This is a genomic window from Roseovarius sp. (genome assembly GCF_027019125.1).
GTDB lineage: Bacteria > Pseudomonadota > Alphaproteobacteria > Rhodobacterales > Rhodobacteraceae > Roseovarius.
Window position 1 is genome coordinate 1 of record NZ_JALUXE010000008.1, and the last position, 223,912, is coordinate 223,912.

A 223,912-nucleotide genomic window follows, 5' to 3' on the forward strand; every position below is an offset into this window, starting at 1 on the left:
GGCAATATCGGTATTGTTCTTCATGGTGTGATCTCCCTGGCGGTTGCTGCCGCCGGTTGGGTGCGTTCAAGTTCACCCGGAGATTACGCCACCTTCAAATTTCCACCACCTTCGCGACACGACCTCGATCTGCGGCCCAAGCCACTGGGCTCTAATACGGTCGATCACCATGAGCGACCTGAAATGGCGTTCCAACATGACAAGCATCCTTCTGGAAAATGACAGGTGCAGTCATGTTGCACGGCGAGCACCGTTATGTGTCCGACTTCGGTCCACAAGCCATTGAAAGAGCAACCGATCTTGACGGCAGGACACATAAGAAAACGGGGCACAAAAGATCCATTATGTGGCGCGCCACATAATGGATCAGAATGAGCGCACTGGCGTTGAGATGCAGCGCGCGTTTGACCACCTCACGCGGATAGACCGGCACATGATCCACGGTGCCGCGCGCCTGTTCTTCATCCGCGATGAGGATATTCTTGCGGTCCAGATAAAACACGCGGAACTGCTCGATCTCGGCATGGGCCATGGTGGTGTGGCAATAGTCGAGCAAAGCGTCCCAAGAGGAAATGACCTGCCGCCGCAGCACGCGGGCACGAGCCAGGCGATGCGCCGCAGCTTCGACGATCTTGAGTTCCGTCGCTACCGCCTCGCCCACGCCGGGCAGCGCAACAAGCCGGTCCAGCGGTGCAGATATGACCCCGTTGAAATCCCCGAATTGTGCCAGCAGTGCATGTGCCAACGGCTTCACATCGCGTCGGGGAATGGCGCGAAAAAGCACCAGTTCCAGGAGCTCGTAATCCGGCATTGCGGCAGAACCGCCGTCAAGAAAGCGGGTGCGCAGGCGCGTGCGGTGATCCCGAATGTATGAGGGCAGTTTTTCGCCCCCCGATACCTCTGCCGTGTCGCAGGCAAAGAGGGGGAGGGGCATGTCGGAGAAGGCGCGGTGTTTGCTCATGCGCCCACCCTGCCGCAAGAGCCTTAGCAAGAGGTTAACGTCCGCAGCAAAATTGAAAAAACCCGGCCTTCGCAGACCGGGTTTGCCTTAGCTCTTCATCGAGTCCCAGAAACTTCGGACCGATGAGAAGAAGCTCTTGCTCTCGGGGCTGTTATCCTCGCTCAGCGCCTCGAACTCGCGCAAGAGTTCGGTCTGCCGGGCGGTGAGATTGACAGGCGTTTCCACCGCCATCTCGATGAACATGTCGCCGGGCGCCCCGCCACGCAGCGCGGGCATCCCCTTGCCGCGCAGGCGCATCTGCCGACCGGATTGCGATCCCGGCGGGATCTTGACCCGGCTGCGGCCGCCGTCGATGGTGGGCACTTCGATATCGCCCCCCAAGGCTGCCTTGGTCATGGACACCGGAACGCGGCAAAAGAGGTTGGTTTCCTCGCGCTCGAACAGTTCATGCTTGGCCACTTCGATGAAGATATAAAGGTCGCCTGCCGGACCGCCACGCATGCCCGCTTCGCCCTCACCCGCAAGGCGGATGCGGGTGCCGGTTTCCACCCCGGCGGGGATGTTGACCGAGAGCGCGCGATCCTTTTGCACGCGGCCCTGTCCCTGACAGCTCTTGCAGGGGTTCTTGATGATCTGACCCAGACCGCCACAGGTGGGGCATGTCCGCTCGACGGTGAAGAAGCCCTGTTGCGCACGCACCTTGCCCATGCCTGAACAGGTGGGGCAAGTGCTGGGCTGTGCGCCACCTTCGGCCCCAGAGCCCTCGCAGGCGTCACAGGGCACCGCAGAGGGCACCTTGATCGTCTTTTGCAGGCCGGCATAGGCCTCTTCCAGCGTCACGCGAAGGTTATAGCGCAGGTCGGCACCACGGGCCGCGCGTTGACGTCCGCCGCCACGCCCGCCACCCATGAAATCGCCGAACAGGTCATCGAACACATCCGAGAAGGCAGAGGCGAAATCACCCTGACCTGCGCCTCCGCCAAAGCCACCCGGACGCGCACCACCACCGCCCATGCCACCCTCAAACGCCGCATGACCGAAACGATCATAAGCCGCCTTCTTGTCCGGGTCTTTGAGCACGTCATATGCCTCTCCCGCCTCTTTGAACTGGCGTTCAGAGTCGGGGTTGTCGGCGTTGCGGTCGGGATGCAGTTCCTTGGCCTTCTTGCGATAGGCCTTCTTTATGTCGTCGGCCGAGGCGCCCTTGGACAGCCCGAGCACTTCGTAATAGTCACGTTTGGCCATCGGGGATCTCCTTGGTTTAACCCTGTCGGGACCGGTCCGGTGCAGTCCCGGATCGGTCCCAGTAGGTCAAGACGGGCCTCAGGCGCGCTTGTTGTCGTCGAGATCCTCGAAATCGGCGTCAAGGATATCATCCTCGTCGCCGCCGCGATCGGCTGCACGCGGTTCGTCGTCAGACTCGCTCTGGCTGGCCTTGTAGATCGCTTCGCCCAGCTTCATCGATGCCTCTGCGACATTCTGGATGCCAGACTTGATCTTGCCGACATTGTCGGTCTCAAGCTCGTCCTTCAGTGCCGCAATGGCCAGCTCGATCGCCTCGACGGTGGTCGGATCGACCTTGTCGCCATGCTCTTCGATCGACTTTTCGGTCGCGTTGATAAGGCTTTCGGCCTGGTTGCGGGCCTCGACCAATTCGCGACGGGCCTTGTCGGCCTCGGCATTCTCTTCGGCGTCCTTGATCATCTTTTCGATGTCTTCGTCCGACAGACCGCCAGACGCCTGGATCGTGATCTTCTGTTCCTTGTTGGTGCCCTTGTCCTTGGCCGACACCGACACGATGCCGTTGGCGTCGATGTCGAATGTCACCTCGATCTGGGGCATGCCGCGCGGTGCGGGCGGGATGTGTTCCAGATTGAACTGGCCCAGCATCTTGTTGTCTGCCGCCATTTCCCGCTCGCCCTGGAACACGCGGATCGTCACGGCCGACTGATTGTCTTCGGCGGTCGAGAAGATCTGGCTCTTGTTGGTCGGGATGGTGGTGTTGCGGTCGATGAGGCGCGTGAACACACCGCCAAGGGTCTCGATCCCGAGCGACAGCGGCGTCACGTCGAGCAGCACCACATCCTTGACATCACCCTGAAGCACGCCGGCCTGAATGGCCGCACCCATGGCCACAACCTCATCGGGGTTCACACCCTTGTGGGGTTCCTTGCCAAAGAACTTGGTCACTTCCTCGACCACTTTCGGCATCCGGGTCATACCGCCGACCAGAACCACCTCGTCGATGTCGCCAGCGGTCAGGCCGGCATCCTTGAGCGCGGCCTTGCAGGGCTTGAGCGAGGCGGTGATGAGATCGCCGACCAGGCTTTCGAGCTTGGCGCGGGTCAGCTTGACGACCATGTGCAGCGGCTGACCGTTCGACCCCATCGAGATGAACGGCTGGTTGATTTCCGTCTGCGACGAGCTCGAAAGCTCGATCTTGGCTTTTTCTGCCGCTTCCTTGAGGCGCTGAAGCGCCATCTTGTCCTTGGTCAGGTCAACGCCATGCTCTTTCTTGAACTCCTCGGCGAGGTAGTTGACGATGCGCATGTCAAAGTCTTCACCGCCAAGGAAGGTGTCACCATTGGTGGACTTCACTTCAAACAGGCCATCGTCGATCTCAAGAATGGTCACGTCAAAGGTGCCGCCGCCAAGGTCATAGACGGCGATGGTATGCGTATCTTTCTTGTCGAGGCCGTAGGCCAACGCAGCCGCTGTCGGCTCGTTGATGATGCGCAGCACTTCGAGACCGGCGATCTTGCCGGCATCCTTGGTGGCCTGACGCTGTGCGTCGTTGAAATAGGCGGGCACGGTGATGACGGCCTGCGTCACCTCTTCGCCGAGATAGCTCTCGGCGGTTTCTTTCATCTTGCCCAGGATAAACGCGGAAATCTGCGACGGGCTATACTTTTCGCCACGCGCCTGAACCCAAGCGTCGCCGTTGCCACCGTCAATCACGGTAAACGGCATGTTCTTCTTGTCCTTGGCGAGATAGGTATCGTCCGCGCGACGGCCGATCAGGCGCTTCACGCCAAAGATCGTGTTTTCCGGGTTGGTCACGGCCTGCCGTTTGGCTGGCTGGCCCACAAGACGCTCTGTCTCGGTGAATGCGACGATGGAGGGGGTGGTGCGCGCGCCTTCGGAGTTTTCGATCACGCGGGCCTGAGAGCCGTCCATGATCGCGACGCAGCTGTTGGTGGTGCCGAGGTCAATACCAATAACTTTGGCCATGTTGTTCGATCCCTTCTACTTAGGCGATGTGACAGAGGCCCGACCCGTTCCGGCATCCGGCCCCCGGTGGATAACAGGTCAGTCAGTGACATGACCTGCGTTTCCGGGCGTATATAGGCAGGGGATTGTGCCCCTGCAAGCGGTGGCTGCGGGGCAATTCCTCGAATTTGGTCCGAATTGGGGCTGTCCGGCACAAAAGGAGACAGAGGATGCCAGAGCCCACGCTGATCTTGCGGGATGTCGCGATCTACAAGGGGTGGCTCGATCTTGGGAAGCAGGCGACGCTGGTCGCCGCTTTGCGTGATGTCGTGGCGCGTGCACCGCTCTTTCAGCCCGTAACGCCCACAGGCCGCGCGATGAGCGTACGCATGACATCGGCAGGTCGCTATGGCTGGATCAGTGACCGGAATGGCTATCGCTACGCGCCCAACCACCCCGGCGGAATGGGCTGGCCTCCGATTCCCGAGCCCGTACTGGCAATCTGGCGCGCCTTGGTTGGCGAAACGCGCCTGCCCGATTGCTGTTTGATCAACCTTTACACAACAGAGGCGCGCATGGGGCTCCATCAGGATCGCGACGAGGCCGATTTCAGTTGGCCGGTGCTGTCGGTCTCTTTGGGGGACGACGCGCTCTTTCGCATCGGCAATCTGACCCGTGGGGGCAAGACCGAATCGATCTGGCTCAATTCCGGCGATGTTGTGGTGATGGGCGGCGCTGCGCGGCTCGTCTATCACGGGATAGATCGGATCAGACCCGGCAGTTCCAGCCTGTTGCGCGGGGGCGGTCGGATCAACCTGACCTGTCGCGTGGTGACTTGATGCCATTCTGGCAGAGCGGGCATGAAAAAGGCCTTGTCCGCAAGCCAGCGGACAAGACCCGTGATAAGAGATCCGGCGCTGTCAGGCGCTGACAGAAAGGCGCTCGATCTCTTCCTTGATCTTGAGTTTCTGCTTCTTCAGGTCAGCGATTTCCAGCGTACTGCTGCCCGGCGCGCGCTGCGCCCGTTCCACTTGTTCCGAGAGCGCGAGATGTTTCTTCTTCAGTTCCTCGATATGCGAACTCAAGCTCATGGGCAGTCTCCTCTGTGGTGTGGATGTGTCTGTTCGACATGGGAAGTGCACCACATTTTTACAATACTGTCACGCTGCACCTGCAAACTGCGCGGCCCTTTGCCTGCGGCATTTTAGGTAAATCAGGCAGGGAATGGAAGCGCTGCCGCCTTCCTGAGCACATCAGAGGTGGCGGAGGTGTAATCTTCTCCATCCTGTCCGTGATTCTCGCCGGTGTGCAGAAGCCAGCCATCGTGCAGCCGCAGTGCTGCGCGTCCGTTCTTGCGCCCCCGAACCAGAATCAGTCGTGCGGCACGGCCCCGGCGCGGTATCAGCGGCAGAATCTCGATGCTGCCCAGATGTGCCACCATCGCCGCGAGCAGATCCGGCAGTCGCTCTGCCCTCTGAATGAAGGTCACTGTGCCCCCCGCGCGCGTGCGCCGTGCTGCGGCGCGCACCCAGTCCGCCAGCGGTAGCGCCTCGCCCATCGCCCGCTCGCGGCCGGCATCCTCGGCGGCGGTGCTGTGGCTTCGGTCGAAATAGGGAGGGTTGGCGATCACGTGATCGAACTGCTGCGCGCGCAGGGCGGCGGGCATGTCGGCAATGTCACCCTCTGTTACCTCGAGTGACAGACTGTTGGCCGCAGAGTTTCGGAGCGCGAGGGCCACATAGGCGGGCTGAATCTCCAGCCCCGCAAGCACGACGCCCGGCACCCGCGCCGCAACGCAAAGCGCGGCGATTCCCGATCCGCACCCCAGATCAAGCAGGCTCTGACCCGCCCGGGCTGGCACGCTGGCTGCCAACAGAACCGGATCAATCCCGGCACGATAACCTGTCCTTGGTTGCGCAATCCGCAGACGGCCCCCCAAAAAGGCGTCGTGGCTCAGGTCTTCCTCGGCAAAGGGCTCAGTCCTCAAGCGAGAACCCATTGTCTATGAGCGTGATCCGCGCGTCCTCATAATCCTCATTGGCGACCATCAGGCGCCGTGGAAAGACCCCGATCGAGCCCTCAAGGATGCTCATGTTTACGTCCATTTCAAAGCAGTCTATACCCTCGCCCTGAAGAAGAGCCTGAGCAAAGGCGATGGACGCAATGTCATTGGTTCGCAAAAGCTGTTTCATGGGCCATAGATAAGAGCAGGGCGCGCACTATGTCGAGCCATGTTGACGGGGGACTTATGGGATTGGATGAAATCGCCACGAAACCGCACGAACAATTGGCCGCGCATCTTGCGGTCAAGATGGATGCGGTCAATCTCTTGATCCGCGAGCGGATGGCGTCGCGCCATGCACCGCGCATCCCGCAAGTGACCGCGCATCTGGTCGAGGCAGGGGGCAAGCGCCTGCGCCCCATGCTGGTTCTCGCGACAGCGGATCTGTGCGGTTACGATGGTCCTTTCGACGTGCATCTGGCGGCGACGGTTGAGTTCATTCACACGGCCACGCTTCTGCATGATGACGTGGTGGATGAGAGCGCTCAGCGGCGCGGGCGCCCCACCGCCAACCTGCTTTGGGACAATAAATCCAGCGTTCTGGTCGGCGACTATCTTTTCGCCCGTGCTTTTCAGTTGATGGTCGAGCCCGGATCGCTCCGGGTTCTCGACATTCTCTCCAACGCCTCGGCTACGATTGCCGAGGGCGAGGTGCTGCAACTGAGCGCGGCGCAAGACCTGGCAACGACCGAGGAAATCTACCTCCAAGTGGTGCGCGGCAAGACTGCGGCGCTCTTTTCTGCCGCGACCGAAGTGGGGGGCGTGATTGCGGGCGCGCCAGAGGATCACGTCAAGGCGCTCTTCGAGTATGGCGATGCGCTCGGGATTGCCTTTCAGATCGTCGATGACCTGCTTGATTATCAGGGCGACGTCAAATCCACCGGCAAGAACGTCGGTGATGATTTCCGCGAGCGCAAACTGACCCTGCCGGTGATCAAGGCGGTGGCAGCAGCCAATGCCGAAGAGCGCGCTTTCTGGAAACGCACCATCGAAAAGGGCGATCAACAAGAGGGCGATCTGGAGCACGCCTTGACGCTGATGCAGTCACATGGCGCCTTGGAGCAAACCCGCAGCGAGGCTCTGAATTGGGCCGGCCGGGCACGCGCGGCGATTGCGGTGTTGCCGGATCATCCGGTGCGGCGCATGCTTGATGCGCTTGCTGGCTATGTGGTGGCGCGGATCAGCTAAGCCGCGTGGCCTGCACCCACCAACCGGGGTGGGCCGCGCGCAGCGCCTGCGCGGCGCGCGCGGCGGACGCGGCATCTGGATAGAGCCCGAAACAGGTAGCGCCTGATCCCGACATCCGCGCAAGGGCACAGTGCCGGGTCGATGAAATCTCTTGCAGGACATTGGCCACCACCGGCGCTTCGGCAATCGCCGCAACTTGCAGGTCGTTGCGCTGTGCTTTGAGCCAGTTGATCAGACTGGCGGCGTCAGGCCAATCGGGCAAATGCGCGGGCATTGCGGGATTGGCGCGCTGCGCAAGCCTGCGAAAGATCGCTGGCGTCGAGACCGGCACGCCGGGATTGACCAGCACGGCATCAAGCGTGGGCAAGCCGTCCAAGGGCACGACCTCCTCGCCAATCCCGCGCATCCGCGCGGCGCGTGCAACGAGGCAAACCGGCACATCGGCCCCAAGCGCCGAGACATCGCTTGGCACCGGCTGACGGCACATCTCCGAGAGCGCGCGCAGACAGGCCGCCGCATCGCTGGACCCGCCGCCAATGCCCGCTGCGGCTGGCAGATGCTTTTCGAGCGTTATCTCCGCGGTGATCCCCATCACTGCCGCCGCCCGCAGCACAAGGTTGTCAGCGCCCGTCGGCACACCCTTGGCCATCGGACCGGTCACGCTTAGCAGAGGTTCGGGCGCAAGTCGCAGGCGCAGGCGGTCGCCCACATCGGCAAAGACCACCAGGGAATCAAGCAGGTGGTAGCCATCTGGCCGACGCCCGGTGACATGCAATGATATGTTTATCTTGGCGGGGGCGAATCCGTCAGTTGCCATCTTTGACAAGTTTCAGCGGCTCCGCGCCTTCGTCCTTCAGCACCTGATCGAGGCCGACTTCGAGCTTGCGTCGTACGCGCTCTGGCTCCAGGTCGGGCGAGGGTTCGCTTTCATTCAGGGACAATGCGCGTTTCCACTGAAACCGCGCCTCTACCTTGCGGCCCACAGCCCAGAGAACATCTCCAAGATGGTCATTGACCACCGGATCGGTCGGCATCAACTCGGCGGCGCGTTCCATCTGCACGATGGCCTCTTCATAGCGTCCAAGACGATAGAGCACCCATCCCAGACTATCGACGATATAGCCGCTGTCGGGCTGTGCCGCGACCGCGCGCTCGATCATGTTCAGCGCCTCATCCAGATTGATCTGCTTTTCCACCATCGTGTAGCCGAGATAATTCAATACCTGCGGATGATCCGGATTCAGCTCCAATGCACGGCGAAAATCGGCTTCGGCCTCGGGCCAGTTGTCCAGCCGCTCGTGGCTGATGGCGCGGGCATAACGCACGAACCACTGATCGTTGCCCCGCGCCTGATAGATATCGAGCGCTTGGTCATAGGCCGGCACGGCGGCAGCAAAGTTCTCTTGTGACCGGTAGAGGTCGCCAATCGCTACATATACCTCCGCCAGGGTGGGATAGTCCTTCGTCAATTGCTCCAGCACTTCGATCGCCGCGTCCTGTTTGCCTGCGCGGCGCAACACATCACTGCGACCGAGTTCCGCCAGATGATACGAGGGATGATCGCGCGGCACCTTCTTGTAGGCCTCGATGGCCAGATCGAAGCGCTCCAGATCCTCCAGCAGATCTGCGGCCATCAACACAGCGTCGACATGGGCGGGTTTGATCATCTCTGCCACGCGGGCATAGATCAGGACATATTCGTCATTGGCCTCTTGCATGAGCGCGCGACCGAGTGAGAAAAATACTTCGGCAACCCCGTCCGACGCGCTGTTGACCAGATCGAATGGCACGCTCTCTCCCGCCGCGAGCCGCGCGCGGAGCGTTTCAATCTCGGGATCGAGATCGGTGCCGAACGTATCGTCAATGATGGTGACGGCGCGCTCGTGTTCTCCCAGTTGGCTCAGAACCTGAGACCAACCGATCACACCGCGCCGCGTGCGCTGAATGGGCCCGTCATCCTCGCCGCTGAACACCTTGTCCGCGCCTTCGAAATCCCCAACCGAGGCCAGCGCCAGCGCCTTGTGGTAAATCGCAAAGCTGCGCAATCCGCGCTCTTGCGCCACGGTATCGAATCGAGACAGCGCCGACCTCATGTCGCCCTTGCCCAGATCGGCCCATGCCGAAATCATCCCATCCGCAAGATCGCCAACGCCACGCTTCTCTTCGATCCGTTTCAAGAGCGCATCCCATTGCCCTTTTCGCGTCTCGTCGGCAACAAGCGCCATCTGGCTTACCTGGCTTCGCAGCCCGTCCGCCTCGATTTTGCGTGCGACGGCAACGGCGGGCTCCAGCTTGCCCAAGGCAAGATAGGCCACAGTCGCATTTTCAAGCAGCGCCGGATTGGATGGATCACGGGTGAGTGCCTGCGCATAATACTGGGCGGCGGCGGAAAAATCGCCCGTCGCGCGTGCTTGTTGCGCTGCAAGATAGGCCCCGGCGGATGGCTCTGCCGTGAGGGGCAGGGGCATGACCTGCAAAATGGCGGTGAATGCAAGCGCCGTAAGGGGTCGATAGGTCACGCTGTCCTGCCTTTTATGGTCCGGTTCGATGCAAACGTAATATGCCCGCCCCCCCAAGGCAATGCGGCGCGGCACAATTGCCACGCCGCATTCCCGAACATCACGCTCTGCTTACATATTGGGATAGTTTGGCCCATCCCCACCCTGCGGCGTGACCCAGTTGATGTTCTGGCTCGGGTCCTTGATATCGCAGGTCTTGCAATGCACGCAGTTCTGAAAGTTGATGACGAAACGCGGGTCCTTGCCCTCTTCGCGAACCACCTCATAAACGCCCGCCGGGCAATAGCGCTGCGCGGGTTCGTCATATTTCGGCAGGTTCACGCCAATCGGCACCGATGAATCTTTCAAGTGCAGGTGCGCGGGCTGACTTTCCTCGTGATTGGTCATCGAGAAGCTGACATTGGTCAGCCGGTCAAAGCTCAGCTTTCCATCGGGTTTGGGATAGTCGATGGGCTTGTGTTTCGCTGCCGGTTCGGTCGCGGCGGCATCGGTCTTGCCATGGCTCAGCGTGCCCAGCAGGCTGAACCCGATGGTGTTGGTCCACATATCGAACCCACCAAGGCCGAGCGAGGCAAGAAGGCCATATTTCGACCAGAGGGGTTTGACGTTGCGCACCTTTTTCAGGTCCTTGCCGATCGCACCGTTGCGCACCTCGGTCTCGTAATCGCTCAACTCATCGCTGGCGCGCCCTGCGGCCAGCGCGGCATGGGCTGCCTCTGCGGCGGCTTTGCCCGAGAGCATGGCGTTGTGGTTGCCCTTGATGCGCGGCACGTTGACCATGCCCACCGAACACCCCAAGAGCGCCACGCCCGGAGCAACCATCTTGGGCATGGACTGATATCCGCCTTCGGAAATCGCGCGCGCGCCATAGGCGACGCGCTTGCCGCCCTTGAGCAGATCGGCCACCATCGGGTGATGCTTGAACCGCTGGAATTCCATGTAAGGGAACAGGTAGGGGTTCTTGTAGTTCAGGTGCACCACGAAACCCACGTAGACCTGATTGTTCTCAAGGTGATAGATGAACGATCCGCCACCGGCGTTGCTGCCAAGCGGCCAGCCCATCGTATGCGTGACCGTGCCGGGACGGTGCTTGGCGGGGTCGATCTCCCAGATCTCCTTCATGCCGATGCCGAATTTCTGCGGCTCCTTGCCCTTGGAGAGATCGTATTTGGCGATGACCTCTTTTGCGAGCGAACCGCGCACGCCCTCGCTCAGGAACACGTATTTGCCGTGCAGTTCCATCCCCGGCTCGTAATTCGGCCCCGGAGTGCCGTCTTCGTTCTTGCCGAACTCGCCAGCCACGACGCCCTTGACCTCGCCCTGCTCGCCATAAACCAGTTCGGAACAGGACATGCCCGGGAAAATCTCGACGCCCAGTTCCTCGGCCTGTTCGGCCATCCAGCGACAGACATTGCCCATCGAGACAATGTAATTGCCGTGGTTGTTCATCAGGGGGGGCATCGGCAAATTCGGCACCCGGATCTTGCCCGCCTCGCCCAGCATGTAAAAGTTGTCCTCGGTCACCGGCGTGTTGAGCGGCGCGCCGCGCTCTTTCCAATCTGGGATCAGTGCATCGAGTCCGCAGGGATCCAGCACCGCACCGGACAGGATATGCGCCCCTACCTCCGAGCCTTTCTCAAGGACCACAACGGCGCAATCTGGATCAAGCTGCTTGAGGCGGATCGCTGCCGAGAGACCGGCCGGGCCCGCGCCCACGATCACAACGTCATACTCCATGGTCTCGCGTGTTATGTCGGTCATCGTCCTCATCCTTTTCCCGGGGCGCAGCAATCACGGTTGTCGCGCAACAAAGTTGCGAGTGTGACTAGCCTGCACATGTGTCAAGCGTCAATTGAAACACGACGTAAAACCAATTGGAAAACGGCAATTTGTCACGCGACAGCGGCCTAATCTCGCGCGCTCCGCGATCCGCTCTTGCAATCGGGCGCGCGCTTCGGGCAATCTGCCTCGAAATGCGAGATGTGATGTGACGGGGCCTGCTATCCAGCGGCCCCGCTTCTGACAATGGACTGTTGATATGGAAAAGATCCCTATGACGGCTGGCGGCCATGCTGCGCTGGAGGTCGAGCTGAAACAGCTCAAGTCGGTAGAGCGCCCTGCGATCATCCGGGCCATTGCCGAGGCGCGCGAACATGGCGACCTGAGCGAGAATGCCGAATATCATTCCGCCAAGGAGAAACAGTCCTTCATCGAAGGCCGCATCAAGGAACTCGAAGGCATCCTCAGCCTTGCCGAGGTGATCGACCCGGCCAAATTGTCGGGTCCGATCAAGTTTGGCGCAACTGTGACGCTGGTGGACGAGGATTCCGGCGAAGAACGCACCTATCAGATTGTCGGCGAGCATGAGGCCAGCATCGAAAAAGGGCTTTTGAACATAAAATCGCCGATTGCCCGGGCGCTGATCGGCAAAGAAGAGGGCGATAGCGTCGAAGTGCGAACGCCCGGTGGCGATCGCGGCTATGAGGTGATAAAGGTCGCCTATATCTGATCAGGCCCCTATCATGCGCCCAGCCCGCACCGAAAACAGCCCCGCCAAGGGGTTTGACACGAAATCCGAACCCGAAGGCGTCACCTCGATCGAATGGATCGCGGTGGCTCTTTCAGCGCTGTGGCTTTTGGGTTCAGCGGTGTTCTTTCTGGTTCTCACCCCGCGAACGGAAACCGGCGGCGGCGCGTTGCAATTCGTCATCGTGTTGATTGCGGTCTTCATGCCGGTGGCGATGATCTGGCTTGGGGCCACGGCTGCACGTACCAGCCGCGTGATGCGCGAAGAGAGTCGCCGCTTGCGCGCGGCCATCGACGCGATCCGCGCCGCATATGTCGCCCAGAGCCAGACGCTTGGTCAGACCGTGGACAAGACCGTCAGCCAGAAACTCGACGAAATCGCCGCCGCGCAACGCAAGACCGAAACGGCACTGGCGACGTTTTCGTCGATCCGCGCGGGCATGCCCGAACCGCGTCCGATCCTGGCGCCGGCACCTTCGCCCAGCGACCCCGGAGATCAGGTGTCGCTGCCGCTTGGCACCTCTGCCGAGGATATACAGGCCCCGCTCGAACGCGCCGATTTCATTCGTGCTCTGAATTTCCCCGACAACCCCGAGGACAAGGCCGGTTTTGCCGCTCTGCGCCGCGCGCTCAAGGACCGGCCCACCGCTCAGTTGATCCGCGCCTCGCAGGATATTCTGACGCTGATGTCGCATGACGGCATCTACATGGATGACCTGCGCCCGGATATGGCCCGCCCCGAGGTCTGGCGCCGCTTTGCCGGGGGGGAGCGCGGCCGCGCTATCGCTGCGTTAGGAGGGATCAGGGACCGCTCATCATTGGCTTTGACCGCGGCGCGAATGAAGCAGGACACGATCTTTCGCGACGCCGCGCATCACTTTCTGCGCCGCTTTGACAAGATGTTCTCCCAATTTGCCGAAACGGCCAGCGATACCGAAATCTCTGAGCTTTCCGAAACCCGCACGGCCCGCGCCTTCATGCTCTTGGGCCGGGTCGCCGGAACCTTTGACTAAAGCATCCCCGGCTTCATCTGGCCTCAAATACCTCGGGGGGCCGGGGGGCAGCGCCCCCCGACTCTGCGATTGCCCCGGCGAAAAATCCACGGCATGATGCGCGCCTGAGGAGATATGACCGATGCGCAAGTTTCTCGTCGTGCTGGATGACAGCCGCGAATGTCTCAATGCCATGCGCTTTGCCGCGATGCGCGCCGCCCATACCGGGGCCGGGGTTGAAATCCTCGCCGTGATCCCACCCGAGGAATTCAACCACTGGATCGGTGTGGGCGATCTCATGCGCGAGGAACAGCGCGAGAGGATCGAGGCGCATTTCGAGGTTTTCGCCAAATGGATGCGCGACAAGCAAGGTATCGACCCGGAACTGGTGATCCGCGAGGGTGATCCGGCGGTCGAGATCATCGCACAGGTTCAGGATGATCCGGCGATCGGCGTGCTGGTTCTGGGGGCCGCCGCTGGCAAGAAGGGGCCGGGCCCGCTGGTCACGCAGCTGACCAAGACAGCCGGCACATTGCCGATTCCGATCACTATCGTGCCCGGCGATCTCACCAAGGAACGGCTCGAGGCCATCACCTGAGGCCAGCGAGCCTCAGTTTAGAATCGTTCCAATCCTTGACAGTACAGGGCGTCGGGCGCATATCTGGGGCAACCACGAAAGGGCGCGCCATGTTCATCCAGACCGAATCCACCCCCAATCCCGCGACGCTGAAATTCCTGCCCGGCCAGACCGTGCTCGAGGCTGGCACCGCCGATTTCCCGAGCGCCGAGAAATCCGGGAGCTCCCCCTTGGCCGAGCGTATTTTCCGCGTGCCGGGCGTTTCGGGTGTGTTTTTCGGCAATGATTTCGTCACCGTAACCAAAGGTGAGGCGATCGAATGGGACCATATCAAACCCGCTATTCTGGGTGCGATCATGGAACATTACCAATCCGGTCAGCCGGTCATGCTGGGCGAGGGCGGCGGTGCGTCGGGTCATGCCGAACACAGCGGCGAGGATTCGGTGATCGTGAACCAGATCAAGGAATTGCTCGACACCCGCGTGCGCCCGGCCGTGGCGCAGGATGGGGGCGACATTACCTTTCACGGCTTTGACCGCGGTGTCGTCTATCTTCACATGCAGGGTGCTTGTGCGGGTTGTCCGTCTTCGACCATCACGCTCAAGATGGGAATCGAGAACCTGCTGCGCCACTACATCCCCGAGGTGACAGAGGTGCGTCCTGTTGGTCTCTGAACCACTGATACTGGCGTTTGACACATCGGCCGCGCATTGCGCGGCCGCTTTGTTGCAAGGAGAGCGTGTGCTCGTGTCGCGCGCCGAACCCATGGGGCGCGGACAGGCCGAGCGTCTCATGCCGCTCTTGCAAGAGGTGCTGGATCAGGCCGGGTTCGCATGGTCCGACCTTGACCGCATCGGCGTGGGCATCGGTCCAGGCAATTTCACCGGCATTCGCATTTCCGTGGCGGCAGCACGGGGACTGGCCCTCAGCCTCGGGATTCCGACAATCGGCATCAGCACGCTGGACGCCATTCGCGCGCAGGCGCGTGTCGGGGCGCCCTGCGTGCCCGCACCCCGTGACATGGCCTATACCCAGACCGGCAAGGCCGCGCCAGAGTTGGTGGCGATTGCCACCGTCACTGACCCTGTGTTTCCGCCCGAACCTGCCCTGCTGGCGGAACTGATGGCACGTCTGGCCGCTCAGGCGGCGCAAGATGGCCCGCCGCCCGCCCCGCTCTATGTGCGTCCCGCCGATGCCGCCCCCGCGCGCGATTTGCCCCCTGTGATCCTCGATGACGCCTGAAGCCCTCGCCACCTGCCACGCCCGCGCCTTCACGACTGAGGGCAGGGCTTGGTCTGCCGAGGAATTCGCGACGCTTCTGGACAGTGCCTTCGTTTTCGCCTTGGGCGACGCGCGGGCGTTCATTCTTGGTCGCGTGATCGCGGACGAGGCCGAAGTGCTGACGCTCGCCACCGACCCCGATCATCGGCGCAAAGGTCTGGCGCGGGCCTGTCTGAGCGCCTTTGAGGTGCGCGCGCGGGCACGCGGCGCAATCACGGCTTTTCTCGAGGTGGCCGAGGACAATGCGCCCGCATTGGCGCTCTATCGCGCTGCAGGCTATCGGGAAACCGCGCGCCGCGCCGGATATTATGCCCGCAACCAAGGGCCCAAGATCGCCGCCCTAATCCTGAGCAAAACGCTGGACTGATTGGAATGGCCCTTCCATAGGTCCAGTTGCAAGAAAATCATCAGACCTGCACGGCTCCGCACGCCCCCCGCCCTTGCAAAGCGACAGGACATGGGGCTAGGAATTGCCATGCAGATTTACCTCCCCATAGCCGAGGTGTCGGTCAACGCCTTTCTCCTTTTGGGGTTGGGCGGTCTTGTGGGGATTCTCTCGGGCATGTTCGGGGTGGGCGGAGGTTTCATTCTCACGCCGCTTCTGTTTCTCGTCGGTATCCCGCCTGCTGTTGCGGTGGCTACGGGGGCCAATCAGATCATGGCCGCCTCCTTTTCTGCCGTGCTGGCACATTTCAGGCGCAAGACCGTCGATCTCGAAATGGGAACAGTGCTGCTGATCGGCGGCCTTATCGGGGCTGCCCTCGGGGTGATGGTGTTCAACTATCTCAAGTCATTGGGCCAGGTCGATCTGCTGGTCACGCTCTGCTATGTGGTCTTTCTGGGCGTCATCGGCGGCATGATGTTTTTCGAGAGCCTGCGCGCCATCCGCAACACCCGGCGCGGTGTGCCCCCCAAGCGCAAGAAGCACGGCTGGGTGCATCGCCTGCCGTTCAAGATGCGGTTTCGGACCAGCGGCCTCTATATCTCGGTGATCCCGCCGCTTCTGGTGGGGACCAGCGTGGGTGTTCTGGCCGCGATCATGGGTGTCGGCGGCGGGTTCATCATGGTGCCCGCGATGATCTATATCCTGGGGATGCCGACCAAAGTGGTCGTGGGCACCTCGCTCTTTCAGATCATATTCGTGACGGCCTTTACCACGCTCCTGCATGCGACCACCAATTACACGGTGGATATTGCACTCGCTGTGCTCTTGCTGGTGGGGGGCGTGATCGGCGCGCAGTTTGGCACGTCAATCGGTACCCGGATGAAGGCCGAGCAATTGCGCATCCTCCTTGCGATCATGGTTCTGGCGGTCTGTGGCAAGCTGGCCTTGGATCTCTTGATCACGCCATCGGAACTCTACTCGCTTGGTGCGGGCGAGGGCGCATGATGCTCTGGCGTCTGGTGCTCTTGCTTTGCTTTTCCGCCCTGCCACTCCGTGCCGAAGAGGTCGTGTTGGGCTTGAGCAAGGACAAGGTCGCCATCACCGCTACCTTTGAGGGTTCCGAGATCCTGATCTTTGGCGCGGTCAAGCGGGAAGAGCCGATTCCCGATGTTCCGCTGGACGTCGTCATCGCCGTCGCAGGGCCGTCAGAGCCCGTCACCGTGCGGCGCAAGGATCGCCGCTTTGGCATCTGGGTCAATACCGATGTGGTCGTTCTTGATTCCGCGCCCAGCTTCTATGCCGTGGCCACGACGGGCCCGCTGGACAAGGTCATGTCCGATACCGAGGATCTGCGTCATCGCGTCTCGATCCCGCGCGCGATCCGGTCCGTGGGCGCGGCCAGCATGGCCGAGGATGCCGAGCGGTTCACGGACGCCCTGATCCGCATCCGCCGCGATCAAGGAGCCTATGCCGTGCGCGAAGGCGCCGTGGTACTGGATCAGGAAACACTCTTTCGTGGCGCGATCCAACTCCCGGCCAACCTGACCGAAGGTGAGTATCTGACCCGGATTTTCCTGACCCGAGAGGGGCGCGTAGTGTCGCAACTCGAAACCGTGATCGACGTGCGGAAAGTGGGGCTGGAACGCTGGCTCTACACCCTGTCGCGCCAGCAGCCGCTGGTTTACGGCTTGATGTCTCTGGCTATTGCCATCGCGGCGGGCTGGGGCGCGTCGGCGGCGTTTCAAGCGATGCGGCGCGGCTGATGCTGCCCTGGGCCGCGTGCCCTGCGCCATGCCCAAACCCTTAGACCACGATAGAGAGCCCATGCGCCTGAACATCGACGTGACCATGGATTATCAACTGACGGGGCATGATACCGTGCTCCTGACGCTCGAGGCGGCCCAGACCGACGGGCAGGTCGTGATCGAGAGCGCGCTCGATGTCGAGGGGGCCGATCTGCGTGGGATCGAGGTTGAGGGGATGCCGGGGCGGCGGGTCTGGGCGCATGTGACCAGCGACCGGATGAAGCTGCGGTATCGAGCCTTGGTCGAGGTGACGCGCGCGGGGGCCGCGTTAGAGCGGCTTGCAGGCACGCCGATGCGCGACCTGCCCGGCGAGGTGGTCAGCTACCTGCGCCCCTCGCGGTTCTGCCAATCCGATCTCTTGACCGAATTTGCGGCGCAACAGTTTCGCGGGCTGGACGGCGGCGCGCGGATTGCGGCGATCGTGGACTGGGCCCGCTCCGAGATTACCTATGTGCCCGGCTCTTCCAGCGCTACAACCTCGGCTGTGGACAGCTTTGTCGCGCGCCGGGGCGTGTGCCGCGACTACGCCCACCTCGTCTGCAGCCTGGCACGCGCGGGCAATATTCCGGCGCGCTATACCTCGGTCTATGGCGCCGACGTGGACCCGCCCGATTTTCACGCGGTTGCCGAGGTGTGGCTTGAAGGGGCATGGCACCTTGTCGATGCCACCGGCATGAGCCACGCCGGCGATATGGTGGTCATCGGCTCTGGCCGGGACGCCAGCGACGTGGCCTTCATGGAAACCGAAGACTGGGCCCGCCCGCTCTGGCAAAAGGTCGATGTGCGCCGGGTGTGACGCGCCTCCTCAGCCCCGCCCGATATAGGGCATTTTCGTCGCCATCAGCGTCATGAACTGCACATTCGCCTCAAGTGGCAATTCAGCCATGTGCAGCACCGATGCGCCCACATGCGCGACGTCCATCGTCGGAGGCGGCGCATCGGGATTGGCGGCGATGATCCCCTCCAGCAACTCGGTGCGGGCGTTGCCGATGTCGATCTGGCTGCAGGCGATGTCATAGGGGCGGCCATCAAGGCTGAGTGTCTTGGTCAAGCCGGTGATTGCATGTTTGGTGGTGGTATAGGCCACCGAGCCGGGGCGCGGTGCATGTGCGGAAATCGAGCCATTGTTGATGATCCTCCCCCCCATCGGGGATTGATTGCGCATTTGGGCAAAGGCCGCGCGGGCACAGAGAAACATGCCATTCAGGTTCACATCCACGACCCGGCGCCATTCCTCGTAGCTCAGCTCGTCGATCATCGCGGCGCGACCAAAACTGCCCGCGTTGTTGAAGAGCACATCAAGCCGTCCGGCGCGGGTGATGAAATCCTCGAACACCCGCACCACATCGCCGGGGTCTGTGACATCGCCGGGCAGGATCACGGCATTGTCATATCCCTTGGCCACCGCCTCGAGTGCCTCGGCGCGCCGCGCCATCAATCCTACATGCCATCCAGCCCCCAGAAAGGCGCGTGCGCAGGCGGCTCCGATACCGGCGCTTGCCCCGGTGATCAGCACGGTTTTCATGTCTCTTCCTCCTGTTCGAGTTGCAGAGGTGCCGGCCCTCCGCGCAAATCATCAATCGTGAGCGGTGCCGTCGGTTTGGAAAGCCGGTTGCGCACGATCCAGTGCAGGCGCTCTTCGGCGCGGGTGATCGCCACATAGGCCAGCCGTTTCCAGAGCGGTTGGCCCGCTTCCGACCGACCCATCTGCGCGGCGGCATAGATGTCTGGGGCGAACACCTGCACATCGGGCCATTGGCTGCCTTGCGCCTTGTGGATCGTCACTGCCGCGCCATGCAGGAACGTTGCTCCCATATGCGCAGCAAAGGGGATGAACGGCTCTTCCTCATCCGGTTTTTCGATCTTGACGATAGAGGCGGCCGAGATTTGCGGGTCTTCGGCCCCGATCACATGCAGGCGGGAAAAGCCGGGTTTGCGCCCCGGCCCGAGATAGACCACCTGCGCCCCCTTGATCAGCCCGCGCGCCTCGAGATCAAGCCGCTTCTTGCGATGCTTGAGCGGCAGTTCGATCCCGTCACAGATCAGCGGCTCGCCTGCCAAGAGCGCGGTTTCGGGCGCGCCATGCACGGCGCGAAAGGCGTTGATAAGTCGAATACGCGTGGCGTTGCGCCAGACCAGAACCGGCGAGCGTGCCATCAGATCGACTTCTACCCGCTCGGCCCATCTGACCCGCTCATCCTTGCGGGCCGTGTCTTCGATCATCCGCTCGAAATGATGAAACTCCAGCGCAGGATCGGCGAGGGCGTGGGCCAGATCAAGGATCGGGTTATCCGCATCCTGCCGATGAATACGGCTCAGCTCCAGTCGCGCAGGGGCGGGCAAGGTTTCGAACACCATCCCGCCCGTGGACTTGACGGGCGGCAGTTGCGCCGGATCCCCAAAGAGCACGAGGGTCGGGAAAATCTCTTGCAGGTCTTCGAACTGTTGTGCGTCAAGCATGCTCGCTTCATCGACAAAGCCAATATCCAGCGGCTCTTCGCGCCGCTTCCAGCCGGTGATGAAATCCGACCCGCGCAGGCCGGCCGCCGCAAGCGCGCCGGGAATGGATTTGTTGCTCTGATAAAACGCATAGGCACGGTCGAGCGCCAGATCTGTCAACCCCTCGATCTCGGGGCGTTCACCCTGACCGGCCAGCCATTCGGCGATCTTCTCATACTCCGGGTGATAGACTGGGGTGTATAGGATGCGGTGGATGGTGGTGGCCGGCACGCCACGCATGCGCAATACGCTCGCCGCCTTGTTGGTGGGGGCAAGAATGGCGAGGGTGCGTTTGTCCCGGCGTTTGCGGCTTTCGTAATCGCCCGAAACGATCTCGACACCCGCTTCTTCCAGCGCGCGATAGAGGGCCGCCAAGAGCAGCGTCTTGCCCGATCCCGCCTTGCCTGTAACAGCCATGACCGCGCCCTTGCCGTCGCGTGGCGGGGTCAGCAGGCCTGTGTCAATATCCACGCCGACAACGCGCAGCGCCGCCGCGATACGGTCATGCGCCTCGGCCTGATCGGGCGAATAGGTCAGTGCGGTTTGCGTCATGGCGCGACCCTAGCCTTGGTGTGCGGCAGGTGCCAGAGCCAAAGGCGCTTGACCAGCCGGGGCGCACTTCCCTATTGCAGCGCAGCCGGGTAATGTCCGGCAAAAAGACCGGGGGCGGCAACGATCCGCACCTCGCGACCAAGGGGAAATGGACTATGGCGCATATCATCGTCGTCGGCAATGAAAAGGGCGGCGCGGGCAAATCGACCGTGTCGATGCATGTGGCGACGGCTCTGGCCCGGATGGGCCACAAGACCAGCGCGCTTGATCTCGATTTGCGCCAGCGTACCTTTGGTCGCTACGCCGAAAACCGCGCCAAGTTCATGGCGGCGTCTGGCCTCGACCTGCCCAGCCCACGGTATCACGAATTGCCCGAAGTGGCCGCGGATCAGCTCAAGCCGGGCGAGAATGTCTATGATCGGCGCCTCTCGGCGGCGGTGGCGGAACTGGAGGCGGACAGCGATTTCATCGTGATCGACTGTCCCGGTTCGCACACCCGACTGAGCCAGGTGGCCCATAGCCTCGCCGATACGCTGGTCACACCGCTCAATGACAGTTTCATCGACTTTGACCTGCTGGCCCGGATCGACAGCGACGGCAAAAAGATCCTTGGCCCCTCGGTCTATTCCGAAATGGTCTGGAGCGCGCGACAACTGCGGGCGCAAGCCGGATTGCGCGCGATTGACTGGGTCGTGGTGCGCAACCGTCTTGGCGCGCAACAGATGGTCAACAAGAAGAAGATGGGCGATGCCGTCGATAACCTTGCCAAGCGGATCGGTTTTCGCGTGGCGCCAGGGTTCAACGAGCGGGTGATCTTTCGCGAATTGTTCCCGCGCGGCCTGACCTTGCTTGACCTCAAGGATATTGGCGTGAAGGGTCTCAATATCTCGAACATCGCCGCGCGTCAGGAATTGCGCGAATTGATCAAGGCACTGAACCTGCCGGGTGTGACCGCCAATTTCTAAGCTTCTGCGTGGGGCTCAGGTCTCGAACTGATCCCGGGCATAGCCTTGGATATAGAGCAGCGCTGTCAGGTCGCCGTGATTGATGCGGATGTCGCATTGGGCGGCAACGCTTGGCTTGGCATGAAGCGCCACGCCCGCGCCCGCACGGCCCAGCATGCCCAGATCATTGGCCCCATCCCCGACCGCGAGAACGTCGGCTTCTGTGATCCCCAGCCGTGCGCTGATCTCTTCCAGCGCCTGCACTTTGGCCGCGCGCCCCAGAATGGGCCGGGCAACTTCGCCAAGAAGACGCCCATTATCGGTCAGAAGCGTATTGGCGCGGTTTTCGTCAAATCCGAGATGCGCAGCGACAGAGGCTGTAAAGGCGGTGAACCCGCCCGAGACCAGCGCGCAATAGGCACCGTTGGCCCGCATCGTGGCCACCAAGGCAGCGCCGCCGGGCATATAGGTAATCCGGTTTGTCAGGACCTCGCCAATCACCGTTTCGGGCAAATCCCGCAGCAGCGCAACGCGTTCGATCAGCGCGCCCTCGAAATCCAGCTCGCCATTCATCGCCCGCGCGGTGATGGCGCGGACATGGGCGCCCACACCCGCAACCTCGGCCAGCTCGTCGATGCATTCCTGCTGGATCATGGTGCTGTCCATATCCGCGAGCAGCATCTTCTTGCGCCGCCCCTCGGCGGGCTGGACCACCAGATCGACGCGCATGTTCTGCAACTCGGCCCAGACCTCCCACCGGTTGCCGGGACCCTGCGGGAGGCTGAACTCGGCCGCCTCGTCCGGGGCAAGCCAGACCGCATCGCCGCCGCCCCAGGCATTTCGCAAGTTTTCGACAAGCGCGGGCTCAAGCGCCCCGGGGGCGGCGATCAGGGTGGAGATGTGCATGAAAACCTCGAGGTTGCGATACACGGAGTCCATAGCCCAGCTATGCCCGGGGTTCCAGTGGGCGGGCGAGGGCAAGTCGGTGCAACACAACTTGACAGAAGCCTTGGTGGCGCGGAATGCGATCCGCACCACCTGCTTTTGCCGGGTCAGGTTTCCGGTTCAGGCCGCCAGTGCGGCACCTCTGGCCATTTTCGCGGCCAGATCGCGGGTGCGGGTTTCGGCCATGTCAAAGGATGCCTGGAAACGATCATCCTTGAATTCCTGGTATTCGATGGCGATTATCTCGATATCGTCCTGCGCGACGCCGAAATAATGCGCACAGGCCGCAAGAGCCGGGTCAAGCGCATTGAGATGAGCCCTCACACCACCGGGCGCAAAGCCGAATTCGCCGCGCGCCGACAGTACGACCAGCCGTTTCCCCGAGAGGATCGCCTCGATCGGCGTGTCGCCACGTGCCAGATCGAAGGAGAAGGTCTTGCCGATCCGCGCCACGTGGTCAATCCACGCTTTCAAGGCGCTGGGCATACCGTAATTGTACATCGGTGCCCCGATGACGAGGATATCCGCCGCGATCACCTCGTCGATCAGGGTGTCCGACAAGGCAAGGCGCTCGTTCATCCATGGTTCGCGGTCTTCGGTCGGGGTAAAGGCGGCATGTATGAATTTGTGGTCGATTGCAGGGACCGGGTTCAGCCCGACATCCCGGTCGATCACCCGCGTGTTAGGGGCGTTGGTCAGAAACGTTCGGGTGAACACCCCGGTCAAGTGTCGTGTGAGAGAGCGTTCCTCGAGTTGGGCGCTTGCATCAATTCGCAAAAGAGTGGGCATTGGTAATCTCCTGGGATTTTTCATTACCGGATTTACCTAGCAAGCGGCTAATCTCATGGCGAAAGCGAATTTCTCAGGGCATGGGTGAATGAGATTCACCCATGTTACATGCCCGGACAGGAAAGGAGGAAACCGATGCGGCGCCTGCCACCCTTGCATGCGCTCCGTGCATTCGAAGCCGCCGCCCGGCATCTGCATTTCGCCCGTGCCGCGGAAGAACTTAACCTGACGCCGACAGCGATCAGCCACCAGATCCGCCAGCTTGAAGACATCCTGGCGGTGAAGCTCTTCCACCGCTACCCGCGACCGCTGCGTCTTTCGGTGGAGGGAGAGGCGCTGTACCCGGTCCTGCGCGAGAGTTTCGACCGCATGGCACATGCCGTTTCAGGGCTTTCGCAGCTGGATAGGGACCGCCCGCTGACGGTGTCTGTAACAGTCGCTTTCGCGAGCCTGTGGCTGTTGCGGCGCCTGCCCGCATTGCGCAGCCAGACCGGCCTGAATCTCAAGATCGAGGCTGACAACCGACCAGTCGATCTGTCCGGTAGCGAGGTCGACTTTGCGGTGCGTTACGCGGTTCAAGCGGACCCGGATGGTCAGTGGCTGCCGCTATTCAAGGATAGCCTGATCCCGCTCTGTGCGCCAGAACTGCTGCGCCGGCACCCCGTCGATGACAGCGCCGACATCCTTCGCATGCCGCTGATCCAGTACCGCTGGAGCTGTGGCGCGGAGGCGCCGCCCACCTGGCAGCGCTGGTCGCGGGCCGCCGGGCTGAATGCCGAGGTGCCTCAGGTCGCACAGCATTTTTCAGAGGAAATCAATGCTATTGACGCGGCGCTTGCGGGTCAGGGCGTGGCCTTGGCATCGAGTGTATTGGCTGCCTCGGCGGTGGAGGCTGGCGAATTGGTGCGGCTGTCCGAAACGGAATTGCCCGGCAGAACGTTCTGGGCTGTGAGCCGCGATGCGCATCCGCGTTTTGCCGACGTGGAGCGTTTCGCGTCATGGGCGCGATCTTGCGGCTAAGCCTGCGCATGGTGAGTGTGCTCGTTTCGGGCATTCCGGGCACTGCCATGCAGTCAGCTTTGAATGCGCGAGCCGATCCGGACGAAGAGTGCTTTTTGCATCGTGGGGAGTGACCGGACAGAGGTGTGGGCACCTGTTTCCGATCGTGGACACGCGATGTCGCATTTTTCACTCAAGCGGCGTTCTAGCGTCATTTCTGCACTTGCGAAAGACCCCGGTTGTCCGTAATCCGATCAGTGGGACACCCCTCCCCAACGAGGGGCGCTTATCTGAGAGGGTAGCTAAATGGCTATTGAAGCACCGGCAACGCGGCCGGCAAATCCGCGTTTTTCCTCTGGCCCCTGTGCCAAGATCCCCACATTCACGCTCGACATGCTGTCTGACGCCCCTCTGGGCCGCAGCCACCGTGCTGCCGTGGGCAAGGCCAAGCTGAAGGCCGCAATCGAGAATACGCGCGCCATTCTGGGCGTGCCCGCCGAATACAAGATCGGCATCGTGCCCGCCTCTGACACCGGCGCCGTGGAAATGGCGATGTGGAGCCTTCTGGGTGCGCGCCCGGTCGAGATGCTGGCGTGGGAGAGCTTCGGCGCAGGCTGGGTCTCGGACGTGGTCAAGCAACTCAAGCTCGACGCGGTGGTCAAGACCGCGGATTATGGGCAGATCGTCGATCTGGCCTCGGTCGATACCGACAAGGATGTTGTCTTTACCTGGAACGGCACCACCTCTGGCGTGCGCGTGCCGAATGGCGACTGGATCAAGGCGGATCGTCAGGGTCTCACGATCTGTGACGCAACCAGCGCGGCCTTTGCGCAGGATCTGCCGTGGGACAAGCTCGATGTGACGACGTTCTCTTGGCAAAAGGTGCTGGGGGGCGAGGCGGCGCATGGTATGCTGATCCTTAGCCCGCGCGCGGTGGAGCGGCTCGAAAGCTATACCCCCGCATGGCCCCTGCCCAAGATCTTCCGCTTGACCAAGGGTGGCAAGCTGATCGACGGCATCTTTGTTGGCGAGACCATCAACACGCCTTCGATGCTGGCGGTCGAGGATTACCTTGTTGCGCTCGATTGGGCGGCTTCGGTGGGCGGCATGGCCGGTCTGCAAGCGCGCGCCAATGCCAATCTGGCGGCGGTCGAGGAATTCGTGGCGCAGAACGATTGGCTGGCGTTTCTCGCGGCTGATCCGGCGATCCGCTCGAACACATCAGTGTGTTTGACCTTTGAGGATGCCCGGATCACCGATGGCGCCGCGTTCGCCAAGGCGGTTGCCAAGCGGCTGGAAACGGCGGGTGTCGCCTTTGACATCGGTGCCTACCGAGATGCGCCCGCTGGTTTGCGCATCTGGTGTGGTGGCACGGTCGAGACCGCCGATGTCGCGGCCCTCATGCCGTGGATCAAATGGGCGTTCGAGACCGAGATCGCAGCGCTGTCCGTATCAGCCTGATCCCGATTTCTTGAAAAGAAATCGGTCCGAAGTCTTTGAAAGACTCCGGACCTCTCTCCCCAAGCTTTCATAAAAGGACCAGACAGATGGCCCCCAAGGTTCTCGTATCCGACAAACTCTCTGAAACCGCCGTCCAGATCTTTCGTGATCGGGGCATCGAGGTGGATTTTCGCCCGGAACTGGGCAAGGACAAGGAAAAACTCGCCGAGGTGATCGGTGACTATGATGGCCTTGCCATCCGCTCCGCGACCAAGGTCACGGAGAAAATCCTTGCCAATGCCCATAAACTCAAGGTGATCGCGCGCGCCGGTATCGGCACCGACAACATCGACAAGGAAGCCGCCTCGAAGAAGGGCGTGATCGTGATGAACACGCCCTTTGGCAACATGATCACGACCGCCGAGCACGCAATCGCGATGATGTTCGCCGTCGCACGCCAACTGCCCGAGGCCTCTGTCTCGACCCATGCTGGCAAATGGGAAAAGAACGCGTTCATGGGTGTTGAGCTTTTCAACAAGACCCTTGGGGTGATTGGCGCAGGCAATATCGGTGGTATCGTCTGTGACCGGGCGCGTGGCCTCAAGATGAAGGTGATCGCCTACGATCCCTTCCTGGGTCAGGAAAAGGCCGACAAGATGGGCGTGGAAAAGGTCGAGCTTGAGGAATTGCTCAAGCGGTCCGATTTCATCACGCTGCATGTGCCGTTGACCGATCAGACCCGCAATATCCTCAGCCGCGAAAACCTCGAGAAAACCAAGAAGGGCGTGCGCATCATCAACTGCGCGCGTGGCGGTCTGGTGGATGAGCAGGCGCTCGCGGACCTCTTGAAATCCGGCCATGTTGCGGGCGCGGGCTTTGATGTGTTCACCGAGGAGCCAGCGGTGGAGAACCCGCTCTTTGGCCTGCCCAATGTGGTCTGCACGCCGCATCTTGGGGCTGCCACGACAGAGGCGCAGGAAAATGTTGCCTTGCAAGTGGCGGAACAGATGTCGGATTACCTTCTGACCGGGGCTGTCACCAACGCCCTCAACATGCCGTCGGTCACGGCGGAAGAGGCCAAGGTGATGGGGCCGTGGATCAAGCTGGCGGATCACTTGGGCAATTTCATCGGCCAGATGACCGATGAGCCGATCAAGGCCATCAACATCCTCTACGATGGTGTCGTTTCCGAGATGAACCTTGGCGCGCTCACCTCCGCCGCGGTGGCGGGGATCATGAAATCGGTCAACCCCGAGGTCAACATGGTCTCGGCCCCCGTCGTGGCCAAGGAACGCGGTGTCAAGATCAGCACCACCAAGCAGGACAAATCCGGCGCGTTTGAAGGCTATATCAAGATCACCGTGGTCACGGACAAGCGCGAGCGCTCGATCGGCGGCACGGTGTTCTCGGATGGCAAGCCGCGTTTCATCCAGATCAAGGGGATCAACATCGACGCCGAGATCGGACGGTACATGCTTTACACGACCAACGAGGATGTGCCGGGCATTATCGGCACGCTTGGTCAGACGATGGGCGATCATGGCGTCAACATCGCCAACTTTACCCTCGGTCGCGCCGATGCCGGGGGCGAGGCGATTGCGCTTCTTTATGTTGATGCTCCGGTACCTGCCGAGGCGATCAAAGCGCTGCATGCCACGGGCAAGTTCCAGCAAATCCGCGAATTGCGATTTGATGTGAACTGAACACGGCCCCTCTCGCACGAGACCGGCTTTTACATCTCCCGACCGCCGCCCCGCGCCTGCTGGGCGGCGGTTTTCTCTCTGCCGATTTCTTGTGCGAGAAACCCTTGAAACCGACTTTCGTCACCCTAAAAACAGGATTTGGCTGCATGCGTCCTGCGCGACTGCGGCCATTGGACGAGGAAAACCTGCCAGACAAACGCTTTGAACCCGATGGATTTTGCCAAGTTTGACATGAATCTCCTGCGCGTCCTGGACGCGCTTCTCATCACCCGCTCCACGACTCTTGCCGCGCAACAGGTGGGGCTGTCCCAGCCTGCGGTTTCGTCCGCTCTTGGGCGGTTGCGACAGGCTCTGAGCGATCCTCTTTTTCTGCGTGAGGGGCGGCACCTCGTGCCAACGGATTATGCGCAGTCGCTCGCCCAACCCGTGCGGGCGATTCTAGCCGAAGCCGAAGCGCTGCTGGCCCGTCCAACAAGTTTTGATTCTGCGCGATCCGAGCGGCATTTTCATATCCTGGGGGCAGAATTCTGGGGGGCGCATCTCTTGCCCGAACTGATGACGCAGGTGGCTTCCGAGGCGCCCGGCGTTACCCTCTCTTGTGCTGCCATGCCCGGTGCGGACCCCACCGAGGCGCTTTTGCTCAAACGTGCGGATCTGGCGCTGTGCCCAATGTGCGCGCTACCGGATTGGGCGGCGGCACAGCCGCTCTATCGCGCGGATCCTATGGTGCTTGCGCGGGCCGATCATCCGGGTTTGGCTGAGGCAGGGGTTACCCCCGGCGACACGCTCTCTCCAGACCTGGTGGCAGACCTGCCGCGCGCGGATTGTGTCGCCGCCCCCGGCAACGGGCACGGTCGGGCGGTGATCACCCTGCCTGATCTGCACACGCTTGCGACCCTCTTGGGATGCACTCCGCTGGTGTCGATACTGCCCCGGCCCTTGGCCGAGCATCTGGCTGCGCGTCAGGGCCTGGCAACCTACGCCCTTCCTGAACCAACTCCTGCGACCGAGGTGGCGATGATCTGGCATGTCCGGTCGCAGAACGACCCGGCGCATCGCTGGCTGCGCGAGCGTCTGGCGCATAGGCTCTGACCGTCGCGGGAATCGCTGGACATCCGCCGCGCAGAGGTGTCCAACGACGCCATGACCGATCCCATCTATGCCATTCCCGATATTCACGGGCAGGATGCCCTGCTCGACGCGGCGCTTGACCTTGTGGCGCGTGACGGCGGCAGTGATGCGCGCATCATCTTTCTGGGTGATCTGGTGGACCGGGGGCCGAATAGCCGGGCCGTGATCGACCGCCTTATGACTGGTCAGGCGCAGGGGCTGCCATGGACCGTGTTGCGCGGTAATCACGACCAGATGTTCGTCGATTTTCTGGATAGCGGCGTGATTCAGTCCCCGCATATCCGTTCTGGCCTGTCGTGGTTGCATCACCGCTTGGGTGGGGCCGCGACGCTCGCCTCATATGGGCTCGACGTGAGCGAAGACATGACCGAGTGGGAGGCCGCCTGTCGTGCCGTGCCCCGGGCGCATCGTGACTGGCTGGCGGCTCTGCCGCTCTGGCAAGAGGCGGGGGAGTTGCTCTTTGTTCATGCCGGCATCCGCCCCGGTCTCAGCTTGCCCGTCCAAGACCCTGTGGACCTGATGTGGATCAGGGACGGATTTCTGGATTACGAGGCCCCGCATCCCTGGCTCGTGGTTCATGGTCACACCGCGCTCGAGATGCCCACCCATTTCGGCAACCGCATTGATCTGGACGGGGGGGCCGCCTATGGGCGTCCGCTTTGGCCAGCGGTGTTCGAGGGGCGCGATGCCTGGCTCTTGACGGAAACGGGCCGAATCCCTCTCTGATTGGGGCATGTCTAGCCTCTGACGACACGTCCCCGTTGCCATGGGTGCGCGCCTGCCGCTAGGCTCGTGCCAACGCAACCCGGGGAGAGGATACCCATGACTGACATCGTGATTCTGGACGGATGCCGCACAGCGATTGGCACTTTCGGTGGAGCGCTTGCGGGCACGCCGCCCACCGCTCTCGGAGCCATCGTGGCGCGCGAGGCTCTGGCGCGCTCGGGCGTTGAGGGCGGGCAAATCGGGCATGTGGTCTTTGGCCATGTCATCAACACCGAACCGCGCGATATGTATGTCAGCCGGGTAGCGGCGATGGAGGCGGGTATTCCCGACACCACGCCGGCGATGAACGTCAACCGCCTCTGCGGCTCTGGCGCGCAGGCAATTGTTTCGGTCGTGCAATCCCTGATGCTGGGCGATGCCGATTTCGGTCTCGCTGGTGGGGCCGAGAACATGAGCCGCTCGCCTTTCATCATCCCCGATCAACGCTGGGGGGCCAAGATGGGCGACATCAAGACGCTCGACATGATGCTGGGCGCGCTCAACTGTCCCTTTGGCACCGGGCATATGGGCGTCACCGCCGAGAATGTCGCGGCAGAGCACGATATCAGCCGGGCCGATCAGGATGCGTTTGCCCTCGAAAGCCAGAGCCGCGCCGCCACGGCTATCGCCGAGGGACGTTTCAAATCCCAGATCGTGCCGGTCGAGGTGCGCGTGAAGCGTGACATGGTGGCCTTTGACACCGACGAGCATCCCAAGGCCACCACCGCCGAGGCGCTTGCCGGTCTCAAGCCGGTGTTCCAGAAGGACGGCTCCGTCACCGCCGGTAACGCGAGCGGCATCAACGATGGCGCTGCCGCCCTTGTTTTGGCGCGTGCCGATGCCGCAGAGGCGGCCGGTCTCAAGCCGCGCGCGCGTATCCTTGGGTACGCCCACGCCGGTGTGCGCCCTCAGGTGATGGGCATTGGCCCGGTGCCTGCGGTGGAAATGCTGCTCAAGCGGATTGGACACGAGGCGTCCGATTTTGATGTGATCGAATCCAACGAAGCTTTTGCGGCCCAAGCGCTTGCGGTCAACAAGGGGCTTGGTCTTGATCCCGCCCGGGTCAATCCCAATGGCGGCGCGATCGCGCTTGGCCATCCGGTTGGGGCGACTGGGGCGATCCTGACGGTCAAGGCGCTCTATGAGCTGGAGCGGACCGGGGGCAAGCGTGCGATCATCACCATGTGCATCGGTGGCGGTCAGGGGATTGCCCTCGCGATCGAGCGTCTCTGAGCGGGTATTTTCAGCGGCTTTAACCGCATGTTCACGACGATGCCGGATGGTGACACGATCACGATCCGGCATGTCGGAGAACGGGCATGAGCCTTGCGAACAAACTGGCAGAAGAACGGCGCGCCAGACTGGCCGCAGAGCGGCTATTGGAACAGAAACAGGCCGAATTACAGGCCGCCAATCGCAAGCTGGGCAAGCATGCCTTGGCCCTCTCGCACGAGATTCACGAAACACGGGCAGAGGTTCAAACCGTCCGAGACGAGAACCAGCGTGTTAAATCCGATCTGAACGTCGCCTATCAAAAGGTCGAGATTGCCGAGCGCCGCCTCTGGCATTCGATCGAGACCATTCAGGACGGTTTCGCCTTTTTCGACGCCGATAGCCGGATGATTGCCGCCAACAATGCCTATCTCGCGGTCTTTGACGGGTTGGAGGCGGTCAAGCCCGGTGTCAGCTATGTCGAGATCCTGCAATTCATCACCGAAGAGGGGATCGTCAACATCGGGGCGCTCAAGCCGCATGAATGGCGCGAGAGAATGCTGGACCGTTGGCAGGGGACGCAACCTGAACCAGAGGTGATCCGCCTCTGGAATGGCCAGTATATCAAGCTGATTGATCAACGCGGCCATGGGGGCGATGTCGTTAGCCTCGCGCTCAACATTACCGACACGATCCGCTATGAAAAAGAGCTGAAGGAAGCCCGCCGTAGGGCAGAGGCGGCGAACCGGGCGAAATCATCCTTTCTCGCCAATATGAGCCATGAAATCCGCACGCCGATGAATGGGGTGGTCGGCATGGCAGAGCTCTTGATGGAAACCGAGCTGACCGAAGAACAGCGGCTCTTTACCTCGACCATCAAGAACTCTGGCGAAGCGCTCCTGGTGATCATCAACGATGTGCTGGACTACTCCAAGATCGAGGCCGAAAAGCTGGTTCTGCACGCCGAACCCTTTGATCTGGAACGCTGCATCCACGAGCTTGTGACGCTGATGCAGGTCAATGCCCGCGACAAGGGGCTGGATATCCTGGTCGATTACGATCTCTTCCTGCCGACGCGCTTTGTGGGCGATCCGGGGCGTATCCGCCAGATCATGACCAACCTTCTGGGCAATGCGGTGAAATTCACCGAAACGGGTCATGTTCTGGTGCGCGTGACGGGCCTGCATCCCGATGCCGAGGGGCGGGCGAGCATTCATGTCACGGTTGAGGATACCGGGATCGGGATTCCGCCGGACAAGATCGACCACATCTTTGGCGAGTTCAATCAGGTCGACGATGAACGCAATCGCAAGTTCGAGGGAACGGGCCTTGGCCTTGCCATTTCGCAAAAGCTGATCCGGATGATGGGTGGCAAGATCTGGGTCGAGTCCGAGCAGGGCAAAGGGTCGATCTTTGGATTTTCGGTTTCTTTGCCACTGGCAGAGATTGCCGAGGTCGACGTGCCCAACCTGATCAACGGCCCGTGCAGGGCCCTGATCGTCGAGCCGCAGGCAGCCAGCCGCGCCATTCTGGAACGGCAATTGGACCAGTTGGGGGTCACGGCGGTCTCTTGCCAGAGCGCGGCAGAGGCCTTGGCGCAGGTGGGCGCGGGGTTTGATCTGGTGGTGAGCGATCACAACATGGTCGGGATGGATGGGTTGGAGTTGGCAGAGGCGCTGCGCGAGAGTGGGCAGGACATGCCCTTTCTGCTGCTCAGTCCCAACACCGGCTATGCCGAACAGGATCCGGCGCGCGTCCATGTGCAGGCGGTGCTGCAAAAGCCTGTGGCGCGGCAGGATCTCTTTGCTGCCCTGGCCGCCGTGATGCCCCCTGTCACCGCGCCCGACCGCGCGATGCGGGTGCTGGCGGCTGAGGATAACCGCACCAATCGGCTGGTATTTTCCAACATGGTCAAGGGGTTGGACATCGAGCTGAGCTTTGCCGAGAATGGTTGCGAGGCGGTTGACCTCTTTCGCGCTCTGGCGCCAGACGTGATTTTCATGGATATTTCGATGCCCAAGATGGACGGCAAAGAGGCCACGCGCGCCATTCGCGCGCTCGAGGCGCAAAGCGGTGGCCACGTTCCCATCGTGGCAATGACCGCCCATGCGATGACCGGGGATGACACGGATATCATGGCGGCGGGTCTTGATCATTACCTGACCAAGCCGCTGCGCAAGGAGATGATCCTTGGCCACATCCGCGCGGCCTGTCCCAGCGGCGCACGTGCGCCCGACGGCGTGGCCCGCCCGGTTCAGGCGGTCGGATGATCGCGCAGGAACACTGGCTGATCGGGTTTCGACAGGCTGGCCTCATGGCGATAGCCGCCGCTGTCAAAATCCAGAATGGCGTCGGAATCCGTCAGGCGGTTCTGGATGATGAAGCGTGCCATCGCGCCTCGCGCCCGCTTGGCGTAAAAGCTGACGATCTTTGGCGTGCCCGCCTTTTCCTCCATGAACACCGGTGTGACCACCCGCAGGCGCAGCGCCTCGCGGTCAACCGCGCCGAAATATTCCTGACTGGCGCAATTGATCAGCGTGTCGGTCCCCAGCGTTTCTGCCTGCGCATTCAGTGCCTCTGAGATCTGCGCGCCCCAATAGTCATAGAGCGTTTTGCCGCGCGCGGTCTTCAGCCGGCTGCCCATCTCAAGACGGTAGGGCTGGATCGCATCAAGGGGGCGCAAAAGCCCGTAAAGCCCGGACAGAATGCGGAAATGATCCTGCGCCCAAGACAGTTCGTCCGGGTCCAGTGATCCCGCCTCAAGCCCCTGATACGTGTCACCGGCAAAGGCCAGAGCGGCGGGCTTCTCCTCCATCTGGCCAAACTCGGCAAAGCGGTCGGCGTTGAGGCGCGCGAGGTTTTCGCTGATATGCATCAGCTTTTGCAACTCGCCCACGTTCAACCCCTGCGCAACCTGCGCCAGATCCTCGGCATCCTGGGCAAAGGCGGGGCGGGTGGGCGTGATCCCCTCGACCGGGCTCATGTCGAGTTTCTTGGCTGGGGAGACGACGACAAGCATGTATTGATCCTTTTGGCAACGCAGTCTGTGATCTAGGACGCGGCGTGCAGAACGTCCAGAAAGGCGGCGCCAAAACGGTCGGCGTATTTCTCGCCCAGGAGGCGCTGCATCTCTTGCGCGGTGCGGGGTCTCTGGCTGGCCACCTTGGCAAGAAGTGCGGCAGAGCAACTGAGCGGACGCTCGATGCCTGTCTCGCCCCGGCTCAGGTCGGCCTGCACCTGCATCAACCGGTCGTAAACTTCGCCTGCGGTGCTGCCTGCCAGCTTGCGGCGGGTCGGATGCACGGTCGCGCTTGCTCCGGTGATCACTTCGAGAAACTCTGCGCCATAGCGCTCCAGCTTCTTGGCACCGACGCCGCTGATCCGGGCCATCTGGTCCAGCGTTTCAGGCCGGGTTTCAGCCATTTCGATCAGGGTTCGGTCGTTGAAGACGATATAGGCCGGAACGCCCGCCGCCTCTGCCAGCGCGCGGCGCTTGGCCTTGAGCGCCGAGAGAAGCGGCGCATCCTCGTCAGACACAAGCGCACGCACGGCGGGCCGGGGGGTATGGTCGATCGTATCGCGGCGCAGGGTCACGCTCTCTTCACCACGCAGGATCGGGCGGGCGGTTTCGGTCATCACCAGCGCGCCATGCCGCTCGCGGTCGGGCCGTATCAGGTCACGCCCCATCATCTGACGAAACACGCCCTGCCAGCCGCGTTTGTCCATGTCACGCCCGACGCCAAAGGTGGGCAGCGCCTCATGCCCGCGTTGACGCACCTTGTCGGTCGCGGTGCCGGTCAGAATGTCGATCAGATGGCCAGAGCCAAAGCTTTCGCCGGTGCGCAGGATCGCCGATAGCGCCTTGCGCACCGCCTCCGTGCCGTCAAAGGTCTCGGGTGGGGTATCGCAGAGGTCGCAATTGCCACAAGGCGCGGCCGTCTCGCCGAAATAGCGCAGAAGCGTGGCGCGGCGACATTCCAATGCCTCGGCCAGACCCAGAAGCGCGTTGAGCCGCCCATGATCGGCCATGCGTCGGTCAGGCGGGGCCATCCCCTCGTCGATCTGGGTGCGGCGCAGGCGGATGTCGTCGGGACCAAAGAGCGTGAGCGTTTCGGCAGGGGCACCATCGCGCCCGGCGCGGCCGATCTCCTGATAATAGCCCTCGATGGATTTGGGCAGGTCGGCATGCGCGACCCAGCGGATATCGGGCTTGTCCACGCCCATGCCAAAGGCGACGGTGGCGACAACGATCAGCCCGTCCTCGCTGCTGAACCGCCCTTCGACGATGCGCCGCGCCTCGGGCTCCATCCCGCCATGATAGGCGCAGGCGGAATGCCCCGCGTCCACGAGGGCACGCGCGAGGGTTTCGGTCTTGGCGCGGGTGCCGCAATAGACGATGCCCGACTGTCCCTTGCGGGCGGCGGCAAACTCCATGATCTGTGCGCGCGGATTGTCCTTGGCGGCAAAGGCCATGTGGATATTGGGCCGGTCAAAACCTTGCAGGAAGGTCTGCGGCGGCTGCCCGTCAAAGAGCTTGTCGACGATCTCGTCGCGGGTTTCGGCATCGGCGGTGGCGGTAAAGGCGGCAAGCGGCACGTTGAGCGCGCGCCTCAGCTCGCCGATACGCAGGTAATCGGGGCGGAAATCATGGCCCCATTGGCTGACGCAATGGGCCTCGTCCACGGCGATGAGACCCACACCAATGCGGCGCAACATGCCAAGCGATGATCCCGCCGCCAGCCGTTCGGGCGCGATATAGAGAAGGCGCAAGCGGCCTGCTTCGAGGGCCTGCCAAACCTCGGCGGTCTCTTCCTCGGTATTGCCAGAGGTGAGCGCGCCCGCCTCGACCCCCGCCGCCCTGAGCGCGCGGACCTGATCGCGCATCAGGGCGATGAGCGGGGATATGACCACGGTCACACCCTCGCGCATCAGCGCGGGGATCTGAAAGCAAAGGGATTTGCCGCCCCCGGTGGGCATGATGGCCAGAGTGTTACAGCCGGTGGCGACGGTGTGAATGATCTCTTCCTGCCCGGGACGAAAGGCATCGAATCCGAACACATCGCGCAAAAGCGTGGCGGCGCTTGGCATGAGACCCCTGTAAGATTTGACTATATCTGCTCTTACAAGAGGTTTTTCATACTAAGATTAGGTGAACAAGCCCTGGAAATCAGTAAAACGCCGCAGCGTTGTTGATCAGCACGATTCGCAGCGCATAAACCGCGACGAGCACCACCAGCGGGGCCAGATCAATCCCGGACATGGGCGGAAGGATGCGGCGCACACGGCTGTACATCGGCTCTAGCAGGCGGTTCAGGCCATACCACACCTGTGCCACGAATTGCTGGCGCAGGTTCAGTACCTGGAAATTGATCAGCCAGGACATGATGACATGCGCGATGATGAAGAACCACAGGATGTCGAGAATGAGCATCAGGATCTGGAAAAGCGATTGCATGGGCGAATGTCCTCTGGGTCTGCCGCCTATGACCTATGCAAGCGCGCGGCAAAGCGCAAGTCTGACGCGCGGTCGCGGTTGACGCGCCCCGACGCGGATGCCAAGCCGCCTGCAAAGGAGACCGAGCATGTATCCCGTTCTGCGCCTGATGTGGCAATTCCACCTGCACCGCAAATCCCCGCGCCTGCCGCTGACGGGGACGCATGTGTCGCACCACATCTGCATGCCCTGGGACATCGACCTGTGGCGCGAGCTGAACAATGGGCGGACGCTGACGATCTTTGATCTGGGTCGGATACCACTGGCGGGGCGAGTGGGGTTGATCGGCGCGCTCAAGCGCAATCGTTGGGGTTTGGCGATTGCCGGGGCGAGCGTGCGTTATCGCCGCCGGATCACCATGTTCGAGCGGATCGAAATGCGGTCTCGCCTGCTGTCCTGGGATGAAAAGTTCGTCTATGTCGAGCAATCCATGTGGAAAGCATCGGGCGAATGCGCCAACCACATCCTGCTCCGCGCGGCGATTACGGGGCGCGGAGGGATCATCGCGCCGGACCGTGCCGTTGCCGAAATGGGGCAGGACATGCGCGCGCCCGATCTGCCGGACTGGGCCGCAGCCTGGATCGCGGCGGATGCCACACGTCCGTGGCCGCCCATGCAGGACACGCAGGAATAGCTTGCGCAGAGCCCGCAAGGGTTGTCATATCCCTTTAAACAAAAGGGGTTGGGGCATGGCAGGCATATCGCAGCGCAAGCGGATCTGGGGCTGGTACTTCTTTGATTGGGCCAGTCAGCCCTATCACACGCTGCTTGTGACCTTTGTCTTTGGGCCCTATTTCGCCTCGGTCGCGTCCGAGCATTTCATGGGCAGCGGCCTGATCGAAGAGGCGGCGGATGCGCAGGCGCAGGCGATGTGGTCTTGGTGTCTGACGGTGACGGGGCTGATCATCGGGTTGGGGGCACCGATCATGGGGGCCTTTGCCGATACCACCGGGCGGCGGCTGCCGTGGATTATTGTTTTTTCAATGATTTACGTGGCCGGTGCCACGGCGATCTGGGGCATGTTGCCGGATGGCTCGAACCTTTGGTGGGGGCTGCTCGCCTTTGGGTTCGGCTTTATCGGGGCGGAATACGCGCTGATTTTCATCAATTCGCAATTGCCCTCTCTTGGGATGCCAGAGGAGGTGGGCGACATTTCCGGATCGGGCTTTGCCTTTGGCTATCTGGGGGGCGTCCTGTCGCTGATGATCGTGCTGGCGCTCTTGGTCGAGCAATCGAGCGGCAAGACCCTGATCGGGCTTGATCCGATCCTCGGGCTCGATGCCACGCAGCGCGAGGGGACCCGGGCCGTGGGGCCGTTCACGGCGCTCTGGTTCGTGGTGTTCATGGTGCCCTATTTTCTCTGGGTGCGGGATACGGGGCCACGGGGGCCGGGTGGAGGTGTGGCCAAGGCGCTTGGAACATTGCTCAAGACAATCAAGAGCTTGCGTCACAGGCTGAGCCTGAGCACCTATCTCGGCTCGTCGATGTTCTACCGCGATGCTCTCAACGGGCTCTATGGTTTTGGCGGCACCTACGCGATCCTCGTGTTGAACTGGTCGATCACCTCTGTGGGCATTTTCGGGATCATCGGGGCGATTGCCGGGGCGGTGTTCAGCTGGATTGGCGGCAAGGCGGATAAGCGGTTCGGCCCCAAGCCGGTGATCAAACTGGCGATCTGGGCGCTGATCGGGGTCTGCGTGATCGTTGTGGGGATGGACCGGAGCCAGATCTTCGGGCTGCCGCTGGCAGAGGGGTCCACGCTCCCGGATATGATATTTTTCGGCTGTGGCGTGCTGATCGGTGGCTTTGGCGGGGTGTTGCAAGCGGCCAGCCGGTCGCTGATGGTGCGGCACACAGACCCTGCCTTACCCACTGAAAACTTTGGACTTTATGGGTTGTCCGGGCGCGCGACGGCGTTCATGGCACCGGCGCTCATCGGCCTTGTGACCACGCTGAGCGGGTCGGCGCGCATCGGGGTTTCGCCCGTGATTTTGCTTTTTGGTATCGGCCTTGTTCTGCTACGCTGGGTGAAAGCGGAAGGGGACAGGGAAACATGGGTCGGGTCGTCGTCATAGGTGCGCTTTTGCTCGGGCTTGCGGGTTGCATGCAGTCCAAACCGGAGCCTCAGGAGACGGGCGTTTTGTCCAGCCAGAGCATCCCGGCGTCGATGCAAGGTGTTCATGCCAAACAACTTTTCGGTGCGCAGCGCGGCGCGTCCGAGCATAGCCCGGCGGCTTATGGCAGCTATGCCAAGGGGTGCCTCGCAGGGGCGGTTGCCCTGCCCGAGAGCGGACCCACATGGCAGGCCATGCGCCTGAGCCGCAATCGCAATTGGGGGCACCCGGAAACCATTGATCTGGTTCAGAAATTGTCGCGCGTCGCGGCGCAGCAACCGGGCTGGAGCGGGCTCTATGTCGGGGATATAAGCCAGCCGCGCGGCGGCCCGATGCTGACGGGCCATGCCAGTCACCAGATGGGATTGGATGCCGATATCTGGCTGAGACCGGCGGACAATCTCAATCTGAGTGCGACGCAGAGGGAAAATATCTCTTCTATTTCAATGCAGAGGGCGAATGGCGCCTATACCAACAGCCAATGGACCCGTGCCCATCACGAGATCGTAAAGGCCGCAGCCAAGGACCCGCGCACAGCCCGGATTTTCATTTTTCCTGGGGCCAAGGTGCAGATGTGCAAGGATGAACAGGGCGGTGATCGGGAGTGGTTGCGCAAGGTTCGGCCGTGGTATGGGCATCATTACCATTTCCATGTCAGGCTGAATTGTCCAAGCGGAGCAACGGGTTGCGCGCCGCAAGATGCGGTGCCGCCGGGGGATGGCTGTGCCGAGGCGCAAGAGTGGGTGCGCAATATCCTGAACCCGCCACCGCCCGATCCCAATGCGCCCAAGCCCAAGCCCAAGCGCGAGTTGACCATGGCCGATTTGCCGCGCCAGTGTGTTGCGGTGTTGCAGGCTGAATAAATCAGCATGATGCGAGAATTTTTGCACGCACCACATGATTTTGTTTTGACAAGTGCAAAATCTGTGGCAACCTGTGGATAAGTTCAACAAGCGAAAGGAGGTGGTCCAGTGTCTATAGAGGGATTGGAGCGAGGTGTCGGAACAGTTCGGGAGGGGATCGCCTGAGGCAGCCCTTGGGCGAAAACGACCTGAATTGGTGCGCCTAACCGGCCCACCTCCGCGACTTCTAGAGGGCTGTTCCCATGTGGGACAGCCCTTTTGAATTTGGCGATCCTCGCGTGTAAGGTTCGTAAGGTTTGCAAGGGGATTTTGTAAGGTCGCGCGGCGTCTGAGGGGCCTCGTGCCAAACGGTATCGAGAGGGGCCCCGGATCAGGTCCGGGGCGGGTATCTGCGGGGGCATGGCCCCGCCTCAGACCAGCGGCAGGATGAGCGCCACTTGCAACCCGCGAGAGGGCCGGTTGCGCAGTTCGAGCCGGCCGCCCGACTGCTCGGCAAAGCCCTTGACCATCGAGAGGCCAAGGCCCGAGCCTTCGCCCACCGGCTTGGTGGTAAAGAAAGGTTCTGTAATGCGGTCGATCATGGCGGGGGGCACGCCGGGTCCGGTATCCTCGATCAGGATGGCCACCTCGCGCGCGCCGGGATTGGCCAGAGCCGAGAGCCGCAGAATACCCCCCTCGGGGTGCATGGCGTCGCGGGCGTTGATGGCGCAATTCAAGAGCGCCGTTTCCAGCAACTGACGGTCTGCGCGCAGGCTGAGATCGGGCAAGGTCCCCGAGAGAACGACGCGCACCGATTCAGGCAACAGGCGGCGCAGCGAGAGGGCAAAAGCCTCGAGAAATGGCGCAAGGGCGATGTCGCTGCGCATCATCTGGGATTTGCGCGAAAAGGCCAGCAGTTGTCGCACAAGATGGGCGGCGCGGTCGCATCCGGTGCGGGCCTCATCCAGCATGGTTTCACGCTCGGCCGGATCGGGCAATTCCGAGGCCAGATCGAGATTGCCGCGGATCACGGTCAGGATATTGTTGAAGTCATGGGCGATGCCACTGGTCAGTTGACCGACCGCGCGCATCTTTTGCGATTGCACCTCGGCCTCTTGGGCGCTGCGCAGGGTGGCGCGGGTGCGCATCATCGAGAGATAGGTCATCATGTAATAGGCATTGATGCCGAACCCGGCAAAGACGATGGCGATCTGGTGGCTCTGGGTTTCGGTCTTGGTCACAAAGGCCATGACGACGCCGATGACGCAGAATGTGATCAGGAGCGTGTCCCACATGGCCAGATAGGTCAGATCGGTGTGCCGGCTGAGATTGTAGAGGCCAAGGCCGATCAGCCCGGCAATGCCGATGAATTCATAGGCCCGGCTGTCGAGGGTCGTGAGATAGACATTCATCCCGGCATACCAGATGGAAATGATCATGCTGGCGAGAAAGAGCGCGGCATAGGCCCCGCGCCCCTTGGGCAAGGCGGGCGCGCGCAACACGAGGATATAGATCCCGTTGAACAGGATATAGCCAAAGCCCCAGATCAGCATGAGGGTCTGCCCCGTGCTGATCCACAAAAGGAGTGCCGCCCCGGCGACGATGGTGTGACGCGTGAGAATCTCTGCCACGGATGTGGCATCCGCGTGTCGGAGGATTTCGATCTGGCGGCGGTATTTAGCCGGGTCTGTCATGGCGGCCTATGGGAATGAAACGAAAGGCACGTCATGCGAGCATAGGCGAGAAGCCCCGTGCGACGCCACCCAAAGGTTACGGGGCGGGTGTGCCTTCGATGGGGCGCAAGCCGCTCTAACGGCTATATTTGATGAACGGGGTCACTGTGGCGATGCGATCGTAAAGTTGGCGCGCGGTTGTGTTGAACTCTTGCGTCATCCAATAGACCGCTGGGCACCCATCGGCATCGGCGCGGGCATAGACCGCCTCGATCAGGGCGCGGCCAATACCCATGCCGCGTGCCTCGGGGGCGGCGTAGAGATCCTGAAGATAGCAGACCTGTTCCACCCGCCAGTTATGGGCGTGATAGATGTAATGCACCAGACCCACGGCGCGGCCATCAAGGAGGGCGATCAGCCCGTTCTGATCCGGGTGATCGGGCGAGAGCAACCGGCCAAAGGTGGTGTCATAAACCGCCTCTGGCAGGGTGGTTTCGTAGAAATCGAGATACGCCCGCCAGAGATCGCCCCAGGCGGGGCGATCATCGGGCACAATCGGGCGGATCTCCAAGGCGGCGGTCATTCCGCCGCGACCGCCTGAGGATCAACGAGGGTGACGATATCCATCATGATGGTGTTGAGCTCGAAATCCTTGGGGGTATAGACACGCGCCACGCCCATTTCGCGCAGGCGGCGGGCGTCATCCTCGGGGATGATGCCGCCGACGATCACCGGCACATCGCCAAGGCCCGCGGCACGCATCCGGCCCATCAGATCCTCGACCAGCGGCATATGGCTGCCCGAGAGGATCGAGAGGCCGACGACATGGGCGCGATCTTCGAGTGCGGCATTGACGATCTGTTCCGGGGTGAGGCGGATGCCCTCGTATCCGATGTCCATGCCGCAATCGCGGGCGCGGCAGGCGATCTGTTCGGCCCCGTTGGAATGGCCGTCAAGACCGGGCTTGCCCACAAGGAACTTGAGCCGGCGGCCAAGCCGGTCCGAGACCGCGTTGACGGCATCGCGGATGTGATCCAGGCCTTCGGTCCGGTTCGAGGGGCTGGCGGATACGCCCGTGGGCCCGCGATATTCGCCAAAGACGGCGCGCATTTGCGCGGCCCATTCGCCGGTGGTGACACCGGCGCGGGCGCAGGCGATGGAGGGCTCCATCACGTTGCGCCCCTCGGCGGCGGCGGCGCGCAGGGCGGCAAGGGTGGATTTGACGGCGGCCTCGTCGCGGGCGGCGCGCCAGTCCTTGAGGCGGGCGATCTGTTCGGCCTCGACCGCGGGGTCAACGGTCATGATGCCGCCATCCTCGGTCTGCAAGGGCGAGGGCTCTCCTTCCTGCCAGCGGTTGACGCCGACGACGATGGTGTCGTTGCGCTCGATCCGGCCAAGGCGGTCGGCGTTCGACTCGACGAGGCGGGATTTCATGTAGGCAATGGCGGACACCGCGCCGCCCATGGAATCGAGATTGGCCAGTTCGTGCCGCGCGCCGTCCTTGAGCGCCTCGACCTTGGCATCGACGGCGGGGTTGCCATCGAAGAGGTCGTCGAATTCCAGGAGGTCGGTTTCATAGGCGAGGATCTGTTGCATCCGCATCGACCATTGCTGGTCCCAGGGGCGCGGCAGGCCCAACGCCTCGTTCCAGGCCGGAAGCTGCACCGCGCGGGCGCGGGCGCGTTTCGAGAGGGTGACTGCCAGCATCTCGATCAGGATGCGGTAGACGTTGTTTTCCGGCTGCTGTTCGGTGAGGCCCAGCGAATTGACCTGCACGCCGTAGCGGAAGCGGCGGTACTTGGCGTCCTGGATGCCGTAACGCTGTTCGAGGATTTCATCCCAGAGATCGACGAAGGCGCGCATCTTGCACATTTCGGTGACGAACCGGATGCCCGCGTTGACGAAGAAGGAAATCCGCGAGGCGAGCGCCGGGAAATCGGCGGCGGGCACGCGCGGGCGCAACTCATCAAGCACGGCGATGGCCGTGGCAAGGGCAAAGGCCAGTTCCTGCTCGGGCGTGGCGCCCGCCTCTTGCAGATGGTAGGAACAGACGTTCATCGGGTTCCATTTGGGGACATTCGTGTAGCAGTATTCGGCCACGTCACCGATCATCTTGAGGCTGGGCGCGGGCGGGCAGATATAGGTGCCCCGGCTGAGATATTCCTTGATGAGGTCGTTCTGCACCGTGCCTTGCAGGGCGGTCACATCGGCGCCCTGTTCCTCGGCCACGGCGATATAGAGCGCCAGGAGCCACGGGGCAGTGGCGTTGATGGTCATCGAGGTGTTCATCTGGTCGAGCGGGATCTGGTCGAAGAGCGTCCGCATGTCGCCCAGATGGCAGATGGGCACGCCCACCTTGCCCACCTCGCCCCTGCTGAGGATATGGTCGCTGTCATAGCCGGTCTGCGTGGGCAGGTCGAAGGCCACGCTGAGGCCGGTTTGCCCCTTGGCGAGATTGGCGCGGTAAAGCGCGTTGGATTTCGCGGCGGTGGAATGGCCCGCATAGGTGCGGATCAACCAAGGCTTGTCTTTCTGCGGCTGCGACATACGGGGCCTCGTGAATCAGGGTGCGCAATTTTGTTTCGTTTCGACGCAGGGTATAGGCAAGAAGGTTGCGCTGTCAATTCGCTGCATTGCGGCATATGGGCTGGGGCATTTACGAAAACCCAAAACCCTGATTTGGTGCGGTCATGGGACAGACCGTGGAGATGCCGCTCTGGGCGTTGGTGTTGTTGGTGGGGTTCGCGGCCGTCACCTTTGCCAGTCATTTTCTCTTTCCGTCGGTGCGGTGGTTTCTGCGGCGCAGGCTGGAACGGGCGGTGGCGCGGCTGAACACGCGGTTGCAGCGCCCCATCGAGCCGTTCAAGCTGGCGCGGCGCTATGACATGATCCAGCGGTTGATCTATGATCCCGAGGTGAGCGTCGCGATTGCCGCCCATGCGCAGGCCGAGGGGATTCCCGAGAACGTGGCCTTTGAACAGGCCAGGCGCTATGCGCGCGAGATCGTGCCGAGTTTCTCCGCCACGGCCTATTTCGGCATTGCGATCCGCCTCGCGAAATGGCTGAGCCGGTCGCTCTATCGCGTGCGGCTGGGGCATTTCGACGAGGCGGCGCTGGCAACGGTGGATCGCGAGGCGACAGTGGTCTTTGTGATGAACCATCGCAGCAACATGGATTATGTGCTGGTCACATGGCTTGCGGCGGAGCGGTCGGCGCTGAGCTATGCGGTGGGCGAATGGGCGCGGGTCTGGCCGCTGAGCCGGTTGATCAAGGCGATGGGGGCCTATTTCATACGGCGCAAATCGCGCGGCGATCTCTATCGGCGGGTGTTGGCGCGCTATGTGGGCATGGCCACGGATGGCGGCGTGACGCAGGCGATGTTCCCCGAAGGCGGGCTGAGCCTGTCAGGCGGGTTGCAGCCGCCCAAGCTGGGTCTCTTGAAATATCTGGTGGAGGAGCGCCGCCCCGGTGGCCGCGATGTGGTGTTTGTGCCTGTGGCGATCAATTACGACCGGGTGTTCGAGGATCGGCTGTTGGTGGCCGCAGGACAGGCGGGCGGGCGGCGGTTTCCGGCGCGGATCAGCGTTGTGGCGGGATTCGTGCTGCGGCAGGTTTGGCTGCGGCTGAGGCGGCGCTATCACCGGCATGGCTATGCGGCGGTGAGTTTTGGCGCGCCGATGTCGCTGGCGGAGTTCGAGCGCGATCATCCGGCGGCGGGGGTCGAGGGGCTGGCGCGGGCGCTGATGGCGCGGATCGGGGCCGAGGTGCCGGTGCTGCCGGTGCCCATGGTGGCGCGGGCGCTGATCCGGGCCGAGGGGCCGCTGACGCGCGAGGGGCTGGATGCGGCGCTGGCAGAGATGCTGGCCGAGGTGCCGCGCGCGCATGTGCATCTGCCGCGCAAGGATCTGGGCTATGCGGCGCGGTTCGGGATACAGGTGCTGCGCAAGCGCGGGATGATCGAGGAACGCCACGGCGCCTTTGTGATCACCGAGGCGGAGCGGCCCGTGGTGGCCTATTATGCCGCCTCGATTGACCATCTATTTCGCGGGCGCAGCGGGGGATGAGCGGATTTTCTGCATCCGCTCGGTTATAAAATTACAAAAAACCATCAAATGCTATTGCATTATTGCGAGGCCGTTTGTATCTCGGGTCAAGACGAACGATTCTGCATCGCGGCATTCTGAGACAGGAGGTTGACCATGGCCCTGGATACCAAGACGGGCATTGCGCCCTACGACGCCCCCGAAAAGGACCTCTATGAGGTTGGGGAAATGCCGCCCCTGGGCTATGTGCCCAAGAAGATGTACGCCTGGGCCATTCGCCGCGAGCGGCATGGCGAGCCGGACGTGTCCTTTCAGAAGGAAGTCGTCGATACATGGGAGATCGACAGCCAGGAGGTTCTGGTTCTGGTGATGGCGGCGGGCGTCAATTACAACGGCGTCTGGGCCGGTCTGGGCCAGCCGATCAGCCCCTTTGACGTGCATGGCCAGGACTATCACATCGCCGGGTCGGATGCCTCGGGGATCGTGTGGAAGGTGGGCGACAAGGTCAAGCGCTGGAAGGTCGGCGATGAGGTGGTGATCCACTGCAATCAGGACGACGGCGACGACGAGGATTGCAACGGCGGCGATCCGATGTTCTCGCCCACGCAGCGCATCTGGGGCTATGAGACCGGGGACGGATCATTCGCGCAGTTCACCCGCGTTCAGGCGCAGCAATTGATGCCGCGCCCCAAGCATCTGACATGGGAGGAAAGTGCCTGCTACACGCTGACACTGGCCACCGCCTATCGGATGCTGTTCGGCCACGCGCCGCACGATCTCAAGCCCGGTCAGAACGTGCTGGTCTGGGGTGCGTCGGGCGGTCTGGGCTCTTATGCGATCCAGTTGGCGAATACGGCGGGCGCCAATGCGATTGGCGTCATCTCGGACGAAAGCAAGCGGCAATTCGTGCTGGATCAGGGCGCGAAGGGCGTCATCAACCGCAAGGATTTCAAGTGCTGGGGTCAGTTGCCCAAGGTGAATTCGCCCGAATATAACGAGTGGCTCAAGGAAGCGCGCAAGTTCGGCAAGGCGATCTGGGACATCACCGGCAAGGGCGTCAACGTGGACATGGTGTTCGAGCATCCGGGCGAGGCGACATTCCCGGTCTCGTCGCTGGTGTGCAAGAAGGGCGGCATGGTGGTGATCTGCGCCGGGACCTCCGGGTTCAACTGCACCTTTGACGTGCGTTACATGTGGATGCACCAGAAGCGTTTGCAGGGCAGCCACTTTGCCCATCTCAAGCAGGCGGCGGCGGCCAACAAGCTGATGGTCGAGCGCCGGCTTGATCCCTGCATGTCGGAGGTGTTCCCCTGGGACGAGATTCCGCAGGCGCATGTCAAGATGCTGCGCAACGAGCACAAGCCGGGCAATATGGCGGTGCTGGTGCAAGCGCCGCGCACCGGGCTGCGCACGGTCGAGGATGTGCTGGACGCGGGCCGGTAAGGCGCGTCTGGCAGAGGGAGGAGCGGCTCGCGAACCAGGAGGGGTTCGCGGGCTGTTTTGTTTTGCAGATATGGCACGCAGAGGGGGAGAGGCCCCGGGTCAGGCCCGGGGCGCGAAGCGCGGTCGCGCGCCTTATTCCAGCGTGGCGATGGTGGCGCGCAGGGTGGCCAGACCCTCTGACTTCTCGCTGGAGGTGAGGATCAGCTCGGGGAAGGCGGCCGGATGGGGCGCGAGCTTGCTGCGCACCTGATCCAGCACACGCGCCCGCTCGGTGGCGTTGATCTTGTCCGTCTTGGTAAGCACGCATTGAAAGGTCACGGCGGAGGCGTCGAGCAGGCTCATGATCTCTTCGTCCACGGATTTGATCCCGTGGCGGGCATCGACCAGCACGAAGGCGCGGCGCAGGGTCTGGCGACCTGAGAGGTATTGCTTCAGAAGCGCCTGCCATTTTTGCACCACGGCGAGGGGCGCATTGGCATAGCCATAGCCGGGCAGGTCCACGAGATAGTGGCTCTCGCCCAGGGCGAAGAAGTTGATTTCCTGCGTGCGGCCCGGCGTGTTGGAGGCACGCGCCAGCGCCTTGCGCCCGGTGAGGGCATTGATCAGGCTGGACTTGCCGACATTGGAGCGCCCGGCAAAGCACACCTCGAGTCGGTCGGCGGGTGGCAGGCCCGACATGGCAACGACGCCTTTGACGAAATCCACAGGCCCGGCAAAGAGCTTGCGCCCCAGTTCGGAGGTCTCGTGATCGGGGTCGGGGGCAGGTGAAAAGCGCAGTTCCATCACAGCACCTCGATCTGGTCGCCAAGGGCGAGGGTGCCGCCGGTGATCACCTCGGCGTAGATGCCGAAATCCTGATGGTCCCAGTTCTTGTTGAGCGCCGCCAGCGTGTCGAGGTCGCGCACTCCCGTGGCCGGATTGGCGGTGGTGGCCAGACACCGGCGGATCGGTTCGCGCACGATCATCTCGGCTGTGCCGATACGCAGCGTCTTGCCGATCAGGTCGAACTCAGCCCAGGGGGCAAGCCCGTCGAGATGGATGTTGCAGCGCCAGCGCAGGGGCGAGACATCGGCCCCCATCTTGGCCGCGAGATCGGCGTTGGAGGCGAGGTTGAGCAGGCTGACCGACGGGTAATCGGTATCGGTAAAGCCGCGCCCGTCAAGGCGGTAGAGGCGGGTCGGCTGCGTGCCCTCGGGGGGCATCAGGGGGCGCACCCAGTCGAGAAACGCCTGCCCGTCGTGATCGGGGTGAAAGGTCAGGTCGGGGCGGTCGGGGTGGCTGAGGGTGACGGTCTCGGACGCCTCATCGAACCGTGCGTTGATCGCCATGATCGCCCCGGTCTTGGAGCCGCGCGAGAAGTTGACGCAAGGCCCCCATTCGCCGTCCGTCAGCCGCGCGATTTCGAGGGCGACGGCCCAAAGACGGTCGCCGGGCATGGCCTGCCCGGCGGTGAGGGTGACGGCGGTGAGGGCCTCGCGCCCGTGGCCTTTGATGGGGTGCCGCCAGAGGGCGCGAACCTCTGTCATTTCTTCTTTTTCGGCGCTTCGGGCGCGGGCTTGGCGCGCTTGAAGCTGGACGCGATGTTGCCGAACACGTCCGGTTTATGGCCATGGCTGCGCATGATCAGATATTGCTGGGAGAAGGTGATCATGTTGTTGGCGATCCAGTAGAGCACCAGACCCGAGGCAAAGCTGCCGAGCATGAACATGAAGACCCAAGGCATCCAGGCAAAGATCATTTTCTGCGTGGGGTCGGTGGGCGACGGGTTGAGCTTTTGCTGCAGCCACATCGAGATACCAAGGCAGAGCGGCAGGATACCGATGAAGATCAGCGCGAGGATCGAACCCGGCTCGGGTGCGGCCCAGGGCAGGATGCCCCAGAGGTTGTAGAGCGACGAGGTATCGGGGGCCGAGAGATCCTTGATCCAGCCGATCCAGGGCGCGTGACGCAGTTCCAGCGTGACGAAGATCACCTTGTAGAGCGAGAAGAAGATCGGGATTTGCAGCAGGATGGGCAGACAGCCCGCCGCCGGATTGACCTTTTCCCGCTTGTAAAGCTCCATCATCTCTTTCTGGAGTTTCTGGCGGTCGTCGCCGGCGACCTCCTTGATCTTCTCCATCTGCGGCTGGAGTTCCTTCATCTTGGCCATGGAGACATAGGATTTGTAGGCCAAGGGCAGCACCAGCGCCTTGATCAAAAGGGTCAGCGCGATGATGGCCCAACCCATATTGCCGATCACCCCGTGCAGCCAGTGCAGCGCCGCGAAGATCGGTTTGGTCAGGAAGAAGAACCAGCCCCAGTCGATCGAGTCGAGAAAGCGGTCAACGCCCTGTTCGTTCTGATAGTTGCGGATGGTGGCCCATTCCTTGGCGCCGGCAAAGAGGCGGGTTTCGGCGCTGGCGGTCTGGCCCGGCTCGACCGTCTGGGTCGGCTGCACGGTCTCGGTCTGGTAGATGCCGCGTTGCGGATCGAACTTGGCCACGGCCTTGAACGGGCTGCCTGTCGCGGGGATGAGGGTGGTCATCCAGTAGTGATCGGTAAAGCCGATCCAGCCATTCTCGGTCACCTGGGTGACTTCGGCGGGGGCGCCTTCGCGGGCGTTGAACGGATATTCCTCGACATCGTCATACTTGATTTCCGCAAGCGTGCCATCGGCCATGCCGATCAGACCCTCGTGGAGAATGAAGAATTTCTTGAGGTCGGCGGGGCGGCCATGGCGGGCGAGGATGCCGTAAGGGGCGAGGCTGACGGCATTGGCGCCGGTGTTTTCGACCGATTGGCGAACGGAGAACATGAAATCCTCGTCCACGCTGAGTTCGCGGCGGAAAATGAGGCCCGCGCCATTATCCCAGGAGAGGGTGACGGGCGTGGCGGTGGTCAGCGTGTCGCCGCTCTCGATCTGCCAGAGCGTATTCGCGCCGGGCACCTGATCGGGGGTCAGGCCCGCGCCGGGGGCCCAGCCATAGAGCGCGTAATAGGGGGTCTCGGTGCCCACCGGCGAGAGCAGGCGCACGATCTCCGAGGTGGGGTCGATCGTCTCTCGGTAATTCTTGAGGAAGAGATCGTCGATCCGCCCGCCCTGCAGCGAAATCGTGCCTTTCAGGCTGGGCGTGTCGATGGTGAGGCGCGGGGCGTCCGGCTCGGCCGCGGGGACCGCGGTCGTGGCGGTGGTCGCCTCGGTGCTGCCCTGCGCGGTGGGGGTGGGCAGGCTCTCGGTTGCCGTGGGCACGGCGGCGTTGGGATCGACCGGGGCGGGTTCGGGAGGTGGGAACATCACGAACCACACCAGAATCACAACGAAACTGAGTGCTGTTGCCAGGAGGAGGTTCTTGTTCTGATCATCCATCGCCGATGGCCATCCCTGTATTGCGTGTCAGGGGCGGTTCAACAGAGTGCGGCGGCAAAGGTCAAGCGGATTCCGGGGATTCTGCCCATTGGCGCGGGGATTCATCGCAGGGTTCAGCCCTTGGCGCGGGCGATCCGGGGCATCGGGCCGAGTTTGGCGCGATGCGCCGCGATCCAGTCCGGCGTCGCCTCGAGCGGCATGGGGCGGGCGATACCAAAGCCCTGCACATGGGCGCAGCCCAGTTGCGCGAGCATGGCATGTTCGCCCGCTGTCTCGACCCCCTCGGCGAGGGTGGCAAGGCCAAGGCGGTCCGCCATCGACAGGATCGCGCCCACCATGCGCTGTTGGTCCGGGTCGCGGTCAATCGCGGTGACGTAGGAGCGGTCGATCTTGAGCCGTTGCACGGCAAAGCGGCGGATGGTGGCAATCGAGGCGTGCCCGGTGCCGTAATCGTCAAGGTCGATGGGGCAGCCCATGCGCGCCAGCGCCGCGATATTGCGGGTGATGACGTCATCGGCAGAGGTGGCGACCACGGATTCGAGCACCTCGATCACCAGACGGTCCGCGGCCAGATCGCAGCGGTCCAGTTCCCACGCGAATTTCTCGGGCAGGGTGGGATTGCGCAATTCCTCGGGAGAGAGGTTGAGGCCGACGCGCGGAATGTCGAGGCCGAGATGATCCCAGGTTTGCAGGGCGCGCAGCGCATTGCCGAGCATGGCATCGCCCAGCACCTCCATCCGGCCCGAGGCGGCAAGAAGCGGCAGGAATTCCGCCGGTGCGATGAGCCCCGCCGTCGGATGCTGCCAGCGCGCGAGCGCCTCGAACCCGGTGATCTGGCCGGTGTCGGTGCAGATCTGCGGTTGGAACCATGTGATGAGTCGCCCGTCTTGCAGGGCGGTCGTCACCTCCTCTGCAAGGGCGCGGGGCAGAGGCGTGGGTGCGGCCATGCCCCGGCCATAGGCGCGGATTGCCGACGGGCCATGGTGCTGCGCCTCGTGCAGGGCGGCAAGGCAGGCGTCATAGAGCGCCGGGGCGGTGCGCGCGGGCGCCTGTGCATCCAGACAGAGGCCAAGCGAGGTGGAGATATGCAGCGTGGCGGCATCAAACGGGATCGGATCGGTCAGCGCCACGCGCAGCCGTTCGGCAAGGGCCAGAAGCGGCCCGAGCGTGAGGCCCGGCATCGGGGCCAGAAGCACCCCGAGGCGGCCTGAGCCAAGATCGAAAAGCTGGTCCGCGGGCCGCAGCGCGCGTGCGAGGCGTTCAAGGCTCTGGAGGATCACGCGGTCGGCGGTGGCGAGGCCGTGACGGTCCGTCAGCCTGTCGAAATCGTCGATCTGGAGGAGAAGGCAGGCGGTGCGTGCGCCCCCCTGTCGCGCAGCGCCCAGGCTCTCGGCGATGGCCTGTTGCATGGGCGCGCTGCGCGCCGCCTCATCCGTCAGGGGCGGGGTTTGGCGGCGGTCCGAGAGGGCAAGCGCCAGAAACGCCAGCGGCACGGCGAGGATGAGCGCCGCAAGCCCGAACCAATGGGTCGCCAGCCCCGCCGCGCCGACGAGCGCCAGCGATTGTGGCCATTGGCCCGCGCGCAGCCGTTCCGCGATCCCTGCAATCCGCTCTTGCCGTTTTCCGATCATCAATCCCGATCCTGCAATCTGGCGTTGAGCCTAGCGCGGCAGGAGTTAACGGAGTTTGGGCAAACCTTCGGGAATTGTGTCGGATTTTATCGATTCTGTGGTCAGACCCGCGAAATCGAAGAGTTTTGGATCAAGAAGATGTGAGGGCCGCGCGTTCATCAAGGCGCGGAACATGACCTGCCGGCGACCTGGGCTGCGTGATTCCCAGCCGTCGAGGATCTGTTTGACCTGCTGGCGTTGCAGACCGTCCTGTGATCCGCAGAGATCGCAGGGGATGATCGGATAGTTCATGGCGCGGGCAAACCGCTCGCAATCCTCTTCGGCGACATGGGCGAGGGGGCGATAGACGAAGAGATCGCCCTCTTCGTTCACCAGCTTGGGCGGCATGGTCGCGAGCCGCCCGCCGTGAAAGAGGTTCATGAAGAAGGTTTCGAGAATGTCGTCGCGGTGATGGCCGAGCACGACCGCGGTGCAGCCCTCTTCGCGGGCGATGCGGTAGAGATTGCCCCGACGCAGGCGCGAGCAGAGCGCGCAATAGGTGCGCCCCTGCGGCACCTTGTCCACGACGATGGAATAGGTGTCCTGGTATTCGATGCGGTGGGGCACCTGCATGCGTTCGAGAAACTCGGGCAGGACGGTGGCCGGGAAACCGGGCTGACCCTGATCGAGATTGCAGGCCAGCAATTCGACCGGCAGAAGGCCGCGCCATTTGAGTTCGTAGAGCACGGCGAGCAGGGTGTAGCTGTCCTTGCCGCCCGAGAGACAGACCAGCCATTTGCCGCCGGGAGCAACCATGCCGTATTGCTCGATCGCCTCGCGGGTGTGGCGCACGATCCGTTTTCGCAGCTTCTTGAATTCGGTGCTGCTGGGCGCCCCGTGGAACAGCGGATGGATCTCTTCGGTCTCGTCTAGCATGGGCTGGCTTTAGGGGTTTTGTGGGGGGCAGGCAAGGGGCTGGGTGGGGGCTGAGGGATTGCCGCCGGACCCTTTAAAAGGGTCCGGTTCGTTTTCTTTTCAAGAAAACGGGTCAGATGCCCTCACAACACCCGGTCGAAGAGCTGCGCGAGGAGGGGGTTGGGGAATTTGCGTTTGGCGGTGACGGCGTGGAAATGCTCGGTCAGGCCCACGCGATAGGCAGCCTCTTGCAGGAGGCCGGATTCCAGTTCGTTCTTGACCACGATGGGCGGCAGCACCGCAAGGCCGATATCCTCGCGCGCAAGGAGGCGCATCATGGCCATGTCATCCACCTCGGCGGCCAGCACGGGGCGAACGGATAGGCGGGCGCAGAGCGCGTCAAAGCCCGCGCGCACCGGAGACTCGAGCGTGGGCACGATGACCGGATTGGCACCGAGCAGCGCGGCAAGGCTGTCGGCCGCGTCAATCCGGGCGGGGGTGCCGATCACGCTCACGGGTTGCTGGGCCACGGGATGCACGATGAAACTGGTCAGCGCATCGGCGCTGGGTGCCAGATTGGTGAGCACGACATCGAGGCTGAGCGCCTCGAGCCCCTGCAGCAATTCGATCGAGGTGCCGGAGCGCAGGACAAGCTCGATCTGGGGCTGGCCAAGGAGAGGGCGCAGAAACTCGATCTGGAAGTTGCGCGACAGCGTGGCGAGCGCGCCCACGCGCAGCACCTGTTGCGCATGGCCGGTCTGGCGCAGCGTGGCGATGAGTTCCTGCCCCGCGCCAAAGATGGTTTCGGCGTAGTCGAGCGTGATGCGCCCGGCCTCGGTCAGGTGCAATTGGCGATTGCGCCGCTCGAACACGGGCTGGCCCAGACGATCCTCGAGCTTGCGGATTTGCACCGAAAGGGCGGATTGCGAAAGGTTGAGCCGTGCGGCGGTGCGAGTGAGATTGCCGTCGCGGGCGACCTCCCAGAAATAGCGCAGGTGGTTGTAGTTCATTTCGGTCATATCGTTCTATATAAAAGAACGATTTGTTTGGAACAATGAATTTTTATTATGTTCCGGGCTTGGCTATCACCGGGCAACCCAAGTTTCGCCCCCGGAGGTTTCATGCTGATCCATCTGTTCCCCCTGCTCGCACCTGTCGTTCTGATCGCAGTGGCGGTCGTGATCCAATTGCGCCGCGAGATGGTCCAGAGGCGCGCCGCGAGGTGGGGCGAGGTGGCCGCGCTGATGGCGCTCTTTCTGGCCTTGGCGATGCCTGTGATCCTGATCGGTGCAGGGGCGGGCGACGGCGCCTTGCCGGGGGTGCTGGGCCATGTCATCGCGGTACGGGTGGATGTGGTCAGCGCCGTGATGCTGGTGCTGGTGGCCGTTATCGGATGGGTCGTGGCGCGCTATGCGCGGACCTATCTGGATGGCGAACCGGGGCAGCGGCGCTTTGCGGTCTGGCTGTTGGCGACGCTGGCGGCGGTTCAGATCCTCGTGCTGTCGGGTTCGGTCGTGCAATTCGTCGGGGCCTGGATTGCCACAAGCCTCTGTCTGCACCGCCTGCTGCTGTTCTACCCCGAGCGGATCGGGGCACAGCGCGCGGCCTACAAGAAATTCGTGACCGCACGGCTGGGCGATGCCGCGCTGATCGGGGCGGCGGTGCTGTTGGTCCTGGCCTATGGCACAACGCAGATCGCGGGGATCCTGAGTGCCGCGCGTCTGGGTGAAGGTGGCGGGATGGCCGCCACGGCGGCCGGGCTCTTGGCGCTGGCGGCGCTCTTGAAATCGGCGCAATTCCCGAGCCATGGCTGGCTGACCGAGGTGATGGAGGCGCCGACGCCGGTCTCGGCGCTGCTGCATGCGGGGGTGGTGAATGGCGGCGGGTTTCTCTTGATCCGCTTTGCCGATGTCATGCTCTTGTCGCCGCTGGTTCTGGCGGTGCTGGTGGGGATCGGCGGATTTACCGCGCTCTTTGGCGGGGTGGTGATGCTGACGCAACCGACGGTCAAGGTCTCGCTGGCTTGGTCCACCGTGTCGCAGATGGGGTTCATGATCCTGCAATGCGGTCTCGCGCTCTTTCCGCTCGCCTTGCTGCATATCGTGGCGCATTCGCTCTACAAGGCGCATGCGTTCCTGTCGGCGGGCGGCGCGGTCGAGCGGGTGGCGGCGCAGCGGCGGCCGGGGCCGGTGGCGGTGCCGGGCCTGCGGTCTGTGGCGCGGGCCTTTGGTCTGGCGATCACGATCTATGGGTTGGTTTACCTCGCCTCGGGGGCGCTCATCGGCTTTGGCGCGAAATCGCCGCAGGCGGTGGCGCTGGGCGCGATCCTGATCTTTGGGGTGGCCTATCTCTTGGCGCAGGGCCTTGCGGATGCGGCCCCGCGCGCGCTCACACGGCGCACGGCGCAGATGTCGGTGCTGGCCACATTGGCCTATCTGGCGCTGCAACGGGGATCGGAATGGCTGACCTCGGGTGTCTTGCCACCCGCACCGGCGGCGGGGCCGCTCGAATGGGCGCTGATCATTCTGGCGCTGGTCAGTTTCGGCGCGGTGGCGGTGGCGCAATCGACCCTGCCGCTCTGGGCGCATCATCCGGCGGCGCAGGGGCTGCGGGTTCATATCACCAACGGGTTTTACATCAACGCCGTCGAGGACCGCCTGCTGCGGGTCTGGTCGCGGCCACGGGCACGCAAGGGAGCGGCATCATGAAGATCGAAACGCACGCCGGGTTTACCGGCCCCCATCTGGAACTGATCGCCCTGTCCGAGAAGGTGAGCCGCGTCCTTCCGCCCCTCTGGCCGCTGGAGGCGACCGTTGCGGTCAATCCCTTCCTTGGCCAGACGGGGCAGAGTCTGTCGCAGGTGGCGGCGCTGTTGGGGCGGATTGGCGGAATGCGCGTGACCATGCCGAATGCCTGGTATCGCGCGCGGATCGCGGATGGGCGGATCACTGATGCGGACCTTGAGGCGGCGCTGGCGGAGGCCCCGGCGGGCGCGCCTGCGACGGTCGCCGCTTTGAAAGCTGCCGCCGAGGCCGAGGATGCCACGCCCGAGGCCTTGCCCACGATCGCGCATCTGGCGCAGGAGGTGTCGGGCGTGGATTGGCCGGGCCTGATCGAGGCGCGCATCGGGGCCTGGGCGGCGGGCTATTTCGACGCCGGTCAAGCGCTCTGGCAGGTGACGGCGGGGCGCGGAGCCTATGAAAGCTGGCAGATCTTTGCCAGCCGGGATCTGACGCCGGAAATCTCGGGTCTGGCCGGGTTCGCGGCGCATGTGGCGACACAGCCGGGACGGGCGAGGGTGGCACTGTCGCTGGCCTGCGATGCCCTGGGGCTGAAGGCGGCGGCGGCGGAAAGCTATTTTCACCAGCTTTTGCTGGGGCTTGGTGGCTGGGCGCAACTGGCGCGGCAGCGGCTATGGCAAGCCGAGATGGACGGGCGGGCAGAGCCGATCACCACCGATCTCTTGACCATCCGGGTGATCTGGGACGCGGCGCTATGGGCGCAATATGGCGACCGTATCGCGGAACGCTGGGCCGAAATCCGCGCCACCCACGCCACCCCGCCGCGCGCCACGGTGGCGCAAGTGGCGGCCTGCGTGCTGCAAGACGCGGCAGAGCGGGCGGCGCAGCGCGATCTGGCCGGGGTTCTGGAGGCAGAAGTACCGGAGCGGGCCGGGGCACGGCCGCAGCTTCAGGCGGCGTTCTGCATCGACGTGCGGTCAGAGGTGTTCCGGCGTGCGCTCGAAAGCCTTGATCCCGGCATTCAGACCCTTGGTTTTGCCGGGTTCTTTGGCCTGGCCCACGCGCATCGGGATTTCGCATCCGATGTGAGCGAGGCGCGGTTACCGGTGTTGCTTGCGCCGAAACTGTCGAGCACGGCCACGGCCCCGAGTGCCGCCGAGGCCGATCAGGCGGCGCGGTTCGGGGCGCGGGCGGCGCGGGCCTGGGGGCGGTTCAAGCTGGCGGCGGTGTCGTCCTTTGCCTTTGTCGAGGCGACGGGGCCGGTCTATCTGGGCAAGCTCTTGCGCGATGCGCTGGGGGTCGCGCCACGCGCGACCGAGGCCCCTGCGCCGCAGTTCAGCGCCGAATTCACCCTGCCCGAGCGGATTGCGACGGCGGCGGCCATCCTGCGGGCGATGTCGCTGACACAAGAATTCGCGCCCGTGGTGCTGTTGGTCGGGCATGGGGCAAGCGTGGTCAACAATCCGCATGCCAGCGCGCTGCACTGCGGGGCCTGTGGCGGCTACCGCGGCGACGCCAATGCACGGCTTTTGGCGGGGTTGCTGAACGATGCCGAGGTGCGCGCGGGGCTGGCGGCAGAAGGCATCGCCATTCCGCATGACACGGTTTTCCTCGGCGCGTTGCACGACACGACCACGGATGCGGTGACGCTCTATGCGCAAGACCCCGGGTGTGCGGTGTCGCCCGATCTGCTGGGGCGTGCGCGCGCATGGCTGCAAGAGGCGGGGGCGCTGGCACGCGCGGAGCGGGCCTTGCGTCTGCCGCGTGCGGGCACCGGCGATGCGGTTGCGGCGCGCAGCACCGATTGGGCCGAAACCCGGCCTGAATGGGGGCTGGCGGGGTGCAGGGCCTTTGTTGCCGCGCCGCGCCATGTCACGCGGGGCAAGCCGCTGGGGGGCCGCGCCTTTCTGCATGACTATGACTGGCGGCAGGACGAGGGCTTTGGCGTGCTGGAGTTGATCCTGACCGCGCCGGTGGTGGTGGCAAGCTGGATCAGCCTGCAATATTACGGATCGGTGGTGGCTGCGGAGGTGTTTGGCGCGGGCAACAAGCTCTTGCACAATGTCACCGGCGGGGTTGGTGTGGTCGAGGGCAATGGCGGTGCCTTGCGGGTGGGCTTGCCCTGGCAATCGGTGCATGACGGGACGGACTTTGTGCATGAGCCGCTGCGCCTGACGGTCTGCGTGGCGGCCCCGGCGGAGGCTGTGACGGATATTCTGGCACGGCATCCCGATCTGCGCGCGCTGTTCGACAATGGCTGGCTGCATCTGATGTTGCTCGATGACGCGGGGCGGATCGCGGCGCGCTATCGGGGGGATCTGACGTGGCAGGGCAGCGGCGATCGGCCGGGAGAGCGCAAGGCAGCCTGAGCGCGTCCGGGGAAAGGATTGCAGCACCGAAGGCAGCGCAGTAAGACGGAAGGGACAGCGGCTGGTCTGGCCGTTGTCCTGACCCGCAATCCCCGGACAGGATGTCCGGCCGGACAGAAGGCCGCTGCCATGCCCGTTTCGCCCCCTGACATGCCGGCGCTTCTGGCAGAGCTTGCGCGGTTTCTCGGGCATCCGCAGCCCGATCAGACCGGCGCGCCATCGCTGGACCTCGCTACGCAGCTGCAGGCCGCGCAAGCCTGGCTCTGCCAGCAAGAGGCCGATGACGCGGGCGCATTGGCGGATTTCATCGGCGCGCTGGGGGTGCGGTTGGCGCAGGACGGGCTCAAGGGCCGGATCACCGCGCAGGCCGCGCAATTCGAGCTTTTGACCCTGCGCGCCGCGCGCGCGGCGGAAGAGACCGAGAGGCTCTCGGGGAAGGCGCAGGCACTCAACCTGCTGTTTGCACAGGCGCTGGCCGATCTGCCGCAAGACCGGCAAGCCGTGCTTTTCTCGTCCAGGGATTATCTGGAGCAGAACCCCGATGTGGCGGCGGCCGGGGTTGACCCTCTTGCGCATTACTTGACGGGCGGGGCGGCAGAGGGGCGCGCGCCGCAGCGGATGGATGAGGCAGGCGAAGGTCTGATGACACTGGTCGAGACCTGCCCGCCGCCAAGGTTCTGTCGCGACATGCCTGCGACCGTACGGGCAGAGGCGCTGGCGCTCTTGGGGCAGCAAAGACCGGAGGTCAGCGTGATCCTGCCCACGTGGAACCGGGCGCAATCGGTGGCGACGGCGGTCGCCTCGGCGCTCTTGCAATCCTATGCGCCCAAGGAGGTCATCGTGATCGACGATGGCAGCCAGGACGCGACGGTCGCCTTGTTGCAGCAGCGGTTTCCCGAGCCTGTGGCGGCGGGGCGTCTCGTGATCGTCACGCAGGAAAACGCAGGCGTATCGGCGGCACGCAATGCCGGTCTGGCGCAGGCACAGGGCGATGTCGTCGCCTATCTCGACAGTGACAATCACTGGGACGCGGATCATCTGCTCTATGCGGTGGGCGGGTTGCTGGCGGTGCCGGAGGCGCAGAGCGCCTATACCGCGATCTGTCGCCACAACCTCTCGCAAGGATGGAGCGATGTTCTGTTTCAGCGCTTTGACCGGGCGCAGTTGGCCGAGGAAAATTTCATCGACCTGAACAGTTTCGTGCACCGGCGCGCGCTGGCCCAGACGCTGGGCGGGTTTGACACGGCGTTGACGCGGCTGGTGGATTGGGACCTGATCCTGCGTTATGCGGCCGGGTCGGCACCCGTTGCCCTGCCGGTCATCACGGGGCATCACGTGGTGGACAGTCTTGGCCTTGACAACATCACCACGCGCGAGGCGTTGGGGCCGAACCTGGCCCGTATCCGTGCCAAGCACGGCAGCATTCCGGAGGTCACGTGAGCGAGCCAGAGGAAGAAAGCGCGCGGGCCATCGCCGCGCTGCGCGCCCAGAACCGGCTGTTGCTGGAGCAGGTCGAGGCCCTGCGCGCGGCACTGGCCACGCGCGAGGACGAAATTACCCGGCTGAGTGCGCGGTTGCTGGAGTGTGAGGCCGAGCCTCCCGCGCCGCCCGGTCTCTTGGCGCGGTTGCGCCCCCGGTGGCGGTGATCCATGCGGCCAAAGGTTGATCCCGAGGCGGTGGCGCGGCTGCGCCGATCCCCGTGGTTCGATGCGGCGTGGTATGCGCGCACCTATGCGGATGTGGCGCGTCTGCCGCTGGACCCGGCGACGCATTATGCCTGGCTCGGGGCCTATCTGGCGCGTGATCCGGGGCCGCAATTCGCGGCGCGCGCCTATCTTGCGGCCAATCCCGATGTCGCGGCGGCGGGGCTGGACCCGCTGACACATTACCAGAGCGCCGGGCGGGCCGAGGGGCGTGCGGCGCATCCTGGTGCCGGGCCTGCGCGTGCGCCTGCCGCGTTGCGGCGGCTCCGGCATCTGCGCGATTTGCTGGAAACCGGCGGGCTTGACGCAGGGCCGCGCGCGGCGCTGGCAGAGATGGCCATGGCAGAGGCGGACCCCGAGGCCGCCGCCGGTGCGGCCGAGGCGCTGGGCCTCATGGCCTTGCATCGGGGTGAGGTCGCCGAGGCGCGAGCTTGGTTGACACGCCGCCAGGAGATTTCGGGCGCGGCGCTGGCGCGACTGGCGCCGGTGATGGCGATTGCGGCGGCGCGGGATGGGGATAGGGCGGCGGCAGAGACCCTGGCCGCGCAGGCGCCAGCCTCGCCGGCGCTGCATCTGGCGCGGATCTGGTGGGCGGGGACCGAGGCCGAGGCGCTGGCCTCGCTCAACGCTGCGTTGGGGCTGGCCGGTCATGCGCCCGTGGCGCTGGCGGACGGGGCGGGGGCGCTGATGGATCGGCTGATCCCGGCCACACCGGGCGGCGGCGGGGGTGCCGCGCAAGGCCCGCTGGTCAGCGTGCTGATGGCCGCGCATGACAGCGCGGCGACGATTGAAACCGCGCTCCGGGCGATGCAGGCGCAAAGCTGGCGGGCGTTCGAGCTGTTGGTGATCGACGACGCGAGCCGCGATGCCACGGCTGACATCGTGGCCGCCCATGCCGCGCGTGATCCGCGTATCCGCCTGATCCGGCTGGCGCAGAACCGGGGGGCTTATGGCGCGCGCAATGCAGGGCTGGCCGAGGCGCGGGGCCGGTTCGTGACGCTGCATGATGCCGATGACTGGTCGCATCCCGACCGGCTGCGGCATCAGGTGGAATATCTGCTGTCCCATCCCGGCCATGTCGGTTGCCTGAGCCAGCAGGCGCGGTGCCTGCCCGATCTGCGCCCCTGCCGCTGGACCGGCACCGGCGCGCTGATTTTCGAGAACATGACGTCGCTCATGCTGCCCACCGATCTGGTGCGCGACTGTCTGGGGGGGTGGGACGCGGTGCGCGTGTCCGCCGATAGCGAGCTTTTGCGCAGGGTGCGGCAGCTCTTTGGCGAGAGCGCGGTTTCCATGCCCGAGACCGGCCCGCTGGCCCTGCAACGCGCGAGCGGGGCAAGTGCGACGGGAGAGGGGGCCACCGGCATGGACTGGTTCTATTACGGTGCGCGGCGCGAATATTACGAGGCGCAGCGGCACCATCACGCGCGGGCCGCGCATCTGTGGTATCGGCCCGGTGGCGCACGGCCCTTTCCCGCCCCGGCGCGGCTCTGCTCCGGGGGGGCTGAGGTGACATGCGACCGGGTTTACGCGGGGCTGATGACCATGCGGGATGCGGGGGTGACGCAGCTTTTGCACTGGTTGGCCGAGGACCGCGCCGCGGGCCGCAGGGCAGGTCTGGTGCCGCTCTATGATCTGTCGATGTCTGAGGAGGCTGGGCTGTCGCTGCACCCATCGTTGCGGGATAGTGTGGATGGCGTGGTGGTGCGGGTGCTCTGCCATGGTGAGGTGGTGCGCTGCGCCCGGTATCGCCGTCTGCCCGAACAGACCGTGACCGAGCCGCACCGCTATCTGCCGGTCGTGCTGGAAAACGACCGGCAGGTCATAGCACCCGGTGAGGTGCCAGCGCAGGATGCGGCGGGGACGCCCTAGAGGAATGTGAAATCGTCCACGGTCAGCTGCGCCGCCGCGATGCCTTCGACGAGGATCGTGTTGCCGTTGACGGTCATCTGCGCGCCTGCCGCCGTGTCGATGATGTTCATCGCCGTCACGAACCCGGCCAGACCGTTGCCGCCGTTGGTGACATTGGCCTCGCCCGTGTCGGGATCCACCCGGCGAATGAAGAAGCTGTCGATGCCATCCTCGAAATCGGTGATCACATCCGCCTCGCCGTCAAAGAAGGACGAGAACACGAATTGATCCGCGCCGCTGCCGCCGGTGATCAGATCGTTACCGGCCCCGCCATTGATCGTGTCATTGCCCGTGCCGCCGTCGATGGTGTCATTGCGCCCGCCACCGGCGAGGAAATCATTCCCGTCGCCACCAAGGATGCTGTCATCGCCTTCGCCGCCGCCCACGCGGTCATCGCCCGCGCCGGCATCAATCGTGTCGCGCCCGGTGCCGCCGCCAATGTCGTCATTGCCCGCGCCCGCGTCGATGCTGTCGTTGGCAAAGCTGCCGGACATGCTGTCATTGCCGTCGCCGCCCGAAAGCGTGTCATTGTCCGCCCCGCCTGCGACCACGTCATTACCAGTGCCGCCCGTGATGCTATCGGCGCCAAAGCCGCCGCCGATGATGTCATCGCCGTCGCCACCGTCGATGGTGTCATTCCCCAGACCGCCGCCGATGTTGTCGTGGCCGAGGCCACCGGACACGAGGTCGTTCCCATCAGAGGCGGAAATCCGATCGTTGCCCGCACCGCCATCGAGCCAGTCATTGCCCAAGCCGCCGGCCAGCACGTCATCGCCTTCGCCGCCAACGAGGGTGTCATTGTCATCGGTGCCCGTCAGGTGATCCGAGAGGCCGCTGCCGGTCAACTGGACGCCAATCGGGCCGCTGATATCCTCGATCACGTCGGACACCCGGATCGCCTCGTCAAAGAACTGAATCCATTCAACGTCGACCAGCGTGTCGGTGCCAAGGTCCGAGATCACCTGTAGCCCGTCCTGAACAACCCGGAACCTGGCCTCGGCGCGCATGATGGCACCCAGAAAGGCCCAGTCGTTTCCGGAGCCGCCAATCAGCAGGTCATCGCCTGCGCCACCCTCAAGGGTGTCATTGCCGACCAGACCATTCAGGGTTTCATCCCCGTCAGTTCCGGCGATGTGGTTGCCCAAGTTGTTGCCCAGAACGGTCAGCTCTTCGGGATTGTGCAGCAGGGTCAGATCCCTGAGCCCTGTGGGCATGGTATAGACCGCCGCCGCCCCATCCTGCCGGCCATAGATCTGGCGGATGCCCGCGATGTCATCGGGCAGAATATCGGGTTGGGTCAGGATCGAATTCATGATGGCGTCGACGGTCTCGATATGCTCGAGCCCGAGCGCGTGACCGATTTCGTGGATCGCCAGCCCCTCGAAGAGCGGAACGTCGGAATTCAGCCAGGGATCCACATCCAGAAGGATATCCCCGGCAATCGCCACCTCAAGCGGTGAGGGAAAGAACGCAAAGCCCAATGTATTGCCGGGGATCGGGGCAAAGAAGATGCGGATATCGGGATCAATCTGCTCTCCGGCGGCACCGCCGGGGTCTGTAACCTGCACGAACTCGATATTGCCGTAGCGCGACCACTCGGCAAAGGCCATGCGTATCGAGGCCTCGAAATCGAAAGTATAGACCGTGGCCGGATCGACCGAAAAGCTGGTGCCGGCCTGTTGCCGCAAGAACTCGGACACGTCCTCTTGACTGGGCGCGATGCTCCAGGTCACGACGCCACCCGCCGTGCCGGGTTCGTGCGAGCCCCATTTTGTGCCGCTCAGTTCCGGCATGGCCGAGTTCTCCGATTCCGAGTTCCGGTGTCGTTCAAGGCCACAAACTACACTTTAGAGGCACCTCGTGAAAAGATATCCTTTCGAGAACAATCGTTAATGGGGGATGAAGTGCTTTGAGAAGTGGGGAAATCGCCCGCGCCGCCCACCTGCGACAGCATGTATCAGCGCCTGCGGAGCGGCCTGCCTATGCGTTGGGCACGGCCCGCCCTGTTTCGGGCGAGCCGCCATTTCTGTGTCAGAGGAACTGGAAATCCTCGACCGTCAGCTGCGCCGCCGTGATGCCCTCGACCAGGATCGTGTTTCCATTCACGGTCATCTGCGCGCCCGCTACCGTGTCGACGATATTCATCGCGGTCACGAACCCGGCCAGACCGTTGCCGCCGTTGTTGATGTTCTCAACTCCGGTATCGGGATCGAAACGGCGAATGAAGAAGCGGTCGATGCCATCCTCGAAATCGGTGATGACATCCGCCTCGCCTTCAAAGAAGGACGAGAACACGAACTGATCCGCGCCGCTGCCGCCGGTGATCACATCGTTACCGGCTCCGGCGTTGATCGTGTCATTGCCCGCACCGCCGTCGATGGTGTCATTGCGCCCGCCGCCTGCGAGGAAGTCGTTGCCGTCGCCGCCCGAGATGCTGTCGTCACCTTCGCCGCCACCGACGCTATCGTTACCGGCACCCGCATCAATCGTGTCGCGCCCGGTGCCGCCGCCGATGTCATCCGCGCCGCCGTTGCCGGCGATCAGGTCATTGCCGAAGCTGCCGGACATGCTGTCGTTGCCTTCGCCGCCTTCAAGCGTGTCATTGCCCGCGCCGCCCGCGACCACGTCATTGCCTGTGCCGCCCGAGACCGAGTCGTTGCCAAAGCCTGCGCCGAGCACATCGTTGCCACCATTGCCAAAGATCGTGTCGTCGCCGAGACCGCCACCGATGCTGTCATCGCCCGGTCCGCCAAACAGCGTGTCATTGCCATCCGAACCAGAGACGTTGTTGTTGCCGCCGCCGCCCGAGTCGATGTTGTCATTCCCGGCACCGCCCGCAAGCGTGTCGTCATTGACCGTGCCGATCAGGCTGTCATCGCCATCGGTGCCCACGATCTCTTCGCCGGGAATGCCCGCCCCGTTGATCAGATCGCCGGCGCTGAGAAGCATGTCGTTGAACTGGAAGAATTCGACAGAGGTGAAGAAATCCGTGCCATCGGCCGAGATGATCTGGATGCCGCCGTTGATGGCCGAAACCCGCGTATCGACGCGGTTCACCGCGACGACGGCGGTATCCGTGCCGTCTTCACCGTCGATTCTATCGTCGCCCAGACCGCCCACGAGCCGGTCATCGCCCGCGCGCCCCTGAAGCCGGTTGTTCCCGGCGTCCCCGATGAGGATGTCGTTGCCGAACGACCCGCGCACATTCTCGAAGCCCGAGATCTGATCGCTGAACGTGCCCCCGCCCGTAAGCGTGCCGGTCGCGCTGTTGGTCGAAAGGTCGATCGTGGCCGAGGCAACCGATGAAAAGTCATAGCGCAGCCGGTCGGTGCCGCCGCCCCCCTCGACCGTGTTGTTGGTGCCGCCGCCGTAACGGAAGGATTCGTCGGCGTCGGAGCCGATCATGCGATCATTCCCGCCTGACCCGGTGACTTCCCACACACTGTTGGTGCCGTCGATCACCTCGGCATTGCCGAACCCGTCATTGGCGATCTGCCCCGTGGCGAGGTTGATATCAATGCCGTTGCCATTGCGGAAATCCAGCCGCACGAAGCCCGAGCCATTGATGGTGAAGCTGTCCACGCCTGCACCGGGACGCAAAGCCATCCATTGGTCGGCGTCCGGCGCGACAACAAAGCTGTCGTTGCCGCCCGTGCCGATGATCTGAAGGCCGCCATTTATATTGCCGGCCAGAAGTGGCAGTTCGACATTGAGCAGCGTGTCGGTGCCATTGGCCCCCTTGTTCACCGTGCCGGTATTCGCCGCCCCGTCGATTGCGACGGAGATTGGCGCATTCAGCCCGGCATAGCTCAGATTGACAAAGCCGTTTTCGCCGTCATTGCCTGCAAAGTTGATCGTGTCGTTGCCGGTGCTCCCCGCAACGAAATCGCCGTTGGGCGTTGCATTGCCGGTCAGGATCAGGTCGTCACCGGGACCGCCGTTGAGTTCGTCGTCGCCGTCGCGCCCGTCGAGCGTGTCATTGCCCGTGCCGCCAAGCAGGGTGTCGTTGCCATCGGTGCCGACGAAAAGCTGGCCGTCGGGCAGAACTTCGACCGTGGTATTGTCAAAGGTCGTGACGGCAATGTTCTGATTGGGGGCGAAGGGGCCGGATGTAACGGGGCCGCCGCCTGTGATAGAGTCGTTGAGGGTATTGAAGCCGGCCACGGTGGTGGGCAGTTGCACGGCCGCGTTGCCGCCGATCTTGAAGATGAAATCCGTATTGGTGGTCCCGTCGAAGAAGACCAACACAACCAGTTGCCCTTGCGGCGTGATCACTTCGCCCAGGGTGATCTCGAGGTTGTCGCCTGCGCCCCCCGTTATGTCCGCGCCGTCGAGGCGCGCAATGGTGATGTCGGCGTCATTGTTCAAGTCGATCAAAGGAAGCAGTTCGCCCGGCTCTGAAAAGCCCAAGACCCGGTAGTTCAGAACGTCCCCGATAATGGAAAACTCGAACTCTGTGTTCCGTACGTCAATGACATTGTCATCGACGCTCCCGTCTCTGCGCACCGCGATGCCTGTGAGTGTGAACAAATTCATTGCGTTTCCCTTTTCGGTCGGTTCTGAAGTATCTGCCGGATACTAACCCTCACGAAAGCGTGACTTCAACGATTTTCCCTATGTTTACAGAATTGCAGCCTAGGGTAGATTGCAAAAAAAAGGGGGTGCCTTTGACACCCCCTTTCATGAGTTTTGGACCGGGTCGCAGGGCCGTGGATCTGTGCCTCAGAACCGCGCCGCCAATTCGGCCACGCCCTCGGGCACCACCGGCCAGGCCGGATCGTCGCCCGCCTCGATGGCGCGGCGGCACTCGGCCTGCATCGCGGCCACCCATGCTTTCCAGCCCTGCGCCAGCGTCAGATCGCCCTCTTGCAGACCGGACGCCGCCAGAGCATCGGCGCGGGGCACAGCGTCGAGCACGGCAGCGGTGAACACGATCCCGGCCTGCGCGATGTTCATCTGCGTGGCCTCGGACCCCACGGCGAGGATGCGCGCGCGGCACTCGGCCTTGATCGTGGCGGCGCGGGCAAGCGCTGCGGCCTGCGCCTTGGTTTCGGCGGTGATGGCTTGGGTGAAATCAATCTGCATCGGTGATGTCCATTTCATAGGGCGGCAGGGTCACGGGGCCGTCGCCCGTGAGGGTCAGGGGCGCAGGAAAGAGCGTTTCCTGCGGCGCATTGGCCCCGTGCGGCAGGACGAGCGAGAGGCGCAGCGCGCCGCCCACCCGCTCGACCGGGCCTGCGAACCAGTCGCTTGCAATCGCCTCGCGCGGCAGGGTCGCGCCCTCGGGCAGAGGCGCGAAATCGAACACCTCGCCGTTGATCGTGAGCGCATCGCCTTGGCGGCTCAGGGTCAGGGGCGCGTCGCGGCGGGTGGGGGAAAGGGTGATCTGCATGGCGGTCTCCTTTAGAACCAACGGCCAAGGGCGGTGACGCGGAATTCGCTGGAACTGCTGGTAGACAGCAGGCGCAGGCCAAGAACGGAGCACGCAGCGTTGTTTGACGAAAACGGCGACAGCCACGCCCGTCCTATGTTTGTCGATGCCCCCGTGATCGCGGCTTTCGTTCCCGCCGCGAAACCCGCCGGGAATGTCCAGTTGACCGCCGCAGCACTCGCAAAGCCCGCACCCTCTGCCACGTTGATCGCCCCAAGCATCAGCGTGTGCCAGCATAGCTGTGTGCCATCCGCAAAGCGGACATAATCGCCGTTGGCGTTGCTGCCGCGCTCGATGACCGCCCCCGTGGCCACGCCGCCGGACTGGCTGACGGTGCCAAGCAGGCTTGCTTGGGTATAGACATGCCGCCACGGCTGCCACGCGCCGCCGGTGTAGCGGCGGGTATGGATCGCATCCGCCGTGATCGGCTTGTAGGTTTGCACGATGTCGCTGGGGCCATACCGTTCGATCTGCATGACGCCAAACAGGGTTGCGCCGGTTGCGCCCGCGGGAAATGTGCCCGCCGCCGAGTTGATGACCCGGTGAAACCCGGCAGGTGTCGTGATCGCGTCCAGATCGGCCAGATTGGCCGGGGTGCCGACAGCGCCAAGACCAAAAGCCCCGACCGCCAGCACCCGGCCCGCCGTGGCATCGGTGGGGCTGGATTGCACCCCCGCACCGCTGAGACGCCCGGTTTGGGCGTTGACGCGAAGCGCCTCGGTCCAGTTGGTGCCGTCGGCGCTGACCTTGATGGAAAGGTCGTCCTGCCCGGCGATGCCCATTTCGGCGCGGCCCGAGAACCCCGTCTGGAAAAGCAGGCTTGCGGTGTCCGCAGCGGTGGCCTTGTTGATCTTGAGCTGGTGGCCCGCGCCAGCATGGCTGAGCAAGGTCGCCTCTGCGGACACGCTCAGACGGTTGAGCGCATCGGCATCCGTGGCAATGCCCAGCCTCGCGATCCGTTCCGGAAACCGCTGCCACGTGCCGTCGCGGTAAAGACGCACATCGGCGGTGCCGCGCGCGGTCGCGATCCAGCCCTCTTGCGGTGCGACAAAGGTCCAGGCTTCGCCGAGAAAGACGGCGATTTGCCCGTCCTGTCCGGCCCAGACCCCCATCGCCCCTTGACCCAGCGCATAGCGCGCGCCGGTGTCGGGGGCTGCCGGGGGCTCTGTCGCCTCGAACCCGTCCAACGCCATCTGGACCAGAATATCCAGCCGCTGCACAGCCTCATTATGGGTCACATGCTTTTGCGCCTGCGACGGGGCGATAAACGGCAGGTCTAGGCGGGCAGATACATCCGACATCGGTCTCTCCAGAACGGTTGCGCGGGGAGAGACTCGGAAAACGGGCTTACCAACCCATTAACAGAAGGCGCGCGTGCAGGGTATCTATAGGATTACGTTGAGAAACCCGGCCTGCCCCGATCCTGCCCACCGCCGAGGCGCCCGCCGTCGGATCCCGTGCGAAAAGGGATGCAGCCCGCGCCGGACATGCTATCTTGCGGCAGGAATCGGAGGGCCGAACTCATTACTCGAAACCGCTTTTTCAGCACGACGCCTTTCGACGTGGACGTTTGACAGGACCGGGGATCGCAGATCTTCGCTTTGACCAAGGAGTTTGACATGAAATCTACCTGCTGCGCGCTTGCGCTCTTTGCCCTTGCCCTGCCCGCATCGGCGGCGGATCTCGGGAAATCCGAAGAGCCCATCAAACTGGCGCTGACGCAAGAGACCAGCGCCCAGATCACCGCGCATGTGGCGGGCGAATTGCTCAAGGCGGCGGGCTATACGGTCGAGTTCGTGGCGGTCGAGGACATTGCCGTGTTTCGCCAGATGGGCCGGGGCAATATCGACGCCAATCTCGAGATTTGGCCCGCCAATGCCGCGCCGTCCTATCGCGACATGGTGATGGACCGCGAATTGGTCGAGATGGGCGATCTGGGCCTGACCATGGCCGAAGGGCTGGCCTATCCCGCGCATATGGAGGCGAGCTGTCCCGGTCTGCCCGCGCTTGACGCCCTGCGCGCCTGCACCTCGGCCTTTGCCACCGATGGCGGCACGCCGGTGTTGATCGACTATCCAAGCGCATGGGACGGTCAGGGTGCCGATCTCATGGCTGCGCTTGATCTGCCCTTTACCGCAACCCCCGCGGCGTCGGAGGAGGCTCTGGTCGAGGCATTGGTCAAGGCGAGCACCGATGGCACGCCCGCGCTTGCGATGTTCTGGCAACCGCACTGGGCCGTGGCTGCGCATGACCTGCGCTTTGTCGAACTGCCCGAGGCGGAAGCCGCCTGTTTCGAGGACGCAAGCTGGGGGCCGAACCCGAATGCCGTGGGCGATTGCGGTTTCCCCGCGATTTCGTCGGTCAAGGCCATCGTCAAAGGGTTCAAGTCGCGCTGGCCCGCCGCCTATATCCTGATCAAGGATTTCCAGATGGACAATGACACCCTCGCCGCCCTGCTGACCGCAGTCGAGCGCGATGGCCGCCCGATCGCGGAAGCCGCGGCAGAGTGGGCCGCAGCGAATGAAGAAAGCTGGCGTCCGCTGGTGGAGAGCGCCACCAACTGAGAGGGAAAAGACCGGGGGGCGCGCGACAAGCGCGCCCGGCGCGGACCAAGGTGATGAAGGGCTTGACGCGCGGACGTGCAACGCCTTGGTGGACCTTGCCCGGCCATGCGACATGCGCGACGGCGACAAGAACCCGCCGCCTGGTCCACGTGATCGCGCGGCGAACATGACTCTGTCGAGGCGTCGCGGGAAAGGGAATGGATGCAAAGCCGTCGTCTTTTGATCATCGGGTTTTCCAATGTCGCCACGGGGTCGGGGTTTTCGCTGCCCACCATCGACCGGCTTCGATCCCTGACCCCTGATGTCGAGGTGTTTCGCGTCGGGCTTGGGGCGCAGCAGCCGCACGTCATTCCGCCGTATCTCCGGTGTGCCGCGGCCAAGCTGGGGCCGTTCAGCCATGTTTTGTTCGAAGTGAACGCGTCGGCCTTTGCACTCCACCCGCTGTCGACACCGGACCGCGGCCGCGACCTGCTTCTCGACATGATGCTTGCGGTTCGGGAAATCGGGGCGGAACCGGCCTTTTTCCTGCACTACCGTCGTTGGAAGGCACCGCTTCATCATGATTTCAACGCTCAGACCCGCCAATTCTGCGACGAGTTCGCCATTCCGCTTCTCGACATGGCCGAAAGCTGGGTCGCCGAGGTCGGTGCCGATGTCGTGGCGTCGCTGCTGCGCGATGAGGTCCACACGACGTTTGAAGGGGGCGAGGTCATGGCCGACCGCCTAGCCCCGTTTCTCATGCGGTGTCTCGATCGGGCGGGGTGGTTCCGCGAGGTGGTCCTGCCCAGGCCGATCTGGCGTCGTGGCATGCTCGACACAGCCGAATTTCTTGCAGACCACCCGCTCGAGCGCCATGACTGCATGGATTTGCCGCTCGACTATGTCCGCCTCGAAAACACGGATGCGATTGTGCGGTTCGAGAAGGAGCATCACGCGCAGGCGCTTGTCTACATGTTCCACCCGGCGGGCGGACGCATGGCCCTGCATCTCGCGCCCTCCGGGCAGTGCCTTCAGGTCGCGACCATTGATCCTTTCAGCTACGCCCCGAGAATCGGGACCGCCGCCTTTGATTTCCACCGTGGCCTTCGGGTGCGTGACATCAGGATCACCCGGACCGAGGAGGCACCTGACATCCAGCTTCTCAAGGGCGCAGTAGAGCGGCCTTTGCGCAGCTACATCGGCCCCCTGCTCACGCTCGAGCCTGCGACCATGGCGTGAGGTCGGATCACTGGCCCTGCCGCGCCCCTTCGACACCATCTCCGTCCCGGGCTTGACCCGGGACCTCGCCGAGGCAGCGTCGAGCCCCCGGTTCGGGGCAGGGGGATGTAACGCCGATCAGGCGCGCGTGCGCTAAACCCCCACGTAGCGATCCACGAGACTGCGGTTGGCGCGCAAGTCATCAGCGGTCATCACCGCCCCGCCTGAACCATTTTCGAGAAAGGCCACCCGGTCGGCCAGATCGAGCACGGCATCAACCCGTTGCTCGACCAGGAGCACGGCAACGCCCGCCTCGCGCAGTCCGACAATGACATCGCGAATGGCGGCAATCATCGAGGGCTGCAAGCCTTCGGTCGGCTCATCGAGCAACAGAACCTGAGGCCGCAGGCAGAGCGCGCGCGCCATGGCGAGCATCTGCTGTTCGCCCCCCGAGAGGGTCTGCGCCTTTTGGCCCAGCCGTTCGCGCAGGCGTGGAAAGCGTGTGAGCACCTCTGCGCGCACCTCTGGGCCACTCTGGCGGGCCATGAGGCCGATTTCGAGGTTCTGCGCCACCGTCAGATCGGCAAAGAGCCTGCGCCCCTGCGGCACATAGCCCACACCGGCGCGCGGCACCTCATGGGCGGGCAGGTCGCTCAGTCGCTCATCCCCCAGCCAGATCGTGCCGGACACAAGCGGCACCAGCCCCATGATCGCGCGCATCGTCGTGCTCTTGCCCGCACCATTGCGCCCCAACAGGCAGAGGATTTCGCCCGGTTTCACCTCGAGGCTCAGATCGCGCAGCACCTGCGCGCGGCCATAGCCCGCGCTGATCCTATCCAGCCGCAGCATCGGGCAGCCCCCCCAGATAGGCGGCCTGTACCGCCGGGTTGGCGTGGATTTCCGCAGGCGTGCCCTCGGCCAGCACCTGACCAAAACTGAGAACCGTGATCCGGTCCGCCAGATCCATCACCACGCGCATGTTATGCTCGATGAGCAGGATCGTCGCCTCCTGGGCCACTTCGCGAATGAGGCTGAGAAAGCCGTCGATTTCACCCTCGGCCAGCCCCTGTGTCGGCTCGTCGAGGATCAGAAGGCGCGGGGATTGGGCAAGGCCCATGGCAATCTCCAAGAGGCGCTGATGCCCATAGGCCAGATCGCCCGCCTCTTGGTCTGCGCGCTCGGCCAGCCCCACCCGTGCCAGCGCGGAGTCTACCGCCGCTTCAACCGCCGTGCCGCGCAGATGCCGCCGCGCCGCCAGCGCCACGTTTTCCCGAACGCTGAGCCGGCCAAAAACCGATGTGATCTGAAACGTATAGGCCATGCCCAGCCGCATCCGCCGATGTGCGGGCAACGCGGTGATGTCCTGTCCGTTGAAGATCACGCGCCCGGCGCTCGGGGCGATCCGCCCTGAAATCATGCCCACCAGCGTTGTCTTGCCCGCGCCGTTGGGGCCGATGAGCGCGCGGATCTCGCCTTTGGGCAGGTCGAAATCCACGCCTTCAACGGCGCGCAACCCGTCGAAATTCTTGGACAATCCCCGCGTCGACAGCAGCATCACGGCACCCCCCGCCAGACCCGCCGCCGCACCTCGCCCATCAACCCCTGCGGCGCAAAGAGCGTCAGCACCACCAGCGCCACACCGGCCAGCAGCATATAGGCGGTGGTCACGCCGGAACTGAGGTCAATCAGGTAGAACATGAAGAGCGTGCCGATGAACGGCCCCAGCACCGTGCCCGCCCCGCCCAAGAGCACCCAGAGGAGCGGAAAGATCGAATACTGCACCGAGGCAAAACTCGCCCCGACATAGCCAAACAAGAGACCATAGCTTGCCCCCGCCGCCGCCGCCATCGTGCCCGACAGGACCATGACCGCGAATTTATGCGCGAATACGTCATAGCCCAGCATGCGCACCCGTTCCTCATTCTCGCGGATCGCCACCAGCACCCGGCCAAAGGGCGACCGCACCAGCCAGAGGCAGAGCATCAGGCAGGTGCCAAAGAGCAGAAGCGCCGCCAGATAGCGGTTGCCCTCAAGGCTCAGGTCGATGCCCCAGAGCATCCGGTCCGCCTGTTGAATCACGAACCCCTCATCGCCCCGCGTCAGCGCCCCGAAGTAGAGAACGCTGAGGTATCCCGCCTGTGCAAACATCAGCGTCACGATCATAAAGGCCACGCCCGCCGTGCGCAGCGCCAGCGCCGCCAGCACGCCCGAGACCACCGCCCCCGCCACCAGCCCGAGGATCAGCGCCGGCGCGGCACTCAGCCCCAGGTGCTGCACGCCGAGGCCCATCCCATACATGCCCGCCGCGAAAAAGAGCGCGTGGCCGAGGCTGAGCAAGCCGGTATAGCCGAACATGAGATTATAGCCCATCGCGTAACTCGCCAGCACCATCACCCGCGCCAGATTGCCGTGGTGATAGGCGGGCAGGACGAAATGCAGCGCCAGAAGCAGGGCCAAGAGCCCGACGTGCAGGGCATAGACCTTCATGCGCCGCGCGCCCCGAACAGGCCCTGAGGCCGAAACACCAGCACCAGCCCCACAAGCAGCGTCGCCAGTATCTTGGCCAGAGTGGGCGAGAAAAAGACCGAGATGATCCCGTCGCTCAGGCCAATCAGCACCGCTGCCAGAACCGTGCCCGGCAGGCTGCCAAGCCCGCCGATGATCACCACGATGAACGACAGCAAGAGCGGGTCCGCCCCCATCAGGTAATGCGCCTGTTGAATGGGCACGATCAGCACGCCCGCCAGCGCCGCCAGCGCCGCGCCGAGGCCGAACACCCCGGCATAGACCCGCTCGACCGGGATGCCAAAGGCCAGCGCCATCTCGCGGTCCGCCTGTGTTGCCCGCATAACAAGGCCGATGCGCGTGCGCGCCATCAGCGCCCAGACCGCGCAGAGCAGCGCCACCGCCGCGCCGATCACCGCCAGCTTGTACGAGGTCGTGCCCAGCCCCCAGGGCCAGATCATTTGCCAGCCCTCGGCCCCATGTTCAAACCATGGGAGCGCAAGCCGCGTGTTGAACGGCGCCTCGACAGGGCGCGCATCCGGGCCATAGCCCATCAATGTCACCTGCTGAATGATGTAGAGCAGGCCGATCGTGGCCACGATGGTGCGTTCCGGGTCATAGTCCAGCCGCTTGAGGATCGTCATGTCGGCGGCCACCGCGAGCGCCCCCACGATCAGCGGTGCCGCCACCAACGCCAATGCAAAGCCGATGGCGGGATGTTCCACCACGCTTTGCGCGATCCACCACGCCAGCACCGCGCCCAGCATGAAAAACTCGCCATGCGCGATATTGACCACCCGCATCACGCCGAAAACGAGGCTGAGCCCAACGGCGGTCAGCGCCAGCACCGCCGCCGTGACCGCGCCTTCGAGCGTGGCCAGAACCAGATAGGGGCCTAGCTCCATGCGGGCGGCCACGTCATTGCGCGGCGAACTCCAGACCGCCCATCAGGATGCGGTCATCCTCGGTCAGGGTCACGATCTGCCCATGCTTGCGCTCCAGCGCGCGGGCGACCACCTCGTTGCGTGGCTCCCAGGTATAGTCCTTGTCCCAGGCCACGGGCGCCCAGGTCAGCCGCCCGCCCTTGCGCCAGGGGTCCAGAACGATCCCCTCGCGAAAACTGTCGCCCTTGGCGCTGATGACCGCGGTGCTGTGTTCCAGCCGAAAGGCGTTGTCGGCATTGGCCACGGCGCGGTGCAGATCGAGCGTCTGGAAATTCTCGAGCTTGAGCCGGTCCTCCATGTCCCGCGCCCAATGCCAGCACAGGCCGCGCGGTTTCAGCCCCATGTTGACCTTGGTGTTATGCACGATGGGCGGATCGGTGATCTCGTATTCCAGCGCAAGGCGGTGACTGTGTTCATAGGAGATGCGCGCGGCGCGCGCCGCCTCTTCCGGGTCTACCTGCGGCCCAAGGTCAAGGATCGCCGCAGCAAGGCGCGTCACATCCTCGGCCTCGGGCGGTGGGGGCGGCGCGCCGCACCCCGCCAGAACCGACGACACCAGACCTAATAGAACAAGCCTCCGCTTCACGCTATCGCCCCGCTTGCCAAACCCGTCTCAGAGCGGCTGAGCCGTGTAATCCACCTCATCGGGATAGAGCGTATCCTCGATCGAGGTGCGATGCACGCGCACCAGCTTTCCGCCTTCTACCCGGCTGATATTCTGGTGGCCAAAGACCTGATGCGTCTTGCCGTTGAAAATCTTGTCGCCCTGCGGATGTGCCAGGCTCTCGGGCAGGGTGGTCATCGCCTCGACCGCCTCGATCAGCGCGGCGCGGTCCTGCGGCCCGGTATAGCCTGCCGCCTCCATCCCCGCCTTGATCACATGCAGCGTTTCCCAGCAGCCGAACATATGCGCATAGGTGGCCACGTCACGCGGATCACTGACCGATGCACCGTGTTCATTGACGCCGACCGCCGTGCGATAGGCGGTTTCGTATTCGCTCTGATCCGGTTGCTGGTCGCGGCACATCCCTTCCCAGAAATAGCTGTTTTCAAGGAATTCCAGGCCGGGGCTGTCAATCGCTACCGCTTCCAGACTGTCGATAAAGCCAAAGAGCGCCGGACCCTGCCCGCCAAAGAATTCGCCCAGTTCCTTGACGAAGGTCAGCACGGCGGGTCCGACCATGACGTGATAGAGCACCTCGGTGTCACGCGGGATCTTGGGGAAATACTTGGTAAAGGATGTCTCGGACGGCGGGATCGCGATATGCGCCAGCACCTCGCCGCCCTGCGCCTCGATCGCCTGGGTAAAGAAATCGCGGTGATCGTGGCCGAATGCGAAATCCGGAAACACCATCGTGACCTTCTTGCCCAGATTGGCCGCCACATAGGGGGCCATCGCCTGAACCTGGCTCTTCACATCGGTGATGCCCGGTTGCAGCGTGTAGCGGTTGAGCATGCCAGAGGCGACGTGATGCCCCTCGGAGACCACGAAATACGGCAGCTTCAACTCGCCCGCGCGCGGCGCAGAGCCGATCACGACATGGCTGAAGAGCGTGCCAAAACCGATGTCGCAGCCATGTTGATTGGCGAATTTCTCGACCACCTCGGCGCCGCGCTTGGGGTCGGTGCCGTCATCCTCGGCCACGATCTCGACCATGCGGCCATTGATGCCGCCGCCCTCGTTGATCAGCTTGACCGCTGCCTGCGTGGTGCGGTCATACCAGCGGCCATAGGCCGCGCCGATGCCGGTGCGATGCACCTGAAAGCCGATCTTGATGGGCGCTGCGGTCTGCGCATGGCTGTAACGCGCCCAAAGCGGCAGGCTCGCCGCCGCGATGCCGCCGGCCAGCGCCCCGCGCCGCGTGATGCCGGTTTTCTGGCCAGGTTTCAGGGTATTCATCGCGCATCCTCCAGAGATCAGTCGCAGTCAGAGGGCAAATGCCGCACCTGCACACCTTGCGCAACCCCCTCGGGGTTGTCCAGCGCTTACATGTCACGCCCCGCGCGGCGTGGCGAGGAGCCAGAGGCCAAAGACCGTATACGCCACCATGAAGAGGGCGAGCGGCACCTGACCCAGCACCGCGCGCGCCCGCCCATCCCCCGCGCGCATCGCCAGCGCATGCGCAAGCAGGATAGCGATGACATGGCCCATGACCACCGTTCCCGCCTGAGTCATCCAGATGATCTTGACCGGGCCGGGCGTGTTGAGAAACCCGGCGGAAATCGGGTGCGCTGCAAGGCCCAGCGCCCGCGCGAAGGCAGCCAGAACATATTGCCCATCGACCAGAAACGCAGTCAGGTAATGCGCGATATGATAGGCCAGCGCGATCGGCAGGATCGTGGGTGCATAGAGGCAGAACAGCCCGCGCAAGGGGCGCGGTTGCCCCCCCGCCAGCCGCTCGCCCAACCAGAGGGCGCCGGCAAACACCCCTATGAGGGCTGCGTTGGATGCCAGAAGGCCCAGTAAATTGGGGAGAATGACCGCCGAGCGCCCCGGAAATTCCAACGGGTTGATCCCCAGCAGACCGAGCCAGAGAAAGGTCTCGTTCATCCCGTCAAAGCTGCCCGATCCCAAGAGGACGAGGCACAGAACCGCCAATCCCGGACTGGTCCTTGGCCCGGTCAATATCTGCCACCCGGATAGCCCTGCGGACATATAACCTTTTGAAAGACCAATGAAGGAAACCCGGCCATAGATCCGCATCAGCACCGTGATCGCCTCGCCCCGGACCAGCCAGACAGGGCCAAAGAGCACCAACCCGAGCAGCATCGCATACCAGTAGAACCCGACCACCACCGCCAGCCGCCCCGGATCGGTCGGGGCCGGATCGGCCATGAGAAATCCGCAAAAGGCAAGGAAACCCAGAACACCGGGCCAGTAGCCCAAGCCGCGCGGATACCGCAGCGGCGCGCGCATCCCCGTGAGGCGGCGCAACAGGGCCCCCACACCCACCCAGGGATTGATCCAGCGCCAGAGATCGCCGACCAAACCCTGAAGCGTGACCAGCACAATCCAGAACACCACCCATATCGCCAGCGGCAGCGGGTTGACCCCCGGATCGCCCGGCCCCACCAGCCCGCGCCAGACCAGCCACCCAAGTAAGGCTGTCACCGCGAGGTTGAGGCCATAGCGCATGACAAGAGGGGTGTGCAGGCGAAATAGCCTGACAGGCCGGAACAGCCGTTCGGCGAATGTCCCCGGCAGAATGGCCAGAAGCGCCACGGTCAGCGCCACGGTAACGCCCCCGGCGACCATATAGACAGTCGTGGGCAGCAAGAGGACAAAGCCCTGTTCGCCCGCATGCGCCCGGACCGCCCCCGCCGTCAGCGCCCAGACCATCCCGCCCAGCATGATTGCGCGCATGCGCCTGTCCCCGATATTTCCGCGCTGAGAGTCTGACCTTTCCCCGAGGCATGGGAAAGGGGCAAATCGCCCCGGACATGCGAAAACCCCCGCACCAGAGGCGCGGGGGCGTTACCTTTCACCACACAAGGACGTTGCGTTCAGCCCGCGTGGCGGCGCCCTGTTGCGCGAAATTCGGTCTCTTCGGTCACGGCAAAGCGCCCGCCCGCCAGCTTTTGCAGCTTGCCCTGGCGCAGCAATTGTCCAAAGGAGCGCAAGCTGTCCTCGCGCGAAAAGCGCTCTTGCTCGACTTCCTTGAGCTTGCCCATCAACATCGGGCGCGAGAATTGCGGGCGACCCTCGACATCCGACATATAGGCTGCCGCCGCCTCGAGCAGGTCGGGCAGGCTGATTGCGCCCACTTCCTCGGCAAAGGCACTAAAGCTGCCGTCCTTGGACTGTGCCGCGATATCCACCTCCAGTTCGGCGGCAGAGATGCGGCGCGGGCGAATGGGCGCGCGCGGGGTGTCGATCCGCTGTTCCGCCACCAGTTTGAGCGGCGCGGGGCGGTTTTCTTCGGGGCGCGCCGAACGCTCGGCAGGTGTGGCGATCTGCGGGCGGCGCGGGCGCACGACACTGGCCAGATCGTCGCGGTAGGGGGCATCATCGACGTTCTCGCGCAGGGACGATCCGGCGCTATGTTCCGCGCGGGTGGCCGCAACGGCGGCGCGCAGATGCTGGATCGCATTGCGGCGCTGGCTGGACGCGGGCGCGTCAAGCTGGGTGTCGGTCTTGTCGAAGATACGTGTGAGGTCGTTGGACGCGGCGGCTTCATCGAAGCGCCGCGTGCTCTGGTCCTGCACGGGCGTGACGGCGAACTCGTCCTCGTCCTCGTCCTCGTCCTCGTCCTCGTCCTCGTCCTCGTCCTCGGCGTCATCCTGCTCCGCAGCAACCGGCGGGGTCGGCTCGTCCTCGTCTGCGGTCTCTTCGGTCGCAGTCGGCTGTTCATCATCCTCTGCCGCCTGCGCCGCGATTTCAGCCTCGGGTTCCGGTTCGGAGGCCATGGCATCTTCAAGGGCCAATTCGGCCTCGACCTCGGCCAGTTCGCGCTGCAACTCGGCCTCTTCCTCGGGGCTGAGGATGGTGTTCTCGGTGTCAAAGAGGTTGTCGTCGGCCCCGTCGAAATCTTCGTCGTCCTCGTCATCCTCTTCAAAGATACCCTCGGCCACGGCGGCCTCGAACTCGGCGCGCTTGACCTTGATCACACGGGCGCGGGGCGGAAGGTCCGCTGTCGCGTCCGAGGGGCGGGCGGTCTCGGCGGTGGTCGGCGCGGCATCTGCCATCAGCGCGGCCAGCGTATCCTCAAAGTCGTCGGCCCCGGCCTCTTCCGCCTTTGGTTCCTCTTCCGCCTCCTGCTCCTGCTCCTGCTCTGCCAGCACCTCTTGCGGCGCGGGCGCGGCGGACAGGATCGCGTCGAAATCCATGTCCTCTTCGGCATCGTCGATCTCTGCGGTCTCGGCGCGGTCATCCTCGGCCAGAACGGCGCTCAGATCCTCGGCGACCGTTTCCAGGAAATCCTGCGCATGCTCGTCCTCAGAGTATTCGGCGTCAGAGGGTGCTGCCTCCTGCGCCACGACCGAGCGGATTCGGCTGAGCTTGGCGGCAATGCTTTCGCTGTCCGGTGCGGGCGCTGCGGGAACGATGCGCGGCTCTTGCTCCAGCCCCTCGGGTTGGTCGGGGGCCTCGCTCGCTGCGGTTTCGGGCATCTCTGCAACGGGCTCTTCGGGCAGGCTTGCAAGCTCTTGCGCGGTCTCGTCGGTTTCGACCATTTCCGGTGCTGCCTCGGCCACAACCTGTGGCGCGGGGGCGGTTTGGGTCATTTCGGGCGCGGTGTCGGGGCGTTCCGGTTCCGGTGTCGCCTGAGGCGCCGGGGCGGGGGCCACAAGGGGGCTGTGCATCGCCGCCTGTTCGCTCGCGGCGCGCAGCACGATCTTGCCACGCTCCTCATGCGCTTCGACCCGGCGGGCGATCTCCCGCTCGGCAATACGCGCCAGCATTTCGGCGTCGGGGGTGGGCGGTTCTGCTCCGAAATACCGGTCATCCGCCGCCAGATCGCGAAAATATTCCGCAATTGCCTTCATCGTATCAAATGAATCATCAAAACCTTCCAACGTGCACGAGAATGTGCCGTAGGAGACTGTCAGTATCTTGTTTGAACCAACCATAATGTGCGCTCGCTTTGCTTGCCTGCAAAGACAGGGTTTACCATGACGCCATAGACCAAAGCGGCCCGATTCTTAGATTTTTACCGTATCATTTCGTGTTCAGAATGTGACATCAGGTACGTTAACGCAACGATAACAGGTAAGTTTGATGATTGTTCGCGAAACAGAACCGGTAATCCTGATCGGCGGGGCCTCTCTGCCGGAAGGACAGGTTGACCATGCGCTCAGGCTTGCCCGGATCGTGATTGCCGCCGATAGCGGGGCCGACGCCGCGCTGGCACATGGCATCACCCCGCAGGCGGTGATCGGCGATTTCGACAGTATTTCACAGTCGGCCCGCGCCACGATCCCCGATGCCGTGCAATATCCGGACCCCGATCAGGACACGACGGATTTCGAGAAATGCCTGGGCGCGATTTCGGCCCCGCTCATTCTTGGCCTCGGGTTCTGTGGCGACCGGATGGATCACCAACTGGCGGCCTGCACCGCGCTGGTGCGTCATCACTGGCAACGCTGTATTCTCCTTGGCGCGCGCGATCTGATGTTTCTCTGCCCGCCCTCGCTCAACCTGCCGCTGCCAGAGGGGTGCCGCGTCTCGCTTTTCCCGATGGGGGCGGTCGAGGGGGTGTCGCAGGGGCTGAAATGGCCGATTGGCGGGCTCAATCTTGCGCCGGATGGGCGTATTGCCACCTCGAACGCGGCGCTCGGGCCAGTGCATCTGGCGGTGACAGCGCCCAAGATGCTGGTGATCCTGCCGCTCGAGATGCTCGACATCACGATGGCGGCGTTGCGCGCAACGATTGCCCACTGGCCCGATGCCGCGAGAGGGAGTGATCGCGCATGACCCTGACACAGCGCCTGATGACCTGGGCCGATGCGGTGGTCTTTGACCTGGTTCGGCAAATGCGCTGGACCTTCCTGCCGCCCCTGATGGTCTATTTCGCCGCCGGGTTTTCCGGGCTGACGATGATCGTCGGCACATTCTTTGTGAAAGAATATCTCGATCTCTCGGCGGCCTATCTGGCGGGGCTGGCCTTCTGGGCGGGGTTGCCATGGGCGCTCAAGATGCCGCTGGGGCATCTCGTCGACATTATCTGGCGGTGGAAATGGCTGTTGATCTATCTCGGTGCCGGGCTGATCGGGCTGTCGGTGCTGATCATGTATCTGCTGCTCACCCAGACCGAGGCGATGGTGGCGATCATGCCCATGGCGGCGTGGTATGTCACCTCTTACATTCTGGCGCCTTGCGGGCTGGTCATCCAGGACGCGGTGGCCGATGCCATGTCGGTCGAGGCGGTGCCGCGCTTTGACGCGGAGGGGCGGGCGATTGACGTGGATACGGCGCGGGCGCTGCATACCACGATGCAGACGCTGGGGCGCTTTGCGCTGATTTCCGGCACGCTCGCGGTGGCAGCCCTGAACATCTACATGTTCGCGGGCATCGAGGATCTGGGGCCGGATGCCAAGCGCGCGACCTATGCGCTGATCTACCTCGCGGCCCTCTCGATTCCGCTGGTGTCGGTGTCGGGGGTGCTGTTGGCGGCGTGGCAGAAACACCGCCTGCGCCGGGGCCTGCGCCAGAGCGGGCTGAGCGAGGCGGAGGCGGACACGCTTTTCGAGCGTCCGAGCGAAGAAACGCGGGCAAACCCGTGGTATTTCATCGGCGGCGCCGGCTTCGTGGCGCTGTCGCTGACCATCGGCCTGGGCGACATCGCCTATGGGCAAGAGATCATCTTTGCCGGGTCCATGGCGATCGTGCTCTTGCTCATGCGTCAGCTTGTGGCGGTGCTGCCGGTGGCGCAGGCGCGCACGCTGGTGGGCACGGCCGTGATCATCTTCATGTTTCGCGCCACGCCGCGTCCGGGCGATGGCTATACGTGGTTTTCCATCGACCTCCTGGCGTTCGATCAACAGTTCCTGTCGGTGCTGTCGCTCATCACCTCGGTTCTGACACTGGCGGGCATGGTGATCCTGCGCCCGCTGATGGCGCATCGCAGCATCGTCTATATCGTGGTCCTGCTGACCTTGGCCGGGGGGGTGCTGTCCCTGCCCAATATCGGGCTCTACTACGGGGTGCAGGAGGTGACGGCGGCGATGACCGGCGGCATCGTCGATGCCCGCTTCATCGCCATTCTGGATACGGCCATAGAATCGCCCTTGGGGCAGGTCGCCATGATCCCGATGCTGGCCTGGATCGCGCGCAACGCGCCGGAGAATCTCAAGGCCACCTTCTTTGCCGTGATGGCGTCCTTCACCAATCTCGCCCTCTCGGCAAGCTCGCTGCTCACCAAATATCTCAACGAGGTCTTTGTGGTGACGCGCGAGGTGCGGGATGCCGCCACGGGCCAGATCACCACCCCGGCGGATTACAGCGCCTTGGGACTGCTTCTGATCACGGTCACGGCGGTCACGGTGGGCCTGCCGCTCTTGACGGTGGCCGTCATTCAACGCTCACCGCTGAGGAGCCGGGATTAGGGCAATTCCGCCTCGGGGATGACCGGAAAGAACTGGCCGCCGGACCAAAGCCCGAACCAGCCCTCGTGCCGGTCGCCAATATCCACGAGGCGGTAAAAGCTCTTGCGGTCGATCAGCGCCTCGAGATTGGCGCGCACCAGCACATAGGGCGACGGCTCTCCGGTTTCCGGGTCTCGGGTGACGCGGATCGGGTGATCGGGGCCGGCGGTCACATGGTCGCCGACATTGGTCTCGAACCGCAGGGTCTGCGCCGCGCCGGTGCCGTCGGATTCGAAATCCACCGCCACAAAGGGCGCGTCATCGACGGTGATCCCCACCTTTTCAACCGGAGTGACCAAAAAATAAGCGTCGCCATCGCGGCGCAGGATGGTGGAGAAAAGCCGCACCAGTTCGGGCCGCCCGATGGGCGTGCCGAGATAGAACCAGGTGCCATCGCGTGCAATGCGCATGTCGAGATCACCGCAAAACGGCGGATTCCACAAATGCACGGGCGGCAGCCCCTTGCCCTTGGCCCGCGCCGCGCGCGCCGAAGCGGCGATGCCCTCGGCTGACGGGCTTGTGACGGAATCTTTGCTCATTGCTTTTGCCATTTCTGTCCCAAGCTATACACTCATAAGGGACGATATAGGTTTGACGGGAGTTTTTCCATGACCGATGACACTGATCTCTTGGCCGGTCTCGAGGCGCTCGAGGGAAAATTGGCCGAGGCGCGGGCCTCGATCACCCGGCGGTTCATCGGACAGGAACGGGTTGTCGACCTGTCCTTGTCGGCGCTTTTGTGCGGGGGGCATGGCCTTTTGATCGGTCTGCCCGGTCTGGGCAAGACGCGCCTGGTCGAGACCTTGGGCACGGTCATGGGCCTGCACACCAACCGGGTGCAATTCACGCCAGACCTGATGCCCGCTGACATTCTGGGCAGCGAGGTTCTCGAAACCGCCGAGGATGGCAAACGCGCCTTCAAGTTCATCGAAGGGCCGGTGTTCTGCCAGCTCCTGATGGCCGACGAGATCAACCGCGCCAGCCCGCGCACGCAATCCGCGCTGTTGCAGGCGATGCAGGAACGCACGGTGACGGTGGCCGGTGTCAGCCGCCCGCTGGGCACGCCGTTTCACGTGCTGGCAACGCAGAACCCGATTGAACAAGAGGGCACCTATCCGCTGCCCGAGGCGCAGTTGGACCGTTTTCTTGTCCAGATCGAGGTGCCCTATCCCGACCGCGACACCGAACGCGCGATCCTTTTGGCGACCACGGGCGCCACGGAAGAGGCCGCGCATGGCGTCTTTACCCCGGACGAGTTGATCGCCGCGCAGCAGATGCTGCGCCGCATGCCTGTGGGCGAAAAGGTGATGGAGGCGATTCTCGATCTGGTGCGCGCCTGCCGCCCCGAGGATGCAAGCGCCGCCGATGGCGTCCGCGCAAGCGTGGCCTGGGGGCCGGGGCCGCGTGCCGCACAGGCGCTGATGCTGACGGTGCGGGCGCGGGCGATGCTGCAAGGGCGGCTTGCGCCCGATGCCAGCGACGTGGCGGCGATGGCCCAGCCGGTGCTGGGGCACCGGATGGCGCTCAATTTCGCGGCGCGCGCGCGGGGCGAGAACCTGGCCGCGCTGATTGCCCGCACGGTCGAGGATGTGACCCGCGTGCAGGCCGCCGCCTGAGATGGCCGACCTCGCCCTCTCCCCCCTGCGCCCCCGCGCCGAGGCCGAAGCAAGCCGCCTGCCGCCCCTTTTGGCGCAGGCGGAACTGCTCGCGCGCACGGTGCTCTTGGGCGAGCATGGGCGGCGGCGGGCAGGGGCGGGCGATGATTTCTGGCAATACCGCCCGGTGCAACCCGGCGACAGCCGCCGCATGATCGACTGGCGCCGTTCTGCGCGTTCGGACGTGCAATTCGTGCGGCAACGCGAATGGCAGATCGCGCAGAGCGTGATGCTCTGGGTCGATCCCGCCGCCTCCATGCGCTTTGCCAGCGACAAGGGCCTGCCCGAAAAGGCGGATCGCGCGCGGCTTCTGGCGCTTGCGGTGGCCATATTGCTCGTGCGCGGCGGCGAGCGGGTGGGCCTCACCGGCGGCACCCTGCCCCCCCGGCGAGGCGAGATGCAGGTCACGCGACTGGCGTCGGCGCTGATGCAAGAGAGCGCCGAGGATTATGCATCCCCCGATATGTCCGGCCTGATCCCGCATGGCCGCGCGCTCTTGATTTCGGATTTCATGGGCGATCTGGCACCTCTGCGCGACGCGCTGACGGCGGCGGCGGATCGGGGCGTGCGCGGGCTGCTCTATCAGGTGCTGGACCCCGCCGAAGAGGCCTTTCCCTACACCGGCCGCACCATTTTCGAAAGTGTGGGCGGCACAATCGCCCATGAAACCCTGAAGGCCGGCGATCTGCGCGCCCGCTATCTGGAGCGTCTGGCCGAACGCAAGGACGCGCTCGACGCGCTCTGCCAGGCAACCGGCTGGCGCTATGGCTGTCACCATACCGGCGAGAGCGCGCAATCGGCGCTCTTGTGGCTGCATGGGGCGATGGCGGGTGGGGGGAGCGCATGATCCTGGGCCCCATCGGATTTGCCGCCCCGTGGCTCTTGTGGGCGCTTGTGGCCTTGCCGATCCTGTGGATCATCCTGCGCGCCGTGCCGCCTGCGCCGATCCGGCGGCGCTTTCCCGCCGTGGCGCTGCTGCTTGGCCTGCGGGACGAGGATCACGTCAGCGACCGCACGCCGTGGTGGCTCTTGCTGCTGCGGATGCTGGCGGTGGCGGCGGTGATCGTGGGCCTGGCGGGACCAGTGCTCAATCCGCGCGACGAGGGCACGGCGCGGGCCACCGGTCCGCTTTTGATCCTCATGGATGGCAGTTGGGCCAGCGCCCGCGACTGGGCCGCGCAAACGGCGGTGGTTGACGCGATGCTGGCAGAGGCGGGGCGCGATGGGCGGCCTGCGGCGCTGATGCAACTCAGCGACCCGCAGGCACCGGTGTTTCAGGCGGCGGACAGTCTGCGCGCGCGGGTGCCGGGGCTGATCCCCGCGCCGTGGCCAGTGACGCCAGAGGGGATGGCCCGCGCCGTGGACCTTCTGGGCGAGAGCGCGTTTGAAACGCGCTGGTTCTCGGACGGGCTGGATGCAGAGGGGCGCGCATCGCTTCTTGAGGCGCTCGAGGCGCGCGGCCCTGTCACCGTGCATGAAAGCCCGCGCGCCGTGCTGGCGCTGACCCCGCCGACGCTGGAAGACGGGCAAATCCAGTTACGCGCGTTGCGTGCCGTGCCGGGGCCGCTGCGCGAGATTTCGGTCAATGCCCACGGTCTTGATCCCGCCGGGGTGTCGCGGGTGCTGGCCACCCTGCCGATGACCTTTGACGAGGGCGCGCTTGAGGCGACAGGCGCATTGTCCCTGCCGCCCGAATTGCGCGCCCGTGTCACCCGGTTCGAGATCGCGGGCGAGGCGCAGGCAGGGGCCGTCAGCCTGACCGACGATGGGCTGAAACGGCGCGAAGTGGCGCTGATCGCGGGGCGCGACGATCGTGAAGGGCTCGAACTGCTGTCACCCTTGCATTATCTCGCGCAGGCGCTCAGCCCCACTGCCGATCTTCTCGAAGGGGGGCTGATGGATGTGCTGCCCGCGAATCCCGATGTGATCGTGCTGGCCGATGTGGCGACGCTTTCGGGGGCGGAACAGGCGGCGTTGCTCGACTGGGCCGACAAGGGCGGGATGCTCCTGCGCTTTGCCGGGCCGCGCGTGGCCGCAAGCGATGTCTCGCGCAGCGAAGAAGACCCGCTGATGCCGGTGCGCCTGCGTGCGGGCGGGCGCACGGTGGGCGGCGCAATGTCCTGGGGCGAACCCAAGACGCTGGCCCCCTTCATCGAGGGCAGCCCGTTTCAGGGCCTGAGCATTCCGGATGATGTGACCGTCAGCGCACAGGTGATGGCACAACCTGATCCAACCTTGGCCGACCGGGTGATCGCGCAACTGAGCGATGGCACCCCGCTGGTCACGCGCAAACGGATCGGGGCGGGGCAGGTGGTGCTCTTTCATGTCACCGCCAATGCCGAATGGTCGAGCCTGCCGCTCTCGGGCCTCTTCGTGCAGATGCTGGAGCGGCTGGCGGTTTCGTCCGCCATGGCCCCGCCCGATGCGGCGGAACTGGCGGGCACGACCTGGCAACCGGCGCAGGTGCTGGACGGGTTCGGGCGACTGGCGGATGCGGACACGCGCCCCGGTGTGGCGGGAGAGCGGCTCTTGTCGGCCCCGCTTGGCCCCGATCTCTGGCCCGGCCTCTACGAGGGGCCAGAGCGCAGCGTCGCGCGCAACGTGATCGCGGCCGAGACCGCGCTCAGCCCGGTGGCATGGCCCGCGCGCGTGCCGGTCGAGGGGCTGGAGCGTGCGCCCGAAACACCGTTGGGCGGCTGGCTGCTGGCTGCGGCCCTGATGCTGCTGACCGCCGATATTCTGGCGTCCCTCGCGCTCTCCGGGCGGCTCTGGCCTGCGCGGGCGGTGGCGATGCTTGCCCTCGCGCTCAGCCTCGGGCCCGTGCCCGAGGCGCGGGCGCAGGATGATGCGCGCGCGCTTCTCGCAACTCAGGAACTGGCCCTCGCCCATGTGATCACCGGCGACGCCCGGCTGGATGATACCGCGCGCGCCGGGCTGCGCGGCTTGGGTCAGGTGCTCAATTTCCGCACCTCCGTTGAACCGGCAGAGCCGATCGCCGTCAATCTCGAACGTGACGACCTCACCTTTTACCCGATCCTCTACTGGCCCATCAGTGCCGATCAGCCGACGCCCTCGGCCGAGGCCTATGTCAAGCTCAACGACTATCTGCGCAACGGCGGGCTCATCCTGTTTGACACCCGCGATGCCGATGTTGCCGGGTTCGGCGCGGCGACGCCCAATGGCGCGCGGCTGCAACGGATCGCGGCCCCGCTCGACATTCCCCCGCTCGAACCCTTGCCCGAGGATCATGTGCTGACCCGAACCTTCTACCTTCTGACCGATTTTCCGGGGCGCTACTCGGGCCGGCCGGTCTGGGTCGAGGCGGCCCCGCCCGATGCCGAACAGATCGAGGGCATGCCGTTTCGCAATCTCAACGATGGGGTGACGCCGGTGGTGATCGGCGGCAATGACTGGGCGGCGGCCTGGGCGGTGAACGAGCGGGGCGATCCGATGTTTCCCGTGGGCCGCGGCTATGCTGGCGAGCGGCAGAGGGAACTGGCCTATCGCTTTGGCGTCAATCTGGTGATGCATGTGCTGACCGGCAATTACAAATCCGATCAGGTGCATGTCCCCGCCCTTCTCGACAGGTTGGGCCAATGACCGGCAGCGTGGTGTTCGACCCTCTCTTGCCGGTCTGGCTGATTGCCGCCCTTGCGGCACTGGTGGCCTGCGGTCTGGCGCTGGCGCTCTGGCGGGGGCTGGCGGGTTGGCCGCTCCGGGCGCTGGCCGGGCTGGTGATCCTCGCGGCCCTGATGGGCCCGGCCTATCAGCAAGAGGAACGCAATCCCCTCAGTGACATCGTGCTGATCGTCGAGGATCAAAGCGCCAGTCAGGGATTGGCGGATCGCACGACGCGCACGGCCGAGGCCGCCGATGATCTGACGGCACGGCTTGAGGCGCGCGGCAATACAGAGGTGCGCCGCGTGCGGGTGCCGGATGCCCCCGAGAATGGCGGCACTCAGGCGATGACCGCACTGGCGCAGGCGATGGCCGAGGAACCGCTGGGCCGTATCGCGGGCGTTATCCTGCTCTCGGACGGGCGTATTCACGATGTCGAGCGGGCCCCCGACATTCCCGCGCCGCTGCATCTCTTGCATACGGGCCGCGCGGGCGATTGGGACCGGCGGCTCAGGATCGACAATGCACCCGCCTTTGCCATCCTGGGCGAAGAGGTGCGCATGACCCTCACTGTCACGGATGAGGGGGCCGCCCCTGCGGGCGTAACCTCGGTGCCGCTTGATATTTCCGTGGACGGGGCCGAGTCGCGCCGCTTCGAGGTGCCTTTGGGCGAGGAAATCACCCTGCCTCTGGTCTTGCCGCATGGCGGGCGCAACGTGCTGCAATTCACCACCCCCCCCGCACCCGGCGAGTTGACGGATCGCAACAACACCGCGCTGGTGCAGATCAACGGTGTGCGCGACCGGCTGAGCGTTCTTCTGGTCTCCGGCCAGCCCCATCCCGGCACGCGCACCTGGCGCAACCTGCTGAAATCCGACAGTTCGGTCGATCTGGTGCATTTCACCATTCTGCGCCCACCCGAGAAACAGGACGGGGTGCCGGTGCGGGAATTGTCGCTGATCGCCTTTCCCACCCGCGAGCTGTTTCTTGAAAAGGTGGATGATTTCGATCTGATCATCTTCGACCGGTATCGGCGGCGGGGTATCCTGCCCAATGTCTATCTCGAGAATATTCGCCAATACGTCGAGAATGGCGGGGCGGTGCTGTTTGCGGCGGGCCCGGATTTCGCCGGGGCCGAAAGCATCTATCGCGGTCCGTTCGAGGCGATCATCCCGGCGCGTCCCACGGCCCGCGTGGTCGAGCAAGGCTATCTGCCCAAGGTCACGGAGCTGGGCGAGCGGCATCCGGTCACGGCAGGGCTCGCCCAGGAGTTTGACGGGGATTGGGGCCGCTGGCTCAGGCAGGTAGAGGTCATGCAGTCGGCGGGCGATGTCGTGATGTCCGGGGCCGATGACCGGCCTTTGCTGCTGCTTGACCGGGTGGGCGAGGGGCGCGTGGCGCTCTTGGCCTCGGATCATGCCTGGCTCTGGGGGCGCGGATTCGAGGGCGGCGGGCCGCAGCTCGAACTCCTGCGGCGCCTGGCGCATTGGATGATGAAGGAACCCGAGCTGGAGGAAGAGGCGCTCTGGGCCGAGGCCACGGGTCAGCAGATGCGCGTGATCCGCCGCTCTCTGACCGAGGATGTCGGCCCCGTCACCATCACCACGCCATCGGGCGATGTGATCGAGCGGCCCCTGCAAGAGGTGTCTCCGGGCCGGTTCGAGACGCTGTTCGACGGGCCGGAAATCGGGCTCTATCGGCTGGAGAACGGCGATCAAAGCGCGGTCATCGGTCTTGGCCCCGCCGCGCCGGTCGAATTCGAGCGCACGATTGCCAGCGCCGAGGTTCTGCAACCGGCGATCAATGCCACCAACGGGGGCGTCTGGGCGCTGGAGGACGGTATGCCCGCGATCCGCGCGGTGCGCGAAGGGCGCCCCGCCGCCGGGCGCGGCTGGATCGGGATCACCCCGCGCGGGGCCTATGAAACCCAGAGCCTGCGCCAGATGTCCATTTTGCCGCCCTGGCTGGTGCTGCTGCTGGTATCGGGGCTGATCCTTGGGGGATGGCTGCGCGAGGGGCGGCGATAACGGTCGGGCTCAGGGCCGCAATTCGACGCGAAAGGGCGTGCTGCTCCACCCGTCCACCGAACAATGCGCCCGCACGAACACCTCTTGCGTGCCAACGGGCAGGGTCAGGTCGTTGAGCGACCGGGTAAAGGGCTGTTCCTCGACATGCGGGTGATGCAGCAGCCGATAGCCCAGCCGATTGCCGGTCGCATCCAGAACCTCCCAGCCGTCGACATAATGATCCCAGCCCGTGTCGGGATGCAGGACCGTGACCGCGACCGTCCACGCGCCGCCGGTCTTGTCCATGCGCACACCGAGGATCTCCGGCAGCTCCGCTGCGGCGGGGCTGGCGACAAGGCCGAGGACAAGGCACAGGCATCTCATGGTGAGAGATTAGCCCAGTCTTGCGAAAAAAGCACTCACGTCTGTGTATTCTGGTCCGGGCGATCCGGTTGCAGCAGCACCGCGCGCGATTGCGAGGCGAATTCGCGGCGCAAAAGCATCAGGCCGGTAATCGCCGTGGCCCCGATCAGCGCCTCTGGCCCCAAGAGCCAGGCCGCCGCCGTGAGCGCGAAATAAATCGCCCGCAGACCCCGGTTAAAGCCGCGCGCGGCGGTGATGTTGATCTCTGCCGCCTTTTGGGCGCGCGGCAGGGCTGCGGCATCGCCGGGGTCATTGGGCACGGCGGCCATGATCACGGCGCAATAGCCAAACAGGCGATTGGACCAGACAAATTTGAGAAACGCATTGGCGAGAAAGACGAGGATCACGAGGATCTTGACCTCCCAGACGATGATCGGCCCGGTCGCGGGGGTCAGATCGTCGGCGATGCCCATCACCCGCTCCAGATCGCCCAGCATCGCCAAGGCCCCGCCAATGGCAATCAACGTGGCCGAGGCGAAAAAGGCGGTGCCCTGCCGCAAACTGCCCAAAAGCTGCGCGTCAAAGATACGCGCGTCGCGGGCCACCATCTGCACCATCCACTCGCGCCGATACTGCGCCATCAGCTTGGTCACGGAGGGTCTCGCGCGGGGGGGATTCTCGATCAGGAGACCAAGGACCAGCCAGCCCAGCACCAATCCACCCAAGGCAAGGGCGTCGAGCATGCTGAAATGCGCCAGTTGATCCATCCAAATCATGAATGCAAGCTATCCTTGCGAGGTTTGACTTGCCAGATGTAAAAATTGGTTATATTTTATTACCAATCAGGAGGAATTCATATGGAAATGCCCGTCCCCCGGCCAGAAATCCTGGCGCGCAAAGCCGAACTTGTAGAGCGTCTGTGCGAAGTTCTGCCCGCTGATGCGGTGATTTCCGACCCGGCCGAAACGCGCGCCTATGAATGCGACGCTCTGACCGCCTATAAATGCGCGCCGCTGGTGGCGATCCTGCCGGGGTCTACCCAAGAGGTGTCGGAGGCGCTGCGCATCTGTCACGAGATGGGCGTGCCGGTGGTGCCACGCGGCTCGGGGACGTCGCTTGCCGGCGGGGCCCTGCCCACGGCGGACAGTGTCATCCTCGGGGTGGCGCGGCTCAACGCGGTGTTGGAGACCGATTACGACAACCGTTTCATTCGCGTGCAGACCGGGCGCACCAACCTGAGTGTCACCGGCGCGGTCGAGGAACACGGATTTTTCTACGCCCCCGATCCCTCCAGCCAGCTGGCCTGTGCCATTGCCGGCAATGTCGCGATGAATTCGGGCGGGGCGCATTGCCTCAAATATGGCGTGACCACCAACAACCTGATGGGCGTGACCATGGTGCTGATGGATGGCACCGTTGTGGAATTGGGCGGCGCGCATCTTGATGCGGAGGGGCTCGATCTCCTGGGGATCGTCTGCGGCTCCGAGGGGCAATTGGGCGTCGTGACCGAGGCCACGCTGCGCATCCTGCGCAAGCCCGAGGGCGCGCGCCCCGTGCTGATCGCCTTTGACAGCAACGAGGTCGCGGGCGCCTGCGTGAGCGACATCATCAAGGCGGGCGTGCTGCCGGTGGCGATCGAATTCATGGACCGCCCCTGTATCGAGGCGACCGAGGATTTCGCCAAGGCGGGCTATCCCATGTGCGAGGCGCTGCTGATCGTCGAGGTCGAAGGCTCGGATGCCGAGATCGACGAGCAGTTGGGCCTGATCGAGGGGATCGCACGGCGCCATAACCCGGTGGAATTCCGCCAGAGCCGCTCGCCCGAGGAAAGCGCCGCGATCTGGCTGGGCCGCAAATCGGCCTTTGGCGCGATGGGGCAGATCAACGACTATATGTGCCTCGATGGCACCATCCCGGTCAGCCAATTGCCGCATGTTCTCAAGCGGATTGGCGAGCTGTCCGCGCAATTCGGGCTGAGCGTGGCCAATGTGTTCCACGCAGGCGACGGCAACATGCACCCTCTTATCCTCTTTGATGCCAACAAGCCCGGCGATCTGGAACTTTGCGAAGAACTGGGGTCTGAAATCCTCAAGCTTTGCGTCGAGGTGGGGGGATGCCTCACCGGCGAACACGGGGTGGGCATCGAAAAGCGCGATCTGATGACCCATCAATATGCCCCGGAGGATCTGGAGGCGCAGATGGCGATCAAGGACGTGTTCGATCCCAAATGGCTGCTCAACCCGGCCAAGGTCTTTCCGCTGGCGTCCTCTGACGCGCGGCGTGTGGCCTGAGCGACCCGACCGGGGGCCATGCTCCCGGAGCAATGAGTATTTTGACCAAGAAGAAGCAGCATGACACCCAACACCGAGGCAGAGCTTGCCGAGATCATCCGGGGGGCCGAAGCCCCCTTGCGCATCGAAGGGGGCGGCACGCGCCCGCTGGGCGCGCCATCGAATGGGGCGCGGCTGAGCACGGCCGCATTGCGTGGGATCACGCTCTACGAGCCCGGCGCGCTGACGCTGGTGGCCCAAGCGGGCACGCCGCTTGCGGAAATCGAGACGGCGCTCGCCGCAGAAGGGCAACGGCTGGCCTTCGAGCCGATGGATCACCGCGGATTGCTGGGCACGACCGGCACGCCCACGATTGGCGGTGTCGTCGCCGCCAATGTCAGCGGACCGCGCCGGATTCAGGCCGGGGCCTGCCGCGATTTTCTGCTCGGTGTGCGCTTTGTCGATGGGCGCGGGCAGATCGTCAAGAATGGCGGGCGGGTGATGAAGAACGTCACCGGCTATGATCTGGTCAAGCTGATGGCAGGCAGCTACGGCACGCTGGGGGTGCTGACCGAAGTGGCGCTCAAGGTTCTGCCGCGCCCGCGCAGCATGGGGATGCTGCGGCTCGAGGGGCTGAACGATGCGGCCGCCGTCACCGCACTCTGCCGGGCGCTCGCCTCGCCCTACGAGGTGACGGGGGCGGCCCATCTGCAAGCGGGGCCGTCGGGCGCGCCCGTCACGATGATCCGGCTGGAGGGCTTTGAGAATTCGGTGACCTACCGCGCCGAGGCGCTGATGCGGCTCTTGGCCGATTATGGCACTTGGACCTTCGAGGCGGATACGGACAAGACCGCCGCGCATTGGGCGCATATCCGGGATGTCGGCCCGTTTCACGAGCGGGCGGGCGATGTCTGGCGTTTGTCGGTCAAGCCCACCGACGCCCCGGGGGTCGTGGCCGATCTGCCCGGCGCAGAGGTGTTCTATGACTGGGGCGGCGGGTTGATCTGGCTTCTGGCGGCTGAGGGCTCGGGCCTGAATGCCACCAAGATCCGCGGTGCGGTCGCGGCGCGTGGCGGCCATGCCACGTTGATCCGTGGCGACCGCAGCCAAGGTGCGTTTCATCCGCTCTCGGCGCCGGTGGCGGCTTTGCAGGCGGGCCTGCGCCAGAAATTCGATCCAAGACAGATTTTGAACCCCGGCCTGATGGCCACGGGTGCAGCCGTTTGAAAGGCGCGAAAGTAGCAACAGATGAAAACCGAATTTACCGCCGAACAGCTTGAAAACCCCAAGATCGCCCGCGCCAACGAAATCCTGCGCGCTTGTGTGCATTGCGGGTTCTGCACCGCCACCTGTCCGACATATCAGGTTCTGGGCGATGAGTTGGACAGCCCGAGGGGGCGGATTTATCTCATCAAGGACATGCTGGAAAATGACCGCGTGCCGGATGCCAAGACGGTCAAGCATATTGATCGCTGCCTGTCCTGTCTCGCTTGCATGACGACGTGCCCCTCTGGCGTGCATTACATGCATCTGGTGGATCAGGCGCGGGAATACATTGAAGAGCGCTACAAGCGGCCCCTGGGGGATCGCGTGCTGCGCTGGATCCTGGCGCGTATCCTGCCCTATCCGACGCGGTTCCGGGTGGCGCTTCTGGGGGCCAAGATCGGGCGGCCCTTTGCGCGGCTGATGCCCGATGCGCGGCTGCGCGCGATGCTCGAAATGGCCCCGAAACAGGTGCCGCCCGTCAGTCGAAATGACGACCCGCAGAGCTTTGCGCCGCAGGGCGCGCGGAAAAAACGGGTGGCCCTGATGACCGGCTGTGCGCAGCGCGCGCTCAACACCGACATCAACGACGCCACGATCCGCCTGCTCACGCGGCTGGGCTGCGAGGTGGTGGTGGCCGAGGGGGCGGGCTGTTGCGGGGCGCTGACGCATCACATGGGCAAGACCGACGAGAGCCACGCAACAGCGGCCAGGAATATCAAGGCCTGGGCGCGCGAAATGGACGGGGCCGGGCTTGATGCCATCGTGATCAACACCAGCGGTTGCGGTACGACGGTCAAGGATTACGGTCATATGTTCCGGCACGATCCGCTCGCAGCGGACGCCGCGCGCGTCAGTGCCATCGCCATGGATGTAAGCGAAATCCTGATGCAGCTCGATCTGCCGCAAGGCGAGGACAAGGAGATGGTGATCGCCTATCACGCGGCCTGTTCGCTGCAACATGGGCAAAAGATCAAGACCTATCCCAAGGACCTCTTGAAGCGGGCCGGGTTCGCGGTGGTGGAACCGGCAGACAGTCATTTGTGCTGCGGCTCGGCGGGCACCTACAACCTGATGCAGCCCGAGATTTCCAAACAGCTCAAGACGCGCAAGGTGAAAACGCTGGAAGCGAAGAATCCCGATGTGATCGCGGCGGGCAATATCGGCTGCATGATGCAGATCGGCTCGGGCACGGGGATTCCGGTGGTCCACACGGTCGAGTTGCTGGATTGGGCCACGGGCGGTCCGAAACCGCCCGCCATGACCCGCGCGTCCCAGGGCATGTCCGGGGTTCCGATCCTGCGCTGATCCGGTCATAATCTGGCCCAAAACGCTTGCTATCCGGCAAGTGAATTGAGCAGGACAGAGACCCATGCGGCGCATCATCACCTTTCTCCTATCTGCCTGTGTCGCAGGCGCGGCCATGGCGCAGGACAGTGCGTTGCAACGTCTGGATGTCGGCGACGAGGCCCGCCAGTGGGAGGCCGTGGGACGGCTCGAATTGGGCGGGCGCGGGTTCTGCACCGGCGCTCTGGTGGCCCCCGATCTGGTGCTGACGGCGGCGCATTGCCTCTTTGACAAGGAAACCGGTGCGCGGATTGATCCGGCGGGGATCGAATTCATGGCCGGGTGGCGCAATGGCCGCGCGGCGGCCTATCGCACGGTGCGGCGCGCGGTGACGCATCCCGATTATGCGCCCGCGACGGATGTCACCGCACAGCGCGTGCGCAATGACGTGGCGCTGCTGGAATTGCACCATCCGATCAACAACACCCGCGTCGCCCCGTTCGAGACCGACGAGCGCCCGCGCAAAGGCCAGAAGATCGGCGTTGTCAGCTATGCCCGCGACCGATCCGAGGCGCCATCGCTGCAAAACATCTGCGAGGTTCTGGCGCGTCAGGACGGCGTTCTGATCATGTCCTGCGATGTGGATTTCGGATCGAGCGGCGCGCCGATCTTCAGCTTTGAAGGCGGGGTGCCGCGCATCGTGTCGGTGGTTTCGGCCATGGCCGAGGTCGAGGGGCGCAAGGTGTCGCTGGGCACGCAGTTGACCGATCCGCTCCGGGTGCTGCAGGCGGCGCTCGATGGCGGCGCAGGCGTGTTTCAGGACGCAGCGCCCAAGATGTTCACCTCGGGCATCCGCCGCGATACCGGCGCAAAGTTTGCCAAGCCATGAGCGGCGTGCGCGTCACGATGGCTGCGATTGCGGCGCTGCTGTTCGCCACGTCAGGCGTCGCGGCGCAAAACAGCGGCCTGATCCGCTTGACCGATCGCGACGATCTCTTTGGATGGGAGGCGGTGGGCCGCGTGGACCTTGGGCGCGACGGCTATTGCACGGGCGTTCTGATTGCCCCCGATCAGGTTCTGACGGCGGCGCATTGTGTCTATGACCGCGCAAGGCAAGGGATCGCGCCCGACATCATCTGGTTTCGCGCCGGGCTGCGCGATGGGGTGGTGATCGCCGAGGCGGGCGCGGCGCGCTATGCGGTCGCCCCCGGTTATGATCCGGCGGCGGGGATGCAGGCCGCGAATGTGCGGCGCGATGTTGCGCTCCTGCAGCTTTCCACCCCCATTCCAGCGGCGCTCGCGGCCCCCTTCCACCTGGCTGCGGCCCCTGCCGCCCATCAGCGCGTGAGCGTTGTGTCCTATGGCCGGGATCGTGACAAGGCCCCGTCGTGGCAGCGTGATTGCGGTCTCTTGTGGCGGTCCGAGGGGGTCATGGGCTTTGATTGCTCGGTGATCAACGGCTCGTCCGGCGCGCCGGTCTTTGCGCGGGACGGCGGACGCGCGCGCATCCTCTCGCTGGTCAGCGGTGGCAAGTGGGACGGCGGCGACAGCCGCGCCTATGGTATGGACCTGCCCGAGGTCGTGGCGCGCCTGAAACAGGATCTGCGCGCCGCGTCCGCCCCGGGCATCGCGGCCAATCCCGGCTTTCGGCGGGTAACAGTGGGCGGCGGCGGGGCATCCGGCGCGAAATTCGCGCGGCCCTGAGGGCGCGCGCGGGGTCTTGACAGCGACCGGGACGCTTCCCAAATCAATGGCGTTCCGGTGCCGTTTGACGGGCCGGACAGACCGCCTGTCCCCAAAGGGGAAGGCACCAATCCGGTATCGCTCAATGGAGGATGACCCATGCGTAATTTTGATCTTGCCCCGCTCTATCGTGCCACGGTCGGTTTCGACCAGATCGCCGACCTCTTGGATCGCGTCATGTCCAGTGACGTGGGCCAGCCAACCTATCCGCCCTATAACATCGAAAAGACCGCAGACGATGCCTACCGCATTTCGGTGGCCGTTGCGGGATTCTCTGCCGATGATCTGGGTGTCGAGGTCAAGGATGGCTCTCTTGTCGTTTCTGCCCGCAAAAGCGAGGAGGACGAAGGGCGCACCTATCTGCATCGCGGCATCGCGACCCGTGCCTTTGAACGCCGCTTCCAATTGGCCGACCATGTTCGCGTGATCGGGGCGACCCATGCCGACGGGATGCTGCATATCGACCTGCGCCGCGAGGTGCCCGAAGCGCTGAAGCCGCGCCGCATCGCGATTGCCAGCGGGGATGTCGTGGCCAAGGATGTGGTGGACGCCGACAAGGTGAACTGAGCCCATCGAGACCTGAGTCTCAATTCATGTCGACGCCCGGTCAGCCCCCCACTGGCCGGGCGTTTGCCGTTCAGGGCCGCCGCGCCTCGATCAGCACGCCATCCGCCGCCCCGCCAATCAGACGCAGCGCGCCATCCTCGGCCACGTCAAACCGAGTCACCTGCTCCAGCGCGTCGAGCATGTGGCGCTCTTGCTCCATCAGCGGGTCGGGGCAGGCCATCATCGTGCTGCCCATGGCCCCGAACTGCAGCCCTTCGCCCGTGATCGTATAGCCGCCCACCAGACGGTTGCAGCCTGTGCTGCCCGCCACACGCCCCGGCGTGATGAAATTGAGGGTCAGGCGCTCCGGCTCGATCAGGGGGGCGTCCCCCAACGCGGTCACTTGCCACGCGGGGCCGGTCAACAGGTCCTCGGGCGCGCCGCCACATCCCCGGAACTCGCGCGCGCCCAGGGTCAACACCGCCGCATCGGGATGCGGCATGCCGGTGGCATCGTCGCGGCAGATGCCCTCGCGAACGGTCAGTTGCGCCTTGATCTCGGGCATGTCGAACACATAGGCGCCGGGCAGGACCTGCACCTCGGGGCGGGGCAGGCTATGGGTGATCTCGCCGTAATCGGCGCTGATCTCGGCGGTCTCGGGCGTCAGCAGAACAAACCAGCCGGGCTCGTTCCCGCCTGCGCGATAGCTTTGCCTGTGCGGTGGCGGCACTTCCTGACATTCGGGAAAATCGCGCCCCTCGAGGCGGAGCATCGCCATGTTGCCCTTGTTCCAGAATTCCGTGTCAGGCGCGCTCACCCCCTCGAACCGCGCCCCCGAGGCCGAGACAACCTGCTTCATGGCGATGTCGCGCCCCTCGGCGCGCAGCACGGTTTCATCGCCCAGCATCCCGAAAGACACCGTGGTATCGCCGCAGACGAAATCGACCGCAAAGGCGAGCGGAGTCACCGGTTCGAGGATGAGCGTGCCCAGATCGACCGCCTCTGTTCCCGCCGCAAACGGCATATCCTGCAAGAGCCAGCGCGGTTTGTTATTGACCCGGATCACCGCGCTGAGCTGCCCGGAAAGATTTGCGGGCACCGTCATCTCGAAGGGCAGCGGCACCTGCTTGCCATCGGCATCCAGCGTCACCTCGCCCAGCATCGCGCCAAACCGACCCTCAGCCACCACCACGGCGCGGGCATCGGGCGGCAGGGCGATCCGTTGCAGATAGCCGACCGCGCCGGACACCTGTCGTGTCTCGTCGCCCTGTGCCTGCACCGTGGCAGCAGGCAAGACAGCCATCAGGCCGGCCATGAGGAAAGAGCGGGGCATCGCCGGCCTCCTTTGCTTCAAGACTTGATCGCATCCTAGCGAGCGACCCGCCTCCGGTCGAGTGCCGCTTTGGTCAGACGCTCATGCAGATGTATTTCATCTCGAGGAAATCCTCGATCCCGTGATGGCTGCCCTCGCGGCCAAGACCCGATTGCTTGACGCCGCCAAAGGGGGCCACCTCGGTCGAGATGATGCCGGTGTTGACGCCCACGATCCCGTATTCCAGCGCCTCGGCCACCTTGTAGACGCGGCTCAGATCCTTGGCGTAGAAATACGAGGCCAGACCAAAGATCGTGTCATTGGCCATGGCGATCACGTCATCCTCGCTCTCGAACTTGAAGAGCGGGGCCAGCGGCCCGAAGGTCTCGTCGGTGGCAAAGGCCATGTCCTGCGTGCAGCCGGTGACGATGGTCGGCGGCAGGAAATAGCCCGACCCCTGCACCGGCTCTCCACCCCCAAGGATGACCGTGGCCCCCTTGGCCTTGGCATCGGCGACATGCTCTTGCACCTTCACGATCGCATCCCCGTTGATGAGCGGCCCAAGCGCCACGCCCTCGTCCATCCCATCCCCCATCTTGAGCTTTTCGACAGCGGTCTTGAGCTTGGCGGCAAAGGCGTCATAGACCCCCGCCTGCACATAGATGCGGTTGGCGCAGACACAGGTCTGCCCGTTGTTGCGGAATTTGCAGAGGATCGCGCCCTCGACCGCCGCATCGAGATCGGCATCGTCGAACACGATGAACGGCGCGTTGCCGCCCAACTCCATCGAGCATTTCATCACCTGATCGGCAGCCTGCCGCAACAGGATGCGCCCCACCTCGGTCGAGCCGGTAAAGGTGATCTTGCGCACCACCGGGTTCTCGCAGAATTCCTTGCCGATCTCGGATGCGCGCGACGAGGTGACGATGTTGAATACCCCCGCCGGAATCCCCGCGCGTTCGGCCAAGAGGCCCATCGCCGTGGCCGAGAGCGGCGTTTCCGCAGCCGGACGACCAACAAAGGCACAGCCCGCCGCCAGTGCCGGGGCGGCCTTGCGCGTGATCATCGCGTTGGGGAAATTCCACGGCGTGATCGAGGCCACCACACCGATGGGCTGCTTGATGACGGTGATCCGCTTGTCGCGCTGATGGCCGGGGATGGTCTCGCCATAGATGCGCTTGGCCTCTTCGCCAAAGAACTCGATGAACGAGGCGCCATAGCCCACCTCGCCCTTGGCTTCGGCCAGCGGCTTGCCCTGTTCGGCGGTCAGGATCACGCCCAGATCGTGCTGGTTCTCCATCATCAGGTCAAAGAAGCGGCGCAGCACGGCGGCACGTTCCTTGCCGGTCCATTTCGCCCATTCCTTTTGCGCGGCCTCCGCCGCGGCAATCGCACGCGCCACCTGAGCACGGCTGAGATCGGCCACATGCGCGATCACATCGCCGCGCGCGGGGTTCGTGACCTCGAAGGTGCCATTGTCGCCATCCACCCACTCGCCGTTGATATAGGCCCGCTCGCACAGCAGGCTGGGGTCCTTGAGCATGGATTTCAGGTCGGTCTTGGTCATTGCGTTTCCCTCTCGGCATGGCTTTTATCTCGCCATGACAGACCAGCTTGGGCTAGGAATGTCTAGGGCCAGATAGAGAGGATTACGCCGTGGAACTGGACGATGCCTATGCCAATGTCCCCTATATTCCGGGCGGCGCGCAATATCCGGCGCGCTGGACCGTGGCGGCCGAGGCGTTTCGCGCCAGGCTGAGCGCCGAACGGCGGGCAGAGCTTGGCCTGCCCTACGGCGATGGCGCGCGGCAGGCGTTTGACCTCTTTCACCCCACCGGCGCGGCGCGGGGGCTCTGTGTCTTTGTCCATGGCGGCTATTGGCTCCGGTTTGACCGGACGCTCTGGTCGCATCTCGCGGCGGGACCGCTCGCGCGCGGCTGGGCGGTGGCCATGCCCTCCTATGACCTCTGCCCCGAGGTGCGCATTGCCGACATCACCCGGCAGATTGCCCGCGCAATCTGCGTTATGGCGGCGCGCGCCGACGGGCCATTGGCGCTGGTCGGGCACTCGGCGGGCGGTCATCTGGTGGCGCGCATGGCGGTGCCCGGGGTTCTGCCCGGCGATGTCGCGGCGCGCCTCAGCCATGTCATGCCCATCTCGCCCGTGTCGGACCTGCGCCCACTGCTGCAAACCTCCATGAACGAACAGTTCCGGCTCGACCGCGCGGCGGCAGAGGCCGAAAGCCCCGCGCTCATGCGCCCCTTGCCGGTTCCTGTCACGGTCTGGGTCGGCGCCGACGAGCGGCCCGTGTTCCTCGATCAGGCGCGATGGCTGGCCGCAGCCTGGAACGCCGGCCACGAGATTGCCAGGGGCCGACACCATTTCGATGTGATCGAGGCTCTGACCGATCAGAACAGCCGCATGGTGGCGCAACTCCTCGGGTGACGAGAAATCGTGATGCGCCCCATCACAAAGCCTGAATTGACGCCCCTCGCCATTCGCCTAGAGTGCCCGCGAACCGCGCGAGGATAGAATGCCCAAATCCGCCCCTCTGATCACCCCCGTCCTCGTGGCGGGCTGCACCATCATTCTGATCTCCTTCGCGATCCGCGCCTCCTTTGGCGTGTTCCAGATCCCCATCGCGACCGAATTCAACTGGCCCCGCGCCGAATTTTCACTGGCCATCGCCATCCAGAACCTCGCCTGGGGCATCGGCCAGCCGATCTTCGGGGCCCTGGCCGAGAAAATCGGCGACCAAAAGGCGATTATCCTCGGTGCCCTCACCTATGCGGCGGGGCTGGTGCTTTCCTCCTTTGCCGTCAGCCCCGAGGCGCATCAGCTCTATGAAATCCTCGTGGGGTTTGGCATCGCGGGCACCGGCTTTGGCGTGATCCTCGCCGTGGTGGGCCGCGCCAGTTCCGACGAAAACCGCTCGATGAGCCTTGCCATCGCCACGGCGGCGGGATCGGCGGGGCAGGTCTTTGGCGCGCCGCTGGCGGAATTCCTGCTGTCCCTGATGACATGGCAGAGCGTGTTCCTGATCTTTGCCGCCGTGATCATCGCCGTGCTGGCCATGCTGCCGATGATGCGCGCGCCCGCCCCGGTTGACCGCACGGTCATCGAGGAATCGATGGGCACGATCCTGAACCGGGCCTTTCGCGATCCGTCCTATACGCTGATCTTTCTGGGCTTTTTCAGCTGCGGCTATCAACTGGCCTTTGTCACTGCGCATTTTCCGGCCTTCGTCACCGAAATGTGCGGTCCGATCCTGCCCGGCGGGGCGCTGCACAATATCGGCATCACCACCACCTCGGCACTCGGGGCCGTGGCCATTTCGATCATCGGTCTGGCCAATATCGCAGGCACCCTCACGGCCGGTTGGCTGGGCAAACGCTATTCCAAGAAGAACCTGCTCGCCGCCATCTATCTCGGGCGCACCCTGATCGCGGCGGCCTTCATCATGACGCCGATCACGCCGGCCACGGTGCTGCTCTTCTCGGTCTCCATGGGCGCGCTGTGGCTGGCCACCGTGCCGCTCACCTCGGGTCTCATCGCGCATCTCTACGGGCTGCGCTACATGGGCACGCTTTACGGCATCGTGTTCTTTTCCCACCAGCTTGGCAGCTTCATGGGCGTCTGGCTGGGCGGCAAGATGTATGACCTCTACGGCGATTACACCCTCGTCTGGTGGATCGGCGTCGGCGTCGGCGCATTCTCCGCCATTGTCCACCTGCCGGTCAGGGAGCGGCGGCTGACCCCGGCCTAATCGCGCATGAGATCCCGCAGCGCGGTCAGCACCGCCTCGGTATCGGTATAGGTCAGACCATGTCCCGCGCCCTCGATCACCTCTTGGCGGGCGCTGCGGTTGACCTCGGCCAGTCGCGCCATGCTGCGCAGCGGGATCACCGTATCCTCGCGCCCCCAGATCGCCAGCACGGGCAGCCGCGCTTCGGCAATATCCGCATGCTCTTCCGTCAGATCCTCAGAGACCATCCCGGCGATCGACCGGGCCACCGCAGGCACGAAACCGCGATAGCGCAGTTCTGCCTGTTGCAGGTCGACGATGCCCGGCACGCTTGACGGCAGGTGCCGCTCCGCCTCGCAGCCCTTGCGAAAGCTGCGTGGAAATCCCGCCAGCATCAGCCATGTCGCCATCGGGCCGCCCCGCGCCACCCGTTCGGCGAGCGGTCCCAGATCATGCCCCAGCCCGGCAGGCGCAATCAGCACCAGCGCCCGCAGCCGTTCGGGATGCAGCGCGGCAAAGGCCGTGGCAATCGCGCCGCCCATGGAATAGCCCAAAAGCGTGAAATCGCCCACGATCCCCTGATCTTCCAGCAATTCCTCTAGCTGGGTGATGAAAAAGGCGCTGTCCTGCGGCCCGTCGGGGCGGTCGCTATAGCCGCGCCCATAAAGGTCATAAACCAGCACGCGATAGCCAAGCGCCCCAAGCCCCGCCGCGATCCCCTGCCAGACAAACGACGGCGTGGTCAGCCCATGCACGCAGACCGCCACCGGCCCGCGCGTGGCCCCCAGCCAGCGGTAATGCGTGACCCCGCGCGACAGGCGGGCAAAATCCCCGGGCGCATCCCGGCGGAGCCTGTCCGTCATGGCAGGCTTCATCGCCTCGCGCAGCACCGGGGCCGCAATGACCAGCCCCACAAGGATCACAAGCCCGAGCCAGATCATGCCGCCGCCCTCCAGGCATCCAGGATATAGCGGCTGGTCATCAGGTCGAGATGCGCGCCGCCCCCGTTCTTGAACAGTGTGATCTCCTCGGGCGCGTGCCGCTGGAAACGCTCTGGATCATAGAAATCCGCGACGAGATGGTCCCGGGCGATCACGCCGCGCTCCAGTGGCGTCATGATCTCGCCGATATGCGCGACCGTGGTGTCGAAACTGTCGACAAAGACCCGCGCCCGCGCAATGGCCACATCATCCGCCTCGCGCATGTCGGGCCGATAGGCGCCGATCAGGTCGATATGCTGACCGGGGCGCAGCCACTCGCCCTTGATCAGCGGATCGGTGGACATGGTGGCAGAGGTGACGATATCGGCGGCGCGTACCGCCGCTTCCAGATCCTCGGCCACGGTCATGCCCTCACACTCTGCCGCCATCGCCTCGGCATTGGCGCGGGTGCGGTTCCAGACGCTGAACCGCGCCTGCGGAAAGTGCGCGCGATAGGCCTGCCAGAGCGTGCGGCCCACCGTTCCCGCCCCGACAATCAGGATGCTCTCGCTCTCGGGCCGCGCCAGCCGCGTCGCGGCATAGAGGCTGTCGCCGGCGGTTTTCCACTTGGTCACAAGGTGAAAATCCACCAGCGCCTCCAGACTGCCATCGGCATCGGAATAGAGATTGACCGCGCCATTGATCATTGGCTCCCCCCGCTCCGGATTGCCCGGAAAGATCGTGGCGGATTTCACCGCCAATCCCATCCCGTCGATCCATGCCGCCCGGTTGAGCAACGTGTCGCGGCCCCGATAGAGCAGCGTATCGGCAATCTCGGCCTTGGGCAGGCGGTGCCCCGCCTCGAATGCCGCGCAGAGACCCCGCCACTCCAGATGTGCCTCGCCCTCGTCAAATGGAATGATCGTCAGGCTCATGGAGTTCTCCCTCGGTCAGCGGCGATAGGTCGGGGCTTTGGTGGCCAACGTCGCATCCTTGACCGACTCGCGCCACAAGAGATAGAGGCCAGAGCCCACAATCAGCGCAATTCCGATCCAGGCGGTCGCATCGGGCCAGGTGCCAAACACCGTCACCCCCCACATGATCGCCATCGGCATGGCGACATATTCGAATGGCGCGGCAAAGGCCGCCTCGGACAACCGATAGGCCTGCGAGATGAAGAGACCCCCCAACATCCCCGACATGCCCAGCATGATCAGGATCGGCCAATCCCCCGGCGCGGGCCAGACCCAGGCGCGGAACAGGAATTCGAGCGACGGATGCCCCATCCCGGCGAACTGCCCGCCGCCCAGGCTCAGGCCGATGATCGTGCTCGCGACGATAAACGTGAGCTGGATGTAAAACACCATCGTTGGCGCGCTCTCGGTGCCGCCGATCTTGCGCGCGAGGATATGCATCACGGCATAGAGAAACGCCGCCGCAACCGGCAAGAGCGAGGCCAGTTGAAACGCTGCCGTCCCCGGCTTGACGATGACCAAGACCCCCAGAAAACCCACGCTTATGGCTGCCCATCGCCGCGGTCCCACGGTTTCCCCCAGGAACAGCACCGAAAACACCGTGATCACCAGCGGAGAGACAAAGAACACCGCCACCGCATCGGCAATCGGCATCGCCGCCAGCCCCAGAAAGAGACAGGTATTGGCGCTGACCACGCAGAGACCGCGCAAGAGGTGCATCTTGGGGCGGCGCGTGCGCAAGAGCGACAGCCCCCCCGCAAAGGGCATGACAAAGGCGGCAAAGGCCGCCATGCCCACCAGCGACCGGATGAACACCACCTGATGCAGGGCGTAAGCATCCGACAAGAACTTGAACCCCACATCGTTGAGCGAAAAACACAGCACCGCCGCCAGCGCATAGGCGGCACCGATCAGATTGGAGCGTTGAACGGACAGGGTAGGGGGCATGGTGATCCTTCAGACGTTACGGGTTGCCGCCCGCACCGCCCGTTCCAGCGCGTCCAGAAACCGCGAGCGGTCGGCCTTGGTAAACCCCTTGCCGCCGCCCTGCCGAAACGGATCGGCGGCGCGCAGGTCGGCCATGAGATCGCGCGTGGCCAGCACATTGCCGATATTGGCCCCCGTCAATGCCTCGCCATTGTGTTTGAGCACCTGTGCCCCCGCCGCCACGCATTTCGCGGCCAGCGGAATATCCCCGGTGATCACCACATCCCCCCGCCCCGCGCGCTCGGCAATCCACATATCCGCCACGTCGGGGCCATCGGGCACGATCACCGTCTCTACCAGCGGATTGCGCGAGGGGCGCAAACCTCCGTTCGAGACCACGAACATCCGCAGCCCATGCCGCGTGCCGACGCGCTCGACCTCGTCCTTGACCGGGCAGGCATCGGCATCGACATAAATGGGCATGGGCTGGTCCTCTGGTTCGGGGTCATTCGGCGGCGTCGAGCCAGGCGCGGATTTCCGCGCCGTGCTCTCCGCGGGCGGGCGGTGCGGCCACCGGGCGGCTCTGCCCGTCAAAGCGGGGGGCAGGGGCAGGGCTGAGACAGCCGTCGTCCTGCTGCCAGACACCGCGCGCCGCCATATGCGGATCGCGCGCCGCCGCTTCGGGGGACAGAACCGGGGCGACACAGGCATCCGACCCGGCAAAGATCCCCGCCCAATGGGCCAGCGGGCGCGCGGCAAAGAGCGCCGCCAGCGCCGCCACCTGTTCGGGCCATTGCGTGCGGTCATGCTGGGCTGCGAGCTTGGGATCGTCCGCGAGGCCAAGGCGGGACAGGAACTCGGCGTAGAACTGCGGCTCAAGGCATTGCACCGACAGCCAGCCACCACAGGCGCAGGCGTAGACGCGGCTCCAATGCGGCCCGTCGAGCAGGCTCTGACCGCGCATCATGCTCAGGTTGCCCGAAGGCATCATCGACATCAAAAGCGCCAGCATATGCGCCGAGCCATCGACAATCGCCGCATCCACCACGGTGCCCCGCCCGCTGCGCCCGGCGCGGATCAGCCCCGCCAGCATCCCCGCCACGAGATAGAGCGCGCCGCCGCCCACATCCCCCACAAGGGTGGCGGGGGTGACAGGCGGCGTGCCCGGCGCGCCCGCATACCAGAGCGCGCCGGAGGTGGCGATGTAATTCAGATCATGCCCCGCCTCCTGCGCGCGCGGCCCCGCCTGCCCCCAGCCGGTCATACGCCCATAGACGAGACGCGGGTTGGCGGCCTGCATCGCCTCTGGCCCCAGACCCAGACGCTCCATCACGCCGGGGCGATACCCTTCGATCAGCGCATCCGACCGCTGGATCAGCGCGCGCGCGATGGCCACATCCTCGGCGCGCTTGAGGTCGAGCACGATCGAACGCTTGCCGCGATCCAGCAGATTGCGCGCGCCCGCCACCGGATTGCCCGCGCCGGGGCGATGGATCACGATCACCTCCGCGCCCATCTCGGCCAGCATCATCGCGGCAAAGGGCGCAGGCCCCAAACCCTCGAATTCCACCACGCGCAGCCCTGACAGCATCCTTGCCCCTCGTCCGTTTTGGCGCAGGGTAAGGGCAGCAGCGCGCGAAGGCCAGATGCCTTGCGCCGCTCCGACCTTCTGCTCCCTTGGCGCGGCAAGGGGGCTGCGCTAGGGTGCGGGCAGGATGCAACGGGAGGGCATGACAGATGCAGATGAGTGACGCGCGCGACATCAAGGCGGATCGGGCGACGGTCTGGGCGGCCCTGCTCAGCCCCGAGGTGCTCAAGGAATGCGTGCCCGGCGCGCAGGAGGTGACGGGCACGCCCGAAGAGGGGTTCGAGGCGACCGTCGTGCAAAAGGTCGGGCCGGTCAAGGCCACGTTCAAGGGCATGGTCACGGTCTCGAATATCGTCGAACTGGAGAGCCTGACCCTCACCGGCGAGGGCAAGGGCGGGGCCGCGGGCTATGCCAAGGGCGGGGCCAATGTGCGGCTCGAGGATAGCGAGACCGGCACGCGGCTCAGCTACGAGGTCGAGGCCAGCGTCGGCGGCAAGCTGGCGCAACTCGGCAGCCGTCTGGTCGATGGCTTTGCCAAGAAGATGGCGGATCAGTTCTTTGCCCGGCTCGAAGAGGTGCTCGAAGGCCCGTCCGAGGACGACCCCGAACCCGAGGCACAAAAGAAAGGCTGGCTCAAGCGGTTGATCAGCTAGAGCGCGCTGCCTCTGTTTGGGTCACATCGCCCCGGCCCCCGCGCCGGGGCCACCAACCTGCCTGGGCGAGGTCCCGGGGCAAGCCCGGGACGGCTGTGGTTTCGATGCGGGGCAACAGGCCCCAGGCGTTGTCATTCCGTCAGTGACCGGTGGCGAGTGACCGTGCCCACGTCATGCGCGACAATGATTTCTGCGATGCGCTGCCCGATCACCCGGCTGCCCTTCAACGACGGGTGAATGAGGTCGATGCCGTGATAGGATCGGTCGCCATGCGGCACCAGATCGGCGAGCGGCAGGAAATGCACGCCCCGGTCCAGCCCGGCCAGAAGCGCCACGCGCCGGTCCATCTCGGCCCCTTCATCGGTGCAATGCTCCACCGGCGAGGTCACGCCCGGCGTGCGCAGATAGCCCACAAAGATCACCTGCGCCCCGCTTTGCCGCAGGCGTGACACAAAGCCGGGGATCGTCCCGCGCCGCCCGTCACGAGAGATCAGGCGATCCATCTTGCCCGCACAACGCATGCAGGCACAGCCAAGCCACAGATCGTTGCCACCGCCATTCAGCACGACCCAGTCCCAATCGCCCTTCCGGTATTGCTTGGTGATGTTGAGGCCAAGCGCCCCGCTGATCGGCAGCCGGTAGAGAAACCGTGCCCCGGCGACCGACATGTCGGTCACGCGCACGCCCAATTCCCGCTCGACCGAGGCCGAGACAGAGCGCCCCGCCAGCTTGTGCATCGCCAAAAGCGAATCGCCCATGACCAGAATCCGCGGCTCTGCCTGTGCGGATCCGACACCTGTCATCAAAACACACACCAACAGAACAAGCCGCAAGATATGCTTGATCATATGCTTTCCCCAATCACATCAGGCCCGCCATCCCATGTGGTGCCTACTCTACCACCCTCACGCGAAACTATGAAGAAACTCACAAGAACAGACTGTTTTCTGATCGGCGACACCGCGCATTGGCGCACAGAGTGCTATGCCGCGATGCGCGTTGCGCCCGGACGCCCATGGATTAACTTCCCCCCGAAAGGGGACAGACATGGCAGCGATCGTAGACGTTGAAAACCTGAGCAAGACCTACAAGGGCGGCTTTGCCGCGCTCAAATCGGTGTCGCTCCGCATCGAACAGGGCGAAATCCTCGCACTCCTCGGGCCCAATGGCGCGGGCAAGACCACGCTCATTTCCACGCTCTGCGGCATCACCACGCCGACCGGCGGGCGGGCCTCGGTGGGCGGGCATGACATCGTGACCGGCTACCGCGCCGCGCGCACCATGATCGGTCTCGTGCCGCAGGAAATCGCGCTGGAACCCTTCGAAAGGGTCATCAATACCGTGCGCTTCTCGCGCGGCCTCTTTGGCCGGTCCCGCGATGACGCGCTGATCGAACGCATCCTGCGGCAACTCTCGCTCTGGGACAAACGCAACAACCGAATCCGCGAACTTTCGGGCGGCATGAAACGCCGCGTCCTGATCGCCAAGGCGCTCTGCCACGAGCCGCGCGTGCTCTTTCTCGACGAGCCGACGGCGGGCGTCGATGTCGAACTGCGCCGCGATATGTGGGAGGTGGTGCGCGGATTGAAGGAAAGCGGCGTCACCATCATCCTGACCACGCATTATCTCGAAGAGGCCGAGGCCATGGCCGACCGGATCGCGGTCATCAACCGCGGCGAAGTCCTGTTGATCGAGGACAAGGCGGCGCTCATGCGCCGGATGGGGCGCAAGACGCTGCGGATTGATCTGGCCGCGCCGATCGCCGTGGTGCCGGATGCGCTTGCGTCCTATGCGCTGGAACAGACCCCGGACGGTCAGTCGCTGATCTACAATTACGAGACACGCGCCGAGGGCACGGGCATCACCCGCCTCTTGCAGGCGCTGGCCGCCGAGGGGCTCTCGGTGCGCGACATCGAAACAAGCCAAAGCAGCCTCGAAGAGATTTTCGTCGGGCTGGTCAAGGAGGATGCGGCATGAACCTGCACGCCATTCGCGCCATCTATATCTACGAGATGAAGCGGTTTTTCCGCACCGTTCTCGAGAGTCTGCTGTCGCCGGTCATCTCGACCACGCTCTATTTCGTGGTCTTTGGCGCGGCCATCGGCGGGCGGATCCAAGAGGTCGAGGGCGTGAGCTATGGCGCCTTCATCGTGCCCGGCCTGATCATGCTCAGCGTGATGACCCAGGCCATTTCCAACGCTTCCTTCGGCATCTATTTCCCGAAATTCATCGGCACGATCTTTGAACTGCTCTCGGCCCCGGTGAATTTCCTCGAGATCGTGCTGGGCTATGTCGGCGCGGCGGCGACCAAGGCATTGATGATCGGCACGGTGATCCTGATCACCGCCAGCCTCTTTGTCGATCTCGATATTCAGCATCCCTGGATCATGGTGCTTTTTCTGGTGATGATCTGCGTCACCTTTGCGCTCTTTGGCTTCATCATCGGCATCTGGGCCGAGAATTTCCAGCAGTTGCAGCTTATCCCGCTCCTTGTGATCACCCCGCTCGTGTTCCTCGGGGGGGCCTTCTACTCCATCTCGATGTTGCCGCCCGCATGGCAGATCGTGACGCTGTTCAACCCGGTGGTCTATCTCATCTCCGGGTTCCGTTGGGCCTTCTTCGGGGTGGCGGATGTCGGCATCGGCTACAGCCTGCTCGCGGTGGCCCTGTTCTTTGGCCTCTGCCTTGCCGTGGTCGGCCTGATCTTCAAGACCGGATACCGGATCAAATCCTGATGTGCGCGTGATTTTTTTAACGCGAGGGCAGGGGAAATACCGGGCAAGTCCCCTCAGATGCACGGTCCGCCTTGTTTGTAGTGGCCCTGCACTCTACATCGGGCGGCATGAAACATCTGATCCCCTTCCTCAACCGCAGACCCACGGTCGCGGTCATACGCCTTGCGGGCATGATCGGCGCCGGGCCCCGCGCCCCGCTGAGTGACGAGGCCATCGGGCCGGTGATCGACAAGGCCTTCGCGCGCGGCAAGCCTGTGGCGGTGGCGCTGGTGATCAATTCCCCCGGTGGCTCGCCGGTGCAATCTTCGCTCATCGCCGCCCGTATCCGACGGCTGGCCGAGGAAAAGAAGATCCCCGTTCACGCCTTTGTCGAGGATGTGGCGGCCTCGGGCGGCTATTGGCTGGCGGTGGCGGCGGATGACATCTGGGTCGATGCCTCCTCGGTGCTGGGCTCGATCGGGGTGATCTCGGCGGGCTTTGGCGCGAACGAGTTTCTGACCCGCCAGGGGATCGAGCGCCGCGTCTACACGGCCGGCAAATCCAAGAGCACGCTGGATCCCTTCCTGCCCGAAAAGCCCGAGGATGTAACCCGCCTCAAGGGCATTCTGGAGGATATTCACACCGCCTTCATCGACCATGTGAAATCCCGGCGCGGTGCCCGGCTTGCCGACACCCCAGATCTTTTCACCGGCGAATTCTGGTTGGGCGCGCGCAGCGTCGAATTGGGGCTGGCCGATGGCATCGCCCATTTGCTGCCCAAGCTCAAGGAACTCTATGGCGACAAGGTGCAGCTTGCCCGCTACGGGCGCAAACGCGGATTCTTCCCGCGCTTTGGTGCGGCCATTGCCGAGGATGCGCTGACCGCAATCGAGGAACGGGCAAGCCTTGCCCGGTTCGGCCTCTGATTTGCTGGTCAAGGTCGTCATAGTCTTTCTGCTGGCGATGGCGGTGCTCGCCATGTTCGGACGCCTCAGGTTTCCGGGGCAAAAACAGTTGAGCAAGGCCAAGTGCCGGAAATGCGGGCGTTACCGCATCGGCAAGGGGCCGTGCTCCTGCGAAAAGGACAAGCTGAAATGATGCCATGGCTTTTGTCGGCGCTGGGGCTGGTGATCCTGCTCTTGGCGGGGGACGCCTTGGTCAAGGGCGCGGTGAACCTCAGCCTGCGGATGGGGATTCCGGCGCTGATCGTGAGCCTGACGGTGGTGGCCTTTGGCACCTCGGCCCCGGAACTCCTGATTTCGATCAACGCGGTGCTGGATGACAAGCCGGGGCTTGCGCTGGGCAATGTGGTGGGCTCGAATACCGCCAACATCCTTCTGGTGCTGGGGATACCCGCCATCCTCTCGGTGCTGCATACCAGCGCCTGCAAATGCTCCAAGTCCTATCTTCACATGCTTGCGGCCACGGTCCTGTTCATCCTGCTGGCCTTTCGGGGCACCTTCGACTGGATCGCGGGGCTCGTCCTGCTCGGGACGCTGACGCTGATACTGGCGGATGCGTTTCGCGATACCATGGCGCATCGGCGCGATGCGGCCATCAGCGCCCTCTCCGAGGCGGACGGGATCGAGGATGTCGAAGGCGCGGACCCCAATATGCCCTGGTGGCAGATCATCACCTTTCTGCTGCTTGGCCTTGTCGGTCTGCCGCTTGGCGCCGACATCCTCGTGGACAATGCCTCGATCCTCGCGCAGCGCTATGGCGTGAGCGAGGCGGTGATCGGCCTCACGCTCGTGGCGGTCGGCACCTCTCTGCCGGAACTGGCGACAACCGTGATGGCGGCGCTGCGCAAACAGGCCGATGTGGCGCTGGGCAATGTCATCGGCTCCAATATGTTCAACCTCCTGGGCATCATCGGGGTTGCCTCGCTTGTCGGTAATATCCCCGTTGACGCGCAATTCCTCGATTTCGATCTTTGGGTGATGTTGGCAACCTCCCTGCTGATCATCCCTTTCGTTTTCTTCAGGCTCGACATCAATCGTTTGTGGGGCATCGCCTTGACCTCGGCTTATGTGGTCTATGTCTCGGTGATACTGATCTGAGGGGGGCAAGGGCATGACGCGGGCTTTGGTGACGGGTGCCGGCAAACGGCTGGGCCGGGCTATGGCGCTGGAACTGGCGCGGCAGGGGCAAGACGTGGCCGTGCACTACGCCACCTCGCGCGATGCGGCAGAGGCGGTGGCCGATGAAATCCGGGCGATGGGCCGCAATGCCGTGACGCTCGCGGCCGACCTGCTGGACGAGGCGCAGGTGACGCCGCTTGTGGCGCAGGCGGCCGAGGCCTTGGGCGGGCCAATCACCACCCTCGTCAACAATGCCTCCATCTTCGATTACGACAATCTCCAGACCGCCACGCGCCGCAGCTGGGATCGCCACATGGAAAGCAACCTGCGCGCGCCCTTCGTGCTGATCCAGCAGCTTGCCGCCCAGGTGCCCGCCCCCACGCAGGATCAAGCGGGCGAGCCGGTGGCGCAGGGGCTGGTGATCAACATGATCGACCAGCGCGTGCACAAGCTGACACCGGAATTCATGACCTACACGATTGCCAAGATGGGCCTCTGGGCGCTGACCCGCACCTCGGCGCAGGCGCTGGCCCCACGGGTGCGCGTCAATGCCATCGGGCCGGGGCCGACATTGCAGGGTCATCGCCAGAGCGACAGCCATTTCCAGAACCAGCGCCGGGCCACCATTCTGCACCGTGGGGCCAACCCGCAGGACATCACGGCGGCACTCGTCTATTTCCTCCATGCGCCCGGTGTCACTGGCCAATTGCTCTGTGTGGACGGCGGTCAGCACCTCGGTTGGCAGACCCCCGATGTGCTGGGTGTAGAGTAGAAACCGCGCCTGCCGACAAAAGTTTTGCACCGGCGCGGTTTTCGTTACGTAAGCGTTACAAAATCGCTAGTGTTTTCAATATTTTGCCAACCTGTGAATTTTTTAACTATACATATCAGCCGTTTACTAATCTGCCTAAAAATTAGGCAACTCAACGAAGCCAGTCAAATCCAAGGAAAATTTCCACTTCACGGAAACCTATCCGCAGACTTATCCACAGAAACCGTGGACAGCTTCCCTCTTGCTCTCTGGCTCGGATCATTGCAGCACTCGGGGGGAATCATATCTGAGGCCCGATGACCGAGACCGAACCCGAATCCCCCCCCAAACCCGGCCATGAGGTGATCCGTGACTACCTGCGCACGCTCGATGCGTCGCCGGGGGTCTACCGGATGCTCGATGCGCAGGCGCGGGTGCTCTATGTCGGCAAGGCGCGCAATCTGCGCGCCCGCGTGTCGAACTATGCGCGCCCCACGGGCCATACCGGGCGCATTGCGCGGATGATCTCGGAAACCGCGTCGATGATGTTTCTCACGACCGCGACCGAGACCGAGGCGCTGCTTCTCGAACAGAACCTGATCAAGCAGCTCAAGCCGCGCTACAACGTGCTCCTGCGCGACGACAAGAGCTTTCCCAATATCCTCGTGACCGCGCATGACTTTCCGATGATCAAGAAACATCGCGGCGCCAAGCGGGAAAAGGGCGCCTATTACGGCCCCTTCGCCAGTGCCGGTGCCGTCAACCGCACGCTGGCGCAGTTGCAGCGCGTCTTTCAACTGCGCAACTGTTCGGATGCCATGTTCGAGAGCCGCACGCGCCCCTGTCTGCAATTCCAGATCAAGCGCTGCACCGCGCCCTGTGTGGGCAAGATCAGCCGCGCCGACTATGCGACGCAGGTCAGCGATGCCGAGCGCTATCTTTCCGGCCGCTCGACCGAGATTCAGGAAAAGCTGGCGGCGCAAATGGCCGAGGCCGCCGAAGCGATGGAATACGAACGCGCCGCAGCCTTGCGCGACCGGATCAAGGCGATGACGCAGGTGCAGACCGCCCAGGGGATCAACCCCCGCACCGTGGACGAGGCCGATGTCATCGCGCTGCATCTCGAACAGGGTCAGGCCTGCGTGCAGGTGTTCTTCATCCGGGGCGGGCAGAACTGGGGCAATCAGGATTTCTATCCCCGCGTCGGGGCCGATGTCGAAGAGGCCGAGGCGCTCGAGGCCTTCATCGGCCAGTTCTACGACAGCAAGGAACCGCCGCGCAGTCTGCTCTTGTCGCATCCGATCGAGAATACCGATCTCATGCAACAGGCGCTCAGCGACAAGCTGGGGCGCAAGGTGACGCTCACCGTGCCCCTGCGCGGCGAAAAGGCGGAACTGATCGACGCCGCGCTGCGCAATGCCCGCGAAAGCCTTGCGCGCAAGATGGCCGAGACCGCCACCACGGGCAAATTGCTGCGCGGTCTGGCCGAGGTCTTCGATCTGCCCGGCCCGCCGCAGCGGATCGAGGTCTACGACAACAGCCATATTCAGGGCGCGCACGCCGTGGGCGCGATGATCGTCGCCGGCCCCGAAGGCATGATGAAAAACCACTATCGCAAGTTCAACATCCAGGGCGACGACATCACCCCCGGTGACGATTTCGGCATGATGAAAGAGGTGCTGACCCGCCGTTTCAAACGCCTCTTGAAGGAAGACCCGGATCGCACCCAGGGCCAATGGCCCGATCTGCTGCTGATCGACGGCGGCGCGGGGCAGGTCAGCGCCGTGGCCAGCATCATGCGCGACATGGGGGTCGAGGATATTCCCATGGTGGGCGTGGCCAAGGGTATCGACCGCGACGCCGGCAAGGAAGAATTCCATCGGGTCGGCAAACGCCCCATGGCGCTGCGGCACAATGATCCGGTGCTCTATTTCATCCAGCGCCTGCGCGACGAGGCGCACCGTTTCGCCATCGGCACGCATCGCGCCAAGCGCGCCAAGGCGGTGGGGGCCACGCCGCTCGACGAGGTGCCGGGCATCGGGGCCGCCCGCAAACGGGCGCTCTTGGCGCATTTCGGCAGCGCCAAGGCCGTCAGCCGCGCCAATCTTGCCGACCTGCGCGCCGTCGACGGGGTGTCGGACGCGATGGCGCAGAAACTCTACGATTTCTTCCACGACCGCAGTTGAACGCTGCGCATCAATCAGCTTGACAATGCACGCTCAAAAACTGAACATGAATTCAGTTTCATTTTGAGTCGCCATGCCCGATCCCACCGATCACACCAGCTATCCGGTCTTCCTTGCCGCGCAGGTCGAGGGCGAGGCCAAGGGCATCCGCACCGCACAGGCCCTGCGCATCGCCGCCTGTGCCCTGCTCGAACGCGCCGCCCTATCGGATCTGACCATCTCCGCGATCTGCAGGGAGGCGGGCGTCGCCAATGGCACCTTCTACCTCTACTTCCCCGATCAGGCCCAATTGCTCGACGATCTCTTGCAGGGCTTCGCCGCCTTTCTCCAGGCGGGGATGATCCGCGCCAGCCAGACCAGCCCCGAGCGCGGCATGCGCCCCGCAACCGAGGCATACGCCCGCCTGTTCGAGGCCAATCGCGGGCTGATGAAGTGCCTTATCCACCATCTCGATGCCTTTCCCGCGGCGCGCGCGGCCTTTCACCGGCTCAATCGCGAATGGATCGACACCGTCGTTGCCGCCACCCGCCGCAGGCTGGCGCGCGCGGGGCGCGATACCCTCAGCGATGCCGAACTCACCCGCCGCGCCTATGCCCTGGGCGGCATGACGGATCAGTATTTCTCCAGCCTCTATCTCTCGAACGAGCCGGGGCTGGTCGATGTGTCCACCGATCGCGCGGCGGTGATTGCCACGCTCACAACCATCTGGGAACGAGGATTGCAGCCATGAGCCTGCTCGACCAAGCCGAATTTGCCAGCCCTGAACGCCTGCGCGCCCATCAAGCGGCGGCCTGGGCGGTGCAGAGCGCCTATGTCGCGGCACAGTCAGAGTTTTACCGCGATCTCTGGCAGGGGCGCACACCTCCCGCCGATCTGCGCGATCTGGCGGAACTGCCCTTGTCGGACAAGGCGCAGCTGCGCCTCGCGCAGGCCGCACATCCCCCCTTCGGCAATTACATGGCCGCAGAGCGCCGCGCCGCCGTGCGCCTGCACCGCACCTCCGGCACCACAGGGCAGGCGATGAACCTCGCGCTCTCGGCCCGCGACTGCGCGGTGACAGAGGCCGTGGGCGGGCGCTGTCAATCCGCCTCCGGCCTCACCCCCGAGGATACCGTGGTGCATTGCCTGAACTATCAGATGTGGATGGGCGGCTTGACCGACCACATGACCTTGCAGGCCACCGGCGCGATGGTGGTGCCCTTCGGCGTTGGCTCGACCGAGCTTTTGGTGCGCACCATTCAAGAGGTGGGGATCACCGCCATTTCCTGCACCCCCTCATATCCGGCGGTTCTGGAGCGGGTGATCGCCGAGAAATTCCCGGGGCTGACCCCGCGCGATCTTGGCCTGCGCCTCGGGCTCTTTGGCGGCGAGGCGGGGCTCGATGATCCCGCCTATCGCGCGCGCCTGCGCGAGGTCTGGGGAATGGAGCCGCGCAATGCCAATTACGGCGTGTCCGACGTGTTCTGCAACTTCGCGGCGCAATGCGAGCACGACACGCGCCTGCATTACATGGCCGCCGATGTGCTCTGGCCCGAACTCATCGACCCCGACACCGGCGCGCCCCTGCCGCTTGTTGCGGGGCAGACGGGCGAGCTGGTCCTGACCCATCTGGCGCGCGACTGCCAGCCGCTCGTGCGCTTTCGCAGCGGCGACATCATCACCGTGGATGAAACCGCCCCCTGCACCTGCGGGCGCAGCGGCTTTCGCTTTCGCGTGGTGGGGCGTTCGGATGACATGGTTGTCGTGCGCGGCCTCAATCTCTTTCCAACGATGGTTGCGGCGGTGATCAACGAATTCGCAGCCCTCTCCGGCGATTACCGGATCACCCTCGACAGCCCGCCGCCCTATGATGTGCTGCCGGTCTCGGTGGAGCTGGCCAAGGGGCGGCCCGCCCCCGACGGCCTGGCCCAAGAGGTCGCCACCGCGATCAAGACCAAGCTGGGGGCCACCGCACGGGTGACTTTGGTGCCGCACGGCACCTTCCCGCTGACCGAGGGCAAGACGAAACGCGTGCTGAGGACCTATCCATGACCGATTTCACCTATGACACCGTCCTGAGCGCCATGATGGCCGAGGGCGTGCGCTGCATCACCCTCAACCGCCCCCATAGCCTCAACGCCATGAACCGCGCCCTGATCGACGATGTGGCGCGCGCCTTCGAGGATGCCAATGCCGATCCGGCAACCCGGGCGATCATCTTCACCGGCGCGGGCAAGGCATTTTGCGCGGGCGACGACCGGCGCGAACACGTCCACCCCACCTGCGAAGAAGAGGCGCGCGATCTGGTGCGCGCGATCCAGCGCGCGACCGATGCCATTGTCCTGAACCACAAGCCCGTGGTGGGCGCGATCAACGGCTGGGCGGTGGGCGGCGGCTTTGAATGGGCGATCAACTGCGATTTCCCGATCTGGGCCGCCTCTGCGCGCGGCTTCTTCCCCGAGGTCTCGCTCAACCTTTTCGTCACCGGCGGCGTGAGCAGCCTGCTGCCCGCCCTCGTCGGCCTCAACAAGGCCCGCGAAATGCTCTTTTTCGGCGACCGCTACGCCGCGCCCGATCTGCTGGCGATGGGGCTGGCGTGGAAATGCGTGCCCGACGCCGATCTGATGCCCGAGGCCCTCTCGACCGCCCGCCGTCTGGCCGATCTGCCCCCCTTGGCGGTGCGCGCGATGAAGCGGGTGCTGAACGCCACCGCCATGACCGACCCGCGCCGCGCCATGGATCTCGAGACCGAGGCGACGATTGCCGGCTTCATGGACCCGGAAACCACGCGACGCCTGCGGGATTTCTAGCGTTCAAGGGCGCTTTCCCTCTGCTCTGCGACAGGATAGAACAGGGCCATGACGTGGACCTTGCCCAATATCCTGACCACGCTCCGCCTGCTCGCCGCCCCGGCAGTTGCGGTCATGTTCCTCTATTTCACAAGACCTTACGCAGACTGGTTCGCTCTTCTGCTCTTCATCTGCGCGGCGATCACCGATTGGTTCGACGGCTACCTCGCGCGCAGCTGGAAGCAAGTGACCAAGCTTGGCACCATGCTCGACCCGATCGCCGACAAGGCGATGGTGGTCATCGCCCTGATGGTGATCGTCGGATATTCCAGCATGTCGCCCTGGCTGGTGCTGCCCGCCACGGTCATTCTCTTCCGCGAAGTCTTTGTCTCGGGCCTGCGCGAATTTCTCGGTGACACCGCTGGCACGCTCAAGGTCACGCAACTGGCCAAGTGGAAAACCACCGCGCAGATGATCGCGATTGCCGTGCTCTTTGCCCAGGGCGTGTTCGAGCACTATTTCGGTATGTCGGTGTTCGGAATGGATGATCATCTGGTATTGTCCATCCTTGAGGGACGAGAGGATGATGTGCACGGGTTGACGTGGAAATATGCCGGCATGATCTGGGCCGGGCATGTGGGGATCTGGCTCTTGTGGTTGGCGGCGGCCCTGACCCTGCTGACCGGGTTCGACTATCTCGCCAAGTCGATCCCCTATCTGAAGGATGAGAGATGATGGATGTGCTCTATTTTGCATGGGTGCGGGAACGGATCGGCGTTCCCAAGGAACGGATCGAAACCGCGCCCGCCACGGTCATGGACCTCGTGAACACCCTGCGCGCGCGGGAAGACCGCTATGAAGCGGCCTTTTCCGATCTGAGCGCCCTGCGCGTGGCCGTGGATCAGGAGCTGAGCGATTTTGACGCCTCTCTCACGGGCGCGCGCGAGGTGGCCTTCTTTCCGCCGATGACCGGGGGTTGAGCCATGGACATCCGCGTGCAAGAGGCCGCCTTCGACCTTGGCACCGAGGCCAATGGCTTTGTCGCACGACAATCCCGCATGGGCGCGGTCGTCACCTTCACCGGCATCGTGCGCGATCTCGACGACACGAAACTGCGCGCCATGCAGATCGAGCATTATCCCGGCATGACGCAAAAGGCGCTGGAAAAGATTGCGCAAGAGGCACGGGACCGCTGGAACCTTGGCGATGTGCTCATCATCCACCGCTACGGAAAACTCACGCCCGACGAGGTGATCATGATGGTGGCCACCGCCGCCCGCCACCGCGCCGATGCCTTCCAGGCTGCGGAATTCCTGATGGATTTCCTGAAATCGCGCGCGCCCTTCTGGAAAAAGGAAGTGACCGAGGCGGGCGCGGATTGGGTTGCCGCCCGCGATGCGGATGAGGATGCGCTGACCCGCTGGTAGGCGATATGACGCGCGGTCCCGCTTGCGCCCGAACGGGTTTCAGAGTGATCTGAGCCGAAACCGAATTCCGCCCCTGATTTCTGACAGAGACCTCCCATGAGCGCCATCATCGACGACTATATCACCATGCTCTCCCCCCGCGCCAAGGGCCGGATCAGGGGTCTTGCCAAGCTCGTGATCGCGGGCCACGGCAGCGTCATGCTCAGCGAGGACGGGGCCAGCGCCGGGGATGAGTCGGCGGATGTCGTGCTCAGCGCCAGCGACGAGGTGTTTCGCAACATCCTGTCTGGCGCGCAAAACCCGGTGATGGCCTATATGTCGGGCAAGCTCAAGGTCGAGGGCAACGTGCAACGCGCGCTCAAGGTCAGTGCGATCATGACGGGCGAGGGTTAACGCGCCCACGCTCAAGGAAAAGCGGCGGTGCCATCGGGACCGCCGCTCTGATCTGTATTCTGAATTCCCGGATCGCTTACTTGCAGCGTTTTTCGGCCTCTTCCACCGCAGCCGTATACCCCAGAAGCGAGAACGTATCCTTGGTCACGGTGCCCCGTGCCGAGCGCGCGGTCAGCACGGCATCCGCGCCACGCTTCATCGCCGCAAGAACCTGCGCGTCATCGGCGGCGCTTGCGGGCCAGGCCCACTCGCCCTCGGTGAAGAGTTCGAATTGCGTGCCGCCGATATTGAGATTCACGGTGGAACCCCCGGCAAACGGATAACCGCCGGTAAATGTGATCTGCCCCTGCACCCCGGCACCGGGGCGAAAGAACGTCATCAGCAGAATATCACCGCGCCGCACCGCAACCACGCGTCCATCCTTGGTGTTGACCGTTTCGGTCGGGGCCGACACCGCCCAGCATTCCCGGGGATCGCTATCCTCGAATACGCTCCATGCGGTGCTTGTTGCGACCTGATTGGTGCTCGTGCTTTGCGCCTGCGCGGCGGGCGTGGTCAGCAACGCCATCGCAATGGCCATGCCGCCTGCAAATCGTGATATCATGTGTCCAGCCTCCAAGCTGTCCTGAGCCTCAAATCCATCGGTCGCCTGTCACCCTTTACGGGAATATTTTTATATGCGACCAGTTCCGTCTCGACATTGCAATATTAGCCTGAAACACGCGAGAAGTGAAAGACGCAATTGGCGGATTTCCGCATATCCCGCCTGTTCCCCGATCTGCCGGAGCATACCGATGACCCAAGCTGTCCCTCTCACCGAAATCTGGCGCGGCCCTCGGGCCGAGAGCGTGCATTTGGGCCATGCCGTGATCTGCGACGCAGGCGGCGCAATCGTCGAGGCCTGGGGCAACCCGTCCGAAACGATCCTTCCGCGCTCGTCGTGCAAGATGCTTCAGGCGCTGCCGCTTCTCACCAGTGGCGCTGCGGATGCGCATGGGCTGACCTCCGAACAGCTTGCGCTCTCCTGCGCTTCGCACAACGGCGCGGCGATCCATACCGAGCGCGTCAATCGCTGGCTTTCCGATCTTGGCCTGACGGACGACGACCTGCGCTGCGGCGCGCATGACCCGCAGGACAAGGAGGCGCACAAGGCGCTCTTGTGCTCCGGCACCGCGCCCTGTCAGGTGCATAACAATTGCTCGGGCAAACATGCCGGGTTTCTCACGCTCAACCGGCATCTGGGCGGGTCCGCCGAATATGTCGATCCCGGCCATCCGGTGCAAAAGGCGGTGCTCGAGGCGTTCGAAGAGGCCACCGGCGAAACCTCACCCTATTACGGCATTGATGGCTGTTCCGCCCCCAATCACGCCAGCTCCCTGCACGGCATGGCCCGCGCGATGGCGCGGTTCGCGGGCGCATCCGAAAATGGCGACGCGACAGAGCGGGCCTCTGTGCGTCTCTGGCAGGCCATGGTCGCCCATCCCGAACTGGTGGCGGGCGAAGGGCGCGCCTGCACCGAACTCATGCGCGCCTGTTCCGAGCCTGTGGCGCTCAAGACCGGGGCCGAGGCGTTCTTCATCGCGATCCTGCCCCGGCGCAAGCTGGGCGTGGCGCTCAAGATCGCCGATGGCGGCACGCGCGGGGCGGAATGTGCGATTGCCTCGATCCTCGTGCGTCTGGGCGTGCTCGACCCCGAGCATCCGGCGGCGCGCAAATACCGCAACGCGCCCATCGTCAACTGGCGTGGCATCGAAACCGGCATGATCCGCCCCGCCGCCACCCTCGCCTGATCCGACCCGGCGCGCGGGCATCGGCGGCGGTCCACCGATGCCAGCGCCGGGGCTTTTTCGGCGCTGGCCTGCCCAATCCGCCCCGCGCCATGCGCGGCCTCTCGCCCGGTCCCTCGGACCGGCGTAGGTCCGCGTATCGGACCCCTCTGATCTGGCCGCTTTCCGCGCCTTTTCATGGGAAACCGACGCGCCCCGGGACATCCCGGTCGGCTCTGCTCATCTTCTGGCCATGGGGGCGCAACCGCGCCCTCGCAACCAGAGAAAGGATGATCCACATGACCAAGGATTTCGTTGCCGCCACCTTCGCCCTCGCCCTCGGCCTGCCCGCCATGGCCCTCGCGGGCGAGTTTTCGACGCTGGACGCGGATGGCGACGGCTATGTCACCATGTCCGAGTTTCAGCAGGCCATGCCCGAGGCCACATCCGAGACCTTTACCACGGTGGATGCCAATGCCGATGGCGCGCTGAGCCAGGACGAGGTGGCCGCCGCGGTCGATGCGGGCGTGATTCCCGCAGCGGATGGCTGATCCCCGGCCAGACCCATGATGAACGCCGGGGCGGGGGCACCCCCCCGCCCCAAGACCTCGCCCACTTGAACGCGCGAACTGCGGTCCCATATCGTCCGAAACGACCATTTCCCGCCGCAGACTTGGGGGCCGCGACGTGACGGATCGGACCAGAAAATCAGACCCGACCGGATCAGGGCCCGCATTCTCCGCATCGAACCGTTGGGACGGTGTGCTCACACCAGAACAAAAGACATGGTGCGAGGCGCGGGGCATCACGCTCGCCTATGATCCCCTGCAGATCGGCTGGGTCATCGCCGAAGAAAACGCCCCCTGCCCACGCTCCACCCCCGTCGCCCCCCTCTCGTGGAAGGTCAAGACACCGGGCAACTTGGGCTTTCGCCGCTGGCAACCCCAAGACGTACCGGCCTACAAGCGGCTCCTGTCAGACCCCGAGGTCTGGCAGCACATGCACGAGGATTGGCCCGGCCCGCTGACCGACGCGCTCGCTCGCGACCTGATCGACATCTCCGGGCTCAGCGATCACCACGACGTTCTGGCCGCAACCCTCGATGGCCAACCCATCGGGCAGATGCGCCTGGCCTTCGGCACCGATGCCAGCAGCCGTGACACCGCCGAACTCAGCTACTGGTTGGGGCGCGATCATTGGGGCAGGGGCCATGGGCGCCGCCTCGTCCACCGCGCCACAAGGCGCGCCTTCGCGGATCATCCGTGGCTTTATCGTCTGGTGGCCTTCGTCCATCCGGGCAATGTCGCCTCGGCCCGCTGTCTGCGCGCGGCGGGCTATCACGACCGTGGCCACCGCGACGACGGCTGGTCCTCATTCGTGATCTACCGCGACGGCTGAGACCTAGACAGGCGGTCCGGTGCGCGGCTGCGGCCGGTTGCGCAAGCGCCGGTTATGCCGCAGTGCCCAGAGGTTCGACGCAAACAGCGCGCCGATCACCACCACACCCCCGACAATGGCCCAGCGGCCGGGGTCCTCGCCCACCACGGCCCAGACCAGCAGGGGGGCCAGAACCGATTCCAGCAGGATCAACAGCGCCACCTCCGCCGAGGCGAGATAACGCGGCCCAAGCGTGAGCAGGCAGGTTGAAACGCTGATAAAGGCCCCGTGCGCCAGAATGAGCGGCCAGTTCGCATGCCAGACCGCCAGCGGTTGCGCCACGGGCCAGATTGCCAGCGAGGCCCCCAAAAAGGCCAGCGGAATGGCAGGGATCATCGAAACGGCGCGCAACTGCCGCGCCGTGGTCATTGCGCCTGCAAAGCTGGCCGAAACCCCAAGCGCGATCAGGTCGCCATGCCAATGCGCGCCATGCGTCTCGCCCGACCCCCAGGCGATCACCCCGAGCCCCGCAAAAACCCCCGCCATGGTCAGGACCATGCGTTTGCTGATCGCCTCGCCCAGAAAAATCCGGCTGAAAATCGCGGCAAAGACCGGCATCGAGGCCAGGATAAAGACCACATTGGCCACGCTGGTCAGGCTGACCGCAAAGACGAAACCGGGGGCGGTGATGGCAATCAGAAAGGCATAGAGCAGACCATGCTTGCCGGTTTTCACCACCTCCCGGATGCCGCGCCGGCCCTGAAACACCAGCACTCCTGTCAGGATGACAGACCCCGCCGTGATCCCGCGCCAAAAGGCGATGCTGGCCGCGTCCCCGTCGATCAACCGCACGAAAAGCGAATCCGGCACGACGAACAGAACGCCGAGCGCGGTGATGATCAGACCTTTGAGATGCGTATTCATTGGGCAATCTCTGGGGGCAATACCGGGCAAAGTAAACCCCGTCTTGCCTCTCGCCAAAGCGCCCGGGCGCGGTCTATCCTGCGCCGGACAATCACAGGAGAGCCGCCATGCCCGCCCCCGAAAACCGTTTCAAATCCGCCCTGATGCGGGGCGAGCGCCTGATTGGGTGCTGGGCCGGGTTCGCCGATCCTTATGCGACCGAGGTTCTGGCCAGCGCGGGTTTCGACTGGCTCGTGATCGACGGCGAACACGCGCCCAACGATCTGCGCTCGATTTCGGCGCAATTGGCCATGCTGGCGGGGCGGCACAGCCTGCCGGTGGTGCGCCTGCCCATGGGCGAGGCCTGGGCGATCAAGCAGGTGCTCGACGCAGGGGCCCAGAGCCTGATCATCCCCATGGTCGAGAGCGCGGATCAGGCCCGCGCCCTCGTGCGCGCCACCCGCTATCCGCCCGACGGCATCCGCGGTTCCGGGGCCGCCCTTGCACGCGCCTCCGACTTCTCGCGCATCCGCGATTACATCCCCACCGCCAATGCGCAAATCTGCCTGATCGTTCAGGTCGAGAGCATGGCCGGAATCGACGCGCTGGATGATATTCTCGCGGTCGAGGGCGTGGACGGTGTCTTTATCGGCCCCTCCGATCTGGCGGTCGATATGGGATATGTCGGCGACAGCCATGCGCCAGAGGTGCAAGAGGTCATACGCTCGGCGCTCAGCCGGATTGCCGCCTCGCCCAAGGCGGCGGGCATCCTTGCGCTCGATCACGACACGGCACAGCACTATGCCGATTGGGGCGCACAGTTTCTGGCGGTGGGCATTGACGTGGTGATGCTGGCACAGGCGGCGCGCGCAACCGTGGCCCGTTGGCAGGATGGCTGAGGGGCTCGTCGCCGATGTCGGTGCCAGCCACACGCGGCTGGCGCAGATTTTGGACGGGGCGTTGAAGCCGGGCAGCGCGCGGCGCTTTCTCAACGCCGATTTTCCCGGTGTCCTCCCGATGATCGCGTCCTATCTCGATGAACAGGGCGCACGGCCACAGGCAATCTGCGCCGGGGTGGCGGGGCCGGTGCGGGCGGGCACGGCACAGCTGACCAATCTCGACTGGTTCATGGATGGGGCCGAAATCGCCCGCACCACGGGCGCCACCGAGGTGCATCTGATCAATGACCTTCAGGCGCAGGGCTATGCGCTGGATGATCTCGACCCACAGAGCATCATACCGATCTTTGCAGGGCAACCCGATCCCGACGGCCCACGCATGGTGCTGGGGCTGGGGACGGGCAGCAATATCGCGGTGGTGCATCGGGTTGGCGCTGATCTCTTGGTGCCGCCTGCCGAGGCTGGCCATTCCGGCCTGCCGCATCTGGGCGGTGCGGCCAATGCGGTGATTGCGGCCTTGGGCGCAGAGGTGCCGCACAAACCCTACGAGGCGCTCTTGTCCGGCTCGGGGCTCATGCGCCTGCACCGTCTGCGCTGCGGTGCGAGCCTCACCGCGCCGGAAATCCTCGGGCAGGCAGAGCAAGCGGGGGGCGACTGCGCCGAAACCCTCACCCTCTTTTTGGAAATTCTGGGCGCCGTCATGGGCAATCTTGCCCTGACCCATATGGCAACAGGGGGCGTGTTCCTGATCGGTGGGCTGGCTCGCGCCATGGCGCCGATGCTCAACGCGCCAGAGTTTCGCGGGACCCTTACCGCCAAAGGCCCCTACCGCCCCATCATGGAGGCCATGCCGCTCCATCTCATAACCGACGATACCGCCGCCCTCATCGGCTGCGCGCGCTACCTGCGGCAGCGGTTGAAATAATATGCATTACAGTGTATATTTCACTGCACACTCCAGGGAGAGCTCCATGAAACGCCTCTTGACCAACCAGATCTGCACCATGACCGAACTGCGCGAACCGCAAAAGGTGCTCGACGCGGCCGGTGGCAAGCCGGTGGCGATCATGAAGAACTCCAAATGTATCGGCTATCTCGTGCCCGAAGAAGCCACCCTGCAACACGAGCCGCGTTATGCGACGATGGACGAGGTGATGGCCGCATTCGAGGCAACCCACGCGCAATCTCAGCCTGTGCTCGACTACCTCAAAGACAAATGAGCTTCTTGCTTTTGAGTGCCGAGCAGATCGAGACACTCCATGATCTCGTCCTGAACCCCGGAGAGTTGCCGGGCAGGGCATTGGACAAATCGCTGGAAGGGGCCTTGGCGCGGGTCGATAACCGATTGGCTTACGGCATGATCGAGGATGTGTTCGCCCTCGCTGCCGCCTATGCCGAGGCCATTGCACAGGGACATTGCTTCAATGATGCCAACAAGCGCACGGCTTACCGGGCGATGATCGTGTGTTTGCGCCTGAACGGCGTGACACTGACGCATGACACCCAAGACGTCGGCCATCGGATCATCCGCCTTGCGCAACGCCTCGATTATGCGGGCGACATGGCCGAATGGCTGCGGACACAGGCTGGCACCTAGGCCGCACCCACTTTCCCCTCCGCCTCCGCTCTGCCATAATGCCCCCCAACCAACAAAAAGAGCAGCGGCATGAACGATCTTCTCTCGCCCACCCCGAAATCCGATTACGATGCCTCCTCCATTCAGGTGCTCGAGGATATGGAGCATGTCCGCCTGCGCCCCGGCATGTATATCGGCGGCAAGGACGATCGCGCCCTGCATCACATGGTGGCCGAGATCATCGACAACTCGATGGACGAGGCGGTCGCCGGCCATGCCACCTGGATCGAGGTGGAATTGCACGCCAACGGCCATGTCAGCGTGCGCGACAACGGGCGCGGCATTCCGGTCGATCCCCACCCCAAGGACCCCCGGAAATCCGCGCTCGAAATCATCTTCTGCACGCTCAATGCGGGGGGCAAATTCTCGGGCGACAGCTATCAGACCTCGGGCGGCCTGCACGGCGTCGGCTCCTCGGTGGTCAACGCGCTCTCGGATCATCTCCGGGTCGAGGTGGCGCGCAACCGCGAACTTTACATGATGGAATTTTCGCGCGGCATCCCGCAGGCCCCCTTGGCCAAGATCGGCGCCGCCCCCAACCGGCGCGGCACCTCCGTCACCTTTCATCCCGACCCCGAGATCTTTGGCTCTCTCACGCTCAAACCGGCCCGGCTCTTCAAGATGGCCCGCTCCAAGGCCTATCTCTTCTCCGGCGTCGAAATCCGCTGGAAGACCGAGATCAGCGATGGCGACACCCCCGCCGAGGCCACGTTCAAATTTCCCGGCGGGCTTGCCGATTACCTGGGCGAGGCGCTGGGCGGGGCGACCACCTACGCCGAGCGTCCCTTTGCCGGCAGCGTCGATTTCCGCGACAAGTACAACGTGCCGGGCAAGGTGGAATGGGCGATCAACTGGACACCCGCCCGTGACGGCTTCATCCAGTCCTATTGCAACACCGTGCCCACGCCCGAGGGTGGCACCCACGAAGCCGGGTTCTGGGCCGCGATCCTCAAGGGGATCAAGGCCTACGGCGATCTCGCCAATAACCGCAAGGCCACGCAGATCACCCGCGAAGACCTGCTCGCGGGCGGCTGCGCCCTCGTGTCCTGCTTCATCCGAGAGCCGGAATTCGTGGGCCAGACCAAGGACCGGCTGGCCACCACCGATGCCGCCCGCATGGTCGAGGGCGCGGTGCGCGACCATTTCGACAACTGGCTGGCGGCCGATACCAAATCCGCCGGCGCCATCCTCGATTTCCTCGTCCTGCGCGCCGAGGAACGCCTGCGCCGCCGTCAGGAAAAGGAAACCCAACGCAAGACCGCGACCAAGAAACTGCGCCTGCCCGGCAAGCTGGTGGATTGCGCGTCAAACACCCGCGACGGCACAGAGCTGTTCATCGTCGAGGGCGACTCCGCGGGCGGCTCTGCCAAGATGGCGCGCGACCGCAAGACCCAGGCGCTCTTGCCGCTCAGAGGCAAGATTCTCAACGTGCTGGGCGCGGCCTCGTCCAAGCTGGGCAGCAACCAGGAGATCAACGATCTGACTCAGGCCTTGGGCGTGAGCCTTGGCAGCAAGTTCAACCTCGACGATCTGCGCTATGACAAGATCATCATCATGACCGACGCCGATGTCGACGGCGCGCATATCGCGGCGCTGCTGATGACCTTCTTCTTCACCCAGATGCGGCCGATGATCGACGCGGGCCATCTCTATCTGGCCTGCCCGCCGCTCTACCGCCTGACCCAGGGGTCAAAACGCGTCTATTGCCTCGATGAGGCCGAGCGCGACCAGTGGCTGGAAAAGGGGCTGGGCGGCAAGGGCAAGATCGACGTCAGCCGCTTCAAGGGTCTGGGCGAGATGGACGCCAAGGATCTGAAGGAAACCACCATGGACCCCACCTCGCGCAAACTCATCCGCGTGACCATCGACGAGGACGAGCCGGGCGAAACCGGCGACCTCGTGGAACGCCTGATGGGCAAAAAGCCGGAACTGCGGTTCCAGTATATTTCCGAGAACGCGCGGTTCGTGGAGGAGTTGGATGTTTGATTACGGCTGAAACTCTGTTGGCCGTCCCTGAGCCATCCATGAGTGCATTTCGTCTAATCTTTCCTGAGTTGGAAGATCAAGCGCTTCCTTCTCTGTGTGACCCTCATGGATTTTCTTCTCTGTCATCCAACCTTGAAATATCGCGTATTCATCTTCCAAAGCCGTTGCCCCTGGTAGGTTGCAGTTGGCTTCTACTCTGAGAAAATCTCGAAGCTTTTTGATGATTAGCTGATAGTCTTCACGGTGAAACGCGACATCAACGCCGTTAAGGTCTGAGAGGCAACGCTTCAGTTCGTACGGTTCCTTTTCAAATATCAGGAACTTCTTGTCTCTCGTTTCCGGATCAGGAGCCCGCCTTCTCCCCATGTCGAGACCCAGTTCAAATGGCATATTCATACGGAAGTTTTCGTTCGCTGACTTGGACACAGCACGGCTCAAATCGTGGATCGAAAAGCGACATAGTCCAATTAGCTCAAGTATTTTCTCTAATCTGCTTTGCCCGGCTTCGAGACTCTCCGATGCAAGTCTAGGTATTAGACCTGAACGCACGATGCAAAAGAGCATCGCCTCAAGAAGTGGCCCGAACTCTTCATCGAAGGGGCAGTTAATAAAAACTGACTTTTGATAGTCACTCAAAGTAGCAATCAGCCCTTAGGCGGATACGGATCTTTTCCGTAAGAATTGCGTTCGCGTATGCGCCCATTACGACCGTGAACGTAAAGCTCAACCCCAGATCGCTTTGCCTGCTCGCGCGCTATCTCTCTCGCTTCGTCCTGCGTGTTTACGATTTTAGATGCCTTTGCCGCACCTGAGGATCTTACAGCCCACTTACCACCACGCGGGACGACGTGTACACTTTTCTGGGACATCTTTTGCTCCGCTGCCTTTGCACTAATCATACGTGTCCAACGCAAGCTTTTCAATTGACAACCGCTGGGTGTTTTTACAAATCCAGTTGAATGTTTCCTCGCGGAACGAACGCGCAGCGTGCTGCGCCGCCGCGCGATCGCCGGGCCGCCCGTCGCACCGGAGGTGCGCCGATTTAAGCGGCACGCCTTTGGCATGACGGCCTGGCGATTTTGAAGGCGTCGCACTCCGTCTCAGGGTCACACGGATTTTGCAGGGATAAAGTGGCATCCACCTCCGTTGCCTCGCCAGACCGCGGCCCGTCGACCGCGCGGCCGCTCTCCCGAGGGCGCATTGCCCCGCCCCGTAGGGTGGGTGCCAACCCACCACACCCGCACCCACCATTCCTGCCCCGCGTCGGTGGGTTCGCACCCACCCTACCAACCGCCCGTAGGGTGGGTGCCAACCCACCATTTCCATACCCCACCATTTCCATACCCCACCACCCGCACATCCCCCGACGAGCCTCACACCTCTTCCCCGAATTGGCCGTCGACCGGCGCCCCCAATTCCGTGGGTACGCGGCCCAACCGAATGTCGCGGTGAATCGACGACCAAGGCCAATCCACCGCGCGCGCGACATGGCCGTGACGCACGGGATTACCCCAACAATACAGGATATGGGCGCGATAATCCTCCTCGTCGCGGATCAGATGCTCCCAGAACCGCCGCTGCCATAGCCCGCGCTCGCCCTTGCGCTCCTTGCTCGGGCTGCGGGCGGGGTGCAATGCGCAGCGCTTGGTGAAAATGGTCTTGATCTCCCTCCACCGGGTCGAGAAATCGCAATCCCCCTCCGGCAAGGTCCAGACCGTGTGCAGATGCTCGGGCAGCACCACCACGGCGTCGATCAAAAAGGGCCGCCTCTGGCCTACGATGGCAAAGGCCGCCCGGAGATCATCGACATGCGTGACAAGCGCCCTCGATGATCGGTCCGCCAGATTGACCGTAAAGAAATAGGTGCCGCCCTTGGCGCGCAGTCGTCGATAGTTTGCCATGTGCGGATGATAGCTGCGGGACGGTAAAAACGGGGTTAACCCGGCCCGCCCCTCATCCCGGCCGCATCCGCGCCTTCATCACCCTGAGCCGTTCCATCGCCTCTTGGTGGCGATGTTCCATCAGCCGCTCATTGCGCCCCGCGGCCGCCTCCAGCGCGTTGAAATCCTCGCAACAGACCAGCGCCGCCACTTCCTTGCCATGGCGATAGATCAGCACCCGGTCGCCGCTGGCCAGCACATGATCGAGGTAACTGCGGAAATTCTCGCGCAATCTGCGGCTGCTGACGGTGACGAACATGGGCAGGCTCCGGGGGGCATGGACGGGATGCGATCACCCTGCCACGCCCCCGGTTAACACGCCCTTGCGGCCCCGTTCGATGCAAGGCGCGCAGGGCCCATGGCCTGCGTCCCGAAATCGCGGACAACAGGGACGTTTTGTAAACATCCCGCCGCGCGCGGTTCAGGCCGCGCGCAGGCCGGTTTCGACCAGCAGCCCCTTGCGCTTGGCCTCGTAGTAATACCCCCGCGCATACCACATGATCGCGGCATCCGGATCACCATCCGCCACGATATAGGCCCCGCGCAGGTACTTGACCCCGTATTTCAGGTTGGTCTCGGCATCGAGCAGATCCGACGCGGGCCCCCGGTGCCCCATCCCGCGTGCGGTCTGGGGCAGGATTTGCAGCAACCCGTAATAGGGCCCGTTGCGTGCGCCGGGGCGATGCGAGCTCTCGCGGATGGCCAGACGATGCACCAGACTGCGCGGCACCTCGTAGTGATCGGCGTAGGTATTGATAAGACGACGTAATTCCGGCGTTTCATTGGGATAGAGCGGCGGATCGAAGGGGGCGTTTCGGCTGGATACTTCGGGTTCAGGACGCGCACAGGCGGCCAGCGGGGCACCCGCGATGAGACCCAGAACAAGACGACGACTGATCAAAGACATGGCGGCTCCTGACAAGACCTGCGCGCAAGATGCCCGGATCGGGCCATCCGCGCCAGAGGTCTTGTATGGGCAGGCGGAACCTCGCCACCTTGCCAAACCCCGCCAGCCGCGCCATGTAAAGGCCATGACCCAGACGCTTCTTTCCTTTGGCCACGGCTTTTCCGCCCGCGCCCTCGCCGCCCGCCTCTTGCCGCAGGGATGGCAGATCATCGGCACCACCCGAAGCCTTGAAAAGGCTGAGGTTTTTCGGAGCGAAGGTGTCACGCCCGCGCTCTGGCCCGACACGGATCTGCGGCCCGCTCTGGCCTCTGCCACGCATCTGTTGATCTCCGCGGGCCCCGACGCGGCGGGCGATCCGGTGCTGGCGCGGTATCGCGATGCGATCGCCGAGGCGGCCGAGCGGCTGGAATGGGTGGGCTATCTCTCGACCACGGGCGTTTACGGCGATCATGCGGGTGGTTGGGTGGATGAGGCGACGCCGCTTACCCCCTCGACCAGGCGCGGCCAGATGCGGGTCGAGGCCGAGGCCGCGTGGCAGGCGATCCCCGGTCTGCCGCTGCACATCTTTCGCCTTGCGGGCATCTATGGCCCCGGCCGCGGCCCTTTCGAAAAGGTGCGCCAAGGCACGGCGCGGCGGATTGTCAAGCCGGATCAAGTGTTTAGTCGTATCCATGTCGAGGATATCGCACAGGTTCTGGAGGCTTCGATCGCCCGACCCAACCCGGGCGCGATCTATAACCTCTGCGACGATGATCCCGCCCCGCCGCAGGATGTGATCGGCCATGCCGCTGAATTGCTGGGCCTGCCGCTGCCCGAAGAGGTGGCCTTCGACGACGCCGAGATGACGCCTATGGCGCGGTCGTTCTATGCGGAATCAAAACGCGTCTCGAACCGCCGGATCAAGGAGGAACTGGGTATAAAACTCCTCTATCCCGATTATCGATCAGGCTTGCGGGCGCTTTTGGCAGCCGGGGATTAAGAGGGGGCGCGGCCCCCGTCCCGGACCTTGTCCGGGACTCCCCCGAGGTATTTTCGGCCAGATGAAGACGGGATCAGGCTTTCGTCACGATCCGGTTGACATGGCCCATCTTGCGGCCCGGCTTGACCTCTGCCTTGCCATACAGATGCAGCGATACACCGGGCGCGCGGGACAAGTCTGGCACGCGGTCCATATCCGCGCCGATCAGGTTTTCCATCACGATATCGGCGTAGCGCGTGCCATCGCCCAAGGGCCAGCCCGCCACCGCGCGAATATGCTGCTCGAACTGGTCGATGGCGCAGCCTGCCTGCGTCCAGTGGCCCGAATTATGGACACGCGGCGCGATTTCGTTGACGATGAGCCCCTTGGGCGTCACGAAGAGCTCGACCCCCATGACCCCGATATATTTCAGACTATTCAATATCTTGGCCGCCAAGAGTACGGCATCGGTGCGCTGCGCTGATGTCAGGCGCGCCGGCACGGTGGTGGTACGCAGTATCCCGCCCTCATGCACATTCTCTCCGGGGTCATAGCAGGCCACATCCCCAGTCTGATTACGTGCGGCGATGACCGAGACTTCGTGGGAGAACTCGACAAAGCCTTCGTAGATTGCGGGTTGCCCGGCCATGTCGGCGAGCGCCTGTTCGGCATCGGCAGGGGACATGATCCGCGCCTGCCCCTTGCCATCATAGCCAAAGCGCCGGGTCTTGAGGATGGCGGGCGTCCCGATTTCGTCCATCGCCTCGGCCAGATCCACGGCGTCGTCTACAGCCGCAAACGGCGCGGTCATCAGCCCCAGATCACTGAGAAAGGCCTTTTCAAGCAGGCGGTCCTGACTGACCTTGAGGGCGCGGCGGTCCGGACGCACGGGGCGCACCTTCTCCAGCACATCGAGCGCTGCGGTGGGGATATTCTCGAACTCATAGGTGATGACATCGACGCATTCTGCAAAGCGGCGCAGCGCGTTCTCATCCGTATACTCGGCCTGAATATGGCGCTGTGCCACATGGCTCGCGGGGCAATCGCTTGCGGGCTCGAAGATCACGGTCTTGAACCCCAACCGCGCGGCGGCAACAGAGAGCATGCGGCCCAATTGCCCGCCACCGAGGATTCCGATGGTCGCACCTGTGGCAAGCCTATCAGTCATCGGCAGGCTCGTCCGGGATAGAGGCCGAAAGGGCCGCGCGCCAATCATCAAGGCGTTGCGCCAGATCGGCATCGGAATTGGCAAGAATCGCGGCTGCCATCAGCCCGGCGTTGGCCGCCCCGGCCGCGCCGATCGCCATGGTGGCCACCGGAAAGCCCTTGGGCATTTGCACGATGGAATAGAGGCTGTCGACACCCGAGAGCGCGCGCGTCTGGACCGGCACGCCGATCACCGGCACGCGTGTCTTGGAGGCCATCATCCCCGGCAGATGTGCCGCCCCACCGGCCCCGGCGATGATCACCTGCAAGCCGCGCTCTACCGCCGATTTACCATAGTCCCAGAGCCGGTCAGGCGTGCGATGCGCCGAGACGATCCGGGTCTCATAGGCCACGCCCAATTCATCCAGAATTTGCGCGGCCTCGCGCATGGTGGGCCAGTCCGATTGACTGCCCATGATGATGCCGATTTTCACGCCTGCCATATAACGCCCCTCGTGTCGAAGCGCGCACTATACTGATCATCAGCGGCTACGCAATGATGTCCGGATAGAGCCGGTCCTCGATCCGGGCGATCATGTCACGCAACCAGAGCTTTTTCTTCTTGAGCCGCTGGATCATCAACTGATCCGCAGTGCCCTTGTCCTGCAACGCGCGAATGGCCTCGTCGAGATCACGATGTTCACGGCGGAATTCCTCCAATTCGACGCGCAACACATCTTCGGATTTCATCGACAGGTCGCTAAAGGCATTCATGGTACACGATTCCTCTTGGGTCGTAGGCACATAAGATACCGAAACGCGGCGCGTTCGCAAAGCCCTTGCACGCATGCAGACCAAACCCCATATTCCATCGGAGGCCGCCGAAACGGGGCCTTCGAAATGGACGGTCGCTTACGCTCAAGGACGTGTCGATGACAAAGCTTACTCTGGGGTCACACCCCTATATGCTGGGGTTCGAACAACTGGAACGCATGCTGGAACGCAGCGCGAAATCCGGGAATGAGGGCTATCCGCCCTTCAACATCGAGCAAACCTCGCAGAACTCTTATCGTATCACGCTGGCTGTGGCCGGGTTCTCGGAAGAGAATCTGGCGATCACGGTCGAGGATCGCCAATTGGTGATCCGGGGTCGTCAGAGCGACGATGCCGAAGATCGGCTCTACTTGCATCGCGGAATCGCCGCGCGGCAGTTCCAGCGCTCTTTCGTTCTCGCCGACGGTGTCGAAGTGGGCGAGGCGATCATGGAAAACGGTCTCTTGCATGTCGATCTGACACGGGCGCAGCCCGAGCCGGTCGTGCAGAGGATCAAGATCAACAAGGGGTAAGCGATCATGGATACGCGATATGATTTTGGACAGGACACGGACCGCCCCATCGTCTATGTGCGCGCGGTCAAGGTGGGCGATCTGCCCGCCGACATGCGCGACCAGGTGGGCGATCTGACGACGCTCTATGCCGTGCATACCGCCGAGGGCGAGCGTCTGGCGCTGGTGCGTGACCGCAAGCTGGCCTTTCTTCTGGCGCGTCAAAACAACATGGAGCCGGTAACGGTTCACTGAAGAGCGACAGTTCCGGTGTTGGAATGGCAAAGGGCCGCCCCACTCGGGACGGCCCTTTTTGGTCAATGGCGAAAGGTCGATCAGCCCGCGATCAAGCCGAGGCTTTCAAGCTTGAGAATGACCTGATGGGCGCAGTTGTCGACATCGACATTCTCGGTCTCGACGCGCAGTTCGGGATTCTCGGGCACGTCATAGGGATCGGAAATGCCGGTGAATTCCTTGATCTTGCCCTCGCGCGCCAGCTTGTAGAGCCCCTTGCGGTCCCGGCGTTCGCATTCCTCGAGCGAGGTAGAGACATGGACCTCGACGAAGGCGCCGAATTGTTCGACATCCTCGCGCACCGCGCGGCGGGTGGTGGCATAGGGCGCGATGGGCGCGCAGATGGCAATACCGCCGTTCTTGGTGATCTCTGAGGCGACATAGCCGATACGGCGAATGTTGAGGTCGCGGTGTTCCTTTGAAAACCCAAGCTCGGAGCTGAGATTCTTGCGCACGAGATCGCCGTCAAGCAGGGTCACAGGGCGCCCGCCCATCTCCATCAATTTGACCATGAGGGCGTTGGCAATGGTGGATTTGCCCGATCCCGAAAAGCCGGTGAAGAACACGGTAAAGCCCTGCTTGGACCGGGGCGGCCGGGTGCGGCGCAATTCTGCCACCACCTCGGGGAACGAAAACCACTCGGGGATTTCAAGACCTTCGGCCAGACGGCGACGCAGTTCGGTGCCGGAAATATCAAGCACGGTCGACCCCTCCGGCACTTCGGAAATCGGGTAATACTGCGCTTTCTCCTGCACATAGACCATGTGTTTGAAATCGACCATCTCGATGCCAATTTCATCCTGGTGCTGCTTGAACAATTCTTGCGCATCATAGGGGCCGTAGAAATCCTGCCCGGCAGAGTTCTTGCCCGGACCGGCATGATCGCGACCAACGATGAAATGCGTGCAGCCGTGGTTCTTGCGGATCAGGCCGTGCCAGACGGCTTCGCGCGGGCCCGCCATTCGCATGGCGAGGTTGAGCAGGCTCATCGTGGTGGTTGCACTGGGATATTTGTCGAGCACCGCCTCATAGCAGCGCACGCGGGTAAAGTGATCCACATCGCCCGGCTTGGTCATGCCGACAACGGGGTGAATCAGCAGGTTCGCCTGCGCCTCTTTGGCGGCGCGGAAGGTCAGTTCCTGGTGTGCCCGGTGTAGCGGGTTGCGGGTCTGGAACGCCACGACCCGGCGCCAACCCAGTTTGCGAAAAAGGGCGCGCAATTCGTTGGGCGTATCGCGGCGACCACGGAAATCGTAATGCACCGGCTGTTGAATGCCTGTGACCGGACCGCCCAGATAGACCTTGCCAGCCGTATGATGCAGGTAGTTCACCGCAGGGTGTGCCAGATCATCGGCACCAAAAACTTTCTCGGCTTCGCGGGCCTTGTTGGGCACCCAGCGATCGGTGACGGTCATGGTGGCGAGGATCACGCCCTCTTGGTCGCGCAGAGCGATGTCCTGACCGATTTCCAGCGCTTCGGCGAACTTTTCGTTCACGTCAAGTGTGATCGGCATCGGCCAGAGCGTTCCATCGGCCAGCCGCATGGTCTCGACCACGCTGTCATAATCGGCCTCATTGAGAAACCCCTTGAGCGGGTTGAAGCCGCCGTTCATCAGCAGCTCAAGATCGCAGATCTGGCGCGGGCTGAGATCCCAGCTGGTGAGGTTGGCAGCCTCGACCTTGAGCTTTTGCGCACTCTCGTAAGAGACGTAGAGTTCGGGCACGGGGGCGAGATTGGGCAATTGCATCGGAGTCCTCGGATAATGACGTTTTAAGAGTAGTTGCAGCGGCAACATGCTGCGGCGCGGCTTAGACCCGGACAGGGCCTGAAATCAAGGCATAGCGGTATTGCGCGTGCATTTGAGGCAAAAATGACGCGAAAAGACGCCGATGACGAACATCGGCAGTTCTATCGCCTCATTGGGCGAACGTCACGCCCAAATGGGGCGTGCCATGCGGTAGATCAATCCGGCTCAGTTGATCAGGCCAGCGTGGCGCATGCCATCCTCGACCAATGCCTTGGTCGGATCACTGAGGCCAACGAGAGGCGAGCGCACTTCTTCGCTGCACAGGCCAAGCCGCGACATCGCGTATTTCACGCCTACGAGCCCGGGCTCGACAAAGATCGCGCGATGCAGCGGCATCAGACGATCCTGTAACTCGAGCGCCTTGGCGTAGTCGCCTGCAAGCGTTGCCTCTTGCACCTGCGCCACCAGCTTGGGTGCGACATTGGCGGTGACGGAAATCACGCCAACACCGCCTTGGGCGTTGAACCCATGCGCCGTGGCATCTTCCCCGGAAATCTGGAGAAAATCCTTGCCGCAGGTGATACGCTGCGCACAGACCCGTGCCAGATCGCCCGTCGCATCCTTGACCCCGATGATGCGCGGCAATTGCGCGAGCTTGCCCATCGTTTCGGGTGTCATGTCCACGACGGAACGGCCGGGAATGTTGTAGATGATGATCGGCAGGTCGCAACAATCATGTAATGCGGTAAAATGCGCGATCAGTCCGGCCTGCGTCGGCTTGTTGTAATAGGGGGTCACGACGAGGGCCGCATCTGCCCCGACCTTGTGGGCGTGCTGCATCAATCGGATGCCTTCGAGCGTGTTGTTGGAGCCTGCACCGGCAATCACCGGAATCCGGCCTGCGGCGGCGCGTACCACCTCTTCGACCACCATCTCATGTTCGTGATGGGTCAGTGTCGGGCTCTCGCCCGTGGTGCCCACGGGGACAAGGCCATGGCTGCCTTCGCCGATATGCCATTCCACCAGTTTCTTGAGCGTTTCCACATCCACTGCGCCGTTCTTGAACGGCGTGACCAGGGCAGGAAAAGATCCTCTGAACATGACACGCTCCTCTTGCTGACGTTTGGGCGGGACCCGCTGAAATCTCGGGCCATCGGCGGTAGTCCGCACATCGCTACCGGCATCGTGCATGGACGCGGGCGTGCGGGCCGCTTAGGCTGGCGTTGTCTATCCTTCGCAATAGCGGAAAATGCAAGAGATGTTGCGCGCGCTGACCATGGTTTTGGGGCTGAGTCTGTCGGTTTCGGCGGGGTATGCGTCCGAATTGCCGCGCAAGGCGCCACGTCCTCTGGCAAGTGCGCTCGATGCCATGCAGGGCGGACGTTGGGAGGTGGCAGCGAGTCTGGCGCGGCGCGATGGCATTGCCGCGGCCGAACTGATCGAATGGCACCGCCTGCGCGCGGGCTTGGGCGAACCGCGCGCGATTCTCGATTTTCTGGGCCGCAACGCCCATTGGCCCGGTCTCGATCATCTGCGTCAGCAGAGCGAAGAGCCGATGACGCACGCCGATTTCGACGATGTGCTGGCGTTTTATGAGGGTTACACGCCGCAGACCGGCACAGGTGCCCTCAACCTGGCGCATGCGCTTCAGGCGCGCGGACGACAGGGCGAGGCCGAGATCGGCCTTGTGTTGGCCTGGCGCACGCTGGACCTGACCCGCGCCGAGCATGAAGATTTCCTGCGCGAGTTCGGGGCGCTCTTGGCACCGCATCACGAGGCACGGTTGGAAATGGCGCTCTGGCGCGGCCTGGACGATGTGACGGATATGCTGCCTTTGGTCCCAGAGGAAGCGCGCCGTTTGGCAAAGTTGCGCGAGACTGTGAAGCGCGACGGCGGCAAGGGGCTGACCGAGGCCGAGGCGCGCAATCCCGGTATCGCCTTTGAGCTGTTCACCCGGCACCTGAGCAACGCGCCCGAGGACGCCATTGCCGTCCTCTTGCGCCAGAGCCGCATCAAGGCGGGGCTGGGAGAGCCGGAGCGTTGGGCCAGTTGGCGGCGCGCCCTGGCGCGCCAGAGCATGCGTGCGGGCGAGGCGCAATTGGCCTATGACATCGCGTCCGTGCATCAACTGGTCGAGGGGTCGAATTACGCAGATCTCGAATGGCTCTCGGGCTATCTGGCGTTGACCTATCTCAAGGCGCCTGACCTTGCGCTGGACCATTTCCAGCGCTTTCGCGCCGCGGTCGCCACGCCGATTTCGCTGGGGCGTGCGGGTTATTGGATTGGTCGCACCCAAGAAGCACTGGGCGATCCAGAGGCGGCGCAACTGGCCTACGCCGAAGGGGCCGCCTATCAGACCAGTTTTTACGGGCTGTTGGCCGCCGAGGCGGGCGGGCTGCCGTTTGATCTGCGCCTTGCGGGGAATGAGGCAACGCCAGACTGGCGCAGCGCCGCGTTTGCCAAAACCGACCTGCATGAGATCGGAACGCTGGCCCTGCGCATGAATGATCTTAGCCTTGCGCGGCGGTTCTTCCTGCACCTGGCCGACTCTCAGGATCGCACGGGCCTGATGCAGATGGGTCACATGCTCGAAGACCTCGAGCAGCCTCATCTTCAGGTGATGCTGGGCAAGACGGCGGCAGAACGCGGGGTGATCGTGGAGCGCCCCTACTACGCCCTTCATCCGATGGCGGAGATGGATATACCCATTCCGATGGAATTGGCGTTGGCCATTGCCCGCCGCGAAAGCGAATTCAATCATGCGGTTGTCAGCGGCGCGGGCGCACAGGGGCTGATGCAGCTCATGCCCGGGACGGCGCGGGACATGGCGCGCGAACTGGGGCTGCTCTATGTGCCGTCGGATGTGCTGAATGACTGGGTCTACAACGCGCGGCTCGGGTCGGCCTACCTGGCGGGGCTTGGGGCGCGTTTTGGCGGCAATATCGTGCTTGTGTCGGTGGGCTATAACGCGGGGCCCGGCCGGGCAGCGCAATGGATCGACGAATATGGCGATCCGCGCGGGCGTGATGCCCATGCCATCATTGATTGGATCGAGCACATCCCGTTCCGCGAGACGCAGAATTACGTGATGCGCGTGGCCGAGAGCCTGCCCGCCTATCGCGCCCGTCTGGGCAAGGAGCCGCTGCCGCGCCCCTTTTCCGAGGAACTGGCGGGTAACAGCGTGGCCCCGGTCGGAGAATAGACCGCGCGACCAGAGGGCCGCGCGGTCCAGGTCTATCAGCCGATGATTGCGTTCAGCGTCGCGCTTGGGCGCATCACGGCCGCCAGCTTGGCCGGATCGGCGTGGTAATAGCCGCCGATATCAGCGGGCTTGCCTTGGGCCGCCGCCAATTCCCCGACGATCTTGGCCTCGTTTTCGGCCAGTGCCTGTGCAACGGGGGCGAACTCGGCGGCCAAGGCTGCATCCTCGGTCTGTGCGGCCAAGGCTTCGGCCCAGTAGCGGGCAAACCAGTAGTGGCTGTCGCGGTTGTCCGACTCTCCGACCTTGCGGCTGGGCGAGCGGTCGTGGTCCAGAATGCCCTGGGTCGCGACCTCGGCCGCCTCACCCAGAATGCGAGCGCGCTCATTGCCATTGGTGTCGGCCAGAAACTTGAGGCTCTCGCCAAGTGCGCAGAATTCACCCAAGGAATCCCACCGCAGATGGTTCTCAGACTGCAACTGCTGCACATGCTTGGGCGCAGAGCCACCGGCCCCGGTCTCGAACATGCCGCCGCCCTGCATCAGCTTGACGATGGACAGCATCTTGGCACTGGTCGCCAGTTCGAGGATCGGGAAGAGGTCCGTGAGATAATCGCGCAGCACGTTGCCGGTGATGGCAATGCTGTTCTCGCCCTTGGTGATGGTCTCGAGGCTGGCGCGGGTTGCTTCGCGCGGTGCCATGATCTCGAACTTGTCGGACACACCCCGCGCCTCAAGGATCGGCTTGACCATTGCGATCAGTTCCGCATCGTGGGCGCGCGCCGCATCCAGCCAGAAGATCGACCGATAGCCTGTCGCCTTCTGACGCTCGATGGCCAGATTGACCCAATCCTCGATCGGCGCCTTGCGGGCCGAGGCCGAGCGCCAGATGTCGCCGGCTTCGACATTATGCTGATGCAGGACGGTCCCATCTTCGAGCACCATCTTGACGGTGCCCGGCTGGGGCATTTCGAACGTGGTCGGGTGGCTGCCGTATTCTTCGGCCTTTTGCGCCATGAGGCCGATGTTCTGCACGGTGCCTGCGGTGGCTGGGTTCAGCTTCCCATGCTCTTTGAAAAACTTGATCGTCTCGTCATAAACCGGCGCATAGGTATTGTCGGGGATGACGCACACAGCGTCATGCTCCTTGTTGTCCGGTCCCCAGCCCTTGCCGCCTGCGCGGATGAGCGCGGGCATCGAGGCGTCGATGATGACGTCGGACGGCACATGCAGGTTGGTGATCCCCTTGTCGGAATCGACCATGTAGAGCGGCGGGCGCGCGGCCATGCAGGCCTCGATCGCGGCCATGATTGCGGCGTTGTCCTTGACGCGGGCCAAGAGGTCGCCAAGACCGGAATTCGGGTTCACGCCCAATGCGGTCATCTCGTCGCCAAATTCTTCGAACACGGGCGCGAGAAAGGCTTTGACCGCGTGACCAAAGATGATCGGGTCGGAAACCTTCATCATCGTGGCCTTGAGGTGGATGGAAAATAGCACGTCCTCGGCCTTGGTCCGCGTGATTTCTTCGGCAAGGAAGGCGTCCAGAGCGGCGGCGCTCATATAGGTGGCGTCTACCACCGTGCCCGCCGGATAGCTCAGCCCGTCCTTGAGCACGGTCTCGCCATTGGCGGTTTCCAGAACGATCTTGGCCTTGGTCGCGTGAGGCAGGGTTGCGGATTTCTCGTTCGAAAAGAAATCCCCGCCTGACATGGCCGCCACGCGCGTCTTGCTGTCGGCGGTCCAATCCCCCATGCGGTGCGGATTGGCTTGTGCGTATTTCTTGACGGCGCTCGCTGCGCGGCGATCAGAATTGCCCTCGCGCAGCACCGGGTTCACGGCAGAGCCCTTGAGCGCGTCATACTTGGCGCGCGCGGATTTTTCAGCTTCGGTCGCGGGTTCTTCGGGATAGTCGGGGACGGCATAGCCCTGGGCCTGCAATTCGCGAATTGCGGCCAGGAGTTGCGGCACAGAGGCCGAAATATTGGGCAGTTTGATCACATTCGCTGTCGGTGTTTTTACAAGTTCGCCCAACTCTGCCAGATCGTCGGCGATCCGCTGATCATCGGTCAGCGACTCCGGGAAGGCGGCGAGGATACGGCCCGCGAGCGAAATGTCCTTGGTGCCCACGCTCACGCCAGCAGCCGCTGCAAAGCGCTGGATGATCGGCAAGAGCGAGGCGCTTGCCAGTTCGGGGGCCTCATCGACCTTGGTATAGATGATGTCGGGGGTATTGGACGTGGCCATCGGGGATCCTTTCCGATCAGGGGATGCGCGCGGCGGCCCTGCGGCGCAGGCGCGCGACTCGTTGGATTGGGCTTGTCTTAGCGGATAATTTGCGTCCGATAAAGATAGTATGCGACGGTATACAAAATAAAATGACTCAGACCATCTCCGCAGTGCGCGCCCGCAAGCGTTGCATCAGGACAAAGCCTGTCAGCACCGCGCCAAGCACGCCAAGATGCGCAGGCATCGGGGTGCCCGCGAAGTGCTGCCCGATGGGCACGGCAATCGCGACGCTGCCCACGGTGGCCACAGCGCCGGTCACGCTTGCGGCCATGCCCGCGATCGCACCCATGGGGGCCATCGCCAGCGCGTTGAGATTGCCAAGTGTCAGCCCGGCCTGAAAGAAAACGCTGGTCTGCCAGATCAGGAAGGTGGCGAATTGCGCGCCGGGCGGCAGGCCGATCTGCCAGACTGCAATCGCGATGCTGGAAAGCACGATTTGTGCCGCCAGTGCTCCGCTCACCATCCGCTCTACCCCGAGGCGCATGACAAGACGGGAGTTGAGGAAGCTGCCGCAACCTGCAATCAGAGCCATCAGGAAGAACCAATAAGGAAAGCTTGCGGCGCGGCCGAAGGTTTCATCGAATATCGGCTGCACCATGCTGAGCGAGGTGAAAAGCGTGGTCATGCACAGCATTTGCACCACAATGGCCACGCGTGTCACCGGATGGGCCAGAACCTCTCGCAGCGCGGCCCAGAGGGGCGCGGCCCGAAACGCGCGGCGCGCTTGTGGTGGCAGGGGTTCAGGCAGGCGCAGCGCCATCCAGAGCGACAGGGTCAGCGCAAAGACCACGAAGGCCGCAAAAACCCCGCGCCAACCCGCCAGCACGATAACGCCCGCGCCCAGAAGGGGGGCCATGGCAGGTGTCAGCGCAAAGACCATCATCACGAAGGACATGAGACGTGCCATTTCGCGCCCGGCGTAGAGATCGCGAATGATCGCGATCGACACGATGCGAAAGGCCGCAGCCCCAACACCCTGCACCGCGCGCGCGGCAAGCAATGTCTCAAGGCTTGGGGCCGCCATCGCCAGAGCGGCCCCCGCCGCATAGATCGCCGCACCGATCAGGATCACTCGCTTGCGACCAAAGGAATCCGAAAGTGGGCCGGAAACAAAAGTGCCCACCCCAAGCCCTAGCAGAAAAGCGGTGATGATCAGCTGCGCACGGTTCGGAGCGTCCGGTGTGAGCGCCTCGGCGATATGGGGCAGGCCGGGCAGCATAGCGTCGATGGAGAACGCGACCGTCGCGGCCATCATCGCCATCATGGCGATGAATTCAGGCCGCGAGAGGGCAGGTCTGGCGGGTGCACTGTCTGGCATGCGGAACCTTTCGTCACGCGAGTGGGCCGCGTTTAGCATGGCGTAGGGGGACTGACCAGACGAGGCTTTCAATTAGTTGACTAAAATAGTATGCGAAAATTCTAAATACCTGATAAAAGGAATCAGATAATGAATCTCCCCCTCTTTCACAGCCTTGGTCTTGCCGCGCTTTGCGGCGTTGCGGCGGTCGCATCCCATGCCGAAATCGCCACGCTAACCGAGGGGCGCATGACCTATGAGGTGTTTGAGCACGCCATTGAGCATGTCGATCTTGCGATTTGTCCGTCAGAGTTCGACATGGACAAGATGTTCTGCCGCATGACACTGGCGGATAACCGGGCGCATGTGTTCGTGTTCGCACATGACGCGGACCAGCCGCTGATGACGGTCAAATCCTATGACCTCGACAACGGTCTGCCGCAGTTCTGAGGCGCGAGGGGACCGGGGCGACTGACCTGCGCGGCCCGTGCAAAGTCAGTCGCCGGACCTGCTCGCTCTCGGTCCTCACACAGTCCCCGACCCGACCAAGCGGTTGATCAAGGCCTCTGTCTCCTAAGGACTGGACAAAGTGGCGCTGCTGGTGTGTTGTACGGGCAATCCTCTGGGTTGCTGGCGGTTTTCTTTGTTTCAAAAGAACAAAGTTGACCTATTTCCGCGTGGCGACCCCAATCAAACATCTAAAACAGGGAGAAGAAGCATGAAAAAATATCTGACCTACACCGCTGTGGCGGCCATCAGCCTTGCCTTCGCGGGCGAGGCGATGGCGACGGAGTGGAACGTGTCCGTCTGGGGCAAGCGCCGCGCCTTTACCGAGCATGTGGAAAAGATCGCGGAATTGGTGAGCGCCAAGACCAATGGCGAATTCACCCTGAACATCAGCTATGGCGGCCTCTCGAACGAGAAAGAGAACCTCGATGGGATCTCTATCGGGGCGTTTGAAATGGCGCAGTTCTGTGCTGGGTATCACGCCGACAAGAACCCGTCGCTGACGGTGATGGAATTGCCCTTCCTTGGTGTGGAAACGCTGGAGCAGGAAACGGCGCTGGCGCAGGCGCTCTATGCGCATCCGGCAGTTCAGGCCGATCTGGCACGTTGGAATGCCACGCTTTTGATGCCCACACCGATGCCGCAATACAATTTTGTCGGTGCCGGTGACGTGCCGGACAGCCCCGAGGACTTCAAAGGCATGAGTGTGCGCGCCTTGGGCGGCATCGGCGCGGCCATGGAGGCCATCGGCGCTGTGCCTACCTCGATGTCGGCGACCGAAGTGCGGCAGTCGATGGACAGCGGCGTCGTCAAGGCCGTCAGCTTTGCGCCGCATGCACATATGTCCTTTGGCACTATCGAGAGCGCGACTTGGTGGACCGCCAACCTCAACCCCGGCACGGTGAATTGCCCGGTTGTCGTCAATAACGATGCTCTCAATGCGCTGAGCGATGCCGAGCGCGAGGCGCTGCTCGGATCGGTCGACGAAGCGTTGACGCATTACATCGACTATTACGAGAACGAGACCATGAAGGCTTGGGGCCCTGCCCTTGAAGAGCGCGGGATCACCTCGGTCAACTTTGATCAGGCGTCGCTCGATGCGTTCAAGGAAGTGGCCGCCGGACCGGCCGCGCAGAGCTGGATCGAAGAGAATACCGCACGCGGCCTGCCGGCGCAGGAACTCTATGATTTCGTGACGACCAAACTGACTGAAATCAAGGGCGGCTCCTGAGTCGATGACGTCGACCCACTGCGCAATCCGCGCGGTGGGTCGCTTCTCTTCCCACAAAGACAGGGGGAAAACCGATGGCGGGTTCTGCATCCGTGCTGTCCGATAACAGCCTTCTGAGCCATCTCGACCGGCACCTCTATCGCCTTGAGCGGCTGCTCGCGCTGCTGAGCGGCCTTGCGGTGTTCAGCATCATGATCCTTGCGGTGATCTCTGTCAGTGGGCGGAATTTCTTTAATCAACCTGTGCCCGGCTATGTCGACTGGATCGAACAGATCATGCCGCTTATCGCGTTCATGGGCGTGGCCTATACGCAGAGGGACGGGGGACATATTCGCATGGATGTGGTGGTCGGGATGCTGCGCGGCCGGTCGCTCTGGTTGGTCGAGCTCATCACGACGCTGGCCGTGCTGATCCTGATGCTATTGCTGGTTTGGGGCAGTTGGGCGCATTTCCAGCGCAGTTTCGATTGGGCCGCGCCGATGTGGAGCCGGGACAGCACCATCGACATTGGCCTGCCGATCTGGCCCGCCAAGATACTGGCTCCCATCGCCTTTGCCGTGCTTTCCCTACGGCTGGCGCTGCAAGTCTGGGCTTATGGGCGGGCGTTCATCTCTGGGTCCGAACAACCAGTTGCGGTGCCCCTGATCGAGGATGTGGCCACGCAGGCCGCGCGAGAAGCCGCGCAATTGACCGGCCATGACACGTAAGGAAAGCGCCTGATGGAACCCATCGAGATCGGAATCGTCGTCACCGGTATCATGCTGGTCGTCGTGATTTTGGGCATGCGGGTGGCTTTTGCAGCGGCCCTTGCCGGTGTCATTGGCCTGATCTGGATTTTCTGGTCCAAAAAGGGCTATGCGGGTGACGAATTCTTCTGGGCCCTGACCGTTGCGGTCAAGACCGCGGGGCAGGTGCCCCATTCCAAGGTGAGTTCGCAGGCGCTGAGCCTCATTCCCACATTCATTCTGATTGGATATCTCGCGTATTACGCAGGCCTCACGCAGGCACTGTTCGAGGCGGCAAAGCGCTGGATTGCATGGGTTCCGGGGGGGCTTGCGGTCTCGACGGTGTTCGCCACCGCGGGCTTTGCCGCCGTGTCGGGGGCGAGCGTGGCGACGGCGGCGGTCTTTGCCCGCATCGCCATCCCCGAGATGCTCAAGATCGGATATGACAAGCGTTTTGCCGCAGGCGTCGTGGCCGCCAGCGGCACCTTGGCCAGCCTGATCCCGCCCTCGGCGCTCCTTGTTATCTACGCGATCATCGTCGAGCAGGACGTGGGCAAGCTCTTGTTGGCGGGCTTTGTGCCGGGGGTGTTCTCGGCGGTTGTCTATGTGACCTTGATCATCGGTTTGGCCCTGACCATCAAGGGGTTCGGCCCGCCGGTCACGGGCTTTACATGGCGCGAGCGGTTCGTTTCATTGCCTCCTGCGCTGCCCATCGTCTTTGTGGTCGTGACCATCGTGTTCTTTGTCTACAACCCGTTTGGCGGCGATGCCTGGGGCACCCCGACCGAAGGCGGGGCTATCGGCGCGTTTCTCGTGTTTCTGGTCGCGCTTTATCGCGGGATGCGGTGGCCCGAGTTGAAGGATGCTCTGCTGGAAACCGCCAAGCTGAGCGTGATGATCTTCACGATCATCTGGGGCGTGCTGATCTATGTGCGCTTTCTCGGCTTTGCGGATCTGCCGCATGCCTTTGCCAATTGGATCACCTCTCTGACCATGTCGCCGATGCTTATCCTGATCTGCATCCTGTTGGCCTATGCCGTCTTGGGCATGTTCATGGATGCGATCGGAATGCTGCTGTTGACGCTGCCGGTGGTCTATCCGGCGGTCATGGCGCTGAATGGCGGCGTTGCGGTCAGCGCGGCCGAGAGCACCTTTGGCATGTCGGGGCCCATGTGCGCGATCTGGTTCGGCATCCTCGTGGTCAAGATGGCAGAATTCTGTTTGATCACCCCACCCATCGGGCTCAATTGCTTTGTCGTGGCGGGGGTGCGGGACGATATCAGCGTGCAGGATGTGTTCAAGGGCGTGGCCCCGTTCTTTGTCGCGGATGCCGTCACTATTGCGCTGCTGGTGGCCTTTCCGGCGATTGTCCTGTGGTTGCCGGGGCAGGCTTAGGACCGGTAAGTTGTTAAAACTTGAGGTGTTAACAGCCCGGTAAGCTCTGTTGTGCTAACCCTTGACGCGGGTGAGTACAAAGGTGGTGAGAATGGGCGCGCAGAGCAATGCCGCGCCAGTCGTCATCAAACGGAAGAAGGTTGTGGGCGGTGGCGGGCATCATGGCGGTGCCTGGAAAGTCGCTTATGCAGACTTTGTCACGGCCATGATGGCCTTTTTCCTGCTGATGTGGCTGTTGAACGCGACGACGGAACAACAACGCAAGGGGATATCGGACTATTTCAGCCCGACTGTTCCGATCAGCCGGACGTCAGGCGGGGGCGAAGGGGCCTTTGGTGGCGAGAGCGTCTTTTCTCAGGATGTTTTGGCGCAGAATGGCACTGGTGCCGCGCAACGTCTGGCAACCTCCAGCCAGCAGGCGCGAGGCGAAATGGGCCAGATGGAGGGGGGCAATCTTTCGGCGGAGCAAGAGGCCGAAGCACAGGCATTTTCCACCATCGAATCCATGCTGACCGGCCGCAGCGGCGAGAGTATGGTATCGGACGACCTGTTGCGCCACATCGTGACCCGTGTGACCGATGAGGGGCTGGTGATCGAGATTTTCGACCTGCCCGGTGCCCTGCTTTTTGAGGCGGAACAGACCAGCCCGACGCGATTGCTCCAAGACCTTTCGGTGCTCTTGGCCTCTGCAGCCAATCTTGTGATCAACGATGCGGCACTCGCGGGCTATGCGCGCGCGCAGCCCATTACGCTGGTCCGAAACCCCGTTTGGGACTTGTCCACCGCGCGCGCCAATCAGTTTCGCCGGATGCTAGAGGACGCGGGCCTCGCGGCCCCCCGGATGCGCAGGATCACGGGTCACGCGGACCGGTCGCCGAATGTCACCGATCCGATGGACCTGCGTAACAACAGGCTCCAGATGATCCTGCTGCGATCCCGAGATAGAGAGAACTAGCGAGATTTTTATCCATTAGCGGACTGTTAAAGTTACGCGCGTATGCCTGAGTCCCAAGGTTGGTCGACGCAGCAGAAGGGCGTATCCATGACAATTTCCTCCTCACTCAATGCCAGCGTTGCGGGGCTGAACGCGAATGCCACGCGGCTCGCCACGATCTCGGACAATATCGCCAACTCATCGACCTTCGGCTATCGCCGCGTTGAGGCCGATTTCGAATCCGTTGTCATCTCTGGTCGTGGTGGCAGCTATACGGCAGGCGGGGTGCGCGCAGGAACGCAGCGCCTGATTGATCAAGGCGGCGCGATTGTCAGCTCTGCGAACCCGACCGATCTCGCGGTGCGTGACCGTGGATTTCTCCCGGTTGCGCGCGTCACCGACCTCTCGGTTGGCAATGGCGATCCACAGATGCTGCTGACCACAACCGGTTCGTTCCGTACCGATTCCCAGGGGCGGCTGGTCACGGAATCCGGCCTGGTTCTTTTGGGCTGGCCCGCCAATCCCGACGGCTCCATCCCCGAGTTTTCCCGTGATACGAGCACGGGACTGGAAGCCGTCCAGATCAATGTCAATCAACTGACCGGCGAGCCGACCACCGCCATCAATCTGGGCATCAACCTGCCTGCCACAGAGACGCGTTCTGACAGTCTGGGCGATCCACAACAGCTTTCGATCGAGTATTTCGACAATCTCGGCACGTCCGAGACGATTTCGATGCAGTTCACGCCGACCATTCCCGCGACGGGCCTCTCGAATGAATGGACCGTAACCCTGACGGACTCCGCGCAGGGCAATGCGCTCATCGGTGAGTATGTCTTGACCTTCGACGACGCGCGCGAAACGGGAGGCACGCTTCTTGATGTCCAGAGTTTGACAGGCGGGGCCTATGATCCGACCAGCGGCAGCATCATCGTCGATGTCGCAGGCGGGCCGATCGAGATCAATATCGGACGGCCCGGCACCTCTGATGGGATGAGCCAGCTTTCGGACAGCTTTGCACCGCTCTCTATCGCCAAGGATGGCTCTCCGGTTGGCAACATGACCTCTGCAGAAGTGGACGCCAACGGATTTGTCCGCGCCACCTTCGATACCGGGGTCAGTCGGATTGTATATCAGGTGCCGCTCGTGGACCTGCCCAATCCGAACGGCATGGTGTCGATGGATCAACAGACCTACCTGCCCTCGACCGATAGCGGCTCGTTCTTTCTCTGGGATGCAGGGGACGGGCCGACAGGCGACATCGTGGCCTTTGCCCGCCAGGAATCCGCAACCGATGTTGCCGGCGAGCTGACGGACATGATCCAGACGCAGCGCGCCTATTCCTCGAATGCCAAGGTAATCCAAACTGTCGACGAGATGCTGCAGGAAACAACCAACATCATCCGCTAATCGCCTGTCTGAGGCAGAAGGAAAGGAAATGCCATGACCCTCGGTTCGGCCCTGTCCAGCGCCCTCAGCGGGCTGGCCGCCAATACTCGCGCGGTCGACGTGCTGTCGGGCAATCTCGCGAATGCGCTGACCGAGGGGTTCGCGCCGCGCGAGATCACGCTTGCGGCGACGCGGGACAGTCGCGGCGTCCAGGTCATGGGTGTCGTGCGGCAGGTCGATCAGGGTCTTCTGTCCGACCGGCGTCTGGCCGATAGCGCCCGCGCGGCCTCTGAGGTGCAGGCCGGGTTCGCGCGCGCGGTTGAGACCGCGGTTGGCACGCCCGATGCGCCCAATTCCCTCACAGGTCGGGTGGCCAGATTTGAGGCGGCGCTCGACGCGGCGGCAAACCGCCCCGAGGATACGAACCGTCTTGCGGCGGTCCTAAGCGCCGCACAGAGCCTGACCACGGGGATCAACGATGCCGCCGCAGACATCGCGCGCCTGAGAACCTCCGCAGATCGCGACATTGCCACCGCGGTGCAGGCGTTGAACACGGGTCTCAAAGAGGTCGCCGCGCTCAACACCCAGATCACTATGGGTCAGTCGCGCGGCCATGACATCACGGCACTTGAGGATCAGCGTCAGCGCGCGATCGACGCGCTGTCACTGATTGTTCCTCTGCGGCAACTGCCGCGCGGGGATGCCTCTGTGGCGCTTGTGACCACGGCCGGGGGAATGTTGCTGGATGGACGGGCCGTCAACGTCACCTTTGAACCCGCACCGCTGGTGACGCCACACATGACACGCGAAGGCGGGCATGTCTCAGGTATCGCAATCGACGGAACCGACGTACCCGTCGGAGCTGATCGAGGACCCTTGCAAGGCGGGCGGCTTGGCGCATTGTTCGACATTCGGGACCGCGCGGCGGTTGAGGCGAATGCAAAGCTTGATGCGCTGGCACGCGATCTGGTGGAGCGATTTCAGGAACCGGGCCTGGACGCGACACGCGCGCCGGACACGCCGGGTTTCCTGACGGATGCGGGCACTGTTTTTGCCGCGGAGAACGAGCTTGGCCTTGCCGGCCGGATCGCGGTCACGCGGGTTGTTGATCCCTCCCAAGGAGGGGCAGTCTTCCGGATTCGAGACGGCCTTGGGGCATCGCTCGCCGGGCCGCCGGGAAACGGGGCGCTGCTTGGGGCGCTGAGCCGTGCCTTGACACAGACCACCAGTTTGCCGTCCGGCCTTTTGGGAGGGGGAATGCGTTCTGCCGCCAATCATGCAGCGACCCTGATCTCGAGCCTCTCGCAAGAGCGGGTTGCAACGGAAGAGCGCCAAAGCTTTGCCACGGGTCAGGCCGAAGAGTTCAGGGCACAAGAATTGGCCACCGGCGTAGACAGGGACGCGGAACTGCAGCGTCTGTTGCTTGTGGAGCAGGCGTTCGGCGCCAATGCCCGCATGATCCAGACGATTGATGACATGCTTGATACCCTGCTGAGGATATGACCATGAATTTTCAGACCATTGGTGATCTTGCCCAATCCTTTGCGCTGCGCCGGCAGGGTGTGGACCTGCGCCAGCAACTGGACCGCCTTGGGCTGGAATTGAGCAGCGGACGGGCGGCAGACCTTGGGCGGCACCTGTCGGGAAACTTCCTGCCGCTGGCCGATATCGAGCACGAGCTGGTGCTCTTGTCAGGGCATCGTACGGCAGCACGCGAGGCTGCAACCGACACAGAGGTCATGCAGGCCGCGCTCGCCCGTGTGCAGAGCGCAACCACCGACCTGGCGGCGCAGGCCATCACGCTCGGGACGGCCGGTACGACACGCCAAGTCTCAGACGTTGCGAATAGTGCCGTTCAGGCCCTTGGTTCCCTGATCGGGGCCCTTAACACAGAGGTTGCCGGCCGGTCCCTGTTTTCCGGGGCGCAGACCGACACAAGCCCTTTGGCCCCGGCCGAAACTCTGCTGTCCGAGGTGCGAGGCGCTCTCATCGGGGCGACGAGCGCCGCAGAGGTGCAAAGCCGGCTGGATATCTATTTTGATAGCCCGTCGGGCGGGTTTCTGGCCTCGATCTATCAGGGCGGGCACAGCGAGGTTGCCACATACAGGCTTGGCTCGGGCGAGTCTGTCGCCCTTGATATCCGGGCAGATGACACGGGCATGCGCGAGGCGCTCAAGCAGGTGGCGCTGATTGCTGCCAGCGATGATGCAGGTCTTTCCCTGCCGTTGGGTGATCGGATCGCTCTTGCGTCAGGGGCGGGTGTCGCGCTCCTGGCGCATCAGGATGTGCTGACCGCAATGCGCGCCAGTCTCGGTCAAGCTGAGAACCGGATCGCGCAATCGACGGTGCGGATTGCCACTGAAATCACCAGTTTCGAGATCGCACGCGCGGAACTGATCTCTGTGGATGCGTTCGAGACAGCGGTCGACCTGGAGCAGGTGCAAATCCAACTGGAGTCGCTCTATACCGTCACGGCGCGCGCATCGCGTCTCAGCCTGTTGAATTTCCTGTCATGAGGCTCTGGTCGCAAATTGTCAGGGGGGGCGCGGTTCTGGCGTTTGCGGTCGCCGGCATCGCGGCATCCGCCAGTCCGATCCGGATCAAGGATCTGGTCGAGTTCGACGGGGTGCGTGGCAATGATCTTGTGGGGTACGGCCTTGTCGTGGGGCTGAATGGCACGGGGGATGGATTGCGCAACGCGCCGTTCACCGAAGAGATCATGTCGAACATTCTCGAACGCCTCGGGATAAACGTTTCTGGAGAGCAATTTCGCCCCAAGAACGTCGCTGCAGTCTTTGTCACCGCTGAACTACCACCCTTTGCCCGTGCTGGGGGCCAGATCGACGTGACAATATCCGCCATTGGCGATGCCAAGAGCCTGTTGGGCGGAACCCTTGTGATGACGCCCCTCAATGCGGCCGATGGTCAGATCTATGCCGTGGCTCAGGGTACGATCATCGCGGGTGGCGTCGCCGCCCAAGGGGATGCGGGCGGCGTCGTGCAAGGGGTGCCGACGGCGGGCGTGATCCCCTCTGGGGCGCGGATCGAACGCGAAATCGACTTTGATTTTACCGCGCTGGACACGGTCCGTCTTGCCTTGAGAGAGCCGGATTTCACCACTGCCGCGCGGATCGAGACTGCGATCAACGGCACCCTGGGGCGCGACGCGGCCGTTATGCTAGACGCGGGCACCGTGCAATTGACGCTCTCGCGCATGCGTGCCGCTTCTCCTGCCCATGCCCTTGGCCAGATCGAAAATATTCTGGTCGAGCCCGAGCGCAAGGCGCGAGTGGTGGTGGATCAACGCTCCGGCACGATCGTGATGGGGCAGGATGTCCGGATTTCGCGGGTGGCCGTATCGCAGGGTAATCTCACCCTGCGCATTCAGGAAACGCCACTGGTGGTACAACCCAATCCCTTTGCCCAAGGTGAGACCGTCGTGGTGCCGCGCACCCAGGCGGGTATCGAAGAAGAGCCAGGGATCGGATTGGCCGAGGTTTTGCCGGGAACCTCGCTCTCGGAGGTGATTGCGGGTTTGAACGCGCTGGGTGTGGCCCCGCGAGACATGATCGACATACTCAAGAGTATCAAGGCGGCCGGGGCGCTGCATGCCGAATTCGTCGTGCGATGAGGGCGCGGCGGTTTGGGGCCGAGATCCGGGGATCACCCCGCCTTGAGTGCCTCGAGACCGATGCGCACGGCACGATTCGGGTTCTGAGCCAGAATTTTCTCCCCAAGCCTTTCGGCAAGTTTGGCGTGCCCTTTGGCAACAGCGCGGTTGAACAATTCGCGTTGGTAGCGCGGCAAGTCGCGCCGAGCGCGCAGCAGGCGGTAATAGTCCTGCGTCGTCAGAGTGCCATTCAGGGCCCCAAGGATGATCGGGCTGAGAATGCCCATCTGATTAAGCGCGCTGCCCAAACGATGCCCCAGAAGGGGCGCGCGCAGGTGCTGCACATTTGGATGTTGGAATCGCGCTGCATGTTGAGCATCGAGTGGCTCATAGGGATCATAGAGGATCGACACACGATGGGCCGCACGACTTACCTCTGCGGCGTCTCCGTACTTTCCGGAAAAATCCCTGTCCCACACGGTCTTGTAGCGGGTTTCCCAAGGGACGATGGATCTGTCGACCGTGCTCTGAGGCGAGATGGCGACCACGTCGCAACCGGGCGCTGCCGGCGCAAAGGCACAGGCAGCATAGCCCCCCATCGAAGCGCCATAGAACACGACCCGGCGAAACTTCTTGAAGAAGCCGTCTTGCTTGAGGGTGTCGAACTGATCGCAAACCCATGGCTCGCGATACCATGTCCAGCCGCCTGCCAGAACGCCCAACATCGACCAGCCTTGTTCCTGAATGAAATTGTATCCCCAAGGGCGCCGGTCCTCGCGCTTGGTCATGGCGATATCAAGGTTGTCGAATGTGACCACCAGCGTATCCGGATCGCGGGGCATGAAGAGAAAGCTGTGCCCCTCTGGCCCCGCACGATACCAGCCGTCCCGTCCGGCCAACTGATGCGCGATCTGGTCCCAAGTGTCTTCGGTCGGTGCAACCTCTGGCGCCTTGGGCTGGAGACGAATGCGGGTGATCGGATGCCCGTCATCCTCGCGCGTCGAGAGGGCTGTGTAGGTGCCAAACGCCTTCAGAAACGGAAACGCCCCCGAGCCTTTGCGCACATCCATGAAGACGCGACTGTCCGCATGCAGACAGCGTTCGAGGAATTTCCCAAGGAACGGCACGTTGTGACGGTCGCCAAAGCCCGAGAGATTGCATAAGACATCCACCGGGCGCAGGTCCGACTCTGCGCGCAGGACCCGGATGCGGTCGGGGCTTACATCATTCTCGATCAAAAAAGACATGTAGCCCGCCAGCCACTCCTGATCACCGTCTTTGAATTTGCCGCGGCGGTTGCAGTTGATCAGCTGGATGTCGCAATCGAACTTGTGGTGCAGGGCCAGCATGAACCCGCGGGCCTGTCCGGTCAGATCTGCCGCTACCGTGACAGTGTCGAGGTCCAACTCGTCGATCAGGGCCCCTTCGAAAGTTGTGTTGCCACGCCCCTTGATCGGCGCCAGTGCTGGCGTGATGCCGGTCTCCTGCACCAGCCTCTCCAGATAGGATCCTTTGGGTGGAAGGCCGTTGTGAATATTGCCCAATTGACGCTTGTTCGAGGCCCAGAGGTGCAGCGCCGTGGTTTCCGGCGTTATCAGCCCCTCTGCCAGCTCCGCCCGCCGCAGGAACTTGAATCGTTCCGGAAAGGTGATCGGGTAAAAGGCGTTGAGCGGCTGCACATGCTCTTCCAGACCCAATGCATGGACATAATGCGTGACCATCATCGGCCCCCAAACGCCCCAGGGTTGCTGCGAAACATGCACTGGTTTGCCCTTTTGCGCCTGTTTGCGCATCATCTCTTGACGCTTGCGGGGCAGAAAAGGGGCGATGGAATAGCGATCCGACGTAAATTCTAGCATCTGCGCCAGAATCTCGCTGTCGGCGGGCAGGCCGAGCACCGCGTTGTTCACGCGACGCTCGCCCGGCAATTCATAGCCCAACACATAGTCGCTGTCATAGTCCATCGGGCGATGGCAATAGACATCGGTATCCACCCAGATCATGCCGGGGCATTTGTGGATCATGTGCAGGCGAAACCAGTCGGCAAAGAGTGCGTAGCTGTTCTTCTGCTCGTATTTTATGAAATCTTCGGTGTCGATGATCTCGCGCCCGTCGCGAAAGATGACCCCTGCGGGCATGTTCGGGATGGGTTCATAAGCGAAGAGGGTGATCTTCTGACCCTTGTCCACAAAGGACTTGAGGCAAATCTGTTCCAGCCAACTCAGTGCGCCGCCAATCCAGAGCGTCCCAACCTCGCGTATCCGTGCCACCAGAAACTCTCCTTCTAGCGCGCCATGCCGTCGGCACAGTGCGATTTCGAGCAGATTAGACGCTCTGACCGGGTTTGTGAATCGTCAGAATGGGAGGCGTCAGTGAAATTGCGGGTTCGTGTCAGCGCCGCCATGCGGCTTGTCTTGGCGGGGATGCTCACGTTAAGGTGACGGCAAAACAGAGCCGCCATACGGCGCGCGCAAAGAGGCGGATATGAGCACAGAGACCTATACCGTCGTCTCGACGATGAAGAACGAGGCCCCTTATATCCTGGAATGGGTGGCGCATTACAAAACGCTCGGTTTCGATCATATTCTGGTTTGCACCAACGATTGCACAGATACGACGGTTGAAATCCTGCGGCGGCTGCAAGAGATGGGCCATGTCACGCAGCATGACACGGTTGTGCGCAAGGCGGGCATTCACCGCAGCGCTCTGCGGCAGGCCAGCCGCCGCTATGACATCGTGCTGAATGCGTCCTGGGTGTTTGTGTGTGATGTGGACGAGTTCCTGAATATTCATCTGGGGGACGGTTCCGTGCGGGCGTTGGTCCAAGGGTCCGGTGCAGATGCGGATGTGATTTCGGTACCATGGCGTGTGTTTGGACCGAATGGTGTCGGCCAGTTCGTCGACAAGCCCGTGACCGAACAATTCACCAAGGGCGAATATGAATGGGACGCCGAGACGCGGCCCGGTACCGGCAAGTTCGTCAAATCTCTCTACACCAATCAGCACAAGTTCCTGCGCATGGGCCTGCATGCGCCGGTGTCGCGAGAGGAACATATTGCCACCGTGCGGCGCGTCCTGCCCGGCGGCCTTGATTATGTCGTGAACGGGCGCCGGACGGAGAATCCGCCGCTTTTTACGCATGCGCAGGTGAACCATTATGCGTTGCGCTCCATGGACAGCTTCTTGGTCAAGCGCGCGCGCGGGCGGGCCAACCATTCGCATCATGTTCTGGGCAAGGAATATTGGGACAAATTCAACCTGAATGATGAAATTGATCAATCGGTTGCGCGGTACAGCGAGAAAACCGCGGAATGGCTTGAGCTGTTCAAAAGGGACCCGCAGTTGGCAGATTTGCACGCCAAAGGCGTCGAGTGGCACCGACGCAAAGCGGCGTCATTGCGGATGGACCCTGATATGGACGAGCTGGTAGAGGCGATTTCAGCCGATTTCGGCTAATGCGCGGTATCGCCCTGCAACTCCACGGTAAAGAACCACTCAGCCATGGGGTCGCGTGATGCAACCTCGTCAGGGATCACGCCCGGACCGGATAGAAAGACATTCGATCCAAAGTGGCCGTGCAACCGCGACAGGCGTTCCATGCGGGGGCTTGTCAATTCTGCGAAGAAGTTGCTGTAATTTTCGGTCGCGCGCAATTCGGCGATTTTTGCGCGATGGCAGGCTACCGAATGGTGATGCGCGGCGGCAATTTCAGGGTCCTGCATCAGCCGATCCAGCTCGGCCCGCATCATCGCGAGGCGCGGCTGAATCGAGAGATCCTCCTGGAAATTGTTGTTCATGCGAAACCAGTAAGCGAGGCCTTGGTCGCGGTCCACATGGTTCACCCGCCCCCTGTCACGCTTGACCAAGAAACTCTCGGCAGAGCGGACGGCGTAATGATTGAGTTGCACGAGGTCGTAGCCATACGTCTCGATCGTTGACCGCCAGCCATTGCGATACATTTCGCGAGGCAGGGGCTTGCCCGATCCATTCACCCAGTTGATTTCTTCCCAGAGTTGGGGGTTAAGCCCCTTGGGGCGATGCACCCCCAGTTTCTTGAACAAGCCGATATTCTGGAACAGGGTCTTGAATCCCCAGGCCTGATGCGGTTTGCGCGCAAATTCCGGGGCACAGCGCAGAAACTGTTCGGTAATGGGGCGGTCGACATAGTCTCGCACATCGCCATTTCCAAAAAGCCGCCAGGTCATCGCGATCATGTTGGCATCCGGCACCGCAGCGAAGAGCGCATCGAGCGTGCCATCGCCGGTTTTGATGTTGATGTATTCATCCACGTCGATGCAGGTGATCCAAGTGGCAGATTTGATCACCGGCTCACTCTCGGCGGATTGCAGAGCGGCATGTTGCGGGGGCAAGTCCATCTCGCGAAAGCGGTTGTCGCGATGCTGCACAAATCCCTTGCGCTCCAGCAGTTGAAGCATGGTGTCGGTGCCGTCGGTACAGTCGTTGGTGTAGACGAGGATATCGTCGAACCCTATCGCGCGGTGATAGGCCAGCCATTCGAGGATAAAAGGACCCTCGTTCTTCATCGTCGTAACGATTGCCGCGCGCCCGCGTCCGCCATGTAGCGGATCGGGGGCGATTTCAGGCATGCGCACCGGTGTGTGATCAAAGTAGGATTGCGCGCGCTCCAGCAGCGGTGGGTGCTCGATCAAAGAGGATTTCGGCACGATCCGCGAGATTGACGGGGTCGGGTGGCGCAGCGCCATGTGCCGATGAAACCCCTGTGTGCGGGCCGCATCTGGGCGGGCATTGCCCACCCGCAGCAGACGCCAGACCGCATCCTTGGGCAGTTTCGAAGGCGCGAGGCACCAGCGCTGCCGCCCGCCACCCGAATCGAATTGAACGCAGATGTGATCGGCAAAGCGCGTTGGCTGACCATTGCGCACGCGCCAAGGATAGCAATGCCGCCCGATCAGTACGATCAAGCCACCGCGAGCGGCAACTGCGCTATCAAAGATCGTCTCGGGCCCGGTTACGACCAGATCGTGAACGTCGATATTGGCCACGGCGCGGGCCTCTGCCAGAAAGCGGTGGCGGGCAATTTCGTAGTAGCTGAGCGCTCCGAGGGGCGACTGCCATGGCGCGGGTGCGGGTATTTCCATCCGGTCCTTGCCCGGCGCCTCTGGAACACAAAAGGGATGCGCTTCGGGCGGGGCATCGGGATAGCCCAGCGGCTGATCGCTCGTGAGCAGGATAACCCGGATGTCGCGCCCGCTCTTGCTGAGCCCCTCGCGCAGCGCCTGAGCAAATTCCGGGTCCGAACCGGGAGATGCGCGGTCGAGGATCACGGCACCGGTCATCCGCTGCTGATCGGCATGGAACGCCAGCCAAGTCAGAACGGTCTCGGCATCCTCTCCGTTGCGCACGGCGGCGATGGTGTCGCGGCCTTCCAGCAGGGATAACTCGGCCTCGGCCGGGGTCACGTCCATCGCGCCGCTGGGTGTCTGAAACGCAAGGCGTCCTTCGGGCGCGGAATAGATGAGGATGGGCGCACTGCCCACGCTCATTTCTGCGAGGAGCACTGCGCCTTTCGGCGCTTCTATCAGGGCAGGGTCAACCTTGGGCGCGAAAAAGAGCGTGACGCGCCGCTCGCCATCGTGACGTGTTTCGACGGCATCGAGCAGGACAGTCCCCCCGAGCTCTTGGCTTGCCATGCGGCGTTCGATCACTTGCCCGGTCATGTGTCGGCGCCACCTTTGGTCAAGTGCAGCTGAGCGGCCAGAAACGCGCGCCCCTCTTCGGCCGAGGGGGGAGTGCTGTCGGTTAGAAAGCCCAGTCTGAACGCCAGCCGAACAGACTCGATTTCCTGCATCAGCGTTTGATAGCGGTTAGCGTGGGTTGCGAGACAGGCCGATTGCGCCGCCGCGACAGCCGGCATGGCCATGAGCCGCTCAATTTCTTGCCGGGTGTTGCGCATCATGGGCAGGATCTCTGTGGCGTCGACTGTATTCCAGTTGCGTTCGGCCCAATAGGCGATCCCGATCTCGCGGTCCATATGATTGGGCAATCCACGGGCGCGTTTGAGCATGAATTCCTCGACCGAGCGGAGCGAATAGTGGTTGAGCCAGGCGAGTGCTGGGGCCTTGAGCGCGCCATAGAGCGAGATTGCGTTGTCGTTTGCCGCGAACCCTTCGGCAAGATGCCGGCCGTCCGGACCGATCCACCTTGCCGCATGAGCTTGGCGTGCGCGTGGGCGGTGGACGCCGGGCTGCCGAAAGGCACGCGGCCTGTGCAGCGTCTTGAAGAGATGGGCCAGCGGGAAATGCAGATCAAATGGTGCCGCGCGGGTGAAACGCTCTGGTGTCAGGCCTGCGGCACGTCGCTTGTGGCCGCCTGAGCCGAACAATCGCCACGGCAGGGCGAGGGCGTCGAATTGCCCGGCAAGTCGTTCGTAATCTGCAAGCAGGTCGTGCAGGCTGTTGAAATGACCGCAGAGAAATTCGTCACAATCAAAGAAGAGCGCCCAGTCGGCCTTCTTGTACCCTTCGGTGTCGCGCAAGTGGCGCAACGCTTGCCATTGCACGGATTTGCCGCCTTTTGGGGAAAATTCCACATGCAATATCCGCGGGTCCTGAGTGAGGAGGTCCAGTAATGCCGCGCTGCCATCGGTGCAGTCATGGCTGTAAACCAGCATTCTGTCAAAACCGAGCGCCAGATGGTGCGCCAGCCATTCAACGACATAGGGACCATCATCGTGCAGACAGGTCATACCCAGAATAGTCAATGCGATCCCCTGCTGTCTGACCCGTATTGTTGGCGCGCTGGTGGGCACTATAGCCGGGGCTTAGGCTCAAAGTCACCCAAAGGCCGATGTCCTTTCGAAAATTCTCCCCCAGACGCGCGCATGTGGTGGGCTGTGTTCACAGTGCGGATTGCACCGGTTTGCTAAAGGTATCCGCGCACGAGGCTTTCTGCGATCAGTGTCCAGCCATCGGCGACGACAAAGAATGCCAGCTTGAAGGGTAAAGAGACGATGGCAGGCGGGACCATCATCATGCCCATCGACATCAGGATGGCCGCAACCACGAGGTCGATGATCAGAAAAGGCAGAAAAACCAGAAAGCCGATCTGAAAAGCACGTGCGATTTCCGACAGCATGAAACTGGGAATAAGAATCGAGAGTGGTGCGTCCGGCCCTGTCGGAGGTGTGGCCGTCTCTGGGCGCAGGGCGGCCATGGTTGCCAAAGTGTCAGGGTCCACGCGACCGAACATGAACACTCGAAAGGGGGCCAGTGTCCGCTCGATGGCGAGGTCAGTGGACAGGCGTTCCTGCAGCAGCGGCTCGATTCCGGTCTCCCAGGCTTGGGTAAAAACGGGTTCCATCACGAAAAAGGTCAGAAAGAGCGCGAGGCTCACGATCAGCATGTTCGGGGGGGATTGTTGCAGGCCGAGTCCTTGTCTCAGAATGGAGAGGACCGTGACGACAAAGGGAAAGCACGTTACCATGATCGCAATCCCCGGCGCGAGGCTGAGTACCGTAATCAAGGCGATCAGTTGCAGCGTGCGTGCCGACAACGAGCCGCCGTCGCCCAAGGACAAGGTGAGATCCTGTGCCGCCGCACCAGAGGCATGCCCTGCCAGAAAGAGGACGCTCAATCCGAAGAGGATCAGACCGGCCCTCATCATAACCCATCCTGCAAGTTCGCAACCTCTGTGACACGCACGGCAATCTGACCATGTTGATCTCCCGCGAGCTCTTCGAGTTGACCGCGCGCGATGAGGCGCTCGCCCACGTAGAGTTCCACGGCATCGTCAACGCGCCGGTCGAGGACCAGAACCGCGTTCTTGCCAAGTTTCAGCAGGTCCCGGATCAGCGGGCGCGCCTTGCCGACCGACACAGTGATCTCGATCGGGACCGAGGAAAACGGATTGTGCAGATCGTTGGGACAGGTTTCGCTGCTGTCGGTCTTGTCATCCATCATGCCACTATCCTCTGATTTTGCTGGAAGAATCCGGATACCGCGTTCTCGATCCTCAGCAAGACATCCGGCATGTCGAGCGCGCGTTCGCTCTCGCCCAAGCGCAGGAGAACCTGACCGCTCGCCAGGGTTTGATCCTCTGTCAAGGTGCAGGCAAGATCAGGCATCTCGGCGGTCAGACGACGCAGGATCGCGAGGTCCGCGGGGCCGGCTGTCAGCTGAACCGGCTGACGCCCGTTGGTCTCGAGCAAGTCATGGAGGATTTCGGTCACCTGCGGGACCAACATCGCGTGGCTGAGCGGGGGTAGCACCGTTTGCGTGATCTGCTGCAATAGACGCTGCATCGCACCCATGATCTCGCCGTGCACTTCCTCGTAGGTAAAGCCGATGTCCTGCAGGTTCTGGGCGAGATCAGCGGTGATCCTGCGACCATCCTCGACCTGCGATTTTACACAATCGTCCCACCCCGCCTGATAGCCTTTCTCGAAGGCTTCGAGGCGTTCTTCCTCAAGCGAGACATCCGTGATCGCAACGGGTTTCCCTTGGGAGAGCGCGCCAAAGTCGTGCAACAGATGTGCAATCGACATCAAACCCTCTCCTCTTCGCCTTCCAGCCAGGTGCGCAGGATCTCAACGGTTTCCTCCTGGCGTTGCCCGATCAGCGTGCGCAGACGTGCGACCGGATCGTCTGCATTGTCATCAAGACGCGGGCGCAGACCCGTTTGCGGTGTCTCGGACACATCGGACAGATCCGAGACGTCGATGTCGCCGTCGTCGATCAAGCCAGAAAGGGGCGTGAGTACAGGTTCCGGGTCCGGAGCCCGCCGTGCGGGAGCACTCAGTTGCGAGAGGGGTTGCGGGGCAGGGCGCGAGAGGATTGGGCGTAGTACAAAAAGGCCCAGCACAAGAGCCACGATCGCCAGAACCAGCGATTGAACCAAGGTCATGGTGTCGATGGCAAGACGCTGAAGCAAGCCCGCTTCGACAAGTGTGCCGGCCGGTTCTGCAGGCTGGAATTGCAAGGTGCGAATCGTCAACACGTCGCCGCGCGTTTCGTCCAAACCCACTGCAGAAGCAACAAGATCGCCAAGCGCAGTCAGTTCCTCTGCGGGGCGCGGGGCAAAGACTGGTGTGCCGCTAGCGTCGGGGGCGGTGATCCCGTTGATCAGAACCGCAACTGTCATGCGCTTGATCGCGCCGGGTTGCTGAATGATCTCACGCTCAGTGCTGGACACTTCATAGTTCACGCGTTCGCGTGTCTCGGTGTTCTCGCTGGCCGATGTTCCAGTTGCGGCCGCATCCCCGTCCGGCAGGTTGGAGGCGACTGTAACGCTGGTGTCGTTGCCGCTTGAGGTGTTCGCGCGTTCTTCGGTGTCCGTGCTTATGGCAACACGTCCCTCGGGGTCAAATCGCCGCTCGCGGGTTGATTCGGTTTGTGTGACGGCCTCGAGCGCGATCTCGACGACGGCATTTCCGGGCCCGACGCGCGCCTCAAGCAGACGCTGGGCGCGCAGGCGCAAGCCCTCTGCGCGTTCATCCGCGGTGTTGGCCTTGGTTTCTTCGGCCCCGTTCACCAAGGCCCCCTCGGCATCGATTATGGATACGTCGTCAGGCGTAAGATCGGCGACGGCAGATGCGATGAGAAACTGCAGCGCACGCGCATGTTTGACGGAGATCTCGGCCCCGTTTGTGGTGAGCGATACCGAAGCGGACCTGCGAATATTTCGCTGAAATGGATTGGCCCCGGTCGAGGCGATATGAACCCGTGCCGCCAGAATCGCGGGATGCGAGACGATCGTCCGGGCCAATTCACCCTCCTTGGCGCGCCAGTAGGCTGCGTCGAACATCTGTGATGTGGTGCTAAAGCCCGACAATCCATCGAGCAGTTCGTAACCGCTCGCGCCCAACCGCGGGAGACCCTCGCCAGCCAGAATCATGCGCAGTTCATCCCGGCGCGTCGCGTCGACGAGAATCGCATCGTTGCGCACCTCGTATCGGACGCCGTGTTGCTCTAGCGCTGCGACAACCTCGCCTGCGGCACCACTTTCGAGCCCCGCGTAAAGCAAGGTCATGCTCGGTGTGGATGCCATGCGTGCGAGGGCCAGAACCGCCCAAAACATCGCGACTGCGGCGCCGATGACGATGATACGGTTGCGCAGGGTCAGCGTCTTCCAGAGTTTCGTGATCTGCTGCAAAGCATGCCTCCGCTACCTTGAGTTCCAGAATTGTTCCAAGGTCATCATTCCTGCATCAGGCTTAACAATCGGTTAGTTTCTGTGGGTCTATAAGGGTTTATCGACAGCAGGATGGGTGAACATGCCAGAGACCGAGGAATTGGAGACAAGAGCCGTGGCGAAGCCGTCAAAGAGACCGCTGATGCTCGGACTGGTCTTGGCGCTCCTGGGCGCGGCGGCGGGGTTTTACACCGTGTGGTCTGGCTTGATACCGCTTGGCGGTGGGCATGGAGCTGTCGCCGAAGCGCCTGTTGACGCGGCTACCGATCCCGGTCTTTCGACGGTTGATCTGGCCTTTGTGCCGGTCATTCCCGTGGTTGTCTCGCTGGGGCAGGGGGCCGCGCGGTCGCATCTGCGATTCGCCGCTGAACTGGAGGTTAAGGCCGCCCATAAATCCGATGTCGAAAAGCTGATGCCGCGCATCGTCGATGTGACGAACACCTATCTGCGCGCGCTCAATCTATCGGATCTGGAAGACGCTCAGGCCTTGATCCGCCTGCGCGCGCAGCTCTTGCGCCGCATGCAGGTCGTGACCGGGGCCGGGCGCATCAACGATCTTTTGATCATGGAATTCGTGTTGAACTGAGGAGCGCGCATATGGAAATGATCTCGGATATTCTGCTTGTTGCGGGCGCGATCGGGGCGGGGGTCTATTGCTTTGTGCTGGCCCGACGGCTCAACCATTTCAACGATCTCGAAACCGGCATGGGCGGTGCGGTGGCGGTCCTTTCGGCGCAGGTTGACGATCTGACACGGACGCTTCAGGCGGCGCGGCAGACTGCGGACGGGTCCACGCGCTCGCTCGTTAGTGTCACCGAGCGTGCCGAAGATGTGGCCCGGCGGCTCGAGCTCCTGGTGGCCGCGATGCACGATCTGCCCAATCATGAGGGCTCTCCTCCGCAGCATCGCCAAGCGCCCGTCAGCCCCCCGATTGCCGAACCTGGACCTGTTTTCAAGCGCCATCATGAACCGGCACGCGGGGCGGCACAATGATCTGGCGATCCCTCGCGACCAAACGATCTGCGCGACCAAGACCTGCACGCGGCGTGCTATTAATTCTCTCGACCTTTCTGGTGGCATCGGCCTTGCTGCGGTTTGGCGAGGGTATCGGCGGGGCCTTTGCCCTTGCGTCAGACCCCACGGACGAGAGCAGCAACCCTCCCGCAAAGACCTGCGAAACGCCGGAAGATATGAAGGCCCTGCTTGGCGCGCTGCAAGAGCGCGGGCGCGCGCTTGAGGAGCGAGAAGCGGCCGTGCGAACCAGAGAGCAAGCGCTCAAACTGGTCGAGCAGGAGGTCGGCCAAAAGATCACGGCACTGACGTCTGCCGAAGAGGATTTGCGCCGCATGATCGCCGTCACGGAAAGTGCCGCTGAGAATGACGTGCTGCAACTCACCAAGGTTTACGAGTCGATGAAGCCAAAACAGGCGGCCGCGCTCTTTGAGGAGATGGATCCGGTCTTTGCGGCCGGATTTCTTGCCCGCATGCGCCCCGACGCCGCGGCAGATGTGCTCGCGGGTCTGTCTCCGGGTGCGGCACATGGCATCAGCGTGATCCTCGCGGGGCGCAATGCCACCGCGCCCCGGGAATGAGCGCGGATCGTCAGGGTTTGTTAATGGCTTGATGGCAGTCTCGGATCAGGGATTGCCCATGGGGAGCGGAATGGTCGGGATCATCGGGATTGTCGTAATTTTCGTCATGGTCTTTGGGGGGTATATGGCCGCCGGGGGCAAGCTCGGGATCATACTCAAGGCGTTGCCGTTCGAACTCATGATGATCGGCGGGGCAGCTGTCGGAGCCTTTCTCATCAGCAATGACGGGCCCGCGATCAAGCACACGCTCAGAGATGTGACCAAGGTCTTCAAGGGACCGAAATGGAAGCCGCAGGATTACCAGGATCTGCTCTGTCTCTTGTTCGAGCTTATCCGTCTGGGTCGGCAGAACCCGATTGCCGTCGAAGAGCATATCGAGGTGCCAAAAGAGTCGGCGATCTTTTCCAGATACCCCAGGATTCTGGCCGATGCAGAGGCCGTGGCGCTGATCAGCGACACGCTGCGCTCGGCCTCAATGAACTATGATGATCCGCATCAGGTTGAAGAGGTTCTGGAAAAGCGGATGGAGGCCACTCTTCACCATGCCCTGCACTCGAGCCATGCCCTGCAAACCATGGCCGATGGCTTGCCCGCTTTGGGGATTGTCGCCGCTGTCCTGGGGGTCATCAAGACGATGGCGTCGATTGACCAACCACCGGAAATCCTCGGCAAGATGATCGGTGGCGCGTTGGTCGGAACCTTTCTGGGCGTCTTTCTCTCCTACGGGCTGGTCGGGCCCTTCGCGGCCAAGGTCAAGGATGTGGTCGAGGAGGACGGGCATTTCTATCAACTGATCCGTGAAGTGCTGGTGGCCAACCTGCATAACCATGCAACGAACATCTGCATTGAAGTGGGGCGGCAAAACACACCAGAGCACAAGCGCCCAAGTTTCAACGAGTTGGAAGAGGCATTGAAATCTCTCAAGCAGGAGGCGGCATGATCCGGGCGTGGGTCACATTGTTATTGCTGTCTTTTGGGGCTCTCCCGGCGCTTGCGCAAAACGTCGTGGTGCGCACGGGAGAGCATGAGGGGTTTACGCGGCTCGTACTGGATTTTCCAACGCGGCGCGACTGGCAGGGCCAAGCGCGCGAGGATGGCATCACGCTCACCTTTCCCGGCCAGAGCCCCGCATTTGACCTAAGCCGCGCCTTTGACCGGCTGACCCAAGGGCGGCTTGCCGCGATTGACGCGCCGGATGGCTCCGGACAGCTGGACCTGACATTCGGCTGTGCCTGCACAACGCGCACGTTCTGGCATGGCGGGTCCATGCTGGTGATCGACATTCTTGCGCTCGCCACCCCCGACACCTTGCCAGCGCAAAGCAAGCGAGGCCGTGCGAAGGCGGATGGGTCCGCTGGCCTTATCCCGTCGACAATGACGAGGCCCGTGTCTTCGGCGGCCAGATGGGTGGCATCGGGCCTCGCCCCGACTCCAGCCATGACTGAGGTGGCCGTACCCCCCGTCGCGCCTGTGCCTGATGATATGCTGTGGACGGCACGGCGGACCCTGCTGGAGCAGATCGCCCATTCAGCCAATCACGGACTGGTCGAGCCTCTGCGCGCGCAAGGCCATGATGCAGAGCTACCGTCCCCCCCCACACCTCCGACTGCGCCGGCGGAAACCATAGCGTCTGACGGTATGGAAACGGGTAGCGCGGCGCGCTTGACCAAAGTTTTGCCCTCGGACCCACGCGGCAATCTCAGGGTGATGGGTACCATCGATCCCGCGCCAAGACTGGCCGTGTCCGCTGCGCCGCCCGGCTTGCTCGCGACCGCCTGTTTGCCAGAGGAACTTCTGGACGTCGCGACCTGGGGAGAGCGGGCATCGCTACCAGATCAGATCGGTGCCCTCTATCCCCGGCTTTCGGGGGAATTCGATGTTGTCAATCCAGAGGTGGCGCTGCACCTCGCACGACTCTACATCTATTTCGGCTTTGGCCGAGAGGCGCGCCAAGTGGTTTCGTTGATCCCGTCTGATGCACAGGACGCCCCGGTTCTCCTGGAATTGGCAGGGGTCGTCGACGACCCGGATGCTGCGCCATCCGCGCCCCGTCTCAAGCAAGACCTGGGATGTCGTGGGCGCAGCGCCTTGTGGGCTGCGCTGGCGCATGAGGCAATTCCAGAGGGCAAATTGCTCGACCATCCGGCGATCCTGCGCGGGTTTGCCGAATTGCCCGAGCACCTGCGTCGACATCTTGGTCCGCCCCTTGCCCGCAAGCTGCTGGCGGCCAAGCATCGCGAGACATCGGATATGATCTTGCGCGGTATTGGGCCAACGGACCTGTCAGGTGCCCCAGGTGAAAAGATCGCAAAAGCAGAGCTTGCAATAGCAGACGGTGATTTCGACGCTGCCGACCAAAGCCTGAAAGGGGCTTTGTCGCGGAATGAGGGCGAGTCTGCACATGCCGTGTCAGCTCTTATCAATACCCGCATCTCTCGGGGCGAGGGCATCGACTATGACACCGCGCAACTGGCCGCTGCCCTCTATCAAGAGACCCGTGGAACCCCCGTGGGCCAAGACCTTGGGCGCTCCTATCTGTTGGCGCTCACCGCATCGCAATCCTACCGCGAGGCCTTTTCCGAATTCGACCGCATCACACCCGATTTGCCGGCCGAAACAGCCAGGGCCACGCGTCAGGAGATGTTGCGTCTGCTTGTCGCGCAGGCCGAGGATCTGGCGTTTCTGAGGCAGACTCTCAATGAGCCCCGGGCAACCTTCGCGATGATTCCGGCTGATCTGACACGGCGGATCGTTCGGCGCGTCTTGACCTTGGGCTTTGCCGATCTTGCGGATGAGCTCCTCAATGCGGCACCGCCGCCGGAAAAAGACCCGGACTATCAGCTCTTGAAGGCAGAGATTGCTCTGGCCCGGGGGCGTCCGCATCTGGCGGAGGCCGAGATCATTGGTCTTGCCTCGCCTGAGGCCGCCGCGCTGCGCGCCCGCGCCCGGACCGCTCTTGGGGATTACGCAGGAGCGATGCGCCATGCAAAGGGGCTTGAAGATGAGGCCGCGCTGCTGCAAGCGGCATGGCTTGCGCGGGATTGGCAAAATCTCTTGTCTTCGGATGATCCGGCGACGCGAGAACTGGCTCAGGCCATGGCGCAAGCCGCGCCAGACAAATCCGGCGGGGTTCTGTCCTTCAATCGACAATTGATTGATCAAAGCGTTGCAGCCCGCATTGCCTTGGGCGCGCTCTTGGCGCGTACCGATATTTCCAGTTCCCCCTGACAATCGCGCAGCAAGTTACCGAATCGCAAGAGATAGGGCGCAGGCTGGTACGCGAAGATTCTGAGAGCATGGGGCCGAGGCGACGGAAAGTCTTCGCCGAGGCTTTGGTCGCAACCGAGTTTGGAGCGTTCATGGCTGACCTACGGATCATGGGCCGCTTGTTTGGCGGACAGATTGTGTCTGGCATACTTCTGGCCCACGTGCCGCGTCGAAGGGGGCGGATGTGCGACCGTCTAGGTTCACAGTCTGCCCCGATCAACTGGGTTATGAAAAGCCTGACCCGCTTGGGGTACCTGCTCCGGCCCCTAGCGATCTGCAGTTATATGGGCGCGGTTCAGGCCATGGCGACCCCTGTCGATCTTTGTGATGAGGCGGCCCGGCATGCGGCGGGAAACGCGGATGTTCCCACAAATGTGCTGCGCGCGATTGCAAGAGCCGAAACGGGCCGTCTCGTCGCGGGCGAACTGCAGGCTTGGCCTTGGACCGTGAACTTGGAGGGCGACGGCTATTGGTTCGAGAGCGAAGCGGCGGCGCTTGCCTTTGTGCGCAGCGCCTACGCTCGCGGCGCCCGCAGTTTCGACATTGGCTGCTTTCAGATCAACACCCGGTGGCACGGTGGAGCGTTCGACTCGTTTGAGAGCATGTTCGATCCAAGGGAGAATGCGCTCTACGCTGCACGGTTTTTGGATGATTTACGGCGTGAGACGGGGACCTGGTCCAGCGCGATCGGGGCCTATCACTCCCGGAAGCCGCAGCGCGCCCAAGTCTATCGCGACCGGGTCGAAGACCTCTACGCTGGGCTGGATGGTATGCCGGCCCAAAAACCTGAAACAGCTATGCGGCACCGGTCTGCCGAGCCTGTCCCGCCTGGGAACGGCTATCCTTTGTTGCAGCATTCGGATGGTGTCTTGCGTCCGGGCTCTCTCGTGCCGATCGGCGAAACGCGGCGCCATGTGATCAGGCTCGACCAAACAATCGCGGCAGGTTTTTAAAGCATGGGCGACCTATCCATCAAATCGGTGTTTCAACCAACGGTCCTTCTGGCACTCGCCCTGATGGCCGTGATCGTGATGATGATCCTGCCCGTTCCGGCATGGATGCTGGATGTCGGGCTGGCCGCGTCCTTTGCTCTTGCGATTCTGATTTTCACGATCACGCTCTTTATCGACAGGCCACTCGATTTTTCCGCATTTCCGACAATCCTGCTGGCGTCCCTGATGCTCCGACTGGCGCTCAACGTCTCCTCGACCAAGCTGATCATCGGAGAGGGTCACACCGGCACAGATGCCGCCGGAGAGGTGATTGAGGGATTTGCCAATTTCATCATCGGCGGCAACGTGCTCTTGGGGCTCGTCGTGTTTCTGGTGCTGTTGATCGTCAATTTTCTGGTGATCACCAAAGGTGCCGCGCGCATGGCGGAAGTGGGCGCGCGCTTTGCCCTTGATGCCATGCCGGGCAAGCAGCTTGCGATTGACAGCGACATGTCGGCGGGCGCCATCAATCATCAGGAGGCCAAGGAACGGCGAGAGAGAGAGCAACAGGAAACCACCTTCTTCGGATCGCTCGACGGGGCCTCGAAATTCGTCAAGGGCGATGCGGTTGCCGGCCTTTTGATCACGCTTCTGAACTTTCTGGTCGGTCTCGTGATTGGCATCGCGATGCATGACATGCCGATCGGTCAAGCCTTTGAAACCTATACGATCCTGACGATCGGCGACGGGCTCGTGACCCAGATTCCCGCGGTCATCATCTCAATCGCCGCGGCTCTGTTGCTGGCACGAGGCGGCAACAAGGGCGCGACGGATCTGGCGATTTCCGAGCAGATTGGCCGCCATCCAAGGGCGTTGGCAACGGTTGCGGTTTTGATGGGGCTGTTCGCGCTCGTCCCGGGCCTGCCGTTTGTGCCTTTCTTACTCGGCGGTGTCGGATTGGCCGCTTTGGCCTTTGCCAGCCATCGCAACCGGGTCCTGGACGCGGCTGCCCCGGCCGAGGATGTCGCCCCGGCAACTGCGCCGGTCAGGTCGATGGGCGATATCCTCGAATTGGATGACATTCACGTGGAGTTTGCCCCGGATATCGTCAACATGGTGCTTGATCCCGGTGTCGGCCTCGAGGCGCGCATCACCAATATGCGCCAGTATGTTGCAACGACATACGGGATCATCCTCTCGGATATCCGGTTGACCGATGATCCCGGGATGCCGCCCGGCAGCTACCTCATCCGCATTCAAGGGGTCGAGCGGGCGCGGGCGTTCTTGCGGGATAATCACCTTCTCGCCCTCGATCCCGAGCACTACCCCTCGCTGGCGCCGGGTGAAACGGTCAAGGAACCGGTTTATGGCGCGCCGGCACGTTGGATACCGGCATCCGAACAGGATCGCGCGGCGCTCTCCGGGGTCACTCTGGTGGCTCCTCCCGAGGTGCTGGCAACGCATCTGCTCGAAGTAATTCGTCGCAATCTAAGCCGATTGCTGACGATGAAGACCATGCGGCGTCTGCTCGATGAAATGGTGAACCTCTCTGACAAGGGCAGGTCAGAGGCCAATCGCAAGCTGCTGGAAGAGATGATCCCGGACCGGGTCGCACCGGATTTGCTGCATGCCGTGCTGCGTCTCCTGCTGGCGGAACAGGTCTCGGTCCGGAACCTGCCGCTCATTCTTGAGGCCATTGCCGAATCCCGCCACTTGGGTCCTCAGCCCGAGACGATATGCGAGCATGTGCGCCAGAGGCTGGGGTTTCAGTTGGTGGCGGGGTTGCAACGCCCCGATGGCAGCCTGCCCCTGATCCAGCTTGCTCCGGAATGGGAGGATACATTCGCAACCTATGAGATGAACGGCGAGCGCGGTCGGTCCGATGTCGCCTTGCCACCAGAGCAATTCAGCGCATTGACGGCCGGCGTGGCCGAGCAGGTGCACCTGGCCGGGGAAAGGGGGCTATCGCCCGCCCTCGTCACCTCGACCTTGCGCCGGCGGTTTCTGCGCACGCTCTTGAGCGCGAGGAACGTCAACGTCCCGGTTCTGAGTTTTGAAGAGATCGGGTTCGAGGTCAAACCGTCGCTTGTTGGGGTGGTACGCGCGTGACATCTCTTGCGCAGGTCATTCAACTGTCGATGGACATGCTTTGGCTGCACGCAGGCGTGTTCCTGCGGGTGGCGCCGATCATCGGTCTCTTGCCGGGATTTGGCGAGGCCTCTCTTCCGATGCGGATCAAGTTGGCCCTTGCCATCGCCTTCACGCTGATCGTAACCCCCGTGCTGTCGCCTGACCCGACGGCTCAGGTGCATGCGCCGACAGTGGGTCTTGTCCTGTCCGAAACGATCATCGGCGTCGCTCTCGGTCTCGCCTTGCGGTTCTTTCTGATGGCCTTGCAGATGGCAGGGTCAATTGCGGCGCAGTCAACCTCGCTGGCGCAGATCCTTGGGAATGCCGGGCAGACGCCGCTCCCGGCCATTGGTCATCTCCTCGCAACGGGGGGCGTGGCCCTCATGATGATCATGGGAGTGCATGTCCGCGTGACAGAGATGATCGTGCTGAGTTACACGGTGTTTCCGGTTGCGGAGCTTCCGGATATCGGGGCTCTGTCGCAATGGGGCGTGGCCCGGATTGCGCAGGCGTTTTCCTTCGGCTTTTCTCTTGCCGCGCCCTTTGTTCTTGTCTCGGCTCTCTACAATCTGACCTTGGGTATCATCAATCGGGCGATGCCGCAGTTGATGGTTGTTATGGTCGGAGCCCCGGTGATCATGGCCCTCACACTCTTTCTGCTGATGCTGGTGGTGCCCACGATGCTGGTGGTTTGGCTGGGGGCATTTCAGAATTTTGTCGCGAACCCGTTCGGAGGATAGCGATGGAAGGGCAAGAGGACGACTCTGACAAGACGTTCGAGGCGACACAACACAAGCTGGACGAGGCCCGCAAGAAAGGCGAGTTTGCGCGCTCTGCCGATCTGAACTCCGCGGGATCATACGCCGGGTTATTGCTCGCTCTTGTCGGGGCGGGCGGTTTGCTGCTGGAGAAGGTTGGCGGCAATCTCTTGGCCCTGTTGGACCAGTCCGATCACTTGGCCCCCCTCGTGTTTCAGGGCGGTCGCGCTGCCTCGGCGTTGGGCGATATGGCGGGGCAGATCGTGCTCGGCCTGTCCCTGTTTCTCATCTTGCCAATGGCGCTCACACTTGCGGCCGTGATCGCACAACGCGCGTTTGTGGTGGCCCCAAACAAGCTGGAACCAAGATTGTCGCGTCTCAATCCGGTCGAGAACGCCAAGAACAAGTTCGGGGCGGCGGGTCTCTTCGAATTTGCCAAGAGTTTTGCGAAGTTGGGTCTCTACGGCCTTCTGCTTGGAGGGTTCCTGTCCTATCGGTTGCCTGACATGGTAAGCGCCGTGCATGCAGAAGCCCCGATCATCGGCGCGGTGATGGGGGCGATGATGGTCGATTTCCTGACTCTTGTCTTGCTGATCACCCTCGCCGTCGGCGGGCTTGATTACCTCTGGCAGCATTTTGATCACCTCCGGCGTCAGAGGATGTCACATAAGGACATGCGCGACGAGCAAAAGCAGAATGATGGCGATCCCACCGTAAAGCAGCAGCGCCGGCGCCGCGCCACGGAATTGGCATCCGGCAGCATGATGGCGGATGTGCCGACGGCCGATGTGGTGATCGTCAACCCTACCCATTTTGCCGTGGCCCTGAAATGGAGCCGCAAGCCGGGCGCTGCCCCAATCTGTGTCGCCAAAGGCATGGATCACATCGCGCTCGCGATCCGCGACCTTGCTCGTGACAACGGCGTGCCTGTCCTGTCGGATGCGCCCACCGCGCGCGCGCTGCACGCCACGACAGAGATCGGCCAGGAAATTGAACCCATGCATTATGCCGCGGTGGCCGTCGCCATCCGCTTTGCCGAAGACATGCGGCGCAAGGCAAGGAGTTTTGGATGACCTCCCGAAGCGAGGCCGACATGGTCGCCCTGACAGAGGCGCTCTACCGCGCGGACTCGGCCAGAATGCAAAGGCTGCTTGCGGAAGAGGCGGGTTTGCGCGCTGACCTTCGGCAGCTTGAAACGATGCGCCGCACCGCAGGCGAGATGCCCCAAGAGGATGCAAGCGGATATCGTGCGGTCGGCGCGGATCTCTTGTGGCAGGGATGGATCGGGCAGAGCAAGGCGCGGCTGCATTCCGAACTCGCGCGCGTTCTGGGGCGCAAGGGGCAACTTGGCCGGGAACTGCGTCGCAGTTTTGGCAAGTATCAGGCGGCGACCCAGCTCTCGGAAGACGAGGCGCGGCGCGTCGTGCAACGGCGCGACATGGCGCGGACCGCGCTTTTGGACAGTCTCGCTCAGCTTTTGCGGACGTCCCCGGACTGACTGTCGTCGTTCAGATGTCCTGGCGTGCGATTTCGGTGATCAGAATTCCGAGGATCGCATCCCCCAGCACCTCGCTTGCAGCTTCGGCCAACGCCAGGCGCAGAACATCCATGTTCCGGGCTTTGGTGAACTCTCCGTCAAAGCCTCCCCGGTTGGCGTGATTGAAAAGCGCTTGCAACAGGACATCCCGCAGCTTCGGTTCTCGGTCATAGATCTCCGATGTGCGACCTGCGGCGGTTTCAACGCTGAGTGACAGCACCATCAGCGCAGTGATCCTGTCTTTGGCAACCAGCGGGATGACAAACTGATTGTTGAGTTTCACGATTTCACTGGCAACGGGGGCTTCTGGCACCGATGCTGCATGATCCGCGCCGTGCATGGCCGGGCTTTCCGCCTGCGCGCTCTCGGTCTCGGGTCGGAGCAAAATGCCTGCTCCGGCCCCGGCAGCCAAACCGAACAACAGCAAGAGTAATGGCAGCAGTTTCGCGAGCATGGTGGTCGGTCCTCACACTGGGATTCAGAAGGGCAGAAGACCGTCGAGCAATTGCTGGCCGATCCTGGGTTGCTGAACATCGGTGATCTGGCCGCGCCCCCCATAGGAAATCCGTGCGGCCGCGATCTTGTCATAGGTGATTTCGTTCTGGCGCGAGATATCTTCGGGGCGCACAAAGCCGGACACCAGAAGTTCCCGCAGCTCGAAATTGACCCGCACCTCTTGAGACCCTTGGATCTCGAGCACCCCGTTGGGCAGGACCTGCATCACGGTCGCGGCCACGCGCAGGGTCAGCTCCTCACTCCGGCTGACAGACCCCTCTCCGCCCGATTGGCTGCTGGAATTGAGACCGGCGGCCCGGTCGAGGCTGGCCCCCTCGGGAAGCTTGCGGTTGATCCGTTGCGGAATGCCGAAGAGATCCGGGATCGCAAGGCTCTCGGCCCCGTCCCGAGAGCGCGATGTGGAGTTCGAGATCTGCGCCTCTTCGTCAATCTCAATGACAACGGTCATGATATCGCCGCGCCGGGCTGCGCGCCGGTCTCCCAAGAGGGATTGCTTGCCACCGCTCCAGAGCGAGGCCTGTCGAAAGGGCGTGTCTTGCGCGGTGCTGCGCGGCAAGCCCGGATTGAGCATGGCAAGCTGTTCGGTGGAGTTCATCGTCGGCGTAAAGCTGGGCGGCTTGCCGAGATGGTCGAGACGCGCGCAGGCGGCGCCGAGCAGAACCACACCAAATACAGTGACAAAACGAAAGGCGGGCATGGCGGCTCCTATTGAGAAACGAGTATTCGGCCGCTCGCCGTCACGCGCCCAGAGACCGTGGCGCGTGACGCGAGGTTCATGACGCGGACCTGATCCCCGATCCCCGCCCGGTCGAGCGAGCGACCCTCGGTCATGATCTCGAGACCGCCGCGCGAATACATCAGCGGCACGACTTGATTGCGTTCGATCACGGCGGGTGGTCCGACATCGCCCGGGCGCACCGGCCGCCCTGCATAGAGGGCAACACGCGCCTCTTGTCCGATCAAGTCCGCCAGCGTGACCTCGCTCTGGTCTGTGCCCTCTTGAAGCAACAGGTCGGACGGTCCGAGGATCTCCTGGGGGCGGATCGTGCGGGCGGCGATGATCACATCTGCCAGAGCGGGACCGCCGAGGAACAGGCCGAGAATGAGGGAAAGCAGCCGCATCACCGCACCTGTGTCGTGGCGCTGAGCATTTGGTCGGCGGCAGTGATGACCTTGGCGTTCAGCTCATAGCCCCGTTGAGCTTCGATCAACTCGGTGATCTCGCGCACGGGATCGACCGAACTGTCTTCGAGATAGCCTTGGCGCAGCGTGCCCAAACCATCCTGTCCGGCGGTGGTCACATTCGCGGGGCCAGAGGCCTCGGTCTCGACAAAGAGATTGCCGCCGATGGCCTCAAGCCCCTTGGGGTTGGTAAAGCCGACAAGGTCGATCTGACCGAGCAACTGTGCTTGGGCCGTATCCTGAAAGAACGCAAAAACCTCGCCTTCGGCGTTTACGGTGATGCTGCGGGCATCCTCTGGGATGGTGATTTCGGGGGCGACGGGAAAGCCTTCGGAATTGACGATGACCCCATCCGCCGAGCGTTTGAGAGCGCCGTCGCGCGTATAGCCAGACTGGCCCGAGGGCAATCGGACCTCGAGATAGCCGCTCCCGTCGATGGCGAGGTCGAGATCGCCATTGGTCTGGGTCAGCGACCCTTGCGCCAGTTGCACGGAAATCGCCGAAGGCCGCACGCCGAGGCCCAGTTGCACCCCCGTAGGCAGGACCGTGCCATCGGTGGCATTGATAGTGCCCGCGCGCGCCAGTTGCTGATAATGCAGATCGGCGAATTCCGCCCGGCGCGCGTTATAGCCGGTGGTGGACATATTGGCGAGGTTGTTCGAGATCGTCTCGACCCGCATCTGCTGGGCGGCCATTCCGGTGGCGGGGATCTTGAGGATATGCATGGCGTGCTCCTGGCTTATCGGATGAAGGACTCGAGTGCGGAGGTCACGCGCTCATGTTCGCTATCGAGAAAGCTCTGGCCCATCTCATAGGCGCGCTGCACCTCGATCATGCGGGCGACCTGGCCGATGGGATCGACATTGGCACCCTCCAGAAACCCTTGGTGGATGCGACCCTCTTCGACCGGTTCAATTCCGCCATCGGCGCGGAACATGACGCCATCCTCGCGGACCATGTCAAAGCCGTCGACGGGGCGCACCAGACCGATCTGAGCCAGGGGGCGTCCATTGTCGCTCAGCGTGCCGTCAGGCGAGAGACCGATACTGGTAGAGTCGGGCGGAATGAATATCGGTGCCCCGCCAGCATCCAGCACCCGAAACCCGTCAGGCGTCACCAGATCGCCCTGGGCCGAGAGCATGAAATTGCCTGCGCGCGTGAGGCGTTCGCCCGAAGGGGTCTCGATCAGGAAAAAGCCCTCTCCCTCGATGGCCAGATCAAGCATGCCGCCAGTGGGGCCAAGCGGCCCCTGCAGCATGGAGGTCATCCGCACATTGCCGCGTGCCATCGAGAGCGAGGGACCGCCTTCGGTGCGCCTGACGAATTCGGAAAAGATCAGCCCCTCCTGACGATAGCCGGTGGTTGCGGCATTGGCGATGTTGTTGGCGACAACCTGCAGTTCGCGCAAAAGCCCGGTCTGTCGGGTGAGCGTCGTGTAACCTGCGCTTTCCATCTCAGCCTCCTGTGATGATCGGGATGAGCCGGTCCTGAAAGAATGTGACCAGCGTTTGCGTCATGAACCCCATGGTGATCCAGAATACGACGATGATCGCGCCCAGCTTGGGCACGAAGGTCAGGGTCAGTTCCTGTATCGAGGTGAGGGCCTGAAAGAGCCCGACCACGAGTCCCGCCACCAGCGCCACGGCGAGGATGGGCAAAGAGATGATGACCGATATCCAGAGGGTTTCGCGCAACGTGTCAAAGAACAGGACCTCGTTCAGCATCGGATCAGACCGGCATGCGGAGGATTTCCTGATAGGCCTCCACCACACGGTCGCGCACCGTGACAGCGGCCTCAACCGCGAGTTCGGTTTGTGCGAGCGCTTGCACGAGAGAATGCGGATCGGCCTTGCCGATCATGCTCGCCTTGGCAAGCGTCTCGCCCTCGGAGAGCGTGGCGGCAAAATCCTTGGCGAGGGTCTGAAAGGCGCTGCCGGCGGCGGCCTGACCTGTCAGCGGTTCGGTGGCCGGTCGCGCGGCAGAGTATTTCTGGGCGGCATTCAGTGCTGTGATATCCATTCTGGATCTCCTTTATCGGCGTAACAGGTCCATCAATCCGGCAGACATCTGCCGCACCTGATCGAACATCTTGAGATTGGCCTCGTAGCTGCGCTGTGCTTCGCGCGCGTCGGCGATTTCGACCATGAGATCGACGGTGGACCCCTGATAATGCCCGCTCTCATCGGCGAGCGGGTGGCTTGGGTCGTAGATCCGCTGCGGTTCGCTGCGGTCAAGGTTGACCCGGCTCACTGCAACGGCGCCATCGGGGCCAGTCCCGGCGAGGGTCGTTTCGAACGACACGGTTTTGCGCCGATAACCGGGCGTGTCGGCATTGGCGATATTCTCGGAAACATGGCGCAGGCGCTGGGCCTGTGCCTTGAGGCCGCTGGCGGAAACGGAGAGGGCGTCGGAAAAATCGCTCATGTCCTGCCCCTATCGCCGCCCGATCGCCGTGCGCAGCACGGTGAGCGAGGATCTGTAGATCGCAAGCGCGCGGTCATGTTGCCGCTTCACATCGACCGCACGCAGCATTTCGGTCTCGAGCGTGACCGAGTTGCCATTAGGGTCCGCGACCGCATTCGGATCGTCCGCCACAGCGAATTCGAGCCGCGACTCCGACCCGAGCATATGCCCATCCCGCGTGATGCGCGGTGCCTGCGCGCCACCGCCCGAGGCGTAGACCTGCGCAAAGGCTGCGATGTCGCGCGCGGCATAACCCGGCGTATCGGCATTGGCCATGTTCTGCGATACCACGGCCTGACGGGCACCGGCATGCTGCGCCAACGCGTGGGCCATGCGAAAAATTTCCATAGTCTCAAACATCGGGGCTTCTCCCTCGATCAGCTTCAACCAAGGCTTAACCCTGATTCCTTTAGAAATTGTTTGCGGGACCAGGATTGGAGCAAGCGATGCAGAGACAGGACATGGCGGCGCTGCGGGCGGAACTCTCTTCCTTGCGCATGTCGCGCGTGATGGGGCGGGTCAGCGCGGTGCAGGGAAATACATTGCGGATCAGTGGCCTATCTTCCGAGGCGCGGCTTGGCGACAGGGTGGATATCCGGCGTCGCTCAGGCACCCCACTTGCCGGAGAGGTGATCCGGCTCGAGGCGACCTCGGTGATGGTCCTGCCAGAGTCCAGCCCAGAGGGGGTCGCGCTGGGCGACCGGGTCATGTTGGGGCAGGCCGAGTCGATCGCGCCCTCGGCGGGCTGGTTGGGTCGGATCATTGATCCCTTTGGCGCGCCGCTCGATGGTCGCCCCCTCCTGCGGGGGGCCGAGGCGCGGATGCTGCAGGCCGATCCCCCGGCCCCCGCGCGGCGACGCGCGCTTGGGGTGCGGCTGGAAACCGGGATGGCGGCGTTCAACACGGTGCTACCCATCGTGCGGGGCCAGCGTGTTGGTCTTTTTGCCGGATCGGGCGTCGGCAAATCCATGCTGCTCGGGCATCTCGCGCGGCACATGCAGGCGGATGTCGTCGTGATCGCCCTAGTTGGCGAGCGTGGGCGCGAATTGCGAGAGTTCGTCGAGCACGTTCTGGGGCCAGAGGGCATGCGCCGCAGCGTCATCGTTGCGGCCACATCCGACCGCTCACCGCTCGTTCGCCGGCGCTGCGCCTGGACGGCGATGGCGGTGGCCGAGTTCTTTCGCGATCAAGGGCAGCAGGTGCTCTTCCTTGCCGATTCAATCACACGTTTTGCCGAGGCGCACCGCGAAGTGGCGACCGCAGCGGGGGAAATGCCCGCGCTGCGCGGGTTTCCTGCCTCGACCTCGCATCTGATCATGTCGCTCTGCGAACGTGCCGGACCGGGCGAGGACGGAGCAGGGGATATCACCGCGCTCTTGACCGTCCTCGTGGCGGGCTCGGACATGGAGGAACCAATCGCCGACATTCTGCGCGGTGTGCTTGACGGGCATGTGGTTCTGGATCGAACGATCGCGGAACGCGGACGCTATCCCGCGATTGATCTCTTGCGATCCGTGTCGCGCAGCCTGCCACGCGCCGCATCCGAGGAAGAGAACGCGCTGATTTCCCGCGCGCGTGGCCTTTTGGGCAGCTATGCCAGATCTGAGACGATGATCAGGGCCGGTCTCTACGCAGAAGGCAGCGGTGCCGATCTGGATCAGGCGATCCGGGTGTGGCCCGAGCTGGACGGCTTCCTGGCCGAGAAAGAGGCGGTTTCGGCCAAGAACAGCTTTGCACGGCTTGGTGTCATCCTGCGGCGGGCGGGCACGCCAGCCCCGCGCGCGGCGGGGCGTTGAGCACGCTCAGGCGATCATGTGCCGCGCCCGCGCGCCCCGCTCGATGGCGGCAGCATGGAGCCGATCGATATTGAGCTCGTAACGGATTTCCTCGAGCAGGCGCAATTCGCGATCATTCAGCATGCCATCCGCCGCCGCCACATCACAGGCGAGCGCATAGGCCGTTTCAAAAAGACGTTCGGGCAGATTGGCGCGCACCAGTCCAAAGAGCGCATCAAGCCCGTCTTCCACCGTAAAGAGATCGAGCACGGTCTGCGACATCACCCGCAACCGGTCCAGATCGTAATCGGCAAAGATCGGCAGGTTGTTCACCGTGCTCTCGATCTTGATCAGCTCAGCGGTGCGCATGTCCTCGTCCGAAGCCGAGACAGCAATCATCACCGCCACAAGGCAATCCTGCGGTGTGAGCGGATGGGGCATCGGGTCTGACATGTGCGGGCCTTTCGCGCGGGGCTATGTTGCGGTGCAGAATATTGACTGTCACGCCCCCCGGCAATAGGAAGCGCAGATGCCTTGCCGGGATTTCGGTGGGGCGCAACCTGGAGTATGATCGATGTCCGACCTGCGCGACGCCGCGATGAATTCGAAAGCCTGGCCTTTTGAAGAGGCGCGCCGCGTGCTCAAACGCTATGAAAAGGCCCCGCCGGAGAAGGGCTATGTGCTCTTCGAGACGGGCTATGGTCCCTCGGGCTTGCCCCATATCGGCACTTTTGGCGAGGTGCTGCGCACCACGATGATCCGCCGCGCCTTTGAGGTGATCAGCGACATTCCCACCCGGCTGATCTGCTTCTCCGACGACCTCGACGGCATGCGCAAGGTTCCGGGCAATGTGCCCAACCGCGAGATGCTGATGGAGCACCTGCAAAAGCCGCTCACGTCCGTGCCGGACCCCTTTGGCACGCATGAGAGCTTTGGCCACCACAACAATGCCATGCTGCGGCGGTTCCTCGACACCTTCGGGTTCGAGTACGAGTTTTATTCGGCCACCGAATTCTATCGCTCTGGCCAATTCGACGCCGTGCTCTTGCGCGCCGCCGAGCGCTATGACGCGATCATGAAGATCATGCTGCAATCCCTTCGTGAAGAGCGGCAGCAGACCTATTCGATCTTTCTGCCCATTCATCCCGAAACGGGCCGCGTGCTCTATGTGCCGATGAAAGAGGTGAACGCCAAGGATGGCACCATCACCTTTGACGACGAGACGGGGCGCGAATGGACTCTGCCGGTGACGGGCGGCAACGTGAAACTGCAATGGAAGCCCGATTTCGGTGCCCGTTGGGCGGCACTCGGCGTGGATTTCGAGATGTATGGCAAGGACCACTCGACCAACACGCCGATTTACGATGGCATCTGCCGCGCGCTGGGCGCGCCCGCGCCAGAGCATTTCACCTATGAACTCTTCCTCGATGAAAACGGTCAGAAGATCTCGAAATCCTCGGGCAATGGCGTGTCGATTGACCAGTGGCTGACCTATGCCGCCACCGAGAGCCTGTCCTATTTCATGTATCAAAAGCCCAAGACCGCCAAGCGGATGCATTTCGATGTGATCCCCAAGGCGGTGGACGAATATCACCAGCAACTGCGCGCCTTTCCCGATCAGACGCTGGAGCAGCAATTGGCCAATCCGGTCTGGCATATCCACGGTGGCAATGTTCCCCAGAGCCGGATGGTCGTGCCCTTCTCGATGCTGCTCAACCTCGCTTCGGTCTCGGCCGCAGAGGACAAGGAAACGCTCTGGGGCTTTATCCGCCGCTATGCGCCGGACGCGCGCCCCGAGACACATGCAGATCTCGACGCCGCCGCAGGCTATGCGGTGCGCTACTACGAGGATTTCGTGGCCCCCGAGAAGGTCTATCGCGCACCGACCGATCTGGAGCGTGAGGCGTTGATGGACCTGCGCGATCAACTGATCGCCTATGATGGCCCGGCAGAGGATGAGGCGCTGCAATCCATTGTCTATGCGGTTGGTCGTGACCGGTTCGATCCGCTGCGCGACTGGTTCAAGGCGCTCTACGAGGTTCTGCTCGGGGCCTCGCAGGGGCCGCGCTTTGGCGGGTTCATCGCACTTTACGGCGTGACCGAAACCGTGGCGCTGATCGACAAGGGCCTGGCGGGCGAGCTGTCCTGATCAGGGCCGTTGCGCAGCCCTGGTGCTCTTGCTACCCTTGGCGAAAACAAAGGGGCGAGCGATGCGTATCTTGGCAATCCTGACCGCCGCAGGTGTTGCAGCCTGTGCCGCGACCCAATCCATGCCCGACGCGGGCGAGGGGGCCGCGATCTATGACGCCAATTGCGTCCAATGCCACGGGGCATCGGGCAAGGGGGACGGGCCTTGGGCCTCTGGTTTGACGCCGCGCCCGGCGGACCTGACACAATTGTCGGACAAGGGCGTGTTTCCCCGCGCGCATGTTCTGTCGGTGATCGACGGCTACGATCGCACGGGCCTTCCGGGACAAGAGATGCCGGAATTCGGTCTGTTGCTGGAGGGCGACACCGTGCCGCTCGACGTGGGCGATGGCACGCTCACCCCCACACCGCGCCCCCTTGCGGCGCTGATGGCCTATCTCGAAAGCATCCAGACCAGATGAAAAAGGGGGCTGACCGGGATCCGGTCAACCCCCTCTCGCCTTTCAGGAACCGTCAGGCGTTCGGCAGGATCACGATCTCGACGCGGCGATTCTGTGCCTTGCCCTCGCTGGTGAGATTCGACGCGACCGGCTGGTCCTCGCCACGGCCAAAGGCGCGGATACGCCCATAGGGCACGCCGCCGCTGGCCAGAACATCCGCGACCGCATTCGCGCGCCGCTCGGACAGGCCCTGATTGTAGCGGGCATCGCCATCGCTGTCGGTATGACCGACGACTTGCACGGTCGTGTCGGGATAGGCCTGCAGGCTCTGCGAGACCTTGAAGAGGTCATCGCGCAGGGCAGGGGCCACGGTGGCACCGTCCACGGGGAAAAGGATGTCTTGCGGCATGGTCAGGATCAGGCGGTCGCCGGTGTTGACGATCCGCACATCGCTGTCGAGTTGCTGGCGCAATTCGGCCTCTTGCCGGTCCAGCGCACTGCCGATGGCGGCACCGCCCACGGCACCCAACACGCCCCCCAGAAGCGCCCCTTTGCCCTTGCTGTCGCTGACGATCGCGCCGGTCCCGGCCCCGATGAGGCCGCCGATGAGCGCCCCCTGCTGGGCCTTTTGATTGGGATTTGGGCCGCCCACATAGCCCGGATCGGTGCAGGCCGCCGCCAACAGCAGGGATGCGCCGGAGAGCATCAGCAAGGGTTTTTTCGCTCGTATCATGGTATTCGCCTCTTCGGTTCAACTGGCCCAATGGATCGGGTCTGAGGCGATGATATGCAATAACAAGCGGTATCCCAAGGGACATTCACGGGGAAAAGACGCGCCTTGCGTGCAACTTTCCGCCTATCCGTCGGCGCGCGCCCCTTCCCAGGCCAGCATCGCGCGTTTGACCGGCAAACCCCAGTGATAGCCGCCAAGCGCGCCGGATTTGCGCAAGGCGCGGTGGCATGGGATGAGGTAGCTGACCGGATTGCGACCGACCGCCGTGCCCACGGCCCGCACCGCGCGCGGGTTGCCTATGGCACTTGCGATTTCCGAATAGGTCGTCACATGGCCCGACGGGATTTGCAAGAGCGCCTCCCAGACCTTGATCTGGAACGGCGCGCCGATCATGTGAAGCGCGGCCTCGCCGCACCCGCCAAAGGCCGCCTCTACCCAGCCTGCGATCCTGTCGGGAGCCTCCTTATAGATGGCCTTGGGCCAGCGCGAGCGCATGTCTGTCATCGCCACCTCGCGCCCGAACTCCTCGGAAAAGGCCAGACCGCAGAGACCGCGCTCCGTGCCCATGGCAAGGGCCTCGCCAAACGGGCTGTCGAACCAGCCGTAATGGATCGTCAGCCCGTCACCCCCGCGGGCGAATTCACCGGGGCTCATCGCCTCCCACCGCAAGAAGAGATCGTGAAGCCGCCCGGTGCCTGACAGCCCGGCCTCATCTGCCGCCGCGAGGGTGGTGAAACGCTCTGTGAGCAGCGCCTTGGCGTGGCCCAGCGTCAGATACTGCTGATAGCGTTTGGGCGACACCCCCACCCATTGCGAAAAGAGCCGCTGGAAATGCGCGGCGCTCATGCCCATCTCGCGCGCCAATTCATCGAGTGTCAGCGCCGTGTCGCGGCTGTCGATAAGGTCAATCGCGCGGCGCATGACGTGATAGTGATAGCCGGGTTCGGTTTGGGCGTTCATTCGGGTCGTCCTGTGGTTGCGAAGCCAAGATATGACGCCCTATCGCGGCATGCGACCCGAATGTTGCGCATCCTGCCAATTCCCGGCATAGAGCAGCCATGGCACGCCAACTTGACTACCACACGATCCGCGAGATCTTCACCCGGTTCGAGGCCGCAGAGCCGGAACCCAAGGGTGAGTTGGACCATGTCAACGCCTATACGCTCGTCGTTGCCGTTGCGCTCTCGGCACAAGCCACCGATGTCGGCGTCAACAAGGCCACGCGCGCGCTCTTTCAGGTCGCTGACACGCCGCAAAAGATGCTCGATCTGGGCGAAGAGGGTCTGATCCAGCATATCAAGACGATTGGCCTGTATCGCAACAAGGCCAAACATGTGATGAAGCTGAGCCGCATCCTGGTTGATGAATACGGCGGCGAAGTCCCCAATTCCCGCGCGGCATTGCAGTCGCTGCCCGGTGTCGGGCGCAAGACGGCCAATGTCGTGCTCAACATGTGGTGGCAGTATCCGGCGCAGGCCGTGGATACGCATATCTTCCGCGTGGGCAATCGTAGCGGCATTTGCCCCGGCAAATCCGTGGAGGCGGTCGAACGCGCCATCGAGGACAACGTGCCAGTGGACTTTCAGCGCCACGCGCATCACTGGCTCATCCTGCATGGCCGCTACACCTGCAAGGCGCGCAAACCCGCCTGTGGCACCTGCCTTATTCGTGATCTCTGCTTATTCGAGGACAAGACCCTATGACCAAATATCAGGCCGTTGGCATCGGCAATGCCGTGGTGGACGTGATCAGCCAATGCGACGATGCCTTTCTGTCACGCATGGGTATCGACAAGGGCGTCATGCAATTGATCGAAACCGAACGCGCCGAGTTTCTCTATGCGAACATGACCGAGCAGCGCCAGATGCCGGGCGGGTCGGTCGCCAATACCATTGCGGGATTGGGCGCGCTCGGCCTCACGACCGGCTTTATCGGACGGGTCAGCGATGACGAGCTTGGTCGCTTTTACGCGGCGGCGATGGCCGAGGTCGGTACCGATTTCGTCAACCCGCCGCGTGGCGATGGCGCGCTGCCCACCTCGCGGTCGATGATCTTTGTCTCGCCCGATGGCGAGCGCTCGATGAACACCTATCTGGGCATCTCGACCGAACTGGACGAGGGCGACGTCCCCGAAGCCGTGGCCGGGCGGGCGGAGCTTCTGTTCCTCGAGGGCTATCTCTTTGACAAGCCCAAGGGCAAGGCGGCGTTTCAGGCGGCGGCGCGCGCCGCGCGGGCGGGCGGCGGCAAGGCCGGGATCACCCTGTCGGACCCGTTCTGCGTCAATCGCCACCGTGACGATTTTCGCCGCCTCCTGCGCGAGTTGGATTATGTGATCGGAAACGAGCACGAATGGTGCGCGCTCTACGAGACCGAGGATCTGGGGGCGGCATTGGAACAGGCAGCATCCGAAAGCGGTCTCATCGTCTGCACCCGTTCGGGCCATGATGTCGTCCTGGTGCAGGGCGACGAGACCGTGACCGTGCCGGTGCATCGCGTGACCCCGGTCGATACCACCGGCGCGGGGGATCAGTTTGCCGCTGGCCTGCTCTACGGGCTTGCGACTGGTCAGTCATTGGCTGTGTCCGGGCGCATGGGGTGTATCGCGGCGGCCGAAGTGATCGGCCATTACGGTGCGCGGCCCGAAGCGGACGTCAAGGCGCTCTTTGCTGCGGAAGGGCTGATCTGAAACCCTTGTCCAGGCGGCTGGCGCGGGATTTGAGTATTTTGGCCATGAAGAAACCCAAGGTTTTTCAAACGAAAGGGTTTGTTAACCGTGCCATGGCAAGCTTGTGGCGCGGTACAGGCTGGAGAGCCGATGACCGCCCATGAAGAAGCCGCGCCCGGGTGTTGCGTGTGTCAAACCCGGGCGCGCATTTCCATGGTTCTTTATGGTTCAAATACTCCGGGGTGAATTGGCCGCAGGCCAAGAGGGGCAGCGCCCCTCCCGCTGCAAACGCGCTTACTTGTCGCGGAACTGCGCCTCGCGCTTTTCGGCAAAGGCGGCCATGCCCTCTTTCTGATCTTCGGTCGCAAAAAGCGAATGGAACACGCGGCGCTCGAACAAGAGCCCCTCGCGCAGTGTCGTTTCATAAGAGCGGTTGACCGCCTCCTTGGCTGCCATCACGGAAATCTGCGATTTCTCGGCAATCTTCTGCGCCGCCGCCATCGCTTCTTCCATCAGCTTCTTGGCGGGCACCACGCGGCTCACGAGCCCCGAACGCTCTGCCTCTTCGGCATCCATGAAGCGCCCCGTCAGGTTCATGTCCATCGCCTTGGACTTACCCACCAGCCGTGTCAGGCGCTGCGTACCGCCAAGGCCCGCGATCACGCCCAGATTGATTTCCGGCTGGCCGAACTTGGCGGTGTCCGAGCAGATGATGAAATCGCACATCATCGCAAGCTCGCATCCGCCACCCAACGCATAGCCCGATACGGCGGCGATGATCGGCTTGCGCACCCGGCAGATGGCGGCGCTGTCGGCGGTAAAGAGGTCCTCGGTGAAGACATCGACAAAGCTCTTCTCGCTCATCATCTTGATATCGGCCCCGGCGGCAAAGGCCTTTTCCGAGCCGGTGAGAACGATACAGCGCACTTTCTCGTTCAGTTGCGCCTCTCCCAATGCCTCGGCGAGTTCCGACATCAACTGCGCATTCAGCGCATTGAGCGCGTCGGGGCGGTTGAGCTTGATGAGGGCGACGTGGTCTTCTATTTCGACGATGATCGTCTCATAGGCCATGAAATCAGCTTTCATTTGTTGTCATCAGGGCCGATTCATTACCATTGTTGGCCGCGCGTTCAACCTATCTTTGACACTGTGTGCAATAGAAGCTGGATCGCCCGGCCTGTGTGACACGCGCGATATGGCCTTTGCATCCGGCGCTGCGGCAGGGTTCGCCTTCGCGCCCGTAGACATCAAAACTGTGCTGGAAATAGCCCAACTCCCCGTCAGCCTGTCGAAAATCCCGCAATGAAGACCCGCCAGCGGTAATCGCATCCGACAAGACTGCGCGGATGATCGGGACAAGAGAGGCGGCACGTTTGCCCGACAGGGTTCCCGCTCGGCGCAAGGGCGAGATGCGCGCGCGAAAGAGCGCCTCGCAGACATAGATATTCCCGAGACCCGCAACGATTCGCTGATCCAGCAGGGCGGATTTGATCGGCGTGTTGCGGCCTTTGAGAGCGGCCACAAGATAGGGTTCGTCGAACGTATTTCCCAAAGGCTCGGGCCCCAGCCGGGCGAGCAGGGGGTGCGTCTCCGCGGTCAGGGTGGGCAGCAGGTCCATTGCCCCAAAGCGCCGCGGGTCGTTGAACGTGATCCGCGCGCCTCCCTCCATATCGAGCACGACATGGTCGTGTTTCTCGGGCGCCGGGTGTTCATGGACAAACCGGCCCAAGGGATCGCCCGACACCAGCATGCGGCCCGACATGCCCAGATGAATGAGCAGGCTCTCACCCGATGTCAGATCGGCGAGAATGTATTTAGAGCGGCGCCGCAGCGCCGTCACCGTCTGACCCGTCAGGCGGGCGGCCATGTCGGGCGGGAAGGGCCAGCGCAGGTCGGGTCGGTTGACAGTGGCGCGGGCAATGACCTGACCCACCATCACCGGGGTCAGGCCGCGGCGGACTGTCTCAACCTCGGGCAATTCTGGCATATCGGACCTCTATGGGCACAAGGGGCGCATTGTAACCCTCTGTCATAGCCCTATAAGAAAGGCGAGACACAAGAGCGGCAAGGCCATGAACGAGAAAACCACGCATTTCGGATTTCAGGATATCCCCGAGTCAGAGAAGGCCGGGCGTGTGCGCGGCGTTTTTGGCAGCGTGGCCAGCAAATACGACGTCATGAATGACGCCATGTCCCTTGGAATTCACCGGATCTGGAAGGATGCGATGATGGACTGGCTGGCCCCGCGCGCGGGCCAACGCCTGCTTGATGTGGCGGGGGGCACGGGGGATATTTCCTTTCGTTTTCTCAAGCGCGCCGGCTATGGCCATGCCACCGTCCTTGATCTGACAGAGCCGATGCTGATTGAGGGGCGCAAGCGCGCCGAGGCCGAGAGCATGGCCGACAGTCTCGATTGGGTGGTGGGCGATGCGATGGCGCTGCCCTTTCCGGATGCAAGTTTCGACGTCTACACCATCAGCTTTGGCATCCGCAACGTGACCCGCCCGCAGGAGGCGCTGAACGAGGCGTTTCGCGTGCTCAAACCCGGCGGGCGGCTGATGGTGCTCGAATTCAGCCAGATTCCAAATGAGCTGATGCAAAAGGTCTATGATCTCTACAGCTTCAACATCATCCCGCGCCTGGGGCAGATGATTGCCAATGATCGCGACAGCTATCAGTATCTGGTCGAATCCATCCGCAAGTTTCCCGATCAGGAGGCATTTCTGGACATGGTCCGCCAAGCCGGATTCGAACAGGCGAAATACCGTAACCTGAGCATGGGCATTGCCTGTCTGCATTCCGGCTGGAAGATCTGAGCGATGCGCGGCCCGCACAATATCCTGCGCCTCATCCGCACCGGGGCCACGCTGGAGCGGACGGGCGCGATGGGTCTCATCATGGATGCCTTCGAGGCGCCGCCGCTGGTGCGCGGCACCATGCGGTGTCTTGCCTGGCCGTTTCAGTGGTTGGGGTACAAGGGCGATCCCACGACGCCGCCTGCACCGCGCGCGCTGACCGCACTGGGCCCAGCCTATATCAAGTTCGGCCAGATCCTCAGCACGCGCCCTGATCTGGTGGGCGAGGAACTGGCGACGCATCTGCGGGTCTTGCAGGACAAGTTGCCGCCCTTTTCGGTCGAGGTGGCCAAGCGCAGTATCGCGCAGGAATTGGGCCATCCGGTCGAAGACATCTTTGACGATTTCAGCCAGCCGGTTGCCGCCGCCTCGATCGCGCAGGTTCACAAGGCGCGGCTGCGCGAAACGGGCGAGGAGGTGGCTGTCAAAGTGCTGCGTCCGGGCATCGAGCGGGCGTTTCGCCGCGACATCGACGCCTTTTATTTTGCCGCGCGCATGGTCGAGCTTTTGGCCCCAGGCGCACGGCGTCTGCGCCCCACGGATGTGATTGCCCATTTCGAGGGCGTGGTAATGGGCGAGCTCGACCTGCGGCTTGAGGCAGCCTCGGCGTCTGAATTCGCGGCCAATACCGCCAAGGATGCCGGGTTTCAGTTGCCACAGGTGCAATGGACCCTCTCGTCGCGCCGGGTGATGACGATGGCTTGGGCCGATGGGCTGCCGCTCGGGGACAATGCCGCGCTGGATGCCGCAGGCCACGATCGCGCCGAATTGGGCGAACGGGTTTTGCAGCTCTTCCTCAGCCACGCGCTGCGTGATGGATATTTCCACGCCGATATGCATCAGGGCAATCTCAAGGTCGCGGCGAATGGCGATATCATCGCCTATGATTTCGGCATCATGGGGCATATCGACGAATACACCCGCCGCGTCTATGCCGAGATCCTTTACGGTTTCATACGGCGCGATTACCGACGTGTGGCCGAAGTGCATTTCGAGGCGGGTTACGTGCCGGCGGATCGCGATGTCGATGCTTTTGCCCGTGCGCTGCGCGCGGTTGGAGAGCCGATCTTTGGCATGGACGCCAGCAAGATTTCCATGGGAAGCCTGCTCAGTTATCTCTTCGAGGTCACAGAGCGCTTCGGCATGGAAACGCGTACGGAACTGATCCTGTTGCAGCGCACCATGGTCGTTGTAGAAGGCGTGGCCCGTAGCCTCAATCCGCAGATCAATATCTGGCAGGTCGCGAAACCCGTGGTCGAAGATTACATCAAACAGACCATAGGACCCCGCGCCGCCCTGCGCGATCTGGGGCGCACGGCGATGGTGCTGTCGCGCTACGGGCCACGGTTGCCGGGGCTGGTCGAGGCGGCACTCATCCGGCAAACCGCAGCGCCGGTGCCGGTCAAGCGGGCGGTCTGGCCAGGGCGCGCGCTATGGGCGGGGCTTGGGGCGCTGGTCGGGGCGGTTGGTGCGGGGCTCGCGGCATTTCTGGTTGGAATGTGACGGATTCTTGCGCACGACAGCGGCAATCACGCCGTCAGCGGAAACTCACATTGCCGTGTCGCGCCGTGATCGTTATGGTCGCCCGGGAGAAGTTGCAAGGCGCTCGAAACCGGTGAACAGTCGATGACAATCAGATTGCGAAACATCTTGGGCGCAGCCGCCATTCTGGCGGGGACAACATGGATGTCGGTGGCCTCAGCCAATGAGCTGGTCACGACCCTGACCAACAACTACGGCACGCCCAGTGGATTGATCGACATGCCGACCGCCGAAATGGCACCGGATGCGCAATTGTCCACGACCGTTTCCTATTTCGACGGGTTCAGCAAGACCACGCTCAGTTTTCAGGTGGCCCCGTGGCTGACGGGCAGTTTTCGCTACGCTGGCACGCGGGATCTCACGCCGCAATTCGATACCTTCTACGACCGCAGCTTCGACTTGCGGTTTCGACTGTTCGAGGAAACCGATTATTCACCCGCCATTGCCGTCGGCCTTCAGGATTTCCTGGGAACCGGGGTTCTTGGCGGGGAATATGTTGTTGCCACCAAATCCGTTGGCACGCGGCTGCGGTTGACCGCCGGTCTGGGATGGGGGCGGTTCGGATCCAACAATTCGATCGGTGGATTTGGCACCAGAGCGCCGTTCAACTTTGCCGGGGTCGGCACCGGCGGGGATGTCAGCATCTCGAACTGGTTCAAGGGCGATATCGGCCTGTTTGGTGGCTTCAGCTACGAGGTATCGGACAAGCTGTCCTTTGCCCTCGAATATTCCTCCGATAGCTACGACACCGAACGACGCGCCGGCATCTTCGAGCAGAGCACCGCGATCAACGCCAGCCTGACCTACCGGATTGCGCAGGATGCCAGTGTCCGCGCCTTCATTCTGCATGGCGAAGAGATCGGCGTGAACTTCACGATCGGGATCAATCCGCGTGGCATGCCCGTACCGGGCGGTCTCGAAGCTGCGCCGCTGCCGGTTGCGGTGCGCGATCCCGACGCCGCCCGCGATCTTGGGTGGGCAGACCAGCCAGCCGCGCGTGCACAGGTTGCAAAATCGCTCGACGAAACGCTGGCTCTGGATGAGATTGACCTGATCCGCCTGCGGCTCGAAGGGCGCGCGGCCTATGTCGGCATCCAGAACGAGACTTACGACCGGACCTCTCAGGCGCTCGGCCGTACCGTGCGCGCCATGACCCGCGCACTGCCAGCCTCGGTCGAGGAGTTCCACGTCACGCTCTACACCAAGGGTATCCCGGCGAGCACGGTCAGTTTCAGCCGAACTGACATCGAGCGTCTGGAACACAAGGCCTCGGATGAGGCGTTGGCGGCGGCAACCTTTCGTGACAGCCTGCGCTTTGGAAATCTTCCCGAGCCCCTGCCGGGCAAGTTCCCGCGCTACGGTTGGAGCATTTATCCCTTCACGCGGGTCAGCCTCTTTGACCCCGATGAACCGCTGCGTTTCGACGTGGCGCTGCGCCTGCAGGGGCAGGCGGAATTGGGGCGGGGCTGGATGGCCCGTGCGGCAACATCGGTCAAGTTGTTCGGCAATCTGGATCAGTCCAACCGGTTCAGCAATTCGCGCATTCCGCGCGTGCGCTCGGATGCCGCGCGATATGCCCAATCCGATGCGCCACGTGTCGACTGGCTGACACTCAGCAAGTATCAGCGATTTGCACCGGATTACTACGGGCGCATTACCTTTGGATATCTGGAGCAGATGTATGCCGGTGTCTCGACCGAGGTCCTCTGGCGGCCAGTGGATAGCCGCATCGCCATTGGCGCGGAACTGAACTATGTCCGCCCGCGCGATTTCGATGGCGATTTCGGGCTGCGCGACAGCAACACGCTCAGCGGAACCATCCCGGATTTCAACGGACATGCCTCGGTCTACTATGATTTCGGCGGGGGCTATCACGCGCAGGTTGACGCAGGGCGCTATCTGGCAGGCGATTGGGGCGTGACCATCGGTTTTGACCGAGAGTTCGCCAACGGCTGGAAGGTTGGGGCATTTGCCACCAAGACCGACGTCTCGGCGCAGGATTTCGGCGAAGGGTCCTTTGACAAGGGCATCCGTATCACCGCCCCGATCTCCTGGCTGTTCGGCAAGCCCACGCAGCAGGCGCCAACCGCCGTGATCCGCCCGCTGACCCGCGACGGTGGCGCGCGCGTCAATGTGACGGGCCGGCTGTATGAAACCATTCGCAATTCGCACGAGCGTGACACCGTGGCAAGCTGGGGGAAATTCTGGAGATGATCGCTGCGTCCCTGCCTCGGCTTAGCCTTCTGGTTTGCGCCATGATTCTGGCCGCCTGTTCGAACCAGCGCAGCTCGGAGAATGTCTTCACCGTCACCAAGAGAGTGATCGAGCAACGCCGGGTCAAGCCTGTGGCCCCTGATCCGCAAGTGGTGCAAGCGGTGGCCGTTGATGCGCTCAATAACACGACGGGCCCCGTGCTGCTCTACCAGTTGGAGGATCGCAAGGCGGTCGCCATCCTTCGACCGATTGCCCAGAATGGCGCCTATCAAACCTGGGCCTCCTATGGCAGTTCCGAGAGGCTGAGCGCCACGACGCTGAACGGTGTGCTGGTCTCGACACGCGGTCTTGGCAATGACCTCATGTCGTCCCGGGTCGAGCCGCTTCTTGAGGTCGTCGCGCGCCGCGAGGATGGGGTGGCTACAATCCAGCAACGCTATCTCGATGGCGAGAACCAGATCGTGAACTTGAAATCCGACTGCAAGATCACGCGCGGCGAGAGCGAAACGCTGGCCAGCGTCAGTGGATCGGTGCCAGCGGTGCGGATGACGGCGGAATGCTGGCAGGCCGACCGCAGCGTCGAGAATTTCTACCTGGTCGATGCAAATGGTGTTGTGGTCCAATCCCGACATTGGGCGGGACCGACGATGGGCTATAGCACCATTCAGCGCCTGCGCTGACCGCTCAGGCCGCGCCATCCGCGGACTTGGCCGCGTTGGGATTAATGAAATACTCGTCATCTGTCGGCAGCGCCCGCCGCCCCGCCAGATAATCCAGCGTGGTTTCGCAGCGAAACCCGCCGAAATAACGCGCGAGCACATGCTCAAAGACCTCCGGGCCGCCGGCTTCGGCAAAGAGCGTTGCGCAAGACTGGAGCTTGAGCGCGTCGATTGGCCCCAAAACCCTTTCGGCCGAAATATTCTCAAGGGCCAGCATCGCCGCGCAGGTTTCGATCAGGCGCGGCCCAAGCACGGGATGCGCCAGATAAGCCCGCGCATGATCCAGATCGTCAATGGCAAAGGATTTCGCGAACTCAGAGCGCCCCAAACCCTTGACCTGAGGCAGAACGAACCACGCCCAATGCTGGCGCTTCTCGCGGTTGCGAATTTCGTTCAACGGCAGCGGCCAAATTCTGTCTTGTGCCGCGACGAAACGCTCCAAATTCATGGCGTCACCCTTTGTTGGTCAATTCCGGATCATGTCAAAATGCCCGGAAGGTTTAACCCATGTTCGCGCGCGCAATCCAGCGCAATCTCATATCCCGCATCGGCATGGCGCATCACGCCGGTTGCCGGATCGTTCCAGAGCACCCGCGCCAATCGCTGATCCGCCTCTTCGCTGCCGTCGCAACAGATCACCATGCCGGAATGCTGGCTGAACCCCATGCCAACACCGCCGCCATGGTGCAGGCTGACCCACGTGGCCCCCGAAGCGCAGTTGAGCAGCGCGTTGAGCAAGGGCCAGTCGCTGACCGCGTCCGAGCCATCGCGCATCGCCTCGGTCTCGCGGTTGGGGCTGGCGACCGATCCGCTGTCAAGGTGATCGCGGCCAATCACCACCGGTGCGCTCAACTCGCCGGTGCGCACCATCTCGTTAAACGCCAGCCCCAGCTTGTGCCGCAGCCCGAGGCCAACCCAGCAAATGCGCGCAGGCAGCCCCTGAAACGCGATCCGCTCGCGTGCCATATCTAGCCAGTTGTGCAGATGCGGATCGTCGATCAATTCCTTCACCTTGGCGTCGGTCTTGTAGATATCCTCGGGATCACCGCTCAGGGCGCACCACCGAAACGGCCCGATCCCCCGGCAAAAGAGCGGGCGGATATAGGCAGGCACAAAGCCGGGAAAGGCAAAGGCATCCCGCAACCCTTCATCGAGCGCGACCTGCCGGATGTTGTTGCCATAGTCGAGCGTGGGCACGCCCGCGTTCCAGAAATCGACCATTGCCTGCACCTGCACCCGCATCGAGGCGCGGGCGGCCCGTTCCACCGCCTTGGGGTCGGTCTCTTGCGCTTCGCGCCATTGGGCCACGGTCCAGCCTTGGGGCAGATAGCCATGCACAGGGTCATGGGCAGAGGTCTGATCCGTCACGATATCGGGGCGCACCCCGCGCCGGACGAGTTCGGGAAACACATCCGCCGCATTGCCGATCAACGCCACGCTCTTGGCCTGACCCGCCTTGCTCCAGCGGTCGATCATGGCAAGCGCTTCGTCCAGATCATGGGTGATTTCGTCGACATAGCGTGTGCGCTTGCGAAATTCGGCGCGACTCTCGTCACATTCCACCGCCAGACAGCAGGCCCCCGCCATCACCGCCGCCAGCGGTTGCGCGCCGCCCATGCCGCCCAGACCCCCGGTCAGGATCCAGCGCCCTTTCAGATTGCCGCCGTAGTGCTGCCGCCCGGCTTCTACAAAGGTTTCATAGGTGCCCTGCACGATCCCTTGCGTGCCGATATAGATCCACGACCCCGCCGTCATCTGGCCATACATCATCAAGCCCTTTTTATCGAGTTCGCTGAAGTGGTCCCAGGTGGCCCAATGCGGCACGAGGTTGCTGTTGGCGATCAGGACGCGGGGCGCATCCCTGTGGGTGCGGAACACACCCACGGGCTTGCCGGATTGCACCAGCAGCGTCTCGTCCTCTTCGAGGGTGCGCAGTGCCGCGACGATGCGGTCGAAATCCTGCCAGGTGCGCGCCGCCCGCCCGATGCCGCCATATACGACGAGTTCATGGGGATTCTCGGCGACATCGGGATGCAGGTTGTTCATCAGCATGCGCAGCGGCGCTTCGGTCAGCCAGCTCTTGGCGCTGAGATTCGTGCCGGTCGCGGGATGAATGTCGCGGATGTTATGGCGCGGGTTGGTCATGGGTGGCTCCTCGGAAAATGTTTTCGGGGCTGGCGTTCTGGGCGGATGCGTTCAGAGGGGGCGATGCCCCGCCCCACCTGCGAGCAAGAGGTCAAGGCCGCTGGCTGCCACCAACTCTCCTGTGCGCACCATTTCGGCGGCGGCGTTCAGATCGGGGGCAAGGTAGCGGTCACTGGTCAAGGGCGGGATGTCGGCGCGAAGGCGGGTAATGACCGCTTGCAGGGCGGCACTCGTTTGCAACGGCGCGCGAAAGGCAATCCCTTGCGCGGCACAGATGGCCTCTACCCCCAGAATCACGTTCAGGTTGGTATTCATCCGCCGCAACCGTCGCGCCGCATGCGCGGCCATGCTCACGTGATCCTCCTGATTGGCCGAGGTGGGGGTGGAATCCGTGCTGCAAGGATTGGCCAGATGCTTGTTCTCGCTCATAAGCGCGGCGGTCGTCACCTCCGCGATCATCAGCCCGGAATTCAGCCCCGGCTCCGGGGTCAGGAATGGCGGCAGGTCAAAGCTCAACGTCGGGTCGACCATCAGCGCCACGCGCCGTTGCGCGATTGCGCCAATCTCCGAAATCGCCATGGCAATCTGATCTGCGGCAAAGCCTACGGGTTCCGCATGGAAATTGCCACCTGACACGATCATGCCGCCGTCGGGATGATCCGCGTCCACCAGCACAAGCGGATTGTCGGTCACGGCATTGGCCTCGATCTCCAGAACCTCGCCCGCGTGACGCAAGAGATCGACCGCAGCCCCCGACACCTGCGCCTGACAGCGGATGCAATAAGGATCCTGCACACGGCTGTCGCCCTCGCGGTGGCTCTCGCGGATTTCACTTCCCTGCATCAAGGCCGCCTGAGCGCGTGCCACGTCGATCTGACCGGGGTGACCGCGCAACTGGTGGATTGCGGGCACCAGCGGCGCGGTGGAGCCCATGATCGCATCGGTCGAGAGCGCCGCCGTGACAACGCAGCTTTGTGCATTGCGCCACGCCTCCCACAGGCCCGTGAGCGCGCAGGCGGTCGAGAACTGCGTGCCGTTGATCAGCGCCAGCCCTTCCTTGGGGCCTAGGGTGATGGGGGCAAGACCCTGCCGCGCGAGCGCGGCGGCACCGGGCAGGCGTGCGCCGTCCACCCAGGCCTCGCCGGCGCCGATCATCACCGCCGCCATATGGGCCAGCGGAGCCAGATCGCCCGAAGCCCCGACCGATCCCTGATCCGGCACCAGCGGTGTGACGCCCCGCTCCAGCATCGCCTCGATCAGGGTGATCGTGGACCAGGCCACGCCCGAGGCCCCACGCCCAAGGCTCAGCAATTTGAGTACCATCATCAGCCGGGTTGTGGACACATTGAGCGCATCGCCCACGCCGCAGCAATGCGACAGGATCAGATTGCGTTGCAACTCGGCGGTCTTTTCCGGCGCGATCTTTACGCTGGCCAGTTTGCCAAAGCCGGTGTTCACACCATACACTGCCGTATGTCCTGCGGCCGCCTTTGCGACAAGCGCATGCGCGGCCTCGACCGCAGGCTGCACATTTCGGTCGAGGGTGGCGGGCAAGGCCTCTCGCCAGATTGTTTCCAATGTCGCCAGTTGCACCTTGCCGGGAACCAATGTGACGGTCATGCCGTGCCTCCGAAAATCCGCCGCCAGAGCGGGTTATATCCAATGCGATAGGCGAGCTCGGCAGGATGCTCGATATCCCAGATCGCCAGATCGGCGCGCGTGCCCGCAGCGATCACGCCGCAATCGTCCAACCCAAGGGCGCGCGCCGCGTGGCGGGTAACGCCGGCCAGTGCCTCTTCCGGCGTCAGCCGAAAGAGCGTGCAGCCCATGTTCATCGTCAACAAAAGCGAAGCCATGGGCGATGATCCGGGATTGCAATCCGTGGCCAGCGCCATGGGCACGCCCTCGGCGCGAAAAGCCTCCACCGGCGGCAGACGTGTTTCGCGCAGCGTGTAGAACGCGCCGGGCAAGAGCACCGCGACGCTTCCCGATTGCGCCAGCGCTCTGGCATCCTCGGCGGTCGCATATTCCAGATGATCCGCGGAAAGCGCGCCGAAACGCGCCGCCAGACGTGTTCCGCCCAATTGGCTCAGTTGCTCGGCATGCAGCTTGACCGGCAGGTCAAGCGCGCGTGCTTGGGCAAAAAGAGGCTCCAGCTCCTCAGGCGAAAATGCGATCCCCTCGCAGAATGCGTCCACGGCATCGACCAGCCCCTCGGCCTGGGCCGCTATCAGGCCCGGGATGCAGATCTCGGAAACATACGCTAGCGTATTGCCTTTGAATTCTGGCGGCACCGCATGTGCGCCCAGAAAGCTGGTCTTGATCCGGATGTCGCGCACGCGGGCAATCGACCGCGCCACGCGCAGCATTTTGAGTTCGGTGTCGATATCGAGACCATAGCCCGATTTCACCTCGAGCGTGCAGACCCCTTCGGCGATCAGCGCATCGACAAATCGCAATGCGCCGCGCAACAGCGTCTCTTCCGAGGCCTCTCGCGTCGCCTTGACGGTCGAGAGGATGCCCCCGCCGGCGCGCGCCACCTCTTCATAGCTGGCCCCCTGCAGCCGCATCTCGAATTCGGCAGAGCGATTGCCGCCATGCACCACATGGGTATGACAATCAATCAGCGCCGGGGTTACGACACGCCCGTCAAGGTTCTCTTCCGGTCCGTCATAGCCCGAGGGCAAATCATGATCTTGGCCTACCCAGACAATCCGCCCTGCGTCGATCAGGAGCGCACCACCGGGGACAAGGCCATAGGGCCGCCCGGCCTGCATCGTCGCCAATGTTGCATTGCGGAAAAGCATGGTGCGGTCCTCATCAGGCATTTATGCTCAATATGTCTATACATAATAATCCTGTCAAGATCAGGATCACGCGACACGCCCCTCAGACATGCTCCGGTTCTTGCCTTGGGCATAGGGCATGGCGTAACGCTCTTTGGATGTGCAGGCACAAACCGCTTGCCCGCAAAACCGATGTAGGGCGCATGACCGAACCGCAGTTCAAAACTTGGCAATCCATTCAGGACGAAGTGCTGCGCCGCATCCATGCACGGGAGTGGCCGCCGGGTGCGGATATTCCGAACGAGGCGGATTTGGCGCGCGAGTTCGGTTGCGCGCGTGCGACCGTCAATCGCGCCCTGCGTGCCTTGGCCGAGTCCGGCTTGATCGAGCGGCGGCGCAAGGCGGGCACGCGCGTGGCCCTGCATCCGGTCAGCCGCGCCACCGTCGATATTCCGGTCATCCGGCAAGAGGTGGTGGCCCTTGGCAAGACCTATGACTACCGCCGCTTGAGCCATGCGCAGGCCATGCCCCCGACGCATGTGGCACAGCGTCTTTGCCCCGCTGCGCCCAGCACAGCCCTGCATGTCACGGCGCTGCACCTTGCCTCTGGCGCGCCTTTCGTGTTCGAGGATCGCTGGATCAATCTCGACACTGCCCCTGCCGCTGGCACACAGGATTTCTTGGCGACGAATGCGAATGAGTGGCTTTTGGCCCATGTGCCCTATACCCATGGGGAAATCCGCCTTTCTGCAGAAGCAGCCTCGGAGAACGAAGCCCGTATCCTGCTCACTGACCCCGGCGCGCCCCTCTTTGTCATGGAGCGCCTGACATGGGATCACGCGCGCCCCGTGACGCTCGCGCGCCTCTGCTACGCGCCGGGGCACCGGATCGTGACCCAATTGGGCACCGCGCCCTGATCCAAGGCTGCGATGGTCATGGACGGGTCCGCCTGCTTGGGCTATCAGGCGGGCGATACAGACCACTGAAGAGGCGCATCATGTCCGGCCACGGCACCCCTATCCCCATGACCTCTCACCGCTCCGGGCCGCTGTCCGGCGTCGCCGATGTGCCGGGAGACAAGTCGATCTCGCACCGCTCGCTGATCCTGGGCGCGCTGAGTGTGGGTGAAACGGTGATCACCGGGCTTCTTGAAGGCGAAGACGTGCTTGATACGGCCAAGGCGATGCGCGCTTTTGGTGCTGAGGTGACGCGCGATGCGGCGGGCACATGGCATGTGCATGGTGTGGGTGTTGGCGGCTTTGCGGAACCTGACCACGTCATTGATTGCGGCAACTCTGGCACGGGCGTGCGATTGATCATGGGGGCGATGGCCACCTCGCCGATCACGGCCACCTTTACCGGAGATGCAAGTCTGAACAAGCGCCCGATGGCGCGGGTCACGGACCCTTTGGCTCTCTTCGGGGCACAATCGGTCGGGCGCGCAGGCGGGCGGCTTCCCATGACCATCGTGGGTGCGGCCGAACCTGTTCCAGTGCGCTACGTCGTGCCCGTGCCCTCGGCACAGGTCAAGAGCGCGGTGCTCTTGGCGGGTCTGAATGCGCCGGGGCATACCGTGGTGATCGAACGCGAGGCGACGCGCGATCATACCGAACGGATGCTGGCCGGGTTCGGGGCAGAAATCACCACCGAAGAAACCGAAGAGGGCCGGGTCATCACCCTCACCGGTCAGCCGGAGTTGCGGCCCCAGACCATCGTGGTGCCGCGCGATCCCTCGTCGGCGGCTTTTCCTGTCTGTGCCGCCCTGATTGTCCCCGGTTCGGATGTTCTGGTGCCGAATATCGGGCTTAACCCGACACGCGCGGGCCTCTTTACCACGCTGCGCGAGATGGGGGCCGACCTCAGCTACGAGAACCTGCGCGAAGAAGGCGGCGAGCCTGTCGCCGACCTGCGTGCCCGCTTTTCGCCGGACCTCAAGGGGATCGCGGTGCCACCCGAACGCGCGGCCAGCATGATCGACGAATATCCCGTCCTCTCGGTGGTGGCGGCCTTTGCCACTGGCGAAACCGTGATGCGCGGCGTCAAGGAATTGCGCGTCAAGGAAAGCGACCGGATCGAGGCCATGGCCGCCGGGTTGCGCGCAGGCGGTGTCGAGGTGGAAGATGGGCCGGATTGGTGGATCGTGCGCGGCCGGGGTCATGGCAATGTGCCGGGCGGCCAGATCTGCGCCAGCCATCTCGATCACCGGATTGCCATGTCTTTCCTCGTGATGGGCATGGCCAGCAACGCACCTGTGCAGGTCGATGACGCAAGCCCCATCGCCACGTCGTTCCCGATTTTCGAGGGATTGATGGCGCGGCTTGGGGCCGACATCAGACGCGACTGAGAAACGGGTTTTCCAAAGATCGCACAGAATGCAAATGCGCGTGATTTGCACGTGAGTCCCATTGTGCGCGCGAAGGCGCCGGGCATAGACTCGCCTTATGGATGACTCCGCCCGCCACGCCACGCCACCCGCGCCGCCGCCTGTGAAAACAGGCGTGCTGCGCACGCTGTTGCGTTTGGCCGCGCTGGTTATCCTGGCGCTTGCGATGCATGTCTTGTTCACTTGGGCCGAGAGTTATGTCCTGAAAAACGAACAGGGCTGGACGATGCCGGGATTCCTGGTTCTGGCCCTGCTGGTCTATGCCGTGCTCATTGCCATCCCCTTTGTGCCGGGAATCGAGATCGGGTTGATGGTTCTGGCCGCAGGCGGGGGCGATATCGCGCCTTTTGTCTGGCTGGCCACGGCCTCTGGGCTGACGATGGCCTATATGGTGGGGTGCAAAGTCCCCTATCGTTGGCTCCATCGGGTTTTGCTCGATCTGCATCTGACGCGTGCCTGTCGCTTGTTGGAAGAGTTTCAGTCCCTCTCGACGCAAGAGCGTGCCGGGTTTATCGCGGCCCAATTGCCGGGGCGTTATCTCGACTGGATTGTCCATTATCGCTACTTGCACCTTGCGGTGCTGATCAATGTTCCGGGCAATTCGATCATTGGCGGCGGCGGTGGCATTGCCTTTGTCTCGGGCCTGTCCGGCGTTTTTCGCGCGCCTCTGGCGGTCCTGACGCTCTTTGCGGCGACGGCCCCGGTGCCGCTGACGATCTGGCTCTTTGGCTGGTCGCTGACCTGACGGGCCCTGCCAGGGCTTAGCATGCCGCCCGCCGACGATTTTCTGACGCTTGTGGGCTGTCGGACAAGCGCCTATGGCTTATGTTCCGCCCAAGCAACGCCTCAGAAGCAGGATTTCGCATATGTCGACCGACCCACTTGTCGTTTTCACGCCCTCCGGCAAACGCGGACGCTTTCCCAAGGGAACGCCGGTCTTGACGGCCGCGCGCCAGCTTGGCGTCGATCTCGATTCGGTCTGCGGCGGGCGCGGCATCTGTTCAAAATGCCAGATCACGCCGGGCTATGGTGAATTTTCCAAACATGGCGTCACCGTCCACCCCGACGCTCTGTCGGAATGGAACGCGGTCGAGGAACGCTATGACCAGAAACGCGGCTTGAAACCGGGCCGCCGTCTGGGCTGTCAGGCACAGATCATGAGCGATGTGGTGATCGACGTCCCTCCAGAGAGTCAGGTTCACAAACAGGTGGTGCGCAAGGCCGCCTCTGCCCGCGTGATCGAGATGGACCCGGCCACACGTCTCTATTTCGTCGTGGTGGACGAGGCCGACATGCACGAACCGACCGGCGATTTCGAAAGGCTGAAACGCGCGCTCAAGGCCCAGTGGGAGATTGAGAACATCGAGGCCGATTTGAGCCTCTTGTCCAAATTGCAACCTGTGCTGCGCAAGGGCAAGTTCGAGGTGACGGTCGCCCTGCACCGTGGCCATGCCGAGAGCCCGGCACAGGTGCTGGAGATTTGGCCCGGATTGCATGAAGGGGGCCTCTTTGGTCTGGCTATCGACCTGGGTTCGACCACGGTCGCGGCCCATCTCACCGATCTTGAAACGGGCGAGGTCAAGGCATCTTCGGGCATCATGAACCCGCAGATCCGTTTCGGTGAAGACCTGATGAGCCGCGTCAGCTATGCGATGATGAACCCCGGTGGTGACCGTGAAATGACTGCCGCCGTGCGCGACGCGATCAATACCTTGGCCGAAGAGATTGCCAAGGAGGCCGGGATTGACGCCAACCTGATCGTCGAAACGGTGTTTGTCTGCAACCCGGTGATGCACCATCTCTTGTTGGGCATCGACCCGGTAGAATTGGGCCAGGCCCCCTTTGCGCTGGCGACTTCGGGCAGCATGGCCCTGAACGCCCGCGAACTCGATCTGACCGCAATCAACCCGCGTGCGCAGGTCTATGTGCTGCCGTGCATCGCGGGCCATGTCGGGGCCGATGCCGCCGCCGTGGCGCTCAGCGAAGAGCCCGGCAAATCCGACGACCTCGCTCTCATCGTCGATGTGGGCACAAATGCCGAAATCCTCTTGGGCGACAAGACGCGCGTGCTGGCCTGTTCGTCGCCCACCGGGCCTGCCTTTGAAGGCGCGCAGATTTCCAGCGGACAGCGCGCTGCCCCCGGTGCCATCGAGGCCATTCGCATCGACCCCGCGACCAAGGAGCCCCGGTTTCGCGTGATCGGCTCCGAGCTTTGGTCGGATGAGGAGGGTTTTGATGCTGCGGTTGGCGACGGTGGCATCACCGGCATTTGCGGTTCCGGCATCATCGAGGCGGTGGCCGAAATGCGTATGGCGGGGCTTTTGGACGAAAGCGGTCTGATCGGGTCGGCCGAGGCCACGGGCACGGCGCGCATGATCGAGGATGGGCGCACCCATTCCTATGTCATCCACGACGGCAGCGCCAAGGGCGGGCCGGTGATCACCGTGACCCAAGGCGATATTCGCGCCATTCAACTTGCCAAATCGGCGCTTTATGCTGGGGCGCGCCTCTTGATGGACGAACGCGGTGTGGACAAGGTGGACCGCGTTGTTCTGGCCGGTGCCTTTGGCGCGCATATCTCGCCGCTGCATGCGATGGTCCTGGGCATGATCCCCGATGTGCCGCTCGACAAGGTGACGTCGGCGGGCAATGCGGCAGGGACCGGTGCGCGCATCGCGCTATGCAACGTGGCCGCCCGGCGCGAGATCGAGCGTGTGGTGGGTGAGATCACCAAGGTCGAAACCGCCATCGAGCCGAAGTTCCAGGAGCATTTCGTTGCCGCCAATGCGATCCCGCACAAAACCGACCCTTTCCCGGAATTGGCGAGTGTCGTGAGCCTGCCATCGCCCAGCTTTAACACCCATGGCGACGGCAGCGATGGGGGCCGGCGCAAACGTCGCCGCGCATGATGCATAATCAGCACTTTTCTTTGTCCGGAGGGCAGGCTAAGCACGCGAACATTCTGTGAAAAGGTAATCAAATGAAACAGTTGTTCGTGCCAGCTCTCCTGTCCATTTCGCTCTTGAGCGCCTGCGGTGGCCGTACCCCCGATCCGGTGGCCGAGGTCCAGCCAGGGGACAGTGCCCTGAGCTGCGCGCAGTTGCGCGGTGAAATCACGGCCAATACCCGCGCCATCGAGGGCCTGATCAAAGAGCAGGAAACCAAGACCGCGCAGAACATCGTGGCCGGGACTGCCGGGGCGTTTCTGCTCGTGCCGTGGTTCTTCATGGATATGAAGGGTGCCGCAGGTGATGAGGCGCGCGCCTATCAGCGCCGCAACGAGGCGCTGATCAGCCGCTACAACGGCATGTCCTGCAAACCAGAGATGAAGCTGGCAAAACCAACGGCATCCGCCGAGTAAGGACATCCCCACCGCAAGCCAGTGCTCGGCGCGTTGCGGCCATTAGGCTTGCGCTCGGTCCTCTGCCACGCGACACTTGCAATATGTCGGAGGGCAGATCATGGCAGATCTAGAGCAGCGCATTGCACAGGGCCGCGGTGATGAACCCGCAGATCTCGTGCTGAGCGGTGCTCGGGTCTTCGACCTTGTCACCGGGGATATGATTTCCGGTGATGTCGCTATCTGCGGCGATACTGTTGTGGGCATTGGCGCGGCATACGAGGGGCGCGAGGTGATCGACCTTGCGGGGTTGATCCTTGTGCCGGGTTTCATCGACACGCATCTGCATATCGAAAGCTCTCTCGTCACGCCCTTTGAGTTCGACCGCTGTGTCACGCCGCGTGGCGTAACCACCGCGATATGCGATCCCCACGAGATCGCCAATGTTCTGGGGCTGGAGGGCATCCGCTATTTTCAGGCCGCCTCTGAACATACCCTGATGGACATTCGGGTGCAGCTCTCGTCCTGCGTGCCGTCAAGCCATATGGAGACCTCGGGCGCGCAGATTGACGCCGAGGACCTGCGCGCGGTGATGGGGCATCCCTCGGCGATCGGTCTGGCCGAGGTGATGAATTTTCCCGGTGTGATCCACCGCGATCCGGGAATGATGGCCAAGCTCCGGCTCTTTGCAGGGGGGCATATCGACGGGCATTGCCCGCAACTCTCGGGGCGCGATCTCAACGCCTATTGCGCGGCAGGCATTCGCACAGAGCACGAGGCGACCACCGCGGAAGAAGCACGTGAAAAACTGCAACGTGGCATGCGCGTGCTGATCCGCGAAGGCTCGGTCAGCAAGGATCTGCATGCCCTCGCCCCTCTGCTCTCGGACATGACTGCACCCTATATGTGCCTTTGCACCGATGACCGGAACCCGCTGGATATTGCGGAAGAGGGGCATCTCGACCACATGATCCGCGTTCTGATTGCAGAAGGGGCATCGCCTGTTGCCGCCTATCGCGCGGCCTCGCTCTCGGGGGCAGAGGCGTTTGGCCTCCGGGATCGTGGGCTGATTGCGCCGGGGCGGCGGGCGGATATCGTGGCCGTGAGGTCGCTTGAGGCCTGTGATGTGCAGCATGTGTTCTGCGCCGGGCGGCGCGCCGATGCCGCGGCCTTTGCCGCACGGGGCACGGTGCCTGCGATCGGGCGACATTCGGTGCGTGCGCCGGCGATTCGCTCGCAGGATTTCCGCCATGCCAGCAATCGGGCCGAGACGGATGTGATCGGCATTCTGGAAGGCAAGATACTGACCGCGCATCTGCACGAACGGATTGAGCCGGTGAACGGAGATAAACGCCCCGACGTCGCGCGCGACCTCGTTCGAATCGCGGTGATCGAGCGGCACGGCAAGAACGGCAATATCGCAACCGGCTTTGTTCGCGGTTTTGGGCTTAGATCCGGGGCTATTGCCTCGACCGTTTGCCACGACCACCACAATATCGCCTGTGTCGGGGTGGATTATGCGGATATGGCCCTTGCCGCCACGCGGTTGGGCGAGATTGAGGGGGGCTTTGTCGTTGTGCAAGGCGGGCAGGTTCTGGCGGAGCTGCCCTTGCCGCTCGCAGGATTGATGAGCCTCGAGCCCTTCGAGATGGTCCAAGACCGTCTTGTCGACCTGCGCACCGCGGCACGATCCCTTGGAGTCACCTTGCAGGAACCCTTCCTGCAACTGGCCTTTCTCGCGCTGCCCGTCATCCCGGCGCTCAAGATCACGGACCGGGGCATGGTCGATGTCACCCGGTTCGAGATCCTGGGTTAAAAGGCCTTGAATGTCAGGGTCGTCTCAGTCCGTTCGATCCCGGCGATGTCCAGTAGATTATCGTTGATATATTTGCCGACATCCTCGGTCTCGGGGATGTAGAGCTTGAGCAGCAGGTCAAAGGGACCGGAGGTGGAGTAAAGCTCCGAATGAATTTCGCGCAAGGCGATGGCCTCGGCCACGCGATAGGAATGCCCCGGTTTGCAGCGGATATTGATAAAGACGCAGCGCATGTATCTCTCCTGTTGCTCAGCCCCATAGGGCTTTTACTCGCAGGCAATTGCAACGGCAAAATCAGAGATTTCTTGCTGCAGCGGCATAAGCCCCACAAGGAACAGCCGGTATCAAATCCTGCGCGGAACCGATTGCAGCAAGGTCAGTGCGATGGCCTGCGAGGATTGAACATTCACGCTGGCCACCTGATCGCGCAACAGGAAACGTCGGATCAATTGTTCACGCAGGTTCTCATCGCCGAAATCCGAGAGCGCACTGATGTTCAACTGTCGTGCGCTGCGCGATTTGATCTCGTCCAACTGCCGGTCAAGATCTGCCTGCGCGAAACTGTCCGGTAGGCCGAGCGCCACCTCGAACACACGCCGCAGGGGCGGGTTCCCCAAAATTCGGAACCAGCGCGTGTCTTCGGACTCGGCGTCGCGTGCGATGTCGCCCAGCTCGCGCTGGACGTTCAGGGCCAGACGCAGGGCCTGATCCTGATCCCCGATGTCGACCTCGAATTCCCGACGGCGGAATTTCTCGGTGATTTCGGTGCCGAAACTCGAGAGTTGCGTGCGCGGTACCGGGCGGTCGGCAAAGGCAAACGCCTCGGACAGTTGCTTGTAACGGTCATCCGCAAGACGATTGGCGAGCGCGTCGTCCCGAATCGTGCCTTCCTCAAGGATGGCGCGGATAAAGGCACGGTTGTCGATATCTTCCTGAAGCCCAAAGGCTCCCAAGGCCACCCGTAACAGCCGGCGGTCAGAGACCAGCCCCTCTGCCGTCGTGATCTTGCCGATGTTCTGTTCGAAATACTCGGTATCGCGCACGATCTGCGGGGATTTGTTGAACAGATCCGTCTGCCGCTCAAACGTGCGCGACAAGAGCGCCCAGCCCGGCAATCCTCCAATGGTCAGGACCGGGCTAAAGTTCATGATGCGCGATGCGCCAACAGACGCTCTTCACGCGGCAGCAGGATATGCAGGGCCTTGAGACATTTGTAATTTTCTCCGTCCAGAAGCGCGCGCGTGGCAAGGGTCAGCTGGGTTCGGCTGTCGGGATCGCGCAAGACCTGGCTCAACTCCTCGATGCGGCGCAGGGCCTGACGACGCGCGTCCTGAGGGTCGCCATCCCCCGAGAGCAGAAGTTGTGTGGCAAAACAGGCCCGGCGCACGGGAGTCGTTGCGCCTTCGGGATGAATCGCATCCCGAAGGCGCAGAATATGCGCATTCGGCGTCATGATGGACAGCCGCGAACGACGATCACCATTCTCGATCACGGCACCGTTGATGAGCACCCGCTCTTTCGGATTGAGTTTCAGGACAAGGCCGCTCATTGGCTGGCCCTCCGGTCGCTCAGCCCACGCATGATGGCGGTGTTGATGTCGATCAGGGGCTGTAGCGATGCCTTGGTGGTCAACACCGCACTGCTGTGCCGATGACAAAACTGCGCGAGAGAGACAATCTGGGCCCGCAGCGGCGCCGGCAGCGGATTCTGAGCGTCTGCCACGTCGGTGGCGAGGATGGTCCAGAGCCGCCGGTTGTCATGCAAGGCTGCCGCAAGATTTGGTATGTCTCGCGGGTCCTGTCCCGCGGCTACCACAAGGCGTTGGGTCACGCGGGCAAAGGCATCATATTCCAACCCACGGTCGGTCCGCACGGACCGGGCCTGGTCGCGATAGGCGCTCTGCGCAAGACGGGTCGCATTCACGTCATGTCCTTTCAAATTCGGTCTGTCACAGGTCACGTGTCAGGGGCGCCCCGAAAGGCGCCCCTGAGTGTTTTAGTTCCTGAACAGCGACAGGATGGCCTGCGGGGCCTGATTGGCGATGGACAGCGACTGGGTTGCCAACTGCTGTTGCACCTGCAACGCCTGCAACCGCGCCGAGGCCTCCTCCAGATCGGCATCGACCAGCGCGCCGATGCCGGATTTCATGGCATCCGTCACCTTGCTGACGAACTCGTTCTGATCCGAAATCCGTTTGGCCGACGCACCAAGTGCGGCTGCGCCGTCCACCGCCGTCTGGATATGGACTTCGATCGCCGCAAGCGAGGTGTCGGCGGCAGCCGAAGTCGACACATCGATGTTGCTCAGGTCAAGGTTGGTCTCGAAATCGACAGAGGCCACCGTGATGTTCGAGGCTGTCACCGTTCCGGTCGCATCACGGTCGAGCGAGGACAGCACCGTGATCCCGGCATTGCCGGCGGCATTGAGCAGGTTCGCCCCGTTGAACTGCGACGCGCCGATGATCGACGTGACCTGATTCACCAACTCGTCGACATCGTTCTGGATCTTGGCGTGATCGACGTTTTCACCGGTTGCGGCGACGACCTTCTCCTTGATCTCATTGAGAAGGTTGGTGATCTGCTCGGCCCCGGCCGAGGCCACGGCGACGGTCGACTCGCCCAAGGACAGCGCGTCAGACACGGCCTTGAAGCCGCTGACATCGGATTCCATCACTTTGGAAATGGCGAAGATTGCGGAATTGTCCTTGGCCGTCGCCACGGCCTTGCCCGTCGAGATCATATCCTGGGTCTTGGCCAGGTTTGAGTTCACGGATTGCAGGGTCTGAAGTGCCACCATGGCGCTGTTGTTGGTCAGAATACTGGACATATCATGTTCCTTTAGGGTTTGGCGTATTTCGCCATTTCTGTGTCCGTTTCCCGGGTGGGGAACGATCTGGGCTGTCTTTCTGACGATTGCAGGATGCGGGAAATCCCGGCTGCGCCATCCGTTCGGGATGCAAGAGGCAGAGTGCCTTCAAGATGCTAACGGAGTGCTAAACCCCTCTGCCGAAACTCCGAGAATTTTAGCCAAACTGTCAGGCGCGTTTTTCGAGATGGTGCGCAATCTCGCCGGGAATGGAGTGTTTGCGTCCATTCTGGTCATATGTGTCCAAGGAACGTCGAATGCGCCGATGCGCTGCGAGGCGGGCGGCCACGGTGCGAATCCCCTGCAACGCCCCGTCAAGCAGCGCCTGATTGCGGCTCAGCTTCCCGTGAACCGCTGTCAAATCGCCAGCTGTCGTTGCATTGGCGTTCAGCGCGTCAATCAGGCGTTCCTTTTCCGACATGAGCGCCGTGATCTGCGAGAGATCCCCGCGCAGCAACGCGTTACGCTCCTCCTCCAGAATGACATCAAGCTGCTGGATCAAGCGGTTGCTCTGGTCAGTTGTCATTGGCGCGCTCCATCATGGATTGAAAAAAGACATCCGCAAGCCCGATGCCCCCGGCCTTGACCATCTCCTGCGCCAAAGCCTCTCGGTGAAAGGAGGCGAATTGCGATTCGCCCGTGCTTGCCCCGAAACCGTCGCTCTTGGGCTCGAGCCCCCCGAACTTGAGCATTTCGGCGAGAAAACTTGCCTCCAGTCGCTCGGCCACAAGCCGGGTGGGGCTCGGGGTATGTGCTGGCCGGTCCACGGAACCGGAGGCGGCAGATACTGGATCAGTCATTAGAATCCCTCAAATTGATCACACTCGGCTCAAGAAGAACCGAAACCGGTAAAGAAGCAGTAACCGGTTTCTGCGATCTTCGACGGTAACGTCATGCAATGCCGGAGGGGTCTCATGTCTGCCATACCCGCCACGTATCCTGTGAATCCCGCGCTTGAGCGCGCACCGTCATCGCAGACCGTTTTGGGCGCGTCGGATGCTGGCACACTCTCATCTGAGCGCGCACAAACATTCGGTGGTATCTTTCAAAGGGCCGAAGAGGACGCCGCGGAACGTCAGAGAGAAGAGGAGGATTTGTCAGATACCGGGATTGCTGCATCTCCTGCGGATGTCGCTCGGACACAGCCGCAAGAGGCGGCGTTGTCTGACACCGGTCTGCCTGCAACCGCCGCCGCGTCCGGGCCAAGTGTCGGATCGGTGCCCGCCTTGTCGGACGTCCCCGACCAATACGGGCAGGTCGTGCCATTACCCTCTGACAAAGTGTGGCCTGGGATAGGGAATGGTTCTCTGTCCGAGCCGATCAAGGATCACGGATCCGGGCAGGAGACCCCGTATATCGCCAATGGCGCGCAGACGCCGGCCGGGCAACCGGGGGTGGATAGGCACAAGCCTCTGGACATGCAAGGACAGGCACCTTGGCCGAACGGATACGCTTCCGCGCCCTCTGACAGCCAATCACAAGGGGTTGCGCCAGAGGCCTCGCAAGAGCGGCACAGGGACATGCCTCAAGGTTCCAGGGCAGCGGCAAGGGCAGAGTTGGAAGAGCACGCCAAATGGCCCATTTCCGCGCGCGCGGACCTTGCCAAGCTCAAGCCCCTGGCGAGGGCGGAAGTCGGCCTTTCCCTGCCGCCCGGCATGCGCAAATGGGCCGGGCTTGAAGGCGCAGCTCTGGCCGCTTTTGCGGGGCAATCCGACATTGACCCAGAGAATGCTGCGGAAACAGACCGGGTCGCCGTCACGCCGCAGGGGACGAGATTTGGTTCAGGTCCGTCCTTTGTGACGCAGAGGGATATTGGGTCCTTGCCGCTGTCAGCTTTGGTGATGCGGTCATCGGGGCTGGCCGGTCTCCACGCGCAGGATGCCTTGTCACTGGCACCGCTGTCTTCCGACGCAACCGTGACTGATCTTGGAGATGCGGGGGGCATGCCATCGGGGGCAGAACTATCCGACTGGCGCGTTGCTCCCCCTGTGGGACCAAATCAGCCTCTCAACGCCTTGGCCCGGCACGATCTTGCACAGGCGCTTGCCCAGCAGATTGCAGTAGCGGTGCACGCGGGTGATGGAGGAAAACCGACTGTTGATCTCAGGCTCGCGCCCGAAGAGCTGGGCCGGGTGCGCCTGAGTGTGAGCAGCCATGAGGGTGTCGTGACCGTGTCGGTCGTCGCGGAACGTCCAGAAACGCTGGATCTTTTGCGGCGGCATGTCGAGGCGCTCGCCAGAGGGCTGCTGGATGTCGGGTATCAAGAGGCGCGATTTTCCTTTGCCGGTCAGAACTCTGGCGAGAACGTGGCAGGCGCACCGAAAGCACAAGGTTTCGCCCAACCTGACGAACAGGGGTTGAGCCCCATTCCGCCCTTGCCCACGGGGCGTCCTGCACCCGCGATGATGGGCGGGCGCATCAATGTTCTGATCTAGAGGAAACAAGATGGATGTGACGACGATTCCCCCGGCCACCGGTCTGGGCCGCGCAGCGGCAGCCGCCGCCCCTGTGCCGGATGCCGCCATTGCGCGCCCCGCGCCCGGCTTCAGCTCTGATTTCGAGACCTTTCTCAAGATGCTCACGACCCAGTTGCGCAATCAGGACCCACTCAATCCGATTGAATCCTCGGATTTTGCCGTGCAACTGGCGACCTTCTCGACGGTCGAACAACAGGTTCTGACCAATGATCTGCTTGCCGATCTGGGCGCGCGACTGGGCGCACAGGGCTTGTCGCAAGTGTCCGGATGGATCGGGATGGAGGCGCTGTCGACCGGTCCTGTCGCCTTCTCCGGGCAACCGGTTTCCCTGATTGCCACTGTCGACTCCCAGGCGGATGCCGCCGAGATCGTGGCGACCGACGCCCGAGGCATCATCGTCAACCGCCAAGCGATTCCGGCGCGCTCTGGTCCGGTTGTCTGGTCCGGCCTCGATTCGGCAGGCTTCCCCCTCGCGTCGGCGGAGTACACGCTCACGGTGCACTCTCTCGCGGGTCAGGAAACCATCGCGCGCCATAGCGCGACCTTCTATCGGCAAATCGCCGAAGCACAGTTCGAAGCCGGGGAGACCGCGCTGATTCTCGAGAATGGCGAACGGATCGCCCCGGCGCAGGTTCTTGGCCTGCGTTCTGCAGCGCGATAACGGCTCGCTCGTAACGTGGGTTTTGCGTAGGGCTTGGCGCTCTCTGCCGTCATCATCCCAAGAACTCTTGCGCGGCTTGGGGCAGCAGATAGGGCACATGTCCAAGCGGCGGCGTGCTGACCCTGAGAGCGCAGCCGTAAACTGCCGAGAGTCTGTCAGAGGTCAGCACCTCGTGCGGTGTGCCGGCACCGGCAATCTTGCCCTGTTGCACCATCACGACATGATCGGCGAACATCGCGGTCAGGTTCAGATCATGCATCACCGCGACCACCCCGCCCCCTGCCTGTGCATAGGTGCGCGCAATTCGCATCACGCTCAGCTGTTGGCCGATATCCAGGCTCGAGACGGGCTCGTCCAGGAAGAGCCAGTTTGCCCCGCCCGGTCCAACAGGCTCCCATACCTGGGCGAGAACCCGCGCCAACTGGACCCGCTGCTGCTCGCCGCCCGAGAGATCCGGATAGAAGCGGTTGGCCAGATGCGCCAAACCCACGCGCGCCAGCGCGCTTTCGGGAATATCGGCGCGGGCTGCATATTGTCCCGCGCCATGCCCGATCCGCACCAGTTCGCTCACCGTGAAGGGAAAAGCGATCCGCGTGGCCTGCGGCAACACCCCGCGCCGCGCGGCAAGGGTTGTGGCCGCGCGCGGATGCACATCCAGGGGGCCAAGCCGTACCACGCCCGCAGCGGCGGTCTCGCCGGTCAACACCCTCAACAGGGATGTCTTGCCAGAGCCGTTCGGGCCCACAATGGCCGTGATCTCGCCTGCTCGGGCCGAGAGGTTCGCATCACGCAGGATGGTCTTGCCCCCAATCGCGAGCGTGATCGCTTGCGCGCAGAGCATCAGAAATCCCCCATCGGGCGCTGCCGTAGCAAGATCCAAAGAAAGACGGGCGCACCGACTACGGCGGTAACTATTCCGATAGGCAGTTCCGCCGGTGCGATGATCACCCGGCTGACAATATCCGCGCCGAGCAACAGGCTTGCGCCCAACAGCGCCGCGTTAACGAGAAGCGGGCTATGGTCTGGCCCGGTCGCCAACCGAAGCAGATGTGGCACCACGATGCCGATAAAGCCTATCCCGCCCGAGACTGCGACCGCACCGCCAGTGGCCGCTGCTACCGCGAGAATGGCCAGCGTCTTGACCCGTTGCACCGGAATGCCCAGGTGAAGCGCCGTCGCTTCGCCAAAGGCCAGCCCATTAAGGCCGCGCCCAAGCGTCATAGCCCCCGCCATGGCCATAAGCAGGATCGGCGCGGCGGTGGCCACTTTGACCCATGTTGCCCCGGCCAGCGACCCAAGTCCCCAGAATGTCAGATCACGCAATTGCTGATCATCCGCCGCATAGACCATGAGGCCCGATACCGCGCCCGACAAGGCGCCAAGTGCAATCCCCGCCAGCAGCATGGTTGCCACCGACGTCCGCCCGCCGCGCGTCGCGACGCCATAAAGCAGAAGCACCGAGGCCCATCCCCCCAAGAACGCCGCGACCGGGACCAGAAATGGCCCCAGACTGTCGTGCAGCGCGATGGGCAAGAGGCTGCCCAACACAATTGCCGTGACCGCCCCAAGACCGGCCCCGGCGCTGACCCCCACGATCCCCGGATCGGCCAGCGGATTGCGAAAGAGCCCCTGCATCACCGTGCCCGAAACCGCCAACGCCGCGCCCACCAGCACCCCCAAAAGCACGCGGGGGAGGCGCACCTCCCAAAGAATGATGCCTTGCACAGGCGTCTCCGCCGCCCCGGCGCTCATCACCGACCATAGAGATACGCCCGAAGCCCCCGTTTCGAGACTGATGGCGCAGGTCAGAACCAGACAGAGACCCAGCCAAAGATGCGCCCGGCGCGCCCGCGCCCGGCGATCCTGGCGATGGTCGTGGGGCAGGGCATCAGCTTGGGTCACGGTCATCGTGCGCGGCCTTCGCGGTGCCATAAAGTGCCCTGTTCAGATCCAGCGCCGCCCTAGCGGTGCGCGGCCCAAAGCCCAAGAGATAGAGCCCATTCATCCGCACAATCGATTCAGTCGCACGCGCGGGCGTGACCCGGATCGAAGGCAGGGCAAAGAGCTGTTCGTCAAGGATGGCATGATCCCCCGTGCGGTCCATCATGAGGATCACGTCAGGGGCGGCTTCTGCCACGGCTTCGTCGGTCATTTGCTTGTAGCCGTCAAACTCCGTTACAGCGTTGATGCCTCCCGCCATTGCGATGATTGCGGCGGCTTGCGTGTCGCGCCCGGACGCAAGGATGCGCCCGCCTTGCAGGCTGAGGATGAAGAGCACGCGCTTGCGCGCCGTCTCGGGCAGCTGCGCCCTGCGTTCTGCGGCGGCCTCGAGTGCGGCGCGTGTCTCTGTCGCCAAGGCTTCGGCGCGGTCGGGCACGCCCAGTGCCGCGCCGACGGCGGCGATCTTGGTCAGGATGCCCTCTGCGCTTTGCGCCTCGGGGATGCTGACAAAGGTCACGCCAGATTGCGCGAGGACCTCGATCGCCTCGGGTGGGCCAGCCCCTTCTATGGCCAGGATGAGGGATGGCGCGACCGAGAGCACGCCTTCGGGGCTGAGCGCGCGGGCATAGCCTACGTCGGGCAGTTCCGTCACTTTGGGCGGAAAGGTCGAGGTGGTGTCGCGCGCGACCAGCCGATGCCCCTGTCCCAAGGCATGTACGATCTCTGTCACCGATCCGCCGATGGAGAGCACGCGGTCTGCCTCTTGCGCAAGGCTCGCCCCGGCCAGAGCCAAAACCGCCACTTGGGCCAAGAGCACCCGGCGCGTCAGGGTGCGTCCGCTCATGTCAGCGCCTCCGCATCCGCCTTTTGCAGGCCCGGCAAGGCCTCGACGATCTGGCCAAAGGCGGCGCGGCTGTCGCGCCCCTCTTTGCCAAGCCCGAAAATTTGAAAGATCAGCGAGCCTTGGGCGTCGAACGCTTCGACGGAAATCGCGGCACCGCGTTGGGTGGGTTTGTCCACTGCCCAGACCTCGGCCACGTGATCCAGCCGCAGGTGCAAGTTGAAGCCCGGATCCATCACGTTTTGCCACGGCCCCATGGGTTTGAGCGTGACAATGGGGCCCGAATGGATCTGGATACAGCCCCGATTGCCGACAAAGATCATCACCTCGGTGCCCGACAGTGCCAGTTTGGTCAGCAGCGTATTCACGGCTCCGGTCGCCAATGCGCGCACAAACGGCGCACCCGCGATGCGGTAGGCCCCCAGCCGGTTCATTCGTAACTTGGACGTGAGGCGCAGGAATTGATGCGTATCGGTCATGCGCCGCCATTCCTCGCGCAGAACGTCGAGTTTGTCGGTATTGGATTTCGCGGCCTCGGGGGGCTGGCGCGGATCGACCGTGAGGGTCGGGGCTTGTTCCGGCAGGGCCAGCGAGAGGCGCAGCGCCTCCCATGCGGTCAAAGACGAGGTATCGCGCAGGAAAATCTTGTGTACCGCGTCGCCTGCGGCATCAAACACTTGCAGGCTGCGTTTGGGGCCGGAGTCGGTCTCGGTCTCGACCATGAAGGCATGCCGCCAATGGCTTGGGAACATCCTGAGGTCGATCTCCTCGGTCAGCACCATCGCCGCGTGTTGGCCGGTGTGATAATTGTCATACCGCCCCACTTTTTCATGCACGCAGCTCTCGTTGCGGGTGAGGGCCATCACCTCACCCAGCCGTTGAGCAGCTCCAATCACCTGATCGGGATGGGCGGCGATTGCGGTCACGCCGCGCCCGACGTGAGCGGCGACAAGTTCTGCTTCACTGATTCCAAGGCGGTCCGCTTGATCGCGGCTGCGCATCTTGGGGTTCTCGGCCTGAAAGGCCCGGATTGCGTCGGGGGTAAGGGGAGCGGGGTTTGTCATGCCGGCCTCATGTCTGGATGGATGGGCTGGCTGCATCGCACCTTGGGCGCGGACGTGGCTCTGAAATACGATCCCTGAAATCCGGATCGCAATCTTGACTCTTTTACTCATAAAAGATTAAGGAGCGCAAGGCCGATCCGGAAAAGATCGCGCAACTACTGAAACCAAAAGAAAAAACCGTGCCAGCCTTTCGCAAGCACAACGGTGTGACAGCCATTGTCAACGAAACGAAAGGGACACGTGATGACATCGCGCAAGCGCTGCATATTACTTACAACCACCTGCCTCTGCATTGGGCTTGGCCAAGGATCTGTCGGTCTCGCTCAAGAGACCTTACCGCAAGAGGGCTTTCTTGGCACCCTGACGCTCGGAGAAAGCAAGCGCGCGGTGCAGACCGAAACCGCCACGCCGACGACCGTGATCGACGAAGAGGAAATTCGCGACCGTCAGGCCGGGTCTGTGGCCGAATTGCTGGTGACGGTGCCCTCTGTGGCCTTGCTCAACGGCGACACCGCGCAGGGGTCTGGCATCTCGATCCGGGGCTTTGGCTCGAATGACACATTCGGCACGGATCAAAAGGTGTTGATTCAGGTCGATGGCGCCACGCGCGGGTCCGAGGAGCTTTACCGTATCGGCACGCAGCTTTTCACCGATCCGTTCCTCTTCAAGGAGGTCGAGGTGATCCGGGGTACCGTAGGGTCGTTCGAATACGGGTCTGGCGTGGTGGGCGGCGTCGTGCGGCTCGAAACCATTGACCCCGAGGATGTGACCGAAGGCGAGACCGGGTTTGGCCTGCGTCAAACTCTGGAATTCCAGACCAACGGCAATGGTGTGACGTCTTCGACCATCGGGGCGTGGCAACCGACCGAGAATTTCGGCCTGCTCTTCAACTATGTCAGCCGCAGGCTCGGTTTTCCCGAGGATGGCAGTGGCACTGTCATCAACCCGCTCAGGGCGCGGATCGACGATCCCTCGATGTTGATCAAGGCCAAGTATCGCTTTGGCGAGGATAAGACCCATTCCATCGAGGCCAGCTATCAGGACACCCAAAGTTCGCAATTCGACGTGCCGTTCGACAGCTTTGGCAATCTCACCTTCTTCGGCAACGTCGACCGCGAGGTCGAAAGCCAGACAAGCATCCTCAAATACAACTTCAACCCGCTCAACGACCTGGTTGACCTGACGCTGCAATATTCGCATGTGGATGAATCAATCCTTCAGGCCCCTGTCTCTTGCCCCGGCAGCCCACCGGCTCCGACCAGCATCTGCTCGGCGCTGCTTGATGCGGACCATGATTACGAAACGACCACGCTTACGCTCAAGAACACATCCCTGTTCGATACCGGCGCATTGCGCCACGATCTGACGGCGGGGATCGAATACATCAACCGCGAGCGCGTCAACGCCTTTGCCGCACCGGGGGGCGAGGACAACCGTTGGGCGATTTTTGCGGTGGACGAGATCGACATCGGCCGTTCCTGGACCGTGACGCCAGCCCTCCGCTACGAGACATCCAAGGTCGAGGGCAACACCGCCCCCAACGATGGGCGCTTTTCCGAGGACGCGCTGATGGGCGGCCTGTCGCTGCGCTATGCGTTCAACAACGGCTTTGCCCTGTTCGGCAGTGCCGCCTATACCGAGGTCTTGCCGATCATCGACGATCTTGAGTTCCCAATCCGCATCGGCCGGAGCGAGAAATCGCGCACGTACGAGCTTGGCTTTTCCTATGACCGTCGCGGTCTCTTGCGCGACAGTGACAGTCTGGCGCTCAAGGTCACGTATTTCGACAGTGAACTTTGGGATGTGAATTCCTTTGTCGATACCACGCCCGCCCAAGCCCTGCTGGATGAAATCCAGACCCAAGGGCTGGAGTTCGAGGCATCCTATGCCATGGAAAACGGCTTCTACCTCGATTTCAATGCCACCATCTCCGATGGTGAAGAGGTGGACGCCTTGGGCGGGGTCCGTGATTGGCGCAACCTTGCCGCCAACAGCCTGCGCGCCACGGTGGGTAAGGTTTTTGACGACACCTATGACCTGAGTTGGGAGGTTGTCAGCGCCGACTCCATCACCGTGAATGGCGTGAGGGACGAGGGGTATACGGTCCACAACCTGCGCGCCACCATCGCGCCCAAGCGCGGTGTCTGGGAGGGAACCGAATTTCGCGTCGGCATCGAGAATCTGTTCGACGAGCAATACATGCCCAACCTGGCCACCCGCCCGGCGGTGGGGCGAAATTTCAAGCTGACGCTCGCCAAGACATTTTAACAACGGATCAGGGGGCAGGGCACCTCGACTTGCCCCCTTGCTACCGCAGCTTCGAACCGTGCCAACAGCTTTCAGACCTTGCGCGTGCGGGATCGCTCGATCACGCTGGCGATGAGCGAATCCAACCCTTCGCCTTGATACGCCGTGTACGGTCGGCAGGGTCCGACGAGACACCATGGTGAGGGGAATTTGAACACCAAGGAGCCAAGGCATGAAAGACATTGATCCCGATGCAACACCGGTCATCCCGAAGCCACTGAACCTGATTGGCAACGCGTGGGTCCCCGCACTCTCGGGCAAGGTGATGGATGTGCTGTCGCCCATCGACGGCTTGCCCTTTGCCCAGATTGCTGACAGCGACGCCGCCGATATCGACGCGGCGGTCGCAGCGGCGCGTGCGGCCTTTGATGGCGGCGAGTGGTCCAGACTAACCGCCGCAGAGCGGGGCCGCCTGATGATCCGCCTCTCCGAGCGTATTCTTGAAAATGTCGAACCGCTGGCACAGCTCGAGCGGCGCGATAACGGCAAGCCGATTGCGCAGGCGCGCACCGATATGAAAGTCACCGCCCGCTATTTCGAATTCTATGGTGGCGGCGCGGACAAGGTGCATGGGGAAATCGTGCCATTTCTCAACGGCTATAATGTCGAAGTGCACCGCGAGCCCTATGGCGTGACCGGGCATATCATCCCGTGGAACTATCCTGCGCAGATGTTTGGCCGTTCGGTCGCTCCGGCGCTCGCCATGGGTAATGCCACGGTTCTGAAACCCGCTGAAGACGCCTGCCTGAGCGCGTTGCGGATTGCTGAACTGGCGATCGAGGTGGGCTTTCCCCCCGGTGCCATCAATATCGTCACCGGGCGCGGTGCCGTGGCCGGTCAGGCGCTGGCGGATCATCGGGGGATTGATTTCATGTCCTTTACCGGGTCGCCAGAGGTGGGCGTGATCGTCCAGACCGCTGCGGCCAGGAACTTCATCGGCTGCACGCTGGAACTGGGGGGCAAGTCACCGCAGATCGTGTTCGACGACGCTGATCTTGAGGCGGCGATGCCGGTGCTTGTCAATGCGGTGATCCAGAATGCCGGCCAGACCTGCTCGGCGGGTACCCGCGTTCTCTTGCAGCGTGGTATCTACGACCGCGCCGTGGCCGAATTGACGGCCCAGTTCAGCGCCATCGCCGCCTCGGATTCCGGCGAGGATGCGGTGCTTGGGCCGCTCATCTCCGCCAAGCAGAAAAAGCGGGTCGAGACCTATATCGCCGAGGCCGATGCGCCGCTGATGGCCCGTGGCAGCATCCGTCCCGATGCGCCAAAAGGCGGCTATTACGTGGCTCCGGCCGTGTTTGGCCCCTGCGATCCCATGGCGCGGATTGCACAGGAAGAGGTGTTCGGCCCGGTGCTCTGCCTGATCCCGTTCGAGGATGAAGCAGAGGCGATTTCGATTGCCAATGCCACCGACTATGGCCTCGTTGCCGCCGTCTGGACCCGCGATGGCGGACGCCAACAGCGTGTGGCCAAGGCGATGCGCTGCGGTCAGGTGTTCGTAAATGGCTACGGCGCGGGCGGTGGCGTCGAATTGCCTTTTGGAGGCATCCGCAAGTCGGGCCATGGCCGCGAAAAGGGCTTTGCCGCGCTGCTCGAATTCTCGCGAATCAAGACGATAATCAACCATCACGGCTAGGCCGCGCTGCGGGCGGCACTGACAAGACCAAAGGATCACAAGATGAGACTACAGGGAAAACGAACACTCGTGACTGGGGCAGCCTCGGGCTTTGGCAAAGGAATTGCCGAAACCTATATCCGCGAAGGTGCCAAGGTGGCGGTGGTCGATTTGAACGAGGCCGGCGCGCGCGCCGTGGCAGAGGCGCTTGGCGAGAACGCCGTCGCCGTGACCTGCGATGTGTCCAAGGGCGATCAGGTTCAGGCCGCCGTTGATGCCACGGTCGCGGCTTTTGGCGGGCTCGACATCGTGGTCAACAATGCCGGTTGGAGCAATCCCAACAGCCCCCTGATGGAAACGGACGAGGCCACCTTTCGCAAGATCTACGACATCAACGTGTTGTCGATCTTTCACATGACCAAGACCTGTGTGCCGCTTTGGCGCGCTGCCGGGGGCGGGGTGATGATCAACATCGGCTCGACCGCAGGCATCCGCCCGCGCCCCGGCCTGACCTGGTATAACTCGTCCAAGGGGGCGGTGAACCTGATGACGCGCTCTTTGGCCGTGGAACTTGCCCCTGACAAGATCCGCGTTTGCTGTATCGCGCCGGTGATGGGCGCAACGGGCCTGTTGGAGCAGTTCATGGGCATGCCCGACACGCCCGAGAACCGCGCGCGGTTCATCTCGACGATTCCGATGGGCCGGCTGTCAGAGGCGCGCGACATCGCCAATGCGGCGCTTTATCTGGCCTCGGATGAGGCCGATTTCATCACTGGCGTTGTGCTGGAGGTCGATGGCGGACGGACGATATGAGCGTAGGCGCGCCTTGATCGCGCCATTTCGCGGCGCGATCTCTTGTCCCCCGTCGTGGCCGAGGTCGACATGATGACCGGCTCAGGGCGAACCGCGCGCCTGATCCGGGGCCGGGCGTGCCCTAGGCTATGGTCACGTGCATGCCGTGGTATTAGGGAAAGCCGAGCCTGACCCGCAGACCGGGCCCCGCATCGTCGAGGGACAGCGTCGCGTCATGCACCTGCGCAATCCCCGCAACAAGGCTCAGCCCCAATCCATTCCCGGGGGTCATGCGGCTACGATCCAGCCGGTAGAGTCGGCGCAGCACCAGATCCCGCTCTGCTTCGGGAATGCCGGGGCCGTTATCCGTGACTGCCAGATATACATGGGCCTCTGACTGAGACAGAGCGACGGTGATCCGGGTGCCTTGCGGGGTGTGACGCATGGCATTCTCTATGAGATTGGCAAGAACCTGCCCCAACAGCGTGCGATCCCCTATCACCGGACGCACCGGGACATCGGGGAGGGCGCAGATCAGAGTTTGTCCATTCTCAGTGGCGGCGGGTTCGTAGACTTCACAGAAGGTCCGGCATAGCTCGGACAGGTCCACTGGCGCAAACCGCGCCCGTGGTGAGCCGCTTTCGATCTGTGCCAGTTGCAACAGCGCGTGAAAGATCGACACGATCCGGTCGAGTTCCGCCTGTGCCTTTTCCAGCATCTCCCGCGCATTTCCGGTCAGATCCGGGCTCTGACTCAATTCATCCAGATGGACGGCAGCGCGTTGAATCGGAGTCTTGAGGTCATGGGCAATATCCGAGGACACCTGCCGCAAGCTCTCGACCGCATCCTCTTGCGAGCGGGCCATCTGATCGACCTTAGTGGCGATGCGGGCCAGGTCGTCGGACCAGCCTTTGACATCCCCTACCCGCGCTTGCAGGTTGCCTGAGGTCAATTGATCCAGCGTTCCGCTGATCACTGCCACATGCCGCGCGCCGCGCCGCGCCAGGAATAATCCGCCCGACAGCGCTACAAGAACTGTCGGCAGCAGCGAGATAGCCAGTATGTTTAGAAAGGTCTCTCGCAGCGCGTCGATATGCGCGAGGCTGCGTGCCACAGTGAGTTGACCGCCACGCAACGAGGTGGTCAGCGCCAGAAACCGCCCCTCGATTTCCGGGTTTCCCGGAAGGTAGGACAGAATCCGATAGCCATCCGCATCGCGCGCCACCAGCGCGTTGCCATAGTGCCGCCCGTTCGGCGCGAAATAACTCAGCACGACTCGTTCGGGATCCGTGTTGCGCGCCTCCGCCTCGACCAAAGAGGCGAGCGCGGCGGCAGAAGGGGCCGCGTGAAATCCGGCCATATCCTGCGTAAGGTCGGCGCGAAGCGTCTCTTCAAAGGAGGCTTGCGTGTAAAAATAGCTCGCAAGGAGCCCCAGCAGCGATACGAGCGAGAACAAGAACACGAGGCCAGCCGCCAGCCGGATCGGCATTGAGCGGAGAAGTGAGACGCGGGTCAGGATCATCCGTCAATCCGATAACCTGCACCGCGCACGGTCTTGATAAGCTCCGTCGCGAATGGCTTGTCCACCTTGGAGCGCAAGCGGCTGATATGGGTTTCAACCACGTTGGTCATCGGATCGAACGAGATGTCCCAGATCGCCTCGAGCAGCATCGTACGTGTTTGCACGCGCCCCTTGCGGCGCATCAGGTGCTCAAGAATGGCGAATTCACGCGGCAGAAGGTCGATCTCCTGACCCTCCCGCGTCACCTTGCGGGCGATCAGGTCCATCTCCAGAGGCCCGGCGCGCAACACGGTCTCTTGCTCCAGCGCATGTGGACGCCGCGCCAGGGCCGCAACCCGTGCCGACAACTCGCCAAAGGCAAAGGGCTTGACCAGATAGTCATCCGCCCCCGCGTTCAGCCCGCTGACCCGCTCTTCGACACTCCCAAGCGAGGTCAGGAAGAGAACCGGCGTGTGATTGCCCGCCCCGCGCAGGGTCTTGACCAGTGTCAGCCCGTCGATTTCCGGCAACATCCGGTCGATGATCAGAACGTCATAGGAGCCGCTTGTTGCTTGGATCAACGCGTCCCGCCCGTTGCTGACCAGATCGACAGCATGCCCCTCTTCGCGCAGACCTCGCGCGATATAGGCCCCTGTCGTTGCATCGTCTTCGACCACGAGCAGTTTCATGTCATCCTCTCGATATGCGTCGCCTGCAAACAGCTATCCTTGTTCGACCTGCATTGCATCCGCTTTTGGCCGCGCCCGCCCTTCCTAAATTATTTGTATAGTCGGGCACATCCCGCTGTGAGACCTGTGCAGCATATGGGCAGCATCGGACGCAACACAACGGAGCTTTCAATGATGTCCTCCACACCTCTTTCCCGTCGGCTTGCAGGGTCCGCAGCCCTTGTCGCCGTCCTGGGCGCAACAGGCCTTTCACTGGGTGCCGCCAGCCCGGTGCTGGCGGTTCCTGCGGGCGGATATGGTGATCTTGTCGCCGCCGTCTCGCCTGCCGTGGTCTATATCGAAGTCACCGCCAAGGCGCAGCCGACCGACCTGTCCGGCCAGTTGCCAGAAAGTCTGCCCGAGGGTCTGCGCCGGCAGTTCGAGCGCATGATGCCGCCCACAGGTGAAATGCCAGCCCGACAGGGCCTTGGATCGGGCTTTATCATTTCCGAAGACGGCAAGATCGTCACCAATAACCACGTCGTCGAAGGTGCCGAGCGTGTGACCGTCAAGCTCGCGGATGGGCGCGCATTTGACGCGGCCGTGGTCGGCAGCGACCCGCTGACCGATGTGGCCGTTCTTCAACTCGATACGGATGAATCCCTGCCCTTTGTGCGCTTTGGCGATTCGGATGCGATGCGGGCCGGGGATGAGGTGGTCGCGGTCGGCAATCCCTACGGTTTGGGCGGCACGGTGACATCCGGCATTGTCTCGGCCCTGTCGCGCAACATCAATTCCGGCCCCTATGACGACTACATCCAGACGGATGCCGCCATCAACCGGGGCAATTCCGGCGGGCCGCTCTTCAACAACGCAGGTGAGGTGATCGGCATGAACACCGCCATCTTCTCGCCCGATGGTGGATCGGTCGGCATCGGCTTTGCGGTGCCGTCGGACCTTGTGCAGCATATCGTGGCGGATCTGTCGGATGACGGCACGATCACCCGTGGCTGGCTTGGCGTGCAGATCAAGCCGATGCCCGAGGATATCGCCCAAGTGCTGGGATACGAAACCCCGAAAGGCGCGGTGATCGAGAATGTGACGCCGGACAGCCCCGCCGCCAAAGCCGGACTCAAGCAAGGCGATATCATCCTCAGCTTCAACGGGAGCGAAATTTCCGAGTTGCGCGATCTGACCCGCGCTGTGGCTGCAACGACACCCGAGGCTGTCGTGCCGGTCACGGTGCTGCACAAGGGGGCGGAAAAGACCCTCGACGTGACGATTGGCACGCTCGCCAATCCCAACGCTTGAGGCAAGACCGCGTCGGCGCATCCATGCGGCGCCGACGCGGATGATCTGATCTATCTAGCATAGTCGGAGTGCAGCAGATGCTCGGTGCCCTTACCGCTGTCTTGGATAACCTCAAGGTCACGGCGAGGCCACTGTCAGAGCGTTCTCAGACCCGGCTGTGCGAACCTGAACCGTCAAAGCAAACGCTGATAACTACGCACCACCATCGCGGCGCTTCCAAGCTTTATCCTTGCGATCCGAGGGCCCTGTTATGCCAAGACGACTGAGGCCGTTCTTGCGGCCTCACGCAACATCAAAGCGCAGCCAGGATAAGCGCGGGAAGTGCCACCATTCCGGCGCAAATGATACCAATTGAAATGCCTAGGCCTTTGAACATTTTGGGCTTTCCTTCTCTGCCAGTTCCATTTTCGGATACTTAGAGCGATGCGCCGGGAAAAAATGCGGCAGGCTGACGCACTTCGCACCTGCTCAGGCCACTTCAGCCTGAGGCCGCCGCGCGAGATGATCCCACGCCGCAGCACCCGAGCCACCCGCCGGCGGGGGCATGAAGAGGGGCACTTGCGCGCCGCACACAGCCCACGCGACTTATTTAATCAACAGTTTAGAAAGATTGGCTGGGGTGGTAGGATTCGAACCTACGGTACACGGTACCAAAAACCGATGCCTTACCACTTGGCCACACCCCAACGTGACGCGCTAATTACTCTGGAGCTTGCCGTGGTTCAAGGGTGCTCGGCAAAAAAAACGCAACTTCCCCAAGCAACACCGATAATAGATTGATAATGTGGTCGAAATTGCTCGAGCAGGCGATGGCCTACTCGAATGTCTCGTCCTCCATGACCCCCCAGAGCGCCGATTTCGGGGCCCAACCGTCATACCCGCCGGCGGAAACAGCGCACCAGTCGGGCTGACATTCCTCGAGTCGCGCGATCACGCCCTGCTCCAGACGGGCCACCACCATGGCATTCGCTTCGGGCTTGGCCAGCAGGTCCAGCATCTCGACCTCAACGCTTGCGGTGCGCACGCCCGACAGGAGCGTGTAATGCACCCAGCCGCCCGCACCGTCCCGGTCGCGCACCCGGCGCCAATGGCCATGCTCTGCCGTGATCTCGAGCGGCATGTCGCGTCGCTTGAAGATCCAGTCGATGCGATGCGTAAGGCTGGGGCCGCGGCGCACATTACCCTCAGAGGCCTTCATCGACACAAAACGCGGCAGCGGCAGGTTCGTGACCGGCCCGCGCTCTTGGGCCAAGGCCCCCAGAGGTCCCAGTCCCATCACCATGGCAAGGGCGGCAAGCCCGGATTTCATCGCCGTCATTCGAATTCTGCCCGCAAACTGCAAGGGGGTTCTTGTGCCCCGCTCTTTCCTGCGCCACTCTGGCAGCAACGCGCCTGAAAGGAAAGTTTCAAGGAGGGCTTCATGCCATCTGCACGCCTGAGTGTTGTCGTTACGCGACGCCTGCCCGAGCCGGTCGAGACGCGGATGCGCGAACTGTTCGACGTTCGCCTGCGAGAGACAGACGCGCCCATGACGCGCGAGGAACTGGCCCGCGCGGTCAAGCAGACGGATGTTCTGGTGCCGACCCTGTCCGACCGGATCGACGCCAGCCTGATCGCCCAGGCCGGGGATCGACTCAAGCTGATCGCCAATTACGGTGCCGGGGTGGACCATATCGACGTGGGCACCGCGCGTCAGCAC

The 223,912-nt window shown here is 63.1% G+C and carries 216 protein-coding genes, 1 tRNA gene and 1 pseudogene (1 of these 218 cut by a window edge); 115 read left to right on the top strand and 103 right to left on the bottom strand.

Going from position 1 to position 223,912, the window contains the following annotated elements:
- Window positions 1-222: hypothetical protein (locus MVC20_RS04130; protein ID WP_297538736.1), on the top strand; the 222-nt coding region annotated here is incomplete at its 5' end.
- 31 nt (window positions 223-253) lie between these two features.
- Here MVC20_RS04130 and radC read toward each other — a convergent pair.
- The 3 genes from radC to dnaK form a co-directional block, all read right to left on the bottom strand.
- Window positions 254-961 (bottom strand): DNA repair protein RadC, encoded by a 708-nt coding sequence (gene radC, locus MVC20_RS04135; RefSeq protein ID WP_297538738.1) that lies wholly within the window; start codon window positions 959-961, stop codon window positions 254-256.
- Window positions 962-1,048: 87 nt separating this feature from the next.
- A complete protein-coding gene (gene dnaJ / locus MVC20_RS04140; RefSeq protein WP_297538739.1) occupies window positions 1,049-2,206 on the bottom strand; it encodes a molecular chaperone DnaJ in 1,158 nt (385 codons plus the stop codon).
- Between the two features lie 78 nt (window positions 2,207-2,284).
- Window positions 2,285-4,192: a molecular chaperone DnaK gene (dnaK, locus tag MVC20_RS04145; RefSeq protein ID WP_297538741.1), complete on the bottom strand. Its 1,908-nt coding sequence runs from the start codon at window positions 4,190-4,192 to the stop codon at window positions 2,285-2,287.
- Window positions 4,193-4,401: 209 nt separating this feature from the next.
- Between dnaK and MVC20_RS04150 the strand changes: the two genes are divergently transcribed.
- Window positions 4,402-5,010: an alpha-ketoglutarate-dependent dioxygenase AlkB gene (locus MVC20_RS04150; protein WP_297538743.1), complete on the top strand. Its 609-nt coding sequence runs from the start codon at window positions 4,402-4,404 to the stop codon at window positions 5,008-5,010.
- An 81-nt stretch (window positions 5,011-5,091) separates the two neighbouring features.
- On the opposite strand, the gene MVC20_RS04155 is transcribed toward MVC20_RS04150, so the two are convergent.
- The 3 genes from MVC20_RS04155 to MVC20_RS04165 form a co-directional block, all read right to left on the bottom strand.
- Window positions 5,092-5,262 carry a DUF465 domain-containing protein gene (locus tag MVC20_RS04155; protein WP_297538745.1) on the bottom strand — a complete coding sequence of 57 codons (171 nt, stop codon included), beginning with the start codon at window positions 5,260-5,262 and terminating at the stop codon, window positions 5,092-5,094.
- A 122-nt stretch (window positions 5,263-5,384) separates the two neighbouring features.
- Window positions 5,385-6,158, bottom strand: coding sequence for a methyltransferase (locus MVC20_RS04160; RefSeq protein ID WP_297538746.1), 774 nt, complete (start codon window positions 6,156-6,158; stop codon window positions 5,385-5,387).
- A complete protein-coding gene (locus MVC20_RS04165; protein WP_037276548.1) occupies window positions 6,148-6,363 on the bottom strand; it encodes a DUF2007 domain-containing protein in 216 nt (71 codons plus the stop codon). The genes MVC20_RS04160 and MVC20_RS04165 overlap by 11 nt, the downstream gene beginning before the upstream one ends.
- A gap of 56 nt (window positions 6,364-6,419) precedes the next feature.
- Between MVC20_RS04165 and MVC20_RS04170 the strand changes: the two genes are divergently transcribed.
- Window positions 6,420-7,421, top strand: coding sequence for a polyprenyl synthetase family protein (locus MVC20_RS04170; RefSeq protein WP_297539135.1), 1,002 nt, complete (start codon window positions 6,420-6,422; stop codon window positions 7,419-7,421).
- Here the strand turns inward: MVC20_RS04170 and MVC20_RS04175 are convergent.
- Genes MVC20_RS04175 through MVC20_RS04185 form a run of 3 tightly spaced genes read right to left on the bottom strand, consistent with a single transcriptional unit; the run spans window position 7,414 to window position 11,701 of the window.
- Complete coding sequence (locus tag MVC20_RS04175) at window positions 7,414-8,238, bottom strand: 4-(cytidine 5'-diphospho)-2-C-methyl-D-erythritol kinase (protein ID WP_297538747.1); 825 nt, start codon at window positions 8,236-8,238, stop codon at window positions 7,414-7,416. The genes MVC20_RS04170 and MVC20_RS04175 overlap by 8 nt on opposite strands.
- Window positions 8,228-10,015, bottom strand: a complete 1,788-nt coding sequence (locus tag MVC20_RS04180) for a tetratricopeptide repeat protein (RefSeq protein ID WP_297539137.1) — start codon at window positions 10,013-10,015, stop codon at window positions 8,228-8,230. The genes MVC20_RS04175 and MVC20_RS04180 overlap by 11 nt, the downstream gene beginning before the upstream one ends.
- 36 nt (window positions 10,016-10,051) lie before the next feature.
- Window positions 10,052-11,701, bottom strand: coding sequence for an electron transfer flavoprotein-ubiquinone oxidoreductase (locus MVC20_RS04185; RefSeq protein WP_297538749.1), 1,650 nt, complete (start codon window positions 11,699-11,701; stop codon window positions 10,052-10,054).
- 277 nt (window positions 11,702-11,978) lie between these two features.
- On the opposite strand from MVC20_RS04185, the gene greA reads away from it, so the two are divergent.
- The 9 genes from greA to MVC20_RS04230 all read left to right on the top strand — a co-directional run bounded on the left by greA (window position 11,979) and on the right by MVC20_RS04230 (window position 18,302).
- Entirely contained in the window at window positions 11,979-12,449 is a 471-nt protein-coding gene (greA, locus tag MVC20_RS04190; protein WP_008281312.1) for a transcription elongation factor GreA, read from the top strand.
- Between the two features lie 13 nt (window positions 12,450-12,462).
- Window positions 12,463-13,479, top strand: coding sequence for a hypothetical protein (locus tag MVC20_RS04195; protein ID WP_297538752.1), 1,017 nt, complete (start codon window positions 12,463-12,465; stop codon window positions 13,477-13,479).
- A gap of 121 nt (window positions 13,480-13,600) precedes the next feature.
- Entirely contained in the window at window positions 13,601-14,056 is a 456-nt protein-coding gene (locus tag MVC20_RS04200; protein WP_297538754.1) for a universal stress protein, read from the top strand.
- An 89-nt stretch (window positions 14,057-14,145) separates the two neighbouring features.
- The gene (locus tag MVC20_RS04205) at window positions 14,146-14,709 is read left to right on the top strand and encodes a NifU family protein (RefSeq protein ID WP_296638291.1); all 564 of its coding nucleotides are present in this window, start codon (window positions 14,146-14,148) and stop codon (window positions 14,707-14,709) included.
- Window positions 14,699-15,277 carry a tRNA (adenosine(37)-N6)-threonylcarbamoyltransferase complex dimerization subunit type 1 TsaB gene (gene tsaB / locus MVC20_RS04210; RefSeq protein ID WP_297538756.1) on the top strand — a complete coding sequence of 193 codons (579 nt, stop codon included), beginning with the start codon at window positions 14,699-14,701 and terminating at the stop codon, window positions 15,275-15,277. Before MVC20_RS04205 ends, tsaB begins: the two co-directional genes overlap by 11 nt.
- The gene (locus MVC20_RS04215; RefSeq protein ID WP_297538758.1) at window positions 15,267-15,683 is read left to right on the top strand and encodes a GNAT family N-acetyltransferase; all 417 of its coding nucleotides are present in this window, start codon (window positions 15,267-15,269) and stop codon (window positions 15,681-15,683) included. The genes tsaB and MVC20_RS04215 overlap by 11 nt, the downstream gene beginning before the upstream one ends.
- A 108-nt stretch (window positions 15,684-15,791) precedes the next feature.
- Window positions 15,792-16,706 carry a sulfite exporter TauE/SafE family protein gene (locus tag MVC20_RS04220; RefSeq protein WP_037276565.1) on the top strand — a complete coding sequence of 305 codons (915 nt, stop codon included), beginning with the start codon at window positions 15,792-15,794 and terminating at the stop codon, window positions 16,704-16,706.
- Window positions 16,706-17,464, top strand: coding sequence for a TIGR02186 family protein (locus tag MVC20_RS04225; protein ID WP_297539139.1), 759 nt, complete (start codon window positions 16,706-16,708; stop codon window positions 17,462-17,464). The genes MVC20_RS04220 and MVC20_RS04225 overlap by 1 nt, the downstream gene beginning before the upstream one ends.
- 61 nt (window positions 17,465-17,525) lie before the next feature.
- Window positions 17,526-18,302 (top strand): transglutaminase family protein, encoded by a 777-nt coding sequence (locus MVC20_RS04230; RefSeq protein WP_297538761.1) that lies wholly within the window; start codon window positions 17,526-17,528, stop codon window positions 18,300-18,302.
- A 9-nt stretch (window positions 18,303-18,311) separates the two neighbouring features.
- Here MVC20_RS04230 and MVC20_RS04235 read toward each other — a convergent pair whose 3' ends face one another.
- Both MVC20_RS04235 and MVC20_RS04240 read right to left on the bottom strand, forming a co-directional pair.
- Window positions 18,312-19,031, bottom strand: a complete 720-nt coding sequence (locus MVC20_RS04235; RefSeq protein ID WP_297538763.1) for an SDR family oxidoreductase — start codon at window positions 19,029-19,031, stop codon at window positions 18,312-18,314.
- On the bottom strand, window positions 19,028-20,557 hold the full coding sequence (locus tag MVC20_RS04240) for an AAA family ATPase (RefSeq protein WP_297538765.1): 1,530 nt from the start codon (window positions 20,555-20,557) through the stop codon (window positions 19,028-19,030). Before MVC20_RS04240 ends, MVC20_RS04235 begins: the two co-directional genes overlap by 4 nt.
- Before the next feature lie 155 nt (window positions 20,558-20,712).
- Between MVC20_RS04240 and MVC20_RS04245 the strand changes: the two genes are divergently transcribed.
- Window positions 20,713-21,522 (top strand): division plane positioning ATPase MipZ, encoded by an 810-nt coding sequence (locus tag MVC20_RS04245; RefSeq protein ID WP_297539141.1) that lies wholly within the window; start codon window positions 20,713-20,715, stop codon window positions 21,520-21,522.
- Window positions 21,523-21,537: 15 nt separating this feature from the next.
- On the opposite strand, the gene serB is transcribed toward MVC20_RS04245, so the two are convergent.
- The gene (serB, locus tag MVC20_RS04250; protein WP_297538767.1) at window positions 21,538-22,407 is read right to left on the bottom strand and encodes a phosphoserine phosphatase SerB; all 870 of its coding nucleotides are present in this window, start codon (window positions 22,405-22,407) and stop codon (window positions 21,538-21,540) included.
- Between the two features lie 159 nt (window positions 22,408-22,566).
- Window positions 22,567-23,235: an NAD(P)H-dependent oxidoreductase gene (locus tag MVC20_RS04255; protein ID WP_297538769.1), complete on the bottom strand. Its 669-nt coding sequence runs from the start codon at window positions 23,233-23,235 to the stop codon at window positions 22,567-22,569.
- A 135-nt stretch (window positions 23,236-23,370) separates the two neighbouring features.
- On the opposite strand from MVC20_RS04255, the gene MVC20_RS04260 reads away from it, so the two are divergent.
- The 7 genes from MVC20_RS04260 to MVC20_RS04290 all read left to right on the top strand — a co-directional run bounded on the left by MVC20_RS04260 (window position 23,371) and on the right by MVC20_RS04290 (window position 32,755).
- Window positions 23,371-24,255, top strand: a complete 885-nt coding sequence (locus tag MVC20_RS04260; protein ID WP_297538771.1) for a LysR substrate-binding domain-containing protein — start codon at window positions 23,371-23,373, stop codon at window positions 24,253-24,255.
- A gap of 285 nt (window positions 24,256-24,540) precedes the next feature.
- Window positions 24,541-25,695 carry a phosphoserine transaminase gene (locus MVC20_RS04265; RefSeq protein ID WP_297538772.1) on the top strand — a complete coding sequence of 385 codons (1,155 nt, stop codon included), beginning with the start codon at window positions 24,541-24,543 and terminating at the stop codon, window positions 25,693-25,695.
- A gap of 86 nt (window positions 25,696-25,781) precedes the next feature.
- Window positions 25,782-27,377 (top strand): phosphoglycerate dehydrogenase, encoded by a 1,596-nt coding sequence (gene serA, locus MVC20_RS04270; RefSeq protein ID WP_297538773.1) that lies wholly within the window; start codon window positions 25,782-25,784, stop codon window positions 27,375-27,377.
- A 210-nt stretch (window positions 27,378-27,587) separates the two neighbouring features.
- On the top strand, window positions 27,588-28,469 hold the full coding sequence (locus tag MVC20_RS04275) for a LysR family transcriptional regulator (RefSeq protein WP_297538775.1): 882 nt from the start codon (window positions 27,588-27,590) through the stop codon (window positions 28,467-28,469).
- A 51-nt stretch (window positions 28,470-28,520) separates the two neighbouring features.
- A complete protein-coding gene (locus tag MVC20_RS04280; protein WP_297538777.1) occupies window positions 28,521-29,234 on the top strand; it encodes a metallophosphoesterase in 714 nt (237 codons plus the stop codon).
- A gap of 96 nt (window positions 29,235-29,330) precedes the next feature.
- Complete coding sequence (locus MVC20_RS04285) at window positions 29,331-30,506, top strand: acetyl-CoA C-acyltransferase family protein (protein WP_297538779.1); 1,176 nt, start codon at window positions 29,331-29,333, stop codon at window positions 30,504-30,506.
- An 86-nt stretch (window positions 30,507-30,592) separates the two neighbouring features.
- Window positions 30,593-32,755, top strand: a complete 2,163-nt coding sequence (locus tag MVC20_RS04290; protein WP_297538781.1) for a response regulator — start codon at window positions 30,593-30,595, stop codon at window positions 32,753-32,755.
- On the opposite strand, the gene yaaA is transcribed toward MVC20_RS04290, so the two are convergent.
- The 3 genes from yaaA to MVC20_RS04305 form a co-directional block, all read right to left on the bottom strand.
- Window positions 32,740-33,504 (bottom strand): peroxide stress protein YaaA, encoded by a 765-nt coding sequence (gene yaaA, locus MVC20_RS04295; RefSeq protein WP_297538782.1) that lies wholly within the window; start codon window positions 33,502-33,504, stop codon window positions 32,740-32,742. The two genes, MVC20_RS04290 and yaaA, sit on opposite strands and share 16 nt — an antisense overlap.
- A gap of 32 nt (window positions 33,505-33,536) precedes the next feature.
- Window positions 33,537-35,573 carry a DNA helicase RecQ gene (gene recQ, locus MVC20_RS04300; RefSeq protein WP_297538784.1) on the bottom strand — a complete coding sequence of 679 codons (2,037 nt, stop codon included), beginning with the start codon at window positions 35,571-35,573 and terminating at the stop codon, window positions 33,537-33,539.
- Window positions 35,574-35,652: 79 nt separating this feature from the next.
- Entirely contained in the window at window positions 35,653-35,940 is a 288-nt protein-coding gene (locus MVC20_RS04305; RefSeq protein ID WP_297538786.1) for a YggT family protein, read from the bottom strand.
- 127 nt (window positions 35,941-36,067) lie between these two features.
- Between MVC20_RS04305 and MVC20_RS04310 the strand changes: the two genes are divergently transcribed.
- The 3 genes from MVC20_RS04310 to mepA are packed head-to-tail and all read left to right on the top strand — an operon-like array spanning window position 36,068 to window position 38,956.
- On the top strand, window positions 36,068-36,613 hold the full coding sequence (locus MVC20_RS04310) for an acyl-CoA thioesterase (protein ID WP_297538789.1): 546 nt from the start codon (window positions 36,068-36,070) through the stop codon (window positions 36,611-36,613).
- A gap of 55 nt (window positions 36,614-36,668) precedes the next feature.
- Complete coding sequence (locus MVC20_RS04315; RefSeq protein WP_297538792.1) at window positions 36,669-38,054, top strand: MFS transporter; 1,386 nt, start codon at window positions 36,669-36,671, stop codon at window positions 38,052-38,054.
- Window positions 38,033-38,956: a penicillin-insensitive murein endopeptidase gene (gene mepA / locus MVC20_RS04320; RefSeq protein ID WP_297538794.1), complete on the top strand. Its 924-nt coding sequence runs from the start codon at window positions 38,033-38,035 to the stop codon at window positions 38,954-38,956. The genes MVC20_RS04315 and mepA overlap by 22 nt, the downstream gene beginning before the upstream one ends.
- 410 nt (window positions 38,957-39,366) lie before the next feature.
- On the opposite strand, the gene MVC20_RS04325 is transcribed toward mepA, so the two are convergent.
- The 3 genes and pseudogenes from MVC20_RS04325 to MVC20_RS04335 all read right to left on the bottom strand — a co-directional run.
- Window positions 39,367-40,629, bottom strand: coding sequence for an ATP-binding protein (locus MVC20_RS04325; protein ID WP_297538796.1), 1,263 nt, complete (start codon window positions 40,627-40,629; stop codon window positions 39,367-39,369).
- A gap of 115 nt (window positions 40,630-40,744) precedes the next feature.
- Window positions 40,745-41,191, bottom strand: coding sequence for a GNAT family N-acetyltransferase (locus tag MVC20_RS04330; protein WP_297538798.1), 447 nt, complete (start codon window positions 41,189-41,191; stop codon window positions 40,745-40,747).
- Window positions 41,188-43,158: pseudogene (locus MVC20_RS04335) on the bottom strand (protein meaA); the annotation flags it as partial. The pseudogene MVC20_RS04335 and the gene MVC20_RS04330, both read right to left, overlap by 4 nt.
- Before the next feature lie 140 nt (window positions 43,159-43,298).
- Between MVC20_RS04335 and MVC20_RS04340 the strand changes: the two are divergent.
- Together MVC20_RS04340 and ccrA are read left to right on the top strand one after the other, a co-directional pair.
- Complete coding sequence (locus tag MVC20_RS04340) at window positions 43,299-44,672, top strand: 1-acyl-sn-glycerol-3-phosphate acyltransferase (protein WP_297538800.1); 1,374 nt, start codon at window positions 43,299-43,301, stop codon at window positions 44,670-44,672.
- Window positions 44,673-44,807: 135 nt separating this feature from the next.
- Window positions 44,808-46,094: a crotonyl-CoA carboxylase/reductase gene (ccrA, locus tag MVC20_RS04345; RefSeq protein ID WP_037276605.1), complete on the top strand. Its 1,287-nt coding sequence runs from the start codon at window positions 44,808-44,810 to the stop codon at window positions 46,092-46,094.
- A gap of 132 nt (window positions 46,095-46,226) precedes the next feature.
- Here ccrA and yihA read toward each other — a convergent pair whose 3' ends face one another.
- The 6 genes from yihA to MVC20_RS04375 form a co-directional block, all read right to left on the bottom strand.
- Window positions 46,227-46,877 (bottom strand): ribosome biogenesis GTP-binding protein YihA/YsxC, encoded by a 651-nt coding sequence (yihA, locus tag MVC20_RS04350; protein WP_045686091.1) that lies wholly within the window; start codon window positions 46,875-46,877, stop codon window positions 46,227-46,229.
- A complete protein-coding gene (locus MVC20_RS04355; RefSeq protein ID WP_297538804.1) occupies window positions 46,877-47,620 on the bottom strand; it encodes an MOSC domain-containing protein in 744 nt (247 codons plus the stop codon). The genes yihA and MVC20_RS04355 overlap by 1 nt, the downstream gene beginning before the upstream one ends.
- Window positions 47,617-49,440 carry a membrane protein insertase YidC gene (yidC, locus tag MVC20_RS04360; protein WP_297538806.1) on the bottom strand — a complete coding sequence of 608 codons (1,824 nt, stop codon included), beginning with the start codon at window positions 49,438-49,440 and terminating at the stop codon, window positions 47,617-47,619. The genes MVC20_RS04355 and yidC overlap by 4 nt, the downstream gene beginning before the upstream one ends.
- 113 nt (window positions 49,441-49,553) lie before the next feature.
- Window positions 49,554-51,071 carry a bifunctional diguanylate cyclase/phosphodiesterase gene (locus MVC20_RS04365; protein ID WP_297538808.1) on the bottom strand — a complete coding sequence of 506 codons (1,518 nt, stop codon included), beginning with the start codon at window positions 51,069-51,071 and terminating at the stop codon, window positions 49,554-49,556.
- 45 nt (window positions 51,072-51,116) lie between these two features.
- Window positions 51,117-51,986: a tRNA 2-thiocytidine(32) synthetase TtcA gene (ttcA, locus tag MVC20_RS04370; RefSeq protein WP_297538810.1), complete on the bottom strand. Its 870-nt coding sequence runs from the start codon at window positions 51,984-51,986 to the stop codon at window positions 51,117-51,119.
- 122 nt (window positions 51,987-52,108) lie between these two features.
- A complete protein-coding gene (locus MVC20_RS04375) occupies window positions 52,109-52,984 on the bottom strand; it encodes a LysR family transcriptional regulator (RefSeq protein WP_297538812.1) in 876 nt (291 codons plus the stop codon).
- 102 nt (window positions 52,985-53,086) lie between these two features.
- On the opposite strand from MVC20_RS04375, the gene MVC20_RS04380 reads away from it, so the two are divergent.
- The 5 genes from MVC20_RS04380 (at window position 53,087) to MVC20_RS04400 (ending at window position 60,650) form a co-directional block, all read left to right on the top strand.
- Window positions 53,087-54,673 (top strand): NADH-quinone oxidoreductase subunit L, encoded by a 1,587-nt coding sequence (locus MVC20_RS04380; protein WP_297538814.1) that lies wholly within the window; start codon window positions 53,087-53,089, stop codon window positions 54,671-54,673.
- The gene (locus MVC20_RS04385; RefSeq protein WP_297538816.1) at window positions 54,670-57,075 is read left to right on the top strand and encodes a DUF2309 domain-containing protein; all 2,406 of its coding nucleotides are present in this window, start codon (window positions 54,670-54,672) and stop codon (window positions 57,073-57,075) included. Before MVC20_RS04380 ends, MVC20_RS04385 begins: the two co-directional genes overlap by 4 nt.
- A gap of 129 nt (window positions 57,076-57,204) precedes the next feature.
- Complete coding sequence (locus tag MVC20_RS04390; protein WP_297538818.1) at window positions 57,205-58,515, top strand: glycosyltransferase family A protein; 1,311 nt, start codon at window positions 57,205-57,207, stop codon at window positions 58,513-58,515.
- On the top strand, window positions 58,512-58,721 hold the full coding sequence (locus MVC20_RS04395) for a hypothetical protein (RefSeq protein ID WP_297538820.1): 210 nt from the start codon (window positions 58,512-58,514) through the stop codon (window positions 58,719-58,721). Before MVC20_RS04390 ends, MVC20_RS04395 begins: the two co-directional genes overlap by 4 nt.
- A gap of 3 nt (window positions 58,722-58,724) precedes the next feature.
- Window positions 58,725-60,650 carry a glycosyltransferase family 2 protein gene (locus tag MVC20_RS04400; protein ID WP_297538822.1) on the top strand — a complete coding sequence of 642 codons (1,926 nt, stop codon included), beginning with the start codon at window positions 58,725-58,727 and terminating at the stop codon, window positions 60,648-60,650.
- Here the strand turns inward: MVC20_RS04400 and MVC20_RS04405 are convergent.
- From MVC20_RS04405 to MVC20_RS04425, 5 genes are all read right to left on the bottom strand, one after another.
- Entirely contained in the window at window positions 60,647-62,482 is a 1,836-nt protein-coding gene (locus MVC20_RS04405) for a matrixin family metalloprotease (protein WP_297538824.1), read from the bottom strand. The genes MVC20_RS04400 and MVC20_RS04405 overlap by 4 nt on opposite strands.
- Before the next feature lie 238 nt (window positions 62,483-62,720).
- Window positions 62,721-65,225, bottom strand: a complete 2,505-nt coding sequence (locus MVC20_RS04410; protein ID WP_297538826.1) for a calcium-binding protein — start codon at window positions 65,223-65,225, stop codon at window positions 62,721-62,723.
- Window positions 65,226-65,411: 186 nt separating this feature from the next.
- A complete protein-coding gene (locus MVC20_RS04415; RefSeq protein WP_297538828.1) occupies window positions 65,412-65,774 on the bottom strand; it encodes a hypothetical protein in 363 nt (120 codons plus the stop codon).
- Window positions 65,764-66,081: a hypothetical protein gene (locus MVC20_RS04420; RefSeq protein ID WP_297538830.1), complete on the bottom strand. Its 318-nt coding sequence runs from the start codon at window positions 66,079-66,081 to the stop codon at window positions 65,764-65,766. Before MVC20_RS04420 ends, MVC20_RS04415 begins: the two co-directional genes overlap by 11 nt.
- Window positions 66,082-66,092: 11 nt before the next feature.
- Window positions 66,093-67,421: a DUF2793 domain-containing protein gene (locus MVC20_RS04425; RefSeq protein WP_297538832.1), complete on the bottom strand. Its 1,329-nt coding sequence runs from the start codon at window positions 67,419-67,421 to the stop codon at window positions 66,093-66,095.
- A gap of 318 nt (window positions 67,422-67,739) precedes the next feature.
- Between MVC20_RS04425 and MVC20_RS04430 the strand changes: the two genes are divergently transcribed.
- A complete protein-coding gene (locus MVC20_RS04430; RefSeq protein WP_297538834.1) occupies window positions 67,740-68,684 on the top strand; it encodes an ABC transporter substrate-binding protein in 945 nt (314 codons plus the stop codon).
- A gap of 201 nt (window positions 68,685-68,885) precedes the next feature.
- On the top strand, window positions 68,886-69,902 hold the full coding sequence (locus tag MVC20_RS04435; protein WP_297538836.1) for a hypothetical protein: 1,017 nt from the start codon (window positions 68,886-68,888) through the stop codon (window positions 69,900-69,902).
- Window positions 69,903-70,034: 132 nt separating this feature from the next.
- Here MVC20_RS04435 and MVC20_RS04440 read toward each other — a convergent pair whose 3' ends face one another.
- From MVC20_RS04440 to MVC20_RS04475, 8 genes are all read right to left on the bottom strand, one after another.
- Window positions 70,035-70,730: an ABC transporter ATP-binding protein gene (locus MVC20_RS04440; RefSeq protein ID WP_297538838.1), complete on the bottom strand. Its 696-nt coding sequence runs from the start codon at window positions 70,728-70,730 to the stop codon at window positions 70,035-70,037.
- Window positions 70,714-71,436, bottom strand: coding sequence for an ABC transporter ATP-binding protein (locus tag MVC20_RS04445; RefSeq protein WP_297538840.1), 723 nt, complete (start codon window positions 71,434-71,436; stop codon window positions 70,714-70,716). Before MVC20_RS04445 ends, MVC20_RS04440 begins: the two co-directional genes overlap by 17 nt.
- The gene (locus MVC20_RS04450) at window positions 71,436-72,368 is read right to left on the bottom strand and encodes a branched-chain amino acid ABC transporter permease (protein ID WP_297538842.1); all 933 of its coding nucleotides are present in this window, start codon (window positions 72,366-72,368) and stop codon (window positions 71,436-71,438) included. Before MVC20_RS04450 ends, MVC20_RS04445 begins: the two co-directional genes overlap by 1 nt.
- Window positions 72,365-73,291 (bottom strand): branched-chain amino acid ABC transporter permease, encoded by a 927-nt coding sequence (locus MVC20_RS04455; protein ID WP_297538844.1) that lies wholly within the window; start codon window positions 73,289-73,291, stop codon window positions 72,365-72,367. Before MVC20_RS04455 ends, MVC20_RS04450 begins: the two co-directional genes overlap by 4 nt.
- A 13-nt stretch (window positions 73,292-73,304) precedes the next feature.
- Complete coding sequence (locus tag MVC20_RS04460; protein WP_297538846.1) at window positions 73,305-73,916, bottom strand: hypothetical protein; 612 nt, start codon at window positions 73,914-73,916, stop codon at window positions 73,305-73,307.
- A 27-nt stretch (window positions 73,917-73,943) separates the two neighbouring features.
- Window positions 73,944-75,230, bottom strand: a complete 1,287-nt coding sequence (locus MVC20_RS04465; RefSeq protein ID WP_297538848.1) for an ABC transporter substrate-binding protein — start codon at window positions 75,228-75,230, stop codon at window positions 73,944-73,946.
- Between the two features lie 93 nt (window positions 75,231-75,323).
- Window positions 75,324-76,694, bottom strand: a complete 1,371-nt coding sequence (locus tag MVC20_RS04470) for a hypothetical protein (RefSeq protein ID WP_297538849.1) — start codon at window positions 76,692-76,694, stop codon at window positions 75,324-75,326.
- A gap of 140 nt (window positions 76,695-76,834) precedes the next feature.
- Window positions 76,835-78,814: a hypothetical protein gene (locus MVC20_RS04475; RefSeq protein WP_297538851.1), complete on the bottom strand. Its 1,980-nt coding sequence runs from the start codon at window positions 78,812-78,814 to the stop codon at window positions 76,835-76,837.
- Between the two features lie 232 nt (window positions 78,815-79,046).
- On the opposite strand from MVC20_RS04475, the gene MVC20_RS04480 reads away from it, so the two are divergent.
- Both MVC20_RS04480 and MVC20_RS04485 read left to right on the top strand, forming a co-directional pair.
- Window positions 79,047-79,742 carry a thiamine diphosphokinase gene (locus tag MVC20_RS04480; RefSeq protein WP_297538853.1) on the top strand — a complete coding sequence of 232 codons (696 nt, stop codon included), beginning with the start codon at window positions 79,047-79,049 and terminating at the stop codon, window positions 79,740-79,742.
- Window positions 79,739-81,373, top strand: a complete 1,635-nt coding sequence (locus MVC20_RS04485) for a hypothetical protein (protein WP_297538854.1) — start codon at window positions 79,739-79,741, stop codon at window positions 81,371-81,373. The genes MVC20_RS04480 and MVC20_RS04485 overlap by 4 nt, the downstream gene beginning before the upstream one ends.
- On the opposite strand, the gene MVC20_RS04490 is transcribed toward MVC20_RS04485, so the two are convergent.
- The gene (locus tag MVC20_RS04490) at window positions 81,370-81,951 is read right to left on the bottom strand and encodes a DUF1285 domain-containing protein (RefSeq protein WP_297538857.1); all 582 of its coding nucleotides are present in this window, start codon (window positions 81,949-81,951) and stop codon (window positions 81,370-81,372) included. The two genes, MVC20_RS04485 and MVC20_RS04490, sit on opposite strands and share 4 nt — an antisense overlap.
- Before the next feature lie 69 nt (window positions 81,952-82,020).
- On the opposite strand from MVC20_RS04490, the gene MVC20_RS04495 reads away from it, so the two are divergent.
- The 4 genes from MVC20_RS04495 to MVC20_RS04510 are packed head-to-tail and all read left to right on the top strand — an operon-like array spanning window position 82,021 to window position 88,712.
- A complete protein-coding gene (locus MVC20_RS04495) occupies window positions 82,021-83,028 on the top strand; it encodes an AAA family ATPase (RefSeq protein WP_297538859.1) in 1,008 nt (335 codons plus the stop codon).
- 1 nt (window position 83,029) lies between these two features.
- On the top strand, window positions 83,030-83,914 hold the full coding sequence (locus MVC20_RS04500; protein ID WP_297538860.1) for a DUF58 domain-containing protein: 885 nt from the start codon (window positions 83,030-83,032) through the stop codon (window positions 83,912-83,914).
- A complete protein-coding gene (locus tag MVC20_RS04505) occupies window positions 83,911-86,667 on the top strand; it encodes a DUF4159 domain-containing protein (protein WP_297538862.1) in 2,757 nt (918 codons plus the stop codon). The genes MVC20_RS04500 and MVC20_RS04505 overlap by 4 nt, the downstream gene beginning before the upstream one ends.
- Window positions 86,664-88,712, top strand: a complete 2,049-nt coding sequence (locus MVC20_RS04510; RefSeq protein ID WP_297538864.1) for a hypothetical protein — start codon at window positions 86,664-86,666, stop codon at window positions 88,710-88,712. Before MVC20_RS04505 ends, MVC20_RS04510 begins: the two co-directional genes overlap by 4 nt.
- Window positions 88,713-88,721: 9 nt before the next feature.
- Here MVC20_RS04510 and MVC20_RS04515 read toward each other — a convergent pair whose 3' ends face one another.
- The gene (locus tag MVC20_RS04515; protein ID WP_297538866.1) at window positions 88,722-89,075 is read right to left on the bottom strand and encodes a hypothetical protein; all 354 of its coding nucleotides are present in this window, start codon (window positions 89,073-89,075) and stop codon (window positions 88,722-88,724) included.
- A 35-nt stretch (window positions 89,076-89,110) separates the two neighbouring features.
- Window positions 89,111-89,830 (bottom strand): DUF599 domain-containing protein, encoded by a 720-nt coding sequence (locus MVC20_RS04520; protein WP_297538868.1) that lies wholly within the window; start codon window positions 89,828-89,830, stop codon window positions 89,111-89,113.
- Window positions 89,831-89,911: 81 nt separating this feature from the next.
- On the opposite strand from MVC20_RS04520, the gene MVC20_RS04525 reads away from it, so the two are divergent.
- From MVC20_RS04525 to MVC20_RS04550, 6 genes are all read left to right on the top strand, one after another.
- The gene (locus MVC20_RS04525; RefSeq protein WP_297538870.1) at window positions 89,912-91,345 is read left to right on the top strand and encodes an FAD-linked oxidase C-terminal domain-containing protein; all 1,434 of its coding nucleotides are present in this window, start codon (window positions 89,912-89,914) and stop codon (window positions 91,343-91,345) included.
- A 60-nt stretch (window positions 91,346-91,405) separates the two neighbouring features.
- Window positions 91,406-92,551, top strand: coding sequence for a glycolate oxidase subunit GlcE (glcE, locus tag MVC20_RS04530; RefSeq protein WP_297538872.1), 1,146 nt, complete (start codon window positions 91,406-91,408; stop codon window positions 92,549-92,551).
- 21 nt (window positions 92,552-92,572) lie between these two features.
- Window positions 92,573-93,895: a glycolate oxidase subunit GlcF gene (gene glcF, locus MVC20_RS04535; RefSeq protein WP_297538874.1), complete on the top strand. Its 1,323-nt coding sequence runs from the start codon at window positions 92,573-92,575 to the stop codon at window positions 93,893-93,895.
- Window positions 93,896-93,959: 64 nt separating this feature from the next.
- Window positions 93,960-94,763, top strand: a complete 804-nt coding sequence (locus tag MVC20_RS04540; protein WP_297538876.1) for a trypsin-like serine protease — start codon at window positions 93,960-93,962, stop codon at window positions 94,761-94,763.
- Window positions 94,760-95,578, top strand: coding sequence for a trypsin-like peptidase domain-containing protein (locus tag MVC20_RS04545; protein ID WP_297538878.1), 819 nt, complete (start codon window positions 94,760-94,762; stop codon window positions 95,576-95,578). The genes MVC20_RS04540 and MVC20_RS04545 overlap by 4 nt, the downstream gene beginning before the upstream one ends.
- Before the next feature lie 138 nt (window positions 95,579-95,716).
- Entirely contained in the window at window positions 95,717-96,184 is a 468-nt protein-coding gene (locus MVC20_RS04550; RefSeq protein WP_297538880.1) for an Hsp20 family protein, read from the top strand.
- A gap of 70 nt (window positions 96,185-96,254) precedes the next feature.
- Here MVC20_RS04550 and MVC20_RS04555 read toward each other — a convergent pair whose 3' ends face one another.
- A complete protein-coding gene (locus MVC20_RS04555) occupies window positions 96,255-97,496 on the bottom strand; it encodes an META domain-containing protein (protein WP_297538882.1) in 1,242 nt (413 codons plus the stop codon).
- Window positions 97,497-97,569: 73 nt separating this feature from the next.
- Complete coding sequence (locus MVC20_RS04560) at window positions 97,570-99,042, bottom strand: NAD-dependent succinate-semialdehyde dehydrogenase (RefSeq protein WP_297538884.1); 1,473 nt, start codon at window positions 99,040-99,042, stop codon at window positions 97,570-97,572.
- An 89-nt stretch (window positions 99,043-99,131) separates the two neighbouring features.
- Here MVC20_RS04560 and MVC20_RS04565 point away from each other — a divergent pair, with 89 nt between their 5' ends.
- Both MVC20_RS04565 and MVC20_RS04570 read left to right on the top strand, forming a co-directional pair.
- A complete protein-coding gene (locus MVC20_RS04565; RefSeq protein WP_297538886.1) occupies window positions 99,132-99,920 on the top strand; it encodes an alpha/beta hydrolase in 789 nt (262 codons plus the stop codon).
- 88 nt (window positions 99,921-100,008) lie between these two features.
- Window positions 100,009-101,241 carry an MFS transporter gene (locus tag MVC20_RS04570; protein ID WP_297538888.1) on the top strand — a complete coding sequence of 411 codons (1,233 nt, stop codon included), beginning with the start codon at window positions 100,009-100,011 and terminating at the stop codon, window positions 101,239-101,241.
- On the opposite strand, the gene MVC20_RS04575 is transcribed toward MVC20_RS04570, so the two are convergent.
- From MVC20_RS04575 to MVC20_RS04595, 5 genes are read right to left on the bottom strand one after another with little or no spacing between them, the layout of a single operon-like run.
- Window positions 101,238-102,161, bottom strand: a complete 924-nt coding sequence (locus tag MVC20_RS04575; protein WP_297538889.1) for an alpha/beta hydrolase — start codon at window positions 102,159-102,161, stop codon at window positions 101,238-101,240. The two genes, MVC20_RS04570 and MVC20_RS04575, sit on opposite strands and share 4 nt — an antisense overlap.
- Window positions 102,158-103,075, bottom strand: coding sequence for an ornithine cyclodeaminase (locus tag MVC20_RS04580; RefSeq protein ID WP_297538891.1), 918 nt, complete (start codon window positions 103,073-103,075; stop codon window positions 102,158-102,160). The genes MVC20_RS04575 and MVC20_RS04580 overlap by 4 nt, the downstream gene beginning before the upstream one ends.
- A gap of 15 nt (window positions 103,076-103,090) precedes the next feature.
- Window positions 103,091-104,062, bottom strand: a complete 972-nt coding sequence (locus MVC20_RS04585; RefSeq protein ID WP_297538893.1) for a DMT family transporter — start codon at window positions 104,060-104,062, stop codon at window positions 103,091-103,093.
- A 9-nt stretch (window positions 104,063-104,071) separates the two neighbouring features.
- Entirely contained in the window at window positions 104,072-104,524 is a 453-nt protein-coding gene (locus tag MVC20_RS04590) for a YaiI/YqxD family protein (protein ID WP_297538895.1), read from the bottom strand.
- Between the two features lie 22 nt (window positions 104,525-104,546).
- The gene (locus tag MVC20_RS04595) at window positions 104,547-105,632 is read right to left on the bottom strand and encodes a CaiB/BaiF CoA-transferase family protein (RefSeq protein ID WP_297538897.1); all 1,086 of its coding nucleotides are present in this window, start codon (window positions 105,630-105,632) and stop codon (window positions 104,547-104,549) included.
- A 146-nt stretch (window positions 105,633-105,778) separates the two neighbouring features.
- On the opposite strand from MVC20_RS04595, the gene MVC20_RS04600 reads away from it, so the two are divergent.
- Window positions 105,779-106,282, top strand: coding sequence for a carbon monoxide dehydrogenase subunit G (locus tag MVC20_RS04600; protein ID WP_297538899.1), 504 nt, complete (start codon window positions 105,779-105,781; stop codon window positions 106,280-106,282).
- 131 nt (window positions 106,283-106,413) lie between these two features.
- On the opposite strand, the gene MVC20_RS04605 is transcribed toward MVC20_RS04600, so the two are convergent.
- On the bottom strand, window positions 106,414-107,130 hold the full coding sequence (locus tag MVC20_RS04605; protein ID WP_297538901.1) for an SGNH/GDSL hydrolase family protein: 717 nt from the start codon (window positions 107,128-107,130) through the stop codon (window positions 106,414-106,416).
- 199 nt (window positions 107,131-107,329) lie between these two features.
- Between MVC20_RS04605 and MVC20_RS04610 the strand changes: the two genes are divergently transcribed.
- From MVC20_RS04610 to MVC20_RS04675, 14 genes are all read left to right on the top strand, one after another.
- Entirely contained in the window at window positions 107,330-108,259 is a 930-nt protein-coding gene (locus MVC20_RS04610) for an ABC transporter ATP-binding protein (RefSeq protein ID WP_297538904.1), read from the top strand.
- A complete protein-coding gene (locus MVC20_RS04615) occupies window positions 108,256-109,017 on the top strand; it encodes an ABC transporter permease (protein ID WP_297538906.1) in 762 nt (253 codons plus the stop codon). The genes MVC20_RS04610 and MVC20_RS04615 overlap by 4 nt, the downstream gene beginning before the upstream one ends.
- Window positions 109,018-109,124: 107 nt before the next feature.
- Entirely contained in the window at window positions 109,125-109,922 is a 798-nt protein-coding gene (locus tag MVC20_RS04620) for a S49 family peptidase (RefSeq protein ID WP_297538908.1), read from the top strand.
- Window positions 109,903-110,094: a hypothetical protein gene (locus MVC20_RS04625; RefSeq protein WP_297538910.1), complete on the top strand. Its 192-nt coding sequence runs from the start codon at window positions 109,903-109,905 to the stop codon at window positions 110,092-110,094. Before MVC20_RS04620 ends, MVC20_RS04625 begins: the two co-directional genes overlap by 20 nt.
- Entirely contained in the window at window positions 110,091-111,056 is a 966-nt protein-coding gene (locus MVC20_RS04630; protein ID WP_297538912.1) for a calcium/sodium antiporter, read from the top strand. The genes MVC20_RS04625 and MVC20_RS04630 overlap by 4 nt, the downstream gene beginning before the upstream one ends.
- Before the next feature lie 13 nt (window positions 111,057-111,069).
- Window positions 111,070-111,849, top strand: a complete 780-nt coding sequence (locus tag MVC20_RS04635) for an SDR family oxidoreductase (protein WP_297538914.1) — start codon at window positions 111,070-111,072, stop codon at window positions 111,847-111,849.
- A gap of 296 nt (window positions 111,850-112,145) precedes the next feature.
- The gene (gene uvrC, locus MVC20_RS04640; protein WP_297538916.1) at window positions 112,146-114,014 is read left to right on the top strand and encodes an excinuclease ABC subunit UvrC; all 1,869 of its coding nucleotides are present in this window, start codon (window positions 112,146-112,148) and stop codon (window positions 114,012-114,014) included.
- A gap of 73 nt (window positions 114,015-114,087) precedes the next feature.
- The gene (locus tag MVC20_RS04645) at window positions 114,088-114,744 is read left to right on the top strand and encodes a TetR/AcrR family transcriptional regulator (protein ID WP_297538918.1); all 657 of its coding nucleotides are present in this window, start codon (window positions 114,088-114,090) and stop codon (window positions 114,742-114,744) included.
- Window positions 114,741-116,045 carry an AMP-binding protein gene (locus MVC20_RS04650; protein ID WP_297538920.1) on the top strand — a complete coding sequence of 435 codons (1,305 nt, stop codon included), beginning with the start codon at window positions 114,741-114,743 and terminating at the stop codon, window positions 116,043-116,045. The genes MVC20_RS04645 and MVC20_RS04650 overlap by 4 nt, the downstream gene beginning before the upstream one ends.
- Complete coding sequence (locus MVC20_RS04655; protein WP_297538922.1) at window positions 116,042-116,803, top strand: enoyl-CoA hydratase/isomerase family protein; 762 nt, start codon at window positions 116,042-116,044, stop codon at window positions 116,801-116,803. The genes MVC20_RS04650 and MVC20_RS04655 overlap by 4 nt, the downstream gene beginning before the upstream one ends.
- Before the next feature lie 48 nt (window positions 116,804-116,851).
- Window positions 116,852-117,517, top strand: coding sequence for a CDP-diacylglycerol--glycerol-3-phosphate 3-phosphatidyltransferase (gene pgsA, locus MVC20_RS04660; RefSeq protein ID WP_297538924.1), 666 nt, complete (start codon window positions 116,852-116,854; stop codon window positions 117,515-117,517).
- Window positions 117,517-117,762 (top strand): molybdopterin converting factor subunit 1, encoded by a 246-nt coding sequence (moaD, locus tag MVC20_RS04665; RefSeq protein ID WP_297538926.1) that lies wholly within the window; start codon window positions 117,517-117,519, stop codon window positions 117,760-117,762. The genes pgsA and moaD overlap by 1 nt, the downstream gene beginning before the upstream one ends.
- Before the next feature lie 3 nt (window positions 117,763-117,765).
- On the top strand, window positions 117,766-118,209 hold the full coding sequence (locus MVC20_RS04670) for a molybdenum cofactor biosynthesis protein MoaE (protein ID WP_297538928.1): 444 nt from the start codon (window positions 117,766-117,768) through the stop codon (window positions 118,207-118,209).
- Window positions 118,210-118,305: 96 nt separating this feature from the next.
- Complete coding sequence (locus MVC20_RS04675) at window positions 118,306-118,602, top strand: SCP2 sterol-binding domain-containing protein (protein WP_297538930.1); 297 nt, start codon at window positions 118,306-118,308, stop codon at window positions 118,600-118,602.
- 76 nt (window positions 118,603-118,678) lie between these two features.
- On the opposite strand, the gene MVC20_RS04680 is transcribed toward MVC20_RS04675, so the two are convergent.
- On the bottom strand, window positions 118,679-119,182 hold the full coding sequence (locus tag MVC20_RS04680; protein WP_297539143.1) for a hypothetical protein: 504 nt from the start codon (window positions 119,180-119,182) through the stop codon (window positions 118,679-118,681).
- A 214-nt stretch (window positions 119,183-119,396) separates the two neighbouring features.
- Between MVC20_RS04680 and MVC20_RS04685 the strand changes: the two genes are divergently transcribed.
- The 3 genes from MVC20_RS04685 to MVC20_RS04695 all read left to right on the top strand — a co-directional run bounded on the left by MVC20_RS04685 (window position 119,397) and on the right by MVC20_RS04695 (window position 121,766).
- Window positions 119,397-120,392 (top strand): asparaginase, encoded by a 996-nt coding sequence (locus MVC20_RS04685; protein ID WP_297538932.1) that lies wholly within the window; start codon window positions 119,397-119,399, stop codon window positions 120,390-120,392.
- A gap of 275 nt (window positions 120,393-120,667) precedes the next feature.
- Entirely contained in the window at window positions 120,668-120,919 is a 252-nt protein-coding gene (locus MVC20_RS04690) for an EF-hand domain-containing protein (protein ID WP_297538934.1), read from the top strand.
- A 211-nt stretch (window positions 120,920-121,130) separates the two neighbouring features.
- On the top strand, window positions 121,131-121,766 hold the full coding sequence (locus MVC20_RS04695; RefSeq protein ID WP_297538936.1) for a GNAT family protein: 636 nt from the start codon (window positions 121,131-121,133) through the stop codon (window positions 121,764-121,766).
- A gap of 3 nt (window positions 121,767-121,769) precedes the next feature.
- Here MVC20_RS04695 and MVC20_RS04700 read toward each other — a convergent pair whose 3' ends face one another.
- Window positions 121,770-122,669, bottom strand: coding sequence for a DMT family transporter (locus MVC20_RS04700; protein ID WP_297538937.1), 900 nt, complete (start codon window positions 122,667-122,669; stop codon window positions 121,770-121,772).
- Between the two features lie 107 nt (window positions 122,670-122,776).
- Here MVC20_RS04700 and MVC20_RS04705 point away from each other — a divergent pair, with 107 nt between their 5' ends.
- The 5 genes from MVC20_RS04705 to parE all read left to right on the top strand — a co-directional run bounded on the left by MVC20_RS04705 (window position 122,777) and on the right by parE (window position 127,169).
- Window positions 122,777-123,547 (top strand): HpcH/HpaI aldolase/citrate lyase family protein, encoded by a 771-nt coding sequence (locus MVC20_RS04705; protein ID WP_297538939.1) that lies wholly within the window; start codon window positions 122,777-122,779, stop codon window positions 123,545-123,547.
- Window positions 123,540-124,472 (top strand): glucokinase, encoded by a 933-nt coding sequence (locus MVC20_RS04710; RefSeq protein WP_297538941.1) that lies wholly within the window; start codon window positions 123,540-123,542, stop codon window positions 124,470-124,472. Before MVC20_RS04705 ends, MVC20_RS04710 begins: the two co-directional genes overlap by 8 nt.
- Window positions 124,473-124,518: 46 nt before the next feature.
- The gene (locus tag MVC20_RS04715; protein WP_297538943.1) at window positions 124,519-124,767 is read left to right on the top strand and encodes a hypothetical protein; all 249 of its coding nucleotides are present in this window, start codon (window positions 124,519-124,521) and stop codon (window positions 124,765-124,767) included.
- Window positions 124,764-125,144, top strand: a complete 381-nt coding sequence (locus tag MVC20_RS04720; RefSeq protein WP_297538945.1) for a type II toxin-antitoxin system death-on-curing family toxin — start codon at window positions 124,764-124,766, stop codon at window positions 125,142-125,144. The genes MVC20_RS04715 and MVC20_RS04720 overlap by 4 nt, the downstream gene beginning before the upstream one ends.
- Window positions 125,145-125,213: 69 nt before the next feature.
- A complete protein-coding gene (gene parE / locus MVC20_RS04725) occupies window positions 125,214-127,169 on the top strand; it encodes a DNA topoisomerase IV subunit B (RefSeq protein WP_297538947.1) in 1,956 nt (651 codons plus the stop codon).
- Here the strand turns inward: parE and MVC20_RS04730 are convergent, their stop codons facing one another.
- The 5 genes from MVC20_RS04730 to MVC20_RS04750 all read right to left on the bottom strand — a co-directional run bounded on the left by MVC20_RS04730 (window position 127,170) and on the right by MVC20_RS04750 (window position 130,016).
- Window positions 127,170-127,805 carry a hypothetical protein gene (locus MVC20_RS04730; RefSeq protein ID WP_297538949.1) on the bottom strand — a complete coding sequence of 212 codons (636 nt, stop codon included), beginning with the start codon at window positions 127,803-127,805 and terminating at the stop codon, window positions 127,170-127,172.
- 8 nt (window positions 127,806-127,813) lie between these two features.
- Window positions 127,814-128,233, bottom strand: coding sequence for a DUF2188 domain-containing protein (locus MVC20_RS18910; protein ID WP_363320702.1), 420 nt, complete (start codon window positions 128,231-128,233; stop codon window positions 127,814-127,816).
- Window positions 128,234-128,542: 309 nt separating this feature from the next.
- Window positions 128,543-129,070, bottom strand: a complete 528-nt coding sequence (locus tag MVC20_RS04740) for a transposase (RefSeq protein ID WP_297538951.1) — start codon at window positions 129,068-129,070, stop codon at window positions 128,543-128,545.
- A 52-nt stretch (window positions 129,071-129,122) separates the two neighbouring features.
- Window positions 129,123-129,368, bottom strand: coding sequence for a type II toxin-antitoxin system Phd/YefM family antitoxin (locus MVC20_RS04745; RefSeq protein WP_297538953.1), 246 nt, complete (start codon window positions 129,366-129,368; stop codon window positions 129,123-129,125).
- Window positions 129,369-129,530: 162 nt separating this feature from the next.
- Window positions 129,531-130,016, bottom strand: a complete 486-nt coding sequence (locus MVC20_RS04750) for a lytic transglycosylase domain-containing protein (protein ID WP_297538955.1) — start codon at window positions 130,014-130,016, stop codon at window positions 129,531-129,533.
- Between the two features lie 124 nt (window positions 130,017-130,140).
- On the opposite strand from MVC20_RS04750, the gene MVC20_RS04755 reads away from it, so the two are divergent.
- Entirely contained in the window at window positions 130,141-130,995 is an 855-nt protein-coding gene (locus tag MVC20_RS04755; protein ID WP_297538957.1) for an SDR family oxidoreductase, read from the top strand.
- A gap of 73 nt (window positions 130,996-131,068) precedes the next feature.
- On the opposite strand, the gene MVC20_RS04760 is transcribed toward MVC20_RS04755, so the two are convergent.
- Genes MVC20_RS04760 through MVC20_RS04770 form a run of 3 tightly spaced genes read right to left on the bottom strand, consistent with a single transcriptional unit; the run spans window position 131,069 to window position 132,894 of the window.
- Window positions 131,069-132,142, bottom strand: coding sequence for a 5-(carboxyamino)imidazole ribonucleotide synthase (locus tag MVC20_RS04760; protein WP_297538960.1), 1,074 nt, complete (start codon window positions 132,140-132,142; stop codon window positions 131,069-131,071).
- Window positions 132,135-132,623, bottom strand: a complete 489-nt coding sequence (gene purE, locus MVC20_RS04765; RefSeq protein WP_297538962.1) for a 5-(carboxyamino)imidazole ribonucleotide mutase — start codon at window positions 132,621-132,623, stop codon at window positions 132,135-132,137. Before purE ends, MVC20_RS04760 begins: the two co-directional genes overlap by 8 nt.
- Before the next feature lie 46 nt (window positions 132,624-132,669).
- Window positions 132,670-132,894, bottom strand: a complete 225-nt coding sequence (locus MVC20_RS04770; RefSeq protein ID WP_008281433.1) for a DUF465 domain-containing protein — start codon at window positions 132,892-132,894, stop codon at window positions 132,670-132,672.
- Between the two features lie 158 nt (window positions 132,895-133,052).
- Between MVC20_RS04770 and MVC20_RS04775 the strand changes: the two genes are divergently transcribed.
- A complete protein-coding gene (locus tag MVC20_RS04775) occupies window positions 133,053-133,466 on the top strand; it encodes an Hsp20 family protein (protein WP_037276703.1) in 414 nt (137 codons plus the stop codon).
- A gap of 6 nt (window positions 133,467-133,472) precedes the next feature.
- Window positions 133,473-133,700, top strand: a complete 228-nt coding sequence (locus tag MVC20_RS04780) for a DUF1150 family protein (protein ID WP_297538964.1) — start codon at window positions 133,473-133,475, stop codon at window positions 133,698-133,700.
- Between the two features lie 80 nt (window positions 133,701-133,780).
- On the opposite strand, the gene MVC20_RS04785 is transcribed toward MVC20_RS04780, so the two are convergent.
- Both MVC20_RS04785 and dapA read right to left on the bottom strand, forming a co-directional pair.
- Window positions 133,781-135,487, bottom strand: a complete 1,707-nt coding sequence (locus tag MVC20_RS04785) for a bifunctional sulfate adenylyltransferase/adenylylsulfate kinase (RefSeq protein ID WP_297538966.1) — start codon at window positions 135,485-135,487, stop codon at window positions 133,781-133,783.
- Window positions 135,488-135,712: 225 nt separating this feature from the next.
- Window positions 135,713-136,588, bottom strand: coding sequence for a 4-hydroxy-tetrahydrodipicolinate synthase (gene dapA / locus MVC20_RS04790; protein ID WP_297538968.1), 876 nt, complete (start codon window positions 136,586-136,588; stop codon window positions 135,713-135,715).
- Window positions 136,589-136,736: 148 nt separating this feature from the next.
- Between dapA and MVC20_RS04795 the strand changes: the two genes are divergently transcribed.
- Entirely contained in the window at window positions 136,737-138,689 is a 1,953-nt protein-coding gene (locus MVC20_RS04795) for a lytic transglycosylase domain-containing protein (RefSeq protein ID WP_297538970.1), read from the top strand.
- A gap of 35 nt (window positions 138,690-138,724) precedes the next feature.
- Here MVC20_RS04795 and MVC20_RS04800 read toward each other — a convergent pair whose 3' ends face one another.
- On the bottom strand, window positions 138,725-140,929 hold the full coding sequence (locus MVC20_RS04800; RefSeq protein WP_297538972.1) for an NADP-dependent isocitrate dehydrogenase: 2,205 nt from the start codon (window positions 140,927-140,929) through the stop codon (window positions 138,725-138,727).
- Window positions 140,930-141,065: 136 nt separating this feature from the next.
- A complete protein-coding gene (locus MVC20_RS04805) occupies window positions 141,066-142,289 on the bottom strand; it encodes an MFS transporter (RefSeq protein ID WP_297538974.1) in 1,224 nt (407 codons plus the stop codon).
- Between the two features lie 129 nt (window positions 142,290-142,418).
- On the opposite strand from MVC20_RS04805, the gene MVC20_RS04810 reads away from it, so the two are divergent.
- From MVC20_RS04810 to MVC20_RS04850, 9 genes are all read left to right on the top strand, one after another.
- On the top strand, window positions 142,419-142,718 hold the full coding sequence (locus MVC20_RS04810) for a hypothetical protein (RefSeq protein WP_297538976.1): 300 nt from the start codon (window positions 142,419-142,421) through the stop codon (window positions 142,716-142,718).
- A gap of 268 nt (window positions 142,719-142,986) precedes the next feature.
- Window positions 142,987-144,006, top strand: coding sequence for a C4-dicarboxylate TRAP transporter substrate-binding protein (locus MVC20_RS04815; protein ID WP_297538978.1), 1,020 nt, complete (start codon window positions 142,987-142,989; stop codon window positions 144,004-144,006).
- A 74-nt stretch (window positions 144,007-144,080) separates the two neighbouring features.
- On the top strand, window positions 144,081-144,713 hold the full coding sequence (locus MVC20_RS04820) for a TRAP transporter small permease (RefSeq protein ID WP_297538980.1): 633 nt from the start codon (window positions 144,081-144,083) through the stop codon (window positions 144,711-144,713).
- A 12-nt stretch (window positions 144,714-144,725) separates the two neighbouring features.
- The gene (locus MVC20_RS04825) at window positions 144,726-146,126 is read left to right on the top strand and encodes a TRAP transporter large permease (protein WP_297538982.1); all 1,401 of its coding nucleotides are present in this window, start codon (window positions 144,726-144,728) and stop codon (window positions 146,124-146,126) included.
- Window positions 146,127-146,217: 91 nt separating this feature from the next.
- Window positions 146,218-147,081 (top strand): flagellar motor protein MotB, encoded by an 864-nt coding sequence (locus MVC20_RS04830; RefSeq protein ID WP_297538984.1) that lies wholly within the window; start codon window positions 146,218-146,220, stop codon window positions 147,079-147,081.
- 87 nt (window positions 147,082-147,168) lie between these two features.
- The gene (locus MVC20_RS04835) at window positions 147,169-148,470 is read left to right on the top strand and encodes a flagellar hook-basal body complex protein (protein ID WP_297538986.1); all 1,302 of its coding nucleotides are present in this window, start codon (window positions 147,169-147,171) and stop codon (window positions 148,468-148,470) included.
- A 33-nt stretch (window positions 148,471-148,503) separates the two neighbouring features.
- Window positions 148,504-149,952 (top strand): flagellar hook-associated protein FlgK, encoded by a 1,449-nt coding sequence (flgK, locus tag MVC20_RS04840; RefSeq protein ID WP_297538988.1) that lies wholly within the window; start codon window positions 148,504-148,506, stop codon window positions 149,950-149,952.
- A 2-nt stretch (window positions 149,953-149,954) separates the two neighbouring features.
- On the top strand, window positions 149,955-150,965 hold the full coding sequence (locus MVC20_RS04845) for a flagellin (protein WP_297538990.1): 1,011 nt from the start codon (window positions 149,955-149,957) through the stop codon (window positions 150,963-150,965).
- The gene (locus tag MVC20_RS04850) at window positions 150,962-152,080 is read left to right on the top strand and encodes a flagellar basal body P-ring protein FlgI (RefSeq protein ID WP_297538992.1); all 1,119 of its coding nucleotides are present in this window, start codon (window positions 150,962-150,964) and stop codon (window positions 152,078-152,080) included. Before MVC20_RS04845 ends, MVC20_RS04850 begins: the two co-directional genes overlap by 4 nt.
- A 32-nt stretch (window positions 152,081-152,112) precedes the next feature.
- Here MVC20_RS04850 and MVC20_RS04855 read toward each other — a convergent pair whose 3' ends face one another.
- The gene (locus MVC20_RS04855; RefSeq protein ID WP_297538994.1) at window positions 152,113-154,329 is read right to left on the bottom strand and encodes a hypothetical protein; all 2,217 of its coding nucleotides are present in this window, start codon (window positions 154,327-154,329) and stop codon (window positions 152,113-152,115) included.
- A 214-nt stretch (window positions 154,330-154,543) separates the two neighbouring features.
- Here MVC20_RS04855 and MVC20_RS04860 point away from each other — a divergent pair, with 214 nt between their 5' ends.
- A complete protein-coding gene (locus tag MVC20_RS04860) occupies window positions 154,544-155,515 on the top strand; it encodes a glycosyltransferase family 2 protein (protein ID WP_297538996.1) in 972 nt (323 codons plus the stop codon).
- On the opposite strand, the gene MVC20_RS04865 is transcribed toward MVC20_RS04860, so the two are convergent.
- The 6 genes from MVC20_RS04865 to fliF all read right to left on the bottom strand — a co-directional run bounded on the left by MVC20_RS04865 (window position 155,512) and on the right by fliF (window position 162,190).
- Window positions 155,512-157,758: a glycosyltransferase family 2 protein gene (locus tag MVC20_RS04865; RefSeq protein ID WP_297538998.1), complete on the bottom strand. Its 2,247-nt coding sequence runs from the start codon at window positions 157,756-157,758 to the stop codon at window positions 155,512-155,514. The two genes, MVC20_RS04860 and MVC20_RS04865, sit on opposite strands and share 4 nt — an antisense overlap.
- Window positions 157,755-158,801 carry a glycosyltransferase family 2 protein gene (locus MVC20_RS04870; RefSeq protein WP_297539000.1) on the bottom strand — a complete coding sequence of 349 codons (1,047 nt, stop codon included), beginning with the start codon at window positions 158,799-158,801 and terminating at the stop codon, window positions 157,755-157,757. The genes MVC20_RS04865 and MVC20_RS04870 overlap by 4 nt, the downstream gene beginning before the upstream one ends.
- Window positions 158,802-158,962: 161 nt before the next feature.
- Window positions 158,963-159,700, bottom strand: coding sequence for a flagellar type III secretion system pore protein FliP (gene fliP / locus MVC20_RS04875; protein WP_297539002.1), 738 nt, complete (start codon window positions 159,698-159,700; stop codon window positions 158,963-158,965).
- Window positions 159,700-159,996, bottom strand: a complete 297-nt coding sequence (locus MVC20_RS04880; protein WP_297539147.1) for a FliM/FliN family flagellar motor C-terminal domain-containing protein — start codon at window positions 159,994-159,996, stop codon at window positions 159,700-159,702. The genes fliP and MVC20_RS04880 overlap by 1 nt, the downstream gene beginning before the upstream one ends.
- Complete coding sequence (locus MVC20_RS04885; RefSeq protein WP_297539004.1) at window positions 159,996-160,583, bottom strand: flagellar biosynthesis protein; 588 nt, start codon at window positions 160,581-160,583, stop codon at window positions 159,996-159,998. Before MVC20_RS04885 ends, MVC20_RS04880 begins: the two co-directional genes overlap by 1 nt.
- Window positions 160,583-162,190, bottom strand: a complete 1,608-nt coding sequence (gene fliF, locus MVC20_RS04890; protein WP_297539006.1) for a flagellar basal-body MS-ring/collar protein FliF — start codon at window positions 162,188-162,190, stop codon at window positions 160,583-160,585. The genes MVC20_RS04885 and fliF overlap by 1 nt, the downstream gene beginning before the upstream one ends.
- Before the next feature lie 121 nt (window positions 162,191-162,311).
- Here fliF and MVC20_RS04895 point away from each other — a divergent pair, with 121 nt between their 5' ends.
- The 10 genes from MVC20_RS04895 (at window position 162,312) to MVC20_RS04940 (ending at window position 172,406) form a co-directional block, all read left to right on the top strand.
- Window positions 162,312-162,815 carry a flagellar basal body-associated FliL family protein gene (locus MVC20_RS04895; protein ID WP_297539008.1) on the top strand — a complete coding sequence of 168 codons (504 nt, stop codon included), beginning with the start codon at window positions 162,312-162,314 and terminating at the stop codon, window positions 162,813-162,815.
- Window positions 162,816-162,826: 11 nt separating this feature from the next.
- A complete protein-coding gene (locus tag MVC20_RS04900; RefSeq protein WP_297539010.1) occupies window positions 162,827-163,222 on the top strand; it encodes a DUF6468 domain-containing protein in 396 nt (131 codons plus the stop codon).
- A gap of 53 nt (window positions 163,223-163,275) precedes the next feature.
- Window positions 163,276-163,821: a hypothetical protein gene (locus MVC20_RS04905; protein ID WP_297539012.1), complete on the top strand. Its 546-nt coding sequence runs from the start codon at window positions 163,276-163,278 to the stop codon at window positions 163,819-163,821.
- Window positions 163,822-163,891: 70 nt separating this feature from the next.
- Window positions 163,892-164,761, top strand: coding sequence for a flagellar motor stator protein MotA (gene motA / locus MVC20_RS04910; protein WP_297539149.1), 870 nt, complete (start codon window positions 163,892-163,894; stop codon window positions 164,759-164,761).
- Between the two features lie 65 nt (window positions 164,762-164,826).
- Entirely contained in the window at window positions 164,827-167,049 is a 2,223-nt protein-coding gene (locus MVC20_RS04915; RefSeq protein WP_297539014.1) for a hypothetical protein, read from the top strand.
- A 341-nt stretch (window positions 167,050-167,390) separates the two neighbouring features.
- The gene (locus MVC20_RS04920) at window positions 167,391-168,041 is read left to right on the top strand and encodes a lytic transglycosylase domain-containing protein (RefSeq protein WP_297539016.1); all 651 of its coding nucleotides are present in this window, start codon (window positions 167,391-167,393) and stop codon (window positions 168,039-168,041) included.
- Between the two features lie 3 nt (window positions 168,042-168,044).
- Window positions 168,045-170,129 (top strand): flagellar biosynthesis protein FlhA, encoded by a 2,085-nt coding sequence (gene flhA, locus MVC20_RS04925; RefSeq protein WP_297539018.1) that lies wholly within the window; start codon window positions 168,045-168,047, stop codon window positions 170,127-170,129.
- A complete protein-coding gene (locus tag MVC20_RS04930) occupies window positions 170,126-170,890 on the top strand; it encodes a flagellar biosynthetic protein FliR (protein WP_297539020.1) in 765 nt (254 codons plus the stop codon). Before flhA ends, MVC20_RS04930 begins: the two co-directional genes overlap by 4 nt.
- A gap of 2 nt (window positions 170,891-170,892) precedes the next feature.
- Window positions 170,893-171,981, top strand: coding sequence for a flagellar type III secretion system protein FlhB (locus MVC20_RS04935; RefSeq protein WP_297539022.1), 1,089 nt, complete (start codon window positions 170,893-170,895; stop codon window positions 171,979-171,981).
- Entirely contained in the window at window positions 171,978-172,406 is a 429-nt protein-coding gene (locus tag MVC20_RS04940) for a hypothetical protein (protein ID WP_297539024.1), read from the top strand. The genes MVC20_RS04935 and MVC20_RS04940 overlap by 4 nt, the downstream gene beginning before the upstream one ends.
- 10 nt (window positions 172,407-172,416) lie before the next feature.
- Here the strand turns inward: MVC20_RS04940 and MVC20_RS04945 are convergent, their stop codons facing one another.
- The 9 genes from MVC20_RS04945 to MVC20_RS04985 are packed head-to-tail and all read right to left on the bottom strand — an operon-like array spanning window position 172,417 to window position 176,966.
- Window positions 172,417-172,899: a flagellar basal body-associated protein FliL gene (locus MVC20_RS04945; protein ID WP_297539026.1), complete on the bottom strand. Its 483-nt coding sequence runs from the start codon at window positions 172,897-172,899 to the stop codon at window positions 172,417-172,419.
- A gap of 24 nt (window positions 172,900-172,923) precedes the next feature.
- Window positions 172,924-173,658 carry a flagellar basal body L-ring protein FlgH gene (gene flgH / locus MVC20_RS04950; protein WP_297539028.1) on the bottom strand — a complete coding sequence of 245 codons (735 nt, stop codon included), beginning with the start codon at window positions 173,656-173,658 and terminating at the stop codon, window positions 172,924-172,926.
- Window positions 173,659-173,666: 8 nt separating this feature from the next.
- Complete coding sequence (flgA, locus tag MVC20_RS04955) at window positions 173,667-174,083, bottom strand: flagellar basal body P-ring formation chaperone FlgA (protein ID WP_297539030.1); 417 nt, start codon at window positions 174,081-174,083, stop codon at window positions 173,667-173,669.
- A complete protein-coding gene (gene flgG, locus MVC20_RS04960) occupies window positions 174,083-174,868 on the bottom strand; it encodes a flagellar basal-body rod protein FlgG (RefSeq protein ID WP_297539032.1) in 786 nt (261 codons plus the stop codon). The genes flgA and flgG overlap by 1 nt, the downstream gene beginning before the upstream one ends.
- A 14-nt stretch (window positions 174,869-174,882) precedes the next feature.
- Complete coding sequence (locus MVC20_RS04965) at window positions 174,883-175,596, bottom strand: flagellar hook-basal body complex protein (protein ID WP_297539033.1); 714 nt, start codon at window positions 175,594-175,596, stop codon at window positions 174,883-174,885.
- A 1-nt stretch (window position 175,597) separates the two neighbouring features.
- Window positions 175,598-175,867, bottom strand: a complete 270-nt coding sequence (locus MVC20_RS04970) for a flagellar biosynthetic protein FliQ (protein WP_297539035.1) — start codon at window positions 175,865-175,867, stop codon at window positions 175,598-175,600.
- 4 nt (window positions 175,868-175,871) lie between these two features.
- Window positions 175,872-176,162, bottom strand: coding sequence for a flagellar hook-basal body complex protein FliE (fliE, locus tag MVC20_RS04975; RefSeq protein ID WP_297539037.1), 291 nt, complete (start codon window positions 176,160-176,162; stop codon window positions 175,872-175,874).
- 12 nt (window positions 176,163-176,174) lie between these two features.
- Window positions 176,175-176,567 carry a flagellar basal body rod protein FlgC gene (gene flgC / locus MVC20_RS04980; RefSeq protein ID WP_297539039.1) on the bottom strand — a complete coding sequence of 131 codons (393 nt, stop codon included), beginning with the start codon at window positions 176,565-176,567 and terminating at the stop codon, window positions 176,175-176,177.
- Between the two features lie 9 nt (window positions 176,568-176,576).
- On the bottom strand, window positions 176,577-176,966 hold the full coding sequence (locus tag MVC20_RS04985) for a FlgB family protein (RefSeq protein WP_297539041.1): 390 nt from the start codon (window positions 176,964-176,966) through the stop codon (window positions 176,577-176,579).
- Between the two features lie 86 nt (window positions 176,967-177,052).
- Here MVC20_RS04985 and MVC20_RS04990 point away from each other — a divergent pair, with 86 nt between their 5' ends.
- On the top strand, window positions 177,053-178,402 hold the full coding sequence (locus MVC20_RS04990; RefSeq protein WP_297539043.1) for a FliI/YscN family ATPase: 1,350 nt from the start codon (window positions 177,053-177,055) through the stop codon (window positions 178,400-178,402).
- A 6-nt stretch (window positions 178,403-178,408) separates the two neighbouring features.
- On the opposite strand, the gene MVC20_RS04995 is transcribed toward MVC20_RS04990, so the two are convergent.
- The gene (locus MVC20_RS04995) at window positions 178,409-178,834 is read right to left on the bottom strand and encodes a tellurite resistance TerB family protein (protein ID WP_297539045.1); all 426 of its coding nucleotides are present in this window, start codon (window positions 178,832-178,834) and stop codon (window positions 178,409-178,411) included.
- Window positions 178,835-178,955: 121 nt separating this feature from the next.
- Between MVC20_RS04995 and MVC20_RS05000 the strand changes: the two genes are divergently transcribed.
- Together MVC20_RS05000 and MVC20_RS05005 are read left to right on the top strand one after the other, a co-directional pair.
- Window positions 178,956-180,530, top strand: coding sequence for a lysine--tRNA ligase (locus tag MVC20_RS05000; protein WP_297539047.1), 1,575 nt, complete (start codon window positions 178,956-178,958; stop codon window positions 180,528-180,530).
- A gap of 61 nt (window positions 180,531-180,591) precedes the next feature.
- Window positions 180,592-180,990: a cytochrome c gene (locus MVC20_RS05005; protein ID WP_297539049.1), complete on the top strand. Its 399-nt coding sequence runs from the start codon at window positions 180,592-180,594 to the stop codon at window positions 180,988-180,990.
- 52 nt (window positions 180,991-181,042) lie between these two features.
- Here the strand turns inward: MVC20_RS05005 and MVC20_RS05010 are convergent, their stop codons facing one another.
- Window positions 181,043-181,702: an OmpA family protein gene (locus MVC20_RS05010; protein ID WP_297539051.1), complete on the bottom strand. Its 660-nt coding sequence runs from the start codon at window positions 181,700-181,702 to the stop codon at window positions 181,043-181,045.
- Window positions 181,703-181,825: 123 nt separating this feature from the next.
- On the bottom strand, window positions 181,826-182,662 hold the full coding sequence (locus MVC20_RS05015; protein ID WP_297539053.1) for a bifunctional helix-turn-helix domain-containing protein/methylated-DNA--[protein]-cysteine S-methyltransferase: 837 nt from the start codon (window positions 182,660-182,662) through the stop codon (window positions 181,826-181,828).
- A 98-nt stretch (window positions 182,663-182,760) separates the two neighbouring features.
- Here MVC20_RS05015 and nth point away from each other — a divergent pair, with 98 nt between their 5' ends.
- The gene (gene nth / locus MVC20_RS05020; RefSeq protein ID WP_297539055.1) at window positions 182,761-183,405 is read left to right on the top strand and encodes an endonuclease III; all 645 of its coding nucleotides are present in this window, start codon (window positions 182,761-182,763) and stop codon (window positions 183,403-183,405) included.
- Complete coding sequence (locus MVC20_RS05025) at window positions 183,402-184,388, top strand: adenosine kinase (RefSeq protein WP_297539057.1); 987 nt, start codon at window positions 183,402-183,404, stop codon at window positions 184,386-184,388. The genes nth and MVC20_RS05025 overlap by 4 nt, the downstream gene beginning before the upstream one ends.
- Before the next feature lie 273 nt (window positions 184,389-184,661).
- Here MVC20_RS05025 and MVC20_RS05030 read toward each other — a convergent pair whose 3' ends face one another.
- Window positions 184,662-185,438: an enoyl-CoA hydratase gene (locus tag MVC20_RS05030; protein WP_297539151.1), complete on the bottom strand. Its 777-nt coding sequence runs from the start codon at window positions 185,436-185,438 to the stop codon at window positions 184,662-184,664.
- Between the two features lie 64 nt (window positions 185,439-185,502).
- Complete coding sequence (mutM, locus tag MVC20_RS05035) at window positions 185,503-186,354, bottom strand: bifunctional DNA-formamidopyrimidine glycosylase/DNA-(apurinic or apyrimidinic site) lyase (protein WP_297539059.1); 852 nt, start codon at window positions 186,352-186,354, stop codon at window positions 185,503-185,505.
- Between the two features lie 85 nt (window positions 186,355-186,439).
- On the opposite strand from mutM, the gene ubiE reads away from it, so the two are divergent.
- The 4 genes from ubiE to MVC20_RS05055 all read left to right on the top strand — a co-directional run bounded on the left by ubiE (window position 186,440) and on the right by MVC20_RS05055 (window position 191,658).
- Window positions 186,440-187,183: a bifunctional demethylmenaquinone methyltransferase/2-methoxy-6-polyprenyl-1,4-benzoquinol methylase UbiE gene (gene ubiE / locus MVC20_RS05040; protein WP_297539061.1), complete on the top strand. Its 744-nt coding sequence runs from the start codon at window positions 186,440-186,442 to the stop codon at window positions 187,181-187,183.
- A 3-nt stretch (window positions 187,184-187,186) separates the two neighbouring features.
- Complete coding sequence (gene ubiB, locus MVC20_RS05045; protein ID WP_297539063.1) at window positions 187,187-188,725, top strand: 2-polyprenylphenol 6-hydroxylase; 1,539 nt, start codon at window positions 187,187-187,189, stop codon at window positions 188,723-188,725.
- Between the two features lie 147 nt (window positions 188,726-188,872).
- Complete coding sequence (locus MVC20_RS05050) at window positions 188,873-190,978, top strand: YjbH domain-containing protein (protein WP_297539065.1); 2,106 nt, start codon at window positions 188,873-188,875, stop codon at window positions 190,976-190,978.
- Complete coding sequence (locus MVC20_RS05055) at window positions 190,975-191,658, top strand: YjbF family lipoprotein (RefSeq protein ID WP_297539067.1); 684 nt, start codon at window positions 190,975-190,977, stop codon at window positions 191,656-191,658. Before MVC20_RS05050 ends, MVC20_RS05055 begins: the two co-directional genes overlap by 4 nt.
- A 4-nt stretch (window positions 191,659-191,662) precedes the next feature.
- On the opposite strand, the gene MVC20_RS05060 is transcribed toward MVC20_RS05055, so the two are convergent.
- Genes MVC20_RS05060 through hutI form a run of 4 tightly spaced genes read right to left on the bottom strand, consistent with a single transcriptional unit; the run spans window position 191,663 to window position 196,670 of the window.
- Window positions 191,663-192,145 carry a DUF1810 domain-containing protein gene (locus tag MVC20_RS05060; RefSeq protein WP_297539069.1) on the bottom strand — a complete coding sequence of 161 codons (483 nt, stop codon included), beginning with the start codon at window positions 192,143-192,145 and terminating at the stop codon, window positions 191,663-191,665.
- A gap of 29 nt (window positions 192,146-192,174) precedes the next feature.
- Window positions 192,175-193,842 carry a urocanate hydratase gene (gene hutU, locus MVC20_RS05065; RefSeq protein WP_297539071.1) on the bottom strand — a complete coding sequence of 556 codons (1,668 nt, stop codon included), beginning with the start codon at window positions 193,840-193,842 and terminating at the stop codon, window positions 192,175-192,177.
- Window positions 193,843-193,893: 51 nt separating this feature from the next.
- The gene (hutH, locus tag MVC20_RS05070; RefSeq protein WP_297539073.1) at window positions 193,894-195,462 is read right to left on the bottom strand and encodes a histidine ammonia-lyase; all 1,569 of its coding nucleotides are present in this window, start codon (window positions 195,460-195,462) and stop codon (window positions 193,894-193,896) included.
- Window positions 195,459-196,670, bottom strand: a complete 1,212-nt coding sequence (gene hutI / locus MVC20_RS05075) for an imidazolonepropionase (protein ID WP_297539075.1) — start codon at window positions 196,668-196,670, stop codon at window positions 195,459-195,461. The genes hutH and hutI overlap by 4 nt, the downstream gene beginning before the upstream one ends.
- Window positions 196,671-196,831: 161 nt before the next feature.
- Here hutI and MVC20_RS05080 point away from each other — a divergent pair, with 161 nt between their 5' ends.
- From MVC20_RS05080 to ade, 6 genes are all read left to right on the top strand, one after another.
- Window positions 196,832-197,545, top strand: a complete 714-nt coding sequence (locus MVC20_RS05080) for a UTRA domain-containing protein (protein ID WP_297539077.1) — start codon at window positions 196,832-196,834, stop codon at window positions 197,543-197,545.
- Window positions 197,546-197,625: 80 nt separating this feature from the next.
- Window positions 197,626-198,972 carry a 3-phosphoshikimate 1-carboxyvinyltransferase gene (aroA, locus tag MVC20_RS05085; protein ID WP_297539079.1) on the top strand — a complete coding sequence of 449 codons (1,347 nt, stop codon included), beginning with the start codon at window positions 197,626-197,628 and terminating at the stop codon, window positions 198,970-198,972.
- A gap of 97 nt (window positions 198,973-199,069) precedes the next feature.
- Window positions 199,070-199,756, top strand: coding sequence for a hypothetical protein (locus tag MVC20_RS05090; RefSeq protein WP_297539081.1), 687 nt, complete (start codon window positions 199,070-199,072; stop codon window positions 199,754-199,756).
- A 121-nt stretch (window positions 199,757-199,877) separates the two neighbouring features.
- Complete coding sequence (locus MVC20_RS05095; RefSeq protein ID WP_297539083.1) at window positions 199,878-201,920, top strand: ASKHA domain-containing protein; 2,043 nt, start codon at window positions 199,878-199,880, stop codon at window positions 201,918-201,920.
- Window positions 201,921-201,991: 71 nt separating this feature from the next.
- Window positions 201,992-202,372 carry a hypothetical protein gene (locus tag MVC20_RS05100; RefSeq protein WP_297539085.1) on the top strand — a complete coding sequence of 127 codons (381 nt, stop codon included), beginning with the start codon at window positions 201,992-201,994 and terminating at the stop codon, window positions 202,370-202,372.
- A gap of 100 nt (window positions 202,373-202,472) precedes the next feature.
- A complete protein-coding gene (gene ade / locus MVC20_RS05105; protein WP_297539087.1) occupies window positions 202,473-204,167 on the top strand; it encodes an adenine deaminase in 1,695 nt (564 codons plus the stop codon).
- Here ade and MVC20_RS05110 read toward each other — a convergent pair.
- The 7 genes from MVC20_RS05110 to MVC20_RS05140 all read right to left on the bottom strand — a co-directional run bounded on the left by MVC20_RS05110 (window position 204,164) and on the right by MVC20_RS05140 (window position 207,832).
- A complete protein-coding gene (locus tag MVC20_RS05110) occupies window positions 204,164-204,400 on the bottom strand; it encodes an Lrp/AsnC ligand binding domain-containing protein (RefSeq protein WP_037276777.1) in 237 nt (78 codons plus the stop codon). The genes ade and MVC20_RS05110 overlap by 4 nt on opposite strands.
- 111 nt (window positions 204,401-204,511) lie before the next feature.
- A complete protein-coding gene (locus MVC20_RS05115; RefSeq protein WP_297539089.1) occupies window positions 204,512-205,315 on the bottom strand; it encodes a DUF1217 domain-containing protein in 804 nt (267 codons plus the stop codon).
- Window positions 205,312-205,716, bottom strand: a complete 405-nt coding sequence (gene flbT, locus MVC20_RS05120; protein ID WP_297539091.1) for a flagellar biosynthesis repressor FlbT — start codon at window positions 205,714-205,716, stop codon at window positions 205,312-205,314. The genes MVC20_RS05115 and flbT overlap by 4 nt, the downstream gene beginning before the upstream one ends.
- Window positions 205,713-206,090, bottom strand: coding sequence for a flagellar biosynthesis regulator FlaF (flaF, locus tag MVC20_RS05125; protein ID WP_297539093.1), 378 nt, complete (start codon window positions 206,088-206,090; stop codon window positions 205,713-205,715). The genes flbT and flaF overlap by 4 nt, the downstream gene beginning before the upstream one ends.
- 72 nt (window positions 206,091-206,162) lie before the next feature.
- Window positions 206,163-206,993 carry a flagellin gene (locus tag MVC20_RS05130; RefSeq protein ID WP_297539095.1) on the bottom strand — a complete coding sequence of 277 codons (831 nt, stop codon included), beginning with the start codon at window positions 206,991-206,993 and terminating at the stop codon, window positions 206,163-206,165.
- A 208-nt stretch (window positions 206,994-207,201) separates the two neighbouring features.
- On the bottom strand, window positions 207,202-207,558 hold the full coding sequence (locus tag MVC20_RS05135; protein WP_297539097.1) for a flagellar protein FlgN: 357 nt from the start codon (window positions 207,556-207,558) through the stop codon (window positions 207,202-207,204).
- Window positions 207,548-207,832 carry a rod-binding protein gene (locus MVC20_RS05140; RefSeq protein ID WP_297539098.1) on the bottom strand — a complete coding sequence of 95 codons (285 nt, stop codon included), beginning with the start codon at window positions 207,830-207,832 and terminating at the stop codon, window positions 207,548-207,550. The genes MVC20_RS05135 and MVC20_RS05140 overlap by 11 nt, the downstream gene beginning before the upstream one ends.
- A gap of 720 nt (window positions 207,833-208,552) precedes the next feature.
- Here MVC20_RS05140 and MVC20_RS05145 point away from each other — a divergent pair.
- Together MVC20_RS05145 and MVC20_RS05150 are read left to right on the top strand one after the other, a co-directional pair.
- On the top strand, window positions 208,553-209,467 hold the full coding sequence (locus MVC20_RS05145; RefSeq protein ID WP_297539100.1) for a flagellar hook-length control protein FliK: 915 nt from the start codon (window positions 208,553-208,555) through the stop codon (window positions 209,465-209,467).
- 10 nt (window positions 209,468-209,477) lie between these two features.
- The gene (locus tag MVC20_RS05150) at window positions 209,478-210,170 is read left to right on the top strand and encodes a flagellar hook capping FlgD N-terminal domain-containing protein (protein WP_297539102.1); all 693 of its coding nucleotides are present in this window, start codon (window positions 209,478-209,480) and stop codon (window positions 210,168-210,170) included.
- 52 nt (window positions 210,171-210,222) lie between these two features.
- On the opposite strand, the gene MVC20_RS05155 is transcribed toward MVC20_RS05150, so the two are convergent.
- From MVC20_RS05155 to MVC20_RS05170, 4 genes are read right to left on the bottom strand one after another with little or no spacing between them, the layout of a single operon-like run.
- A complete protein-coding gene (locus MVC20_RS05155; protein ID WP_297539104.1) occupies window positions 210,223-211,011 on the bottom strand; it encodes a heme ABC transporter ATP-binding protein in 789 nt (262 codons plus the stop codon).
- Window positions 211,011-212,078 carry an iron ABC transporter permease gene (locus MVC20_RS05160; RefSeq protein ID WP_297539106.1) on the bottom strand — a complete coding sequence of 356 codons (1,068 nt, stop codon included), beginning with the start codon at window positions 212,076-212,078 and terminating at the stop codon, window positions 211,011-211,013. The genes MVC20_RS05155 and MVC20_RS05160 overlap by 1 nt, the downstream gene beginning before the upstream one ends.
- Window positions 212,059-212,955 (bottom strand): ABC transporter substrate-binding protein, encoded by an 897-nt coding sequence (locus MVC20_RS05165; RefSeq protein WP_297539108.1) that lies wholly within the window; start codon window positions 212,953-212,955, stop codon window positions 212,059-212,061. The genes MVC20_RS05160 and MVC20_RS05165 overlap by 20 nt, the downstream gene beginning before the upstream one ends.
- The gene (locus tag MVC20_RS05170) at window positions 212,952-214,016 is read right to left on the bottom strand and encodes a ChuX/HutX family heme-like substrate-binding protein (protein ID WP_297539110.1); all 1,065 of its coding nucleotides are present in this window, start codon (window positions 214,014-214,016) and stop codon (window positions 212,952-212,954) included. Before MVC20_RS05170 ends, MVC20_RS05165 begins: the two co-directional genes overlap by 4 nt.
- A 243-nt stretch (window positions 214,017-214,259) precedes the next feature.
- Here MVC20_RS05170 and MVC20_RS05175 point away from each other — a divergent pair, with 243 nt between their 5' ends.
- The 3 genes from MVC20_RS05175 (at window position 214,260) to MVC20_RS05185 (ending at window position 218,754) form a co-directional block, all read left to right on the top strand.
- Window positions 214,260-216,284, top strand: a complete 2,025-nt coding sequence (locus MVC20_RS05175) for a TonB-dependent receptor (RefSeq protein ID WP_297539112.1) — start codon at window positions 214,260-214,262, stop codon at window positions 216,282-216,284.
- Between the two features lie 211 nt (window positions 216,285-216,495).
- Window positions 216,496-217,962 carry an aldehyde dehydrogenase family protein gene (locus tag MVC20_RS05180; RefSeq protein WP_297539114.1) on the top strand — a complete coding sequence of 489 codons (1,467 nt, stop codon included), beginning with the start codon at window positions 216,496-216,498 and terminating at the stop codon, window positions 217,960-217,962.
- Between the two features lie 42 nt (window positions 217,963-218,004).
- Entirely contained in the window at window positions 218,005-218,754 is a 750-nt protein-coding gene (locus tag MVC20_RS05185) for an SDR family oxidoreductase (protein ID WP_297539116.1), read from the top strand.
- A gap of 151 nt (window positions 218,755-218,905) precedes the next feature.
- On the opposite strand, the gene MVC20_RS05190 is transcribed toward MVC20_RS05185, so the two are convergent.
- Complete coding sequence (locus MVC20_RS05190) at window positions 218,906-220,255, bottom strand: HAMP domain-containing sensor histidine kinase (protein WP_297539118.1); 1,350 nt, start codon at window positions 220,253-220,255, stop codon at window positions 218,906-218,908.
- The gene (locus MVC20_RS05195) at window positions 220,252-220,923 is read right to left on the bottom strand and encodes a response regulator transcription factor (protein WP_297539119.1); all 672 of its coding nucleotides are present in this window, start codon (window positions 220,921-220,923) and stop codon (window positions 220,252-220,254) included. Before MVC20_RS05195 ends, MVC20_RS05190 begins: the two co-directional genes overlap by 4 nt.
- Window positions 220,924-221,094: 171 nt before the next feature.
- Between MVC20_RS05195 and MVC20_RS05200 the strand changes: the two genes are divergently transcribed.
- Window positions 221,095-222,213 carry a Do family serine endopeptidase gene (locus MVC20_RS05200; RefSeq protein ID WP_297539120.1) on the top strand — a complete coding sequence of 373 codons (1,119 nt, stop codon included), beginning with the start codon at window positions 221,095-221,097 and terminating at the stop codon, window positions 222,211-222,213.
- A gap of 611 nt (window positions 222,214-222,824) precedes the next feature.
- On the opposite strand, the gene MVC20_RS05205 is transcribed toward MVC20_RS05200, so the two are convergent.
- Both MVC20_RS05205 and MVC20_RS05210 read right to left on the bottom strand, forming a co-directional pair.
- Window positions 222,825-222,899 (bottom strand) — tRNA-Gln (locus tag MVC20_RS05205).
- Window positions 222,900-223,027: 128 nt separating this feature from the next.
- Window positions 223,028-223,522, bottom strand: a complete 495-nt coding sequence (locus MVC20_RS05210) for an SH3 domain-containing protein (protein WP_297539122.1) — start codon at window positions 223,520-223,522, stop codon at window positions 223,028-223,030.
- 111 nt (window positions 223,523-223,633) lie between these two features.
- On the opposite strand from MVC20_RS05210, the gene MVC20_RS05215 reads away from it, so the two are divergent.
- Window positions 223,634-223,912: the 5' portion of a D-glycerate dehydrogenase gene (locus MVC20_RS05215; RefSeq protein WP_297539125.1), read on the top strand. 708 nt of this gene lie beyond the right edge of the window; 279 of the gene's 987 nt are visible here — the first part of the coding sequence; it begins with the start codon at window positions 223,634-223,636; the stop codon falls past the right edge of the window.

What these genes read in the sequence shown, in the direction of transcription:
- radC (WP_297538738.1), bottom strand. Translation starts at nt 961, where the DNA reads ATGAGCAAACACCGCGCCTTCTCCGACATGCCCCTCCCCCTCTTTGCC.
- dnaJ (WP_297538739.1), bottom strand. Translation starts at nt 2,206, where the DNA reads ATGGCCAAACGTGACTATTACGAAGTGCTCGGGCTGTCCAAGGGCGCC.
- dnaK (WP_297538741.1), bottom strand. Translation starts at nt 4,192, where the DNA reads ATGGCCAAAGTTATTGGTATTGACCTCGGCACCACCAACAGCTGCGTC.
- MVC20_RS04150 (WP_297538743.1), top strand. Translation starts at nt 4,402, where the DNA reads ATGCCAGAGCCCACGCTGATCTTGCGGGATGTCGCGATCTACAAGGGG.
- MVC20_RS04155 (WP_297538745.1), bottom strand. Translation starts at nt 5,262, where the DNA reads ATGAGCTTGAGTTCGCATATCGAGGAACTGAAGAAGAAACATCTCGCG.
- MVC20_RS04165 (WP_037276548.1), bottom strand. Translation starts at nt 6,363, where the DNA reads ATGAAACAGCTTTTGCGAACCAATGACATTGCGTCCATCGCCTTTGCT.
- MVC20_RS04170 (WP_297539135.1), top strand. Translation starts at nt 6,420, where the DNA reads ATGGGATTGGATGAAATCGCCACGAAACCGCACGAACAATTGGCCGCG.
- MVC20_RS04175 (WP_297538747.1), bottom strand. Translation starts at nt 8,238, where the DNA reads ATGGCAACTGACGGATTCGCCCCCGCCAAGATAAACATATCATTGCAT.
- MVC20_RS04185 (WP_297538749.1), bottom strand. Translation starts at nt 11,701, where the DNA reads ATGACCGACATAACACGCGAGACCATGGAGTATGACGTTGTGATCGTG.
- greA (WP_008281312.1), top strand. Translation starts at nt 11,979, where the DNA reads ATGGAAAAGATCCCTATGACGGCTGGCGGCCATGCTGCGCTGGAGGTC.
- MVC20_RS04195 (WP_297538752.1), top strand. Translation starts at nt 12,463, where the DNA reads ATGCGCCCAGCCCGCACCGAAAACAGCCCCGCCAAGGGGTTTGACACG.
- MVC20_RS04200 (WP_297538754.1), top strand. Translation starts at nt 13,601, where the DNA reads ATGCGCAAGTTTCTCGTCGTGCTGGATGACAGCCGCGAATGTCTCAAT.
- MVC20_RS04205 (WP_296638291.1), top strand. Translation starts at nt 14,146, where the DNA reads ATGTTCATCCAGACCGAATCCACCCCCAATCCCGCGACGCTGAAATTC.
- MVC20_RS04215 (WP_297538758.1), top strand. Translation starts at nt 15,267, where the DNA reads ATGACGCCTGAAGCCCTCGCCACCTGCCACGCCCGCGCCTTCACGACT.
- MVC20_RS04220 (WP_037276565.1), top strand. Translation starts at nt 15,792, where the DNA reads ATGCAGATTTACCTCCCCATAGCCGAGGTGTCGGTCAACGCCTTTCTC.
- MVC20_RS04225 (WP_297539139.1), top strand. Translation starts at nt 16,706, where the DNA reads ATGCTCTGGCGTCTGGTGCTCTTGCTTTGCTTTTCCGCCCTGCCACTC.
- MVC20_RS04230 (WP_297538761.1), top strand. Translation starts at nt 17,526, where the DNA reads ATGCGCCTGAACATCGACGTGACCATGGATTATCAACTGACGGGGCAT.
- MVC20_RS04235 (WP_297538763.1), bottom strand. Translation starts at nt 19,031, where the DNA reads ATGAAAACCGTGCTGATCACCGGGGCAAGCGCCGGTATCGGAGCCGCC.
- MVC20_RS04240 (WP_297538765.1), bottom strand. Translation starts at nt 20,557, where the DNA reads ATGACGCAAACCGCACTGACCTATTCGCCCGATCAGGCCGAGGCGCAT.
- MVC20_RS04245 (WP_297539141.1), top strand. Translation starts at nt 20,713, where the DNA reads ATGGCGCATATCATCGTCGTCGGCAATGAAAAGGGCGGCGCGGGCAAA.
- serB (WP_297538767.1), bottom strand. Translation starts at nt 22,407, where the DNA reads ATGCACATCTCCACCCTGATCGCCGCCCCCGGGGCGCTTGAGCCCGCG.
- MVC20_RS04255 (WP_297538769.1), bottom strand. Translation starts at nt 23,235, where the DNA reads ATGCCCACTCTTTTGCGAATTGATGCAAGCGCCCAACTCGAGGAACGC.
- MVC20_RS04260 (WP_297538771.1), top strand. Translation starts at nt 23,371, where the DNA reads ATGCGGCGCCTGCCACCCTTGCATGCGCTCCGTGCATTCGAAGCCGCC.
- MVC20_RS04265 (WP_297538772.1), top strand. Translation starts at nt 24,541, where the DNA reads ATGGCTATTGAAGCACCGGCAACGCGGCCGGCAAATCCGCGTTTTTCC.
- serA (WP_297538773.1), top strand. Translation starts at nt 25,782, where the DNA reads ATGGCCCCCAAGGTTCTCGTATCCGACAAACTCTCTGAAACCGCCGTC.
- MVC20_RS04275 (WP_297538775.1), top strand. Translation starts at nt 27,588, where the DNA reads ATGGATTTTGCCAAGTTTGACATGAATCTCCTGCGCGTCCTGGACGCG.
- MVC20_RS04280 (WP_297538777.1), top strand. Translation starts at nt 28,521, where the DNA reads ATGACCGATCCCATCTATGCCATTCCCGATATTCACGGGCAGGATGCC.
- MVC20_RS04285 (WP_297538779.1), top strand. Translation starts at nt 29,331, where the DNA reads ATGACTGACATCGTGATTCTGGACGGATGCCGCACAGCGATTGGCACT.
- MVC20_RS04290 (WP_297538781.1), top strand. Translation starts at nt 30,593, where the DNA reads ATGAGCCTTGCGAACAAACTGGCAGAAGAACGGCGCGCCAGACTGGCC.
- yaaA (WP_297538782.1), bottom strand. Translation starts at nt 33,504, where the DNA reads ATGCTTGTCGTCGTCTCCCCAGCCAAGAAACTCGACATGAGCCCGGTC.
- recQ (WP_297538784.1), bottom strand. Translation starts at nt 35,573, where the DNA reads ATGCCAAGCGCCGCCACGCTTTTGCGCGATGTGTTCGGATTCGATGCC.
- MVC20_RS04305 (WP_297538786.1), bottom strand. Translation starts at nt 35,940, where the DNA reads ATGCAATCGCTTTTCCAGATCCTGATGCTCATTCTCGACATCCTGTGG.
- MVC20_RS04310 (WP_297538789.1), top strand. Translation starts at nt 36,068, where the DNA reads ATGTATCCCGTTCTGCGCCTGATGTGGCAATTCCACCTGCACCGCAAA.
- MVC20_RS04315 (WP_297538792.1), top strand. Translation starts at nt 36,669, where the DNA reads ATGGCAGGCATATCGCAGCGCAAGCGGATCTGGGGCTGGTACTTCTTT.
- mepA (WP_297538794.1), top strand. Translation starts at nt 38,033, where the DNA reads ATGGGTCGGGTCGTCGTCATAGGTGCGCTTTTGCTCGGGCTTGCGGGT.
- MVC20_RS04325 (WP_297538796.1), bottom strand. Translation starts at nt 40,629, where the DNA reads ATGACAGACCCGGCTAAATACCGCCGCCAGATCGAAATCCTCCGACAC.
- MVC20_RS04330 (WP_297538798.1), bottom strand. Translation starts at nt 41,191, where the DNA reads ATGACCGCCGCCTTGGAGATCCGCCCGATTGTGCCCGATGATCGCCCC.
- MVC20_RS04340 (WP_297538800.1), top strand. Translation starts at nt 43,299, where the DNA reads ATGGGACAGACCGTGGAGATGCCGCTCTGGGCGTTGGTGTTGTTGGTG.
- ccrA (WP_037276605.1), top strand. Translation starts at nt 44,808, where the DNA reads ATGGCCCTGGATACCAAGACGGGCATTGCGCCCTACGACGCCCCCGAA.
- yihA (WP_045686091.1), bottom strand. Translation starts at nt 46,877, where the DNA reads ATGGAACTGCGCTTTTCACCTGCCCCCGACCCCGATCACGAGACCTCC.
- MVC20_RS04355 (WP_297538804.1), bottom strand. Translation starts at nt 47,620, where the DNA reads ATGACAGAGGTTCGCGCCCTCTGGCGGCACCCCATCAAAGGCCACGGG.
- yidC (WP_297538806.1), bottom strand. Translation starts at nt 49,440, where the DNA reads ATGGATGATCAGAACAAGAACCTCCTCCTGGCAACAGCACTCAGTTTC.
- MVC20_RS04365 (WP_297538808.1), bottom strand. Translation starts at nt 51,071, where the DNA reads ATGATCGGAAAACGGCAAGAGCGGATTGCAGGGATCGCGGAACGGCTG.
- ttcA (WP_297538810.1), bottom strand. Translation starts at nt 51,986, where the DNA reads ATGCTAGACGAGACCGAAGAGATCCATCCGCTGTTCCACGGGGCGCCC.
- MVC20_RS04375 (WP_297538812.1), bottom strand. Translation starts at nt 52,984, where the DNA reads ATGACCGAAATGAACTACAACCACCTGCGCTATTTCTGGGAGGTCGCC.
- MVC20_RS04380 (WP_297538814.1), top strand. Translation starts at nt 53,087, where the DNA reads ATGCTGATCCATCTGTTCCCCCTGCTCGCACCTGTCGTTCTGATCGCA.
- MVC20_RS04385 (WP_297538816.1), top strand. Translation starts at nt 54,670, where the DNA reads ATGAAGATCGAAACGCACGCCGGGTTTACCGGCCCCCATCTGGAACTG.
- MVC20_RS04390 (WP_297538818.1), top strand. Translation starts at nt 57,205, where the DNA reads ATGCCCGTTTCGCCCCCTGACATGCCGGCGCTTCTGGCAGAGCTTGCG.
- MVC20_RS04400 (WP_297538822.1), top strand. Translation starts at nt 58,725, where the DNA reads ATGCGGCCAAAGGTTGATCCCGAGGCGGTGGCGCGGCTGCGCCGATCC.
- MVC20_RS04405 (WP_297538824.1), bottom strand. Translation starts at nt 62,482, where the DNA reads ATGCCGGAACTGAGCGGCACAAAATGGGGCTCGCACGAACCCGGCACG.
- MVC20_RS04410 (WP_297538826.1), bottom strand. Translation starts at nt 65,225, where the DNA reads ATGAATTTGTTCACACTCACAGGCATCGCGGTGCGCAGAGACGGGAGC.
- MVC20_RS04415 (WP_297538828.1), bottom strand. Translation starts at nt 65,774, where the DNA reads ATGCAGATTGATTTCACCCAAGCCATCACCGCCGAAACCAAGGCGCAG.
- MVC20_RS04420 (WP_297538830.1), bottom strand. Translation starts at nt 66,081, where the DNA reads ATGCAGATCACCCTTTCCCCCACCCGCCGCGACGCGCCCCTGACCCTG.
- MVC20_RS04425 (WP_297538832.1), bottom strand. Translation starts at nt 67,421, where the DNA reads ATGTCGGATGTATCTGCCCGCCTAGACCTGCCGTTTATCGCCCCGTCG.
- MVC20_RS04430 (WP_297538834.1), top strand. Translation starts at nt 67,740, where the DNA reads ATGAAATCTACCTGCTGCGCGCTTGCGCTCTTTGCCCTTGCCCTGCCC.
- MVC20_RS04435 (WP_297538836.1), top strand. Translation starts at nt 68,886, where the DNA reads ATGCAAAGCCGTCGTCTTTTGATCATCGGGTTTTCCAATGTCGCCACG.
- MVC20_RS04440 (WP_297538838.1), bottom strand. Translation starts at nt 70,730, where the DNA reads ATGCTGCGGCTGGATAGGATCAGCGCGGGCTATGGCCGCGCGCAGGTG.
- MVC20_RS04445 (WP_297538840.1), bottom strand. Translation starts at nt 71,436, where the DNA reads ATGCTGCTGTCGACGCGGGGATTGTCCAAGAATTTCGACGGGTTGCGC.
- MVC20_RS04450 (WP_297538842.1), bottom strand. Translation starts at nt 72,368, where the DNA reads ATGAAGGTCTATGCCCTGCACGTCGGGCTCTTGGCCCTGCTTCTGGCG.
- MVC20_RS04455 (WP_297538844.1), bottom strand. Translation starts at nt 73,291, where the DNA reads ATGGAGCTAGGCCCCTATCTGGTTCTGGCCACGCTCGAAGGCGCGGTC.
- MVC20_RS04465 (WP_297538848.1), bottom strand. Translation starts at nt 75,230, where the DNA reads ATGAATACCCTGAAACCTGGCCAGAAAACCGGCATCACGCGGCGCGGG.
- MVC20_RS04470 (WP_297538849.1), bottom strand. Translation starts at nt 76,694, where the DNA reads ATGCGCGCAATCATGCTGGGCGGGATGGTCTGGGCGCTGACGGCGGGG.
- MVC20_RS04475 (WP_297538851.1), bottom strand. Translation starts at nt 78,814, where the DNA reads ATGAAGGCAATTGCGGAATATTTTCGCGATCTGGCGGCGGATGACCGG.
- MVC20_RS04480 (WP_297538853.1), top strand. Translation starts at nt 79,047, where the DNA reads ATGATTGTTCGCGAAACAGAACCGGTAATCCTGATCGGCGGGGCCTCT.
- MVC20_RS04485 (WP_297538854.1), top strand. Translation starts at nt 79,739, where the DNA reads ATGACCCTGACACAGCGCCTGATGACCTGGGCCGATGCGGTGGTCTTT.
- MVC20_RS04490 (WP_297538857.1), bottom strand. Translation starts at nt 81,951, where the DNA reads ATGAGCAAAGATTCCGTCACAAGCCCGTCAGCCGAGGGCATCGCCGCT.
- MVC20_RS04495 (WP_297538859.1), top strand. Translation starts at nt 82,021, where the DNA reads ATGACCGATGACACTGATCTCTTGGCCGGTCTCGAGGCGCTCGAGGGA.
- MVC20_RS04500 (WP_297538860.1), top strand. Translation starts at nt 83,030, where the DNA reads ATGGCCGACCTCGCCCTCTCCCCCCTGCGCCCCCGCGCCGAGGCCGAA.
- MVC20_RS04505 (WP_297538862.1), top strand. Translation starts at nt 83,911, where the DNA reads ATGATCCTGGGCCCCATCGGATTTGCCGCCCCGTGGCTCTTGTGGGCG.
- MVC20_RS04510 (WP_297538864.1), top strand. Translation starts at nt 86,664, where the DNA reads ATGACCGGCAGCGTGGTGTTCGACCCTCTCTTGCCGGTCTGGCTGATT.
- MVC20_RS04515 (WP_297538866.1), bottom strand. Translation starts at nt 89,075, where the DNA reads ATGAGATGCCTGTGCCTTGTCCTCGGCCTTGTCGCCAGCCCCGCCGCA.
- MVC20_RS04520 (WP_297538868.1), bottom strand. Translation starts at nt 89,830, where the DNA reads ATGATTTGGATGGATCAACTGGCGCATTTCAGCATGCTCGACGCCCTT.
- MVC20_RS04525 (WP_297538870.1), top strand. Translation starts at nt 89,912, where the DNA reads ATGGAAATGCCCGTCCCCCGGCCAGAAATCCTGGCGCGCAAAGCCGAA.
- glcE (WP_297538872.1), top strand. Translation starts at nt 91,406, where the DNA reads ATGACACCCAACACCGAGGCAGAGCTTGCCGAGATCATCCGGGGGGCC.
- glcF (WP_297538874.1), top strand. Translation starts at nt 92,573, where the DNA reads ATGAAAACCGAATTTACCGCCGAACAGCTTGAAAACCCCAAGATCGCC.
- MVC20_RS04540 (WP_297538876.1), top strand. Translation starts at nt 93,960, where the DNA reads ATGCGGCGCATCATCACCTTTCTCCTATCTGCCTGTGTCGCAGGCGCG.
- MVC20_RS04545 (WP_297538878.1), top strand. Translation starts at nt 94,760, where the DNA reads ATGAGCGGCGTGCGCGTCACGATGGCTGCGATTGCGGCGCTGCTGTTC.
- MVC20_RS04550 (WP_297538880.1), top strand. Translation starts at nt 95,717, where the DNA reads ATGCGTAATTTTGATCTTGCCCCGCTCTATCGTGCCACGGTCGGTTTC.
- MVC20_RS04555 (WP_297538882.1), bottom strand. Translation starts at nt 97,496, where the DNA reads ATGCCCCGCTCTTTCCTCATGGCCGGCCTGATGGCTGTCTTGCCTGCT.
- MVC20_RS04560 (WP_297538884.1), bottom strand. Translation starts at nt 99,042, where the DNA reads ATGACCAAGACCGACCTGAAATCCATGCTCAAGGACCCCAGCCTGCTG.
- MVC20_RS04570 (WP_297538888.1), top strand. Translation starts at nt 100,009, where the DNA reads ATGCCCAAATCCGCCCCTCTGATCACCCCCGTCCTCGTGGCGGGCTGC.
- MVC20_RS04575 (WP_297538889.1), bottom strand. Translation starts at nt 102,161, where the DNA reads ATGATCTGGCTCGGGCTTGTGATCCTTGTGGGGCTGGTCATTGCGGCC.
- MVC20_RS04580 (WP_297538891.1), bottom strand. Translation starts at nt 103,075, where the DNA reads ATGAGCCTGACGATCATTCCATTTGACGAGGGCGAGGCACATCTGGAG.
- MVC20_RS04585 (WP_297538893.1), bottom strand. Translation starts at nt 104,062, where the DNA reads ATGCCCCCTACCCTGTCCGTTCAACGCTCCAATCTGATCGGTGCCGCC.
- MVC20_RS04590 (WP_297538895.1), bottom strand. Translation starts at nt 104,524, where the DNA reads ATGCCCATTTATGTCGATGCCGATGCCTGCCCGGTCAAGGACGAGGTC.
- MVC20_RS04595 (WP_297538897.1), bottom strand. Translation starts at nt 105,632, where the DNA reads ATGCTGTCAGGGCTGCGCGTGGTGGAATTCGAGGGTTTGGGGCCTGCG.
- MVC20_RS04600 (WP_297538899.1), top strand. Translation starts at nt 105,779, where the DNA reads ATGCAGATGAGTGACGCGCGCGACATCAAGGCGGATCGGGCGACGGTC.
- MVC20_RS04605 (WP_297538901.1), bottom strand. Translation starts at nt 107,130, where the DNA reads ATGATCAAGCATATCTTGCGGCTTGTTCTGTTGGTGTGTGTTTTGATG.
- MVC20_RS04610 (WP_297538904.1), top strand. Translation starts at nt 107,330, where the DNA reads ATGGCAGCGATCGTAGACGTTGAAAACCTGAGCAAGACCTACAAGGGC.
- MVC20_RS04615 (WP_297538906.1), top strand. Translation starts at nt 108,256, where the DNA reads ATGAACCTGCACGCCATTCGCGCCATCTATATCTACGAGATGAAGCGG.
- MVC20_RS04620 (WP_297538908.1), top strand. Translation starts at nt 109,125, where the DNA reads ATGAAACATCTGATCCCCTTCCTCAACCGCAGACCCACGGTCGCGGTC.
- MVC20_RS04630 (WP_297538912.1), top strand. Translation starts at nt 110,091, where the DNA reads ATGATGCCATGGCTTTTGTCGGCGCTGGGGCTGGTGATCCTGCTCTTG.
- MVC20_RS04635 (WP_297538914.1), top strand. Translation starts at nt 111,070, where the DNA reads ATGACGCGGGCTTTGGTGACGGGTGCCGGCAAACGGCTGGGCCGGGCT.
- uvrC (WP_297538916.1), top strand. Translation starts at nt 112,146, where the DNA reads ATGACCGAGACCGAACCCGAATCCCCCCCCAAACCCGGCCATGAGGTG.
- MVC20_RS04645 (WP_297538918.1), top strand. Translation starts at nt 114,088, where the DNA reads ATGCCCGATCCCACCGATCACACCAGCTATCCGGTCTTCCTTGCCGCG.
- MVC20_RS04650 (WP_297538920.1), top strand. Translation starts at nt 114,741, where the DNA reads ATGAGCCTGCTCGACCAAGCCGAATTTGCCAGCCCTGAACGCCTGCGC.
- MVC20_RS04655 (WP_297538922.1), top strand. Translation starts at nt 116,042, where the DNA reads ATGACCGATTTCACCTATGACACCGTCCTGAGCGCCATGATGGCCGAG.
- pgsA (WP_297538924.1), top strand. Translation starts at nt 116,852, where the DNA reads ATGACGTGGACCTTGCCCAATATCCTGACCACGCTCCGCCTGCTCGCC.
- moaD (WP_297538926.1), top strand. Translation starts at nt 117,517, where the DNA reads ATGGATGTGCTCTATTTTGCATGGGTGCGGGAACGGATCGGCGTTCCC.
- MVC20_RS04670 (WP_297538928.1), top strand. Translation starts at nt 117,766, where the DNA reads ATGGACATCCGCGTGCAAGAGGCCGCCTTCGACCTTGGCACCGAGGCC.
- MVC20_RS04675 (WP_297538930.1), top strand. Translation starts at nt 118,306, where the DNA reads ATGAGCGCCATCATCGACGACTATATCACCATGCTCTCCCCCCGCGCC.
- MVC20_RS04680 (WP_297539143.1), bottom strand. Translation starts at nt 119,182, where the DNA reads ATGGCCATTGCGATGGCGTTGCTGACCACGCCCGCCGCGCAGGCGCAA.
- MVC20_RS04685 (WP_297538932.1), top strand. Translation starts at nt 119,397, where the DNA reads ATGACCCAAGCTGTCCCTCTCACCGAAATCTGGCGCGGCCCTCGGGCC.
- MVC20_RS04690 (WP_297538934.1), top strand. Translation starts at nt 120,668, where the DNA reads ATGACCAAGGATTTCGTTGCCGCCACCTTCGCCCTCGCCCTCGGCCTG.
- MVC20_RS04700 (WP_297538937.1), bottom strand. Translation starts at nt 122,669, where the DNA reads ATGAATACGCATCTCAAAGGTCTGATCATCACCGCGCTCGGCGTTCTG.
- MVC20_RS04705 (WP_297538939.1), top strand. Translation starts at nt 122,777, where the DNA reads ATGCCCGCCCCCGAAAACCGTTTCAAATCCGCCCTGATGCGGGGCGAG.
- MVC20_RS04710 (WP_297538941.1), top strand. Translation starts at nt 123,540, where the DNA reads ATGGCTGAGGGGCTCGTCGCCGATGTCGGTGCCAGCCACACGCGGCTG.
- MVC20_RS04715 (WP_297538943.1), top strand. Translation starts at nt 124,519, where the DNA reads ATGAAACGCCTCTTGACCAACCAGATCTGCACCATGACCGAACTGCGC.
- MVC20_RS04720 (WP_297538945.1), top strand. Translation starts at nt 124,764, where the DNA reads ATGAGCTTCTTGCTTTTGAGTGCCGAGCAGATCGAGACACTCCATGAT.
- parE (WP_297538947.1), top strand. Translation starts at nt 125,214, where the DNA reads ATGAACGATCTTCTCTCGCCCACCCCGAAATCCGATTACGATGCCTCC.
- MVC20_RS18910 (WP_363320702.1), bottom strand. Translation starts at nt 128,233, where the DNA reads ATGCCAAAGGCGTGCCGCTTAAATCGGCGCACCTCCGGTGCGACGGGC.
- MVC20_RS04740 (WP_297538951.1), bottom strand. Translation starts at nt 129,070, where the DNA reads ATGGCAAACTATCGACGACTGCGCGCCAAGGGCGGCACCTATTTCTTT.
- MVC20_RS04745 (WP_297538953.1), bottom strand. Translation starts at nt 129,368, where the DNA reads ATGTTCGTCACCGTCAGCAGCCGCAGATTGCGCGAGAATTTCCGCAGT.
- MVC20_RS04750 (WP_297538955.1), bottom strand. Translation starts at nt 130,016, where the DNA reads ATGTCTTTGATCAGTCGTCGTCTTGTTCTGGGTCTCATCGCGGGTGCC.
- MVC20_RS04755 (WP_297538957.1), top strand. Translation starts at nt 130,141, where the DNA reads ATGACCCAGACGCTTCTTTCCTTTGGCCACGGCTTTTCCGCCCGCGCC.
- MVC20_RS04760 (WP_297538960.1), bottom strand. Translation starts at nt 132,142, where the DNA reads ATGACTGATAGGCTTGCCACAGGTGCGACCATCGGAATCCTCGGTGGC.
- purE (WP_297538962.1), bottom strand. Translation starts at nt 132,623, where the DNA reads ATGGCAGGCGTGAAAATCGGCATCATCATGGGCAGTCAATCGGACTGG.
- MVC20_RS04770 (WP_008281433.1), bottom strand. Translation starts at nt 132,894, where the DNA reads ATGAATGCCTTTAGCGACCTGTCGATGAAATCCGAAGATGTGTTGCGC.
- MVC20_RS04775 (WP_037276703.1), top strand. Translation starts at nt 133,053, where the DNA reads ATGACAAAGCTTACTCTGGGGTCACACCCCTATATGCTGGGGTTCGAA.
- MVC20_RS04780 (WP_297538964.1), top strand. Translation starts at nt 133,473, where the DNA reads ATGGATACGCGATATGATTTTGGACAGGACACGGACCGCCCCATCGTC.
- MVC20_RS04785 (WP_297538966.1), bottom strand. Translation starts at nt 135,487, where the DNA reads ATGCAATTGCCCAATCTCGCCCCCGTGCCCGAACTCTACGTCTCTTAC.
- dapA (WP_297538968.1), bottom strand. Translation starts at nt 136,588, where the DNA reads ATGTTCAGAGGATCTTTTCCTGCCCTGGTCACGCCGTTCAAGAACGGC.
- MVC20_RS04795 (WP_297538970.1), top strand. Translation starts at nt 136,737, where the DNA reads ATGCAAGAGATGTTGCGCGCGCTGACCATGGTTTTGGGGCTGAGTCTG.
- MVC20_RS04800 (WP_297538972.1), bottom strand. Translation starts at nt 140,929, where the DNA reads ATGGCCACGTCCAATACCCCCGACATCATCTATACCAAGGTCGATGAG.
- MVC20_RS04805 (WP_297538974.1), bottom strand. Translation starts at nt 142,289, where the DNA reads ATGCCAGACAGTGCACCCGCCAGACCTGCCCTCTCGCGGCCTGAATTC.
- MVC20_RS04810 (WP_297538976.1), top strand. Translation starts at nt 142,419, where the DNA reads ATGAATCTCCCCCTCTTTCACAGCCTTGGTCTTGCCGCGCTTTGCGGC.
- MVC20_RS04815 (WP_297538978.1), top strand. Translation starts at nt 142,987, where the DNA reads ATGAAAAAATATCTGACCTACACCGCTGTGGCGGCCATCAGCCTTGCC.
- MVC20_RS04820 (WP_297538980.1), top strand. Translation starts at nt 144,081, where the DNA reads ATGGCGGGTTCTGCATCCGTGCTGTCCGATAACAGCCTTCTGAGCCAT.
- MVC20_RS04825 (WP_297538982.1), top strand. Translation starts at nt 144,726, where the DNA reads ATGGAACCCATCGAGATCGGAATCGTCGTCACCGGTATCATGCTGGTC.
- MVC20_RS04830 (WP_297538984.1), top strand. Translation starts at nt 146,218, where the DNA reads ATGGGCGCGCAGAGCAATGCCGCGCCAGTCGTCATCAAACGGAAGAAG.
- MVC20_RS04835 (WP_297538986.1), top strand. Translation starts at nt 147,169, where the DNA reads ATGACAATTTCCTCCTCACTCAATGCCAGCGTTGCGGGGCTGAACGCG.
- flgK (WP_297538988.1), top strand. Translation starts at nt 148,504, where the DNA reads ATGACCCTCGGTTCGGCCCTGTCCAGCGCCCTCAGCGGGCTGGCCGCC.
- MVC20_RS04845 (WP_297538990.1), top strand. Translation starts at nt 149,955, where the DNA reads ATGAATTTTCAGACCATTGGTGATCTTGCCCAATCCTTTGCGCTGCGC.
- MVC20_RS04850 (WP_297538992.1), top strand. Translation starts at nt 150,962, where the DNA reads ATGAGGCTCTGGTCGCAAATTGTCAGGGGGGGCGCGGTTCTGGCGTTT.
- MVC20_RS04860 (WP_297538996.1), top strand. Translation starts at nt 154,544, where the DNA reads ATGAGCACAGAGACCTATACCGTCGTCTCGACGATGAAGAACGAGGCC.
- MVC20_RS04865 (WP_297538998.1), bottom strand. Translation starts at nt 157,758, where the DNA reads ATGACCGGGCAAGTGATCGAACGCCGCATGGCAAGCCAAGAGCTCGGG.
- fliP (WP_297539002.1), bottom strand. Translation starts at nt 159,700, where the DNA reads ATGAGGGCCGGTCTGATCCTCTTCGGATTGAGCGTCCTCTTTCTGGCA.
- MVC20_RS04880 (WP_297539147.1), bottom strand. Translation starts at nt 159,996, where the DNA reads ATGGATGACAAGACCGACAGCAGCGAAACCTGTCCCAACGATCTGCAC.
- MVC20_RS04885 (WP_297539004.1), bottom strand. Translation starts at nt 160,583, where the DNA reads ATGTCGATTGCACATCTGTTGCACGACTTTGGCGCGCTCTCCCAAGGG.
- MVC20_RS04895 (WP_297539008.1), top strand. Translation starts at nt 162,312, where the DNA reads ATGCCAGAGACCGAGGAATTGGAGACAAGAGCCGTGGCGAAGCCGTCA.
- MVC20_RS04900 (WP_297539010.1), top strand. Translation starts at nt 162,827, where the DNA reads ATGGAAATGATCTCGGATATTCTGCTTGTTGCGGGCGCGATCGGGGCG.
- motA (WP_297539149.1), top strand. Translation starts at nt 163,892, where the DNA reads ATGGTCGGGATCATCGGGATTGTCGTAATTTTCGTCATGGTCTTTGGG.
- MVC20_RS04920 (WP_297539016.1), top strand. Translation starts at nt 167,391, where the DNA reads ATGGCGACCCCTGTCGATCTTTGTGATGAGGCGGCCCGGCATGCGGCG.
- flhA (WP_297539018.1), top strand. Translation starts at nt 168,045, where the DNA reads ATGGGCGACCTATCCATCAAATCGGTGTTTCAACCAACGGTCCTTCTG.
- MVC20_RS04935 (WP_297539022.1), top strand. Translation starts at nt 170,893, where the DNA reads ATGGAAGGGCAAGAGGACGACTCTGACAAGACGTTCGAGGCGACACAA.
- MVC20_RS04940 (WP_297539024.1), top strand. Translation starts at nt 171,978, where the DNA reads ATGACCTCCCGAAGCGAGGCCGACATGGTCGCCCTGACAGAGGCGCTC.
- MVC20_RS04945 (WP_297539026.1), bottom strand. Translation starts at nt 172,899, where the DNA reads ATGCTCGCGAAACTGCTGCCATTACTCTTGCTGTTGTTCGGTTTGGCT.
- flgH (WP_297539028.1), bottom strand. Translation starts at nt 173,658, where the DNA reads ATGCCCGCCTTTCGTTTTGTCACTGTATTTGGTGTGGTTCTGCTCGGC.
- flgA (WP_297539030.1), bottom strand. Translation starts at nt 174,083, where the DNA reads ATGCGGCTGCTTTCCCTCATTCTCGGCCTGTTCCTCGGCGGTCCCGCT.
- flgG (WP_297539032.1), bottom strand. Translation starts at nt 174,868, where the DNA reads ATGCATATCCTCAAGATCCCCGCCACCGGAATGGCCGCCCAGCAGATG.
- MVC20_RS04965 (WP_297539033.1), bottom strand. Translation starts at nt 175,596, where the DNA reads ATGGAAAGCGCAGGTTACACGACGCTCACCCGACAGACCGGGCTTTTG.
- MVC20_RS04970 (WP_297539035.1), bottom strand. Translation starts at nt 175,867, where the DNA reads ATGCTGAACGAGGTCCTGTTCTTTGACACGTTGCGCGAAACCCTCTGG.
- fliE (WP_297539037.1), bottom strand. Translation starts at nt 176,162, where the DNA reads ATGGATATCACAGCACTGAATGCCGCCCAGAAATACTCTGCCGCGCGA.
- flgC (WP_297539039.1), bottom strand. Translation starts at nt 176,567, where the DNA reads ATGAGCGATTTTTCCGACGCCCTCTCCGTTTCCGCCAGCGGCCTCAAG.
- MVC20_RS04985 (WP_297539041.1), bottom strand. Translation starts at nt 176,966, where the DNA reads ATGTTTGAGACTATGGAAATTTTTCGCATGGCCCACGCGTTGGCGCAG.
- MVC20_RS04990 (WP_297539043.1), top strand. Translation starts at nt 177,053, where the DNA reads ATGCAGAGACAGGACATGGCGGCGCTGCGGGCGGAACTCTCTTCCTTG.
- MVC20_RS04995 (WP_297539045.1), bottom strand. Translation starts at nt 178,834, where the DNA reads ATGTCAGACCCGATGCCCCATCCGCTCACACCGCAGGATTGCCTTGTG.
- MVC20_RS05000 (WP_297539047.1), top strand. Translation starts at nt 178,956, where the DNA reads ATGTCCGACCTGCGCGACGCCGCGATGAATTCGAAAGCCTGGCCTTTT.
- MVC20_RS05005 (WP_297539049.1), top strand. Translation starts at nt 180,592, where the DNA reads ATGCGTATCTTGGCAATCCTGACCGCCGCAGGTGTTGCAGCCTGTGCC.
- MVC20_RS05010 (WP_297539051.1), bottom strand. Translation starts at nt 181,702, where the DNA reads ATGATACGAGCGAAAAAACCCTTGCTGATGCTCTCCGGCGCATCCCTG.
- MVC20_RS05015 (WP_297539053.1), bottom strand. Translation starts at nt 182,662, where the DNA reads ATGAACGCCCAAACCGAACCCGGCTATCACTATCACGTCATGCGCCGC.
- nth (WP_297539055.1), top strand. Translation starts at nt 182,761, where the DNA reads ATGGCACGCCAACTTGACTACCACACGATCCGCGAGATCTTCACCCGG.
- MVC20_RS05025 (WP_297539057.1), top strand. Translation starts at nt 183,402, where the DNA reads ATGACCAAATATCAGGCCGTTGGCATCGGCAATGCCGTGGTGGACGTG.
- MVC20_RS05030 (WP_297539151.1), bottom strand. Translation starts at nt 185,438, where the DNA reads ATGGCCTATGAGACGATCATCGTCGAAATAGAAGACCACGTCGCCCTC.
- mutM (WP_297539059.1), bottom strand. Translation starts at nt 186,354, where the DNA reads ATGCCAGAATTGCCCGAGGTTGAGACAGTCCGCCGCGGCCTGACCCCG.
- ubiE (WP_297539061.1), top strand. Translation starts at nt 186,440, where the DNA reads ATGAACGAGAAAACCACGCATTTCGGATTTCAGGATATCCCCGAGTCA.
- ubiB (WP_297539063.1), top strand. Translation starts at nt 187,187, where the DNA reads ATGCGCGGCCCGCACAATATCCTGCGCCTCATCCGCACCGGGGCCACG.
- MVC20_RS05055 (WP_297539067.1), top strand. Translation starts at nt 190,975, where the DNA reads ATGATCGCTGCGTCCCTGCCTCGGCTTAGCCTTCTGGTTTGCGCCATG.
- MVC20_RS05060 (WP_297539069.1), bottom strand. Translation starts at nt 192,145, where the DNA reads ATGAATTTGGAGCGTTTCGTCGCGGCACAAGACAGAATTTGGCCGCTG.
- hutU (WP_297539071.1), bottom strand. Translation starts at nt 193,842, where the DNA reads ATGACCAACCCGCGCCATAACATCCGCGACATTCATCCCGCGACCGGC.
- hutH (WP_297539073.1), bottom strand. Translation starts at nt 195,462, where the DNA reads ATGACCGTCACATTGGTTCCCGGCAAGGTGCAACTGGCGACATTGGAA.
- hutI (WP_297539075.1), bottom strand. Translation starts at nt 196,670, where the DNA reads ATGCCTGATGAGGACCGCACCATGCTTTTCCGCAATGCAACATTGGCG.
- MVC20_RS05080 (WP_297539077.1), top strand. Translation starts at nt 196,832, where the DNA reads ATGACCGAACCGCAGTTCAAAACTTGGCAATCCATTCAGGACGAAGTG.
- aroA (WP_297539079.1), top strand. Translation starts at nt 197,626, where the DNA reads ATGTCCGGCCACGGCACCCCTATCCCCATGACCTCTCACCGCTCCGGG.
- MVC20_RS05090 (WP_297539081.1), top strand. Translation starts at nt 199,070, where the DNA reads ATGGATGACTCCGCCCGCCACGCCACGCCACCCGCGCCGCCGCCTGTG.
- MVC20_RS05095 (WP_297539083.1), top strand. Translation starts at nt 199,878, where the DNA reads ATGTCGACCGACCCACTTGTCGTTTTCACGCCCTCCGGCAAACGCGGA.
- MVC20_RS05100 (WP_297539085.1), top strand. Translation starts at nt 201,992, where the DNA reads ATGAAACAGTTGTTCGTGCCAGCTCTCCTGTCCATTTCGCTCTTGAGC.
- ade (WP_297539087.1), top strand. Translation starts at nt 202,473, where the DNA reads ATGGCAGATCTAGAGCAGCGCATTGCACAGGGCCGCGGTGATGAACCC.
- MVC20_RS05110 (WP_037276777.1), bottom strand. Translation starts at nt 204,400, where the DNA reads ATGCGCTGCGTCTTTATCAATATCCGCTGCAAACCGGGGCATTCCTAT.
- MVC20_RS05115 (WP_297539089.1), bottom strand. Translation starts at nt 205,315, where the DNA reads ATGAACTTTAGCCCGGTCCTGACCATTGGAGGATTGCCGGGCTGGGCG.
- flbT (WP_297539091.1), bottom strand. Translation starts at nt 205,716, where the DNA reads ATGAGCGGCCTTGTCCTGAAACTCAATCCGAAAGAGCGGGTGCTCATC.
- MVC20_RS05130 (WP_297539095.1), bottom strand. Translation starts at nt 206,993, where the DNA reads ATGTCCAGTATTCTGACCAACAACAGCGCCATGGTGGCACTTCAGACC.
- MVC20_RS05135 (WP_297539097.1), bottom strand. Translation starts at nt 207,558, where the DNA reads ATGACAACTGACCAGAGCAACCGCTTGATCCAGCAGCTTGATGTCATT.
- MVC20_RS05140 (WP_297539098.1), bottom strand. Translation starts at nt 207,832, where the DNA reads ATGACTGATCCAGTATCTGCCGCCTCCGGTTCCGTGGACCGGCCAGCA.
- MVC20_RS05145 (WP_297539100.1), top strand. Translation starts at nt 208,553, where the DNA reads ATGCCTCAAGGTTCCAGGGCAGCGGCAAGGGCAGAGTTGGAAGAGCAC.
- MVC20_RS05150 (WP_297539102.1), top strand. Translation starts at nt 209,478, where the DNA reads ATGGATGTGACGACGATTCCCCCGGCCACCGGTCTGGGCCGCGCAGCG.
- MVC20_RS05155 (WP_297539104.1), bottom strand. Translation starts at nt 211,011, where the DNA reads ATGCTCTGCGCGCAAGCGATCACGCTCGCGATTGGGGGCAAGACCATC.
- MVC20_RS05160 (WP_297539106.1), bottom strand. Translation starts at nt 212,078, where the DNA reads ATGACCGTGACCCAAGCTGATGCCCTGCCCCACGACCATCGCCAGGAT.
- MVC20_RS05165 (WP_297539108.1), bottom strand. Translation starts at nt 212,955, where the DNA reads ATGAGCGGACGCACCCTGACGCGCCGGGTGCTCTTGGCCCAAGTGGCG.
- MVC20_RS05170 (WP_297539110.1), bottom strand. Translation starts at nt 214,016, where the DNA reads ATGACAAACCCCGCTCCCCTTACCCCCGACGCAATCCGGGCCTTTCAG.
- MVC20_RS05175 (WP_297539112.1), top strand. Translation starts at nt 214,260, where the DNA reads ATGACATCGCGCAAGCGCTGCATATTACTTACAACCACCTGCCTCTGC.
- MVC20_RS05180 (WP_297539114.1), top strand. Translation starts at nt 216,496, where the DNA reads ATGAAAGACATTGATCCCGATGCAACACCGGTCATCCCGAAGCCACTG.
- MVC20_RS05185 (WP_297539116.1), top strand. Translation starts at nt 218,005, where the DNA reads ATGAGACTACAGGGAAAACGAACACTCGTGACTGGGGCAGCCTCGGGC.
- MVC20_RS05190 (WP_297539118.1), bottom strand. Translation starts at nt 220,255, where the DNA reads ATGATCCTGACCCGCGTCTCACTTCTCCGCTCAATGCCGATCCGGCTG.
- MVC20_RS05195 (WP_297539119.1), bottom strand. Translation starts at nt 220,923, where the DNA reads ATGAAACTGCTCGTGGTCGAAGACGATGCAACGACAGGGGCCTATATC.
- MVC20_RS05200 (WP_297539120.1), top strand. Translation starts at nt 221,095, where the DNA reads ATGATGTCCTCCACACCTCTTTCCCGTCGGCTTGCAGGGTCCGCAGCC.
- MVC20_RS05210 (WP_297539122.1), bottom strand. Translation starts at nt 223,522, where the DNA reads ATGAAATCCGGGCTTGCCGCCCTTGCCATGGTGATGGGACTGGGACCT.